The 198,469-nt window shown below is 56.5% G+C and carries 172 protein-coding genes and 3 tRNA genes (1 of these 175 running past the window's edge); 73 read left to right on the top strand and 102 right to left on the bottom strand.

All coding sequences use genetic code 11. From position 1 onward, the window contains the following. From OSH09_RS15405 to OSH09_RS15420, 4 genes are all read left to right on the top strand, one after another. On the top strand, nt 1-1,215 hold the end of the coding sequence (locus OSH09_RS15405; RefSeq protein ID WP_266121488.1) for a phospholipase effector Tle1 domain-containing protein. It extends 2,499 nt beyond the left edge of the window; the window shows 1,215 of its 3,714 coding nt (coding positions 2,500-3,714); the start codon falls outside the window, past its left edge; the stop codon is at nt 1,213-1,215. A gap of 130 nt (nt 1,216-1,345) precedes the next feature. Further along, nucleotides 1,346-3,031: an arginine--tRNA ligase gene (gene argS, locus OSH09_RS15410; protein WP_266121489.1), complete on the top strand. Its 1,686-nt coding sequence runs from the start codon at nt 1,346-1,348 to the stop codon at nt 3,029-3,031. Nucleotides 3,032-3,045: 14 nt separating this feature from the next. After that, complete coding sequence (locus OSH09_RS15415) at nt 3,046-3,795, top strand: SPOR domain-containing protein (RefSeq protein WP_266121490.1); 750 nt, start codon at nt 3,046-3,048, stop codon at nt 3,793-3,795. 89 nt (nt 3,796-3,884) lie between these two features. Continuing rightward, the gene (locus OSH09_RS15420) at nt 3,885-4,526 is read left to right on the top strand and encodes a thiol:disulfide interchange protein DsbA/DsbL (RefSeq protein WP_207872828.1); all 642 of its coding nucleotides are present in this window, start codon (nt 3,885-3,887) and stop codon (nt 4,524-4,526) included. A gap of 155 nt (nt 4,527-4,681) precedes the next feature. Here OSH09_RS15420 and OSH09_RS15425 read toward each other — a convergent pair whose 3' ends face one another. The 3 genes from OSH09_RS15425 to OSH09_RS15435 all read right to left on the bottom strand — a co-directional run bounded on the left by OSH09_RS15425 (nt 4,682) and on the right by OSH09_RS15435 (nt 7,351). Then, a complete protein-coding gene (locus OSH09_RS15425; RefSeq protein WP_266121491.1) occupies nt 4,682-4,879 on the bottom strand; it encodes a hypothetical protein in 198 nt (65 codons plus the stop codon). A gap of 76 nt (nt 4,880-4,955) precedes the next feature. Further along, nucleotides 4,956-6,152, bottom strand: coding sequence for a cystathionine beta-lyase (gene metC / locus OSH09_RS15430; RefSeq protein WP_266121492.1), 1,197 nt, complete (start codon nt 6,150-6,152; stop codon nt 4,956-4,958). A 122-nt stretch (nt 6,153-6,274) separates the two neighbouring features. Next, nucleotides 6,275-7,351, bottom strand: coding sequence for an MBL fold metallo-hydrolase (locus OSH09_RS15435; RefSeq protein ID WP_207872824.1), 1,077 nt, complete (start codon nt 7,349-7,351; stop codon nt 6,275-6,277). Between the two features lie 115 nt (nt 7,352-7,466). On the opposite strand from OSH09_RS15435, the gene OSH09_RS15440 reads away from it, so the two are divergent. The 8 genes from OSH09_RS15440 to OSH09_RS15475 all read left to right on the top strand — a co-directional run bounded on the left by OSH09_RS15440 (nt 7,467) and on the right by OSH09_RS15475 (nt 17,700). After that, nucleotides 7,467-7,859, top strand: a complete 393-nt coding sequence (locus OSH09_RS15440; protein ID WP_207872823.1) for a MerR family transcriptional regulator — start codon at nt 7,467-7,469, stop codon at nt 7,857-7,859. 81 nt (nt 7,860-7,940) lie between these two features. Then, entirely contained in the window at nt 7,941-9,119 is a 1,179-nt protein-coding gene (locus OSH09_RS15445; protein ID WP_222669290.1) for an isovaleryl-CoA dehydrogenase, read from the top strand. 12 nt (nt 9,120-9,131) lie between these two features. Further along, a complete protein-coding gene (gene aceK / locus OSH09_RS15450) occupies nt 9,132-11,000 on the top strand; it encodes a bifunctional isocitrate dehydrogenase kinase/phosphatase (protein WP_266121493.1) in 1,869 nt (622 codons plus the stop codon). Continuing rightward, entirely contained in the window at nt 10,993-12,174 is a 1,182-nt protein-coding gene (locus tag OSH09_RS15455) for an acetyl-CoA C-acyltransferase (protein WP_266121494.1), read from the top strand. The genes aceK and OSH09_RS15455 overlap by 8 nt, the downstream gene beginning before the upstream one ends. Nucleotides 12,175-12,246: 72 nt before the next feature. Continuing rightward, nucleotides 12,247-13,854, top strand: coding sequence for a carboxyl transferase domain-containing protein (locus tag OSH09_RS15460; protein WP_266121495.1), 1,608 nt, complete (start codon nt 12,247-12,249; stop codon nt 13,852-13,854). A gap of 14 nt (nt 13,855-13,868) precedes the next feature. Beyond that, nucleotides 13,869-15,881, top strand: coding sequence for an acetyl/propionyl/methylcrotonyl-CoA carboxylase subunit alpha (locus tag OSH09_RS15465; RefSeq protein WP_266121496.1), 2,013 nt, complete (start codon nt 13,869-13,871; stop codon nt 15,879-15,881). Between the two features lie 110 nt (nt 15,882-15,991). Continuing rightward, complete coding sequence (gene gluQRS / locus OSH09_RS15470; protein WP_266121497.1) at nt 15,992-16,900, top strand: tRNA glutamyl-Q(34) synthetase GluQRS; 909 nt, start codon at nt 15,992-15,994, stop codon at nt 16,898-16,900. 341 nt (nt 16,901-17,241) lie between these two features. Next, nucleotides 17,242-17,700, top strand: a complete 459-nt coding sequence (locus tag OSH09_RS15475; protein WP_189393748.1) for a DUF494 family protein — start codon at nt 17,242-17,244, stop codon at nt 17,698-17,700. Nucleotides 17,701-17,931: 231 nt separating this feature from the next. On the opposite strand, the gene OSH09_RS15480 is transcribed toward OSH09_RS15475, so the two are convergent. Further along, a complete protein-coding gene (locus OSH09_RS15480; RefSeq protein ID WP_266121498.1) occupies nt 17,932-20,589 on the bottom strand; it encodes a GDYXXLXY domain-containing protein in 2,658 nt (885 codons plus the stop codon). A 140-nt stretch (nt 20,590-20,729) separates the two neighbouring features. Between OSH09_RS15480 and OSH09_RS15485 the strand changes: the two genes are divergently transcribed. Continuing rightward, a complete protein-coding gene (locus OSH09_RS15485; RefSeq protein WP_207872816.1) occupies nt 20,730-23,321 on the top strand; it encodes a DNA topoisomerase III in 2,592 nt (863 codons plus the stop codon). Between the two features lie 940 nt (nt 23,322-24,261). Here OSH09_RS15485 and OSH09_RS15490 read toward each other — a convergent pair. The 5 genes from OSH09_RS15490 to ilvB all read right to left on the bottom strand — a co-directional run bounded on the left by OSH09_RS15490 (nt 24,262) and on the right by ilvB (nt 29,440). Next, the gene (locus OSH09_RS15490) at nt 24,262-24,696 is read right to left on the bottom strand and encodes a CopD family copper resistance protein (RefSeq protein WP_266121499.1); all 435 of its coding nucleotides are present in this window, start codon (nt 24,694-24,696) and stop codon (nt 24,262-24,264) included. Between the two features lie 29 nt (nt 24,697-24,725). Continuing rightward, nucleotides 24,726-26,003: a TRAP transporter large permease gene (locus OSH09_RS15495; RefSeq protein ID WP_207872814.1), complete on the bottom strand. Its 1,278-nt coding sequence runs from the start codon at nt 26,001-26,003 to the stop codon at nt 24,726-24,728. An 81-nt stretch (nt 26,004-26,084) separates the two neighbouring features. After that, nucleotides 26,085-26,582 carry a TRAP transporter small permease gene (locus OSH09_RS15500; protein WP_207872813.1) on the bottom strand — a complete coding sequence of 166 codons (498 nt, stop codon included), beginning with the start codon at nt 26,580-26,582 and terminating at the stop codon, nt 26,085-26,087. Between the two features lie 12 nt (nt 26,583-26,594). Then, complete coding sequence (locus OSH09_RS15505) at nt 26,595-27,560, bottom strand: TRAP transporter substrate-binding protein (protein ID WP_266121580.1); 966 nt, start codon at nt 27,558-27,560, stop codon at nt 26,595-26,597. Nucleotides 27,561-27,670: 110 nt separating this feature from the next. After that, complete coding sequence (ilvB, locus tag OSH09_RS15510) at nt 27,671-29,440, bottom strand: biosynthetic-type acetolactate synthase large subunit (RefSeq protein ID WP_266121500.1); 1,770 nt, start codon at nt 29,438-29,440, stop codon at nt 27,671-27,673. Nucleotides 29,441-29,556: 116 nt separating this feature from the next. Between ilvB and OSH09_RS15515 the strand changes: the two genes are divergently transcribed. The 4 genes from OSH09_RS15515 (at nt 29,557) to OSH09_RS15530 (ending at nt 33,530) form a co-directional block, all read left to right on the top strand. Next, on the top strand, nt 29,557-30,309 hold the full coding sequence (locus tag OSH09_RS15515) for an SET domain-containing protein (protein WP_243430183.1): 753 nt from the start codon (nt 29,557-29,559) through the stop codon (nt 30,307-30,309). Between the two features lie 330 nt (nt 30,310-30,639). Then, nucleotides 30,640-31,161, top strand: coding sequence for a TRAP transporter small permease (locus OSH09_RS15520; protein WP_207872810.1), 522 nt, complete (start codon nt 30,640-30,642; stop codon nt 31,159-31,161). After that, nucleotides 31,158-32,459 (top strand): TRAP transporter large permease, encoded by a 1,302-nt coding sequence (locus tag OSH09_RS15525; RefSeq protein WP_207872809.1) that lies wholly within the window; start codon nt 31,158-31,160, stop codon nt 32,457-32,459. Before OSH09_RS15520 ends, OSH09_RS15525 begins: the two co-directional genes overlap by 4 nt. A 45-nt stretch (nt 32,460-32,504) precedes the next feature. After that, nucleotides 32,505-33,530 (top strand): DctP family TRAP transporter solute-binding subunit, encoded by a 1,026-nt coding sequence (locus OSH09_RS15530; protein ID WP_266121501.1) that lies wholly within the window; start codon nt 32,505-32,507, stop codon nt 33,528-33,530. A gap of 218 nt (nt 33,531-33,748) precedes the next feature. Here the strand turns inward: OSH09_RS15530 and OSH09_RS15535 are convergent, their stop codons facing one another. Both OSH09_RS15535 and OSH09_RS15540 read right to left on the bottom strand, forming a co-directional pair. Beyond that, entirely contained in the window at nt 33,749-34,207 is a 459-nt protein-coding gene (locus OSH09_RS15535) for a PaaI family thioesterase (protein ID WP_266121502.1), read from the bottom strand. 138 nt (nt 34,208-34,345) lie between these two features. Beyond that, nucleotides 34,346-35,848: an AMP nucleosidase gene (locus OSH09_RS15540; protein WP_207872806.1), complete on the bottom strand. Its 1,503-nt coding sequence runs from the start codon at nt 35,846-35,848 to the stop codon at nt 34,346-34,348. Between the two features lie 793 nt (nt 35,849-36,641). On the opposite strand from OSH09_RS15540, the gene OSH09_RS15545 reads away from it, so the two are divergent. The 5 genes from OSH09_RS15545 (at nt 36,642) to modD (ending at nt 42,609) form a co-directional block, all read left to right on the top strand. Continuing rightward, nucleotides 36,642-38,807 carry a malate synthase G gene (locus tag OSH09_RS15545; RefSeq protein WP_207872805.1) on the top strand — a complete coding sequence of 722 codons (2,166 nt, stop codon included), beginning with the start codon at nt 36,642-36,644 and terminating at the stop codon, nt 38,805-38,807. A gap of 222 nt (nt 38,808-39,029) precedes the next feature. Then, the gene (locus tag OSH09_RS15550; RefSeq protein ID WP_266121503.1) at nt 39,030-39,950 is read left to right on the top strand and encodes a polysaccharide deacetylase family protein; all 921 of its coding nucleotides are present in this window, start codon (nt 39,030-39,032) and stop codon (nt 39,948-39,950) included. Between the two features lie 384 nt (nt 39,951-40,334). Then, nucleotides 40,335-41,045 carry a molybdate ABC transporter substrate-binding protein gene (gene modA, locus OSH09_RS15555; protein ID WP_266121504.1) on the top strand — a complete coding sequence of 237 codons (711 nt, stop codon included), beginning with the start codon at nt 40,335-40,337 and terminating at the stop codon, nt 41,043-41,045. After that, nucleotides 41,045-41,710, top strand: coding sequence for a molybdate ABC transporter permease subunit (gene modB / locus OSH09_RS15560; RefSeq protein ID WP_207872802.1), 666 nt, complete (start codon nt 41,045-41,047; stop codon nt 41,708-41,710). Before modA ends, modB begins: the two co-directional genes overlap by 1 nt. Next, nucleotides 41,707-42,609, top strand: a complete 903-nt coding sequence (modD, locus tag OSH09_RS15565; RefSeq protein WP_207872801.1) for a ModD protein — start codon at nt 41,707-41,709, stop codon at nt 42,607-42,609. The genes modB and modD overlap by 4 nt, the downstream gene beginning before the upstream one ends. A gap of 247 nt (nt 42,610-42,856) precedes the next feature. Here the strand turns inward: modD and OSH09_RS15570 are convergent, their stop codons facing one another. Continuing rightward, nucleotides 42,857-43,750 (bottom strand): LysR family transcriptional regulator, encoded by an 894-nt coding sequence (locus OSH09_RS15570; RefSeq protein WP_266121505.1) that lies wholly within the window; start codon nt 43,748-43,750, stop codon nt 42,857-42,859. Nucleotides 43,751-43,839: 89 nt separating this feature from the next. Here OSH09_RS15570 and OSH09_RS15575 point away from each other — a divergent pair, with 89 nt between their 5' ends. Both OSH09_RS15575 and OSH09_RS15580 read left to right on the top strand, forming a co-directional pair. Then, the gene (locus OSH09_RS15575; protein WP_207872799.1) at nt 43,840-44,586 is read left to right on the top strand and encodes a sulfite exporter TauE/SafE family protein; all 747 of its coding nucleotides are present in this window, start codon (nt 43,840-43,842) and stop codon (nt 44,584-44,586) included. 244 nt (nt 44,587-44,830) lie between these two features. Beyond that, on the top strand, nt 44,831-45,838 hold the full coding sequence (locus OSH09_RS15580) for an AraC family transcriptional regulator (RefSeq protein WP_266121506.1): 1,008 nt from the start codon (nt 44,831-44,833) through the stop codon (nt 45,836-45,838). Here OSH09_RS15580 and OSH09_RS15585 read toward each other — a convergent pair. After that, nucleotides 45,835-46,347, bottom strand: coding sequence for a 2,4'-dihydroxyacetophenone dioxygenase family protein (locus OSH09_RS15585; protein WP_026483888.1), 513 nt, complete (start codon nt 46,345-46,347; stop codon nt 45,835-45,837). The two genes, OSH09_RS15580 and OSH09_RS15585, sit on opposite strands and share 4 nt — an antisense overlap. A 421-nt stretch (nt 46,348-46,768) precedes the next feature. Here OSH09_RS15585 and msuE point away from each other — a divergent pair, with 421 nt between their 5' ends. Genes msuE through OSH09_RS15600 form a run of 3 tightly spaced genes read left to right on the top strand, consistent with a single transcriptional unit; the run spans nt 46,769 to nt 49,367 of the window. After that, nucleotides 46,769-47,356 carry an FMN reductase gene (gene msuE / locus OSH09_RS15590; RefSeq protein WP_207872797.1) on the top strand — a complete coding sequence of 196 codons (588 nt, stop codon included), beginning with the start codon at nt 46,769-46,771 and terminating at the stop codon, nt 47,354-47,356. Further along, on the top strand, nt 47,353-48,513 hold the full coding sequence (gene ssuD / locus OSH09_RS15595) for an FMNH2-dependent alkanesulfonate monooxygenase (protein WP_266121507.1): 1,161 nt from the start codon (nt 47,353-47,355) through the stop codon (nt 48,511-48,513). The genes msuE and ssuD overlap by 4 nt, the downstream gene beginning before the upstream one ends. Continuing rightward, the gene (locus OSH09_RS15600; protein WP_266121508.1) at nt 48,510-49,367 is read left to right on the top strand and encodes an amidohydrolase family protein; all 858 of its coding nucleotides are present in this window, start codon (nt 48,510-48,512) and stop codon (nt 49,365-49,367) included. The genes ssuD and OSH09_RS15600 overlap by 4 nt, the downstream gene beginning before the upstream one ends. A 142-nt stretch (nt 49,368-49,509) precedes the next feature. On the opposite strand, the gene OSH09_RS15605 is transcribed toward OSH09_RS15600, so the two are convergent. The 13 genes from OSH09_RS15605 to dinB form a co-directional block, all read right to left on the bottom strand. Beyond that, complete coding sequence (locus OSH09_RS15605) at nt 49,510-50,808, bottom strand: acyl-CoA dehydrogenase family protein (protein WP_266121509.1); 1,299 nt, start codon at nt 50,806-50,808, stop codon at nt 49,510-49,512. Between the two features lie 12 nt (nt 50,809-50,820). Next, a complete protein-coding gene (locus OSH09_RS15610) occupies nt 50,821-51,666 on the bottom strand; it encodes a MetQ/NlpA family ABC transporter substrate-binding protein (protein ID WP_266121510.1) in 846 nt (281 codons plus the stop codon). 72 nt (nt 51,667-51,738) lie between these two features. Continuing rightward, nucleotides 51,739-53,172 carry an LLM class flavin-dependent oxidoreductase gene (locus OSH09_RS15615; protein WP_266121511.1) on the bottom strand — a complete coding sequence of 478 codons (1,434 nt, stop codon included), beginning with the start codon at nt 53,170-53,172 and terminating at the stop codon, nt 51,739-51,741. Between the two features lie 16 nt (nt 53,173-53,188). Then, on the bottom strand, nt 53,189-54,013 hold the full coding sequence (locus OSH09_RS15620; protein ID WP_266121512.1) for a MetQ/NlpA family ABC transporter substrate-binding protein: 825 nt from the start codon (nt 54,011-54,013) through the stop codon (nt 53,189-53,191). A gap of 58 nt (nt 54,014-54,071) precedes the next feature. Further along, complete coding sequence (locus OSH09_RS15625) at nt 54,072-55,496, bottom strand: LLM class flavin-dependent oxidoreductase (RefSeq protein ID WP_266121513.1); 1,425 nt, start codon at nt 55,494-55,496, stop codon at nt 54,072-54,074. A gap of 22 nt (nt 55,497-55,518) precedes the next feature. After that, the gene (locus OSH09_RS15630; protein ID WP_266121514.1) at nt 55,519-56,718 is read right to left on the bottom strand and encodes an SfnB family sulfur acquisition oxidoreductase; all 1,200 of its coding nucleotides are present in this window, start codon (nt 56,716-56,718) and stop codon (nt 55,519-55,521) included. Between the two features lie 4 nt (nt 56,719-56,722). Further along, nucleotides 56,723-57,988, bottom strand: coding sequence for an SfnB family sulfur acquisition oxidoreductase (locus tag OSH09_RS15635; protein WP_266121515.1), 1,266 nt, complete (start codon nt 57,986-57,988; stop codon nt 56,723-56,725). A gap of 156 nt (nt 57,989-58,144) precedes the next feature. Beyond that, nucleotides 58,145-58,807 carry a methionine ABC transporter permease gene (locus tag OSH09_RS15640; RefSeq protein WP_222669323.1) on the bottom strand — a complete coding sequence of 221 codons (663 nt, stop codon included), beginning with the start codon at nt 58,805-58,807 and terminating at the stop codon, nt 58,145-58,147. Further along, a complete protein-coding gene (locus OSH09_RS15645) occupies nt 58,779-59,984 on the bottom strand; it encodes a methionine ABC transporter ATP-binding protein (protein ID WP_207872787.1) in 1,206 nt (401 codons plus the stop codon). The genes OSH09_RS15640 and OSH09_RS15645 overlap by 29 nt, the downstream gene beginning before the upstream one ends. A gap of 1 nt (nt 59,985) precedes the next feature. Next, nucleotides 59,986-60,828 carry a MetQ/NlpA family ABC transporter substrate-binding protein gene (locus tag OSH09_RS15650; RefSeq protein WP_266121516.1) on the bottom strand — a complete coding sequence of 281 codons (843 nt, stop codon included), beginning with the start codon at nt 60,826-60,828 and terminating at the stop codon, nt 59,986-59,988. Beyond that, nucleotides 60,828-61,655 (bottom strand): MetQ/NlpA family ABC transporter substrate-binding protein, encoded by an 828-nt coding sequence (locus OSH09_RS15655; protein ID WP_266121517.1) that lies wholly within the window; start codon nt 61,653-61,655, stop codon nt 60,828-60,830. The genes OSH09_RS15650 and OSH09_RS15655 overlap by 1 nt, the downstream gene beginning before the upstream one ends. Nucleotides 61,656-61,970: 315 nt before the next feature. Beyond that, on the bottom strand, nt 61,971-63,161 hold the full coding sequence (locus OSH09_RS15660) for an acetylornithine transaminase (protein WP_222669327.1): 1,191 nt from the start codon (nt 63,159-63,161) through the stop codon (nt 61,971-61,973). A gap of 258 nt (nt 63,162-63,419) precedes the next feature. Further along, nucleotides 63,420-64,625, bottom strand: a complete 1,206-nt coding sequence (dinB, locus tag OSH09_RS15665) for a DNA polymerase IV (protein WP_266121518.1) — start codon at nt 64,623-64,625, stop codon at nt 63,420-63,422. A 177-nt stretch (nt 64,626-64,802) separates the two neighbouring features. On the opposite strand from dinB, the gene OSH09_RS15670 reads away from it, so the two are divergent. The 5 genes from OSH09_RS15670 (at nt 64,803) to OSH09_RS15690 (ending at nt 70,411) form a co-directional block, all read left to right on the top strand. Continuing rightward, entirely contained in the window at nt 64,803-66,374 is a 1,572-nt protein-coding gene (locus tag OSH09_RS15670) for an ABC transporter substrate-binding protein (RefSeq protein ID WP_266121519.1), read from the top strand. A gap of 155 nt (nt 66,375-66,529) precedes the next feature. Continuing rightward, complete coding sequence (locus OSH09_RS15675) at nt 66,530-67,516, top strand: ABC transporter permease (protein ID WP_207872779.1); 987 nt, start codon at nt 66,530-66,532, stop codon at nt 67,514-67,516. Nucleotide 67,517: 1 nt separating this feature from the next. Beyond that, nucleotides 67,518-68,432: an ABC transporter permease gene (locus OSH09_RS15680; RefSeq protein WP_207872778.1), complete on the top strand. Its 915-nt coding sequence runs from the start codon at nt 67,518-67,520 to the stop codon at nt 68,430-68,432. A 3-nt stretch (nt 68,433-68,435) separates the two neighbouring features. Further along, entirely contained in the window at nt 68,436-69,410 is a 975-nt protein-coding gene (locus tag OSH09_RS15685; protein ID WP_207872777.1) for an ABC transporter ATP-binding protein, read from the top strand. Beyond that, nucleotides 69,407-70,411: an ABC transporter ATP-binding protein gene (locus tag OSH09_RS15690; RefSeq protein WP_266121520.1), complete on the top strand. Its 1,005-nt coding sequence runs from the start codon at nt 69,407-69,409 to the stop codon at nt 70,409-70,411. Before OSH09_RS15685 ends, OSH09_RS15690 begins: the two co-directional genes overlap by 4 nt. Nucleotides 70,412-70,578: 167 nt before the next feature. On the opposite strand, the gene panD is transcribed toward OSH09_RS15690, so the two are convergent. Beyond that, nucleotides 70,579-71,139 carry an aspartate 1-decarboxylase gene (panD, locus tag OSH09_RS15695; protein ID WP_266121521.1) on the bottom strand — a complete coding sequence of 187 codons (561 nt, stop codon included), beginning with the start codon at nt 71,137-71,139 and terminating at the stop codon, nt 70,579-70,581. A gap of 261 nt (nt 71,140-71,400) precedes the next feature. Between panD and OSH09_RS15700 the strand changes: the two genes are divergently transcribed. Continuing rightward, on the top strand, nt 71,401-72,183 hold the full coding sequence (locus OSH09_RS15700) for an ABC transporter ATP-binding protein (protein ID WP_266121522.1): 783 nt from the start codon (nt 71,401-71,403) through the stop codon (nt 72,181-72,183). Between the two features lie 154 nt (nt 72,184-72,337). On the opposite strand, the gene OSH09_RS15705 is transcribed toward OSH09_RS15700, so the two are convergent. Continuing rightward, complete coding sequence (locus tag OSH09_RS15705) at nt 72,338-72,955, bottom strand: flavin reductase family protein (RefSeq protein WP_045930511.1); 618 nt, start codon at nt 72,953-72,955, stop codon at nt 72,338-72,340. 161 nt (nt 72,956-73,116) lie between these two features. On the opposite strand from OSH09_RS15705, the gene OSH09_RS15710 reads away from it, so the two are divergent. Further along, the gene (locus OSH09_RS15710; RefSeq protein WP_266121523.1) at nt 73,117-74,094 is read left to right on the top strand and encodes an AraC family transcriptional regulator; all 978 of its coding nucleotides are present in this window, start codon (nt 73,117-73,119) and stop codon (nt 74,092-74,094) included. A 22-nt stretch (nt 74,095-74,116) separates the two neighbouring features. On the opposite strand, the gene OSH09_RS15715 is transcribed toward OSH09_RS15710, so the two are convergent. From OSH09_RS15715 to OSH09_RS15735, 5 genes are read right to left on the bottom strand one after another with little or no spacing between them, the layout of a single operon-like run. Next, nucleotides 74,117-75,709, bottom strand: coding sequence for a phytoene desaturase family protein (locus tag OSH09_RS15715; protein ID WP_207872769.1), 1,593 nt, complete (start codon nt 75,707-75,709; stop codon nt 74,117-74,119). Between the two features lies 1 nt (nt 75,710). Then, nucleotides 75,711-76,322: a flavin reductase family protein gene (locus OSH09_RS15720; RefSeq protein ID WP_207872768.1), complete on the bottom strand. Its 612-nt coding sequence runs from the start codon at nt 76,320-76,322 to the stop codon at nt 75,711-75,713. Nucleotides 76,323-76,347: 25 nt separating this feature from the next. Further along, nucleotides 76,348-77,592, bottom strand: a complete 1,245-nt coding sequence (locus tag OSH09_RS15725; RefSeq protein WP_266121524.1) for a styrene monooxygenase/indole monooxygenase family protein — start codon at nt 77,590-77,592, stop codon at nt 76,348-76,350. A gap of 57 nt (nt 77,593-77,649) precedes the next feature. Next, a complete protein-coding gene (locus OSH09_RS15730; RefSeq protein ID WP_207872766.1) occupies nt 77,650-78,432 on the bottom strand; it encodes an SDR family oxidoreductase in 783 nt (260 codons plus the stop codon). Nucleotides 78,433-78,454: 22 nt separating this feature from the next. Next, the gene (locus tag OSH09_RS15735) at nt 78,455-79,342 is read right to left on the bottom strand and encodes a SphA family protein (RefSeq protein WP_266121581.1); all 888 of its coding nucleotides are present in this window, start codon (nt 79,340-79,342) and stop codon (nt 78,455-78,457) included. 330 nt (nt 79,343-79,672) lie between these two features. On the opposite strand from OSH09_RS15735, the gene OSH09_RS15740 reads away from it, so the two are divergent. After that, nucleotides 79,673-81,058, top strand: a complete 1,386-nt coding sequence (locus OSH09_RS15740) for a DUF6056 family protein (protein ID WP_266121525.1) — start codon at nt 79,673-79,675, stop codon at nt 81,056-81,058. A gap of 206 nt (nt 81,059-81,264) precedes the next feature. On the opposite strand, the gene OSH09_RS15745 is transcribed toward OSH09_RS15740, so the two are convergent. The 19 genes from OSH09_RS15745 to OSH09_RS15835 form a co-directional block, all read right to left on the bottom strand. Then, on the bottom strand, nt 81,265-82,302 hold the full coding sequence (locus tag OSH09_RS15745; RefSeq protein WP_266121526.1) for a TRAP transporter substrate-binding protein: 1,038 nt from the start codon (nt 82,300-82,302) through the stop codon (nt 81,265-81,267). A 141-nt stretch (nt 82,303-82,443) separates the two neighbouring features. Beyond that, entirely contained in the window at nt 82,444-83,733 is a 1,290-nt protein-coding gene (locus OSH09_RS15750; protein ID WP_222669344.1) for a TRAP transporter large permease, read from the bottom strand. A 15-nt stretch (nt 83,734-83,748) separates the two neighbouring features. Then, entirely contained in the window at nt 83,749-84,252 is a 504-nt protein-coding gene (locus OSH09_RS15755) for a TRAP transporter small permease (protein WP_207872761.1), read from the bottom strand. 771 nt (nt 84,253-85,023) lie between these two features. Further along, nucleotides 85,024-85,755: an SDR family NAD(P)-dependent oxidoreductase gene (locus tag OSH09_RS15760; protein WP_266121527.1), complete on the bottom strand. Its 732-nt coding sequence runs from the start codon at nt 85,753-85,755 to the stop codon at nt 85,024-85,026. Nucleotides 85,756-85,776: 21 nt separating this feature from the next. Next, nucleotides 85,777-86,178 carry a Zn-ribbon domain-containing OB-fold protein gene (locus OSH09_RS15765; protein ID WP_108727031.1) on the bottom strand — a complete coding sequence of 134 codons (402 nt, stop codon included), beginning with the start codon at nt 86,176-86,178 and terminating at the stop codon, nt 85,777-85,779. Then, a complete protein-coding gene (locus OSH09_RS15770) occupies nt 86,178-87,359 on the bottom strand; it encodes a thiolase family protein (RefSeq protein ID WP_266121528.1) in 1,182 nt (393 codons plus the stop codon). Before OSH09_RS15770 ends, OSH09_RS15765 begins: the two co-directional genes overlap by 1 nt. A gap of 4 nt (nt 87,360-87,363) precedes the next feature. After that, on the bottom strand, nt 87,364-88,995 hold the full coding sequence (locus tag OSH09_RS15775; protein ID WP_266121529.1) for an AMP-binding protein: 1,632 nt from the start codon (nt 88,993-88,995) through the stop codon (nt 87,364-87,366). Between the two features lie 19 nt (nt 88,996-89,014). Next, nucleotides 89,015-89,497: an aromatic-ring-hydroxylating dioxygenase subunit beta gene (locus OSH09_RS15780; protein WP_009463815.1), complete on the bottom strand. Its 483-nt coding sequence runs from the start codon at nt 89,495-89,497 to the stop codon at nt 89,015-89,017. A gap of 2 nt (nt 89,498-89,499) precedes the next feature. After that, nucleotides 89,500-90,834: an aromatic ring-hydroxylating dioxygenase subunit alpha gene (locus OSH09_RS15785; protein ID WP_045930501.1), complete on the bottom strand. Its 1,335-nt coding sequence runs from the start codon at nt 90,832-90,834 to the stop codon at nt 89,500-89,502. A gap of 24 nt (nt 90,835-90,858) precedes the next feature. Further along, nucleotides 90,859-91,827: a PDR/VanB family oxidoreductase gene (locus tag OSH09_RS15790; RefSeq protein WP_207875866.1), complete on the bottom strand. Its 969-nt coding sequence runs from the start codon at nt 91,825-91,827 to the stop codon at nt 90,859-90,861. Between the two features lie 330 nt (nt 91,828-92,157). Further along, nucleotides 92,158-92,946: a cyclase family protein gene (locus OSH09_RS15795; protein WP_207872757.1), complete on the bottom strand. Its 789-nt coding sequence runs from the start codon at nt 92,944-92,946 to the stop codon at nt 92,158-92,160. 251 nt (nt 92,947-93,197) lie between these two features. Further along, nucleotides 93,198-94,226 (bottom strand): carbon-nitrogen hydrolase family protein, encoded by a 1,029-nt coding sequence (locus OSH09_RS15800; protein ID WP_207875865.1) that lies wholly within the window; start codon nt 94,224-94,226, stop codon nt 93,198-93,200. 15 nt (nt 94,227-94,241) lie between these two features. Next, on the bottom strand, nt 94,242-95,165 hold the full coding sequence (locus OSH09_RS15805; RefSeq protein WP_153228670.1) for a fumarylacetoacetate hydrolase family protein: 924 nt from the start codon (nt 95,163-95,165) through the stop codon (nt 94,242-94,244). A 94-nt stretch (nt 95,166-95,259) separates the two neighbouring features. Further along, complete coding sequence (locus OSH09_RS15810) at nt 95,260-96,384, bottom strand: cupin domain-containing protein (RefSeq protein WP_222669349.1); 1,125 nt, start codon at nt 96,382-96,384, stop codon at nt 95,260-95,262. 21 nt (nt 96,385-96,405) lie between these two features. Further along, a complete protein-coding gene (locus OSH09_RS15815; RefSeq protein WP_266121530.1) occupies nt 96,406-98,742 on the bottom strand; it encodes a bifunctional salicylyl-CoA 5-hydroxylase/oxidoreductase in 2,337 nt (778 codons plus the stop codon). 130 nt (nt 98,743-98,872) lie between these two features. Continuing rightward, nucleotides 98,873-99,316: an acyl-CoA thioesterase gene (locus tag OSH09_RS15820; protein WP_222669351.1), complete on the bottom strand. Its 444-nt coding sequence runs from the start codon at nt 99,314-99,316 to the stop codon at nt 98,873-98,875. A gap of 95 nt (nt 99,317-99,411) precedes the next feature. After that, a complete protein-coding gene (locus OSH09_RS15825) occupies nt 99,412-99,927 on the bottom strand; it encodes a MarR family winged helix-turn-helix transcriptional regulator (protein WP_009463824.1) in 516 nt (171 codons plus the stop codon). Between the two features lie 232 nt (nt 99,928-100,159). Beyond that, nucleotides 100,160-101,665, bottom strand: coding sequence for an indolepyruvate oxidoreductase subunit beta family protein (locus tag OSH09_RS15830; protein WP_207872754.1), 1,506 nt, complete (start codon nt 101,663-101,665; stop codon nt 100,160-100,162). A gap of 23 nt (nt 101,666-101,688) precedes the next feature. After that, on the bottom strand, nt 101,689-103,899 hold the full coding sequence (locus tag OSH09_RS15835; protein ID WP_207872753.1) for a thiamine pyrophosphate-dependent enzyme: 2,211 nt from the start codon (nt 103,897-103,899) through the stop codon (nt 101,689-101,691). Between the two features lie 199 nt (nt 103,900-104,098). Here OSH09_RS15835 and OSH09_RS15840 point away from each other — a divergent pair, with 199 nt between their 5' ends. Then, nucleotides 104,099-104,557, top strand: coding sequence for a MarR family winged helix-turn-helix transcriptional regulator (locus tag OSH09_RS15840; RefSeq protein ID WP_189393678.1), 459 nt, complete (start codon nt 104,099-104,101; stop codon nt 104,555-104,557). A 132-nt stretch (nt 104,558-104,689) separates the two neighbouring features. Here the strand turns inward: OSH09_RS15840 and OSH09_RS15845 are convergent, their stop codons facing one another. After that, a complete protein-coding gene (locus OSH09_RS15845; RefSeq protein WP_207872752.1) occupies nt 104,690-105,673 on the bottom strand; it encodes a Bug family tripartite tricarboxylate transporter substrate binding protein in 984 nt (327 codons plus the stop codon). A gap of 63 nt (nt 105,674-105,736) precedes the next feature. Further along, on the bottom strand, nt 105,737-107,335 hold the full coding sequence (locus OSH09_RS15850) for a sulfatase-like hydrolase/transferase (RefSeq protein WP_266121582.1): 1,599 nt from the start codon (nt 107,333-107,335) through the stop codon (nt 105,737-105,739). Between the two features lie 251 nt (nt 107,336-107,586). Between OSH09_RS15850 and OSH09_RS15855 the strand changes: the two genes are divergently transcribed. Further along, entirely contained in the window at nt 107,587-108,327 is a 741-nt protein-coding gene (locus OSH09_RS15855; protein ID WP_207872751.1) for an IclR family transcriptional regulator, read from the top strand. Nucleotides 108,328-108,461: 134 nt separating this feature from the next. Here OSH09_RS15855 and OSH09_RS15860 read toward each other — a convergent pair whose 3' ends face one another. Continuing rightward, on the bottom strand, nt 108,462-109,457 hold the full coding sequence (locus tag OSH09_RS15860; protein WP_207872750.1) for a 5'-nucleotidase: 996 nt from the start codon (nt 109,455-109,457) through the stop codon (nt 108,462-108,464). Nucleotides 109,458-109,581: 124 nt separating this feature from the next. On the opposite strand from OSH09_RS15860, the gene OSH09_RS15865 reads away from it, so the two are divergent. The 3 genes from OSH09_RS15865 to OSH09_RS15875 all read left to right on the top strand — a co-directional run bounded on the left by OSH09_RS15865 (nt 109,582) and on the right by OSH09_RS15875 (nt 113,090). Next, nucleotides 109,582-110,283 carry a glutathione S-transferase family protein gene (locus OSH09_RS15865; RefSeq protein ID WP_266121531.1) on the top strand — a complete coding sequence of 234 codons (702 nt, stop codon included), beginning with the start codon at nt 109,582-109,584 and terminating at the stop codon, nt 110,281-110,283. An 84-nt stretch (nt 110,284-110,367) separates the two neighbouring features. Next, on the top strand, nt 110,368-111,891 hold the full coding sequence (locus OSH09_RS15870) for an MFS transporter (protein WP_266121532.1): 1,524 nt from the start codon (nt 110,368-110,370) through the stop codon (nt 111,889-111,891). Nucleotides 111,892-112,112: 221 nt separating this feature from the next. Continuing rightward, entirely contained in the window at nt 112,113-113,090 is a 978-nt protein-coding gene (locus tag OSH09_RS15875; RefSeq protein ID WP_207872747.1) for a tripartite tricarboxylate transporter substrate binding protein BugD, read from the top strand. 173 nt (nt 113,091-113,263) lie between these two features. Here the strand turns inward: OSH09_RS15875 and OSH09_RS15880 are convergent, their stop codons facing one another. Genes OSH09_RS15880 through OSH09_RS15905 form a run of 6 tightly spaced genes read right to left on the bottom strand, consistent with a single transcriptional unit; the run spans nt 113,264 to nt 120,419 of the window. Further along, the gene (locus OSH09_RS15880) at nt 113,264-114,523 is read right to left on the bottom strand and encodes a CobW family GTP-binding protein (RefSeq protein ID WP_266121533.1); all 1,260 of its coding nucleotides are present in this window, start codon (nt 114,521-114,523) and stop codon (nt 113,264-113,266) included. Between the two features lie 59 nt (nt 114,524-114,582). Next, complete coding sequence (locus tag OSH09_RS15885; protein ID WP_207872745.1) at nt 114,583-115,461, bottom strand: phosphonopyruvate hydrolase; 879 nt, start codon at nt 115,459-115,461, stop codon at nt 114,583-114,585. A 20-nt stretch (nt 115,462-115,481) separates the two neighbouring features. Next, nucleotides 115,482-116,708 carry a pyridoxal phosphate-dependent aminotransferase gene (locus OSH09_RS15890; protein WP_207872744.1) on the bottom strand — a complete coding sequence of 409 codons (1,227 nt, stop codon included), beginning with the start codon at nt 116,706-116,708 and terminating at the stop codon, nt 115,482-115,484. Then, nucleotides 116,705-118,363 (bottom strand): ABC transporter permease, encoded by a 1,659-nt coding sequence (locus OSH09_RS15895; RefSeq protein WP_207872743.1) that lies wholly within the window; start codon nt 118,361-118,363, stop codon nt 116,705-116,707. Before OSH09_RS15895 ends, OSH09_RS15890 begins: the two co-directional genes overlap by 4 nt. After that, nucleotides 118,360-119,424 (bottom strand): ABC transporter ATP-binding protein, encoded by a 1,065-nt coding sequence (locus tag OSH09_RS15900; RefSeq protein ID WP_207872742.1) that lies wholly within the window; start codon nt 119,422-119,424, stop codon nt 118,360-118,362. The genes OSH09_RS15895 and OSH09_RS15900 overlap by 4 nt, the downstream gene beginning before the upstream one ends. Before the next feature lie 11 nt (nt 119,425-119,435). Further along, nucleotides 119,436-120,419: an ABC transporter substrate-binding protein gene (locus OSH09_RS15905; protein WP_207872741.1), complete on the bottom strand. Its 984-nt coding sequence runs from the start codon at nt 120,417-120,419 to the stop codon at nt 119,436-119,438. 120 nt (nt 120,420-120,539) lie between these two features. Between OSH09_RS15905 and OSH09_RS15910 the strand changes: the two genes are divergently transcribed. Continuing rightward, the gene (locus OSH09_RS15910) at nt 120,540-121,421 is read left to right on the top strand and encodes a LysR family transcriptional regulator (RefSeq protein WP_207872740.1); all 882 of its coding nucleotides are present in this window, start codon (nt 120,540-120,542) and stop codon (nt 121,419-121,421) included. Between the two features lie 28 nt (nt 121,422-121,449). Here the strand turns inward: OSH09_RS15910 and OSH09_RS15915 are convergent, their stop codons facing one another. Beyond that, on the bottom strand, nt 121,450-122,376 hold the full coding sequence (locus OSH09_RS15915; protein WP_266121534.1) for a DMT family transporter: 927 nt from the start codon (nt 122,374-122,376) through the stop codon (nt 121,450-121,452). A 205-nt stretch (nt 122,377-122,581) separates the two neighbouring features. Here OSH09_RS15915 and OSH09_RS15920 point away from each other — a divergent pair, with 205 nt between their 5' ends. Genes OSH09_RS15920 through OSH09_RS15930 form a run of 3 tightly spaced genes read left to right on the top strand, consistent with a single transcriptional unit; the run spans nt 122,582 to nt 125,100 of the window. Next, a complete protein-coding gene (locus OSH09_RS15920) occupies nt 122,582-123,310 on the top strand; it encodes a GntR family transcriptional regulator (RefSeq protein WP_207872738.1) in 729 nt (242 codons plus the stop codon). 48 nt (nt 123,311-123,358) lie between these two features. Further along, entirely contained in the window at nt 123,359-124,327 is a 969-nt protein-coding gene (locus OSH09_RS15925; protein ID WP_266121535.1) for a Bug family tripartite tricarboxylate transporter substrate binding protein, read from the top strand. Nucleotides 124,328-124,344: 17 nt separating this feature from the next. After that, on the top strand, nt 124,345-125,100 hold the full coding sequence (locus OSH09_RS15930; protein WP_207872736.1) for an arylmalonate decarboxylase: 756 nt from the start codon (nt 124,345-124,347) through the stop codon (nt 125,098-125,100). A gap of 52 nt (nt 125,101-125,152) precedes the next feature. On the opposite strand, the gene OSH09_RS15935 is transcribed toward OSH09_RS15930, so the two are convergent. The 11 genes from OSH09_RS15935 to argE (OSH09_RS15985) form a co-directional block, all read right to left on the bottom strand. After that, nucleotides 125,153-125,983: an enoyl-CoA hydratase/isomerase family protein gene (locus OSH09_RS15935; RefSeq protein ID WP_266121536.1), complete on the bottom strand. Its 831-nt coding sequence runs from the start codon at nt 125,981-125,983 to the stop codon at nt 125,153-125,155. Nucleotides 125,984-126,010: 27 nt separating this feature from the next. After that, nucleotides 126,011-126,778, bottom strand: coding sequence for a GntR family transcriptional regulator (locus OSH09_RS15940; protein ID WP_207872734.1), 768 nt, complete (start codon nt 126,776-126,778; stop codon nt 126,011-126,013). Nucleotides 126,779-126,790: 12 nt separating this feature from the next. Next, a complete protein-coding gene (locus OSH09_RS15945) occupies nt 126,791-127,591 on the bottom strand; it encodes an alpha/beta fold hydrolase (protein WP_266121537.1) in 801 nt (266 codons plus the stop codon). A gap of 2 nt (nt 127,592-127,593) precedes the next feature. Beyond that, nucleotides 127,594-127,965, bottom strand: a complete 372-nt coding sequence (locus OSH09_RS15950) for a hypothetical protein (protein ID WP_266121538.1) — start codon at nt 127,963-127,965, stop codon at nt 127,594-127,596. After that, on the bottom strand, nt 127,965-129,482 hold the full coding sequence (locus OSH09_RS15955) for a class I adenylate-forming enzyme family protein (protein ID WP_266121539.1): 1,518 nt from the start codon (nt 129,480-129,482) through the stop codon (nt 127,965-127,967). Before OSH09_RS15955 ends, OSH09_RS15950 begins: the two co-directional genes overlap by 1 nt. Then, the gene (locus tag OSH09_RS15960; protein ID WP_266121540.1) at nt 129,475-131,082 is read right to left on the bottom strand and encodes an ATP-binding cassette domain-containing protein; all 1,608 of its coding nucleotides are present in this window, start codon (nt 131,080-131,082) and stop codon (nt 129,475-129,477) included. Before OSH09_RS15960 ends, OSH09_RS15955 begins: the two co-directional genes overlap by 8 nt. After that, entirely contained in the window at nt 131,079-132,059 is a 981-nt protein-coding gene (locus OSH09_RS15965) for a branched-chain amino acid ABC transporter permease (RefSeq protein WP_094195138.1), read from the bottom strand. Before OSH09_RS15965 ends, OSH09_RS15960 begins: the two co-directional genes overlap by 4 nt. Further along, nucleotides 132,056-132,913 carry a branched-chain amino acid ABC transporter permease gene (locus OSH09_RS15970; protein WP_094195137.1) on the bottom strand — a complete coding sequence of 286 codons (858 nt, stop codon included), beginning with the start codon at nt 132,911-132,913 and terminating at the stop codon, nt 132,056-132,058. The genes OSH09_RS15965 and OSH09_RS15970 overlap by 4 nt, the downstream gene beginning before the upstream one ends. A gap of 67 nt (nt 132,914-132,980) precedes the next feature. After that, entirely contained in the window at nt 132,981-134,138 is a 1,158-nt protein-coding gene (locus OSH09_RS15975; protein ID WP_266121541.1) for an ABC transporter substrate-binding protein, read from the bottom strand. A 327-nt stretch (nt 134,139-134,465) separates the two neighbouring features. Further along, entirely contained in the window at nt 134,466-135,659 is a 1,194-nt protein-coding gene (locus OSH09_RS15980) for a pyridoxal phosphate-dependent aminotransferase (protein WP_266121542.1), read from the bottom strand. Between the two features lie 58 nt (nt 135,660-135,717). After that, on the bottom strand, nt 135,718-136,887 hold the full coding sequence (argE, locus tag OSH09_RS15985) for an acetylornithine deacetylase (protein ID WP_207872726.1): 1,170 nt from the start codon (nt 136,885-136,887) through the stop codon (nt 135,718-135,720). A 257-nt stretch (nt 136,888-137,144) separates the two neighbouring features. Here argE (OSH09_RS15985) and OSH09_RS15990 point away from each other — a divergent pair, with 257 nt between their 5' ends. The 3 genes from OSH09_RS15990 (at nt 137,145) to OSH09_RS16000 (ending at nt 140,415) form a co-directional block, all read left to right on the top strand. Further along, on the top strand, nt 137,145-138,503 hold the full coding sequence (locus OSH09_RS15990; RefSeq protein ID WP_266121543.1) for an MFS transporter: 1,359 nt from the start codon (nt 137,145-137,147) through the stop codon (nt 138,501-138,503). Beyond that, nucleotides 138,500-139,597 carry a porin gene (locus OSH09_RS15995; RefSeq protein ID WP_266121544.1) on the top strand — a complete coding sequence of 366 codons (1,098 nt, stop codon included), beginning with the start codon at nt 138,500-138,502 and terminating at the stop codon, nt 139,595-139,597. Before OSH09_RS15990 ends, OSH09_RS15995 begins: the two co-directional genes overlap by 4 nt. 125 nt (nt 139,598-139,722) lie before the next feature. Continuing rightward, the gene (locus tag OSH09_RS16000) at nt 139,723-140,415 is read left to right on the top strand and encodes a GntR family transcriptional regulator (RefSeq protein ID WP_266121545.1); all 693 of its coding nucleotides are present in this window, start codon (nt 139,723-139,725) and stop codon (nt 140,413-140,415) included. Between the two features lie 46 nt (nt 140,416-140,461). On the opposite strand, the gene OSH09_RS16005 is transcribed toward OSH09_RS16000, so the two are convergent. Next, complete coding sequence (locus OSH09_RS16005) at nt 140,462-140,917, bottom strand: GFA family protein (RefSeq protein WP_266121546.1); 456 nt, start codon at nt 140,915-140,917, stop codon at nt 140,462-140,464. 238 nt (nt 140,918-141,155) lie between these two features. Between OSH09_RS16005 and OSH09_RS16010 the strand changes: the two genes are divergently transcribed. After that, nucleotides 141,156-141,623: a GNAT family N-acetyltransferase gene (locus OSH09_RS16010; protein WP_266121547.1), complete on the top strand. Its 468-nt coding sequence runs from the start codon at nt 141,156-141,158 to the stop codon at nt 141,621-141,623. A 155-nt stretch (nt 141,624-141,778) separates the two neighbouring features. Here the strand turns inward: OSH09_RS16010 and OSH09_RS16015 are convergent, their stop codons facing one another. The 4 genes from OSH09_RS16015 to dnaA all read right to left on the bottom strand — a co-directional run bounded on the left by OSH09_RS16015 (nt 141,779) and on the right by dnaA (nt 147,765). Then, on the bottom strand, nt 141,779-142,480 hold the full coding sequence (locus OSH09_RS16015; RefSeq protein WP_266121548.1) for a pseudouridine synthase: 702 nt from the start codon (nt 142,478-142,480) through the stop codon (nt 141,779-141,781). 245 nt (nt 142,481-142,725) lie between these two features. After that, nucleotides 142,726-145,179, bottom strand: coding sequence for a DNA topoisomerase (ATP-hydrolyzing) subunit B (gene gyrB / locus OSH09_RS16020; protein ID WP_207872699.1), 2,454 nt, complete (start codon nt 145,177-145,179; stop codon nt 142,726-142,728). A 76-nt stretch (nt 145,180-145,255) separates the two neighbouring features. Then, complete coding sequence (dnaN, locus tag OSH09_RS16025) at nt 145,256-146,365, bottom strand: DNA polymerase III subunit beta (RefSeq protein ID WP_207872698.1); 1,110 nt, start codon at nt 146,363-146,365, stop codon at nt 145,256-145,258. Nucleotides 146,366-146,367: 2 nt separating this feature from the next. After that, on the bottom strand, nt 146,368-147,765 hold the full coding sequence (gene dnaA / locus OSH09_RS16030; RefSeq protein ID WP_207872697.1) for a chromosomal replication initiator protein DnaA: 1,398 nt from the start codon (nt 147,763-147,765) through the stop codon (nt 146,368-146,370). 224 nt (nt 147,766-147,989) lie between these two features. Between dnaA and rpmH the strand changes: the two genes are divergently transcribed. The 7 genes from rpmH (at nt 147,990) to OSH09_RS16065 (ending at nt 154,107) form a co-directional block, all read left to right on the top strand. Next, nucleotides 147,990-148,124: a 50S ribosomal protein L34 gene (gene rpmH / locus OSH09_RS16035; protein ID WP_003800771.1), complete on the top strand. Its 135-nt coding sequence runs from the start codon at nt 147,990-147,992 to the stop codon at nt 148,122-148,124. Between the two features lie 67 nt (nt 148,125-148,191). After that, nucleotides 148,192-148,557, top strand: a complete 366-nt coding sequence (rnpA, locus tag OSH09_RS16040; protein WP_376912224.1) for a ribonuclease P protein component — start codon at nt 148,192-148,194, stop codon at nt 148,555-148,557. Then, nucleotides 148,554-148,796: a membrane protein insertion efficiency factor YidD gene (gene yidD, locus OSH09_RS16045; protein ID WP_035269485.1), complete on the top strand. Its 243-nt coding sequence runs from the start codon at nt 148,554-148,556 to the stop codon at nt 148,794-148,796. The genes rnpA and yidD overlap by 4 nt, the downstream gene beginning before the upstream one ends. Nucleotides 148,797-148,903: 107 nt before the next feature. Then, nucleotides 148,904-150,571, top strand: coding sequence for a membrane protein insertase YidC (gene yidC / locus OSH09_RS16050; RefSeq protein WP_266121549.1), 1,668 nt, complete (start codon nt 148,904-148,906; stop codon nt 150,569-150,571). A 214-nt stretch (nt 150,572-150,785) separates the two neighbouring features. Then, nucleotides 150,786-152,165: an aspartate aminotransferase family protein gene (locus OSH09_RS16055; protein ID WP_207872695.1), complete on the top strand. Its 1,380-nt coding sequence runs from the start codon at nt 150,786-150,788 to the stop codon at nt 152,163-152,165. Then, nucleotides 152,162-153,223 (top strand): peptidogalycan biosysnthesis protein, encoded by a 1,062-nt coding sequence (locus OSH09_RS16060; RefSeq protein WP_266121550.1) that lies wholly within the window; start codon nt 152,162-152,164, stop codon nt 153,221-153,223. The genes OSH09_RS16055 and OSH09_RS16060 overlap by 4 nt, the downstream gene beginning before the upstream one ends. Further along, nucleotides 153,205-154,107, top strand: coding sequence for an arginase family protein (locus OSH09_RS16065; protein ID WP_266121551.1), 903 nt, complete (start codon nt 153,205-153,207; stop codon nt 154,105-154,107). The genes OSH09_RS16060 and OSH09_RS16065 overlap by 19 nt, the downstream gene beginning before the upstream one ends. Nucleotides 154,108-154,191: 84 nt before the next feature. On the opposite strand, the gene OSH09_RS16070 is transcribed toward OSH09_RS16065, so the two are convergent. From OSH09_RS16070 to OSH09_RS16115, 10 genes are all read right to left on the bottom strand, one after another. Then, entirely contained in the window at nt 154,192-154,584 is a 393-nt protein-coding gene (locus tag OSH09_RS16070; protein ID WP_266121552.1) for a DMT family transporter, read from the bottom strand. 9 nt (nt 154,585-154,593) lie between these two features. Next, nucleotides 154,594-154,953, bottom strand: coding sequence for an EamA family transporter (locus OSH09_RS16075; protein ID WP_266121553.1), 360 nt, complete (start codon nt 154,951-154,953; stop codon nt 154,594-154,596). Then, nucleotides 154,950-155,876, bottom strand: coding sequence for an alpha/beta hydrolase (locus tag OSH09_RS16080; protein ID WP_266121554.1), 927 nt, complete (start codon nt 155,874-155,876; stop codon nt 154,950-154,952). Before OSH09_RS16080 ends, OSH09_RS16075 begins: the two co-directional genes overlap by 4 nt. Next, nucleotides 155,873-156,580 carry an MtnX-like HAD-IB family phosphatase gene (locus OSH09_RS16085; RefSeq protein ID WP_207872686.1) on the bottom strand — a complete coding sequence of 236 codons (708 nt, stop codon included), beginning with the start codon at nt 156,578-156,580 and terminating at the stop codon, nt 155,873-155,875. The genes OSH09_RS16080 and OSH09_RS16085 overlap by 4 nt, the downstream gene beginning before the upstream one ends. Then, nucleotides 156,573-157,442: an efflux RND transporter periplasmic adaptor subunit gene (locus tag OSH09_RS16090; protein WP_266121555.1), complete on the bottom strand. Its 870-nt coding sequence runs from the start codon at nt 157,440-157,442 to the stop codon at nt 156,573-156,575. The genes OSH09_RS16085 and OSH09_RS16090 overlap by 8 nt, the downstream gene beginning before the upstream one ends. 40 nt (nt 157,443-157,482) lie before the next feature. Further along, nucleotides 157,483-158,211 carry an ABC transporter ATP-binding protein gene (locus OSH09_RS16095; protein ID WP_207872684.1) on the bottom strand — a complete coding sequence of 243 codons (729 nt, stop codon included), beginning with the start codon at nt 158,209-158,211 and terminating at the stop codon, nt 157,483-157,485. 15 nt (nt 158,212-158,226) lie between these two features. Beyond that, entirely contained in the window at nt 158,227-159,360 is a 1,134-nt protein-coding gene (locus OSH09_RS16100) for an ABC transporter permease (protein ID WP_207872683.1), read from the bottom strand. Beyond that, nucleotides 159,357-160,730: an efflux transporter outer membrane subunit gene (locus OSH09_RS16105; protein WP_266121556.1), complete on the bottom strand. Its 1,374-nt coding sequence runs from the start codon at nt 160,728-160,730 to the stop codon at nt 159,357-159,359. Before OSH09_RS16105 ends, OSH09_RS16100 begins: the two co-directional genes overlap by 4 nt. Nucleotides 160,731-160,838: 108 nt before the next feature. Continuing rightward, on the bottom strand, nt 160,839-161,999 hold the full coding sequence (locus tag OSH09_RS16110; protein ID WP_207872681.1) for a sensor histidine kinase: 1,161 nt from the start codon (nt 161,997-161,999) through the stop codon (nt 160,839-160,841). Further along, nucleotides 161,984-162,754 (bottom strand): response regulator, encoded by a 771-nt coding sequence (locus OSH09_RS16115; protein WP_207872680.1) that lies wholly within the window; start codon nt 162,752-162,754, stop codon nt 161,984-161,986. Before OSH09_RS16115 ends, OSH09_RS16110 begins: the two co-directional genes overlap by 16 nt. A 399-nt stretch (nt 162,755-163,153) precedes the next feature. Between OSH09_RS16115 and OSH09_RS16120 the strand changes: the two genes are divergently transcribed. Together OSH09_RS16120 and OSH09_RS16125 are read left to right on the top strand one after the other, a co-directional pair. Further along, a complete protein-coding gene (locus tag OSH09_RS16120) occupies nt 163,154-164,596 on the top strand; it encodes a catalase (protein WP_266121557.1) in 1,443 nt (480 codons plus the stop codon). A gap of 104 nt (nt 164,597-164,700) precedes the next feature. After that, the gene (locus OSH09_RS16125; RefSeq protein ID WP_266121558.1) at nt 164,701-165,090 is read left to right on the top strand and encodes a VOC family protein; all 390 of its coding nucleotides are present in this window, start codon (nt 164,701-164,703) and stop codon (nt 165,088-165,090) included. A gap of 121 nt (nt 165,091-165,211) precedes the next feature. Here OSH09_RS16125 and OSH09_RS16130 read toward each other — a convergent pair whose 3' ends face one another. After that, a complete protein-coding gene (locus OSH09_RS16130; protein WP_266121559.1) occupies nt 165,212-165,724 on the bottom strand; it encodes an HPP family protein in 513 nt (170 codons plus the stop codon). A gap of 111 nt (nt 165,725-165,835) precedes the next feature. On the opposite strand from OSH09_RS16130, the gene OSH09_RS16135 reads away from it, so the two are divergent. Next, the gene (locus OSH09_RS16135; RefSeq protein ID WP_266121560.1) at nt 165,836-166,387 is read left to right on the top strand and encodes a TetR/AcrR family transcriptional regulator; all 552 of its coding nucleotides are present in this window, start codon (nt 165,836-165,838) and stop codon (nt 166,385-166,387) included. 155 nt (nt 166,388-166,542) lie between these two features. Here OSH09_RS16135 and OSH09_RS16140 read toward each other — a convergent pair whose 3' ends face one another. Genes OSH09_RS16140 through argE (OSH09_RS16155) form a run of 4 tightly spaced genes read right to left on the bottom strand, consistent with a single transcriptional unit; the run spans nt 166,543 to nt 170,753 of the window. Beyond that, on the bottom strand, nt 166,543-167,514 hold the full coding sequence (locus OSH09_RS16140; RefSeq protein ID WP_266121561.1) for a tripartite tricarboxylate transporter substrate-binding protein: 972 nt from the start codon (nt 167,512-167,514) through the stop codon (nt 166,543-166,545). Between the two features lie 30 nt (nt 167,515-167,544). Then, complete coding sequence (locus tag OSH09_RS16145; protein ID WP_266121562.1) at nt 167,545-168,549, bottom strand: ornithine cyclodeaminase family protein; 1,005 nt, start codon at nt 168,547-168,549, stop codon at nt 167,545-167,547. Beyond that, nucleotides 168,540-169,526, bottom strand: coding sequence for a threonine ammonia-lyase (locus OSH09_RS16150; protein ID WP_266121563.1), 987 nt, complete (start codon nt 169,524-169,526; stop codon nt 168,540-168,542). The genes OSH09_RS16145 and OSH09_RS16150 overlap by 10 nt, the downstream gene beginning before the upstream one ends. A 30-nt stretch (nt 169,527-169,556) precedes the next feature. After that, on the bottom strand, nt 169,557-170,753 hold the full coding sequence (gene argE / locus OSH09_RS16155) for an acetylornithine deacetylase (RefSeq protein ID WP_266121564.1): 1,197 nt from the start codon (nt 170,751-170,753) through the stop codon (nt 169,557-169,559). 109 nt (nt 170,754-170,862) lie between these two features. Here argE (OSH09_RS16155) and OSH09_RS16160 point away from each other — a divergent pair, with 109 nt between their 5' ends. The 4 genes from OSH09_RS16160 to OSH09_RS16175 all read left to right on the top strand — a co-directional run bounded on the left by OSH09_RS16160 (nt 170,863) and on the right by OSH09_RS16175 (nt 174,560). Then, on the top strand, nt 170,863-171,465 hold the full coding sequence (locus tag OSH09_RS16160; RefSeq protein ID WP_243430179.1) for a helix-turn-helix domain-containing protein: 603 nt from the start codon (nt 170,863-170,865) through the stop codon (nt 171,463-171,465). Between the two features lie 254 nt (nt 171,466-171,719). Next, complete coding sequence (mnmE, locus tag OSH09_RS16165; protein ID WP_222669414.1) at nt 171,720-173,093, top strand: tRNA uridine-5-carboxymethylaminomethyl(34) synthesis GTPase MnmE; 1,374 nt, start codon at nt 171,720-171,722, stop codon at nt 173,091-173,093. 101 nt (nt 173,094-173,194) lie between these two features. After that, nucleotides 173,195-174,058, top strand: a complete 864-nt coding sequence (dinD, locus tag OSH09_RS16170; protein ID WP_266121565.1) for a DNA damage-inducible protein D — start codon at nt 173,195-173,197, stop codon at nt 174,056-174,058. Nucleotides 174,059-174,170: 112 nt separating this feature from the next. Beyond that, nucleotides 174,171-174,560 carry a DUF6180 family protein gene (locus tag OSH09_RS16175; protein WP_266121566.1) on the top strand — a complete coding sequence of 130 codons (390 nt, stop codon included), beginning with the start codon at nt 174,171-174,173 and terminating at the stop codon, nt 174,558-174,560. A 128-nt stretch (nt 174,561-174,688) separates the two neighbouring features. Here OSH09_RS16175 and OSH09_RS16180 read toward each other — a convergent pair whose 3' ends face one another. After that, complete coding sequence (locus OSH09_RS16180; RefSeq protein WP_266121567.1) at nt 174,689-175,189, bottom strand: hypothetical protein; 501 nt, start codon at nt 175,187-175,189, stop codon at nt 174,689-174,691. 198 nt (nt 175,190-175,387) lie between these two features. On the opposite strand from OSH09_RS16180, the gene OSH09_RS16185 reads away from it, so the two are divergent. Beyond that, the gene (locus OSH09_RS16185; RefSeq protein WP_266121568.1) at nt 175,388-178,690 is read left to right on the top strand and encodes an autotransporter outer membrane beta-barrel domain-containing protein; all 3,303 of its coding nucleotides are present in this window, start codon (nt 175,388-175,390) and stop codon (nt 178,688-178,690) included. A gap of 27 nt (nt 178,691-178,717) precedes the next feature. On the opposite strand, the gene OSH09_RS16190 is transcribed toward OSH09_RS16185, so the two are convergent. The 4 genes from OSH09_RS16190 to OSH09_RS16205 all read right to left on the bottom strand — a co-directional run bounded on the left by OSH09_RS16190 (nt 178,718) and on the right by OSH09_RS16205 (nt 182,351). Then, nucleotides 178,718-179,470, bottom strand: coding sequence for a DUF4880 domain-containing protein (locus OSH09_RS16190; RefSeq protein WP_266121569.1), 753 nt, complete (start codon nt 179,468-179,470; stop codon nt 178,718-178,720). Nucleotides 179,471-179,751: 281 nt separating this feature from the next. Beyond that, on the bottom strand, nt 179,752-180,570 hold the full coding sequence (locus OSH09_RS16195) for a hypothetical protein (protein ID WP_266121570.1): 819 nt from the start codon (nt 180,568-180,570) through the stop codon (nt 179,752-179,754). A gap of 365 nt (nt 180,571-180,935) precedes the next feature. Further along, on the bottom strand, nt 180,936-181,724 hold the full coding sequence (locus OSH09_RS16200; protein ID WP_266121571.1) for a PhzF family phenazine biosynthesis protein: 789 nt from the start codon (nt 181,722-181,724) through the stop codon (nt 180,936-180,938). Between the two features lie 273 nt (nt 181,725-181,997). Next, a complete protein-coding gene (locus tag OSH09_RS16205; RefSeq protein ID WP_207872654.1) occupies nt 181,998-182,351 on the bottom strand; it encodes a winged helix-turn-helix domain-containing protein in 354 nt (117 codons plus the stop codon). A gap of 561 nt (nt 182,352-182,912) precedes the next feature. Here OSH09_RS16205 and OSH09_RS16210 point away from each other — a divergent pair. Continuing rightward, nucleotides 182,913-183,830, top strand: coding sequence for a pyridoxal-phosphate dependent enzyme (locus tag OSH09_RS16210; protein WP_266121572.1), 918 nt, complete (start codon nt 182,913-182,915; stop codon nt 183,828-183,830). A 206-nt stretch (nt 183,831-184,036) separates the two neighbouring features. On the opposite strand, the gene OSH09_RS16215 is transcribed toward OSH09_RS16210, so the two are convergent. The 3 genes from OSH09_RS16215 to OSH09_RS16225 form a co-directional block, all read right to left on the bottom strand. Next, nucleotides 184,037-185,023, bottom strand: coding sequence for an Lnb N-terminal periplasmic domain-containing protein (locus OSH09_RS16215; RefSeq protein WP_266121573.1), 987 nt, complete (start codon nt 185,021-185,023; stop codon nt 184,037-184,039). 122 nt (nt 185,024-185,145) lie between these two features. Then, the gene (gene asd, locus OSH09_RS16220; RefSeq protein ID WP_207872651.1) at nt 185,146-185,994 is read right to left on the bottom strand and encodes an archaetidylserine decarboxylase; all 849 of its coding nucleotides are present in this window, start codon (nt 185,992-185,994) and stop codon (nt 185,146-185,148) included. Nucleotides 185,995-186,214: 220 nt separating this feature from the next. Then, nucleotides 186,215-187,582 (bottom strand): diguanylate cyclase, encoded by a 1,368-nt coding sequence (locus tag OSH09_RS16225; protein WP_207872650.1) that lies wholly within the window; start codon nt 187,580-187,582, stop codon nt 186,215-186,217. A gap of 1,439 nt (nt 187,583-189,021) precedes the next feature. Between OSH09_RS16225 and OSH09_RS16230 the strand changes: the two genes are divergently transcribed. After that, nucleotides 189,022-190,080, top strand: a complete 1,059-nt coding sequence (locus OSH09_RS16230; protein WP_266121574.1) for a metallophosphoesterase — start codon at nt 189,022-189,024, stop codon at nt 190,078-190,080. A gap of 1,165 nt (nt 190,081-191,245) precedes the next feature. On the opposite strand, the gene OSH09_RS16235 is transcribed toward OSH09_RS16230, so the two are convergent. Next, on the bottom strand, nt 191,246-192,415 hold the full coding sequence (locus tag OSH09_RS16235) for a methionine aminotransferase (RefSeq protein WP_207872648.1): 1,170 nt from the start codon (nt 192,413-192,415) through the stop codon (nt 191,246-191,248). A 907-nt stretch (nt 192,416-193,322) separates the two neighbouring features. Between OSH09_RS16235 and mnmG the strand changes: the two genes are divergently transcribed. The 8 genes from mnmG (at nt 193,323) to OSH09_RS16275 (ending at nt 198,413) form a co-directional block, all read left to right on the top strand. Next, nucleotides 193,323-195,239, top strand: coding sequence for a tRNA uridine-5-carboxymethylaminomethyl(34) synthesis enzyme MnmG (gene mnmG, locus OSH09_RS16240; RefSeq protein ID WP_266121575.1), 1,917 nt, complete (start codon nt 193,323-193,325; stop codon nt 195,237-195,239). Then, entirely contained in the window at nt 195,236-195,907 is a 672-nt protein-coding gene (rsmG, locus tag OSH09_RS16245; protein ID WP_207872646.1) for a 16S rRNA (guanine(527)-N(7))-methyltransferase RsmG, read from the top strand. The genes mnmG and rsmG overlap by 4 nt, the downstream gene beginning before the upstream one ends. Nucleotides 195,908-195,909: 2 nt before the next feature. Then, nucleotides 195,910-196,725 (top strand): ParA family protein, encoded by an 816-nt coding sequence (locus tag OSH09_RS16250; protein WP_266121576.1) that lies wholly within the window; start codon nt 195,910-195,912, stop codon nt 196,723-196,725. Nucleotides 196,726-196,754: 29 nt separating this feature from the next. Next, nucleotides 196,755-197,693, top strand: coding sequence for a ParB/RepB/Spo0J family partition protein (locus OSH09_RS16255; protein ID WP_207872644.1), 939 nt, complete (start codon nt 196,755-196,757; stop codon nt 197,691-197,693). 60 nt (nt 197,694-197,753) lie between these two features. Next, nucleotides 197,754-197,984: a hypothetical protein gene (locus OSH09_RS16260; RefSeq protein ID WP_266121577.1), complete on the top strand. Its 231-nt coding sequence runs from the start codon at nt 197,754-197,756 to the stop codon at nt 197,982-197,984. Between the two features lie 98 nt (nt 197,985-198,082). Continuing rightward, nucleotides 198,083-198,169 (top strand) — tRNA-Tyr (locus OSH09_RS16265). A 56-nt stretch (nt 198,170-198,225) separates the two neighbouring features. Then, nucleotides 198,226-198,299: transfer RNA gene (locus OSH09_RS16270), tRNA-Gly, on the top strand. Nucleotides 198,300-198,338: 39 nt separating this feature from the next. Next, nucleotides 198,339-198,413: transfer RNA gene (locus tag OSH09_RS16275), tRNA-Thr, on the top strand. Nucleotides 198,414-198,469 lie beyond the last annotated feature (56 nt).

The following is a 198,469-nucleotide window of genomic DNA, read 5'->3' on the forward strand; positions in this document are numbered from 1 at the left end:
TGGGCCGCCGACCTGAACCCCTTGGGGCAGGCCGACATACTGCTGGAAACACTGGAGTTCAATCTGCGCCTGCCGGGCCAGTATGCAGAGTCCGCTACTGGCTGGCATGACAACCTGTTGCGTACGTATCTACCCAGCCACGGGCAGTATCTGGAAGCCGACCCTCTGGGCCCTTGGCCCCAAACCCAGGCAGTGGGCTATGCCCGGCAACAGCCCTTGCGCCATATTGATCCCACCGGCTTACTCCTATTTGCCTTTGATGGCACGCGACAGGCTCCCATCACCAATAGCAATGTCTGGAAACTGTCGCAGTTGTATCAAGATGGGGCAGTCCACTACAGCGATGGCCCGGGAAATCCAATGACCACCGACTGGGATGCACTGACAGCCTGGCGAGCGGGCCGCATTCTGGAATCCCAATGGAATAACTTCCTGAATCGCATGCAGGAACAAGGCCCAGCCCCTACGGCTGTGCCTGTGGATTTATTGGGTTTTTCGCGGGGAGCGGCGCTGGCACGGGATTTTTCCAATCGTATTCTGGACCATACCCAGCAAGGCTGGTTTGTCCTGAATGACCCACAGCGTGGTGCCATCCGAGCCTGCATCACCCCTCGCTTTTTAGGCTTGTTTGATACGGTGGCTCAGTTTGGGCTGGGGGGCTGGGGCAACGCTCAATACAGGCTGGGTGTCTCGGAAGCGTGGAACTGGGTGGCCCATGCCGTGGCGATGCATGAACACCGTATCCTCTTTCCCCTAAGCGGCTTGGCACAAGCCATGAACACGGTAGAAATGCCTTTTATTGGTGCTCACAGCCAGATCGGTGGTGGTGTCTTGCCCGATGAAAACGGCGACATCAGCGATCTGGATAAAGTGGCCCTGGCCTGGATGCATTGGCAGGCCACGGCAGCCGGGCTGACGCTAGCCGAACTGGGCCAGACCGACCTGAGCGTCAGGCACCCCATTTTGCAGGACATGCGCATGCCCGGACTACGCTTGAGCACGCAAGGAGTACGCCGCGTTGACTACCACGGCCAGGGTCAGGATCTGCTGTATCAGGACTCCCATCCTGCCCTGGGACGGGAGGTACGCAACAGCCTGGAAACGCTGATTACGCGCTTCAATGACTGGCGCCTGCGCGGCGACAATCAGGTGGGCTGGGTAGACATGGACGCTTACGATGCGTGGTTACAGAACCACCTGGGATGGGAACGCTAGGCTTCTTGAAAAGAATTTGGCGTCAAATCACGCTATCATGTGGGGCTATCCGGCGGGCCAATGTCGCGCCTTCCATCTGATGCGGGGACAACCCGCTTCAGTTGTCTTTCTACCAATCCAGACCTTTCCTATGCTTGCTGAGCAACAATCTCAATTAATCGCCTGCCTTCAGGCTGCCGTCCGCGCCATTTTGCCCGAGGCTGAACCCAACATCACGCTGGAGCGCCCCAAAGTGGCTGCGCACGGTGATGCTGCGTGCAATATTGCCATGCAATTGGCCAAACCAGCCGGTCGCAACCCGCGCGAGCTGGCTCAGCAAATCGTTGATACCCTCCTGGCCGATCCGAACGCCGCCGCTTTGCTGGCAGGCGCGGAAATCGCAGGCCCGGGCTTTATCAACTTCCGTCTGTCCACCGCCACGCACCAGGCCGTTCTGAAGACGATTGCCGAGCAGGGCGATAACTTCGGCCACGTTGCTCCGACTCAGGAAAAACTGATGGTGGAGTTCGTGTCGGCCAACCCGACCGGCCCCTTGCACGTGGGCCATGCCCGCCAAGCAGCACTGGGCGACTCCCTGTGCCGCGTGTTCAGTTCCCAAGGCTACGACGTTACCCGCGAGTTCTACTACAACGACGCCGGTAACCAGATCGACAACCTGACCACCAGCGTTCATGCCCGTGCTCGTGGCATCGAACCCGATAGCGAGCAGTTCCCCGCCGACGGCTACAAGGGCGACTACATTCTGGACATTGCCCGCGACTATCAAGCCGGAGCAACGGTTCAGGCCGCCGACGGTCAGTCCGTGACCGCCAGTGGTGATCTGGACAATCTGGAAGACATTCGCCGCTTTGCCGTGGCCTACCTGCGCCGCGAGCAGGATCTGGACTTGCAGGCTTTCGGCCTGAAGTTCGACAACTTCTACCTGGAAAGCTCGCTGTACACCTCCGGCAAGGTTGAAAAAACCGTGCAGGCCCTGATCGACGCCGGTCACACCTACGAGCTGGACGGCGCACTGTGGCTGCGCACTACCGAACTGGGCACAGGCGACGACAAAGACCGCGTGATGCGCAAATCCGAAGGCGGCTACACCTACTTCGTGCCGGACGTGGCCTACCACGTGGCCAAGTGGGAGCGCGGTTTCCACCACGCCATCAACATTCAGGGCTCTGATCACCACGGCACCATTGCCCGCGTACGCGCTGGCCTGCAAGGTCTGGGTCTGGGTATTCCCAAGGAATTCCCGGCTTACATCCTGCACAAGATGGTCAAAGTCATGCGCAATGGCCAGGAAGTGAAGATTTCCAAGCGCGCAGGCAGCTACGTCACCTTGCGCGACCTGATCGAATGGGTAGGCCAGGACGCTGTGCGCTTTTTCCTGATCCAGCGCCGTGCCGACTCCGAATTCGTATTCGATATCGACCTGGCTCTGTCCAAGAGCGAAGAGAACCCGGTTTACTACATCCAGTACGCTCACGCCCGCATTAACTCCGTGGTGAACCAGTCGGCCGAGCTGCTGGACCAGGTGCCTCAGGCCGACATCTCGCCCTTGACCGCCCCCACTGAAATCGCCCTGATGCAGCGTCTGTCCGAATACCCCGATGTGCTGGCCCAGTCCGCTCGCGAACTGGCCCCCCACCACATTGCCTTCTGGCTGCGCGACTGCGCCTCGGACTTCCATTCCTGGTACAACGCCGAGCGCGTGTCGGTAGACGACACCGCCTTGCGTCTGGCCCGTCTGCGTCTGGCTCAGGCCTGCGCCCAGGTCATCCGCAATGGTCTGAGCCTGTTGGGTGTATCCGCACCCGACCGCATGTAAATCCATAGGCAGATATGGCAAGAGCACGTAAAAAATCCAGTAGTTCCGGCAGTACTTATACCGGCATTCTGATTGGCCTGATTCTGGGTCTGGGCGCGGCAGTAGCCGTTGCCCTGTTTGTCACCAAAGTGCCCATGCCCTTTGTGGACAAGGCCAGCCGGGACAAGCCCACCGTTGACTTGCCCGAAGGGCGAGACCTGCTGGACCCGAACCGGGACCTGTATGGCAGTTCGGCGGGGCAGACTCCGCCCCCCGCCATCGACGCCATTCCCGGCCTGACCTTGCCTCCTGCCAATTTGCCCAGTATTCCCAAGACTGCTGCTCCAGATGCCCTGGGTGACCTGATTGCCACCTTGCCATCGATGGGCACAGAACCGGCACGCCTGCCAGAGACGCGAAATACGACTCCGGCAGCACAGGCCGTCACGGCTCCTGCCAGCCCACCTGCTGCCCCAAGCACTCAGGCACCAACCGCCAGCAAACCGGCCACACCGGCTCCTGCTGCACCCCCGGCTGCCGCAAAACCAGCCACGTCCACCCCCTACTACCTGCAAGCAGGTGCGTTCCGCAACAATGCGGATGCAGAAGCCATGAAGGCACGCTTGCTGATGTTGGGCTTTGACGCATCGGTGCAAAGCGCTCAGGTCAACGGCAGCACCGTAAACCGGGTGCGCATGGGCCCTTTCAAGGGCATAGACGAAATGAACCGGGCTCGCAGCCGTCTGGCAGAGGAAAAAATTGATACATCGGTGGTACGGCCCTAAGCAATTTGTGCCAAAGGCAGCCCGAAGGTGAACTTTTCCGCCATTGCACAGGTCATAGACCTCATCTTCCCCCTTAAGGAAATTGATTCATGAAGCTGAACGCATTGTTTGTACGATCCCTGGTCGGTGCCAGTCTGTTGGCTGGGGCGACTTTGTTGCCCGCCACCAGCGCGCTGGCTCAACAAGCCGACCAAGGCTACGTCACCCTGCCTGCGGCTCAGCCCTCGGACAGCGTCGGTAAAACCGAAGTGCTGGAGTTCTTCTCCTATAGCTGCCCACACTGCGCCATTCTGGAACCCAAAGTCGAAGCCTGGGCCAAGAGCCTGCCCGACAATGTCGTGCTGCGCCGTGTGCCGGTCGCCTTCAATGCCGGTATGACCGACCTGCAAAAGCTGTACTACACCCTGGAAGCCATGGACCGTCTGGACCTGCATCCCAAGGTGTTTGAAGCGATTCACCAAAAGCGCGAACGCATTTTTGATGCCAAGACCATCACGGCCTGGGCAGCCCAGCAAGGCGTGGACAAGGCCCGCTTCGAGCAGACCTTCAATTCTTTTGGCGTACAGACCAAAGCCAACAAGGCCAACGAACTGTCCAATACCTACCAGATCCAGGGCACTCCTAGCCTGGCCGTGGGTGGCAAGTTTGTGACCTCGCCTGCCTTGGCAAATGGCTACGACGAAAGCATCACCAAGGCTCAAGAACTGGTGAAAATGGTCACCAATCGCTAATTAGCGGTCTGGCTGAGCCATACAGCCAAGGGCCCTCAAGACTGGATTCGTTCCGGTTTTGAGGGCCCTTTTCGTTTCCAGGCTTGTTGTTTGTTCCTGCTTGGCAATGACTGACATTCGGTCTGGCAAACCATCAAAAAACGAAGGTTCCTGCATCAAGCGCGTAATCGCCGCCACCCCATAGCCAGAACGCCGCTCAACAGCGCCAAGGCCGCCGCCGTCAAGACAGCAGCCAGCAAACCACTTTGGGCAATCATCGCCCCACCCAATATCGCCCCCAGCCCCGTGCCCGCATTGGCCGCCGCCACATTCAAGGTCCCCGCCAAGGCTTCAGCCTGCGGTGCCGTCTGCATGACGCGTACCTGACACACAGGGAACAGGACGGTATAGGCCAGGTTTGCACATTGCCTGAAGTAGTAATAGCGGGGCTTAAACGTGCGCCGCTTTCTCGAAGGCCTGCGTCAGGTCAGCATATAAATCGTGCGTTGATTCCAGGCCAATATGCAGGCGCACCAGACTGTCCTGGCTTTCTTTCCAATAGCTGTGGCCGCTTAAGAATGCGGTATCCACCAACTGCACCAGGCTCTCAAAGCCGCCCCAGGAAAAGCCGATGCCAAACAGCGTCAGGGCATCCACAAACACACGAGCCTGGGCATTGCTCATGCGTAGCTGCACCGACAACATGCCATTCGAGCCTGTGCAGTCGCGCTGCCACAGCGCATGGCCGGGATCTTGAGGCCAGGCCGGATGATAAATACGAGTAACTTCAGGACGACTATCCAGAAACTGGCAAACCTTCAAGGCATTGGCTGCACTTTCACGCATACGGATAGGCAAGGTGCGCACACCGCGCAAGGCCAGCCAGGCATCGTCCGCACTGATAGAAAAGCCCAGAGCATAGTGATTGTCGTGCAAGCGCTTGTTGATGGCCGGGTCTGCCGACATCACAGCCCCCAGCATCAAATCGGAATGGCCCGCCACGTACTTGGTACCCGCCACAATGGACACATCAAAACCCAGCTCCAGCGGGCGATAGATATAGCCCGAGCCCCAGGTATTGTCCGTAACCAGCAGCAGATTATGCTTGCGGCCAAACTCGGCCAAGGCAGGCATGTCCAGCATCTGCATCAGCAAAGAACCGGGCGATTCCACATACACCATGCGGGTGTTGTCTTGCAGATGACGGGACATTTCCTCGGGGGTGGGCGCACAAAACGTGGCCTGTATGCCCATACGGCGCAGCACGGTTTTTTCCAGATAGCGCACCGGACCGTAAGCACTGTCGGCAATCAGCACGTGATCGCCAGAATCCAGCAAGGCCAACAGACCCAGGGTGATCGCGGCCATGCCCGACGGTGCCAGCAAGGCCTGGGTGGCAGACTCCAACTGACAGAACACCTGCTCCAGCGCCGCATGGGTATCCATGCCGGAGCGCCCATAGGTCACCGACCGTTTTTCAGGATCGGCCTTATCCGCCTGTGCCCGGTCCAAAGCATCCAGATTGCGAAAGCGCACCGTGCTGGTGCGCATGATGGGCACAGCCACCGGTGCCGCATCCGTATGCGGGTCAAATGGTGCCAGACCAGTGTGTTGCAGGGCGGTATCCAGGGCGAGATCAGAGCTCATAGTGTCGGCAGGCGGTAGCAAGAAAAGCTCTACGCTACCACAGGCCATGATGCTCAGTCGCCTAAGTCCTTTTCGCTATATTGCGCCCCCTTATTAAGAGGGCGGCACAAGCGGTTCAGCGCTTAAATCCGCTGGAAGCGGTACACGCCATCCTCGCCCATTTCACGGCGCAGACGATCATCAAAGAACAAGGCGTGCAGGTGAGCAATCGCCTCGCCCATGGCAAAGGTCATCTGATGGGAGTCCAGCTTGCGGTGAAACAGCACGGGCAGAATATCCGCAGCAGTACAGGGCTGGGCGCAGGCTTCCAGGACTTCTTCCAGACGATCGGCGTGGTGCTCCTGCTGCTGGCGGATACGTTCATGCATGCCACGGAAAGGCTTGCCGTGCGAAGGCAGCACCAGGGTGTCCGGGGCCAGATCCTGATAGGACAGCAGGGAGTTCAGGTACAAGGGCAGCGGATTAGCGAAAGGCTCGGTATCGAACACGCTGATATTGGTGGAGATACGTGGCAAGAGCATGTCACCGGAGATCAGCACTTTCAGCTCTTCGCAGTACAGGGACATATGCTCGGGAGCATGGCCGTAACCCACAATCAAGCGCCAGGGGCGACCGGCAATCACCACGCGCTGACCATCCATCAAACGCACAAAACGCTCGGGCACCGAAGGCACCATCGAAGGATAGTAATCGCCCCGGCTGCGAATCTGCTCGCGAGCTTTTTCATCCTGCAAACCGTGACGAACAAAGTGCGCTTCAGCCGCGACACCGTTGGGACCACCTGCTTCTGCACCTGTCTGACGTCCACCTGCACCGGACCACAGCTTGGCGGTTGCGTAATCGGTCATGCTGATCCACAGCGGCGCATCCCAGCGCTGGCACAACCAGTCCGCCAAGCCAACATGATCCGGGTGCATGTGCGTGACGATCACACGCAGCACCGGCAAACCGTCCAGCTCATTCTGAAAAACCTGTTCCCACAGCTCGCGCACTTCGGGGCGAGCGACACCACAGTCCACAATCGTCCAGCCATCGCGCCCATCGATTTGGTCGCGCAATAGCCACAAATTGATGTGATCCAGCGCAAAGGGCAAAGGCATGCGCAGCCAGCGCACCCCCGGTGCGACTTCCAGGCTGCCGCCCGCTGGGGGCAGGGTATCTGCCCAGGGATAATTCAATTTTTGTTCGTTAGGATTCATGCTCGCTCCAATGAATGGCTCTTGTAGGGCGTAAGGGCAGACCATACTAAAAGGCCCTAGTTCGCACCCCGGCTCTATGGCATGATAGTTTACGTTTACGTAAATCACACTAAAAATGACAACGACAACCTGGACAATATCGGATCTGGCGCACGAGTTTGGCATCACGCCCCGCACCCTGCGCTTCTATGAAGATCAAGGAATTTTGAGCCCGCTGCGCCAAGGTACTCAGCGCATTTATCAGCCCCGCGATCGCGCACGCCTGAAGCTGGCCCTGCGCGGCAAAAGGCTGGGGCTGCAGTTATCGGAGATTCTGCGGCTGATCAATATGTATGAATCCCCGATGGACACGGCCTCCCAGCTTAAGCACTATCAGGAGGTTCTGAATGAGCATCGCCTGCGCCTGGAGCGTCAGCGACAGGACCTGGACCAGACCTTGCAGGAAATCCAGGACCAGCTCGACATCTGTCACAACATGAGCGAACAACTGAAAACCGAAGCCCGATAAGGGAAAACCCATATATATGACGTTTACGTAAACGTAATATAAATACAATTCCACAACCCATTTATTTCCACGGAGTGTCTCATGAGCCTGCCCGGCCTGAATTTCGATCTTGGCTCCGACCTGGACATGCTGCGCGACGCTGTCGCCGACTTCTCCCAGGCCGAAATTGCCCCCTTAGCGGCTCAGTTGGATCACGACGACCAGTTCCCCATGCACTTGTGGAAGAAATTCGGTGAGATGGGTTTGCTGGGCATGACCGTCAGCGAAGAATACGGTGGTGCCAACCTGGGTTACCTGGCGCACATGATCGCCATGGAAGAAATCTCGCGTGCCAGCGCCTCGGTGGCCCTGTCCTACGGTGCCCACTCCAATCTATGTGTGAACCAGATCAACCGCAACGGCACCGAAGCGCAAAAACAAAAATACCTGCCCAAACTGATCAGCGGCGAGCACATTGGTGCTTTGGCCATGAGCGAGCCGGGCGCCGGTTCTGACGTGGTCAGCATGAAGCTGCGTGCCGAAAAGAAGGGCGATCGCTATGTGCTGAACGGCTCCAAAATGTGGATTACCAACGGCCCGGACGCTGACACCCTGGTGGTGTACGCCAAGACCGACCCACAAGCTGGTTCGCGCGGCATTACCGCCTTCCTGATCGAAAAAGATTTCCCCGGTTTTTCCGTCGCCCAAAAGCTGGACAAGTTAGGCATGCGCGGCAGCCACACAGGCGAGCTGGTATTCCAGGACTGTGAAGTGCCTGAAGAAAACGTGCTGGGCCAACTCAATGGTGGCGTCAAAGTGCTGATGTCCGGCCTGGATTACGAACGCGCCGTGCTGGCCGGTGGCCCACTGGGCATCATGCAAGCCGTCATGGATGTGGTTGTCCCTTACATCCACGACCGCAAGCAGTTCGGCCAGGCCATTGGCGAATTCCAGTTGATTCAAGGCAAGGTGGCCGATATGTACACCACCCTGCAAGCCAGCCGTGCCCTGTGCTATGCCGTAGGCAAGAATCTGGACCGTCTGGGTTCCGACCATGTGCGGTCTGTGCGCAAAGACTGTGCAGCCGCTATCTTGTACAGCGCTGAAAAAGCCACCTGGATGGCCGGTGAAGGCATCCAGATTCTGGGTGGTAACGGCTACATCAACGAGTTCCCCACAGGCCGCCTGTGGCGCGATGCCAAGCTGTACGAGATCGGCGCGGGCACCAGTGAAATCCGCCGCATGCTGATCGGCCGCGAACTGTTCGCCGAAACCGCCTAAAAAGGCAGAGGCATGTCTAACCCTGATTTTGGCGAAACCACGGTCATTACCCCGGTTCACAAACCGGGTTTGACGGCTGTCCAGGTGGCCCAGGCCATGCTGGACGGTTTTAATCGCCACTATGCGCTGTTTCGCTACAGCGCCCAGCGCGCCAAGTCTTTATACGAATCGGGCGACTGGCATGGTATCCAGCAACTGTCACGCGAACGTATCGAGTACTACGCCACGCGGGTGCGCGAATGCGCATCCATGCTCAGCCAGACGCTGCGCTTGCATCAGCCCGATCCGGCCAGCCCGGCGCATCTGGACGATGCCCAGCAACAGCTCTGGTTGCAGGCCAAGGCTGAATTTGTACGTCTGCTCTCGGGCCACCGTCAGCCAGAATGTGCGGAGACCTTCTTTAATTCCGTCTCCTGCCGCGTGCTGCACCGGCACTACTTCCGCAACGAATTCATTTTTGTGCGCCCAGCCGTTGCCACAGACTATCTGGATGGCGCGTTGCCTTCGTATCGGGTCTATTACCCTACCGAAGAAGGTCTGGAAGCCAGCCTGACCTATATGCTGGCCGACTTCGGTCTGGCCGCTCCCTTTGCCGATTTGCCACGCGATGTGCGTACGCTGGCCCGCATGGCCGTGCGCCAACTGTGCCGCCGTCTGCCACGAGGCTATGGCTCGCGCATCGGCTCGGATTGCCAGATTCAGGTGCTGAACTCCCTGTTTTTCCGCAACAAGGGGGCTTACGTCGTGGGCCGCCTGATCAATCAGGGTGAAGTGCTGCCGTTCTCGATTGCCATCCTGCATCGCCCCTCAGGACACTTGTATATAGACGCCTTGCTGCACACCACGGACGACCTGTCCACGCTGTTCAGCTTTACCCGCGCCTATTTTCTGGTCGATATGGAAGCGCCGTCGGCTTATGTGGACTTCCTGTCCAGCCTGCTGCCCCGCAAACCCAAGGCCGAGCTGTACACCGCCATCGGTCTGCAAAAGCAAGGCAAGACCCTGTTCTACCGCGACTTTCTGCATCACCTGTCGCACTCGCACGATCACTTTGATCTGGCACCCGGTATTGCCGGTATGGTGATGACAGTATTCACCCTGCCGTCCTATCCCTATGTGTTCAAGCTGATTCGTGACCGCATTCAAAAGCAGGGCATGGACCACGCCACGGTACGCAGCAAATACCAGCTTGTTAAAAAGCACGACCGCGTCGGGCGCATGGCGGACACCTGGGACTACGCTCAGGTTGCCTTGCCCAAAGACCGTTTTTCTCCGGCTTTGCTGGAAGAATTGCGCCGCGAAGTGCCCAGCCTGCTGGAAGAGTCCGAAGACACCATCTTGCTGCGTCACGTCTACATTGAACGGCGCATGACCCCGCTGAACCTGTATCTGAACAAAGCCAGCGACCCCGCCCTGAATGCCGCCGTGGAGCAATACGGCAAGGCCATCCGGGAACTGGCTGCCGCCGACATCTTCCCGGGCGACATGCTGTTCAAAAACTTTGGGGTGACCCGTCTGGGCCGCGTCGTCTTCTATGACTACGACGAAATCCAGCACATGCGCGAGATGAATTTCCGCGTGATTCCACCAGCGCCCAATGAAGAGGCCGAAATGGCCAGCGAGCCTTGGTATCCCATCGGCCCGAACGATGTATTTCCCGAAGAATTCGGCTACTTTCTATTGACCGACCCGCGCATCCGCAAAGCCTTCATGGCCCACCACGCAGAACTGCTGGAGCCTGAATGGTGGACTCAGTGCCGCTTGCGAGTAACGCAAGGTCGGATCGAAAATATTTTTCCGTATAACAAAGATCGGCAGTTGCATGAGTTTGCCAAACGCGCGCCGGTCTCCTCTTTGCAACCAGGAGTCTTTCATGACTAATTCCGTTGTCATCGTCTCGATCGCCCGTACGCCTATGGGCGGCATGATGGGTAGCCTGTCTGATCTGGCCGCCCACGAACTGGGCGCCGTCGCCATCAAGGCGGCCGTGGAGCGCTCCGGCATCCAAGCCGACAAAGTCGACGAAGTGATCATGGGTAACGTGCTGCAAGCCGGTCAGGGCCAGGCGCCCGCTCGCCAGGCGGCATTGGGTGCCGGTCTGCCCCAGGGTGTGGCATGCACCACCATTCATAAAGTATGTGGTTCGGGCCTGAAAGCCGCCATGTTTGCCCACGACCTGCTCAAAGCGGGCAGCGTCGATGTGGTGGTGGCAGGCGGTCAGGAAAGCATGAGCAATGCCCCTTACCTGCTGCTCAAGGGCCGCGAAGGCTACCGCTACGGTCACTCCACTGTGTATGACCACATGGCCATGGACGGTCTGGAAGATGCGTACAGCCGTGGCACCGCCATGGGTGTGTTCGCTGAAGATTGCGCCAGCAAATACGAATTCAGCCGCGAAGAGCAAGATGCTTACGCGCTGGAATCGCTGCGCCGCGCTCGCCAAGCCAGCGATGACGGCAGCTTTGAATGGGAAATTGCCCCGGTCACCATTGCTGGCCGTAAAGGCGACGTCGTCATTGCCAAGGACGAAGCCCCTGCCAAAGCCATGCCCGAGAAAATCCCTACGCTGCGTCCTGCCTTCAAGAAAGACGGCACGATTACCGCTGCCAACGCCTCGTCCATCTCGGACGGTGCTGCCGCCATGGTCATCACCACCGAAGACAAGGCCAAAGAACTGGGCGCAACCCCATTGGCGCGCATTGTGGCTCACACCCAGCACGCCCATGAACCCGCCTGGTTCACGACCGCACCGGTAGCCGCTATCCAGAAACTGCTGGATAAAACCGGCTGGAGCGTGGCCGATGTCGACCTGTTCGAGATCAACGAAGCCTTTGCCGTGGTCACCATGGCGGCCATGAAAGAGCTGAACATCCCGCACGACAAGGTCAACATCCACGGCGGTGCCACTGCCCTGGGTCACCCCATCGGTGCATCGGGTGCTCGCCTCCTGGCAACCTTGATCGGCGCACTGCGCAAGACCGGCGGCAAGCGCGGTATTGCCTCGCTGTGCATTGGCGGTGGCGAAGCTGTCGCCCTGGCCGTCGAGCTGGTTTAAAGCAAGCTCATCAGCCGGGCTGCGGCCCGGCTGATTTTATGGGCTTTTCTCTGTTCTCTTTCCAGGCACGCCATGTCAGTTATTGAATCCCGCATCAATCCGCGTTCCCAAGAATTTCAGGACAACGCCTCGATCATGCAGGCCCTGATCCTTGATCTGCGCCAAAAGCTACAGACAACCGCATTGGGCGGATCGGAATCCTCCCGGCAACGCCATGTGGGACGCGGCAAACTGCTGCCCCGCGAGCGTGTCGAGCGCCTGCTGGACCCCGGCACTCCTTTTCTGGAGTTGTCCCCCCTGGCGGCTCAGGATGTGTATAACAACGAGTCACCGGGCGCGGGCATCATCACGGGCATTGGCCGCATTGCAGGCATTGAATGCGTAGTGGTGTGCAACGATGCAACGGTTAAAGGCGGCACCTATTACCCGCTAACCGTCAAAAAGCATTTGCGTGCCCAGGAAGTTGCCCAACAGAACAATCTGCCTTGCGTGTACCTGGTCGACTCGGGTGGCGCCAACCTGCCCAACCAGGAAGACGTATTCCCGGATCGTGACCACTTTGGCCGCATCTTCTACAACCAGGCCAATATGTCGGCCCAGGGTATTGCACAGATCGCCGTGGTGATGGGTTCGTGTACCGCTGGCGGTGCCTATGTTCCGGCCATGAGCGATGAGTCCATCATCGTGCGCGACCAAGGCACCATCTTCCTGGGTGGCCCGCCACTGGTGAAAGCCGCAACAGGTGAAGAAGTCAGCGCTGAAGATCTGGGCGGTGGCGATGTGCACACCCGTCTGTCCGGCGTGGCCGACCATCTGGCCGAGAACGATCTGCATGCACTGGAACTGGCACGCCGCTGCGTCGGCCGCCTGAACCGCGAGAAAAAACTGCCCTGGCCGCTGAAAGAAGTTCGCGAGCCACGTTACGACCCGCAAGAGCTCAACGGCATCATCCCTGCCGACACCCGCAAGCCCTACGATGTGCGCGAAGTGATCGCTCGCATTGTGGATGACTCGGATTTTGATGAATTCAAGGCCCGCTTTGGTACCACGCTGGTGACCGGCTTTGCCCATATTCACGGCATGCCCGTGGGCATCATCGCCAATAACGGCATTCTGTTCTCGGAAGCGGCCCAGAAGGGCGCGCACTTCATCGAACTGTGCTGCCAGCGCAAGACGCCCCTGGTGTTTCTGCAAAACATCACCGGCTTCATGGTGGGCCGCAAGTACGAAAACGAAGGGATTGCCCGTCATGGCGCCAAGCTGGTCACCGCCGTATCTACCGCGGCTGTACCCAAGTTCACCGTGATTCTGGGCGGCTCCTTTGGTGCCGGTAACTACGGTATGTGTGGCCGTGCCTTCAGCCCGCGACTGCTGTTCCTCTGGCCCAATGCCCGTATCTCGGTCATGGGTGGTGAGCAGGCTGCCAGCGTGCTGGCCACCGTGCGCCGTGATGGTCTGGAAGCCCGTGGCCAAAGCTGGAGCGCCGAGGAAGAAGAAGCCTTCAAGGCCCCCATCCGCGAACAATACGAACATGAAGGCCACCCCTACTACGCCACTGCGCGTCTGTGGGATGACGGCATCATCCAGCCTTCGGACACCCGGCGCGTTCTGGCCCTGGGCCTGTCCGCCGCCTTGAACGCCCCTATTGAAGACACCCGCTTTGGCGTGTTCCGCATGTAAGACAAGGAGACACTGTGTTTCAGACCCTGCTGATAGCCAATCGCGGTGAAATTGCCTGCCGGGTGGCCGCCACTGCCCGCAGCCTGGGACTGCGTACCGTTGCGGTTTACTCCGACGCGGACGCCGACGCCCAGCACGTACGTGCTTGTGATCAAGCCGTGCGCATCGGTGGCCCCGAGCCACGCGACAGTTACTTGAAGATCGACGCCATTCTGGAAGCCGCTCGTGCCACTGGCGCGAACGCGATCCACCCTGGCTATGGTTTTCTGTCCGAGAACGAGCACTTTGCTCGCGCTTGTGAAGAAGCCGGCATTATTTTTGTAGGCCCACCCGCTCAAGCCATTGCGGCCATGGGCAGCAAGTCCGCCGCCAAATCCCTGATGGAAAAAGCTGGTGTGCCTTTGGTGCCCGGCTACCACGGCGACAACCAGGACCCCGACTTTCTGCACCAGCAAGCCGACCAGATCGGCTACCCCGTGCTGATCAAGGCCAGTGCTGGCGGTGGCGGCAAGGGCATGCGTATTGTGGAAGAGTCCGGCGCGTTCCTGGAAGCCTTGCGCTCTTGCCAGCGCGAAGCCGCAAGCAGCTTTAGCGACGACCGCGTGCTGATCGAACGCTATATCACCAAGCCACGCCATATCGAAATCCAGGTCTTTGGTGACCAACATGGTGAGTACGTGTACCTGTTCGAGCGCGATTGCTCGGTACAGCGCCGTCACCAGAAAGTGATTGAAGAAGCTCCCGCCCCCGGCATGACGCCCGAGCGTCGCCAGGCCATGGGTGAAGCCGCCATTGCAGCGGCCCGCGCCGTGAACTATGTGGGTGCAGGCACGGTGGAATTTATTGCCGAGCAGGACGGGCGTTTCTACTTCATGGAAATGAATACCCGTCTGCAGGTGGAACACCCCGTCACCGAACTGATTACCGGCCACGATCTGGTCGAATGGCAGTTGCGTGTGGCCGATGGCCAGCCTTTGCCAGCCAAACAGGACGAGCTGAGCATCAATGGCCACGCCATCGAGGTTCGTATCTACGCAGAAAACCCCGATAAGGACTTTCTGCCCTCCATCGGTACGCTGCGCAGCTTGCAGTACCCCGCCCATGCGTCCTTTACCTCCGGTGATGTGCGTATTGACAGCGGTGTGCGTGAAGGCAGCGTCATCAGCCCCTTCTACGATCCCATGATCGCCAAGGTCATCACCCATGGTGCTGATCGTGAACAGGCTCGTCGTCGCCTGATTCGCACGCTAGCTGACACTCAGGTGGCCGGTGTACACACCAACAAGACCTTCCTGCAACGCCTGCTGGGCGATGAAGCCTTTGCCCAGGCCGATCTGGATACGGGCCTGATCCCACGCCGTCACGAGGCGCTGTTCCCCAGCAATCAGGACGTTCCGGCTTCTGTACTGGCTTTTGCCGCCTGCGCCGTGCTGACTCACCAAGGTATGAGCGGGCAAGCCCCCAACTCCGACCCGTGGGCGGTACATGACGCCTGGCGTCTAAGCGGGGACTACGATCAGAAAGTGGCCTTGCAACTGGGCGAGCAAGCCCACGAAGTTGTGCTGCAACGTCGTGAGAACCAGTGGCAGATCACGTTGGGCGAAACCCAACACGCACTGCGCTGGCAAGCCGAGGCAAGGGCTGGTCTGGCTAAAACTCTGACCTTGCGTCTGTGGCTGGATCAGGTCGAGTACCGCGCCCAGGTGCTGCAAGATGGCGACCATCTGCAAGTTGCCCAGGCCGGTTCGGACTGGACCCTGGCCGTGGTCGACACCCTGGCCAGTGCCGGAACCAACAGCCAGGAAGCCCACGGTGGCCGCCTGACCGCTCCCATGCCGGGCAAGATTATTGCCCTGAATGTGGAGCCCGGCACCATCGTCAAACAGGGCGATGTGCTGTTGGTGATGGAGGCCATGAAAATGGAACACTCCATTCAGGCACCTGCCGATGGCACTGTGGCCGAGCTGTTCTTTGCGGTGGGCGATCAAGTGCCCGAAGGCGCAGAACTGGTCACGATGGAGAGCTAAAACTCCTCCCCTCCAGCCCGTGCAAAACGCATTGCCGGGCTGGAAAAATAGGCGTAAAGTCGCACAAACAAGAGCCCCCACCCAGGGGCTCTTGCCGTTAAGAACGACTCATGACCGCCCAGCCCCTTACCCCTTACTGTGGTCGCTTTGCGCCTAGCCCCAGTGGTCCCTTGCACGAGGGTTCGCTGGTTGCCGCTATGGCCAGCTATCTGGATGCACGCGCCCAACACGGGCGCTGGCTGCTGCGTATTGAAGATATAGACACGCCGCGCGTCGTCCCCGGGGCTGACCAGATCATCATGCAGCAGTTGCAGGGTCTGGGCATGCACTGGGATGGTGACGTACTGTGGCAAAGCCAGCGGCTGGCCCGCTATCAGGACGTCTTTGACCGCCTGCACGAGCAGGATCTGGTTTACGGCTGCGCCTGCACCCGCCAGGAGATTCTGGCGGCCTCCCTGCCCATCGCCCCGGATTCGTCCGAACACCCCTATGTAGGCACCTGCCGTCACGGCATCCCTGCGGATCGTACGGTACGCGCCTGGCGCCTGCGGGTACCCCAGGGTATCGAGCACTTCACTGACCGCTGGGCAGGGCCACAGCAACAGGACGTCGCCAAGGAAGTGGGCGACTACATCCTCAAACGGGCAGACAAGCTCTGGGCCTATCAGTTTGTGGTGGTCATCGACGATGCAGACAGCCAGATCACCGATGTGGTCAGGGGAGCCGACTTGCTCAGCTCCACCGCCCGCCAGCGCGTCCTGCAAGGCATTCTGGGCCTGCCTGTCCCGCGCACTCTGCACGTGCCGCTGGCCTGCGATGAGCAAGGCCGCAAGCTCTCCAAGCAGAACCATGCCCCGGCCTTTGATTTGGACCATCCACTGGAAACCCTGAACCGGGTCTGGGCCTTTCTGGGTTTTGCTCCCTTGGCGGCGAACACCTTGGACGAATTCTGGAGCCAGGCCATCAGCGCCTGGGCTCAACGCTTCCCGCTACCTGCAGACCAAGGCCCGAACAACTAAGTAACGAGCCGAGGCTGGATGCGGATGCGGATGCGGATGCGGATGCGGATGCCAGCTAGTGTCGTGAGCTTTCAGACTCTGCCAAGCAGCCTGCAAGGTTTCAAATAAACGACAGTTTCTGCCCCAACAATCGATTTATGTTCCAATTGTAGGGATGCTCGGCCCGAACCGGCCGCAGCCAGAGCAAAAACAGGCAAAACACCGCCTGAAAGCACAAGGCAAGCTCCCTACATCCTCCGGACACCCCATTTGCCCCCTACCGCAAATCAGCGTAAAGTTTGGTCACTGGTTACCGAAATCACGCAGTTTTTTTAATCACTTAGGACGGCAACCTTATACCCATGTTTGATATCCTGGTTTATCTATTCGAGACGTATTACAACCCCCAGTCCTGTCCCAAGGCGGAGGTTCTGGCCCACAAGCTGGCCGCTATTGGCTTTGAAGACGAGGACATCAACGACGCACTGGGCTGGTTACATGCACTGGGCGAGACCTCGCAACAGTGTCAGCCTACGGCTCAACTCAGTCCCATCAGTCAGCGTATTTTTTCTGAGCACGAACAGCATGTGCTGGGCGCTGATGCAATGGGTTTCATCACCTTTTTGCAAAACTCCGGCGCTCTTACCGCCCACCTGCGCGAAATTTTGATTGAAAGCGCCATGACGGTGGATGAAAGCCCCGTGTCTTTGGACAAAATAAAAATTGTTGCCCTGATGGTTCTCTGGAGCCACGAAGCCGAGATCGATCACCTGATCTTTGAAGAGCTGCTCAGCGACGACTCCACCCGTCAGTCTCATTAAGCACGTACACAGGAACCGTATTTTTGTTCAGGAAACGGCCCCGATAAAGAGGGTCCTTCACAAGCAAAAAACCAAGGCCCGAATCCGACAGCACATCGGATTCGGGCCTTTTTGATGGGTCTTGCTGTCGTCTGAACAATGTTCAGCCTTCTTTATAGAGACAGCCCAAATACAAGAAAGCCGGATCGCCTCTGTTAAAAGCAATCCGGCTTCAGGACAATGGGCGCAGGCTTACTTGATGACCTGCCTGTCCTTGTCCAGCATCGCGCGCAGCAAGCTTTGGCCGCCCTCGACCACGGCAAACTCGCCGTAACGGGCTGCATCAAAGCGATCTGCCGAGCCTTCCGCAAAGAACCAGGCATCCGTGCCGGGCGTCCAGTTATTGCGGTGACGACGCATGCGCAAGCGCATCACATCACCCGTTTCAGCCACGGGCCCTTCTTCGCTCCACAGACGTTCCTGGCCATCCAGCTCCAGATAAATGCCTTTCATCTGCGCTACCTTGTTCTCATCTAGCTGTACGCCAATCACGACCCACTGCTGGGACTCAATCTTGGCGACGGCATCCTTGGGCAAACGCCAGGACAGATAAGACAGGTTTTGCGACAGAGCGAAGTTCAAGGACATATAGTCGCCCTGCATCAAGGAGCGCGGGTCTACAGGGGCCAGCTCCAGCAGCACGGTTTTGCCATCACTAAGGATGCGCTCTTTCTGCGCGATCACCACATTGGCCATGCCCAGAATTAACACCGTCCCCAGCAAGACACTGGCCACGATCCCTTTGGGGGCCGCTTGCACAGTCGATTCGGTGGCAGCTTTCTTACGTCCCAACTGGCCCAGGTAAGCAAACACCAGGCAGCCTAAGCCGGTTGCCAGCAACAGCTCAGCCTTGTCCAGCAGGCTGATGTCCAGGATGTAATACAGACGCCACAGGCAGAACAAGCCCATGGCTACGGCCACGGCCATCAAACTCAGGTAACGCCAGGCGTAAGCGGCCAGAATCCAGCTCAGAGCCAAGGCAACAGGCGGATAGGGCGTCCAGACCGAGCACAAAGCGGCCAGGCCCAGCAGGGCAATGCTATAGACCAGCGGCTGTTCGCGCCAACCGCGCCAGTAAAACGCCAGAATGGCTACAGGGGCTATCGCCAACAAGAAACCGGCTGGTGTCAGATAAGGGCGCGTTTCATCCCAGAAAGGAATGGAAAAAAACAAGGTGCTTGCAGACACAATGTGAATTTGAGCACACAGCAACAAGGACCAGAACAGGGGCTGCCAGAAGGTGGACTTCTTGCCATCGCGCAAATAGAGATGCCCCAGCAGCAGTGCCGCAAAGAACATGAAGGCCGCAGGCATTTCCAGCACCCAGTAAGGCATCATGGCCCAGCGATCAAACAAGCGCTCGATCACCAGAAACTCAATCGCGGCCAAGGCCCAGAGCGTCAGCAGCATGCGCAGCACAAACTGGCCCTTGGCCTGTCTATATAGCAAGGTGCTGATTACCACCGCCAACATGGCGCTGACTTCATTAGGCCAGGGATAGCGCATGTCCACAATGGGCATACTAAGCAGCAGGATCGCACACGCTACCCAGCCGCCCACCAGATCTCGACTGGGCACGGTATGCGCTTTGGCAAAAAGCAACGGGGACACCGCCGCCATGATCCCGCCCAATACACCTAGCACTTCCAGGCTCAAATCCAGCGAGACGACCAAGTACAACAGGATGATCAGCGGCAGAAGCAGGAACAGGAACAGCTTGATCAGCCGCAGATACCAAGGGTGATGTTCATCACTGCCTTGAGTATCCAGTGCATCTGCCTGAGCCGGTTGTTGAGCTTGCGTAGCGGCATCAGCCTGGACGCTGGCCTGAGCATTGGCCAGGACCTCTGCTGTTGAAGCCGCAGGACTTGTTGCCGCTGCTGCGTTGACAGTTGATTGAGTTGCAGCCGCTTCGGTTCCAGCAGTGGCATTTGCCGTGACAGTGGTAGTTGTTGCATCAACTACCGAGGCCGTTGCCAATGTGGCACCTGAATCAAGATCGGCCTTGATAGCGCCCACTGTATCTTCTTTAGCAGCCAAGGCCTCGCCGCCATGAGTCCGTCGCCAATTGACGACCTGCTGCTGCAAGAAACGCAGCAGCCCCAGACCCAGACCCACGATCACCACCACGATCAAGAGGAAAGCATCCCCCGCATGCTCGATGATCAATGCGCTCAAGGAGCCATAAGCCCCGAACGCGGCCAGCGACATGATCAGCAAATCCGGGCGGCGGTAGTGATAAATACCGTACAGCACCAGGAACAGAACCAGTCCCAGCAGGAAGTCGCCTTCCATGACCTGGGCACCAATGAAAAAGCCCACCGCAATCGCCGCCACACGCGGCAGGATGCGCCACGGGTCATAACGCGCGCGCCAAATGGTTTCAGCCGCCAGCAACAGCAACGCATTCACCCCCAGAGCCATCAAGGTCTGCGAAGTATAGGTACGCTCAAACCAGCCCAGGCGGGTCACATCTATCCATAAGTACAGGGCGGTATTAATCAGTACCAGCCACAGCACCGACAGAAAGACACTGCGCACCGTGAATACCCAAGGTATGATCAGCACAGTCCACAATGCGAAAAGCTGCCAGGGGTCCGCGCCAGTCTGATAAGTCTGGCCAATCAGCGCCAGCAAACCGCCCGTGGCCACGGCGGCCAGGCCGGTCAAAGCAGCAGGCACTCCCAGATCATGTCCCCAGCCACCGGAACGTCGGCGAAACAGCAAGGCCAGTCCTGCTGAAATCAGCACGGCTCCTTGAGCAAGGGCAAATTTGGCAACATGCCCCCAGTTTTCCCAATTGGCCGCAATCCAGGTCACCAGACCACTGGCAAGCAGCAAAACAGCCAAACCCCAGGCTAGTTTTGTGAGAAATACTCGCCAGTCCGTTGGCCATACGTTAGTCTTGTCAGTTCTCATAACTTGCATAGAGGGATAAGCACCTCGTATCATTTCGCGCATTGCAGCGCAGTTGCTGTCACTGGAATCATATGGATAAAACACTAATCATTGCCGAGAAACCTTCTGTCGCCGTAGATATCTCGCGGGCATTGGGCGGTTTCACTCGAGAAGGTGATTATTTTGAAAGCGATCGCTATGTGCTGGCCTCCAGCATCGGCCATCTGCTGGGCCTGGTGGCCCCTAATGATCCGGTCCGCGGCAAGTGGAGCTTCACACATCTACCTGTTATTCCCCCTCAGTTTGAGCTCAACCCGACTGACAAGAAATCGACTGAGCGCTTGAAACTGCTGGTCAAGCTGATCAAACGAAAAGATGTCACCGCTGTTATTAATGCCTGTGACGCGGGGCGCGAGGGCGAGCTGATTTTTCGCTACATTATGCAGTACGCCGGGGCGAAAAAACCGGTGCAAAGGCTTTGGTTACGTTCGATGACACAATCGGCGATTCGTGAAGCATTTGAGAATCTGCGCGATGACGAGGACATGAAACCGCTGGAAGCGGCGGCACGTTCGCGCGCCGAGGCAGACTGGCTGGTGGGCATTAACGGCACCCGTGCCATGACGGCCTTCAACAGCAAGGACGGCGGCTTTTTCAAAACCCCCGTGGGCCGTGTGCAAACCCCCACGCTGGCTATCGTGAACGAGCGCGAAAACCGTATTCGCCAGTTCGTGTCGCGCGATTACTGGGAAGTCCACGCGGACTTTATCGCTGCCGCAGGCTTGTATACCGGCCGCTGGTTTGACCCTAAATTCACCAAAGACGAGCACGACGCCGAGAAGAAAGACTCGCGCCTCTGGTCCCTGACGGCGGCCCAAACCATTGTGGCTGCGTGCCGCGAGCAACCCGGTGTTGTCACCGAGGAATCCAAGCCCAGCACGCAGATGTCGCCCGCCCTGTTTGATTTGACCTCGCTGCAACGCGAAGCCAACTCGCGCTTCGGTTTCTCCGCCAAGACCACCTTGTCTTTGGCGCAGACACTGTACGAACGCCACAAGGCCCTGACTTACCCGCGTACGGATTCGCGCTATCTGCCCGAAGACTATGTCACCACCGTGCAAGAAACCATGCGCGCCCTGGCCGACAGCGGCACGCCCGCCAGCGCTTCGGTGCAACCGTTTGCGCAGGAAGTGGTTGAGCAGAAATGGGTAAAACCTAACCGTCGTATTTTCGACAACAAAAAGGTTTCGGATCACTTTGCCATCATCCCCACCTTGCAGGTGCCTCGGGAACTGAGCGATGCCGAACACAAGATTTACGAGCTGATCAGCCGTCGTTTCCTGGCCGTGTTCTTCCCGGCAGCGGAATTCCGCGTCACCACGCGTATTACGCAGGTGTCGGGACACCACTTCAAGACGGAAGGCAAAGTGCTGGTCAAACCGGGCTGGCTGGCTATTTATGGCCGCGATGCTCAAGGTGAAGATGCTTCCCTGGTGCCTGTTGCCGATGGCGAGAAGGTTCGCACTGAAGATGTCAACACCAAAGCGCTGGCCACCAAGCCGCCTGCACGTTTTACAGAAGCGACCTTGCTGTCGGCCATGGAAAGCGCGGGCAAGCTGGTCGATGACGAAGCCTTGCGCGAAGCCATGTCCGAGCGTGGTCTGGGCACACCAGCCACTCGCGCCGCCATTATTGAAGGCCTGCTGAACGAAGCCTACCTGCGCCGTGAAGGCCGCGAGCTGGTGCCTAGCGCCAAGGCGCGTCAGTTGATGACTCTGCTGTCTGGCCTGGGTGTTAGCGAACTGACCTCCCCCGAGTTGACCGGAGAATGGGAGCATCAGCTCAAACAGATCGAGCAGCGCCAGTTGGACCGCGATGTCTTCATGCGCGAAATTGCACAAATGACGCAAGTCATCGTCAAGCGCGCTAAAGAGTATGAACGCGACACCGTCCCTGGCGATTACGCGACTTTGCAGACGCCGTGCCCCAAGTGTGGTGCAGTGGTCAAAGAGAACTACCGTCGTTATGCCTGCACGGCTTGCGACTTCTCTATTGGCAAGCACCCCGGCGGTCGCACGTTTGAACTGCCGGAAGTCGAAGAGCTGCTGGCCAAGAAGGAACTGGGTCCATTGCCTGGTTTCATCAGCAAAATGGGCCGCCCCTTTGCGGCACTGCTGCGCATCACCGATGAATTCAAGCTGGAGTTCGACTTCGGCCAGAATGATGATGATGAAGACGAGACCCTGGACTTCAGCGGTCAGACCCCGGTGGGCCCATGCCCCAAGTGCCAGTCTTCCGTTTTTGAGCACGGCTTGCGTTATTTGTGCGAAAAGTCGGTTGGCCCATCCAAGAGTTGCGACTTCCGTAGCGGCAAGGTGATTTTGCAGCAAGAGATCACCCGCGAGCAGATGGCCAAGCTGTTGGGCGAAGGCAAGACGGACTTGCTGGACGGTTTCGTGTCCTCACGTACCAATCGCAAGTTCAAGGCCTTCCTGGTGCGTCAGGCAGACGGCAAGATCGGTTTCGAGTTCGAGCCTCGCCCAGAGAAACCAGCCCGCAAGTCGGCGGCCAAGAAAACGGCAACTAAAGCAGCGGCTAAAAAGACAGCAGTGAAGAAAACAGCCGCCAAGAAGACGGCAGCCAAGAAAACGGCTGCTAAAAAGACGGCTAGCAAGGCAGAGTAAAAAGCTCGGCTTGTTTGGAAGAACGGCCTCCTTTTTTGGGGGCCGTTTTTTTATGGGCAATCGTGTAGAGCTGGCAGGCTGGGAAGAGAGTCTCTGTAGAGACGCCATTCAGGGACAGGGTTTGGGTCTCCGGGCTGAGCACTTGCCGGTGCTGCGCACCGGTCCCCTTGTCGAGTACAGGCTCCGGGCGCACCCTGAACTCGCCCGGTGGTTTGTCCCCCGGACAAACCACAAGCGCCGGGCTCAAACAGCAGGGCGCTTGCATCCCGGATCCCGCACTCGCCTGCGGCAAGTACTCTGAACCGCCCCGAGACCCAAACCCTGTCCCTGAATGGCTCACAATAGTTCTTTGCCCATAGGCTGTAAGACTTCTTACCCTTATGACCTCAGTCCCATCACAGTATTTATGACGCTCCTGAGCGACGTCCCTGAGCAAGGCGCAGGGAAACGACCGAAACATAAGCTGCTAAACACACACAAGCATCAAACGGCAAACAACACATAGTGCATGGCACTCGACACAAGCCACACAGCAACTAGCAACTAGCAACTAGCAACTAGCGAATGCAAAACCAGCCGAAGCAATGTTGCAAGGCCGAGGTATTAAAACGGTGTGAAGGCGCGAGTCCGTGGGGCTCTGGGGGTGGGCGAATCAGAGTACTTGCCGCGGTCAGGAGATAGCGCAGGGATCCAAGCATCCTGCTGTTTGAGCACGACGCTTATGGTTTGTCCGGTGGACAAACCATCGTGCGAGTTCAGGATGCGCCCTGCGCTATCTCCTGACAAGGGCACCGGTGCGCAGCACCGGCAAGTGCTCAGCCCACCCCCAGAGCCCCACGGACTCGCGCCTGGCTTTTAATAAGCTCTCCTACGCCAAGCTGCGCCTCTATCACCAACTCGACCCGCACTAAGTGCTATGCAACGGCATGGAAACCCACGATTAAAGCGGTAAATAAAACAATGCCTTAGCCAGCACCACAATCAGCAGTACGTGCGCAAACACACTAAGGTGAATAATCCGTGATCGGCGGGCCGTCATGGTTCTGCGTCGGCTCATCACCATGACGGACAGGAAGTGTCCAAACACACTCAAAGCCAAGGTGATTTTCAAACCCAGAATCCAGGCCCTGGCTCCACCGACCTCAAACAAGGCCCGATGCTGCCAAGCCAGGCTCAGGCCTGCGCCATAGAGCAATAACAAGACCCAGGGCATGATGCGACGCGCCCGCCGCCCCAGCGCATGTTCAAACTCCCGCATTGCAGGGCGTGACACCTGACGTGCCAGAGGCGACAACATCAGCACTTCAAAAAACACCGTGCCGATGAAAAAAATCGCCGCCAAAAGGTGAACTAACAACAGGGCAAAATAGCTCATGAATACCGCTCAAGAAAGCAGAGAATCCATCAACGGTACACCAGGTCTCGAGCCCACAAACTGACTTCTGGCACATAGCTGATCAGCATCAAGCAGGCCAGGATGACGACCACAAAAGGCAGCAACGGTCGTATCAGTTTTTCCAGAGAAATCCCGGCGACCGAACACGCCGCAAACAGGTTCACACCAAAAGGCGGAGTCACCATGCCCAAGGCCAGATTGACCACCATGATGATCCCGAAGTGCGCCGGATCAATGCCAAACTGCATGGCGACCGGCAACAAGAGCGGAGCCAAGACCACAATCGAGGCGGAAGTCTCGACAAACATCCCAACTACAAACAAGGCCGCATTCACACCCAGCAAAAACATCATGGGACTGCTGAACAGCTCGCCCAACCAGACCCCCATGGCAGCCGGAATACCAGTGCGATTAAGTAAAAAACCGAACACACCCGCGTTGGCAATGATGAACATGATCACAGCCGTGGAAACCACCGAGCGATGCAAAACCTTGGACAGATCGCTCCATTTAACGCTGCGATAAACAAACATGCTCACGATCAAGGCATACACCACCGCCACCGCTGATGCTTCCGTCGGCGTGAAAATGCCCCCGTAAATTCCGCCCAGAATAATCACCGGCATCAGCAAGGCCAGCCAGGCTTGCCGAAACGCCGTCCAGACGCCAAGACGACCCACACCATCCTGTAAACCCAGACCATGACGACGTGCATACAACCACACATAAATCATCAAGGCGCCGCCAATCAGCAAACCAGGGCCAATACCCGCGACAAACAGCTCACCCACTGAGGTATCAGTCGATACGGCGAACAAAATCATGGGAATCGACGGGGGAATGATGACCCCCAGCTCTGCAGCAGAGGCTTGCAAGGATGCGGCAAAAGGAGTGGGGTAACCATGTCGGACCATAGCCGGAATCAGGATCGCCCCCACCGCGAAGGTGGTAGCCACACTGGAGCCCGCTACCGCAGCGAAAATCATGCAGGTCAGCACACAGCTACAGGCTAACCCCCCTTGCACACCGCCCACCAGACTTTTGGCAAACTCCACCATGCGATTGGACATGCCACCCGATTCCATCAGATTGCCCGCCAAAATAAAGAACGGCACAGCAACCAAGGGGTACTTATCCAGAGCGGCATAGAGCTGCTGGGCAATGACCAGAAACGTCATGCGCCCCTCCCACGCTACCCCCGCCATATTGGCCAGCCCCACGGCAATCGCCACGGGCACCGTCAATACAAAAAACAGCAGCATGGACACAAGCATGATCTGGGACACGATACGGTCTCCGGTCTAAACAGATGCCCGCCAGGCATCCAGAGTTCGGTGGTGCTTTACAGGCACGGTGCAGGTATTGAGTTAGAGCTGGGTGTTATCCACGACGGCGGGCGCCGGATTGTCTAGCCAGCGGGCCAACAGACTCAAGATGGCCAGCACTGCCCCAATCGGAATCGCGATATACACCCAGGAAATGGACCACTCCAGACTAGGCATGGTTTGAAAGCGCACCCGCCAGGTCATTTGAATGCCGACCCAGGTCAGCAGACCAAAGAACCCAAGACACGTCAGCAGCACGGCACCATCCAGCCAACGCTGAGTGCGCTGCCCCACCCATAAACGCAGCACGTCCACGCTCAGCATGGCGCCCTGGCGCAAGGCCAGACAAAGACCCAGCATGACCGTCCAGATCAGAGCGGCGCGCGACCAGGCCTCGCTCCAGTCAGCAGGGGACTGGAGTACAAAACGCGCCACCACTTGATAGAACGCAGCCGCTACTGCCGAAAGCAGCAGCAACTGCGTCACCCAGGATACCAGGCGGAACAGGCCCTTATCCAACATGGACAGCAGAGCTTTCATGATGAGCGCCGTTTATTGAGTCTGACGGATGGCCTCGACCAGCTCCTGGCCGAACTGCTTGTAGTACTGGGGATAGATAGGCTCTACCGCTTTGGCAAACGCAGCATGGTCAACGGTATTAACCTGCATACCTTCGGCCTTGACGGCATCCACACCGGTTTTTTCGATATCGTCCACATAATCACGCATGGCCTGGGCCGCAGTGACACCGGCATCGCGCATCAACTGCTTGTCTTGGTCAGACAGGCCGTCATAGACCGCAGGCGACATCAACACCAGGGCTGGACCATAAACGTGAGCCGTCAACGACAGATACTTCTGCAACTGTGGCAGCTTGGCCGACACAATCACGGACAAGGGGTTTTCCTGGCCGTCGATCGTACCTTGTTGCAAGGCAGTCGCTACTTCAGGCCAGGCCATAGGCGTCGCCAGAATACCAAGCTCACGGAATGCGGCGATGTGAATCGGGTTTTCTGTCGTGCGGATCTTCAGGCCCTTGGCATCAGCAGGCGTGGTAACCGGGCGCACATTATTGGTCAGATGACGGAAGCCTTGCTCGCCCCAGGCTAAGGCCACAATGCCACGCTTGGGAAATTCGGCCAGCATATCCTGACCAATCTTGCCATCCAGCACATGGCGGGCATGTGACAGATCACGGAACAGGAAAGGGATGTCGAATACGCCCGTTTTAGGGACAAAGTTCAGAGTTGCGCCCGTAGACACAATCGCCAGATCAATCGTGCCTAGCTGCAGGCCTTCAATAACCTCGCGCTCGCCACCCAGGGCGCTGTTGGGAAAGGCCTCAATGGTGTAGTTGCCATCCTTTTCCAAGGCACTGGCAAAGGCTTTGGCGCCCGCACCATAGTGGGAGCTGGTGGACAAGGCGTAGGCCAGCTTCAAGGAAGTCTGCGCCGTAGCAGCTCCCGCCGCCAGGCCCAAGCCCAGCATCAAACCCGCGGCCAAAAGACGGTTCTTCATGTGACGGTACATCATGCATGCCCCTCCTGTCTGAATGGATCAGTGTATTTAATGCGTAGTACTCGGGCTGGGACATAGGGGTTTTTACGCCTGTGTCCCAGCCCGGCACCTTATTCTTCTACGTACCAGTTATCTTCGGACAACATGACCTGTTGATGGCCATAGCCTGCTGGCATCATGGGGAAACAGTTCTCCAGCGCCAGCACTTCCACGTTCAGGAAGAAGGGGCCATCGTGGGCCAGACAGCGTTCCAGAGCCGCATCCAGTTGATCAGGATGCTCCACGCGCTCGGCTTCCCAACCAAAGGCACGCGACAAGGCCACGAAATCGGGCAGGGCTTCGTTATAGCTGTGGCTGTAACGGCCATCGTGAATCAGCTCTTGCCACTGACGCACCATACCCATGTGGCGGTTATTGCACAAAATGACCTTGATAGGCGCGCGATGCTGCACGGCACTGGCCAGTTCCTGAATGTTCATCAAGACTGACGCGTCTCCACTGACACACACCACCAACTTGTCGGGATGCGCAATCTGCGCTCCAAAAGCAGCCGGTACGCCATAGCCCATGGTGCCTGCACCACCCGACGTCAGCCAGCGACGAGGGCGATCAAATTTGATGTATTGAGCCGCCCACATCTGATGCTGACCCACATCGGTAGACACAATCGCATCGCGTCCTTCCAGGTGCGAATCCAGACTTTGCAGCAAGTGCTGCGGCAAGATCGCGTCGCTACGAGGGGTCACCTTCAAACACTCCTGCGCACGCCAGACGCCAATGCGCTGCCACCAGTCATTCAGACGGCCTTCGGGCAAGTCATGATGAGACAGCTCTTTACGCAAAGCACGCAGCAGGGGATAACAATCACCCACCAAAGCCACATCGGCACGCACAACCTTGTCGATGGAGCCGGGGTCGATATCAATATGAATCTTGCTGGCATGCGGGCAGAAATCGGACAGACGGCCGGTAATGCGGTCATCGAAACGAGCGCCCACACAGATAATCAGATCCGCATGGTGCATGGCCAGATTGGCTTCCAGCGTGCCGTGCATGCCCAACATGCCTACGAACTGCTCGTCACGTGCGGGGTAAGCACCCAAACCCATCAGGGTCAGCGTACAAGGCGCGCCGGTTTCCTGAACCAGGCTGGTAAAGGCATGGCTGGCATCGGCACCAGAGTTGATCAGGCCGCCACCGCCGTAAAACACAGGGCGACGCGCATGGGCGATCATGGCGGCCGCACGCTTGATTGCAGCTTCCTGAGCAGGAGCCGGAGCAGCAGGAGCCAGCAGGCTGTCAGCCTCTTCCTGTGCAGGAGCTTCCGCACTGGCAGCCGCCAGGGTGGCAATCTGAATATCTTTAGGGAAGTCCAGCAACACCGGGCCGGGACGGCCTTGTGTACACAGACGCAGGGCTTTGGCTGTCAGGGAGGCCACATCTTCAATACGGCGAACCTGAGCATTCCATTTGGTGACAGGGCGCGAAATACCGATGGCATCGCACTCCTGGAAAGCAGCAGTACCAATCGCTGTCGTCGCGACTTGCCCACTAATACACAGGACAGGGATAGAATCGCACAAGGCATCCAGCAAACCAGAGGTCGTATTGGCCATACCGGGGCCGGATGTCACCAGCACCACACCGGGTTTGCCGGTGCTGCGGGCATAACCTTCAGCCGCATGTACAGCGGCTTGCTCGTGACGAACCAAAATATGACGAATTCGCGGTTGCGCATGAAGAGCATCATAGAGCGGTAACACCGCTCCGCCAGGATAACCAAAAATGGTATCTACACCCTGAGCGATCAAGGTTTCGAGCAAGATTTGCGCGCCGTTATGGGCGGTCGTTTCAAGTGACATGGTTGCGTAGCCCTGCATGTTTTGTAAGATAGATATCGCCGTCCAGTTTATCCCCTTTTACAGGCTGATTCCCCATGGTCACTCAACGCCAACCCTGGCACGTCGTTAAACCATCCAAACTGCATGGCAATGGCGTGTTTGCGCTACGCGATATTCCAGAAGGAACTCGCATCCTGCAATACGCCGGTAAACGGCTCACACCCGAACAGGCTGATGCGCTTTTCCCGGTTAATCCCGATGAGCCCTTTCACACATTCTTCTTTGCATTGAGCAACGGCAAGATTGTCGATGGCGGCCAGGGTGGCAATGATTCGCGCTGGATCAATCATTCTTGTGCCCCCAACTGTGAAGGCCACGAGAACGCGGACGGCTCGCGTGTGTTTATTGTGGCCATGCGCAATATCGCTGCCGGGGAAGAGCTGCTGTATGACTACTCGCTGGTCATTGACGATGAAATCACCGACGAGCTCAAGCAGAACTATCGCTGCCTGTGCGGCGCCCCCCAGTGCCGTGGCACCATGATTGCCCTGCCACCTGACCGCTCTCAAGTTGTTGCGGAAGAGCTGCGTGAAGTAGCCGCAGAACTGGATGCCGAAATGGAACAGGCCCGCAAAGCGCCGGTATCGTCCAAACTGAAAGCCGCTGATTCAAAGGCTGCCGAAAGTAAAACAGCGGCAAAGGATAAGTCTGATCAGGATAAAGACGAAGACGCTGACAACGATAAAGAATCCGTCAGCGAAAAAGACAAGAAAGATAAGAAAGACAAAAAGAAGAAGAAAGAAAAAGCCAAAAAGAAAGATAAAGGCAAAGATAAAAATAAGGACAAGAAGGCGTCCAAAAAGGACAAAGAAGGCAAAAAAGAGAAAAAGGGCGGTAAAAAAGAGTAAGCTTCCCTCAGCTCGCACTTAGCTCAAGCGGCCCTCCGGGGCCGTTTGTTTACCCCTGCTAATTGCCCGCACAGGCCCGGCAACACCCCCGCCGAGCCCAGGCCGAACACCCCACCACAGGTCGGTTCGCCGTGCCGGGCCAGGTTCACACCTCATCAGCTACGCGACTACACAAACCCCCACTTTGTGTGTGTGCTCGCCCTTATCCCTACCGTCTTTCCCCTGGCCGACTACGGCCCGCAGGTGCTTTTGCACCGGGGGAAATTACTCACTGCCAGCCCAGTCTTTGACCGCTAGCATGTAGCTTTATTGCCAAATCTGACAGATCTCATGGATTCAAGTTCTACAGATACACCTGATAATCACGTCGCCTCGCCCGCCGAATCCGGCCTGCGTATTCCTTTGCAAATAGAGGACTGGGCTTCAGTCCTGATCATGGCGGCCCTGGCTTTAATTACCTTTGCCAACGTGATCGTGCGCTATCTGACCGATAGCTCCTTTGCCTGGACCGAGGAAATCTCCATCTTCTTGCTGGTCGTCCTGACCATGAATGCTGGTGCCAGCGCCTGTGTGCGCCACCTGCACATTCGTATTGAAGTCTTTGCCGATGCGGGCACAAAGCGTCGTCAACGCCGCCTGGCCTTGTTTGGCATTGGCATGAGCCTGCTGTTCTTTATCGGCATGGCCGTTCTGTCGGGGCGCATGGCCCTGGATGAATTCGAGTGGGGCGATACCTCGCCATCCATTGGGGTGCCGACCTGGTGGTACAGCATGTGGCTGCCCATCCTGTCCACTACCTTGAGCCTGCGCTTGTTGGGCATGTGGGTACGTCGTTGGCAGGCTAAATCATGATTGCGACCCTGTTATTCGTCATTTTCATCGCCCTGATGTTAGTGGGCGTACCTGTTGGCGTGTCCCTGGGCATAGGCGGCGCTTTCGCCATCTTGATGTCCAACCTGGATACCCACTGGTTCGGTCTGATGGCCGTGCCACAAAGCTTTTACGCCGGTCTGGCCAAGTATCCCTTGCTGGCCATTCCCATGTTTGTGCTGGTGGGCTCCATCTTTGACCGCTCTGGCGTGGCCAGCCGCCTGGTGAATTTCGCTGTATCCCTGGTAGGCCGTGGGCCGGGCATGCTGCCGGTCGTCGCCATTGGCGTTGCCATGTTTCTGGGTGGTATTTCCGGCTCGGGGCCAGCCTGCGCGGCTGCGGTAGGTGCCGTCATGATTGGTGCCATGAAGCGCGCCGGTTACCCCAGCCCCTTTGCCGCCAGTATTGTGGCTGCAGGCGCCGCCACAGACATCCTGATTCCGCCCTCGATTGCCTTCATTATTTACTCGGTACTGGTGCCCGAAGCCTCCGTGCCTGCGCTGTTTGCCGCAGGAATGTTCCCCGGCATTCTGGCCGGTATTGGCCTGATCATTCCAGCCGTCTGGCTCTCGCGTCGCCACAAGCTAGGCATGGCCGAGGCCGAGCTGCCACGCCCGCCATTCTGGCGCAGCCTGCGTGAAGCCTCCTGGGGCCTGATTGCACCAGTGATCATTCTGGGCGGTATGCGTCTGGGTCTGTTCACCCCCACTGAAGCCGCCGTGGTGGCCGTGTTTTATGGCCTGTTTGTGGGCATGGTCATCCATCGCACCATCAAGTTTCGCGATCTTTTTCTGATCCTGCGGGAAGCTGCCGAATTATCAGCCGTCATCATGATGGTGGTGGCCCTGGCCGGTATTTTTGCCTGGGCTCTGTCCACCCTGAGCATTGTTGATCCCGTCACCAATGCCATCATCAACTCCGGTCTGGGCGAGTACGGCATTCTGGCGCTGATGATTGTCATGCTGATTGTGCTGGGCATGTTCCTGGACGGCATCTCGATCTTCCTGATCTTCGTGCCGCTCTTCATGCCCATCGTCTACAACTTTGGCTGGCATCCCGTCTGGTTCGGGGTGCTGCTGACCTTGAACGTGGCCCTGGGCCAGTTCACACCACCAGTGGCCGTCAACCTGATGGTGTCCTGCCGTATCGCGGGCGTGCCCATGGAAAGCACACTGCGCTGGGTAGGCTGGCTGCTGCTGGGTATGGGAGCGACCATGCTGATCGTTATCGCAGAACCCGAAATTGCCCTGTGGCTGCCACGCTACCTGGGCTTTAACTAAAACCACAAGACTGAAACACAACTCATAGAAAGGGAGACCTGACCCATGAAATTACGTCACATTCTGGCCACTCTGGCATGTACAGCCGCCACCCTGGCCGTGGTTCCTGCTGCCCAAGCTGCTTATAAATCCGAGTACAAGCTGTCCATCGTGGTGGGCACGACCTTCCCTTGGGGCCAAGGGGCAGTGATCTGGTCTGATCTGGTGCGCGAGCGCACTGATGGCCGCATCAATATCAAGATCTACCCCGGCACCTCGCTGGTGCAAGGCGACCAGACACGCGAGTTCACCGCCATTCGCCAAGGCATGATTGATATGGCCGTGGGCTCCACCATCAACTGGTCCCCCCAGATCAAGCAACTGAACCTGTTCTCCCTGCCATTCCTGCAACCTGATGCCAAAGCCACCGATGCTTTGATCAACGGCGAAGTGGGCAAAGACCTGTTTGGCTACATCGAAAAGGCCGGTGTGGTGCCTCTGGCCTGGGGAGAAAACGGTTTCCGTCAGATCAGTAATTCCAAGCACGAAATCACCAAACCTGAAGACATGAAGGGTTTGAAACTGCGCGTGGTGGGTTCGCCTCTGTACATGGACACCTTCAGCGCCCTGGGTGCCAACCCCACACAAATGAGCTGGGCTGACGCACAGCCAGCACTGGCCAATAAAGCCGTGGACGGCCAGGAAAACCCCCTGTCCATTTACGCCGGTGCCAAGCTGTACGACGTGCAGCAGCAATACCTGACCCTGTGGAACTATGTGTCCGACCCACTGGTGTTTGTGGTGAACCGCGACGTGTGGAAATCCTGGAGCGAGGAAGACCAGAAGATTGTGCGTGAAGCGGCTGTGGAAGCCGGTAAACGTGAAATCGTGATTGCCCGTACCGGCATCACCGCTGAAGATCCCTCCTTGCTCAAAGAGATCGAAGGCCACGGTGTGAAAGTTACTACCCTGACTCCGGAGCAGCATGCTGCCTTTGCCGAAGCCACCGCCGGTGTGGTCGAGAAATGGACCAAGACCATTGGCGAAGACCTGGTAAAGAAAGCACGCGAGGCGATTGCTGCCAGCCGCTAATTAGCTGGGTTTGAAGGACGAAAAGCCGGGCCTGAATAGGCCCGGCTTTTTTATTGTCTGACCGCTCCGCAAACCTCAAAGCCCAACAAGCCGCAGCCTAGCAACGCAGCGAAGCGCAGAGATACTTTTCACCGCTGGGCCACCTGAACGCACGCCCTGCTTGAGAAACGAGTGCTTAAAAGAAACAACTTGTCGCTGCAAGCCCTCACAAACTCCGCTTATTCCTTGAAGCGAATCGCCAGCATTTCACCCGTCGCACAGACCTCACCATTCGCGCTTAACGACAGGTCTACCCAGACCTTGCGCCCATCCAACTCACGCAGCTTGCCCTGCACGGTCAGCTCTGTCCCCATTGGAGTAGGACGCCGAAACTCCACTTTCAGGGAAGCCGTCACGCAGCGAATCGGCTCCTCGCTGGTGCCCATCTCGATATTCAAATCCCGATAGATGAAGGCTGCCGCAGACGCCGTACCGTGGCAGTCCAGCAAGGAGGCAATCAAGCCGCCATACACATGATTGGGCACACCACCGCTGTAAATAGGCTTGGGTGTGTAGCGAGCCACGGTATCGTCGCCGTCCCAATAGCTCTTTAGTTGATGCCCGTCGGGATTATGTTTGCCGCAGCCGTAACAGTGGCTGAAGTTATCGGCATAAAAGTCTTGAAACGCTTTATCCATATGGGTGCCTGCTGTCCTCAAAGAAACCAAGAGGCCGTGCTCCGCGTGGTAGCACGGCCTGCTCTTAAGCCGCTGAAGGTGGTTTGCCAGCGCTGCCATTCATCCAGACTTGCAGTCGCTGACAGCGCCTGCAATATCTTATTGAAACGCCGTTTCCAGAAAGCTGCGCAACTTGCGTGAATGCAGCCGTTCCTTGGGCATCTCGCGCAGCAACTCCAGCGCCCGGATGCCAATATGAAGATGCTGGCCTACCTGACGCGCATAAAACTCGCTGGCCATGCCCGGCAGTTTCAGCTCGCCATGCAAGGGCTTATCCGACACGCACAGCAAGGTGCCATACGGCACTCGGAAACGGAAGCCATTGGCTGCAATCGTGGCGGACTCCATATCCAGCGCAATCGCCCGCGACTGCGACAAGCGCCGCACCGGCTCGTGGTGATCGCGCAGTTCCCAGTTACGGTTATCAATGGAGGCCACCGTACCCGTACGCATGATGCGTTTCAGCTCCCAACCCGACAAGCCAGCCACCTCGGCCACAGCCTGCTCCAGAGCCACCTGGATTTCAGCCAGAGGAGGAATAGGCACCCAGGTAGGCAAATCCTCATCCAGCACGTGATCCTGACGCACATAGCCATGTGCCAGCACGTAATCACCCAAACGCTGAGTCGTACGCAAACCAGCGCAGTGGCCCAGCATCAGCCAGGCAGCAGGGCGCAAGACGGCGACGTGATCGGTAATGGTTTTGGCGTTGGATGGCCCAACACCGATATTGATCAGCGTGATGCCGGAATGATCCGCACGGCGCAGGTGATAAGAGGGCATTTGCGGTGCACGGGCCAGGGGCGAGCCTGTTGTTGAAGCATTCGCACCGGCTGGAGTGATGATATTGCCCGGCTCCACCAAGTCGATATAGCCCTGATCGTCCGCCTGCAGCACTTCACGCGCCCACTGGCAGAACTCGTCCACATAGAACTGGTAATTGGTGAACAGCACAAAGTTCTGGAAATACTCAGGCCGCGTAGCGCTGTAGTGCTGCAAGCGATGCAAAGAGTAGTCGATACGCGGTGCCGTGAACGGTGCCAACGGCAGGGGCTCGTTATGCACACGCTCCCAGGTTCCGTTGACGATGGCATCGTCCATATACGCCAGATCAGGCACATCGAAGTGATCGCGCAGGGTATCGCCGGGCGATTCGGGCACGGTTGTCACCGTGGACTGCACGCCATTGTTCAGCGCGAAGTGCAGCGGGATAGGTACGGAAGACTCACCCACTTCTACCTGCACACCGTGATTGCGCAACAGCAGTTCCAACTGCTCCAGCAAGTAGTCGTGATACAGGCCGGGAGCGGTGACGGTGGTCATATACACACCCGGCTCCACCACGTGCCCATAAGACAGACGGCTATCCACTTCCTGATACGTATCGACTCGCAAGCGCACGGCCGGGTAGCAGGCTCGGAAGCGCTGCCCGCGAGGAAAACCGGTTTCCAGACACTGGGCAAAGGAGTCGCGCAAAAACGCAGTGTTGCGATCGTAGATATGACGCAACTGCTCCAAGGCCTGGCCTGCGTCCAGATAGCCATTGAATGGGATCAACTCAGGCGTGGACGTGATACGGGAAAAACCGCTGGGATCAGACATAACAAGTATTCCAAGGGGAAACAAAGACAAGCAGATCTGCCAGCATCATAAGCTGTTTATTGTTCTGGCTCCTACACAGCTCTATGACAAATTCATCAATAAGGTCGTGACTGGTTTTTGACTGAACCACAAGCCCCACTGTCCACACAATGGACACGACTATCTGTCGTTTTGAGACTGAATTTACTCACCAGCACCATTTGAATCGGCGGCTTTACCCCGGTTTTGGGCAAATTCCACTTTTGGGCCAGGCCCTCGTCCACGTCCTTTCCCAAGCTGCTGTTTCGCAGCCCTGTTTTTATGCTAATGGCGCTATGCAAGCGGCTTGGCGAGCCTGTTCGATATTTCACCAGATGCCTGATGTGGCAGCTTATGATGGCAATCGGAAGCCCGGCACGTCTTCTACCTCATATATAAGACTTGCCCAAAACCAGTAAATACATTAAGTATGTAGTCTTAATACTTTTTGTATTAAATCCAGCTTGCGTCAGTCCTTCATAATTTAAGTTATCCAACCTGGCAGTGTGCTCGGCATGCGTGTGAGACATAGCTCGTCATCGCGCAAATTAGCTTGTATTTAGGCTAATTTACAATGGGTTAGCGTATTTTAGTGATTTTCGCTTCAAGCAATCTGCTCGCCCTCTGATGTCATTTGTGTCCTGGCGCCGCGTGGGCCTTTATGCCCGCGATTCAGCAAGTTCTGAATGTGCTCTTGACCAGGTTATTGCAGCCAACAAGGCCGTTTTGGCCTGCCGCTGTACCGAATCACTTTTAACTATCAGCAAGGGTACACATGACCACTCGAATCTCCTGCCAGCGATTGCAAGTCGCCGAGGTGCTTCATCAGTTCATCGAACAAGAAGCCCTGCCCGGCACAGGTATCTCCTCCGAAGCCTTCTGGGCTGGTTTCGATAAGCTGGTCCATGACCTGGCACCTAAAAACCGCGCCTTGCTGGCCGAACGTGACCGCCTGCAAGTGGAACTGGACAAATGGCACGGTGCCAACCCAGGCCCCATCAGCGATATGGCCGCCTACAAGAGCTTTCTGGGCTCCATCGGCTATCTGAAAGAGGCTCCTGCCTCCGTTAAGGTCAACACCGCTAACGTCGATACCGAAATCACCGAACAAGGTGGCCCTCAGCTCGTTGTGCCCATCATGAATGCACGTTACGCGCTGAACGCCGTAAACGCACGCTGGGGCAGCCTGTACGACGCCCTGTACGGCACCAATGCCATTCCTGACACCGACGGTGCCCAACGTGGCGGTGGCTACAACGCCGTGCGCGGTGCCAAGGTTATCGCCTTTGGCCGTCAGTTCCTGAACGACACCATTCCTCTGGCTCAAGGCAGCCACGATCAGGCTACCTCCTACACCATCGCTGACGGCGCTGTGCGCGTCACCCTGGAGAACGGCGGCACCACCGGCCTGAAAGACCCATCGACCCTGCTGGGTTACCGTGGTCAGCCTGACGCACCGGAAGCCATCGTCTTCCTGCACAACGGCCTGCACTTTGAACTGCAGATCGACCCCAACAGCCCCATCGGCAAGACCGACCCGGCTGGCGTGAAAGACATCGCCCTGGAATCGGCCCTGACCACCATCATGGACTGCGAAGACTCCGTGGCTGCCGTGGACGCCGACGACAAGGTCCTGGCCTACCGCAACTGGCTGGGTCTGGTTACCGGTTCGCTGACCGAAGAAATCAAGAAAGACGGCAAGGTGTTCACCCGCCGTCTGGCTGATGATCGCCAATACACCGACCTGAAAGGCGCGACCCAGACTCTGGCTGGCCGTTCCTTGATGTTCGTGCGTAACGTCGGCCACCTGATGAGCAACCCCGCCATTGTTGACGGCGAAGGTCGCGAAATCCCTGAAGGCATCCTGGACGCCGTGATCACCACCCTGATCGGCATGCGCGATCTAGAACTGAAGAAAAACTCGCGCAGCGGCTCGCTGTACATCGTTAAACCCAAAATGCACGGCCCTGACGAAGTGGCCTTTGCCAGCGAAATTTTTGACCGTGTGGAAGGCCTGCTGGGTCTGGCTCCCAACACCGTCAAGCTGGGCATCATGGACGAAGAGCGCCGCACCAGCGTAAACCTGAAGGCAGCCATTGCCCAGGCCACCGAGCGCGTTGTGTTCATCAACACTGGCTTCCTGGACCGTACTGGCGACGAAATCCACACTTGCATGCAAGCTGGCGCCGTAGTGCGCAAGGCCGACATGAAACAAGCTGACTGGCAGCCTGCCTACGAGCGCAACAACGTTCAGATCGGCCTGCAATGCGGCCTGCGCGGTCGTGCCCAGATTGGTAAAGGCATGTGGGCCATGCCTGACCTGATGGCTGAAATGCTGGAGCAAAAGATTGGTCACGTGAAGGCCGGTGGCAACACCGCCTGGGTGCCATCGCCTACCGCTGCTACGCTGCACGCCTTGCACTACCACCAAGTCAATGTGGTCGAAGTCCAGAAAGGTCTGGAAGGCGACACCAACGACTACCTGGACAGCATCCTGACTATTCCTGTGGCGACCGACACAAGCTGGTCCGCCAAGGAAATCCAGGAAGAACTGGACAACAACGCTCAGGGCATCCTGGGTTACGTGGTTCGCTGGATTGATCAGGGCGTGGGTTGCTCCAAAGTGCCTGACATCCATGACGTGGGCCTGATGGAAGACCGCGCTACTCTGCGTATCTCCAGCCAGCACATCGCCAACTGGCTGCTGCACGGCATCGTCACCCACGCACAAGTGGTTGAAACGCTGCAACGCATGGCGGCGGTGGTGGACCAGCAAAACGCGGGCGACCCAGCCTACCAGAACATGGCCGGCAACTTTGAAGGCTCCTTTGCTTTCCGCGCCGCTCAGGATCTGGTTCTGAAGGGTCTGGAACAGCCTAACGGCTACACCGAGCCTTTGCTGCACCAATGGCGTCTGGCATTCAAAGCCGCTCAAGCCTAAAGCACACGATGTCGCCCGGAGCCTGACTCCGGGTGGCGGGTGCCCCCAAAAATCCCCATCTTGCTGGTTCAGGATGGGGATTTTTTTCGTCTTCTGATTCGCCCCTTGCGATAACTACGAACTTGCACCGCCGCTTGCCGTCCTGCATGCTGACAAGGCTTGGGCAAGCTTGCCTGTTTCTGTCACTGTTTTTGACACTCTTTTTGCACCCTCCGTTTCCGCATGGCTTTCCGTTTTTCTCCCCTTCATGTCCTGGCTACGGCTGCTCTGGCTCTCTGCGCGACGTGGGCCTCCGCTCAAACCCTGGCCCTCAGTTTTGATGACGGCTTCAACCCCAACACGCAGCCACAAGCCAATCAATGGAATGAGCAAATATTGACCAGCCTGCGGGATCACAAGATCAAGGCAACGCTGTTCCCCTCGCTAGCCCGCATGGGCGGGGAAGAGGGACTGGGTCTGGTCCAGGCCTGGTCAAAAGAAGGACACCTGGTCGGCAACCATACCGCCAGCCATAAAAGCCTGGCCGACCCGGCGCTTAGTCTGGAGGACTTCATTGCAGATGTACAAGTTGCCGATGCAGTGTTCAAAAGTCTGCCCACCTTCACCCCCATGCTGCGCTTTCCTTATTTAAAGGAAGGAGACACCATCGCCAAGCGCGACGGCTTCCGTCAGTGGATGGCAGAGCATGATTACAAGAGTGCGCCCGTATCCATTGATGCCAGCGACTGGTACTACAGCCGGGTCTTTGCAGACCATGTGCAAGCGGGTAACAGTGCCAAAGCAGAACGCGTGAAGGAGCAGTACGTCCTTCACCTGCTGGATCGTGCCAGCTACTACGATCAACTGGCGCAAGAGGTTCTAGGACGCAGCCCGGCTCATGTGATCCTCTTGCATACCAACCAGATCAATGCGGCTGCATTGCCGGATGTGATCGCGGCATTCACTGCCAAGGGTTGGACCATCACATCAACAGAGACGGCATTTCAGGACCCCTTGTATGCACAAACCCCCGATACGCTGCCTGCCGGGGAGAGCATCATCTGGGCCTTGGCCAAGGCCAAAAACGTGCCGAACCTGCGCTATCCCGCCGAAGACTCCGTTTATGAAGAGCCCTTGTTGAAAGAGGCGGGATTGTTGCCGTGAACTCTGGTGGGCTATGAGCCATGAGCCATGAGCCATGAGCCATGAGCCATGAGCTATGAGCTGTGGGCTGTGGCTGTAAACCGTGAGCCGTGAGCCGTGAGCCGTGAGCCGTGAGCCGTGAGCCGTGAGCCGTGAGCCGTGAGCCGTGAGCCAGACCATGAAAACATCATGTTCACACGGCGACAATGCCTCCTTTTCATGCCCTCCACCACATCTGCTTGATCGCGGCTTGCCGTCCTCTCCACACATCTCAACCCTGCTGTCGAACCACAGCACCTGCAACCACTTTCAAACCCACGGCCTAAAAGCGCCCTAGTAGTCCCTGTCTGCCCCTTCTCGTTATAAACTCGAACTCATAACGAATTTAGACCGACAGGAAACCCCATGAAATCTTTGCTGTTTTCCGCCGCTTGCCTGCTGGCGATCACCACCACGGCCCACGCTTCCGATCTGCTGATTGCCACTGGTGCAGGCTATCGCAAGCCCGTCACGGAATTGATGGAAGCCTTCAATAAAGAAACCGGCCTGACGGTGGAAAGCAGCTTTGGCAATATGCAGCAGGTCCGCGCCCAGAGCGAACAAAATCCGGAGATTGCCGCCATCATTGGCGACCGCTTTTTTCTGGAGCCCATGGGCATTGCCCAGCAGTTCGTGAACATCAGCCAGGGTGCTCTGATGCTGGCCGTGCCCAAGGGCAAGACCATTGATTCCATCCAGGATTTGCAGCAGCCCAGCTACGCCCGCATTGCCATTGGCGATGCCAAGAAAACGGTTTACGGCCGTGCCGCCACCACCTGCATGGAACGTGAAAAAATCCAGGCCGATGGTCGCACCATTGAAGTCGCCATGCTGCCGCAAGTATCGACTTACTTGCTGAACGGCGAAGTGGATGCCGGTTTCATCAACCGCAGCGAAGCGCTGGCCCACAAGGACAAGCTGGGCACCATCCTGCCCATGCCAGCCCAATGTCACGACCCGATTGATCTGAGTCTGGCCGTGCTCAAGGACCGCCCTGAAAACCCTGCCTTGCAATCCTGGACCCAGTTCCTGGGCTCGGACAAGGCCAAATCCATTCTTGAGCGCCACGGCCTGTGATGTCTGCCTGGATGAGCTGCTCCAGCAGCTCGCTAGGCCTGAGTGTATATGTGCTGGCCGCCACCCTGGTGGCCCAATTGGTTCTGGGGGTAGCACTGGCCTGGGTACTGGCCAGAAAACGCTTTCCGGGCCACGGATTACTCGATTCGCTGGTGAGTCTGCCGCTGGTTTTTCCACCGATTGTCATCGGTTATTTGCTGCTGCTTGCCTTGGGCAGACAGGGCTGGCTAGCCAGTGCCACCGGCTGGTCGCCCAATATTGTTTTTCAGCCCGCGGCCTTGTTGATTGCCGCATTTATCGCCGGGCTGCCTTTGATGGTCAAACCCGTGCAAAACAGCATGAACAGCCTGTCGCCACGGCTACGTGAAGCAGCGGCCACGCTAGGCCACGGCACCTGGTCCTATTTCCTCCGGGTGGAACTGCCCTTGCTGCGGCCCGCCTTGGCCACAGGCCTGATCTTGTCGGGCGGCAGGGCGCTGGGCGAAGTCGGAATCTCGCTGATGTTGGGTGGCAATATCGCGGGCCGTACCGAAACCCTGTCTTTATCTATCTACAACGCCGTCCTGGATGGCGACACAGACTGTGCTAATGCGCTGTCCTGGTTACTGGGACTGACGGCATTAGCCTGCTTTTGGGCGCTGCGGCGCTACGGGAATCAAAAATGACGGTTTTTTTTGAACAAAGCCAAATCGACCAATGGATTGGCGAAGATGCGTCCTACCTGGATCTGACGAGCCACATGCTGGGCCTGCACAACCAGAACACCACACTGCGTTACGTCGTGCGTGACCATATCCGTGTGGCAGGCACTGAAGAAGTGGCCGAGATTGTGCGCTCCTGCGGCGGCCAGACCCAGCACTACACCCCCAGCGGCGTGGCGGCCATGCCCGGCCAGACCATCCTGCTGGCGCAAGGCCCCGCCAAAGCCTTGCTGCGCGCCTGGAAGGTCGGCCAGAACCTGCTGGAGTTTGCCTGCGGTATCGCCACCCTGACGCATCAAGTCGTGCAAGCTGTGCAAACGGTGAATGCCTCGGTGGCCGTGCTGACCACCCGCAAACATGCGCCTGGTGTGCGCAAACTGGCCTTGAAGGCCACGCTATCGGGCGGTGCCATGCCGCATCGCCTGGGCCTGGGTGAAACCATCTTGATCTTCCCGCAGCACCGCGCACTGATGGGTGGCTGGGAAGAGGTAGGCCGTGCGATTGCCCGCCACAAATACGCTTTGTGCGAAAAGAAAATCGTGATTGAAGCGGCGGATCTGGACGAAGCCTATAGCGCAGCACAGGCTGGCGCAGACGTGGTGCAGTTCGACAAAGTACCGCCTGAGACCCTGGCGCAAATCGTACCTGCGCTGCGCAAGGCGCATCCTAACGTCACCATTCTGGCAGCAGGCGGGATTCATGCAGGCAATGCAGCCGCCTATGCCGCAACGGGTGTGAATGCCTTGGTAACCAGCAGCCTGCACTACGCAAAACCGGCTGATATTGGAGTGAAGGTAAGCCTGACGGAGCCAGCGGAATCGCAGGAGCCGCTTGTAGCTCACAAGCTGGAGGGGCTGGAGTAACTACACCAACAGCCCACTCTTTGTCAGCCTTGTCCTCTCGGGCGCTTGGCGAAAGCCAGAAAGATAAGCTCCAGCATTAGAGCAAGTAATCAAACAACAGAATTACAAAGCACCAGCGACAAAATAAACGGGCCGCTGAATCCGACAGAAAATTCGGAAACCAGCACGAGGTCTACGCCTAACACCTGCCCACTGGCTGCTTGGAAAGCAAGCAGCCAGTGAATAAGCTCCCGCAAAAAGCCTGGACTCAGCAGACCTTCGTCGACCCCAAATGCTGCAACAAGCGCTGCATGGGTTTGGATAGGGCGTCCCAGTCCTGATAACACAGGCACAGGGAGCGCTTGGCCCAGGTGTCACTCAAAGGCCGCGCTACAAAGCCATGACGGCGCTTGTAGCGGCTGGCTACGCCTTGCGGCACAATCCCCAGGCCTACACCGTGGGCCACCATCTGGCACAGCCCCTCGAAGGTTTTCATGCGGATGCGCTGCGCCAAAACATGGCCCGCAGCGCGAGCATGTTCGTCGATATGGTCTTGCAAGGCATTGCCGGGCATCAGGCCCACGAATGGCTCATGCAGAACATCCTGCAAACTCAATTTGCTGTGTGTCGCCAAGGGATGAGCCGCAGCCATAATCAGCACCAGATGATCCTTGGCGACCGGCTCCAGCACCAGTCCCGGTGCCTGCACCGCATCCGACACCACACCGGCCTCGGCCAAGCCCGCAGCAACCGTACGCGCAATATCAGCGCTGGTGCGCTCTTTCAGTTCGATATGCAGATTGGGCCGTTGCGCCAACCAGGGTGCCAGACGGGACGGCAGAAATTCGGTTAAGGCCGCCGTGTTCGCATACAGGTGCAAGGTCCCCCGCGCCCCGACCGCAAAATCCTGCAATTCACCTTTCAGCAGATCATGCTGACGCAGCATCAGACGGGCATGATGGGCCAGAGCCTCACCCGCCTCCGTGGTCACTACTCCACGCGGCAGACGCTCCAGCAGGGCAACGCCCGCATCGTCCTCAATACGACGCAAACGCTCGCTGGCCGAGGCCAAAGCCAGATTCGCGCGTGCCGCCCCCTGTGTGATGCTGCCTGCATCCACAATGCTCAAGAACAAGTGAAGATCTGCCAGACTCAGTCGCATGTCCACTCCTGATAACCCTTCGGATAAACCGAAGGATACCGCCTTAAATCCACATTGTGTGCCCCTGCCTGCCACGCTTCAATACAGGCATGCACGAATCTCTCTCTTTCCTTCTTCTGATTGGCGTCACTTTCCTGGTTGCGGGCATGGTCAAAGGCATTACCGGCATGGGCCTGCCTACGGTCGCCATGAGCTTGCTGGGCCTGGTGATGTCACCCGCCTCGGCCGCCGCCTTGCTGGTGCTGCCGTCTTTCATCACCAATGTCTGGCAATGCTTTGCCGGGCCGTCCATGCTGGCTTTGATGCGCAGGCTCTGGTTCATGATGCTGACCATTGTGCTGGGCACACTCTGGGGCGCATCGCTGCTGGCCAGTACCTCGCCACAACTATCGGGCATGGCCTTGGGCATCGCACTGCTGGTTTACGCAGGCTATGCGCTTATCGCCCCCGCCCTGACGGTGTCGCCCCGTTTCGAGCCCTGGCTTTCGCCTTTGATTGGTCTGGTGACCGGTATCGTCACCGGCATTACCGGCGTCTTTGTGATGCCCGCCGTACCGTATCTGCAAGCCCTGAATCTGGACAAGGACGAGCTGGTGCAAGCCCTGGGGCTGTCCTTCACCATCTCTACCATCGCGCTGGCGGGTGGTCTGTTCATGCACGATGTGTTCAAGCTCAGTCAGCTAGGCATGTCGACCTTGGTGATTATTCCTTCTTTGCTAGGTATGTGGCTGGGACAAAAGATCCGCGTACGCATCAGCCCGCGTCGCTTCAAGCAATGCTTGCTGCTGTTTCTGGCTGTGCTGGGTTTGCAACTGATTATCCGTCCCTTTATCTAAGATCAGCTCAAGGCATTAAGGCCCGGCCACCCACTTCTTTACACCTAAACCACACTCTCTGAAATCAGCCAATTTCTTTTAAACTTAAATAAAAAACAAAACCATCCATCCACATGTAAATAAAGGATATTTCCAAAACCACCAAGCCCCGATCAGGGATAGCCCCCATGCACGCCAAGCCGCGCAACTTCTACACTAGGCATTGGTCACGCGCATCCTTATGCTCTGGAACAAGGGGTTCCCAATGTCGGCAGAAAATGGCTTGGATCTGTCGGTGTTGTACCGTCATCCAATCTTTCATTCGCACAGCGCCGAGCTGTCTCATCAGCCATTAAATCGGGCTATTTCCCGGCATGCCCTGCATTGGGGTCGAGGGCGCATCAACACCAGCCTTTACCGCCGCGATATTGACCAGATCAGCCTGATGCGGCTGGGCTACGGTGCCGAAGTGGAAATCCAGGCTGATGCCTTCGGCGACTTCTGTCTGGTGCAAATGCCTCTGCAAGGCACGGCTGAATTCATCAGCGACGGCCATCACAAATTAACGGCCTATCCGGGCGATATTGCGGTGGTATCCCCCCGCCATCATGTGCGCACCTTGTGGCAAGCCGGTTGTGAACAACTAATCATCAAAATCCCCTACAGCCTGTTTGATGGCGTGGGCCATCAGACGCTGGCGCAAGAGGGTATGACGCGGGGCTGTGTCTACAAGCTGGACCCCTGTATGGGCCCGCAATGGGCAAATCTCATCCAGCACCTGCTTTTGCTCCCCACGCAAAACAGCGATCGTCTTGCGAGCTGGACGCAGCATATTGAAAATAGTTTGGCTTTGTTCTTGCTCTGTCATCCGGCCGATACGCAAGCCGCGCAGGCTTTAATGGATGAATCCATGGGAGCCGCAGCCCGGGCAGGGCAAATGCGACTGCTCCAGGCCAAAAACTATGTGCTGGCGCATTTGCACAGCAACATCTCACTGGATGATCTGGCTCAGGCAGCGGGTGTGAGCCCCCGCTTCCTGCATCTGCTGTGCCGCCGTCACCATCAGCAATCCCCCATGAGCTGGGTACGCAATCTGCGTCTGGACGCCGCGCATCAAGTACTGCAAAACCGACCCCGCCCCAACGTCACCGAGGTGGCACTGGCGCATGGCTTTGGGCATCTGGGGCGGTTTTCTGCCTACTATCAGCAACGCTTCAAGGAGCTGCCCCATCAAACGGGGCAGACACGGCACACAAGCCTCAAACAGTCTTAGATGAACATGGACTGGTTGATGGGCAGATTGTGCTTCTTACAGTAGCTGGTGTAGTGGTCGATCATCCAGAACACGTCAATGATTTCCAGGATGTTGTCGTTCTCGTCCAGGAACTCGATAGGCGTGCCCAGATGGAACAGGGTTTCCATGCCTTCGTCCGACACCAGAGTGTGAGTGCGGCCGGGGCTTTCGTGGATGTAATGGCCAGCACGAGCCACCCAATCGTATTCCTCGTAACGCAGGCTGCCGGACAGGATGTAGCCGGTCACCACAGCGCGGTGACGGTGGCGACCCAAAGAACCGCCCTTGTCGGCACGCATGATGTGCACCGAGGTGTTGTTGCGAATATCAAAGCTCAAGTGACGCAGCCAGATATTGGGGCCGAAGGGAATCCAGGGGGAGGTTTCTTCAGACGTATCGAAGTGGCCTTCAACCAGAGCGTATTCGTCGCGGACCTTGTCGATGCGCTTTTCGATCTCGATGTAGGGTGGGGTGCTGTTTTGAGTCATGACTTGTCTCTCTCATAGAAATAAAACCGCTGTGCTTGCGACACAGTCGGATGCCAATCCCCCGGATTGGCTTGTTTTCATTCTATGAAGCCGTTTGGCGCCGAACTATCCAGCTCTGGCACAACAGCAGCACGGATTATCCAGTTTTGGCACTCCGTGTCTGATCGCTCTCGTTCTACCCCCGAAAAACGAGCACTTTCCTCCGCCCAAGCACTTTATTTGGCAGCTCATTTTTTCACATTCAACAATACTGATTTTCATAAGCAAATCAAAAGAGTAAGGACGTAAATCACCCATAAACACATGAGTGATTTGTCTTTCGTGGCAGCCGCGATCAGGCATGTAATACAAGACATTGACTCGCACGGGTGCCCCCGTTTTCCGGCGGCGCCTCGCCCTGATTTCACTGCAAGGAATTGCCATGAGCCGCCCCCTGAAAACCGTGATTGTGAATGGGAGTTTGCACCGCCCGTCCCGCACTCAAGTGCTGCTGGATGCACTGCGTGACACGCTGAACGACCAACTGGCACTGGACGTGCAAAACATCGAACTGGTCAGCCTGCTGCCCGAACTGGGCGCGGCCCTGTCCACCGATGCCTTGCCCGCCCATGCGCATCAGGCCATCAAGGCCATTGAGCAGGCCGACTTTCTGATTGTGGGCTCACCCATCTTTCGCGCAGGCATTCCGGGCCTGCTCAAGCACCTGTTCGATCTGGTCGACATGAATGCCCTGAACGGCACGCCCGTGCTGCTGGCCGCCACAGGTGGCAGCCAACGCCATGCCTTGGTCATCGAACATCAGCTACGTCCCCTGTTCAGCTTCTTCCAGGCACTGACCTTGCCCATTGGCGTCTATGCCACGCCCGAAGACATTCAGGACGGCGAAGTCACTAGCGCAGCCTTGCAGCAGCACATACAACGCACGGTTGATCTGGCTGTGCCCGTGCTGCAAGGCATTCAAGCGCGCTTGCCTGTGAAAAACACCATTCTGGAGGCGCAAGCAGCATGAGCCAGATCACCTCCACCACACCCGATATTTTCTGGTTTCTGCCCACTTCGGGCGACACCCGTTATCTGGGCAAATCCGACTTTGGCCGGGCACCCACTACCGAGTACCTGCGCAGCATTGCCGTCACAAGTGAAAACCTGGGTTATGACGGTCTGTTGATTCCTACCGGTGCCTCCTGCCTGGACCCTTGGGTGGTCGCAGCCAGCCTGGTGCCTGTCACCCAACGCATCAAATTGCTGGTGGCGCTGCGCACGTCTTTGGGATCACCGGTTGCCAGCGCACGGCAGGCCGCCTCGCTAGACCAGGCTTTGCATGGTCGCTTGCTGCTGAACGTGGTGCCTGGCGGCGATGCCACCGAGCTGGCTGCCGAAGGGATTTTTCTGGATCACGACGCCCGCTACGAATACGCCAATGAATATCTGAGCATTTGGCGTCAATTGCTATCCGGCGAGACCATCAACTTCCAGGGCAAACACTTCAAGGTCGAGAATGGCCGCAACATCTTCCCTCCCGTGCAAAAGCCCTATCCCCCACTGTATTTCGGCGGTTCCTCGGACGCCGCCCACGAGCTGGCTGCGGAGCATGTGGACGCCTATCTGACTTGGGGTGAACCGCCTGCTGCCGTGGGCAAGAAATTTGAGGATATCCGTCGCCGTGCTGCCGCGCGGGGCCGAACATTGAAACTAGGCGTGCGTCTGCATGTCATCGTGCGGGAAACCAATGAAGAAGCCTGGGCCGAGGCTAACCGTCTGATCAGCAAATTGACCGACGAGGACATTGCCAAGGCACAGGCCAATTACGCCACGATGGATTCGGTGGGCCAGAAACGCATGGCTGCCCTGCACGGTGGCCGCCGCGATCAACTGGAGGTGTCGCCCAACTTGTGGGCAGGCGTAGGCTTGGTACGGGGTGGGGCAGGCACCGCCTTGGTGGGCGATGCCAAGACCGTGGCCCAGCGCTTGCAGGAATACATAGACCTGGGGGCCGACTCTTTTGTGCTCTCGGGCTATCCGCATCTGGAAGAATCCATACGCTTTGCCGAGCTGGTCTTCCCGCTGCTGGGCAAACGCGCCGTCACCGTCAGTGATCGCGCCCAGACCGGCGGTGCCTTTGACGCACGGGGTGTACAAAACCAGCAACTTTCCTCTGCATCATGAGCCAAAAAATAATCGACCTGCGCTGCCGACCGGCCTTTCTGCACAAATTCTTCGGAGCCGAACCCGGTACGCCAGAACATGCCACTGCACGATGGCTGAACCGCCGCGTAGGCACTCGTGGCAGCGATACCCACTTTGAAAAGTCACTTAGTCAGGAAGGGTTTCTGGAAGAAGTGCGTCAGGCCGGGCTGAGCAAAGCCGTTGTCGTAGGCCGCCATACACCATCGCAACACTTGCCCAACGACACCATTCATCAGATCGTTCATGAGCATGATGAGCTGCTGGGAATTGCCGGTATAGACCCGGCTCTGCAAGGCGAGCAGGCAGCCTTGGCCGAAGCTGAACGCGCCATCAGGGAACTGGGCTTGTCCGGCCTTGATATCGAGCCGGGGTTTGGAGTCCCAGCCCGTCACCCGGATGACCTGATTTACTGGCCTGTTTACGAGCTGGCCCGCCATTTGAAAGTACCCGTCTTTTTGATGAGCGGCCCCACCACGCCGGACCCGCGCTACAACGACCCGGCAGGACTGGCAAAAGTGGCCAAAGCCTTCCCGGATCTGCCTTTGGTGGTCTATCACGGCTACTGGCCTAATGTGCAGCAGGCCATAGGCCTGGCCTTTTTGCACGAGAACGTACATCTGGTGCCGGATATGTATATCTTCCAGACTGGAAGTGAAGGGTATGTGCAAGCGGCCAACAGCTTTTTATCTGAACAGTTGCTGTTCGGTTCGTCTTATACCTTCCGTCCGATTCGCCAGAGTATTGAGGACTTTCAACAATTAGGTTTCAAGGACGCCATTTTGGACAAGCTGTTCTATGGCAATGCGGCCAGATTGTTTCAGTTGCCACAGTAAGCAGCCTGAAAAACCTACTTCGGCAGCGGCCAAGATCAGCGCTGCAAATCAAAAGCAGCATACGAAGCTACGAGACTCAAAACACAAAGGGCGCGAATGAATCGCGCCCTTTATGTTGTTGCAGCTATATGGCCGCCTCAAGCTAGCTCCCTTTCGTCCCCACATGCCAGTAGTACACAGGCTCAGCTTCGTTCAGCAAAATGTCTCCCACCGAACGGGCTTTGTAGATCACCGGATTATGCGAAGCCAGAGCCCGCGCATTGCGCCAATGTCTATCCAGGCGACGGGACTCTTCCAAAGCCGTAGAGCCACCCACATCGAACAAACGCGTGGCGGCCCTCAAGACCGGCTCGACTACAGCCACTTGTGCCTGCGCGGTACGCAGTTCCAGAGCATCCAGGGCCTTGCGCGAAACCTCCACCCCCGCCTGCCGTTGATCCGCAATCTCCTGCAAATGCACCGCCACATCACGCACCGCTAACTGGGCGATATAGGCCGTGCTGGCCAGCTCGCCCACGATATGCTGCACCAGCGGGTCATCCTTGGGCAATGCGGCACTGCCGTGGCTGAACACCCGTTTGCGCGCCTGTACATAGCTCACCGCATCACCTTGCAAGGCACGGGCGATGCCTGCCAGAGTCGCCAAATGAATCAACTGAAAATACGCAACCAAAGGCGTAGGTTCCTGGCGTGGAAAACGAATGATGGCGTTCTCGGGTACAAGGACGTCAGTCAGCACCGTGGTGCCCGATCCGGTCAGGCGTTGACCAAAGCCATGCCAATCATCCAGACGTTCGACTCCGTCCTGATCGGTTGGCACTACGGCATGAACAGTCTCATCCTCTTGCCCGGGCACCGTGCTGCGAGCCACCACCGTGACCCAATCCGCGTACAAGGTGCCGGTGCTATAGAACTTGCGGCCATTCAAGCGCCATTGCCCAGGCTGCTCGGCATCGGGTGTCAGCGTGGTTTGCAACTGCCCAACCGCGCCCAGGCCGGTCTCGGTCGTGGCATTGCCAAAAATCGCCCTTTGGCCCGCCAGCGGTAACCATTGGGCTTGCGTCGCTTCATCGCGATCAATCAAGAGCCTGTCAATAAAACCAAAGTGTGGCCGCAAAATCTGCGCGACGTTGGAGTCTGCCGCGGCTAGGTCCTGGAACAGTTCAAAAAACACCGGAATGGATACGCCACTGCCACCCCATTGAGGCGGCACTCGCAGCGCCGTAAAGCCACTGTCTTTCAGCCACAGAATGGGTGCATAAGCCAAGGTGCGTGTGTGTTCACGTTCGGCAGCCGTGTCGGCAATACGATGAAAGAGGGCGCTGAAACGCCTACGCAGCGCACTCAGATCGGAAACTCGGGCAGGCGCTGCATTCGCGTTCCTGGCCAAGGCCGGTGCTGACGCAAGCTCTGGGGCAAAAACGGCAGTGTCATTAGTCATGGGGCTCGGGCCTCAAGGAGCCTGCGTAATGGAGGCGTGTTCCGCCGTCTTCCACGGCAAGGAATACAGCTTCTTGTCCCCCGCAAAAGACGTGTCGATCTGCGCAGCCACGGCAGGCGAGCGTTGATAAAGATCCACAAACTGGCGAATGCGCGGATCATCTTTATGGCTGCTCCGAGCCACAAAGCGAATGGCGTAATACAGATCATCCACAGTGGAGTACTGCAAAGCCTGGCTGGCCAGTTCCGTCTGACCCGCATTAACAAAGTGGGCGGGGTAGCCCTGAACCAGCGGCAAGTCATCAGCCGCACGCACCAATTGCGGCCCTTCCACTTCCACGATGCGCAGCTTCCTGGGGTTCGCCGTCACATCGTGGATGGACGCACGCGCAGCCGCGCCGTCTTTCAACTGAATCAAGCCAGCCGCCTGCAAAAGCAGCAAACCACGCGCCTGATTCACCGGGTCATTAGCGACCCCAACAGATGCGCCTTCAGGGATCGCATCCAAAGATTGATACTGCTTGGAGTACAAGCCAATATTGGGCAGCAAACCGTAAGCCACGCTCTCAATGGCATAGCCACCTTCCTTGACGGCGTTGTCCAAAAAGGCCTGATGCTGGAAGTAATTCAGATCCAGATCCCCCGATGCCAGTGCAGTATTGGGCGTGGTCCAGTCGGTGAATTCGATCACCTCAACCTCCAGGCCCTGTTTCTTGGCCTCCTCGGCGGCCACAGCAACAGAGTCCGCCAAAGAGCCGGGCGTCACACCAATTTTCAGCGCAGCAGCGGACACCTGGCCCGCAAAACCCAAGAGGGCCAAGGCAAACACAGCACGAATAGAAAGACGGGCAAACAACATGGTCCTGACCTTATAAAAGTGGTCGTAAAAAGAGAGTTCAAAGCAGAAGATATTGGCTCTGCTCTGCCCTAATCAGCTCGCCTGCAACACTGAGGTGGCTGTGTCCTCCGCAGCCGACGTCCCTTCCTTGGGCGAGCCAGAGGAGGGGTACCGCCACTGCGCAGCAGGATGCGTAGCCGACAGCCGATCACCTTGTCCAAACAATTGCTGGCGCAGGGTTCCACCTTCGTAAGCAGTGCGATAACGGCCCCGGTTTTGCAGCTCGGGGACGACAAGATTGGCAAAGTCTTCCCAGGTTTCAGGCACGACGATGCGGGTCAGGTTAAAGCCGTCGATCTCGCCCTCGTCAATCCAGGTCGTCAGCGCGTCAGCCACTTGCTGGGGGTCGCCCACAATGGTCTTGTAGCGGCTACCCAGCGTGAATTGCTCCAGCAGTTTTCGACGCGTGGTCCAGCCTTGCTTCTGCGCCGCAGCCGCTGCCGATTGAATGGCATTGCTGGGCCCAAAGCTGATGGGTTCATCCAGGTCGTACTGCGAAAAATCAACACCTGTGCTGGCCGCAAAATGCGCCAGGCCGCCTTCGGAACTGGCATGGGCCAGATAGTCAGCGTATTTCTCTTTGGCCTCGGCCTCGGTCGCGCCCGTCACCACTGCCACGCCTGCATAAATCTTCAGATCCTGCGCCCGACGACCTGCCTCCACCGCCGCCTGACGCAGCTTGCGAGAGGACTCTCTGGCCGCTTCTGGAGTGCCGGCTCCGATAAAAACCCCTTCCGCATGTTGCCCCGCAAACTGCAAACCACGCGCCGAAGTTCCCGCCTGAAATAACAAGGGCGTACGCTGCGCAGAAGGTGCGCTCATATGGATAGCATTGCTGCGATAAAACGGCCCTTCGTGGTGCACCGTATGCACTTTCTCCGGCAGGGCATGGATACGGCGTTGCTTGTCCGCAATGACTGCGCCATCTTCCCAACTGCCTTCCCACAGCTTGTAGGCCAATTGCAGAAAATCTTCGGCGCGGTCGTAGCGACTATCGTGCGCATCCAGACCATCCTGCCCCAGCCCACGGGCGCCGCTATCCACATAGCCGGTGACAATGTTCCAGCCTATGCGGCCATTCGTCAGTTGATCCAGCGTGCTGACATCACGAGCAAAGGTGTAAGGGTTATGTGCGGCCACCGTCGCCGTCAGGCCAAAGCCGATATGTTTCGTCACCGCCGCCATGGCTGACACCAGCAGCCAAGGATTATTCACCGGCAACTGAATGCCCTCGCGCAGCGTCAAATCCACACCTTGCTGGTACACGTCGTAATAGCCAACTACATCAGCCAGAAAAATGCCGTCGAACAAGCCTTTTTCCAGGGTCTGAGCCAGATCTGTCCAATACTTCAGCGTGTGATATTCGGTCGAGCGATCACGCGGGTGAGTCCACAAGCCATGATGAATATGGCCCACGCAATTCATATTGAAGGCATTGATATGGATGTGTTTCTTGGGCTGCGTCATGGGGCATTCTCCTTGCTTAATGCGGCAACCAGGTCAGGCGATACAGCTTTTGCTCGCCCTGGTAGAACTGATTGATTGCCTCGCGCACAGCGGGCGATGTTTTGTAGACCTCCAGGAACTGGGCAATGCGCGGGTCTTCTGTCTTGTCGCTACGGGCCACAAACTGAATCGCCCAAGAATCGTCCTCGTAACTGGTCAAGGACAAAGCCTTGGTGGCATCGAACGCTTTGGATGCCAGAATGAAATACGGAAAGCCCTGAGCCAGATCCACGTCCTGCGTAGCACGAGCCAATTGCGGGCCTTCCACTTCCACAAACCTCAGGTTTTTGGGATTGGAAACAATGTCATCTGGAGTGCCCAGCAAACCGGTCTCCGGGCGCAGCTTGATCAGGCCAGCATGTTGCAACAGACGCAATCCGCGGCCGACATTGACGGCGTCACTGGCAATCGCCACTTTTGCGCCATCGGGCAAATCAGCCAGCGTGGAATGCTTTAGGGAATACAGACCCAGGTAAGACAAAATGCCCGGCTGCACGCTGACCAGTTTGAAGCCCTTGTCGCGCACCGCATTGGCCAGGTAATTGCTGTTCTGGTAGTAGTTCAGGTCAATATCACCTGCATCCAGCGCCACATTGGGCGTGGCCCAGTCGGTGAATTCGATCACCTGCACATCGACACCCTGCTTCTTGGCTTCCTGGGCGGCAACGGCCACCGAGTCCGCAAAAACGCCAGGAACAACGCCAATTTTCAAGGCAGCGGCTGTCACTGTGCCCGACAACAAGGTAGCCGTAGCGACGGCGCTTACAACAGTCAGTTTTTTCAGAAATCGTGAGACGTTCATGAATCAAAATCCAGTCAAGAAATGAAGGGCCAACCATCAGCCCACAAAACATGTTTACTCAAGCCCAGGACACGGAAGGACTGCTGGCATCAGCCACGCTGGCCTTGCCCACGTAGTGCTGGCGCCAATGTGTAGCAGGATGCGAGTCACGCGTTTTACCGTCCTTGTCACCCAACAGCTTCTCGCGCAAGGTGCCTGGTTGATAAGAGGTCTGTACACGCCCGCGTCGGCGCAGTTCGGGGACAACAAAATCAATGAAGTCGGTGGTTGATGCCGGTGTGACGGCGTAAGCCAAGTTAAATCCGTCCACACCACCTTCATCCACCCAGCGCTCCAACTCATCGGCAACAGTTTGGGGACCGCCCACCAGCACAGGCCCCAGACCACCAATTGAGCGCTGACGGATTACCTCGCGCACCGTCCACTCCTGGCCGTCCGCAACCAGTGACTCCAGCGTGGTACGCAAGCTGTCGTTTTCAACGGCAGCCAAGGGGGCATCCGGGTCAAGTGATGCAAAATCCAAGCCAGTCCAGCCGCCATAGAGAGCCATCATGCCGGTGGGGCTGGCATAGGAGAGGTACTCCTCATGCTTGCGCTGTGCTACCTCGTCAGTTGGGCCCGTAATGACAGTCAGCAAAACAAATATCTTGAGTGCATCCGGTTCGCGTCCAGCGGCGGCAACCTCCGCCCGAATCTTGTCCGTCAAGCCACGCGCCGTTTCCGGGCTGGTAGCCAGGATGAACATCGCTTCGGCGTGGCGAGCGGCAAAAGCCCGTCCCGCCTGGGAGGCACCCGCCTGGAAAATCACAGGCGTACGCTGTGGAGAAGGCTCCGTCAAATGGAAGCCGGGCACCTTGAAGTACTTTCCTTCGTGCTCAATGGGGTGCACCTTGCTCGGGTCAGTAAAAATGCCGCGCTCTTTATCACGCAGCACCGCCCCTTCTTCCCAACTGCCCTCCCACAGCTTGTAGATAACCTCCATATACTCTTCAGCCAGCTCGTAACGCTCATCGTGGGCGAGTTGCTTGGACAAGCCAATATTTCGAGCAGCCGAGTCCAGATAAGACGACACGACATTCCACGCGACTCGGCCTTTGGTCAGATGATCGAGCGTGGACAGGCGTCGAGCGAGCAGGTAGGGATGCTCGAAAGTCACTGCCGCAGTCACACCAAAACCCACATGCTGAGTCACTGCCGCCATCGCCGAAATTGCCCCAAAAGGGTCGTTTACGGGCACTTGCGCGGCATCCTGCAAAGCCCCTTCTGCAGAGCCGCGATACACGTCATAGACACCCACCACATCGGCGATGAAGAGCGTGTCAAACACACCTCGCTCCAACTCCACGGCCAGATTGGTCCAATACTCCAGATCGTTGTAGCGCGATGCCTGACTGGCAGGATGCCGCCATGTGCCTGCAGCCTGATGGCCGACACACGTCATATCAAAGGCATTGAGCACAATACGTTTCTTTGTGGAAGTCATGCGAATCACCTGATCGATAGAGTTAAAGCGCACCATGACGCGGCGGACGCACACCATTCAGTGTGTAATTGCCAATGGCGTGATACTTCCAGCGCACCGGGTCATGCAAGGTATGCACGCGGGCATTGCGCCAATAGCGATCCAGACCATGCTGAGCCTGTGTGGCGCTGGTGCCGCCCAGTTCAAACAGCTTGCTGCCCGCCAGCACACTGGCCGTCGTCGCCAAGGCTTTGGCCTGCGCAACCGCTATCGAGGCCTGCGCCACACTATCTTCATCCGGAGCTTGCTGAGCGGCATCCACAAAGCGGGCAGCGCGGGCCAGCAGCGCTTGCGCAGCACGCAGACGCACATGCACATTGCCCACTTCCTGCAAGAGCAGGGGGTCCTGGGCCGCCGTATCCACGCCTGCCGCAATCCAGGGGCGGCTATGGTCGCGGATGAAGGGCAAGGTGGCCGCAAAAGCTCCTTGTCCAATTCCTAAATCGAGCGCGGCGTGAATAATCTGGGCATAAGGGCCGATGGTGGTCGCACGCTCGAAAGAATCGGTAAAAGGCACGACCCATTGCGGCTGCACCGGGACACGCGTGAACTCCACCGAACCACTGCCGGTAACACGTTGGCCGAAGCCGTCCCAATCGTCCGTCAAGGCCACACCAGCCGCGCCACGCGGTACAAACACCAGATACAGACGGCCATCATCCGGCGAGGTCGTCAGCGTGGGAATCCAGTGCGCAAACAAGGAGCCGGTGCAATAGAACTTCCGGCCATCCACAAACCAGCCCTCAGGCTCTTTCAGCAATTGTGTGCGGCGTACAAAATCCTTCTTACCAATCTCTGCCAGTGCATTGCCAAAGCGTTTGCCTTGCAGCACTTGATCGTAGAAAAAGGCTTTTTGCTCGTGCGTCGCCCCTACGCGCAAGACTTCCAGCGCGTAATAGTGGTTTTGCGGGATATGGCCGAAATTGCCATCGGCCTGAGCAATGCGTTGCACGACGCGGGTCAGCACATCAGTGGAAACACCTGCACCGCCGTACTCCTTGGGCACAGTGATACCCCATAAACCGCTTTGGCTGAATTGCTCCACCTCGCGATGCGGCAAGATGCGGTCGCGGTCACGCTCCAGAGCATTCTGGGCAACCAGTTGGGCAAATTGTTCGGCGGCATCCAAGGCTTCAGCCTCAGACCGGATGATATGTACGGAGGTAAAAAGCTGTGTCGTCATGGCCTCAATTCCATTGGTGATAAGGCGGGAAGGCGCCATTGAGCAGGTAATTACCCAGCAGGTGGTATTTCCAACGCACCGGATCGTGCAAGGTATGTACACGGGCATTGCGCCAATGACGATCCAGGTTGTGGGCCGCACGAGTAGACGAAGAGCCCGCCAGGGCGAAGAGCTGCTCACTGGCGTTCAAGGCCGCTTCGGTCGTCAGAATCTTGGCCTCGGCCACGGCGGCAGAAGCGCGGGCGCTGACGGCGGCATCCACCGGGTTTCGCGCCAATACATCCAGCAGGCGAGCCGTCTCCAGCAAGACCTCTTGAGCAGCATCCACCTCGATCTGCAAGGCACCGATTTCCTGAATGATGTGGGGGTCCTGCGTGGCGCTATCGACACCGGAATCCGTCCAGGGACGCGCCCGATTTCGGACAAAATCCAGCGCGTCCTGCAAGGCTCCCTGGGCGATACCCGCATCGATACTGGCCTGGATTAATTGCGAAATAGGGCCAGACAGGGACGGCACATCGACGAAACGCCAGCTTTCCAGCACATGGTCGTCTTCCACCGGGGCCTGATCGAACACCACAGTGCCGCTGGCAGTGGTGCGCTGACCGAAGGCATTCCAGTCATCAATCACCTGTACGCCCGGCGCATCACGACGTACCCAGACCTGTACGCCACGGCCTTGCTCATCAGCCGCCCGAAACGGAATCCAATGCGCGAACAAGGCTCCTGTGGAATAGAAACGTGTACCGCTCACGTGCAAACTGCCGTCTGCCGCGCGGCCCAGATGGGCAGTGATATCAGTAATGACAGCCGCTTTACCCTTTTTCTCCGGTCCACCGTTCCCTAAACGTGCACCTTGCAGCACCGCCTTGAACCAGCGCTGTTTTTGCGATTCGCTACCGGTGTCTTTCAGGTTCTGGAGCAAGGCAAAATGGTTCTGCGGAATCTGACCCAGCGAGGGATCAGCCGAGCTGATGATGGCAAAGACCTGCACCAGCGTCTCGTTGGAGGCTTCCAGCCCGCCATAGGCTTTGGGGATGGTGATCGCACCCAAACCACTGGCGGTATAGCGTTCTATCTCATCCCAGGGTAGCTGGCGCAGGCGGTCGCGCTCGGCGGCTGTCTGGGCAAATTCTGTGGCCAGCTTCTGGGCGATGAGCAGGGCTTCGGCCTCACTGCCGATCACATAAGGAGTTTGCGGCGGTAGCGGTAAACGCTGCCCTGCAAAAGCGTCAGGCAAAGCTCCGCCCTGAGTATTCCGATCATTCATACGGCACTCTTTTCAATGACTAAAAACGGTAGGGATAGGCGCAGCCTTGAATACCGCGCCCAGACTCAAGACCAGGTGTCTGAGCAAACAAAAAACATCAGGCTTAAAGCAAGAGCGATGCGCCGGTTCGGGCTTGCGTCCTTGCCTGCCCGTTAATCAGCGAGCACGCAGCCAGTGCACATAACGGTCTCCAGCAAACTGCACGACGGTGACCAAGGCGATCAGCACGGCAATCACGATCACCATGACTTGCGTGTCGAAACGCTGGTAGCCATAACGAATCGCCAGATCCCCCAGACCACCCGCACCCACCGCACCGGCCATGGCCGAGGAGCTGATCAAGGCCACGACGGTAATCGTGAAACCACCAATAATGCCGGGCAGCGCTTCTGGCAAATAGACATGGCGCACGATGTCCCACTTTTTGCAGCCCATCGCTTGTGCCGCTTCAATCAGGCCGGAATCCACTTCACGCAGGCTGACCTCGGCAATGCGGGCGAAAAAGGGTGTCGCACTGATGGCCAGCGGCACAATGGCCGCCCATACGCCAATCGTGGTGCCTGCCAATACTCGCGTAAATGGAATCAAGGCAACCAGCAGAACGATAAAGGGGGTGGCCCGAAAACCATTCACCACACTGCCCACCGCACGGTTGATCTTGGGCGACTCCCAAAAACCATTCGGGGCCGTCACAATCAACAGCACTGCCAAGGGGATACCGGCCAGAAACGCGACGACTCCCGACACGCCCACCATCATCAGCGTGTCCAGAAAAGCCTGCCAATAACGCTCAGCGGGGATGCTCAGATTCCACAACATATCCAATGTCCTCAATGTGATGCGCGATAGCCGCTGGGCCTTGCGTCAGGGATTTCAAATCGGGCAGGGCGACATGCCCTTCAACAGCGACCAGCAAACGTCCATGTGCATGACCCTGAATACGGTCCACGCCGCCATGTACCAGTTGCGGCTGACCAGGCAGGCTGCGAGCAATGCGCAGCAAATCCGGCTCCCAGCCACCTTCGCCGCTATAACTCAATTGCAGGATGCGGCTGTATACGCCAGTCTTGGGAGGCTGCTGCACCAGTCGCGCCTGCAAGTCCTCGGGCAAAGTGTGTTGCAAGGGGGCCAGCAGGGCCTTGGTGGCATCATGCTGCGGCTTGCCAAACACCCGCCAGACCTCGCCTAGCTCGGCAATACGGCCTTGCTCCAGCACCAGCACCTTGTCAGCAATTTCGCGGATGACACTCATCTCGTGAGTAATCAGCACGACGGTAATGCCCAGGCGGCGGTTAATGTCTTTCAGCAGGCTCAAAATGGATTGCGTAGTCTCCGGGTCCAGTGCGGATGTGGCTTCATCGCAGAGCAGAATTTCCGGTCCGGTGGCCAGGGCACGGGCAATGCCAACACGTTGCTTTTGCCCGCCCGACAGACGGCTTGGATAGGTGTCAGCCTTGTCCTGCAAACCCACCAATTGCAGCAGTTCCTGAACGCGCTGAGCAATATCCTGCGCGGACACACCCGCCACCTTCAAGGGCAGAGCCACGTTCTCGTACACCGTTTTGGCGGACAGCAAATTGAAGTGCTGAAAAATCATGCCAATACGACGGCGCAACTGCACCAGTTCGGACTCATTCAACTGGGCAATGTCTACGCCATCAACCAGCACCTGACCGCCCGTGGGGCGCTCCAGGCGATTGATGGTGCGCAGCAAGCTGGATTTACCCGCGCCACTGCGGCCAATAATGCCGAAAATACTGCCCGGCTCAATGTCCAGATCAATGTCCTGCAAGGCAGCCACGGCACCTGCCGAGGAATGATAGATTTTGGACAGATTACGAAAGGCCACACTGCCTGCCTGAACAGGCTCAGCTTGCACTGCCCGTTCGGATTTAACGAAGGCACTGGCCTTTTGGACCTCTCGGTGACCTGCTGCCTCTTCGGCGGTGTCCCGCAAATCGTCTACGTTACGCCGTAGTGCTGATGACAATGCCATATCACTTGCTCGCGGTGCTGCTGCCTTGCCACGGCAAGGTGTACAGATGGGGGTTGTGATCAAAGCGGTCGGCAATGGTGTTGCGCACCGCCTGCGACTGCTGGAACAGCTCCACGAACTGCTTCAACGCCGGGTCATTGACGCGATCTTTACGTGTCACAAAACCCATCGCATAAAAAGTGTCGGCAATGCCGGAATAGACCAGCGCCTTGCCCGCATCTGCCTTGCGACCTGCACTAACAAAATAGCTGGGCCAGACAACGGCCAGGTCCACATCCGGCAGGGAGTGAATCAGTTGCGGACCTTCAATTTCCACCAGCTTGAGCTGCTTGGGGTTGTCCACCACATCGTTCACTGTGGCCCCGTTATCCAGGCCATTTCGCAAGGTGATCAAACCCGCTTTTTGCAGCAGCAACAGCCCCCGACCCTGGTTAACGGGATCGTTTGGCAAGGAAACGGTGGCCCCCGCAGGCACTTGCTCCAAAGACTGATATTTGAGGGAATACAAGCCAATGTTTTGCAGCAGGCCCAGACCAATCAGCTCCAGACTGTAGCCACGCTCTTTGATGGCATTGTTCAGAAAGGCCTGGTGCTGGAAGAAATTCAGATCAATATCGCGATTGTTGACGGCCTCGTTGGGCAGGGTCCAATCCGTAAATTCGACCAGTTGAATATCCAGGCCGTGCTTTTTACCTTCAGGGATCAGCGCCTGCACCGCGTCAGAGGTTGCCCCCGGTATGGAGCCTACTTTGATGACAGCTGCAGATGCGCTCAAGGGGACCGTAGCCGCAAGCAGAAAACCCAGCGCCCAGCGCTGTAAACGGCGAGAGAAAATGGCAGCCATTATTTCGCCCCTCCTTGTGCATTCAGCCAGGCCAGGGTGTAAAGGCGCTCGTCATTATTGAAAGCCGCACGCGACACGTCACGCACAGACTGGGAGTTTTGATAGATGGAAATGAACTTTTGAATGACAGGATCGTTGCTGCGATCTGCTTTAACCACGAACTGAATTGCAAACTGCGCATCTTCAATGCCGGAATAAGCCAGGCCACTGGAAGGATCAAAGGCTTTGGCCGCCACGATGAAATGCGGATAGCCTTGGGCAATATCCACATCGCCGGTAATACGTACCAACTGCGGTCCTTCCACTTCCACAAAGCTGAGCTTCTTGGGGTTCTCGACAATGTCATCCAGACTGCCCAAATAGCCCACCTCCGGCTTGAGCTTGATCAGCCCCACTTTCTGCAGCAATAGCAGGCCGCGGCCCTGATTCACGGGATCATTGGCAATACCGACCTTGCCGCCTTGAGGCACTTGGCCCACCGCCTGATGTTTAAGCGAATACACACCCACATTGGCCAGAATTCCCGTACCCGCGCTGGCCAGCTTGTAGCCGTTTTTCTCGATGGCGTTTTTCAGGAAAGGCTGATGCTGGAAGTAATTGATATCAATATCGCCGTTATCTACCGCCACATTGGGCGTGGTCCAGTCGGTGAACTCGATCACCTCGACATTGATGCCTTGCGCTTTGGCATCCTTGGCCGCCGCGTTGATGGAGTCGGCATAAGCGCCAGGCACCACGCCAATGCGTAAAGAGTCGGCGGCGATGGCCGGAGAACCAGCCAGCACAAGGGCACTAGCTACGATGAATTTGGACAGATGCTGGAGCATGGTAAACAGTGCCTCACGGGGTAGGCCTGCGCTTGCAGGCAAATCTTGGAAGCTTCTATTACATCGACTCCATTCCCCTGGCACCACAACAGAACAATCATTTACTTATGCTGGCTAATGGCTAGATAAAATTACTTCAAGTTATTGATATTTATATTATTTTTGAAAATAAACTAAATACTTGAAACGATGGAATTTGTGATATTTCATGCGCGTTTCAAGTTAGCCACGAGGGCCAATCCACATACATCTACAGCCTCTCAAGATCAAAAAAAATCCGCCCGAAGGCGGATTTCTTTATGGCAGCAACACAGCTTAGCCGCGAACCTTGACCAGGATTTCGTCCAGCCAAGCCAACATCAGGTCGATTTCGTCGGCCGTGATGTTCAGGGCTGGCATGAAACGCAGCAGGTTAGGACGTGGCGAGTTCAGCAGCATGCCTTCTGGAGCGCGGTCGCGGGCAGCAGCCACGATTTCCGGGCCGTCATCCTGGTCCAGAATCAAAGCACGCAGCAGGCCTTCCCCACGCTCGCCGTTCATGCCCCATTTGGCGCTGATTACCAGCAAGCCTTCGGACAATTGCTTGGCACGGGCGTTGACCGACTCCAGGAAGCCTGGGGCCGCCAGTTCATCGAACACAGCCACGCCAGCAGCGGTCATCAGGGGGTTACCGTTGTAGGTGCCGCCTTGGTCGCCTGGCTGGAAGCAGGACACTTCTTCGCGAGCGCACAGTGCCGACAGCGGCACGCCACCACCGATGCCTTTACCCAAGGTCATGATGTCCGGGAAGATGCCCGAGTGTTCGTAAGCAAACATGGTGCCGGTACGGCCCATGCCGGTTTGCACTTCGTCCACGATCAGCAGCAGCTTGTGCTCGTCGGCCAGAGCACGCAGGCCTTTCATGAATTCCACGGTAGCGGGAATAACACCGGCTTCGCCCTGTACGGGTTCCAGCATGATGCCCACGGTTTGATCGTCGATCAGCGCGCGCACGGATTCCAGATCGTTCAGCTTGGCTTTCGGAAAGCCGTCGACCTGAGGGGCAAACATGCGATCCCAGCCGGGTTTGCCGGACAGGGACATGGTGGCCAAGGTACGACCGTGGAAAGAGTGCTCAAAAGAGATGATCTTGTAAGCGTTGTTCTTGTTGATCTGGCCCCATTTACGAGCCAGCTTGATCGCGCCTTCGTTAGCTTCGCCACCACTATTGGCAAAGAACACACGATCAAAGCAGGAGTGCTCCACAATGCGTTTGGCCAGCTCAATCGAGGGCTCGTTGTAGAACGCAGGCGAAGGGTTGATCAGCTTGGACGCTTGTTCGGTAATGGCCTTGATGACATTGGCGGGGCTATGGCCCAGCGCGTTCACGGCCCAGCCCTGGACGGTATCCAGATATCGCTTGCCGTTGTGGTCTTGCAGCCAGGAACCTTCTCCTCGCACAAAGACCAACTCCGGACGCTGGGTAATTTCCATTAATGCACGTACACCGGCCCGATCGAATTCCATAACGGCAAACCTTGATGAAAAAAGAAAAAAGAAACCAGCCCGGCGGCTGGACGATTTAATTCTAACGCAGCACACCCCCTGCAGGACGCTTATGCCTGGGACAATGGCGATCTGGCTATGGATTGTCCCTTTTCTGGTACACATCCGCGCCCTGGCAGGCGCCAAAGCGTTTTAAGCCTGAAATCTTTCAGGGTATTGGGGGGCCGCATCTATATAAAACCCGTCATGGATACCGCAAGCTTCTGATGTTCTGCCCGCCTAAAACAAACCGTCCAGATCCAACTGCCGGGGCTGTTCCTGTGGCATTTCGCTGATCGGCAAGAGGGCGCTGGCTTTCACACCCAGCAAGCGCAAACGCCGATCCAGCACGGCGCGTTTCAGGTTCTGGCGGGCAGCAGCCAGGATGGCATCCGCAGCCAGCACAGGGGTGGGCAGGGACAAGTCGCGCGTCACGGTTTTGAAGTCTTCAAACTTCAGCTTGATGCCTATAGTTTGCGCGCACATGGCGGATTTACGTAAATCCTGCTCCAGCTTTTCGCACAGGGATTCCAGCACGGCAGACAAGCGGGCACGATCCATACGTACATGCAGGTCACGCTCAAAGGTGGTTTCGCGGCTGATGGATTTGGGGGTGCGATCAGTGGACAAGGGGCGATCGTCCTGGCCTTGGGCAACGGCCATCAGCCATTGAGCGTAGCGCAGCCCAAAATGCTCCTGGAGTTTTTCGGCAGGGGTGGCCGCCAGTTCACCAATATGTTTAATGCCCATTTCCGTCAGCTTCAGCACCGATTTAGGGCCTATGCCGTTGATCTTGCCCACGGCCAGCGGCCAGATGCGGGTAGGGACATCCTCCATGGTCAGCACACAGGCACCATTGGGCTTGTTCAATTCCGAAGCAATCTTGGAGAGCAGCTTATTAGGCGTGATACCCACTGAACAGGTCAGCCCGGTAGCCTGGTTCACGGCCTGGCGAATTTGCTCGGCCAATTGATGGCTATCTTCAGTTTTATGGCTCAGGTCCACATAGATTTCATCGATGCCTCTATCCTCGATGTGGTCCGAGACAGTGGCCACCGCCTGTTTAAACAAGCGGGAATAGTGACGATAAGCCTGAAAATCCGCAGGTAACAAGATCGCTTCGGGGGCCAGTTGGGCCGCCTTCATTAAACCCATGGCGGAAAAAACGCCCAACTGACGAGCTTCATAGGTAGAGGTGGTCGCCACTCCGCGCCCGACATAGTCGGCCAGACGGGAATGCTGCCAACTGCCATCGGGCAACTGGCGGGGCGTATCCGCGCTGCGCCCGCCAATGACCACGGGGCTGCCGCGTAAATGCGGGTAGCGCAGCAGCTCTACCGATGCGTAAAAAGCATCCATATCCACATGAGCGATACGCCGCTCCAGGGGTTTTTCTTCTTGTGCCGCCACCGTGATCAGCCCGTTAACTGTATATATGTACACCATTATAGCGATATACCCGCCATACGCTGAGTCCAACGGAATAAGCGCGAGGATGATATAAATCACTAAACATCATTAAGCTGACATTCGGCTGAAACTACGTATTGAACCAGCGCCAAGCGCCCGGTTACTATGCAGCCTCTCTATCAGCGACATCAACCATCCCATCTGGAGGTTTTCATGAAAAAAACAGTATTGGCTGCTGCGCTGGCAGCCCTGGTCGCCCTGCCCTTGGTGGGCCACAGCAAGACGCTTACCTGGTCCAGCCAGGGCGACTTCATGACTCTGGACCCACACGCACAGAACGAAAACCTCACAATTACCGGCAGCATGTATGTCTATGAAGCACTGGTCGACTACGACAAGGACTTCCAGATTGTGCCCAGCCTGGCAACGTCCTGGGAACAGCGTGAACCTACTGTGTGGCGCTTTACGCTGCGCGAAGGGGTGAAATTCCACGACGGCGCTCCCTTTACCGCCGATGACGTGGTGTTCTCCATTCAGCGCGCCATGGCCCCTACATCCAACTTCAAGGCCTACGTGAACAGCATCGTCAAGGCAGAAAAAGTTGACGACAAGACCGTGGACATCATTACGTCCGCCCCCAACCCCGTCCTGCTGCGCCAGTTGAGCAGCGTGTTCATGATGAACAAGGCCTGGTCGGAAAAGAACAATGTGACCCAGCCGCAGGACTTCAACAAGAATGAAGAAACCTTCTCGGCTCGCAACACCAACGGCACCGGCCCTTACAAGCTGAAATCGCGTGAAGTGGACGTACGCACCGTCTTTGTAGAAAACGAAGAGTGGTGGAACAAGGGCAACAAGGTCGGCAACGTCACCGAAGTGATCTACGTGCCGATCAAACAGAACGCCACCCGTACCGCCGCTTTGCTGTCCGGCGAAGTGGATCTGGTTCTGGACCCACCTGCACAAGATTTGCAGCGCCTGCGCCAGCAAGCCAAGATCGTGGAAGGGAATGAATACCGCACCATCTACCTGGGTCTGGATCAAAAAAATCCAGAGCTGAAATACAGCAGCATCAAGGGCAAGAACCCCTTTGCAGACCAGCGCGTGCGTGAAGCCCTGTATGTCGCCATCGACATTGAAGCCATCAAGAAAGCCGTAATGCGCGGTTCGTCCGCCCCCACCGGCACCATGGTGGCCCCTCAGGTTCACGGCTACACCAAGGAGCTGGCACAACGCCTTCCTTACAGCCAGGACCGCGCCAAGGAACTGCTGAAAGAGGCCGGTTACGACAACTCCCTGACCTTCACGCTGGATTGCCCGAACGATCGCTACATCAACGATGAAGCCATCTGCCAGGCCATCGTGGGCATGTGGGCCAAGGTCGGCGTGAAAGCCAACCTGAACGCCATGCCACGCGCCACCTACTTCCCCAAAGTACAAAGCTTTGACTCCAGCGCCTATATGTTTGGCTGGGGCGTGCCGACCTTTGACGCGCTGTACACCCTGCAAAGCCTGATGCACAGCAAAGGCGAGGGCGCTGACGGCTCCTTTAACTTTGGTGGCTACGAAAACGCCGAAGTGGACGCCCTGATCGACCAGATCAAGACCGAGACCGACACCGCCAAGCGCGATGCCGCCATCCACAAGGTTCTGGAAATCCACGCCAAGGAAGTGGGCCATATCCCTTTGCATGACCAGATCATTCCTTGGGCCATGGCCAAGAAGGTCAATGTGATCCACCGTGCGGACAACCGCATGCTGGCTCAATGGACCACCATTCAGTAAGTCTTCCCCCAGAACCCAGCCCCGCCTCCGTGCGGGGCTGGTTCCAATTACGCTGTAGTCATCATTTCTACACCAGCCCCCTTGCCGGGCCATTTCTACACCTTAAGGACGACACTGGTCGCGAGTGATCCTCGCGCTGAACCAGGAGACCGCCTATGTTGGTATTTATTATTCGCCGTCTGATCCAGGCTGTTTTGGTGATGCTGACGGTCAGCCTGCTGGCCTTCGTGCTGTTTCGCTATATTGGCGATCCGGTCACCATCATGCTGGGTCAGGACGCTACTGAACAAGATCGCGTGGAGCTACGCGCCAGCCTGGGCCTGGATCAACCCGCCCCGGTTCAGTTCGGGCGCTTTGTTTCCCAAGCCGTACAAGGCGAGTTTGGCCTGTCACTGCGGCAAGCTCAGCCCGTTTCCACCTTGCTGAAAGACCGCCTGCCCGCCACAGTTGAACTGTCTGTTGTGGCCGCCATACTGGCCCTGCTGATTGGTTTGCCGCTAGGCGTGTACACCGCCCTGAAACGCAATGGCTTCATGGCGCAAAGCATTCTGGCCTTTTCCCTGCTGGGAATTTCACTACCCACTTTCCTGATCGGTATCTTGCTGATCCTGATCTTCTCGGTTCAGCTAGGCTGGTTGCCCAGCTATGGCCGGGGCGAGGTCATGAAACTGGGTTGGTGGAGCACCGGCCTGCTAAGTTGGGACGGCATCAAGCATTTGATCCTGCCCGCCATCACACTCTGTTTGTTCCAGCTCACGTTGATTTTGCGTCTGGTGCGCTCCGAGATGCTGGAAGTTCTGCGCGCCGATTACATCAAGTTCGCCCGTGCTCGTGGTCTGTCACAACGGGCCATTCACTTTGGCCATGCCCTGAAAAACACCATGGTGCCAGTCATCACCATCACGGGCTTGCAACTGGGCGGCATCATCGCCTTTGCCATCGTGACGGAAACCGTTTTCCAATGGCCTGGCATGGGTCTGCTGTTTATCCAGGCCGTTCAATTTGCCGACATCCCCGTCATGGCGGCGTACCTCTGTCTGATTGCCCTGGTATTTGTCGTGATCAACCTGCTGGTAGACCTGCTGTACTTCCTGGTCGATCCACGTCTGCGCACCCAACTGTCGGGCGCCAAGGGGCACTAATATGTTCGCTAAATTAAAAACTGCCTGGGATAGCGATCTGATCTGGTCCTGGCGTCATTCGCCTGTCGCTATTGTGGCCACCATCATGGCCTTGCTGCTGTTTATCGGCGCGCTGGGCGCACGCTGGGTGGCTCCCTACGATCCCTTCGACCTGACCTCCATCGACCTGATGGATGCCTTGCTGGCCCCCGCCTGGTCAGAAAACGGCTCTCCTCAATACTGGTTGGGCACAGACAGTCAAGGCCGCGACTTGTACTCGGCGCTGCTGTACGGCACCCGCACCTCCTTGCTGATTGGTCTGGCCTCGGTGGCTCTGTCCATGATTGTGGGCATTGTGTTGGGCTTGCTAGCCGGTTACTCCGGTGGCCGCGTTGATGCCTTCATCATGCGTGTGGCTGACGTGCAATTGTCCTTCCCGGCCATTCTGATTGCGCTCCTGATCGACGGGGTGGCCCGTGCCGTATTCCCCTTGAGCATGCACGATGTGGTCGCCTTTCCGGTGCTGATCGGGGCCATTGCACTGGCCGGTTGGCCGCAATATGCCCGTACCGTGCGTGGCTCTACCCTGGTCGAGAAAAACCGGGAATACGTGCAAGCCGCCCGCGTCATTGGCGTGTCCTCGTCCCGCATCATGTTCAGCCATGTGCTGCCCAACGTGATGGGGCCGGTGCTGGTGCTGGCTACCGTACATCTGGCCACTGCCATCATTACGGAAGCCACTCTGTCCTTTCTGGGCGTCGGCGTACCGGCCACCTCACCCTCCCTGGGCACGCTGATTCGCGTTGGTAACGACTTCCTGTTCTCGGGCGAATGGTGGATCACCATTTTCCCCGGTCTGATGCTGGTGCTGCTGGTGCTGTCGGTCAACTTGTTGGGCGACTGGTTGCGTGACGCCCTGAACCCCAAATTGAGCTGAGCCATGACTGCACTCTTAACTGTCCAAGACCTCTGTGTCGAATTTCCGACCCGACGTGGCGTGCTCCAGGCTCTGGATCATGTGTCCTTTTCCATTGCTCCCGGCGAAGTGCTGGGCGTAGTGGGGGAGTCCGGCGCGGGCAAGTCCCTGACGGGCGCGTCCATTATTGGTTTGCTGGATGCCCCTGGCCGCATCAGCGGCGGGCAAATCCTGCTGGAAGGCCAGCGCATCGACAATCTGAACCAGGACCAGATGCGCAAGATTCGGGGCCGCCAGATTGGCGCGATCTTCCAGGACCCGCTGACCTCGCTGAACCCGCTGTACACCGTGGGCCATCAATTGGCGGAAACCATCGTGACGCACCTGCCCCTGTCCTGGAAACAGGCCCAGGAGCGTGCCATCGAGCTGCTGGAAGCCACCGGCATCCCGGCGGCACGTGAGCGTATCGACCACTACCCGCATCAGTTCTCCGGCGGTATGCGCCAGCGTGTGGTCATTGCGCTGGCCCTGGCCGCCGAGCCCAAGCTGATCGTGGCCGACGAGCCCACCACCGCGCTGGATGTGTCCATTCAGGCACAGATTATCGACCTGCTGAAAAAGCTCTGTCGCTCGCAAGGCACCTCGGTCATGCTGATTACTCACGACATGGGGGTGATTGCCGAAACCGCTGACCGCGTGGCCGTGATGTACGCGGGCCGCATTATCGAAATTGGCCCTGTGCAGGACGTCATCCAGAAGCCCAGCCACCCTTATACCCGTGGCCTGATGCGCTCCATCCCCAATCTGCACGCCGGGCTGGAACGCCTGGAACAAATCCCCGGCAGCATGCCGCGCCTGAACGCCATCCCTGCGGGCTGTGCTTTCAATCCGCGCTGTGACCGCCGTTTTGATCGCTGCCTGGTCGAGCGCCCCGAGCTGATGCCCGTCCCCCCTCAGACACAGGCGGCCTGTTGGCTGCATGCCCAGGAGTCCGCATGAGCGCCCCTAAACAAGCCCTGGTCCAGGTCAAGGACGCTGCCTGTTGGTTTGATGTTTCCCCGCCTTTACTGGAACGTCTGGTCTACCGCAAACCCAAAGTGAATCTGCGCGCCGTCGACGGGGTCAGCTTCACCTTGAACAAGGGTGAAACCCTGGCTCTGGTAGGCGAATCGGGCTGTGGTAAATCTACCGTAGCCCGTCTGCTGACAGGCCTGTACTCGCTGACGCGCGGTGAAATCCTGTTTGACGGGCAGTCCATGCAGTCTATGGATAAAGCCAGCAAGCAGGCCATGCGCAAGCGCCGTCAGATGATTTTTCAGGACCCCTATGCCAGCCTGAATCCACGCTGGCGCGTGGGCCGCATCATTGCCGAACCGCTGGTCACCCACACCAAGATGAGCAGTGCCCAGCAGGAAGCCAAAGTGGCCGAATTGCTGACGCAAGTGGGCCTGAACGCCAACGACGCCCAACGCTACCCGCATCAATTCTCCGGCGGCCAGCGCCAGCGCATTTCCATTGCCCGCGCCCTTGCCCTGCAACCGGAATTCATCGTCTGTGACGAACCTACCTCGGCACTGGACGTGTCGGTGCAGGCGCAGGTCCTGAACCTGATGAAGGACTTGCAGCGCGAGCTGGGCCTGACCTACCTGTTCATCTCACACAACCTGGCTGTGGTGCACCACGTAGCCGACCGGGTTGGCGTGATGTATCTGGGCCGGATTGTGGAAATTGCGTCACGCGACGATTTATTTGCACAACCCCGCCACCCCTACACACGCATGCTGCTGGGAGCCATTCCCGACATGAGCGGGGCAGGTAAAAGCCGCATCCCAGTGGCTGGTGAAGTGCCCAACCCGCTGAACCCGCCATCGGGCTGTACCTTTCATCCACGCTGCCCGCTGGCCAATGATCGCTGCCGCCGCGAAGCCCCGGCTTTGCTGCAAACCGGGCAGCACGAAGTGGCTTGCCATGCTGTAGAAGAAGGGCGCGATCAGGCCTGATGTAAAAAACGCTGCATCTACTGCCTTTGGCAGTGGCTGCAGCGTTTTTTTACCGCTGATTATTCTTTAGCAACACACCTTTCCTGGTCGGAAAGCAGGGCTGGAAAATACCCAGGGTGATGATGTTCTCATTCGCAGCCGAACCATTGCGGCCCGGCGCAAAAATATCAGCTCTGATTCGCAGGCGCGAAATCAGCCAGATGGCAGGACAGAATGTCAGCAATAGCGCGATCATCCAAGCCACGGGAGCGCAGGTCAGCGGACAGCGCGCTCACGTCGACTCGGGCCAGTGGGCGCTCAGCACCGCGAGGGCGGTCGTCGCGTACCACGCGAAAGTCGTAATCGCGCTGGGCGGTCTTGGCCACTTCGTAGTGCATGACTTCGTCCACTTCGTTTTCTGGCGTGAAGGTCAGCACGGTGGGGCGCAAGGAATACAGATCTTCCGAGTTCATCACGTATTCGGTTGCGCAGATGATGACGGTGTCGCCCTTTTGACAGGTACGAGCCGCCGCGCCGTTCAGAACCACGCAGCGCGAGCCGGGTTCACCGAAGATCACGTAGGTAGAAATACGGGCACCGCTGTCCTTATTCCAGATTTCCACGAACTCCATGGGTAAAATGCCCGCTTGTTCGCAGATTTCCGGATCCAGGGTGATCGACCCGTGATAGTTCAAGTCGGCACCGGTCACCTTGATACCATGCAGCTTGGCACGGACCACTTTTTTCATGACAACACTCTCTAGAAACAGGTCCCCTAAAACGGACACCTAAGCTTGGCTAAAACGCGGCTTGCGCTGCGCCCTTAGCCCGATCAGGGCTGCGGGAAAGACTGCATCATAAACCCAGAAATGCGCACAAATCCGTTTAGACCCACAGATTTGTACGGGAAAACCACAGGCCCAATGATTTGCCTGACGGCCAGTCTGTGCTGTAATCCCCTCTGCCGCGTCGCGCCGGTCTTTTTTATTTTCAATACGATACCGCTTTCCATGCCCAACCTGCTCATCGAGAATATTCACAAACGCTATGGCTCCCTGGAGGTCCTCAAGGGAGTCTCTCTCAGCGCGGAGCCCGGTGACGTCATCAGCCTGATCGGTTCCAGCGGTTCGGGTAAAAGTACTTTCCTGCGTTGTATCAACTTTCTGGAAACGCCCAATTCCGGCCGTATCGTGATCAAGGGCGAGGAACTGAAAACCCGCCTGGACCCGAAAACCGACGAGCTGGTTGCGGTGGACAAACAACAACTCAAGCGTTTGCGTACCAGTTTGGCCATGGTGTTTCAGCACTTCAACTTGTGGTCCCACATGACGGTGCTGGAAAACATTACCGCCACCCCCATTCATGTACAGGGCATGGACAAGGCTCAGGCCATTGCCAAGGCGGAGCTGTATCTGGACAAGGTAGGTCTGTCGCGCGATCTGGCCAAACAATATCCTGCGTTCTTGTCGGGCGGCCAGCAGCAACGTGTGGCCATTGCCCGTGCGCTGGCTCTGGAACCCGAAGTCATGCTGTTTGACGAACCTACGTCTGCTCTGGACCCTGAGCGCGTGGGCGAAGTTTTGCGTGTTATGCAGAATTTGGCCGAAGAAGGGCGCACGATGGTGGTGGTTACGCACGAAATGAGCTTTGCACGGAACGTATCCAGCAAGGTGGTGTATCTGCACGAAGGCCAGATCGAGGAAGAAGGCCCGCCAGAAGAAGTGCTGGTATCGCCACGCAGCCCTCGTTTGGCGCAATTTCTGGCAGCGGGTGGTTCTTCAAACAAGGGCTAAGCCCCTTTACCTGCGCCTGTTACGTACGGGACGCAGAGCAGGCATAAAGCAAACGGCGCCTTTCGGCGCCGTTTTCATGTCCAGCCAATTCGTAGTCACTTCAAAGCAACTCACAGGGGCCTCCAATCACCGCCCCCAAACTGCAGCCCTGCTATCAGGACTTGGGACGTGGCATATCAAACAAGGCCAGGTCCGTAATTTCAAAGTAATCGCCTGGGCCACCGCCACGCAAAATAGGACGTGGAATCGCGGTGCGGTAAATGCCGTCCACGATGCTGTTAGGCGACACATGCACACCCACCACTTCGCCCAGCACCATCCAAGTGTTCAAATCTTTGCCTTCCGAGTCTTTCAACTGGAAGTGAGTCGTCACCTTGCACTCCAACGAGGCATGGCTCTCGCCCACGCGGGGGGCATCAATCAGGCGGGAATCCACGGGCGTCAGACCGGCGACTTCAAATTCGCGCACATCCTGTTCCAGGCTGGTCATGTTCATGGGCTCGGCCAGATCACGCGAGGCCAGATTCCAGGTAAACACGCCGGTTTCAATCGCGTTGCGCACGCTGTCTTTGTAGCCCACGCTAGAGAAAGCGATAACGGGCGGGCGGTAGTTGAACACGTTGCAGAAGCTGTACGGGGCCAGGTTCAGCACGCCTTCCGTGCTTTTGGTGCCGATCCAGCCAATTACACGAGGGCCCACAATCGAGCTGATCGGGTCGTGGCGCAATCCATGGCCTTGTGTGGGCTCGTAAAAATGAAAGTCTTTCTGCACGGTTCTCTCTGTTATTAAACACAACAAACTAAACAGGACTGCGGGAAATCCCGGTGGCCCACTGATATACTTTACAACTAAAATAAAGCCGCTGCAAACCGTTGAAACTCAAGGTTTTACGTACCCTTCCTGCCTTTCAGAACCATCTAGGCACATGAAACATGGAAAATAAGCCCGATCACTGGGCACGTGTAGCTTCTGCTGACCTGGAACACGTGCGCAAATCTGTCAGCGATATGTTCAAGTCGCACCAGCTCAAGCAGCTCCGTGCCGACCAGACCCTGCAAACCCGCCTGCGACACGCCGAGTTTGGTCAGGTCGCTTTAAGCCGCCTGGGCTATGGCGCCGACGTACACATTCAGCCTGATCACCTGGCCGGTTTTTACCTGGTTCAGATGCCCCAATACGGCACCGCCAAAATTCGCTGCGGTGGCCAAACTGTGGACTCCACCCCTTACGCCGCCACCATTCTGAATCCCAATGAAGACGTGGATATGGTCTGGCATGCCAATAATGAGCAATTAATGCTCAAGATAGACCGCAACCTGGTGGAACAGGCTGCACGAGGTCTAGGTCTGGACGTAGGCCCGCAAGGCTTGCTATTTCCGGTACGCCTGGAGGCGCATACCCAGCCCTCCTGGCAAATCATGCTGCGCTATGTGCTGGACTGTGCGCGCAATTACGAAGATATCTTGCGCTCGCCCCTGATTATCAATCAGCTAGAGCAGTTAGCTGTGACCACCTTGTTAGGCCTGCATCCACCAGCGCAAATCCAGGCGATCAACCCGACACGCGTCTTGCCGCGTCATCTGAAAAAAGTTGCCAGCCATTTGCATGAGCAGGCGCATTTGCCCGTTACGGTCGCCGAACTGAGCACAATTGCTGGCGTCAGTTCACGCACCTTGCAGCAGGCTTTTCGAGAGCACTACGGGGTCAGCCCCATGCAGTATCTGCGCCAAGTCAGGCTGGACCGGCTACGCCACGAACTGATTCACTCCAACGAGCCCCATCTGACACTGGCCGACCTGGCCATACGCTGGGGCTTTGCGCACCAAGGCCGTTTCAGCGCCGAATACCGCAGCCGTTTTGGCGAAACGCCTAGCGAGACCCTGCAACGAGTGCGCGGCGGCCAGCACTGAGCTGACCGCCTCACCCGTCCTCTCACCCCTTCAAAATACGCTGGGCTGCCAGATAGCCGGATTGACCACCCAGGCCTGGGCCCGGATGCACCGATGCGCCAATTTGATGCAGATTGCGCCAGGGCGTCGTGCCGCTGCGCGCGTTCTTGTGCCCTGCAAAAGGACGCATGAAAAAGAACTGATCCGGCGAGCACACCCCGCTATACGGATCGCCCCCGACCAGATTCATGTTCAAGGCTTCCAGATCGGCGGGGCTGACACTGCGACGCCCGATGATCTTGGCGGCCAGACCCGGCATGACGGTTTCCAGACGGGCCTGCACGCGGTCGGCCATCGCCTCGCGCACCGCTTCGTTCCAGCGACCATCGGCGGGCACGGGAATCTCGCCCGCCTCATCGCCTTTGATATGACGCGGCAGCTCCTGCATCTGCACCCATAAAATCCAGTGTCCTTCCGGTGCGCGAGTCACATCCACCGCCACCGGCTGGCCTACGGCCAAAGTCGGTTTGGCGGGCAGATAACCATTACTGGCCGTCACCACCGAGGAACATACCTGCTCCATGCTTTCCGTGACGTGCACCATCGGTACGTGGCGCAGCTCCGGGTCCACCCAGTCGGGCGGGGAATTCAGGGCAAAGTGAATCTGCATGCCGCCCCGGCCATAGTGATAATCCTGGGCAGACTTCAATAATTCAGGCTCTACTTCTGGCAGCAAATCGCCATACAACTGACCGGGCGTCACATTACACACTACGGCACGACGGGCCAGATACCGCTGCGTACCCACACACACGCCAGTAGCTTTATTACCTTCCACCAGCACGCGGTCCACATGAGAGTTAGTCAGTACGGCGCCGCCTGCTTCTTCAATAATGCGGGTAAATGCTTTCACAATCTGGTAACTGCCGCCTTTGACCACCGGCATGCCACCGCTGACGACGGCGCTGAAGGTCAGCTTGCCGATCAAGGCGGAGCTGGCTTCATCAGGCCCCAGGCCGCTATGCAGTACCCAGGGAGCGATCATGGCCCGAGCCAGATCGCTGCGCAGTTCACGCATGGCCCAGCGTCGGAAGCTTTCCAGCGCTTGCGAGCCAAAGGACATCAGACCATCCAGCCCGCGTTCCCGCCAGGCACCAAAAGCCAGCTTGGCCATAGGCCAGCGATAGGGCTCACCACCCAGCAGCCCAAACACCAGACCGGCATCCGGGCCAAACATGCGGGCAGCCATGGCCCCCAAGGCATCGCCTTCACCGGGCATCAAGTCATTGAAACGACGTACCGTGTCGCCCATATCCTGGCGCAGGGCCAGCGACGGGCCACCGGGAATGGCCAGACCCGTGCTGTACTCGCCTTTGGCAAATTCCAGCCCCGCTTTAGCCAGAGGCTCGGCCAGAGCAGCGTAAGACGCGCCCCCCATGAACAAGGGATACCAACTGGACAAAACATCGTGCGTGAAACCGGGGAACAGCTCCTGCGTACGGATACAGCCCCCGGCCACGGCGTTGCGCTCCAGCACCGTTACCGACAAACCACGCTGTGCCAGCAAGGCCGCGCAAGTCAGGGAGTTCATCCCACTGCCGACAATCACCACATCAGCGCTGTGCGCGTCGCTCATTTCAACGATCTCCGCTAGGCGTAGTCAGGTTGGCAAAACGGCCACGGTGAAACACCGCAGGCTCGTGCTCAGTCAAGGTGGTGTGGCGCACTACACGACCAATAAACAGGGTGTGGTCACCACCTTCGTGCTGACGGTAGTTCTCGCACACAAAGGTCGCCACGCAATCGTCCAGCAGCGGCACACCTTCTTCACCATCCACATGCGAGACCAGCGCAAACTTGTCTTTCACCTGCGAGCTGGCAAACCCCATAGCGACCGGAACCTGTTCCTGACTGATCACGTTGATGGCAAAGTGGCTGCAGTTCTGGAAAATATCCAGGCTGGGCGAATGATTCACCAGACTCCACATCACCAGAGGCGGGTCCAGCGACAGGGATGTAAAGGAGTTGATGGTCAGACCCACCGCCCGACCATCGGGGCAACGAGTCGTGACAATGGCCACACCCGTTGGAAAATGGCCCAGTGCCTGGCGAAACGCACGGCTATCGACCACATTCAGATTGGACGGTGTGGGTTTGGCGTCAGCGGCTGCCAACGCTTGGGCAGACACGGCCTGCCGCTGGGCAGCGGTTTGGGACGGGGAGTCTTGCAGCGTTGCGGTGGGGGTCATGATACGTCTCCTTGAATACTATCTATCAGGCAGCCACAGATTGGCTGCGTGTCTTCTCGATCAATGCCTGGGCAGCGCTCAGATCTTCCCAGGCCGGGAACAGAACCGGTGGGTGATTGAAGCTGTTGGCCAGGAAGTGAGCCAGGGCGGGCGATTGCTGAGCCGAGGTCAACAAAGCGAACGAGGAATCGGTTGGCGGTTTCAACATGGAGTTGGTCCAGCGCACCACCAGGTTGGCGTAATCCCAGTAACGCTCAAAGGTGTCCTGCATCCAGTTGCGGTCAAACGCGCCGTCACCACGCTGCAAAATGCTGTCCAGATACACCTGGGCGGCTTTGGCGGCATTGTTGGAACCTTGGCCGGTAATGGGATCGTTCACCACGACAGCATCACCCAGACCCAGTACCATGCGGCCCGACGGCAGTGTCAGCACCGGTTTGCGCACCGTGGGAGGGAATGCGCCGGACAGGTAACCCTGGGCGTCAGTCAGTTCCACATTGCGGGCACGGTCGCCTTCCCAAGGCAGGAACTCGCGCAGGAAGGATACGCTTTGCTCCAGGTGAGCTTCAGGCGTCTTGGCATCGCGGAAGCGGTCCAGTGGGCCACCGGGAACACCTTCAAACACCATGATGTCGCAAGGGCCGGACAGGGTCAGCGAAGGGAACACAAAGTATTCGCCCACACCGGGGATGAAGTTAAAGGACACACGCGAGTATTCGGGCGTAGGCTCCAGACCGTGCACATAGGTCAGGGCCAAAGCACGCTGAGGTTTGTCGAACATGGAACGCTGATCGTCGCGCTCGAACAGTTTGACCACTTCGCCTTTACCGGCAGCCAGCATGGTCAGATCGTATTCCTGGGTGATGCGCTCCAGTTCGGCCACGCCCACGTCTTCCATGATCAGCTTGCCGCCGCGCTGCTCGAACAACTCCAGCCAGTAAGGCATTTTCACGCGCTGGTCGGTGGCTTGGGCTTCGCGGTCCAGGCGACCGCTCCAATCTACGGCCTTGGTGTCAGGCTGATCGGGATTGGGCAGGGCAAAGCCAATACCTTGTACGGGTGGGCACTCGTCGTCCCAGAAGTTCAGACCCAGGCGACGCTCTACGTCCAGCGCCTCGGCAAACATGCACTGGCTGGACATCACGCGGCCGCCACGAACATCGTCAGGGCTGCGGTTGGTGAAAACGGCTACTTCGTAGCCCTGGGCCAAAAGGCCGAATGCAACGGGCATGCCAGCTTGGCCAGCGCCCACAATAGCAACTTTACGCATGATTTTTTTCCTTCTGAGGGAGCTAAGGACGCCACCCCGGCGGCGTCCCGGTTTTTCTTATTCAGCCAATTTGGGGATGGCTGGGACACCTTGCTCAGGTCCCATGGCCGAGTAGCCACCATCCACGGCATAGTCGGCACCAGTCACAAAGCTGGCGGCATCCGAGAGCAGGAAGGACACGACTTCGCCTACTTCCTGCGGGTCGCCCACGCGGCCCAGCATGTGAAATGCCGAGGCCACGCGGTCGGTTTTGGCACGGTCGCCGCCTGTCAGCTCGTCCATCACCCGCGACCAGATCCAGCCGGGCGAGACCGAGTTCACGCGGATACCGTCCGGAGCGAAGTCCAGAGCCATGCTGCGCGTCAGTTGCAACAGAGCGGCCTTGGAGACCGGGTACAACCAGCGCCCGGTTTGTGCGATCGACGATGAAATGGACGTGAAGTTGACGATGGAGCCACCACGCGGCAGCAAGGGACGTACGGCCTTGGCCGCCTGCACCGCACTGACCAGATTGATGTCCAAAGCCTTGAGCCAGTCTTCGCGGCTGGAAACCATGCCTTCATCCAGATAGGAACAGGCCAGGTTGACCAGGCCATCCACACGACCAAAATGCGCCTTGACCTGCTCAATAGCGGAATTCAGGCTTTGATCGCTGGTGATGTCCACTTCCCAGAATTTGGCTTTGGCGGCATCGCTGCCCACGGCTTTCTGACCACCGGCGGCATCAATATCGAACACCGCCACACGTGCGCCGTAGCCCATCAATACCTCGACCACACCCGCACCAACACGCGTTGCACCACCGGTGACGATGACTACCTTGTCTTTCAGTCCCTTCATGTCGCTCTCCTGCCGCGGGCCCTTAGAAAGGCACCGCTACTTTTACAAAAAATTGTTTTCCTTCAGGACGGCCACGTACACCCAGATCCTGTTGGTACTTGGCCGTAATCAGCAAACCTTTATCGTTGGCGTAACGCAGGCTGGGACCAATGGCGAAGGCACGAGCCTTGCTGTCACCGGCCATCGGGCCGCGATCGCTTTCAATCTGTTGATAGGCATAACCGCCCACACCCAGCACCAGGCCATTACCAAAGCCCCAACCCACGGCGTAATCCGCGTGAATGGCTTTACCCGTACGGGTTTCGGTATCGCTGTTGCGGAAGTTGAAGTCCACCATCATCTTCAAATCCAGGTTGATGCCGCTGGGCTGCATGTAGCTGAACGCGGCAGCGGGCTGGATAGCCCAGTAATTGCGGCCCAGGTTGGCGCTGTCAGTTACCTTGTAGCGACCTGTCGGGGCGACAAAGTCCACACCCAGCACGTAATGCATTTTTTCGCTGGGGTGAAAACCCAGAGCAGGACCAAACACCACATCACCCAGACCACTACGACGCTGGGATTGACCGGCAGCCTGAGCCTTGACGGTCAACAAAGGAGCCAGAGCGTGGAACGCCAATTGACCACCAAAAAGCTGTTGATCCGTTACCCACACCAGACGCGGTGCCACCATGGCCACATCGACTTTGAAGTCCGGAATAGGCAGCTTGTCGCCGTTCTTGTCCCGTACAGAGTCATAGCGCATGGCACCGCCGTACATCAGCAAATGCACACCGGGTGGCGGCAGAGCGCCACTCATGAAGTTTTCCAAACCATCGGGATAAATGGGCAGGCCATTACCTTCAATGGCATAGGCCGGACCGGCGCCCAATGCGCCCACTCCCAGTACAGCGGCTGCTATTTTTTTATTGATGTCCCCCACGTCCTTCTCCTTTTGTTTTTTAGGTATGACGATGGAGCCAATGGTAGAAGTGCTGTTTGGGCCGGTATATCCACTTTGCGCAGCGCCTAGCCAATAAGCGCAAGAAGCCGCAAAAGCAGGGAAAACCCCGATTTGGTTTAGATTTAAAGGATGACGAGCAGTAAGGCCGTTAAACGCTGTGTTTCAACGGTGAGCTGAGATAATTTCTTCACTGCCAGGCTCGGTAAATAATTAATATCACCTCAGTTTCAACATCAGACTCAACTGCCGATGTCTAATAGCAGCACTGTGGGTCTGACCACCAAACACCTTTACAGCTCAATGAGCCCAACTCTTTCTTTTGCTGAATCTCGATTCAGCCTGCCCCTGCTCGGCCACCGTTCTGGTGCTTGGGCCTTGATGCTTTTGTCGGTACTGGCGCTCATGGCGACATGGTCCATCTACTGGCTCACCCCCATGATTTCGGATGATTTCAGCTATGCCAATAAAGGCATTTCCTGGGTGGCTATAGAGCGGCACTACCTGAACTGGAGCGGTCGACTCGTCTCGGACACCATTTCCAGCGGGATGCTCAGCCTGGCACCGCAATGGTTAAAAGCAAGCCTGAACACAATCGCTCTATTCGGTGTGGTCCTCACACTCTCGGCTCTGGGAGCCCGTCTGGCCAAGCAAGCGTTACGCCCATCCTTGGTCTTGCTGGTTTTTATGTTGTATTGGCTGGTGAATCCAGACCTGGGGCAGACCACGTTCTGGCTGGTCGGTTCAGCCAATTACTTATGGCCCAATCTATTCAATTTTGGGTTTGCATTGGCTTATGTCTGGCGGCTACAAAAGGAGCCACCTTCGCTTGGCCTTGGCCTGGGGGTGAGTGCTCTCGCCGTACTGGCAGGCTGCTCTAATGAAAACACCGGCATCATCACCTGGTGTTTATTGGCCTATTTAAGCGTTCGCCACTACCAGCGAGAACGAACCATAGGCACATGGCCCGTCATCTGGCTGCTATGCATGGGGATTGGCGTCACTATTTTGGTGCTGGCACCCGGAAATCAGGTGCGTGCGGTCTTCTTTCCCGCTTGGTACGATCAGCCGCTACTCTGGCGCATATGGGAACATTTCAGCCGCCGCTTCCCTGATGCCATGCTGCGCTACTGGGGGGTAATTGTGGTCATGCTGGCCTGGCGTGTCTTTGCTGGGCCTGCCTCGTCCACACCCATCCGGCGCATGATCTGCTTGCTGGTCGGGGCATCTTTGTTGGCAAATGCTATTTTGGTATTGGCCCCGAATATCCCCAAACGAGCCTTGAATGGTTCTTTCATGTATCTGCTGGTGGCCCTTTCCATCTATGGGCACGACTTACTGGCTCAGTCCCAACGCACCCAATGCAAACCCCGTTATTTAGCATTGACGCTTGGCATCTGCACGATGCTCTGGCTAGTGTCCAGCACCTTGATGCTGCGCAGCTACTATGGCGTCTGGAAGCAAGATCACGTACGGCGAGCCATCATTGCGCATGCAATCAAGCATGATCGAAAACGGATAGAACTGCCAACGTACTACTTTGACACGACATTACGCTCACGCGACCGCTTCGATACGTATTTCAATGGCGAAGCTTTGGCAAAGTATTACGGCACTAAAGCGAAAATCAATGAATACTCGGTGCACCGACATTACGACCTGGAGACTGGGGCGCCTCCTAAGCCTTGATCACGTAGTTGTGATCCTAAACCCGGCCTTCGGTTATGAAAATGCCACTTTCGCCCAGTATCGAGGAAGCGAGATTCAGCGCTTGTCGGTGCAATCCTTCAGACGAGAACTTCGCTAATGAAGCGCACAAGGCACAGTACACAAAAAAAGCCCCGCTCTCCCAAAGGAAAGCGGGGCCAAGACTGTAGTGTGTCTCTTGCTAGCGATTACTTGGCAGCGCTCAGCTCTTTGATCTGCTCGCGGAAGTAGGCCAGGGCGGCTTTACCGTCTACGCCTTTCTTGTCGGCCGCTTTGATCCAGTCCTCTTCAACAAAGGCCAGACGCTCTTTCATCTGCTCGCCCGCTGCGCCGTCGATACGCAGAGTCTTCAAGCCAGCAGCCGTGTGCTTCTCAATCGCTTGCTGCTCGGCAGCCTGCCATTTGGAACCGAAATCATTGGCAATCCATTCACCGCTGATTTTTTCGATGGCAGCACGGTCGGCTTCAGACAGGCTGTTCCATTTGCGCTCGTTCATGAACATGTACTGGCTGGATTTGCCAAAGCCACCGTCCACGGAAACAGCGGTCTTGACCAGCTTGTCCAGTTTCCAGTTATCCAATTGGTCGTACTGGAAGTACATACCGTCGATCACGCCACGCGACAGCATTTCGTAGCTGTCCGATGCCGGTGCGTTCACCGTCACGATACCCAGAGCTTTACCGACAGCATCAAACAAGGGGCTAGGCGAGCGCAGCTTCTTGCCTTTCAGGTCGTCGATGCTTTGCACGTTGTCCTGGCTGGTGAAGATCACGGTGGCCGGGCTGGTCCACATACCCAGCAGTTTCACGCCTTTGTGCTCGTTGGCACCCATCATGAATTTCTCGTAGGTGCGCCAGTAAGCGACCGAGTTCACGCCGCCGTCATCGGTAGTGAAAGGCAGTTCAGCAAACTCGATCAGCGGGAAGCGGTTAGCCGTGTAGCTGTGTACCGACATGCCCATATCAGCGATACCGTTACGCACCAGATCCAGGTGAGCCTGTGGCTTGCCCAGCGCGTTGATGAATTCCACCTTCACGCGGCCTTCGGTGGCTTTTTCCACTTCCTGGGCCCAGGGCTCGAACATATTGGTCACGATGAAGTGGCCTGGAGGCATCCACTGGGAAAAACGCAGGGTGGTGACTTCGGCCGCAACCGAAGGCATGGTCGGTGCCAGGGCTGCTGCAGCCAGGCCCAGGCTCAAGGCCAATTTTTTGAAAACACGCATCTCGACTCCTCGTAAATTATTTTGCTGCCGGGCTACTACAACCCGGCCTCTTGGCCACTTGATGGGACGATAAACAGATCCTGGACCTGCTTGCCCAGCGGCTTTACTGCTGCCCGGATCGCACCTGCATCCGGGCCGGGTTTACATACTGTTCGGGATGACCAGAACAATCCAAGGGACAAACACCAGCAAGAGCAAACGCAGAATATCCATCATGACAAAGGGTGCGACACCCCGGATGATGGTGCCCAGGGGGACATCAGGCATCACGTTCTTGATCATGAAAATGTTCAGGCCCAGCGGTGGGGTAATCAGGCTGATTTCAGCAGCCACCACCACGATGATGCCGAACCACACCAGGTCAAAGCCCAGGGAGGCCACGATCGGGTAGAAGATAGGCACGGTCAGCATGACCATGGACATGGTTTCCAGGAAGCAACCCAGAACCAGGTAAATCGCGCAGATGATCAGAATCACCACGATGGGCGAGACATCAATACCCTGGATGAAGCCCAGCAACTGATTAGGCAAACCGGCTACGGTCAGGAAGTTGGTGAAGACCAGCGCACCAATCACCAGGGCAAACATGATGGCCGTGGTTTGAGCGGCTTCAATCAGCACCGTCAGGTACATGCGAGGCTTCCAGCCACGACGCTTCAAAGTCAGCAAGAAAGTAGCAGCGGCACCAATACCAGCAGCTTCTGTTGGGGTGAACACACCACCGTAAATACCACCCATGATGACGATAAACAGTACAGTGATCGCCATCACGCCTTTGGTCGCTTCAAAGCGCTCACGCCAGCTCGCTTTTTCACCAGGACGGCCCAGATTCGGGTTGATCGCGGTAATGATCATCACCGTGATCAGGTACATCAGCATGGCAATCATGCCGGGCAGGAAACCCGCAGCAAACAGCTTGCCGATGTCGGTTTCAGTCAGGATCCCGTAGACCACCATCATCACGCTGGGCGGAATCAGAATGCCCAGGGTGCCGCCCGCCGCAATACTGCCGGTAGCCAGACGGTCGTCGTAGTTGTACTTGCGCATATTGGGCATGGCCACACGGCCCATGGCCGCGGTGGTGGCCATACTGGAACCACAGAGCGCGCTAAAGGCACCACAGGCAACAATGGTTGCCATCGCCAAACCACCACGCAGGTGACCGATAAAAGCGTTAGCCGCCTTGTACAGGTCCTTGGACAAGCCCGAGGCATTGACCAGATTGCCCATCAAAATGAACAGCGGCAGCACGGTAAAGCTGTAGCTCATGGCCGTGTCGTAGCTGGTTTGCGCTGCCATGGTCAGGGCCGCTTCCATGCCAGTGAAGAAGGCAAAACCCAGCGTGCCGACCAGCAACATACCCCAGGCAATGGGCAAACCCAGAAACAAGCTACCCAACAGGACTGCCAGTCCGATAATAGAAATCAACATGAAAAAACTCCGTCTTTATCGGCTGGGAGAGCTAAAAATCTTAAGCAGCGAGGCCAGGGTGGCGATGCCGGTCATGATGGCGATGATGTAGGCAAAGGGTGCGATGGGCACTTGCAGGGCATTGCTCATATCGCCATAGCCGGCTAGCTCATTAGCGTGATTCCACAGATACACGGTCAGCACACCCAGCATGACGGTGGAGGTGACATTGATCACGAACTGCTGGATACGACGTGCCACTGGGCCTAGCCAGGCGTCAATCAGGCTGACGGTCAAGTGTTGCTGGTGCCAGGTGACACGCGGCAAGGCCGCAAAAATCAGCACGCCCAGCAAGAGTTCGCTGGCCTCATAAGCACCCAATAAAGGGGCATGGAATACATACCGGCCTATTACATCCACGGTTGTGATCCCTGTCATCAGGACCAAGATGACCACACAGGCAGTATCCAGAATTGTCTCTACAACTCGTACTACTCCACGTGAACGCACCAGCTCCATTCCTGGCAGATCGTCGTTCATTACAGCTCCACTTATTTTGGCCCGATAAGGCCTGTTTTTTGGGTCATCATGCACTCCTGAAAACAGGGGTGCATTGTTATATTTCTGTTCTAAATAGTTTATAGATGAACAAATCCAGGTAAATAGAAAGAAACCCTTAATTCCATCCAAAATCATGGAATCGTGGTTTCTATCTCACATAGCAAGAAATACGGTCACAAACCAGCTCGCTTGTCCTGTGCTAGAGCTGGAAAAAACCGCTGGAGCAGGCGTGAGTGCTGGCTTGGCGCAATGTCGAGCAAGCGAACATTGGCTTTAAAAAGGGCAATAAAAGAATCAGCCGACTAGCAATCAGGCAGCATCCAGACCGATAAGCAAACCCTGAGGCCCATGCGTTTCATGTGACAAAAAAAGAGTCGAAACTGAACAGGCCCTTCAAGTGTTGGGCATACTTCCATGCGATATGAGCAGGTCTGAAACAGCGACTTTTGACACCAAAAACCGGGGACAAAAGGCCAAAATCGGTCTCTATAACAAAGAAAAAAACTTAGGTGGCAAAAAATCCAGGCACCGCCAACCAGCCGCCACCAATCAAGAGGGTCCCTTCAGCCGTTTGTTTAAATGACAGTCACCGCCCGACATGCTGGAACAGATAGTCCATCAAGGGTGTTGTGCCATCCAAAAGCAAAAACCCCCTTGGAAAACCAAGAGGGTTTTATATGCGGCCAAGCAAATGGACTCGCTCCCGAACGCACTCAAGGCGCGATCACGGGCAGTCCCGTTGCCAGTCGATCAGATCGTCAAGGTACCCACGCTGGCACCACCGCAGACATACAAGGTCTGACCCGTGATGAAGCTGTTTTCAGGGTCCGAGAAGAACATGGTGGCGCGGCTGATATCATCCGCACGGCCCAGACGCTTCACGGGAATTGCGGCAGCCAGCTTGGCTTCGCGCTCGCTACCGGCTTCGACCACGTCGTAGAACATATTGGTGGTGATGGGGCCGGGGGCAATCACGTTGACGGTGATGCCTTGATCAGCCAGTTCCAACGCCCAGGTGCGGGCCATGCCCAGCATGCCAGCCTTGGTAGCGGCATAGGCGGTACGAGTTTGCAGACCCAGCGCGCCACGTGAGGACATCAGCACGATGCGACCAAAGTGGCGTTCGCGCATGCCAGGAACCACAGCCTGGGTAATCTGCAAGGCCGCACCCAGGTGAATCTGGGTCAGGCCCTGCAAGTCTTCCAGCTTGACCTCGTCCAGCAAGGCGGGCCAGATCACGCCTGCATTGTGGATGAAGTGGGTTACTTCAAAACGCTCGGCAATGTCTTTGGCGGCTTTCTCGGTTGCCACGGCATCCAGCAAGTCCACCTGCACGCAGTGCAGACGCTCGTGCGTCCAGGGCAGTACATTGCGTGCCATGCTGATCACGGTGTAACCCTGCTCCAGCATCTTGCGGCAAATGTCTTCACCAATACCGGTGCTGCCGCCCGTCACAATGGCGGTGTATTGAGCTTGTGTCATCTTGATTGTCTCCAGGCAAATTCAAGGCGCAGGGCGCGCCACCAGCACGGCTACGCCACCGGCATCCAGTTCCAGACTTAGGCGCACTTTTTCATCGGCCTGCCCGCCTTCGGGCAAGTGGGCGATGGCAAAAGGGCCGCAATCCAGTTGAACGGTGCCGATACGCCAGGGCAGTCGTGCCTGAAAATAGGGTTCGTTGCTGTGATGCAGGGTCGTGGTGGCACGTAACACGCCCGTGTCCGCCACCGCCTTCCAGTTCAGCGTGGTGTGCAGGCAATGGCCGCACACGTCCCGGGCGGGATACTGCACCGTGCCGCAGGAAGGACACACTTGCAGGGCAAATTCGCCGCGCTGGGCGGCTTCAGTCAGACCGGCTGCCGTAGCGCTGCGTGCGCCGGGTGGCAAAATTTGGGTGTCGCTCATTACTGCCCCCGTTCCAGCAAGGCCGCAGCAGTACAAATGCCGCGGTCGTAATTAATCATGCCAAAGCCGGACACCAGACCGATACGGGCATTGGCCACTTGCGTATCGCCTGCGGTATCGGTCAATTGGCGCAGTGCCTGGACCAGGCCCAGGTAACCACCTGCCGCACCTGCCTGGCCTACCGACAACTGGCCGCCACTGGTGTTGAAGGGGAAGCTGCCATCCACGGTAAAGCTGTTCTTGCGGATGAATTCCGGGCCTTCGCCCTTGGCGCAGAATCCCAGGTCTTCAAACTGCAGGACGTTGATGACGGGGTAGTCATCGTAGGTTTCCATGAAGTCCACGTCTGCCGGGGTCAAGCCCGCATGCTCGTAGAACGCGTCCTTGTCCATGGCCCAGCCACCGCGATGCTGTACAGCATCTTCAGGGAAAGCGTTGTGACGCTCGATGGTGGAGCGGATACGTACATAAGGCAGGCCCAGTGCTTCGGCCTGCTCACGACGCATGACCAGATAGCCCTCGGCTCCGGCACACGGCATCACGCAATCGAACAAATGGATAGGGTCGGCAATAACGCGCGCCTCCATGTACTGTTCCAGCGTCAGCGGTTTTTTCATCAAGGCATGCGGGTTGCGCAGCGCATTGTCACGCTGGGCGACGCACAGCTTGCCGAAGTCTTCACGAGTGGCACCGTAGTGACGCATGTAGTAGTCCGTCAGCAGCGCAAAGCTGGCGTTGGGGCCACCGGCACCGTAAGGGTAGACGGCATCCTGCGAGAAACGCGAGAAACCCGACACCGTGTTCTTGAAAGACTCACGGTGATTGGTATCGCCCGCGATACACGCCACGATGGACGCATCGCCACACTGCACGGCACGAGCAGCACGGCGCATGGCAACTACGCCACTGGCCCCACCCATAGGAATGTGGTCCAGCCAGCGCGGGCTCATTTGGAAGTGTTGCATCACACCGACGGCACTATCCGAACCCAGCGTGAAGCTGGATACGCACACGCCATCAACGTCGGCTTTTTTCAGGCCGGATTGGGCCAGCAATTGGCCCAATGCCGCACCCAGCCACCAATGTGCGGTCTGCTCGGAATGGCGCTCGTAGGGAATGGTCACCGGAGCGACCAGCACCACATCGTCATAGCCCTGGCGGGCTGCTTGCGGCAAGGCCATGGGCTTAGGCCTCCTGACGTTTTTTCAGGTGATTCGTGTTCACGCAGGCCGGGTTTTCCAAAGCGGCCAGGGCCACTGTTTTCAACTCACCGCGCTGAATCTTGTTGGTCGAGGTCAGAGGCAGGGCATCCACAAACAGAACGTAGCCGGGCACCTTGAAGTAGGCCAGTTGGGTCAGACCCCACTGCACCATTTCCTGGGCAGCCTGTTCGCGCTGCTCCTGGGTTTCGATTGGGTTGTGTGGCACCACCAGCGCCATCACTTCGTCGCCACGGATGGCGTCGGGCACAGCGGCCACAGCAATGGAGCGCACCAGCGGGTGCTGCTGCATGATGTTTTCCACTTCCACGGCAGCGATATTCTCGCCACTGCGACGGATCACGTTCTTTTTGCGATCTACAAAGTGCAGGTAGCCTTCTTCATCACGGCAAACAATATCGCCCGTGTGGAACCAGCCGCCTTCCCAGGCTTCGTCAGTCGCCGCCGGGTCTTTCCAGTAACCAGAGAAAAAGCCGTAGCGTGGGTTGTCACCCGCTGAGCGCACCAGCAGCTCACCGTTTTCACCGGCCTGAGCAGGTTCGCCATCGTCTTTACGCAGCAGGACTTCCACCACAGGCATTTCCTTGCCGAAGCAGGAAGTACCGATGTGGCGTGGCTCGTGGTTGGCGATGATGCTGGCACCCGCGCCGGTTTCGGTCATGGCCCAGGCTTCCAGCAGAGGGAAGCCGAAGCGTTCTTCAAAAATAGGATGCAGGCCACGGTCCACACCGGCGCCAAAACCAAAGCGCACGCTATGTTGACGGTCTTTTTCGCTGGCCTCGGCCTTCATCAGAATGGCTGGCATCACGCCCAGGTAATGCACCACGGTTGCGCCGGACTCACGCACCGACTCCCACCAGCTACGTGGATGGAAACGGTCCAGGGAGATCAGGCAACCGCCGGTCTTGATCATGGCCATGGTCGAGCAGGCCATCGCATTCATGTGGAACAGGGGCAGCGGAGTCAGCATGCGCTCTTTGCCATGCTCCAGCGAAACCAGGCCACCAATGTCGCGATACCACTCGCCAGCGTAATGAAAGTACTGGTTAGCCAGCATGCAGCCCTTGGGGCGGCCTGTGGTGCCAGAGGTGTACAGCAGGGCACATTCGCTGTTTTCATCAGGAATGTCACAGGAACGGGAGGCGGCGCGCTCCACCATCGGAGGCACATCACCATCGGCCATGATGGCAAAGGGCTGACCGGCACGCTGAGCCGCTTCCACCAGATCCTGGTGACGGCTGGGCAGGGCAATGGCCATGATCATTTCCGAATGGCCGATCAGGTATTCCAGCTCGGCAGCGCGCAGATCCGGGTTGATCGGCACAATGGATACGCCCAGGCTGTTCAGTGCAAACCAGTGCAGGAAGAACACAGGACGGTTCTCCAGCAGGATGCCCACGCGGTGGCCGTGGCCGTAGCCAGCAGCGGCGTAGCCGGCGCGCAAGGCGTCGATACGCTCCAGAGCCTGACCGTAAGTCAGCTCGCCCGCTTCAATACCGTAGATCTCGGCGGTCTCAGGCAGGGTACATACAAATGGCTTGTCGCCCCATTGTTGGGCGGTGTCTCGAAAAGCCTGGTAGACCGTGGTGTTGGCCATCAAAAATTCTCCTGTCCTGTCACATAAACAACTGGATATTGCCGAAAGGCGCGTCGCAATTAAGCAGATCCACCCGTTTCAGACGGATCTTCAAGGCGTCGTCCTGGCGCACCAGGGTGTAGGTATTCCAACCCACATAAATATCTTGGTTGTCGCCACGCGTTTCCGTGTAATGGAAGGCGCAACGCACGGTGTACTCGCCTTTTTCCTCGTCCATGCTTTCCACAGTGGGTTGCTGGAGCAAGTGATGGCTGCGGCTCTTGGGCTGCTGGGAAAAGGTACGGCGGCCCGCCAGACGTTCCACACGGATACGCAGCAAGAGCTTGTCCTCGTGCATCAGGGACGCATGCAAACGGGCGTCCTGCTGATCGTGCACCAAGGGCATCCAGTAGTAGCCATCCTCGGTGAACAGGTCGAGCCATTGCTCGTAGCGCTGTTCATCCAGCAGGCGGGCTTCCGCATACACAAAATCGATAAGGGCCTGACGGCTGATTTCGCTCATGGTTATTCCTCTTCTTTCTTGGCCTGCTGCTCGGGCAGCATGAACTTCAACCAGGCGCGGAACTGGGCGCGCATCTGCATTTCGCTGGTGCCGTTGATCACCACGTTCTTTTGCTGGTCTTCATCTTTTTCCACCAGACGGGCCAGGTTCATCCAGTCGCGACCACGCGACTGCAAACCGTGCTGGGCACGCTCGTACATTTCCAGGTCATCGTGACCGACCATGGAGGTCGGTGCGTTGATCAGGCGGTTGTACATCAGGGTGCGTTCCAGGAAGGTGTCAGGAGCACCCACCAGGCGGAAGGTCCAGGACTCCACCAGGGTCTTGTCTGCGGCCAGCGGCTTGAACAAACGCAGGGTCTGGATCGGGCCCTTGACCATGATGTTGGGGAAGTAACAGGTGTTGTGACGCGTGTCGCCCAAAATGGCTTTGGCGCGCTCTTCACCATAGGCTTCGACCATCTGGTCCCAGTAACCCGGAATTTCGGAGTAATCAGCGTGAATGGAATTGCTCACGCCGGTATGGCCGTGACCGTTTTCCCACACGCGGATGCCCATGCCTTCGTAGAACTCGTAAGGCGACATGAAAGGGGCAAACAGCTCAACCGCCATCGGCTTGGGCGTGCCCGGAGGGGCCGCTTCCCAGGCTTTCACAGCCGTACCGGCCGAAGACTCGTGCGCCACCATGGGGTGACAGGTATCGGTCTGGTTATCGACCAGCATTTTCCAGTTGCACTGGTGCATGTAGCGCATCACGCCACCGGCCACTTCCAGGCGGCCTTCGGGGGAGCGATCCACCATATTGTCGATGGTGCTCAGGGACTCGCCAAAGAAGTCCTCAAAGCTCACACCTTCGTCGGCCAGGCGACAGAACACGAAATCGCGGTACACCTTGACGTTCTGTACCGCTGCCATGCCCTTGCTGCCTTCGGTGCATTCAAAGCCGGTGTTCTCGTAGCCTTTCTTCAAGGGGATGGACAGCAGGGAGCCGTCGGTCTTGAAAGTCCAGGCGTGGTAGGGGCAACGGAAGAATTTGCCCGTGTTGCCACAGGTCTCGCCCGCCACTTGCACACCTTTGTGCGGGCAGCGGTTGTAGAGCACACGGATGCTGTCATCGGTATGGCGCACCATGATGACGGACTCAGTACCGACCGTCGTGGTGTAGAAGTCGCCTTTATTAGGGACTTGGCTGGCATGGCCAACGTAGACCCAGGTATTGACGAACAACTGCTCCATCTCCAGTTCAAACAGCTCCTGGTTGATGTACAAATCCTTGTGGACCTCGGCCTCGCGTACCAATTCGCGGATGGCCTGGGGATTATCACGATACTTTTCCATCATGTTCTCCGTCGCCCTAGGGCTTTATAGATCCAGCACCAGACGCGGGGTCTTGGCGCGGGAAATACAGATCTGGATGACCTTGTTGCTGGCTTTTTCCGAGTCGCTCAGGAAATAGTCGCGGTGGTCAACCTCGCCTTCGATCACATCACAGGTACAGACGCCACACTCGCCGCGCTTGCAGTCGATCATGGGGTCCAGACCCTGCTCTTCCATCACGTCCACAATGGTCTTGTCGGCGGGAATTTGCAGGGTGACACCGCTTTGGCGCAGTTCCACTTCAAAAGGCTGGTCGCCTTCCTGGGGAGCGGCAGTAATGAACAGCTCGAAGTGAACATGGTCGGTAGGCCAGCCGCGTTGCTTGCAGGCTTCGATCACGGCATCAATCATGCCTTTGGGGCCACAGACGTAAATGTGCTGGTCTTTGGACAGACCGTCGAGCAAGGTATTCAGGCAGAAACGGCCTTCGCTGTCGTCGGCGTAGTGGCGCAGGGCCGGGCCGGACAGGGCGCTCAGCTCGTCCAGAAAGGCCAGTTGCTCCACACTGCGACCTGCGTAGTGCAGTTGGTAAGGGCGGCCTTGGTGATGCAGGGCAGCGGCCATGCTGGCAATCGGGGTGATACCGATACCACCGGCAATCAGCACGGTTTCGGTTTCGCCATTGGCAGCGGCATGCAGGGGGAAATCGTTCTTGGGACCTGCCACACGCAACGTATCGCCTACTTTCAGGCTGTGCATGAAGCGCGAACCACCCGAGCTATTGTCTTCCAGGCGCACGCCCAGACGGTAACAGCTTGGACCCTGTGCCGTGTCGGCATCCAGCGAAATCAAGGAATAACAGCGGTGATCGTTCAGATCAGGAATCTGTACCTGCAGGTGCGAACCCGGCGCAAACGCGGGCAGGGAACCGGCCTGGGCAGGCTCTAGCGTAAAACTGCGAATCAGCGGGGATGCGTTCTGGATGTCCCGGATGACGAGTTCAAAAGTATCCATCATGTGCCTACCATTGAGCATGACTACATCAATTACCCAGCCGAAAAGGCCAAGCCATGGCATGATGTAGCGCCGCAGGGGGCAATGGGACGGTATCGCGTAACCTGAAAAAGGCTGCGTAAGGCTCGTCTACTGTCTCCGCTAAAACCGGCTGCCTGACACCAAGACTGGCTGTACGGCTGGATCTCTATTCATTCTTTTGTGAATTTATTTTATTGATGAATAGTTTACGGATAAATATATACTGCCGAATATAATGGAAAACCACTAGGTGAGAAAACAGCAGAACCGCATGGTACACAGTTCTGCCACTTCCCCACCGTTTTCTACTTACTGAGCAACCAGTGCGACCACGCGCAGTGGGCTGCCGGAACCGCCTTCAATCTTCAGAGGGGCCGACATGATCAGTGCACCTTGAGGGGGCAACTGATCCAGGTTGCACAGACACTGCAAACCGTAGCGGTTGGCACCGTGCATCAGGGTGTGGCAAGGGTAGCCAATGGGCCAAGCGTAGGATTGGCCAGCATCGGTGTTGATGGTTTCAACGCCAAAACCGTGAACCTTGCGCTCGTGAATCATCCACTCCACCGCTTCCTGAGCTGGGCCAGGCGTGTGGGCACCGTCTTCACGCATGTTCAGGAACGCCTCCGCGTCGTTCACACGCTTGGACCAGTCGGTGCGGAACAGCACCCAGGCGCCTTCAGGAATACGGCCATGCTTGGCTTCCCAGTTCAACAGGAACTCGGAGGTCAGGATGAAATCTTCGTTCTGGGCCACTTCAGCAGAAGCATCAACCACCACGGCAGGGCGCAGGAAGTTGTCCACCGGAATGGTGTCGACGGTGTTGTCTGGATGGTCCTTGCCGGAGATCCAGTGCGCAGGCGCGTCAAAGTGGGTACCTGTGTGTTCGCCACAGGTAAAGTTGTTCCAGTACCAGCCTGGGCCGTTTTCATCGTATTGGCTGATGCGCTCAATCGAGAAACCGGCAGTCTGGCCAAATTGGGGGGGCAACTGCAAAGCAGGGAAGCTGGGGGACAGAGTCTGGGTCAGGTCTACGAAACGGACCTGCTTGCTGTCAATCGCCTGGATCAGGCCTGCCAATGGGTGCTTGTCGCTCATTTCATCTCCTACATGGATCTTATGTCATCGTTATCGTTGCCTGCCCGGTGCGCATCGCGCCCTGCAGGATAGGGATACGCTGTGTACACAGCCCGGTCCCTCTAGCCGGCACTGCCCATCCCAAGACGGACAGCTTGCATCTTTAACCACGGTAGCCAGGCTGCAATGGTGATTTTGGCAGACCCGAGACTGCCGGGCCTGTCAAAAAACGGTCCCGATCCACACTGGGAAAGAGACCGTCTTGAACCTTCTTACACTTCCTTGTCGTCCAGAACGGAGAACTCGGCAGGATTCAGGTCTGGCTGGGACGCTGCGTCGCCTTCGTAAAAGCGGGCAGGCGTCAGTGCCTTGCGGTTCACACGCAGGTCAAACACGTCAAAACGGTTGTAGTGACCGGTGATGTCGTGCATTTGACGCGGCTGGATGCAGCGCGACAGATCGATGTCGGCGTAGGCAATGCCTTCCTTGTCGATCAGTGGTTCGCCCTGAACGCGGCCGTCGGGGCCAATAATGCCCGAGAACGCGCTGTTGGGGCGAGCCAGCAGTTCACGTGCTTCAGGATGGCTGGCCGCCATGGCTTCGATGATTTCCTCGGAAACCGTCGAGCAAGCCACAACCGTAAACACCTTGCCTTCAAAGCAATGAGCAGCAGCACGCAGGCGAATCGCTTCGGCCATATCGTAGTCTTTCGGTGCCACGGGCAGGGCGATGTAGCTGGCAACGTGGACCAGTTCACCTTGCGACAACAGGCTGAAACGAGCCAGCGTGTTGGTGTTTTCACCGCAAGCCAAGGCACCCAGCGGGCCAATCGTGGTGTCATGAACACGCATCGAGGAGGCGTCGCCGTTGGCCCAGGTCAGCTTTTCAGCCCAGGTTGGAACCAGTTTGCGGTGACGGCCCAGAATGCGGCCGTCCGCGCCGATGGTGACCAGCGTGTTGTAAATGGTGCCGATGCCAACGGGACTGCGCTCGTTCACACCCAACACCACGTTGACCTTGCGCTGACGACAAACTTGCGCAACCTTCTGGATCTCGGGACCGGGAACTTCGATGGCCGATTTGCACAGGCGCTCGAACCACGGGCTGCCCTCGATCGGGTTCATCACCCAGCTCCAGTAAGGGTAGCCAGAGACGAACACCTCGGGGAAGGCGATCAGCTCGGCACCGTTGTCGGCTGCTTCATTGATCAGACGACATACTTTTTCGATGGTCGCATTCGTGTCCAGGAACACAGGCGCTGCCTGTACGGCGGCGGCCTTGAACTGACGCAATTCCAGCATCATGCTCTCCTTTACTTAGTTTTGTGGGGTCACGTCCACGATGGGGTGACGCAATTCGCCAATGCCTTCAACCACAGCGTGCACCACGTCACCAGGCCACATCCACTCTTGAGGAGTACGGCCAGCGCCCACGCCTTCTGGGGTGCCAGTAGCGATGATGTCACCGGGTTCCAGCGTGATACCGGCACTGATGTCAGCGATCAGGTCGTTCACGTTGAACAGCATGTGCTTGGTGTTGGAGCTTTGCTTGGTCACACCGTTCAGCGTCAGGCTCAGGTTCAGGTTGTGTGGATCGGTCAGCTCATCAGCCGTCACGATCACAGGACCGAAAGGAGCGTAGGTGTCCTGGCCTTTGGAGTAGATCCACTGACCGGCACGACGGCAGTCGCGGGCGCTCACGTCGATCATGACGGAGTAACCGAACACGTACTTCAGGGCGTCTTCTTTAGCCACGCGCTGAGCACGGGTGCCCATGATCACGGCCAGTTCCACTTCCCAGTCCATTTGCTGAGTGATGTTCTTGTTGTGCTCGATGGCATCGCCAGGGCCAACCACGGTGGTTGGTGGCTTGGAGAAAATCACAGGCTGTTTGGGCAGCTCTTTGGAGGTGTCCAGAGTGCGGCTGGATTCGGCCACGTGTTCCACGTAGTTCAGGCCGATACCAAAGATGTTCTTGCGTGGGCGTGGGATAGGAGCCAGCAGTTTGACGTTGGCCAAAGGCAGGGCCACACCAAAAGGCATATCGTCGGCGTAGGTTTCCAGCAAGCGAGCCGTGGAGGTCACAGCGGCTGGGCCCAGGTCGATGAAATCGAGCATATTGTCAGGCAGCATGTGGCCGGTGGCGTCACCCAAGTAACCCAGGTCAACGACCAGATCACCCACAATGGCACCCAGGCGGCCAGCGGCAGCAACTTCACTACGGTACGTTACAAGACGCATTTCTATCTCCAGATTGGGCCATCTCTACAGATGGCTTGAATGAATCGGGTCGGCCTGCCGTGGCAGGCCGTCCAAATAGGTTAAACAAGTAGTCTTACAGCAGGACCTGGTGGCCGCCGTTCTCTGCCAACGCTTCTTCGCGGTACAGATTCAGGGCGCGCATCACGGGCAGGTCGTGGAACGAGAACAGGCAAGCGTCATCAGACGAAGAACCGTTCACGTGCTCGTGGAACATCCAGGATGGTACGCAGAAAATGTCGCGTTCGCGCCAGTCAAAGCGTTTGCCATTGATGATCGAATAGCCTTCACCCTTGGCGCATTGGTAAATGATGCTGCCCGTGTGACGGTGGGCCTTGGTGTGCTCACCAGGACGCAGCATCTGCATGCTGGCGCCAATGGTGGCCATGACAGGGCCGCCGGTCAGCGGGTTGATGTAGTCCATGATGACGCCATCAAAGGGGCTGCCATCGGTGACTTTGGCGTAGGCCGACAAGGCTTCGTAGGTTGGCTCCCACTCGTACTTGAGCAGGGGCGAGTACGGTTTTTGCCAGTCGTGCAAAGTCGGCTTCAGGCCACGGCCACCCCAGATGCCGACCGCGTCATTGACCGGATGGGTCACTGCCTGCGACAGATCAGGGTGGACAACGTAAAACCCGGCTTCCAGGGCATTGACCAAAGGAATATCCAGACCGTCTTGCCACACGCAAGGCAGGCCATCGGCTTCAACGCCATGCTCGTGCCAGCAGCCGTTAGGCGTCAGCACGAAGTCGTTGGCGCCCAGCGACATCTTGTGGCCGTCCACGATGGTGTAGGCACCACGGCCTTCCATGATGAAACGCAAGGCCGAAGCAGAGTGCGCATGCGCGGAAGCCGCTTCACCCGGTTTCATGACCTGCAAACCGGAATACAACCAGCCCACTGCCGCCGCCACATCCTGACGACCGGGGTTGTTCAGGTAAATCACACGACGACCAGCCTTTTCAGGGCTGACCAGATCCACCGAACGCAACACGTAGTCACGCAGGTCGCGATAGCGCCATACAACCGGCACGGACTCGGACTTGGGCTCCCAGGGCTCAATTTTGTTGGCAACGGTCCACAGGGCCGCGGCCTCAAACTTAGTCAAATCCTGGTAGTACTTCACCAATTCGGGCGTGTCCTCAACATTTGCACGACCGAGCACGCTTTCGCGGTGGGAGTCAAAACGTTCTTCCGACATGATGCTGTCTCCTTTCGTGTTTTATGACTTGGCAGGGCCGTCCTGGGCCACTGGCGCACGTTTAGTCTGGCGCTGCAACCAGTCCTTGCCCCATTCGTACTGAACAGGCCAGGCCAGGTCGGTGTAACCCAACTCCGCAGCCTGACGTTGTGGCCAGTTCGCATCGGCCAGGAAGCCACGCGACAGGGCGCACAGGTCAGCACGGCCTGCGGCAATAATGCTGTTGGCGTGATCCGCTTCCATGATCGAACCCACCGCCATGGTGGCGATACCGGCTTCGTTACGGATACGGTCAGAGAATGGGGTCTGGTACATGCGGCCGTAAATTGGCTGCTGCTCCAGCACCACTTCACCCGAGGACACGTCGATCAGATCGGCACCGGCTTGCTTGAACAGGCGTGCAATTTCCACACCGTCGTCCGCCGTGTTGCCGCCTTCGGCCCAGTCTGTTGCCGAGATACGCACCATGATGGGCTTGTTCTCTGGCCAGACGGCGCGGATAGCTGCAAACACTTCCAGCGGGTAAGCCATGCGATTTTCCAGACTACCACCAAATTCGTCACTACGCTGATTAGTCAGCGGCGAGATGAAGCTGGACAGCAGGTAACCGTGGGCGGCTTGCAATTCGATGCAGTCAAAACCGGCCTGGTCAGCGCGCTTGGCAGCGGCCACAAAGGCGTCCCGAATCTCGTCCATCTGGGCACGGGTGATCTCGGCTGGCACGGCGGTCACACCAGCCTGGTAAGGCAAGGCCGAAGCCGACACCAAAGGCCAGTTGCCATCAGCCAATGGCTTGTTGGCTTTTTCCCAACCCAGTTGCGTCGAACCACGACGGCCAGCATGACCCAACTGCACACCGATCCTGGCACCTTGTTCGTGGGCAAATGCCACGACCGGTTTCCAGGCATTGGCCTGCTCGTCATTCCACAGTCCTGTACAACCGGGGGTGACACGACCTTCAGGCGTCACCGCCGTCATTTCAGCCATCACCAGGCCAGCACCACCCATGGCGCGGCTACCGTAATGCACCTGGTGCGTAGCACCGGGCACGCCGTCTTTGGCGCTGTAAATCAGCGTAGGCGAGAACACGACACGGTTCTTCAACTGCATATCGCGCAGTTTGAAGGGAGTGAACATGGGCGAAGGGGCTTTTTCACCATCGGCCAGTTGCAGACCGGCTTCGGTCGCCATCCAACGCTCGTATTTTTCCAGCCAGGCGGCGTCACGCATACGCATGTTCTCGTGCGAGATGCGCTGCGAACGGGTCAGCATGGAGTAGGTGAACTGCTCGGGCTTCATATTGGCGTAACGGGCCACGTTCTCGAACCATTCGGTCGAGTTGCGGGCGGCGTTTTGAATGCGCAATACGTCAATGCTACGGGCAGCTTCGTAATCTTTCAGGGCCTCTTCCATGGACTCGTGGTCCATGTGCTTGGCCAGCGTGATGGCATCTTCCAGGGCCAGCTTGGTGCCGGAACCAATAGAAAAGTGGGCGGTGTGAGCGGCGTCGCCCATCAGCACCACAGGCACTTGCTTGCCGGTGCCGTAATCTTGCCAGTGCACCCACTTGTTGCAGATAACACGCGGGAAGCGGATCCAGATGGCCGAACCGCGCAAGTGGGTGGCATTGCTGATCAGCTTGTTGCCATCCAGGTGGTCGGCGAACAGGTTTTCACAGTAGGCAATGGCCTCTTCTTGCGACATTTCGCCAATACCGGCTTTCTGCCAGGTCTCTTCAGGCGTTTCCACGATGAACGTGGACAGGCCGTCCTGGAAGCGGTAGGCGTGAGCCTGGAACCAGCCGTGCTCGGTTTCAACAAAAATGAAGTTGAAGGCGTCAAAGACCTTTTCGGTACCCAGCCAGACAAAGCGGCAGTTACGGGTATCGATATCAGGCTGGAACACGTCTTCGTAGCGGGTACGAACGGCGCTGTTGATACCGTCAGAAGCGATCAGGATATCGGCGTTGTACTTGCGGGCCAGTTCGGCTTCGTCGGTCACGATCGTTTCAAAGACCAGTTTGACACCGACTTCTTCGCAACGAGCCTGCAGGATGTTCAGCAATTTCTTGCGACCAATCCCGATAAAGCCATGACCGCTGGAGCGCACGGCGCTGCCTTTGAAATGGCACTCAATGTCGTCCCAGTGGTTGAACGCGTCACCGATGGTCTGCGCGGACACGGGGTCAGCTTCACGCAGGTTTTCCATGGTGGCGTCCGAGAACACCACACCCCAGCCAAAGGTGTCGTACGGTCGGTTGCGCTCGACAACAAAAACCTCGTTCTGAGGGTTTTGCAACTTCATCAGCAAACCGAAATACAAGCCGGCTGGGCCTCCGCCAATACATACGATATTCATGATATGTCCGTATGGTCTGAATACATGCTTCTGAGCATAGTATATTTATTAATAAATATTATACAAGTCAACTATTTAAATCAAAAAAAATAGCTGACCTGCACACTGCCTGCTACTACTTCAAACTAGATCAAGCTTTGCTGCTTTCTTGCTCGGCAATCACATACGCTTGCATGGGGTCGCGCAGGAAATCAGGGATAGGAATTCCCAGGTGCGTCTCCAGCGAGGTGGTCACCACGGTCTGGCGCACTTGCATACGCAACACACCGTCTTTACCGATGCAGCGCAACAGCAACTTCAGGGAGCTATTGCCAATGCGTTCCACACCCAGGCTCATCACCACATCATCACCCATACGGCTGATGGATTTGAACTCGGCTTCAATGTGCACCGAGGGCATACCCACCCGTTTGCTGGCGATCATGTTGTGAAAACCCTCGGGGGTCATGGAGTCGATCCATGCTTCCATCAGGTCGTTAAACATCACAAAGTACTGCGGATAAAAAACGATACCCGCTGGATCGCATTCCGAAAAACGGATGCGATGTTCTTGTTCGTACAGCTTGGAAACCATGTTGTAGACACCTTTTTAGCCAGTGTTTTGTGCGCCTGTTCGTGACGCTATCCGCATCCTGCCTGGTTCACAGGCCTGGCAGGATGCACCTTGTGCTAGCCAGCCGCGCTTTGCAGATGAACCCGTAACAGGCCCAGATGCTGATGGATGTGTACGACTTCTTCGGTACCCAGCCCTTCAAACATCTCTGCAATCCAGTCGCTATGGGCCTGGGCCATCGCCTCGAAACTGCTTTTGCCCTTGGGGGTGAGACGCAACACCCAAGCACGTCGGTCGGTTGGACTGCTCTGGCGAGACACCATGCCCTCGCGGGCCAGCTCGTCCGTCAGTCCGGTAATATTGCCGCCGGTCACCATCAGGTAGCGCGACAGCTCGCCCATCTTCAGGCCCTGCGGGTAGCGGTACAACTGGGCCATATAGTCAAAACGGGCCAAAGAAATATCAAAATTCTGGCGCAAGCGACGACGGATTTCGTCCTCGATCTGCTTGGTGCAGGTCAGCATGCGCAACCACAATTTCAGGCTGGCGGGGTCCTTGGGACCGACGCGGCCTTCAAAACCGGCATCGGCCGGTTCTACCAGGAATTCAAGTGCTGCTTCGCTTTGATTCATATTGTTTTTCCCCCAAACTTTGGCTAATTTCAGTTTGACCAACAGCGGGATATTCTTGCTTGAACAAGTGGCCAAGTAGACACAGGATCGTTGGCTTTTAGGGCCTTCTTCGCAGTGCCAATCCGAATTTATATTCTACTATGAATATTTTAGAAATAAAGTATTTGGCGGGATAAAAACGCTTCCTCAAGGGTTTTCACCAAGGCCGCCCGAAAGCGGCCTGGTGTGGCCCTTACACCAGCGCGTACTGACGCAGTGCAGCTTCCAATTTCACACCATGCTCGTCGGCCAAAGCCGCATCGCGCAGGGCGCCCAAGATGGCAGGCGACAGGGTGCTGGGGTTGCGCTCCAGAGCCGACATCACAGTCTGGTAGTTACGCAAGCCACGAGCATGGGTATCGCCATAGCCTTTGACCAGACGCTGACACTGGGCAATTTCCAGAGCCAGGGCCGGGTGAGCATCGGCAGCCTGTTCGATCTGCTTCAACCAGCCTTCAATACGCTGCTGTTCAGCCTGGTAACGCAGCGTGCGACGACGCCAGCGCTTGAAGCCCGACAGCAGGTACAAAGGAATAAAACCGCGCACCGAGCTGGTCTGAATCACGCGACCGGACTTGGTTTGGGATTTCACCAGCTTGTTGCCCCAGGTAGGACGCATCAACCAACGACCTACGCTGGCAAACGGCAGGATTTCGCTGATTTCTTCCACACGGGGGTGCATGTATTCGTTGATCGCCACGATCTGGCCGTCGGCAGCGCGCACTTCTTTGTGCACACGATCAAAACGGCTGGAACGGGTCTTCAGTTCGGCCACGCGGATGGCGTCCTCGTAGGACATCCACAGCGCCAGATAACGGCCGGTTTCACGGATCAGGGCCACGTCGTCAGGACGAGCAAACTGGCTGATCTTTTTCAGGCGGTCCAGGTACAGATTGGCGTAGTTCACGTCCTGGAAGTCCAGAACACGACGCACACCTTCCACCACGATAGGCTGAGCCTGCGCGGGGACTTCGGCACGGACGCGGTCAATCAGCTTGGCCACGGCAGGGTCACGCGGAGCCAGCGTCGCCATATCAACAGGCTTGGTTTCCGAATCGGATTTGCCTGCATCGCCTTCAGCCACACGGGCATAGGCAGCACCAAAAGCCTTCAGGCTGGGCTTGACGCCCACACCACCGCGCTCGATAGTCTGCTCGAACTGCGAGCGGCTGAAAGGCAGCACGCCGGTGCTGGCCAAAGCGCCAAACAGTACGGCGGAAATCACACTGCCCGAATCCTCGGCCGCTTTTTCCATATTGAAGTACACAAAACGCTTGGCAGCCTGGGTTGCGTGAGCAATCAGCGCGTTATCGTCCACACGGCCATCGCCCATGGCCGATTTTTCGGCAATGGAGTAGACACGGTGAGTCGAGGCGACCAGCGTGGTGCGGTCCTCGGAGACCAGGCCACGTTGTACGGCGCGACCGGCTTCCATCAGTTCAGAAGCCAGCACCACGTCCACGTCACCAGGCATGGGCATCAGCGCCAGCACTGGCTTTTTGCCATCCGGCACGGCCGAGTGCGGGAACAGTTCCACGTAATAAATCGTGGCACCGGTACGCTGGGCCACACCGGGAACCGAGGTGGTCTGTGCAAAGTAGCCGTTTTGTTCGCCCAGGTTGACGATCCAGTCGGCCAACACGCCGCCGCCTTCGCCACCCATGGCCAAAATAGCAATCTTGATTGGTTTGATCTGCATGATAAAAATCTCTACGGGTGTGCTTAGAAGGCCAGGCGGTCACGACGAGCAGCGTCACGACGCTGCAACCAGCCGATAAAGCCACGGCGGGTTTTTTCGCGGAACTTGTCCCAGCCAGTCGGGTTGCTGACCACTTGTGCACGGTAGAAAGACGGGCACAGAATCGCAGCGTGGGAAACCTCGCCACACAGACCGCAACCCACACAACTGTTCATCACGTTAGCCACCGGGTCCTGACGCAGGGCGTCCGGATTGGGGCGAATCGACAGCGAAGGACAACCGGACAAGCGAATGCAGGAGTGATCGCCGGTACATGTATCCGGATCCACACCAAAGCGCTCGCGCACCACACGTTCGCCAGCAGCCACGGCTTTACGCACCTGGCCTTTTTCACGACGCTGACGGTTCAACATACATTCACTTTGCGCCACCAGCACTTTCGGACCTTTTTCTTTGGTCGTCAGCGCTTCACGCAAGGTGTTGGTCATGGTCTTCAGGTCGTAGGTGCGACGAATCATGCGCAACCACTCCACACCCACACCACGCGCCGCTTTCTCGATCAGGTGACCGGTACTGCGGGTTTCGTTCTTGGCCTTGGAGGACAGAATGTCCTGACCACCTGTAGCCGCGGTGTAGCTGTTGTCGATCACGATGGTCAGGTTGTCACTGCGGTTGAACACGGCGTTAGCAATACCGCTGGTCAAACCGTTGTGCCAGAAACCACCGTCACCCATCACCGAGATCGCACGCTTGTCCGAATCCACGTTCAAGGCAGCCGAACCGGCGCCACCCAGGCCGTAACCCATGGTGGTATTACCCAGGTTGAAAGGCGGCAAAATGGAGAACAGGTGACAGCCAATGTCGGCCGACACGTGGTGTTCGCCCAGCTCGCGCTCCACCAGCTTCAGTGCGGTAAAGATAGGACGCTCGGGACAGCCGGTACAAAACCCGGGCGGACGGGCGTGGACGTTCTCGTCCAGGCTGCCCAAGGGTTTCACTTCAGCGGCTTCGGCTTCCACCAGGCTGGCTTGTTCTGCTTTAGGACGCTCCACGGTCTCGACTTTCATCGGGATCACGCGTGGTTTGCGAGCGGGCAGGGGCTCGATGCGCTCGTATTTTTCCATGAAGGCGCGCAGGCCTTTCAACATGGTGGCGGTGTTGTATTCACCAGCCAGAGGCAACAAGTCCTTGCCGTGCAGCGTTACGTCCACATTGTGACGACGCACAATGTCGGAAATATTCTGTTCAACAAAGTTGGGCTGACCTTCTTCCAGCACCAGCACCGCACGCTTGCCTTCACAGAAGCGAACGATTTCGGACTCGATCAGCGGGTAAGCCACGTTCATGACGTACATGGGCACTTTGGATTCGCCAAACACGTCGGCCATGTCCAGGTGCTCCAGGGCACGGATCACGGTGTTGTAGCCACCGCCCTGAACGATCAGACCGACGTCATCGGTGCCATCAGCAAAGAATTCATTCAACTGACGCTCTTCGATGAACTTGACGGCGTTCGGCCAGCGCTGTTCGATCTTTTCTTTTTCATGCAGGAAGCTGGCGGGCGGCAACACGATACGGTTGATATCGCGTGTGGGCTGCTCCATCGCTTCTTTGATGGTGAATTTGGCGCGGCGGTTGTCCGAGGCCACAAACTGACCATGCACGTGACAGGCGCGGATACGCAATTGCAGCATCACGGGGGTGTTGGACGCTTCGGACAGATCAAAACCGTCTTTTACCGCTTGCACGATACAGGGCAGGTTAGGACGGGGGTCCAGCATCCACATCTGGGATTTCATGGCAAAAGCGTGGCTACGCTCCTGCATGATGGACGAGCCTTCACCGTAGTCTTCGCCCACAATGATCAGCGCACCACCCTTGACCCCACCGGAGGCCAGGTTGGCCAGCGCGTCCGAGGCCACGTTGGTGCCCACGGTTGCTTTAAAGGTAATGGCGCCACGCAGCGGGTAGTTAACCGACGCGGCCAGCGTTGCCGCCGCCGTTGCCTCGCTGGCACTGTTTTCAAAACGGATTCCGTTTTCTTGCAAGATGTCCTGGGCATCCGCCAGCACATCCATCAAGTGCGAGATAGGCGCACCCTGGTAACCGGCCACGTAGGACACGCCCGATTCCAGCAGGGCTTTGGTCACCGCCAGGATGCCTTCGCCACTGAATACGTCTCCATCACCCAGGCGCAGCTTTTTGACTTCTTCGACAAACGATCGCTCAGCCATTTTTCTTTCCTTACTTACCGCTCATTGTGAACATGGTATTTATTTTCATCTGAATATGTTTATATCTCAACATATCCATCCTCATGGTTTTCCCTAGTAAAGTCAGCAAATTATTTGCGACACGCAAACGGACAGCTTGGTTATAGTGAGCCCTGTTGCCGCCTCGCGGCACCCACTAGCCTGTAACGATAATAAGCACATGAGCCCCACCGAACACGACTCAGTCTTCGTCGAAAACTACCTGCCCGCCCTGCTTGCCCAGGCCAGCCAGCTCATCTCTGCCGAGTTCCACGAAGTGGTGCTGAGCAACGGTTTGTCCATTTCCGAATGGCGTGTCCTGTCCACTTTGTCCGGCGCGGGCGAAGTCAGCATCGGCCACCTGGCTCGTATTGCCACCACTAAACAACCCACCGTGACCCGTTTGCTGGACCGGCTGGAAAAACAGGGCTTGCTGCGTCGCGTGGCCCACGATGTGGACCGCCGCATCACGCTGGTACGCATTACCGAGGAAGGCCAGACCCTGATCTCGGGTCTGATTGCCAAGGCTCGCCTGCACGAGCAGGAAGTGGTGCAGCGCCTGCAACCGCTGGACGTCAATGCCCTCAAGACCACCTTGCGGCGTCTGATCTCCGAGCAGCACGACTACAACGAGCAGTAAAACGCAGCAGAGCCCACCGCACTATTGGTTCAAACCCTGCTTGGTTTGAACCACACCCGGCTTTAAAAAAAGCAGCACACCCGCCTGCGATCCAGCTACAAGCAGGTGTGCCCGCCGGGGGATACCAAAGCCTTATTCAGGCTGGATACCCAAGGTAGGAATCAACTCGGAATAGACTTTGGAGTCGTTCTGTACACGCTCCAAGGTCTGGGAAGGCGTGGTAAAGAACTGGGCCAGACCCCGGCTCTTGAAGGCAGCCTGCATTTCGGGCGTCTTCAGAGCGGCATCGACCTGTTCCTGAATTTCTTTCACGGTGTCATCGGGCGTGGTGCCGGGGGCAAACAGCGCAAAGGTCGTGGTTGGAATACTGTTGGCATGGCCGCCCGCTTCCTGCACGGTCGGCACATTAGGCAGCAGCTCGGTACGCTTGTCAGCACCGACAGCCAGAACCCGGACCTTGCCGCCATTCACGTGCTGCGAAGCCAGAATCCCCCCGACCAGCATGGCATCTGTCTCGCCGCCCAGAATGGCGTTGGTGGCCGGGGCCATACCCTTGTACGGAATGTAGGTGAAGTTCACCCCTTCTTCACGGGCCAGCAAGCCCATGCCCAGGTGCGTGACGTGTCCACGACCGCCTGTGCCCACATTGGTATCACCATTGGCTTTCTTGGCCTGGGCAATGAACTCTTTGTAGTCCTTGGCGGGGAAGTCATTACGCACCAGCAGATACAGGTTCACGCCCGCAACGGTCGTCACGGGCTTAAGATCTGTTTCCCATTTATAGGGCAGGTTGCTGTAGAGCAGCGGGTTAGTGGACACGGCCAGGCTATCGACCATCAGCAGGGCAGCACCGTCACCCTTGGCTTTGGCGATATTGTCAGTACCGATAATGGCATTGGCACCCGGACGGTTTTCAATCACAAAGACCTTGCCGGTGGCTTTGTTCAGATGCACACCCAGGTCACGGGCCAGAATGTCAGGCTCGGTGCCGGGTGGGTAAGGGACCACAATACGAACCTGATCGGTGGTCGGCCAGGCGGCCTGAGCCATCATCGGGGCCAAAGCTCCCACGCCTGCCAACAGCAGGGCCAGTGTCGTATTTTTAAGCTGCTTCATTTGTCCACTCCTTATCGTTATTGATTGCGGCCCGCCACCGACTGGTAGCCCCCCGCAGCGCATCTACCATCGTCCAATCAAGATATTCATCATGCGCTCGTGCGCATTGGTACGATTCTCTACCGCAGCCCAGCTCTCGCTGGCACGCCCTTTCAGGGTGTCGTGCCAATCCAGCAGGCCTTCTTTCATACGCCGACATACCGCCGCTTGCGCCGGGTCTGCGCCCAGGTCATGCAGCTCGTCAGGGTCTTGCTTCAAATCGAATAATTGTGGCCGGTAGCCTTGCCAGTGTATGTATTTATACCCGGCATCGCGCAGCATCAGGCCATGGCATTCATCCACACCACGACCCAGAAGGTGGCGCGCTTCCCGATAGGCGTAATCCAGGCTGGCCACGGTGTATTCACGTGCCCAGTCGGTCTGGCCGTGCAAAAGGGGAATCAGGGAACGACCTTCCACTCGGTGTTCCTGGGCGGGCAGGTGCAAGGCATCCAGAATCGTGGGGGTGACATCTACACACTCGACAAAGGCATCGCTGCTTTGGCCGCGTGTGGCATTCGCTGAGGCCCGTGGGTCGACCACGATCAGCGGAACGCGAATGGCGTTTTCAAAGAAGTACTCTTTCTCGCCCAACCAATGGTCACCCAGCAAATCGCCGTGATCGGAGCTGAAAATAATCAGTGTGTCTTTCAGGCGGTCCTGCTGCTCCAGCATGTCCAGCAAACGGCCAACCTCATCGTCAATCTGCTGGACCAGACCCATATAGACGGGCTTGATCGTGCGCCAGACCTCGTCCTGGGCAAAGGATAGCGACTCTTCGTGCTGCTGATAGGCCGCATGCACAGGATGTGCATCATCCTGGCGCTCATGCTCCGCACGCAAGGGCGTACAGGCATCTTCCGCCCCAAAGCGATCGTGGTAGGGCGCAGGTGCCTTGTACGGCCAATGCGGTTTGATAAAGGACAGGTGCAAGGCCCAGGGCTCGTCACCTTTGTCCGTGATGAAATCCATGGCCCGTTGCGTGAAATAGGCAGTTTCCGAATCCTGCGCCTGCACTCGTGCTGGCAGGCTGGCATTACGCATGTACCAGCCAGAGGCGAACTGGCCCTGGGCGTCCTGGCTGCCAATCACATAGTCTTCCCAGGGACGCTCGCTGTCATAACCCTGGGCCTGCAAATACTGGCGGTATTCGCTATCCGGGCCCATCTCGAAGTGGCCGTCATAGCGCTCAATCGCGGTGAAGCCGCCTTGCCAGAAACGCTCGGCCCCCTCGGGCTGAACCTGGAAGCGGCGTGCCTTGGCCCCCGCCGGGTCCGGTACATGGTGAGTCTTGCCCAGCAAATGGCAGTCTCGGCCCGACTGGGCCAGATAATCACCCAGATACAGCTCGTCGATAGGGTGAGGAACACGATTCCAGGTGACCCGGTGCGATAAAGGATAACGGCCGGTGTAGTACGAGGCACGCGACGGCCCACAGACGGCAGAATTCACATAAGCGCGATCAAAGCGCACGCCCATGGCCGCCAGACGGTCCAGATTGGGGGTTTTTAATACGCCGCCTGGGGCATAACAGGACAGGTGGTCCGCACGTAACTGGTCACACATGATGAACAGCACATTCTTGATATCTGAAGACACCTGCCTGGGTTCTGCCTGATTCATGTCCGCCTCGAAAAACGCCGGGCAAGGCAAGAGCATGGCCCGACTGCAAAAAGGGAACGTTCATATGCAAAAAATGCACGATGAAGCTGTCTATGTCTCAGATTATTACCGCAGTCTGAGAATAATTTCCGAATAATACGAAGGTTTAGGTATAAACCAGTAGGTCGGGCCAATGCCCGATGTTGCGCCCCACTGACAAGCCAGAGCGTGGTTAGAATAGAGAACCAACAACTCCGTTTTTACGAGGGCACATGAATAGTCTAAGACGCATGCTGCAAATTCTGGACTTGTACGGTGCACACACGCCGGTTCTGGATGTGGAGACCATCTGCACCCGCCTGAGCTACCCTCCCGCCACCACCTATCGCTATCTGAAAGAGCTATGCAATAGCGGCCTGTTGATACGCAGCCCAGAAGGCTACGCACCCGGGCCACGGTTTATAGAAATGGATTTACTGATCCGCGAATTTGATCCGCTGGTCAGCCGCTGCCGCCCCCTGTTGCGCTCGCTGGTGGAGCAAACCGGGCTGGATGTATTGATCGGCCAGCAGTATGGCGAACGCATCCTGACCACGCATCAGGAAACCGGGCCGGAGCGCTTCGAGCTGCTGTTTGGCCGAGGTCGGACGATGGACATGTTCCGCAGTTCCACGGCACGTATCGTCACCGCCTACCTGCCGACTCGCCATCTGCGCCGCCTGTACGAGAAAAATCAGGAAGTGGACTATGTGCAGCGCCTGGGCAAGGATTGGCCAACTTTTTCCGCCCACATGCAAGAGCTGCGCCGTGCGGGCTATTGCATCACCAAAGAGCAGATCAACCCGGGCATAGGCGGCATCTCCGCACCCATTTTTGACGATGCCAAGCGTATCTTCGGCAGCCTGACCTTGCTGGGTAGCCTGGAGCGTTTTGAAGCCATCAACCCCGAGGCGCTAGCCAGCCTGATCCAGCCCGCTGCCCGCGCCGTTAGCCGAGCCCTGACTCAAGTCTGAGGACTGGATGCCCACAAGAACCAAGCCGCGCCTGATCCAGCATCAGCTCGCGGCTTCGTCTTGGGCGGCTTTACAACCGAATGCACTTGGCACTATGCCCGCTGCAGCCGCACTAGCCGATCACAGCCCCCTATCTACGGCTTGGATTTCCGCTGCTCCTGTTTCCGACTCTTCTTTTTCTCCGGCTCCACCACTTTCACCTGTGGATGGTTGACCACCCCGAACGGGATATGCACAGAGGGTAAGGTCTGCGCGGTCGGGATCAAGTGCGTGGTCTGATCATCAAAGAAAATATGCGGCTGCAAGACCTCCAGCACCCGCCGCTTTTCAATTCCACCCAGGAAAAAAGCCTCATTCACTTCAATACCCCAACTGCGCATGGTGTTGATGACGCGCTCGTGGGCCGGTGCATTGCGCGCTGTCACAATCGAAATCCGCAGGCGAGGGGTGTAATCAGCATTGTTTGTGCGGTGCTGTTGCTCCACGGTCTGAATATGCGCCAATTTCTTCAAAAACGCCTGCAACAGGCCCGGATTGTGCGGCTTTTGTACCAAACGCACTTCATGCTCGAAAAATGCGGGCAAACCGCCTTCCTGCTGATACACACGCTCGGACTCGTCGTCCGCAATCACCCCGTCAAAGTCGAAGGCCACGCGGATAGGCTGGTCGTCATAGGCGTCCTCGTAAGAGGAGTTCAGGACCTGGCCCGCGGGATAGCCTTGCTGTACCGCCCGGTGCACATCGTCCTGATTGGCCGATAAAAACAGGCTAATCGACAGGGGCTGGATATAGGGGCTAGGGTCGCCCCCTTGCAGAAATACCGCCCGCGTAATGTCCAGATCGTGATGCTGGATGGAATTCATCACCCGCAGTCCCGTATTGGGATCGTTACGCGAGAGCAGCACCACCTCCACCAAGGGATCGTCAGGCGACAGATCATTCAAGGCCAGCAAACGCCGGATAAAGGAAAACGCCACGCCAGGCTTCAAAGGCTCGTGCTCACGCGCCAACTGATAATCGCGGTAAGCGGCCTCGCCTTGCTCCAGAAAGACCTGATGGGACTGGCTCAGGTCAAACAGGGCGCTGGAAGCCAGCCCAATTACCAGTCGTTTTTCCAGGTCATACGCCATGGACTGCTCCACAAATCAGCAAAAAAAACAGCATACCAAAAGGACCAGCCGACTCTGCTACTACCCAAGCAGAACAAAGCCTACTAAAGTGCAAACACCATCCCCTTCGTGAAATCTTGCCACCATGAAACCTTCCAAGAGCTATACCCTGATTCTGGGCAATCCTCATTACTCATCCTGGTCCTTGCGCCCCTGGTTACTGATGAGTCACCTGGGCATAGATTTTGACGTACGCTGGTTCAACTTTGGCCCCCCGTTCAGCACCCTGGCCTTTCACGAGATGGCCCCGTCCGGGCAGGTTCCTGTTCTGCATACCAATGGGCAAATTATCTGGGACAGCCTGGCCATTGCCGAATATCTGGCCGAACAGCACCCTGGTGTCTGGCCCATCGATCCCCTGGCACGCGCCTGGGCCCGCAGCGCCAGCGCGGAAATGCACGCCAACTTTTCCTACCTGCGCAACCTGTGTCCCTTTGCCGTCGCCCTGCGTGCCCACCACCATCAGCACGATATGCGTCTGCAAGGCGAACTGGAACGCCTGCAAACGATCTGGCAAGAAGGCCTGAGCCGTTTTGGCGGTCCCTTCCTGGCCGGAGAGCGATTCAGTGCGGTCGATGCCTTTTACGCCCCCGTCGTATTTCGCCTGCAAACCTATGGCCTGAAGCTGGACGAAGCCTGTCAGGACTACGTGAACCGCTTGCTGGAACTGCCCGCCATGCAGCGCTGGCATCAGATGGCCTGCCAGGATGCCTGGCGCGACCCGGATCACGAGGCTGAAATTTTGCGTGTGGCTGATATACATCTGGATTTACGCCAGCCAGCCTAGTGTCAACGAATTGCCATGTCAGTGCAGGCACGAAAGAGTATCCTTGATGGTCCCGAATGATTTCGCTGTCAAGGATTCCGCCGCATGGGCGATACGTACTTTCGCACTACACACTACCAATTCTCCGATTTGGACTCTCAGGCGCAGGACGCCTACATCAACTCGCTGACTGAACAAGCGCGAGCCAAGCCGTCCTGTCTGCGTTTTGATGTATTGCGCAAAGACCAGCCCCCCGGGCAGTGGGTTCTGCATGAAAGCTGGCGGGACTCGCAAAGCTGCAAGGACTTCCATGCCAGCGCCCCCGCCCAGACCTTGCAAAAGGCGCGGATCGAACAATGCCTGAACTATCCTGCCCAGCAGGCCGCGGCTGACAAGCCTGCGGCAGCACGCCCGGCAGGCAAGAAAAGCCAGTGGGACCCCTACGTCTGGATCAGTATCGCCATGTGTATCGGGGTGATGGGCACGGCCTTGGCCAGCCCCTTGTACCCGCTGTACCAGGACCGCTGGGATCTGAACGCCAGCCATATCACCCAGCTCTACGTCGCCTATATGGCCGCTGGTTTGACGGGCCTGCTGTTCCTGGGCCGCCTGAGCGATCTGAAAGGCTTCATGCCCGTACTGCGCACAGGCCTGATTCTGGTCACCAGCGGGGTGACCCTGTCCGCCTTTGCTTGGGACGTGGGCAGCTTCCTGTTCAGCCGCATCATGATCGGGATGGCCTCCAGCATGATTGTGACCTCGGCCTCCATCGGCCTGGGGCAATTCAACCGGGGCGGGGATGTACAACGAGCCGCCGCCACCACCTCGCTGATGCTGGCCTTTGGCTTTGGTCTGGGCCCGGTCGTAGGCGGCCTGATTGCACAGTGGATACCGAACCCGCTGTTCTCCAGCTACATCCCGTCCATGGCGCTGGGCGTGCTGGCCATCTACGCACTGTTTCAGATCAAACCCATCGCCAGCAAGCAGCCCGTTCCGCAGGAAAAGAGTAGCTGGCGTACCTGGATGCCCCGCCTGACGCTGCCTGCCACCCATCTGCGTCGCCCCTATCTGATTGGCTGTTTGTCCGCCTGTTGCGCCTTTGCCATGTTCAGCCTGTTTGCCTCTCTGGCACCCAGCTTCATGGCGCAAATGGTGCCCTGGCACGGCCCAGCCACCAGTGGCTTGTCCATCGGGATCATCTTGTTCATGTCCTCGGGCTTTCAGTTGCTGATTCGCCGCTGGCCTGCCAAGCGCAGCGTCATTGTGGGGCTGCTGTCCTTCACCCTGGCCTGCATCGCCTTGCTGGTCAATCTGTGGGCCAGCTCTTCGTTGCTGTTCATTTTATGCGTACTGCTGACCGCCTTTGGTCATGGCCTGTGCATGTACGGTGGCATGTCCATTGTGCAGCGCGTCTCGCCCCCGCATCAGCGTGCAGGCCTGACGTCTACCTACCTGATTACCGGCTATCTGGGCGCGATTCTGCCCATTCTGGGGCTGGGCTGGCTGGCCGACCATCTGGGTCTGGATCAGGGCCTGATGATCTTCTGCGGCCTGATCGCCACGGCAGCACTGACGGTCTCCATCATCGCTTACCTGACGCCGGTCCTGCACAAACCTACCGCTGCCTGAACCTGCACTCCGGCAAACCGTGGCCTCTGGCTACGGTTTGCTACCCCTTCCGCCCCCGTATATTCCCCTAGTCCATTTAGGCCCCTTACTAGGGTTAGACCTGAAAAAGAAACGCGTCTACCCTCAGTAGAATAAAGCCACTCCTGCAACGCTTCGCAACACCGAGCGACCGGACCCAAGTATCTCCCACAAGAATAAGCAATCCTTATCAAGGAGGCATTATGGCTGTTGCATTAAACAAGCTGTTTGTCAGTCTGGGCGCGGCTTTAGCCTGCTCGGTCACCGCACAGGCAGCGGGTTATCCGGACCACCCCATCAATATGGTGGTGCCTTTTGCGGCGGGCGGCCCCACGGACAACGTGGCACGCGCTCTGGCCGAAGCCATGCGCCCAGTTCTGGGTGAAACCATCGTGGTCGAGAACAAAGGCGGGGCAGGTGGCTCCATCGGTACCGCCCAGGTCGCCCGTGCCAAGCCGGACGGCTACAACATTTTGCTGATGCATATCGGCTTTTCCACTGCACCGTCGCTATACAAAAAACCGGGCTACGACGCCATCAACGGCATGTCGCCCATAGGGCTGGTGGTGGACGTCCCCATGACCATCATTGCCCGCGAGGACTTCCCGCCCAACAACATCCAGGAGCTGGTGCAGTATCTGAAAGACAATCAGGACAAAGTCTCCCTGGCCAATGCCGGGATTGGCGCCGCCAGCCACTTGTGCGGGACCATGTTTACCGAAGCCTTGGGTATCGAGCTGCTGACCGTGCCGTATAAAGGCACCGCCCCCGCCATTGCGGACTTGATGGGCAAGCAGGTGGACATCATGTGTGACCAAACCACCAATACCACCCAGCAGATCAAGTCTGGCAAGGTCAAGGTGTATGCCGTCACCAGCCCGGAACGTGTGCCTACCTTCCCGGACGTCCCCACCATGCAGGAATCCGGTTTCAAAGACTTTGAAGTCGGGATCTGGCACGGTATGTGGGCACCCAAAGATACGCCTCAGCCTGTCGTCGATACCTTGGTGAAAGCGCTGCAAACCGGCATGGCCGACAAAGACTTCCAAAGCCGTATGGCTACATTGGGAGCGACGGTCATGGACAAAGAAGCCAACCCGGCCGCCTTGCAGGCCAAGGTGGAACAACAAGTGCCCCAGTGGGCCGCACTATTCAAGAAAGTGGGCGTAGAGCCCCAATAAACCCTGTTAGCCCAAAGGCTTTGAAAAGGACGCTTCGGCGTCCTTTTTTTCGGTTTGAGGAGCTGTCTATCGTAGCGATGGATAGCCTGTTCAGATGACGAAGGGACAATGCTCCATCAAGCTCCCGGCGACTCAAAAAAATCCGATCAAGAAAGGCCCGGACTCATCGAGTCTTAATCCGTCTTTCGGACCGTAGCATCCAGTTCCTGCAATCGCGCCCAAAGCTCCTGGAAATCCAAATCCTGCGTGATCAATACCATGCGCCCTTGCTGATCCGACCAAGGCCACTGCGGCACGGCCTGCCAAGGGTAGGACTGATGCTGGACGGCATGAATCACCTGCGGCTGGTCCATGCCTTGTACGGGTAAAACGGCCTTCAAGCGCAAGAGGCGCGGGCCTGCCCATTGGCACAGATCCGATAACCAGGATTGCAGCTTGTCGGCAAGCAGAGGCTGGGGGAACAGGGCGCTTAAGGAGTAGATGGAGTCTCCATGGCGGGAGACATCCGGCATGCTGACCGGAGACGTTTTTGGACTCTTCCCATACGGGTGAGCAGACTCAGGACTGTTGCTGTTGCTGTTGCTGTTGCTGTTGCTGTTGCTGTTGCTGTTGCTGTTGCTGTTGCTGTTGCTGTTGCTGTTGCTGTTGCTGTTGCTGTTGCTATGGCTATGGCTATGCACGTCATCATGCCCGTGATCGTGATCGTGATCGTGATCGTGATCGTGATCGTGATCGCCACTATCCTGCCCCAGAGCCTGAAACGCCTCCAAACTCCAGGCCCGTCCTTGCCCTGCTTGTTCCCCCAGCCCCAAAAGGCTGGGCGCAATCGGCTGTGTCACTGACAGAATCTGCTGCTGCGCCAAAGGATTCAGCTCACGCAACTGCTCGCACAGCACATGCTCCCTGTGCTCATCCACCCGGTCACGCTTGCTCAGCAACAGCAAATCCGCCACGGCGACTTGTCGCCGTGCTTCAGCATGCCGAGCCAAGGTATCCAAACCATGCTCCAGATCCACCACCGTCACCACACCCGCCAGGCTGTATTTCCCGGCCAGTTGAGGCTCACTTAACAAGGTATGCAGGATAGGAGCAGGATTGGCCAGACCCGTCGTTTCAATCAGCACGCGCCGAAACTGCCGCTGGCCTTCCCGCGAAAAGCGCCAGGTGATATCGCGCAAGGTCTGCACCAGATCGCGTCGTATGGTGCAGCACAGGCAGCCACTGCCCATCGCCTCGATCACGTTTTCCTGGCTATGCGCCACCAGATGATGATCCAGCGCCGTCTGCCCAAACTCATTAATGATGACCAGGGTGTCGGCCATCGCGGCTTCTTGCAAAGCACGATTGATCAGCGTGGTTTTGCCACTGCCCAGAAAACCGGTCAATAGCGTGACCGGGATTGGGCATTGTGCAGGCTGGAGCATCGCATTCATCCGGCTAAAGGCCCGCCATCGGGCCATCAGCTATTATACGGAGCCGAGCGCTGCTGGCTCTAGCGCAGGAATCGAGCCTCGATCTGCCGCATATGGGCGTCGCCTTGAAGACCAATAATGGTCTTGACGGCGGGCAGATCGGCATCCACGTTCTGAATACCGCCATCCTGGCGAATTTTGGCAAATACCGCCTGCATCGCACCAACGGCCGCACGAATTGCATGATTGCCGTAGATCACCACGCCCACTTTGCCCAGTTGTGCAATATCAGCCTCGGTCAATTGGGGGTATGCCGTTGGTACCAGCACCAACGGCACCTTACCCGTCCAGGCCTGCACAAAAGACAGAATCTGTTCAGGCGTGGCTTGTTTGGAGTGAATCAAAATAGCATCCGCGCCCGCTTGCTCGTACGCCAGCCCACGCTTTAAGGCCTCCTGCTGACCCAAGCCAGCGATCAAGGCTTCGACCCGCGCAATGATCAGAAAATCAGGGTCACGACGTGCTGCACAGGCCGCTTCAATCTTGCCCTGAAACTCTTCAATGCGTACCAGTTCCTGACGCCCGTCAGTCCGCAGACTGGTATCTTTCGGGAAGGTTTTATCCTCCATCACAATTGCACTGGCACCTGCCGCCTCGTACAGAGGTATGACATAGCTGACATTCACCGCATTACCAAAGCCGGTATCAATATCAGCGATCAGAGGAATATCGACGGTCGAGGCAATCGCCCGCATCATCTCCAGATGCGTTCCCATCGACAAGATATTGGCATCAGGCACCGCATAACTGGCGGACAACTCGAAACCGCTGCCCCAAATTGCTCCGAAACCGGCATCCTGAGCCAAGCGTGCAGACAGCGGGTTATGGGCGGCCATCGCCGTCATCAACCGCCCTTGGGAGAAGGCCTGTCTCAATACCTGATTTTTTTTACTACTCATACTAATTCTCCTTAAGGGGACTAGCTCAATCGAGCAATGGCTTGAGCAATACGGCTCATCGCTTCTTCCAGCTCCTGATCGCTGGAGGCATAGGACACCCGGAAGTGGCCGGGTAGCTCGAATGCCGAACCGGGCACCACCGCCACCCCTACGCTGCGCAGAAAATACATGCACAAGTCCTTGTCTGTGCTGATCAACTGACCTGCTGGATCACGCAAACCCAATACACCTTGGCAACTGGGGAATACATAAAACGCCCCCATGGGCAAATCACATTCAATACCCGGCATGGCATTGAGCGCTGCCACAACCCTGTCTCGGCGGCGTCGGAACGCTTCCACGAATTCGGGCAGAAAATCCATTGGGCCATCGAGTGCTGCAACTGCTGCGGCCTGGCTGATGGAGCTGGTATGAGAGGTTGCCTGCGACTGCACCAGATTCATGGCCTTGATCAAGTGCAGCGGACCTGCTGCAAACCCAACCCGCCAACCTGTCATCGCATAAGCCTTGGAGACGCCATTGATAGTCAACGTGCGGGCCGCCATCTGCGGGGACAAGGCTGCAGGCGTGGCAAAAGGCTCATCGCTATAACGAATCTTCTCGTACACATCATCAGCCATCACCCATACCTGCGGGTGACGTAACAACACCTGCTCCAGCGCCTCCAGTTCCTGACGCGAATACACCGCGCCGCTGGGGTTCGATGGCGAATTGAGCATCAGCCATTTGGTGCGGGGGGTGATAGCGCGTTCAAGCTGATCTGCTTGTAACTTGAAACCGCCTTGTGCACTGCAACGCACAATAACCGGCTGCCCACCCGCCAGTAACACCATTTCGGGGTAAGACACCCAGGCGGGGGTAGGAATGATGACCTCATCGCCTTCCTGCACCGTGGCCTGCAATGCGTTGTACAAAGCTTGCTTGGCCCCGCAACCGACCTGGATTTGATCCGGACTGAAATGCAGGCCATTGTCACGCTCGAACTTGCGCACCACCGCCTCACGCAAGGTCAAGGTACCTGCCACTTCGGTATAGCGGGACTCATTGCGATCAATCGCTTCTTTGGCCGCCTGACGCACATGCTCGGGAGTCGCAAAATCCGGCTCGCCCTGACTAAGGGTGATGACTGACTGCCCCTGTTGCCTCATTTGATTTGCCAGACGCGTCATCTCCTTGGTGGCTGATGCTTTCGCTCCCAACACGCGCTGGGCCAGCGCGATCTCTTCCTGACATTGCACAGAGCTCATTGTGTCCATCCTACTTTTACTTTGAAAATGAAACGGGTCAGCAGCAGCGGCAAAAATATCGCCATCAACAACACCAGGCTATAGGCACTGGCCTGCGCCAACCGCCCACTGTCCACCAATTGAAAAACCTCGATCGGCAGGGTGCTCATCCCGCCAAAATACAGAACCACCGTCGCTGATAGCTCCGACAGCGTCGTAATCCACATCAGCACCGTGGCCGCAATCACCGCAGGCCACACCACCGGCAACACGACCCGCGCAAAAGTCGGCATAGGGGCCACACCCAGACTGATGGAGGCCTCCTCGATAGAGTTACGCAAATTGTGCAAAGGCCCCATGGCAGCACGCACACTAGTGGGCACCCGGCGTAAAAAGTAGGCCAGCGCCATAATGCTCCAGCTCCCAGTCAGCACAAGCCAACCGCTGTTGAACACATTGATCAGCGCAATGCCCAATACCGTGCCTGCAATCGTTAAAGGCAGCATGACCAGCACATCCAGACTGGCAGAAAGACCAGAAGGGCGTTTTACGATCAGGTAGGCGGCCAGTATGGAAAACACGGCACCTGCACTGGTGGCCGCCGCGCCCAGCAGCAAGGAGTTGTACAGAGGACCGGGGGCCTGCACCAGCGCTTGCTGCATGTGGCTTAAAGTGAACCCGCCATACTTCAGCACCGGCCCAATAGAGGGCGTGAATGCAGTGACAATCACCACCATCACAGGCAATACCGACAAGACAATCAGGATCGTCACCAAAGCAGCACACACGCCCGCCTGCCAAGCCTGCAAAGGGACTCGCTCCGGAGGTCGACCGGACTCCATCTGATACGTACGTCGGGCCACGACCCATTTTTGAATCAGCAGCAAGGCCAAACCCAAAAACACCAGCAAAGAGGCCATCGTGGTCTGCATCTGGGGATTACCGCCCATCTCACTGACAAACTCGTTGTAAGTCTTGACCGCCAGAACCGGGGTACGAGCTCCCAGAATGGCTGGAACGCCAAAATCCCCAATCACATGCATGAAAACCAGCACTGCTGCACCGCACAAAGCAGGCACCATCAGGGGAAAGGTCACCGTGCGTAAGGTGCGCCCTAGAGAGCTGCCCAGACTTAGCCCCGCCTCTTCCAGGTTGCGATCCATGGACTTCAGACCCACCAATACGGCTACATAGGCGTACACGTAATTGTTCAAGGTCATGACAAAAACCAGACCCCACCAGGAATACAAGGAGGGCAGCTCAAACCCAAAGGGAGCCAGCACGCTATTGAGCACACCTTGTTTACCCAGCACCACAATCCAGGCCGCAGCCACCACCACATCCGGAATGACCAAAGTCAGCAGGGGCAAGACACCCAGGCAAGCGGCCAGAGGAAAAGAAAAACGAGCTGCTGCCAGAGCCAAACCGGCACCCAGCACCAAACTGAGCAGCGTTACCGCCCCACCCAGCCACAGGGTGTTGAACAGGCTTTCCCGATACGCCGGTTCAGAGAAAAACTGCACATAGCCGTGCAAACCAACCTGGCCTTCTTTGTTAAACAGGGAGCTGGCCAGCATGGATAAGACCGGCCACAACAAAAAATAGCCTAACAAGGCCAATGCCCCCAGGGCCAACAACAGCCAGGCTGGATCACGTCGCAAAGAGCCCAGCATCATGTCCGCTCCACTAAAAGAGCGGACTCGGGAACGCGCAGGACTACCGCATCACCCCGTTCCCAACTCTGACTTGAGCCGGTATTCCAGACCACCGCCTTCAAGAAACCAAAACCAGTGCGCAATTGATAAGCCGTGCTGGGGCCCCGGTAATCCACATGCTCAATCCGCGCGGCAATGTCACCCTCTGCCAGCGGGCGCGGGGCATCCACACTCAAGGTTTCTGGCCGCACCGCCAACATCGTCTGTTCAGAGAAACGCCCGGTAGACTGGATGCGCACAACGCAGCCCGTCGTCTGAAAGCGGCGACAGCCATCGGCCGCCTGACTCAGTTCCTCTTGAACCTCGATCAAATTTGCCCCACCCACAAAATCAGCGACAAAGCTGTTATCAGGACAGCGGTAAATCTGCTCGGGCGTCCCAACCTGGCGTACACAGCCCCGGTCCATGACGGCAATGTAATCAGACACGCTCAGCGCTTCTTCCTGATCATGCGTCACAAATACCGTGGTAATACCTGATTCCTGCTGCAAATCCCGCAGCATCTCACGCAGATCAGTACGCAACTTCGCATCCAAAGCGGACAAAGGCTCATCCAGCAAGAGCAGGTCAGGTTTGATGACCAAGGCACGCGCCATGGCCACCCGCTGTCGCTGTCCCCCGGACAGAGCGGAAGGCGCAGCATCCGCTTTATCCTTCAAGCCAACGCGCTCCAGCATTTCCAGGGCGGGGCTGCGGGCTTGAGTGCGCGACAGGCCCCGCGCCAGCAAACCGTAGCTGACGTTATCAAGCACGCTACGGTCCGGAAACAGCGCGTAATCTTGAAACACCATGCCTACGTTGCGTTTGTGCACGGGCACTTGCGTCATTTCTTTCTGGCCGAACAGCACCTTGCCATGGTCAGGTCGTACGAATCCGGCCAACATGCGCAGCAAAGTCGTCTTGCCACAACCCGATGGTCCCAGCAGGGTAAACAACGAGCCACTGGGGATATCCAGATCCAAGCCCTGAAACAAGGTCTGGGGACCGTAGCTCTGTCCAATGCCTGATAAATGTATCTGCATACGAGTCACGCTTAACTCTGAGAAACCAGAGCACGCCAACGCAACAAGAAAGCATCGCGCTCGGCACCCATACGCGCATCATCCAGGGCATGAATGCTGATCTGGTCCATGGCAGGCAAGGTCGTCAGCGTATTGACAGCAATATCGTTGCGCAAAGGGCGGCGGAACGCGCTTTTGAATACTTCTTCCTGCGCCGTCTGGGAAGCCAGAAAGTCATACAGCTTGCGGGCGGACTCGGGGTTACGGCCGCCTTTGATCAAGGCCATCCCTTCCGGCGATAAAAAAGTGCCCTCTTTGGGATAGACCAGAGCAATCGTATCCAGCCCGCCAGCCACATATTGATAGGCGGCATACTCCATCGTCACCGCAATCGCAAACTCACCATTGGCAACGCCTTCATAGGCACCTGAAGTCGTCCCGACTACCACGGCATTGCGCACGACCTTGTCAAATACCTCTTGGCCCATCAGGTCCTGCAAACCGTACAAAGCGACGTAAGAGGAGCTGCTGCGCTCCGGATCGGGAATCACGATCTTGCCCTTCCAGGCCGGATCAGCCAGATCCGCCCAACTGGCAGGAGCCTTGAGTTTGCCCAACTGACGCTCATTCACCATCAACACCGTGACATGGGTATTGGTACCCAGCCAGCGTTGCTCGGCTCCCTGGAACTGCGCGCCCACCGCACTGGCTTCAGGCGAGGAGTAGGGAGCCAGGTACTGGGCATACTGCGACAAAGTCGAAAACCCGCCCGACCAGAATAAATCCCCCAAAGGCTGCTCTGCTTCGGCCTTGATACGTTGCATCAATGCACCGGAACCGGCCCGCACCACCGACACCGATATCTCGGGGTGAACCTGACGGAACTGCTCAATCACCGTGTTCACCACATCGATGTTATTGGAGGAGTACAACACCACCTCATCCGCCTTTGCAGCACCCGAACCCAAGCATGAAAGCATGAGTAAAGCGGATAGATAAGGAAAACGGTTTTGCATGATTATTTCCTGAAATTTAAATAAAATTGCATGAAAATCATGGTATTTATCTTAGATGACCGTTCTGTTACACCCTACCTCAACCCTTCGCCCACTGTGACCCTATCATGAGTTTTGATCATGCTTGAGACTGTCCCTCTTGTTCCCCTGCGCGTGTTTGTCGCGGTGGGCCGACAAGGCAATTTCACTCGCGCTGCCCAAAGCCTGGGAATCACCCAAAGCGCGGTCAGCCGCCACATCGCCACCTTGGAAAAAACAACCAAGCAAGCCTTGTTCATTCGACGCGGCCCTTATATTGAACTGACGGCAGCAGGCCTGCAGTTGTATGACACGGTCAAAGATGCAATGGCCACCCTGGAGATGGCCATTCAGCAAATCACCCACCATCAGGATCAGCACGAACGGCTGCGAGTACGCACCTCCATGCCCAGCTTTTCAATGACAGTGCTGGTGCCCATGCTTGGTCAGTTCACCGCCCAGCACAATAGGCAGATTGATCTGATCACCAACCTGTCCCCACCACGCCCCAATGAAGAATTTGATGTGCTGATCAGCCGTGACCTAAGCCTGCCTGATAGCGAAAGCTGGGAGCTCACACATGAAGAGCTGGTCTGCGTGGCAGCACCGACCTTGATCCAACAGCACAGCGGGCAGGCTTGGGAGCATTGGCCTATGGTGACCGCACGTTCAAGGCCAGACGTCTTGGGCTTATGGGCACTTGATCAGAATATCGAGCCTTCGCGCCTGCTGATGAGCGCTACCTACGATCACCTGTTTTTCGCGATTGCCGGCGCGATTGCCGGATCAGGATTTCTTGTTGTGCCACGTTTACTCGTCATGGACCATCTGCGCGATGGCGTCCTGCGAGAAGTTGGCTCAGGCCAAGTGACTACTGGCGCGACCTACATGGCCTACGTCAACACGCAGTCACCACAGCAAAACCAGGCGCGCCAATTTTGCCGCTGGTTGAAAAGCAGCTTGCGGCAACGCAATGCCCCTTAAGCCTATCCATGTCGGATCACTCATTCGGTCAAACTCTACGACGTCGTAGCTGACTTAACCAGCTATACGCACTGACCAGCGTAATACCCATCAGCACCAGCAAGGCTCCGGTCACAAACCGCGGTTCGATGGCTTCACCCAGCAGAAACGCCCCAAACAGAACACCAAACAAGGGCGTTGCAAAGGAGAACACGCCCAGGCGCGAGGCCTGATAGTTACGCAGCAGCCAGAACCAGACCAGAAAGCTCAAGAAGGCCACCACCACGGACTGGAACACCAGACTGGCCCCCAGCAAACGCGACCAATGCACCTCGGTTTGCCCACTCGCCATTGCTGCCACCATCAAGATCACAAAAGCGCTGAACAGTTGGTACAGCAAAGCCTCGGAAGGCGGTACGGCAGACAGACGCGTGCTACGAATCAGCACCGTCGTGAAACCCCACAAGGCCCCGGCGGCCAACGCCATCAGATCGCCCAACAACATGCGGCCCAAATCTGCCCCTTCCAGACTGGCCGGGCCTAAAAAGGTAATGGCGATACCAATCACCGCCAGACCAATCCCCACCCATTGCAAACGAGCCAGCCGTTCAGACGGCAGCAGGATGTGCAGGCCCAAGGCCGCAAAGACCGGCGCGGTGTACAGAAACACCACCACGTGGGCGGCGGAGGTAAAGCGCAGGCTCTCGCCCAGCAGCAGATACTCCAGTGCAAACAGCAAACCTGCCATCAGCCCCGGCTTCCAGGCCCCCGGTGAAAAGGCCAGCGTACGCGTACGCAGCAAAACCAGCAGCGCCACCAATACACAGGCCACGCCGGAACGCAAACCAATCTGAAAGATCGGTGCCATATCCTGTGCCGTGGCCTTCAGCAAAATCTGCTGAAAGCTCCAGATCAGGCACAGAACCAGCATGGCACTGCTGGCCAAGCCGTCCAGGGGTTTACGTTCTTCGCTCATGGTTTTTTTATCCGAAAAATAGCGTGCTTCGCCCCTTGGGCCGAACCGGTGGAGGGGGTCGAAAAATTGATTATCCGTGAAATCGACCCGAATCAAAACGGGGCAAAACTTTCTTTACCCTCGGATAAGCCTTAATTGATATATCAAAAAGCCCTACCTAGAATCATTTAAGCCTAAAAAATAGCAACAGGCTTCGGAGACAGACATGACGCTAAGCAATACCGACCGGGTACGAATCGAACTGGAGCACCGCATTGCCAGCGGTGATCTGCCGCCTGGCAGCGCCATTGACGAAGCCTTGCTGTGTACTTTTTTCCGGGTATCGCGCACCCCAGTCCGCGAGGCCTTGCTGCAACTGGCGGCCACCGGGCAAGTGCGCATCGCCCCGCGTGCCGGGATTTTTGTCACTCAGCACACGATTGAAGAACTGGAAGAAATGCTGGAAACCCTGGCCTTGCTGGAAGGAGCCTGCACCCAACTGGCCGCCTACCGCATCAGCAATGCCCAGATTCGCGAACTAGAGCGTTTGCAAAAGCGCGGGGCCAAAGCCTTGCAAAGCCAAAGCCTGACTGACTACGCCACCTACAACGCCGAATTACACGCCCTGATTCACAGCATTGCAGGCAATACCTTCATGGTGCAGCAAATTGAACACCTGCGCCGTTTGACCAACCCTTACCGCCATCGCCATCTGGATCAGGAAAACCGCATGGAGCAGTCCTGGCATGAACATCAGGCACTGACCCAGGCCCTGGCCCAACGCGACGGCCCCAGCGCCATGCAGGCCGCAGCCAGCCATGTGCTGTCCGGTGCAGAATCCCTGCGCCGTGTCGCCCAAGCCCATCCCGAGAAATGGGAGTTCGACAAGCGCGAGCGCTATAGCTGGCTGAACGCCCAGCTCAACCCTTTAGCCGGGTTTTATATGCGGCACTGAATCAATAAAAAGCTAAAAAACTACCACTCATACCGAGGAGACTTTCTCATGTTTGCAAGCCGTTTCACACGGCGTGCGCTGGCTGCGCTCGCCCTGACATTAACCCCTCTGGCTGCGGTACACGCGGCAGAACCTATTCGTCTGGTCGTGGGTTTTGCACCCGGCGGCGGGGTCGATACCCTGGCCCGCGTCACCGCCCAGGCCCTGAGCAAAGAGCTGGACCGCACCGTAATTGTGGAAAACAAGTCCGGCGCAGGCGGCACCATTTCGGCAGACTATGTCTCCAAGTCCCAGGCCGATGGCAACACTTTGCTGTTTGCCGATACCTCCTTGCTAGTCGCCCCTTATATCTACCCAGCCCTGCGCTATGACTTGCAGCGGGACTTCGCTCCCATCGGCATGGTGGGCCAGTCCGATCTGGCCTTGGCCGTCCCTGGCGACAGCCCGATTAAAACCGTGGCTGAACTGATCGAAGCCATTCGCAAGGCTCCCCCTCAAACCGAAACCTTTGCCTCGGTGGGCGTAGGCTCGGTGCACCATTTGGGTGGCGAGCTGTTTGCCTTGCAGACCAAAACCGAACTGGTTCACGTTCCCTATCGCGGTGGTGCGCCAGCCAGTCAGGCCTTGGCTGCCGGTGAAGTCTCCATGTCTTTCGCCAGCCTGGCGTCCTCGATTGGTTTGGCCAACTCCGGCCGCATCCGCTTGCTGGCCACCTTGTCCGAGCGCCGCTTCCCCGGCATGCCCGACCTGCCCAGCGTATCGGAAACACTGCCCGGCTATAGCGTGACACCGTCGCTGTTCATGCTGGCCCCACAAAACGTGGACCCGGCCTTGATCGCCACCGTCAGCAAGGCGCTGGCAAACAGCATGCAGCAAAAGCAAGTACAGGACGCCTTCCTGGCTCAAGGCTCGGTAGCAGGCTATCAGGATGCCCAGGCCACCGAAAAATGGCTGGGTGAAGAAACAGAACGCTGGGCCAACGTCATCAAGACCGCCCAACTCGACTTTAAACAATGAAATAAGCAGCGACTTTTATGACGACTGACAACTCTGGCGCTCAGCGCCCCGTACTGGGCCTGATCGTCCCACCCGCCGCCGGTCTGGTGCCTCCTGAAGGCCCGGAAATGTACCCGGAAATTGACTTCATCGCCCAAGGACTCGCCTTGAGTTCAGTGGACAAGGAAGGCTATGACCAGGTCATCGACCAGGTGGTGGAAGCCGCCCAAAAACTGGCTGCCCGTGGTGCGCAGGCCGTGTCCCTGATGGGCACATCGCTGAGCTTTTACCGGGGCTCGGACTTTAACGAAGAGCTGGTGGCGCGTCTGCGCGAATCCACTGGCCTGCCGTGCTCCACCATGAGCCATGCCATTTTGCGCGGCCTGCGTGTCAGTGGCATTGAACGTGTGGCGGTCGCCTCTTCCTATATTGATGACGTGAACCAGCGACTGGTCCACTTCCTGAGCCAGAACCAGATTCAGGCCGTCTGCGCCTATGGTTTGGGCGTCAATGACGTCACGGCCATGTCCAAGATCAGCACGCAAGAGCTGGTCGATCTGTGCCTGAAAACCTGGGACATCGCCCAGGAGCAGGCTCCCGGTCAGGCACAAGGTTTGCTGCTGTCTTGCGGTGGCCTGGTGTCGCTGGAAGCTGTGCGTCAGGTCGAGGACAAATTGGGCGTCACCGTCGTGTCCAGTTCCCCCGCCGGTTTCTGGGATCTGGTGGCAACCGCTGGGCTGGATTTATTTCCACGGGAGATGGGGCGTTTGGCACAAGAGCGCCAAACAGCCTGATCGAAAGCCGTTTTACCTAGGCGCGGCCCGGCGACAAAAAAAAGCCCCCACGCTACGCCTTCGGCTTGCTGCCCCCCGAGGGGGAGTTTTTTGCCTTGGGGCGGCCCGGCGACAAAAAGCCTGCACGCGCCTGGGCTCCCTCTACGCTGTCACGACACACCAGCGCCTGATCGGCGTCCATATAAATGCCCAGACGGTTCATGGCATTGGCTACCTGATTAACCGACTCCTTGGTCATGCGAATAATCGCCGCAGGCGACTCCGAAGCACGTTTGGCCAAAGACTGTGCCACCGACACGGCCTGACCGGGTTCGCAGACTTCATCCAGCAGCCCCCAGTCCAACGCCTGTTCAGCACCGAAGCGTTCAGCCAGCAAGATGGCACGTTTGGTACGAGCGGCACCCAGCATGTTCACCATGCGCGGAATCGCCCCCCAGCCCATGTTCAGGCCCACCTTGGCTTCAGGCAGATACAGAAAGGACGTCTGCGAGGCCACTCGCCAGTCGCAAGCCAGTGCCAACGCCACCGAGCCACCGACAGCCGCGCCTTCAATCGCGGCAATGGTCAATTGCGGCAGCTCTTCCCACAAGCGACACAGACGCGCACCGCGCTGGGCCACGTCACGGCGCTCCAGCAAACCGGCCTGTTCGTCGTTCCACTTTTGCGGGTCTTTCAGATCAATCCCGGCCGAGAAAATATCCTTGGCGCCGGTCAGCACGACGGTGTGAATCTCCAGCGACAAGGCCAGATCCTGCGCCACCTGCGTCAGGGCCAGCAAAGTGTCCTGATCGATAGCATTACGGTTGACGCCGCGATCAAAGCGCACCAGCGCATGGTCGCCCGTCACCTTGACCGTCACACTGCGGCCATATTTGCGTTTCATGAATGTCTCCCCAAAGGTTCGGAAAAATCAGCTCTGCGAGCGGTGGCTCCCATCACTGCGCGACAGGCGCGTGACGTAGCGGAATTCATAAGGTGGGTAAAAGCTGACCGCCACTTCCATGACCTTGCCCGCCAGATTGCGGAAGGTACGGATAATCAGCAAAGCAGGATCGGAGTCCTCGTAACCCAGAAAACGGGCGACATGCGGCGGAAAACGTGAGGCGGAAATCTCCATTTCGATGGTCTCCACCACTTCGCCGCAATGCTCTTCCAGCAGCGGATACACACCGCCGGGCTGAGTCGAAATCAACTCCGCCACCGCCTGGTATTCCTTGCGCAGATAAATATCTGTCCAGGAAATGCCGCGCTTGCTGCCCGGCACACTGCGGTAGGTTTCCACCTTCACCCAATCATCAGGCTCACCGTCCAGTGCTGTTTCAGGCGGCTGCTTGTCCACACGGGCCGCCTTCTTGTGCACGTGCAGATCGGTGAACTCCAGATAGCGTTGCAACTGGTCCGTGGTATCCAGCGCCAGACCAAACTGCGGTTTGGGATGCTGGCGAATGACGGTCGTACCGGCACGCCGACGCCGCTCGATCAAGCCCAGATCGGTCAGCTTGCGTATGGCTTCACGCGCCGTATGCCGACCGACTCCGTACATCTCGCACAGCTCCATCTCGGTGGGCAGCTTGGAACCGACGGGGTAATGGCCCGAACGGATCAGCTCCAACAAGCGATCGCTCATGTTCTGATACAGGGTTGGCTTGGCGCTGGACTGGGATTCGTTGTTTGCCATACGGTTTTCAGCTTAAAGAGACAGGCGGCGCATTGCTGCCAGGGTGTCGCGGGTGAACTGCTCAGGACATTCACTTTGGGGAAAATGCCCGATGCCCGGCCATTCTATATACTCCACTGGAACTTTGCCCTCTCGCAGCAAGCGTTCGACCTCTCTGGCGGACTCTGGCGGCACAGACCAGTCCTCGCCACCCTCCACAATCACCACCGGGCAACGGATGTCATTAAGAATCTGTTCCATGCGAAAGCCGCCAAACGCGCAGATATCCGCAAAAGCCACCGCCGGAATGCAACGTCGGGCATCGGTCACCACTTCCAGCGCACGGGCCGGGTCGGACAAGGTGCCCATCAAGGTACGGAAAGTTACTTCAAACCAGTCGCCCGGATTGATGCGCGCCATCTCCAGAATGCGCGGGTTATAGCCGGAGGACTTCACCACATTCACCGAAGCACCATCGACCAGCACCAGGCCACGAATACGCTCGGGTGCCATGGCAGCGGCCTGGGCGACAACGCCTCCGCCCATGGAATGGCCCATCAGGACCGGGTCCTTAATACCCGCTGCGTCCAGAAATTGCAGCAGATACTGGGCGTTTTGCGAGGTGACGGTATGAGGGCCGCCCACCGGCATGCCGCTCTTGCCGTGGCCGGGCAAATCCAGTGCATACACCGTGTAAAAGGGTGCAAAGTGGTCCAGCACATATTGCCAGGACAGGCTGTCCTGACTGGCGCCGTGCACCATCACCAAGGCCGGACCAGAACCGGCCAGATCGTAATAAGCGCGGATACCGTCCGCGGTTGTCACATAAGGCATGATCAGACCTCCAGCTCGCCCGTCAGACGGGTCAGGGCGTACAACAACATCCAGTTCTGCACGCAAGCGCGCAGATCGCCTCCCACCACCAAGCGATGCTGACGCACCAGGCGATTAAAAGGAAAACCCTGGGCCAGATCCGCAAAGGCGGCACTATCGCCTTCCAGCCAGAACGGCACCTCGCGCTGGCCAGGACCGGCCTGCACACCCTGCTCGGACACGGCCAGCCAGATATGCTCGCCTGTTTCGGTATTGCGCAGGGCCACACACACATCGGCCAGCACACTGTGCTGCCGTACAAAATCGTCCGCGCTGGCACGTCGTGCCCAGGCAGTCAGCACAGCAGGATCAAACAGAGATAAAGAAGTCAGCATCAGACATACCTTTGTCGAAGAAGGAACTTCTGCACTTTGCCCGAAGAGGACTGGGGCAGGGAATCCACAATAAAGATTCGTTTAGGTACTTTAAAGCCAGACAGTTTTTGGCGGCAAAACTCGCGCAACGATTCCACATCCGGCTCGCGGCCATTGGCAGGCACAATCGCGGCGACCAGCTCTTCGCCCCAATATTCGTGGGGCAGGCCAAAGGCGGCGGCCTCACGCACATCGGTGTGGCTGGCCAGACAGTTTTCCACTTCCAGCGCGGCCACGTTTTCGCCGCCGGTCTTGATCATGTCTTTGCTGCGGCCCATGAAATAGGCAAAGCCTTCATCGTCCACACGAATCAAGTCACCCGTGTGCAGCCAACCCTCCGCATCCAGCACCTGGGCGGTCAGCTCGGGCTGACGCCAATAGCCTTTGAACACGGTCGGGCCACGCACCTGCATTTCGCCCGGCCCGCGCTGATCGGGCATCACTTTGCCGTCCGCATCCACCAAGCGGTACTGCACATGGCGCCACAGATAGCCGATAGAGCCGGGATGCTCCAGGATCTCTTGGGTATAGCGATTTTTGATGGTGGTGACACAGCTTTCTGTCATGCCAAAGCCCCAGCTAAATTCAGCATTGGGGAACACCGTGCGAATCAAATCCTGACGCCACTGGCCCAAGGGCGCAGCCGCCGTTTGCACAAACTGGGCACCGGGCAGGGACAGTTCTTTGAACTCCGGATGATCCGTCAAACCCACCCACATGGCCGACAACAAAAATACGTGCGTGGGCTGATACAGACGCAGCGCGTCCATGACCGCATCGGCCTCGAAACGCGGCACCACGTGCAAGCTGCCACCGGCATACAGGATGGGGCCATTCACCACCCCAAAACCACCAATATGGAACAGCGGCGTCGCCAGCAAGGAGCGGCTATTGGCATCAATACCCAACTCCATGATGTAGTTCACGGCATTGGCCGACAGATTGCCGTGCGTCAGCATGGCACCCTTTGGGGCCGAGGTCGTGCCCGAGGTGTACATGATGATGGCCACGTCCTCATCGCCCACACGGCCAAAGCGATGCTGCACCGGATCATCCGCCCTATGGTCTGGCAAGGATTCGGGCAAATGTTCCAGCCACTGCACGGCGCTGTTCAAACCGCCTTCCGCCTCGATCTGCTCGCGCAAAGGGCGGTAGGCCGGGTCCACAATACACACTGTGGGCTGGGCATCATTCAGCAAGTAGCGCAGCTCGGCTGCACCGTAACGGGTATTGACCGGCACCAGAGAAAAACCACCCACGGCCGTTGCATGCAGCAAGGCCAGATAGTCGATGGAGTTGGGCGTCATGATGGCTACCCGATCCCCCGGCTTCACGCCCAAGCCCTTCAAATAGGCCGACAAGGCACGCGTACGCGCACAAAACTGGCCAAAGGACAGCGCCTGCCGCTCGTCCGAGACCGCGACCTTGTCGGGGTAGCGCTCGGCATTAAACATGGCGACCTGGTAAATATTAGGCATGATGCGAAGCCTCTGCGGCGTGGCCCAGATAGGCCGCTGCAATCTGTGGGTTATTCATGATGTCTTTGCTGTCGCCCGCCAGGCTCAAGCGCCCGGTTTCCAGCACAACGGCATGGTTGGACAGTTTCAAGGCCAAACGAGCGTTTTGCTCCACCAGCACAATCGTGGTGCCATCCTGGCTGATCTGGCGAATTGCGCGGGCCACTTCCAACGTGACCGCCGGGGCCAGACCCAAAGAGGGTTCATCCAGCAAGAGCAGACGAGGGCGAGACATCAAGGCACGGCCAATCGCGCACATTTGCTGTTCGCCACCCGAGAGGTGACGACCCTGGCTTTGCTCACGTTCCAGCAGGCGCGGGAAATAGGCGTAAATACGTTCCAGATCCACCGTGATATCGGCCTGATCGCGGCGCAGATACGCGCCCATCAAGAGATTCTCGCGCACGGTCAGTTCCGGGAACAGGCGGCGACCTTCTGGTGATAAAGCAATGCCCAGATTCACCCGTCGTTCAGCGCTCAAATTCTGGATAGGCTGGCCTTCCATCAGGATTTCGCCACCAGCAACCGGCACCAGCCCACTGATGGCTTTCATCAAGGTGGATTTGCCTGCGCCGTTGGCACCGATCACGGCGCACACGCTGGCTTCTTCCACCGCAAAGCTGACTTTGTCCAAAGCCCGTACCGCGCCATAGGACACGCTCAAATCCCTGATTTCCAACATGGGAGCAGGCTTGCTGGCCTTGGATGCTCCCTGACCGGCGATAGAGACCGAGGCCGGACGTCCCATGCCATTTTGCGATGCGCGGGCATCCACAGGCGGCTCTAGCCCCGGCTCCTTGTCCAGATCCGCACCCAAATAGGCTTCAATCACCCGTGGGTCCTGGCGCACCTGGGCCGTCGGGCCTTCGGCCAACAAACGACCATTAACCAGCACCACCAGCTTCTGGCACAAGCGCATCACCAGGCCCATATCGTGCTCGACCACCACCACATCAATGCCACTGGCATGAATGCGTTCAATCAAGTCAGCCATCGCCACGGTTTCCACCGGATTCAAACCGGCAGCGGGCTCATCCATTAAAAGCAGGCGGGGCATGGCGGTTAAGGCCATTCCCACACCCAAAATCTTCTGTAAACCGTAGGCCAGCGAATCGGCCTGCTCATCGGCTACAGACTCCAGGCCAATCAAGGCCAGTGCTTGCTCGGCCTGCCTGGCCGCTTCCTCGCGACCACGGCGTACACCCCAGGGGTTGAACAGCGACCAGGGCGAGGGAAACTGGCGGAACAGGGCGGCACGGTACAGGTTTTCAAATACCGTGTGGCCCGCAAATACATGCGTCATCTGAAAGGTACGCACCAAACCCTGGCGAGCCAGCTCGGCAGAGGGCCGACCTGTAATGGCAGTGCCATCCATGGTGACAGCACCCGCGCTGGGCTTGGTCGTACCGGCAATCAGATTGAACAGCGTAGTTTTACCGGCACCGTTGGGGCCAATCACACCCGTAATCTGACCCGGTGCCGTGCTGAAGGACACCTCGTCCACCGCACGGATACCACCGAAATGTCGGCTCAAGCCGTGGACATTCAATTGCACGCTCATGCTGCCTCCTTGCGCGCGCCGCGCCACTTACGCCACAGCCCAGCCAAACCTTGCGGCATGAACAAGAGCAGCAGAATCAAAGTCAGGCCGTAGATCAGGCGCTGGTACTGCTGCAGGTCGCGCAGCAACTCGGGCAGAGGGATCAAAATAGCGGCTCCCACCACGGCACCGGCCAAGGCTCCCACACCACCCAGCACATTCATGATGACGGCATTCACAGCCGTCCAGAACCCAAAGGAGTCGGGCGAGATATAGCCCTGGTAATGGGCGTACAAGCTGCCTGTCCAACCGGCGATCAGGGCGCTGAGCACAAATACGCTGACCCGAAAACGCAGCACATTCAGCCCGCCCGAGCGCACCAGTTGTTCGTTCTGATGCAAAGAGTCCGCCACCATGCCCCATTCGCGGCGATACAAGGCCCGCAACACGAAATACACCACCAGGGCAAAGCTGACCGTCACCAGATAAACGCCGTAGCGTCCTTCAGGAATCGGCAAGCTGGCTTGCAAAGGCGGAATCTGACCAAAGCCGTTATTGCCACCAAACAGTTCGTGGAACTCGATAAAGCACAGCACCACGGCTTCGCCCAGGGCGAAGGTCAAGAGTGCGAAATGCACACCCTTGATACGCATAAAAATAGGACCGGTGATCACAGCTAATGCTGCCGTCAGTACCCCGGCGCCCAAAAACGCGGCTGGAAAGGACCAGCCATAATCTCGACTAAGAATGGCGGAGGCATACGCACCCAGCCCAAACAAGGCGCCATGGGCCAGCGAAAGCTGTCCAATGCGCAAAACCAGATTCATGCTCATGGCCAGGCAGGCGTACAAGGACACCATGATGGCCAGATGCAGAAAGAAACGGGGTTGCCCGGCCCAGACAGGCCAGCCCAACAAGACCACGATCAGGACAAGGTGCCAGGCCCATTGCAAGGCACCGTCGCGTGGATAGAAAGCAGCAGTTTTGATCGCGCTCATGACGATTTCCCCATCAGGCCACTAGGCTTGACCAGCAACACGGCCATCACGATCAGGAAGGACAGCATGGTGGCCACAGTCGCGTTATAGAAGGTGGACGCCACGGCCTCGGTGACACTCAGAATCAGGGCGGCAATGACCGCACCGGGCAAGCTGCCCAGACCACCCAGAACCACAATAATGAAAGCTTTAACCACAACAGCTTCGCCCATATAGGGGTGCACGGTGTAGACCGGAGCCATCAAGGCGCCGGACAAACCGGCCAGACCGCAGCTCAGCGCAAAGGTCAGGGCCATGATCTTCCATGAACTGACGCCTTGCAGACGTGCCACTTCCCGATCTTGCGCCACCGCGCGAATCGTCATACCGACACGAGTACGTTCGATCAGGAAATAAAAGCCTGCCAAGGCCAGCACACTCATGCCCACGATCAGCAATTGATCCTTGGCGAAAAAGGCTTGGCCGATCTGCCAGGCACCTTCCACCGGACGGCGTACCGATTGCTCGTCCACCGAGAACAACAACGAGATCCCGGCCTGCAAGGTAATGGCCAATGCCAGGGACATGATCATGCCGCCCATCTCGTCACCCACAAAGCGACGGAACAGGCCGCGTTCAGCCAGTAAACCCAGGAACCCCACCAGCACGGCAGCAGCCGCGATAGAGGGCAGGTAAGGCCAGCCAAACTGACCATAAAACACATACATGGCGTAAGCGCCCAGCATGTAGAACTCGCCGTGAGCGAAGTTCACCACCCGCAAGATGCCAAACACCAGCGTGAAACCCAGGGCTACCAGGGCATACACGAAAGTGGACATCAGGGCGATGATGGCGATTTGCATTGCGATCTGCATAATTGCTAACCGTATTAAGGTGCACTCCACCGCCGTGGCGGAGTGCGTACTGAAACAAAACCGGTAATTAGCGGGCGTCGAACTTGTTGATGACCTTGGCCTTGCCGTCCTCGATCACGCCCAGATAGGCCGGTGTCGCGATCTGGTGGTTGACGCCGTACACGTCCTTGCCACCCCAGACAATGGCGCCCTGAACACCGTCAAAGCTGCTGTTGGCTTCGATACGAGCACGAACAGCGTCGGTATCGTCCACCGTGCCAGCTTCCTGGATCGCCTTGAACAACAGATGCGTGGCGTCGTAGAAGTAGAAAACGAAGTCATCCATGCTGTTGCTGTGAATCTTGGCGTAGGCCTGGCTCAACTTCTGGTAAGGCTCGCTGGACGGATCGGCCGACAAGTACACCAGGGTGCCCTGGGCATTTTCTGCACCGGCAGACTTCACGGTTTCCGCCACGTTATTGCCACCAAACTTGGTGAACTGGCCTTTGAAGCCCATTTCACGCGCCTGACGAATCACAATACCGGCCGGGCCGGGCGGCACCGTATCCAGTTCAATGAAGTCCACGTTCTTGGCAAGAATGCTGGTCAGCAAAGTGCGGAAGTCATTTTGCGAACGCTCGAAGAACTTGGTTTCAGCCACGTCGTAACCGGCGTCCTTGTAAGCGGCGGTCTGGATCTTTTGCGTGCTCCAGCCGGTGGCGTCGTTAGGCGACAAAATCGCCAGACGTTTCAGCTCGGGGCGTTCCTGCTTCAACCAGCCGATCAACTGGCGGTTGTATTCGTACTGAGTAGGCAGCACGCGGAACATATATTTTGTGTTCGCATCCAGCACCTCGGTCGAATAGCTGTTGGACAGCATGATGACCTTATTGCGCTCGGTAATCGGCTTCATGGCCATGACCGAGGCCGAACCAATCGGGCCGATGATGTAGTTCACTTCATCCTGATCGATCAGACGATTCGTGGCGGTGACCGCATCGGCTGCCTTGTAATGATCGTCATAAGTCAGCACTTCAACGGTGTACTTCTTGTCGCCTACAGCCAGGCCACCGGCCTGATTGATTTCATCCACGGCGATTTTCACGCCACCATCAATAGCCAGACCCCAGGGCGCGCCTGGACCTGTCATGCCTCCCACTACACCCAGCTTGAGCGTTTCAGCCTGCGCGCCTAGCGCGGCCACCATCCCTGCTGCTGCCAGTACACCCCGAATCCCGTTTTTCATGGACCTGCTCCTATTAATTGACCGGACATAATTGTTGTTTGATACGAACAATATAATAAGGAGCCAATACTTGTCTACGGAAATATGGATTGATAATGACCTTATAACGCTGATCTATAGGGGGATTTATCGAAATTTAAGGGAAAACACCGAGAACCCCTGTCGGTTTATTTGTACGGACTTTAGCCTATATGTTTATATAAAAAAATCATGACAGGAGCCAGTATTTGGATTGCCGTGGACTGCGGCTGCCCGTAAACACCGGACATAAAGAAAGGCCGCTTTCTGTGGCAGAAAGCGGCCTTGTAAGCGAGGTTATTCAGACGATCAGGCGGCGGTTTGGCTGGCCTGTGTTTCCAGTTGAGCAAAAAAGACCTGCAAGCGGTCCATAGCCTGCTCGATCTGCCCATAAGAGGCGGAACCAAAACACAGGCGCAAGAAGCCTTCACCCTGCGGACCATAGAAGCTGCCCGCCTCGACCACCACACGGGCTTCGTTCAGCAGCCGCTCGGCCAGTTCCTGTGACGGCACGCCCGTGGCACGTACATCGGCAAAGGCATAAATCGTGCCTTCCACATTGGCGCAACTGACATTGGGCATGGCATTCAAGCGTTGCAGCATCATGCGGCGCTTGCTGTCATCTTCGGCAATCATCTCGCGCAGGGCGGCTTGCTGGCCCACCACAGCCTCCAACGCGCCCGCCTGAATAAAGGTATTCACATGGGTGACATCGTTCGCGGTGATCTTCAACAAACCGGGCATCAACCAAGCGGGCGCGGCCAGATAGCCAATGCGCCAGCCGTCCATGGCGTAGGACTTGGTGAAGGCAAACATGGACACGCTGCGCTCTTGCATGCCGGGCAGGGAGGCGATGCTGATGTGCTCGGCACCGTCGTAGGTAATGTCCTCGTAAACCTCGTCCGACACCACGATCAGGTCATGCTTGATGGCCAATTGCGCCAGCGCTTCCAGCTCGCTGCGGCGATACACACGGCCCGTAGGATTGGCCGGATTCACCAGCACCACCATACGGGTTTGGGGAGTAATAGCGGTTTCGATGGCGGCCGGATCAATGGCAAAGTCCTGCTCGCGGTTCAAGGGCACCAGGACAGGCTTTGCCCCGGCCAACTCGATTTTGCCAATATGCTGCGGGTAGTGCGGCGAGAGCAGGATCACCTCATCACCCTCGTCCAGAATGGCAAAAAAGGCGGTAAAGGAGGCATGCGTCAGCCCGTTGGTGACCAGCACATCATCCGGGCCTACATCCAGTTTGTTTTGCGTGCGCAGCTTGGCAGCCAAGGCTTCGCGCAAGGCAGGCACGCCGCGCAGATCGCTGTAATGCACATCGCCGCTCATTAAGGCATCGGCAGCCGCCTGCTTGATCGCCACGGGCGTATCCGCGTGCGGGCGGCCCACTTCCAGATGAATCAGATCCGAGGTGTCACCCTGCAAGCGCGCAGCCTGCTCGTACATGCCAAAAGATTTCAGGGAGGTGCCGGTAATGCGTTTTGCTAGCTTCATGAAAAATTGTTCCTTCAGAATAAGGCAGGCCCGTTCGCCTGCCGGAAACCATCCCGCCCTAAGCAGCCAAGGACTGGATCACTTTGCCCAAAAAGGACTCGCAGGCGGCCAACTGCTCCAGGCTGACGTACTCATCCGCCTTGTGCGCCACGGTGATGGAGCCGGGTCCGCACACAATGCTGGGCACACCTGCTTCCTGGAAAAAGGACGCTTCCGTGCCATACGCCACACGCTGTGCGGCCGATTCACCCAACAGGGCCAGCGCCATCTTTTTCAGTTCCTGGCTGTCCTCATCATCCAGGGCAGGAATGCTGCCCAGACACTCGAACTCAATCGCGGCATCGCCATGGCGTGCCTTCATGCGCGGCAAGACTTGCTCGAAGGCAAAGCGGCGCAAATTGCTGATGAAGCCGTCCGGGTCCACCCCCGGCAGGTAGCGATACTCAAAGGAAAACTCGCAATGGGCCGGGATGATATTCATGCCATTGCCACCCGAAATCGTGTTGGTGGAAATGGTGGAAAAGGGCACATCAAAACCTTCGATGCGCTTGCCACTATCGGCTTCCTGATCAGCCAGATGCTGAATGTGCGACACCAGATTGGCGGCGTACTCAATGGCGTTCAGCCCGTGTGGCGTCAAAGAGGAATGGGCGGCGCAGCCTTTGACACGGCAACGGTAAATGCGGCCACCCTTATGGGCTGCGACTACCCGCATGCTGGTGGGCTCGCCCACAATGCAACCACTGGGCTGAATGCCTGCTTTACGCATCTCTTCAATCAAGCCGGGAATGCCCAGACAGCCCACTTCTTCGTCGTAGCTCAAGGCCAGATGCACGGGCTCGCGCAAGGTCATGGCGCCCAGGGCTTGCGCCTGCGCCATGGCCACACCAATAAAACCCTTCATGTCACAAGCGCCACGGCCAAAAAGCCGTCCATCCCGAATCTGGGCCTGGAAAGGATCGCTGGACCATGCCTGTCCATCCACCGGCACCACGTCCGTATGGCCAGACAACACCACCCCTCCGGGTCCCTGCCCAAAAGTCGCCAGAAGATTGGCTTTGGACCGCGATTCGTTGTAATCAAAACGCACGTGGGCTCCGGCCGATTCAAGCCGGTTGGCGGCCCACTCAATCAATGCCAGATTGGAGTTCCTGCTGACCGTATCAAAGCCAATCAGGGACGAAACGTGCTCAATCACCTGGGCCGAGGGGGCCACCTGACTGCTCATATGCCTGCTCCTTATTGCTATTATTTAAAACTGAATTCAGTTTATAGAGCAGGTATATTGCTGTCAACGAGTCTAGGTGTTTGTACTAGAAATTGAGCTTTTCAATTTTATAAAATCATTGAAATTCAAGTAACTAGTAATTCATAAAGTTGTTTTATACCTATAGCACTTATTGACCATCAAGTATGAAAATGAATATATTCTCAAAAAATGAGTTCAACTGAATTCACTTACTGCGATTACCAATAAGGACTACTATGAGACAACAATCGCGCCCCGCAGACCCGGCCCCCTCCAAGGCCGAGGATCTGCTGTTCGGCAAAATTCTCTGGCGGCTGATGCCCATCTTGTTCATCAGCTACATCGTTGCCTACATCGACCGTGTCAATGTGGGCTTTGCCAAGCTGCAAATGCTGGAAGATCTGAATTTTTCAGCCGAAGTCTATGGCCTGGGTTCGGGCATCTTCTTTGTGGGCTTTTTGTTGTTCGAGATCCCCAGCAACCTCTTGCTGTATCGCTTTGGTGCCCGCGCCTGGCTGACACGCATCATGGTCACCTGGGGCATCCTGTCCGTGCTGACCATGTTCGTCACCACCCCCACGCAGTTCTATATCATCCGTTTCCTGCTGGGCGTGGCTGAAGCCGGTTTTCTGCCTGGCGTGGTGTATTACCTGGCGCAATGGTTTCCACCGCAGCGCCAGGGCCGTGTCATGGCGACATTGGTTACCGCCGCCGCTGCAGGCGGCATGATCGTAGGCCCACTGTCGGGCTGGATCATGGATGTATTCTCCGACTCGGCACACCTGCATAACTGGCAGTGGCTGTTCCTCTTGCAGGGCCTGCCCGCCGTATTTGTTGCCGCCTTGCTGTGGGCCACCTTGCCCAACCGTCCTGAAGACGCCAAATGGCTCAGCCAGGAAGAAAAAACCTTGCTGCACACCCTGAATCAGGACGCGCAACGTGAACTGCCCCGCAAGGACAAAATCGCTGAAGTGCTGGGCAAACCCAATGTGTGGTGGCTGGCTTGTGTGCTGCTGTCCCTGAATCTGGGCATTTACGCAGTGATCTTCTGGACACCCACCATCATCCAGGAAGCAGGTATCAAGAACCTGACGCATATTGGCTATATCGCCGCCTTGCCGTATGCCGCCTCGGCCCTGGCCATGCTGATTCTGGGCCGCTCCTCCGACTACTTTGGCGAGCGTCGCTGGCATTTAGCCATTGCCTGCGCAGGCGGGGCCATCGGCCTGCTGATGACGGCCTTGGCACCCGATCCCACCGTACGCATTATTGGCGTCATCATCGCCACAGCCATGTTTATTGGCGGCACGCCATTGGTCTGGGCCTTGGGTGGTAACTTCATGAGTGGCCGCGCTGCCGCAACCGGCTATGCGCTGATCAATGCGGTTGCTGCATTAGGCGGCTTGTTTGGCCCCTACGCCATGGGACTGGCTCAAGAGATGAGCGGCAACACCAGCAGCGCCGTGCTGACGATTGCCGGTCTGGCCGTGCTGGGTGGTTTGTGCGTCTTTGCACTGCCATCGCCCCGCCAACAAAACGCGCTGGATCAAGCCGCTAAATTGAACGCCGTGCCCAGCAAAGGCGGTGCCCAATGATGCGTCCCCACCTGAAACTGGCTTTAGCTGGCTGCCTTGGGCTGACTACCCTGATCGCCAGCGCTAGCGCCACCGCGCAAACCAGCAAGAATGTCACCCTATACGGGATTCTGGACGCAGGCCTGACCTGGATCAGCAATGCCAACGGCCCCTCCAAAACCACGCTGGATACCGGTGTGATGCAGGGCAACCGCCTGGGCCTGCGTGGCTCTGAATCCCTGGGCAATGGCTTGACCGCCATCTTCCAATTGGAAAACGGTTTTTCCATGGCAACCGGCGAAATGGGCCAGGGCGGGGCGCTATGGGGTCGACAAGCCTGGCTGGGCCTGAAGTCCGACTACGCGGGCAGCCTGAAGCTGGGCCGTCAGTACGACTTCTTCACCGATACCCTGCAGGCCTTTTACACCCCCACCTGGTCTGCAGGCGGCTACTCCAACAGCCCCTTGGATAACGACCGGATGAGCGGCCAACGGGTCAATCAATCCGTTAAATACGTGACGCCTTCCTTTGGTGGTGTAGAGCTGGGTGCCATGTATGGCTTCCCCGAACGTCGTGAGGGCCAGGCCCAAACCGGACGCACCATCAGCTTTACGGCCAACTACAAAAACGGCAACTTTTCGACAGGCGCGGCCTACACCGAAGTGAAAGAAGCCAGTCTGGATATCAGCCCTTTGACAGGCGGTGGCGCACCCAATCGGGTCGGTGGCCGTTACCTGCGCGACTGGGGCATAGGGGCGAACTATGCCTTCGATAAAGTCACCGTCTACGGCGTGTTTTCACAGGCTCTGTATGTCGCCCCCAATGGCCAGCAAAAGAACCATACCTTCCGCAACTACCAACTGGGCTTCGCCTGGCGCGCAGCGCCCAATCTGGTATTGGGACCGGGCTATGGGCTGACCACGCTAGGCTCGAACAAATACCATCAGCTAAACCTGACGGCAGACTACTTCCTGTCCAAGCGCACGGATATCTACACCCAGGCGATTCTCCAGCACGCACAAGGCGAGGGCGCAACCGCCAACGTGATCAGCATGCCCAGCTCCACAGGCCGCAATCAGACCTTGCTAAGGGTGGGGATACGGACCAAGTTCTAGATATAAACCAGGCGCAAGCAGGACACCTGCAGAGCACAGGCCGGGCTCATGCTCTACGCACAAACCCGGTCAGCGCAGCGAGGTCTGTACGATACAATCATCCATTCTTTTCTGATCGGTTTCGTATGGCGACTTCGACTGGTAAATCCACACAGGCAAGCAAGGCAGAAACGCTGGTAGACACCATTTACCGGGACACCCGCAAGCGTTTGAACGCGGGCGACTGGCACCCCGGCGACCGCCTGCTGGATTACGAGCTGGCCGAGCGCTTTGGCTGCACCCGCATGCCCGTGCGCCAGGCCTTGCTGCGACTGGTTAACGAAGGTCTCCTGAACAGCACCACACGGGGATTTCAGGTCCCCGTGCTGACCGATGCCATGGTGCGCGACATCTTTGAACTGCGCCGCATTCTGGAGCCGGCTGCTGCTGCACTGGCCGTCAACATTGCTGACCGCGACCAGTTACACGCAGGCCTGAGCAAAGCCATTGATCTGGCTAAAGTCGCCATGGTGCACAAAGACGCCACCCTGATGTTCAGCGCCAACGCCAGCTTTCGCCAGGCCTGGCTGCAATGCGTACACAACGAGCGCCTGCTGGACGCCATCGCCATGTCCGCAGACCACGCCAATCAGGTGCGCTTTGCCAATACGACGGATACCAACAGCTATCACATCACGGTGGAAGCGCTGGAGAAACTGGGCAAGGCCCTGACCAGTGGTGATCCAGAGCGTGCACGTAGTGAAATGGTGGATTTCCTGAAGCTGGCAGAGGCGTCGTATTTCTTGCGTCGGCAGCAGGTGGATTTGCCTACGGCCTGAAAGACCTGTGCGGTGACCAAACACCCGCACATGTCTGGGTGGGTGATCAGCCTTCGGGCAGGTCTGGGTTGGCCTCATAGCGCAACCAACCTGCGATCAGGCTGCCACTACCCGAACGATCTTTAGGATGGCTGCGCCCTTCATTAACAGGCACCTCTGCAAAATCAAAAGGACTCATACCTTCAATGCAGGCCACATTGACACCGTATTGCTCAGGATTCGAGCGACGCTGGTGAAAGGTGTAAATGCCACAATGCGAACAGAAAAAATGCTTGGCCTGCACCGTGTTGAATTGATAAAGCGTCAGCGCATCCTGACCTTGCTCGACTTGAATATCCGCCAAATCAGCCGACACGGCCACAGCACCTCGCATACGGCAATACGAGCAATTACAACGGCGTGCAGAACGCAATCCATCACTTAACTTCACCGCAAAACGGACCATACCGCAATGGCAGGCGGCCTTGTAAACAGGGCGGGCATCGGTCGTGCTTTCAGTCATGGTCAATTTCACGCTAAGTAGATTCGTATAAAACCAGCACCATGCTAAATCACCGCCCTAAAGATGGCTACAAAGACCGCGCTGTCAAACGCCAAGCCGAGGGCAAGCAGTACAGGGACAACGTTAATTAGCCTTGGTCCTTACGGGGTTGTTCATGGCTATAAGGTTTGCCTCTCTTTCCTTGTCGGCCTAGCATTGAAGCACTCCTGTCTTTTACTACTTATCACGAGCCCGAATCATGCCTCAAATACGCCCAGCCCAACTTGCCGACATTGGCACAATTGGAGATATGTACGCCGAGCTATTCGCCCATATGCATTATTTGCAGCCGCACTACTACCTGCAAGCACGGCAGGATGAAGGCTTTATCCAGTCCATGATCGAATCGGATCAGGCAGTCTTGTTTGTGGCCGAGAAGGATAATCAGGTACTGGGTTTTATCATTGTTCAGCAGCAGAAAACCCCACCGTACAACTGCATCGCACCACATGACTTTGCTTACGTGATTGATCTTGTCGTGACGGAGGCTGCGCGGGGAATGGGGATGGGCAAGCTGCTTATGCAGGCCGCCCAGGAGTGGGCGCAAGTGCGAGGGTTGGACTATATCGAGCTAGGGGTCTTGAGCAATAATCTGGGCCCTATCGCTCTGTATGAGCAGCTAGGCTATCAACACAACACCAGCATCATGCGCAAGGCGCTTAAATAAGGCGTGGCCTGACTCTGATATAAAAAAGCGCTCAAACAAGATATGTTTGAGCGCTTTTTTTATGACTGGATGTCCCCCAGAACTCGGACACCCAAGCCCTGGGTTTGATGCGCCTTTAGCTTGCCACAGCAAGAACCCAAGGCCAGGTAAACGGTTTAACCTTCTTCGACAAACTGCTGCACCTCGGCAGGGGTCAAATAACGCGACTCTCCCGGCTCCAGACTTGCGTCCAAAGACAGAGAGCCAATGCGCTCCCGATGCAGGGTCTGAACCAGGTTCCCCAAGGAGGCAAACATACGCTTCACCTGATGGTACTTCCCTTCCTGAATGGTCAGCCTTGCGGTGCGCTCATCAATGCGTTCCAGCACGGCTGGCAGCGTTGGCTTATCCTCGCCATTCAACAAGATACCGGCCTGGAAAAGTGCTTCTGCATTGTCAGGCAAAGGCTCTGCCAATGTCGCCACGTAGACCTTATCGCACTGATGGCGGGGCGAGATAATACGATGCGTCCACTGGCCGTCATCCGTAATCAAAATCAGGCCGGTGGTGTCCACGTCCAAGCGACCGACGGTGTGCAAACGCTCACGCTTGTCCACATCAATCAGCATCATCACGGACGGGTAGGCGCTATTTTTAAGGCTGCACTCGTAACCAGCGGGCTTATTGAGCATGATGTAACGCAGGCCAATCAGGGCAAGCGGCTCGTCGTCCCAGAGCACTACGTCGCCTTCTTGTATAACGTGGGTGCCCTTGGTCACCACCTCGCCGTTAACCGTGATTTCCCCGCTTTTAAGGACTTTACGTGCGTCTGAGCGACTCAGATCCGTACTCTCACCAAGAAACTTGTCCAGTCGCATTTCATTTCCAAACAAAGAGTTATTGAATAATTTACAGCGTCTTTACGAGCGATCAAGGGGCCTTGCAAGGCCGACGCCTGATCCTCTGGCCTCAAGGCTCATCAGTCATCACCAAAAAAATGAGCCCCAGCAGGAACGCCGGAGCCCATTTTATTCATCCGCATCACTGCAGGGTTTTTCACGAATTCCTGAAATCGGTTTTCATCAAGCCGAACAGCTTTCAGGAATTATGAGCACCGCCAGCCTTAAATATCCAGGTTCCCAGCCTGCAAGGCATGGGATTCGATAAAGGCACGACGTGGCTCAACGTGATCACCCATCAGCGTGGTGAAGATCTGATCCGCATCGATAGCATCAGCGATCTGAACGCGCAGCAGGCGACGGACAGTGGGATCCATGGTGGTTTCCCACAACTGACTAGGGTTCATCTCACCCAGACCTTTGTAGCGCTGCTTGCTAAGCCCGCGTTCGGCTTCGGTTAACAGCCATTGCATGACTTCACGGAAGTCATCCACAGCGGTTTCACGACGCTTCTCACCTTCACCACGGGCCACCATAGCGCCATCACCGATCAGACCGGCAAAGGTCTCGCCAGCGCGGGCCAGGGTTTGGTGATCGCCACCACGCATGAAGTTGCGGTCGAACACGGTTACGCGGATATTGCCGTGATGCAGACGTTGCACCACTACGCGCCAGGATTCGCTGGCTTCGTCAAAGGCGGCAAAGACTTTAACCACGTTAGGGGTCGCTTCGTCGAACAGGACTTTCTCCAGCTCCTGTGCACTTTGTTCAGCAGCTTCCTGGGTATCCAGGTTCAGCTTCACGCCTTCGGCCAAAGCCGACAAGGCGTCACCATCCATGTGACGCGACAGGCGCTCAATCACACCCTTGGCCTTCACGTAGCGATGAGCGTAGTCGGACAAAGCTTCGCCTGTGATAGGAGCGGCGCCTTCGGATGGCGTCAGCACTGCATCGCGCAATGCCAGCTTCAACATGAATTCCGCTTCCTCGGCCTCGTCCTTCAGGTACATCTCTTCACGCCCAACCTTTACCTTGAACAAAGGCGGCTGCGCGATGTACACATAGCCACGCTCGATCAGCTCGGGCATCTGACGGTACAGCAGTGTCAGCAGCAGGGTACGAATGTGAGCACCGTCCACGTCCGCGTCAGTCATGATGATGATGCGGTGGTAGCGCAGTTTGTCGATATCGAAGTCCGGGCCGATGCTGGTGCCCAGGGCGGTGATCAGGGTAGTGATCTGCTCGCTGGAAATCAGACGGTCGAAACGGGCTTTTTCTACGTTCAGCACCTTGCCGCGCAGCGGCAAGATGGCCTGAAACTTACGGTCTCGGCCTTGCTTGGCCGAGCCGCCTGCGGAGTCACCCTCCACAATGTACAGTTCGCACAGGGCGGGATCTTTTTCCTGGCAGTCGGCCAGCTTGCCGGGCAAGCCAGCGCCTTCCAGCACGCTCTTGCGACGCGTCATTTCGCGGGCTTTACGGGCCGCTTCACGGGCACGGGCTGCTTCCACGATCTTGCCGCACAGCGCCTTGGCGTCGTTCGGATTCTCCAGCAACCAGCTTTCCAGCGTACGAGCGACGGCGTCTTCAACCGCAGGGCGGACTTCGCTGGAAACCAGCTTGTCTTTGGTCTGGCTGCTGAACTTGGGCTCAGGCACCTTGACCGACAAGACGCAGACCAAACCTTCGCGCATGTCATCACCGGACGTATCGACTTTGGCTTTTTTGGCCAGTTCGTTGTCGGCGATGTACTTGTTCAACACGCGGGTCATGGCCGCACGCAGACCAGTCAGGTGGGAGCCACCGTCACGCTGGGGAATATTGTTGGTGAAACACAGCACGGTTTCGGCGTAGCTGTCGTTCCACTGCATGGCCACTTCAACCGACACGGAGGTGCCACCGGCACTGGACTCGGTCGCCACACTAAACACGTTAGGGTGCAGCGGAGTCTTGTTGCGGTTGATGAAATCCACAAAGCCTTTGACGCCACCCAGGAAAGCAAAGTCTTCTTCCTTGCCCTGAATTTCGTCAACCAGGCGGATCTTCACGCCGTTGTTCAGGAAGGACAGCTCGCGCAGGCGCTTGGCCAGGATTTCGTGGTGATATTCAATATTATTGAAAATCTCCAGGTCAGCCAGGTAACGCACGCAGGTGCCGGTGCGACCTTCTGCCTTGCCAGTCACCGCCAGGGGCGCTGTGCGCTCGCCACGGCGGAACTCGACCTGGTGTTCGTTGCCGTTGCGCCAGATGGTCAGCAACAGCCATTCGGACAGGGCGTTCACACAAGACACACCCACACCGTGCAGGCCGCCAGACACCTTGTAGGAGTTCTGGTCGAACTTACCGCCCGCATGCAGTTCGGTCATGACGATTTCAGCAGCGCTGCGCTGGTGTTCGTCATCTTTGTGAATATCGGTTGGAATACCGCGGCCGTTATCGCACACCGAGATACTGTTATCGGAGTGGATGGTGACGACGATATCGTCGCAATGACCGGCCAGCGCCTCATCAATCGCGTTATCCACCACCTCGAAAACCATGTGGTGCAGGCCGGTGCCATCGGAGGTGTCCCCGATGTACATGCCTGGACGCTTGCGCACGGCCTCCAGGCCTTTGAGCATTTTGATGGAATCAGCGCCGTAATCGGCTGGCTGGGTGGTCGTGGTTTGATCGGTCATAGCATAAAACCTTGTAATAGCCTGTCTGCTTCAAGCGGGCATGGCCCGGCGGGCCATACCTGTCGAACATGCCGCATTAAATGCGCATCGGCATGACCACGTACTTGAACTCTTCTTGCTCGGGCAGCGTCATCAACACAGAGGCGTTGGCGTCGGGCTGCACAGACCAGCGGACGGTTTCGTCCTTGATACTGGCCAACACATCCAGCAAGTAGCTGACGTTAAAACCAACGTCCAGACTTTCGTGTTCATAATCAATATCCAGCTCTTCAACGGCTTCTTCCTGCTCCGCATTGGAGGCTGAAATCTTGAGCTGGTTTTGCGACAGTTGCAGTCGCACGCCACGCAGTTTGTCGGTGGTCAGAATGGCAGCACGTTGCAAGCTGCCTTGCAGCACTTCGCGGCTGACATCAAAGTGGCGCGTGTAGTTGGAAGGAATCACACGGGCAAAGTCCGGGAACTTGCCTTCCACCAGTTTGGAGACCAGCTCCACATCGCCAAAGCGGAAACGGATCTGACGGCTGGATACATCAATATTGACCAGATCGTCGGTATCACCCAGCAGGCGCTGCATTTCCAGCACGGTCTTGCGGGGCACGATGATGTCGTGACGTTCCTGCACACCTTCAATCGCGGTGGCATTATGCGCCAGGCGGTGACCGTCGGTGGTAACCGTACGTACCAGGCCGGGCTCAAACACCAGCAACATACCGTTCAGGTAGTAGCGAATGTCTTGCTGGGCCATGGCAAAGTGCACCGTGTTGAACAGGTGCTTGAGAGTGCGCTGAGGCAGGCTCAAGGACACGTCCCACTGTTCGGGCATGTTCAGCACGGGGAAGTCAGCGGCTTCCAGAGTCTGCAACTGAAAACGGCTCTTGCCGGACTGAATCGTCAGCTTGCCGCTGTCCAGACCCAGACGCACATCGCCAAAGTCAGGCAGGGCTTTCAGAATGTCGAGCAGCTTGCGGGCCGCCACGGTGGTGGCCGCATTATCGTCACTGACGCCAAAATCGGCGTTGGTGGTGATCTGCACTTCCAGGTCGGTTGCCAGGAAAGAGACATCAGAGCCGTTTTTACGCAGCAGGATGTTGGCCAGAATCGGCAAAGTATGGCGGCGCTCCACAATGCCAACTACTGTGGATAAGGGCTTTAGCAATGCGTCGCGGGTCGCTTGAACGAGTTGCATGGTCATCCTTTGAGAGTTTGTTCCAGTACGTGTAATGCGTGATTCAGTTCGGCTTGCTTGGTGCGTGCATCCGAGATTTTGCGCACCGCGTGCAGCACCGTAGTGTGGTCCCTGCCACCGAAAAGATCGCCAATTTCCGGCAAACTCTTTTGGGTCAGTTCCTTGGCCAGATACATGGCCACCTGGCGCGGCATGGCAATATTGGCGGGGCGGCGCTTGGAGTACATATCCGCGACCTTGATTTTATAAAAATCGGCCACGGTTTTCTGAATATTTTCCACTGTGATCTGCCCATTGGAGACCGACAGCAAATCCTTCAGTGCATCCTTGCACACTTCCACCGTCAGAACGTCGCGGCCATGGAAACGCGCGTAGGCCGAAACCTTGCGCAGTGCCCCTTCCAGCTCGCGCACGTTGCTGCGCAAATGCTTGGCAATAAAGAAGGCCACTTCTTCAGGCATCGCAATGCCTTCGGCCTGGGCTTTACGCAGCAAGATCGCCACACGCATTTCCAGCTCGGGCGGTTCAATCGCCACGGTCAGGCCGGAGTCAAAGCGCGAGATCAGTCGGCTATCAATATTAGCCAGCTCTTTAGGATAGGTATCCGAGGTGATGATGATCTGCTTGCGCTGGGCCACCATCGCTTCAAAGGCGTAGAAAAACTCTTCCTGCGTACGGTTCTTGCCAGCGAAAAACTGAATATCGTCAATCAGCAGCAAGTCCAGCGAATGGTAGTAGCGCTTGAACTCGTCAAACGCCTTGCGCTGGTAGGCCTTGACCACGTCCGACACGTACTGGTCGGCATGGACGTAGCGAACCCGCACACCATTGCCATTGGCGACCAGCGCATTGCCGATCGCGTGAATCAGGTGGGTCTTGCCCAAACCCACACCGCCATACAGAAAGAGTGGGTTATAGGAGACACCGGGGTTTTCAGCCACCTGCAAGGCCGCTGCACGTGCCAGTTGGTTGGCTTTACCCGTTACAAAATTATCGAAGGTCAGTTCGGCATTCAGGCGCGAGCGATCCTGCACCGCATCCACGACGGCGCTTGCCGCCGGGCTGGAGGCAGGTGGGGCCAGGTTTTCACCGGCCGGGCTACCTGCAGGCGCCGGAGCCGCACGATCGGCCAGGGCGCGACGAGGCGCCGCGCTGGCCGAAGGCAGCTCGAACTGAACCGTGACGGGACATTCGTAGAAATCCGAAGCCAGTTCCTCGATACGAGTGGCGAAATTCTTGCGGACCCAATCCAGTTTGAAACGATTAGGAGCAGAAACGCGCAACACCCCGGCTTCGCTATCGAAGTCCAGGGGAACCAGTGGACGTATCCACGCACTTATTTGTTGGGGGGGAAGCTCCTGCTCCAATTTCTGAACGCAGGACTGCCAGAATTCATTCATCGGTCATCACTTCTGTAAACCTCGATTCTACCCTGAGCTGTGCCAAGTTATCCACAGGCTAACAAATTTAGTTGCGCAATATCGGGCTAAATAATTGACACAACAGAAAGAATTTGCTGAAATGACGGGCTTAACACGATTTTCTGTTGCCAGATCCCAAGCCTTTGCGCTGTCGGGGTGGAGCTTTTCTGCGATTTCTGGCGGCTCATTTTTTTGGATACACCATGAAACGCACCTACCAACCCTCCGTTACCCGTCGCAAGCGCACCCACGGTTTTCGCGTTCGCATGAAAACTCGCGGTGGCCGCGCTGTTTTGAACGCACGTCGCGCCAAAGGTCGCAAACGTCTGGCTGTATAAGCCATGTCGGGATGCGTGGCCTAGGGTGATGGATCCAGTCCAAAGCCCGATTCCCACGTTACGCATCATGCGTGCCTCCTTTCCAGCTACGGCTCGCTTACATAGCCCCACCGAATACGCGCAGTCATTAAAAGGACAACGCGTAGGTCGCGGGGCTTTGTTCGTGGTCACTCGTTCCCGAGGCGAGGACCCGCAACAGACCGAAGGCGCCCGTTTGGGACTGATCGTCCCCAAGCGCTTTGCCAACCGCGCCGTCACCCGCAACACCATCAAACGTATTTTGCGCGAAACCTTCCGCCACAAACGCGAAGGCTTGCCCAATGCTGCCTATGTCTTTAGGCTGCACAGCAAAGTACCCCTGGTGTCGCTGACCGCCTTAAAGCAACTGGTTCGCACCGAGGCCGAAACCTTGTTCTCCAAGGTACGGCCATGATGCGCAAACTGGCTTCGGCACCGATCCGCTTTTACCAGTTTTTTCTGAGTCCCTGGATCGGTAGAAACTGTCGCTTTACCCCCAGTTGTTCCAACTATGCCTTGCAGGCCATTGATATTCATGGCCCGCTCAAAGGGCTATGGCTGGGTGGTGTACGCATCTGCCGCTGCAATCCCTGGTGCAAGGGGGGGCATGATCCTGTGCCCGCTCGCACGCCCGAAGACCGCAACACTTTCTAAAACCGTCCTGGTCTGCGCCTTGTTTTTCAAGGCAACCCCCTGTTTGCTGACCAGCTACGTTAAACTGCTAAGCTTTTGCTCAGCTTTATAAATGTGATACAGGCGCTATGGATATCCGACGCACCATCCTATGGATGATCTTCTCCTTTGCACTGCTGCTGCTGTGGAACAACTGGCAGGAATATAACGGCAAGCCATCGCTGTTCGCTTCCACCCCAGCCACCACGCAAGCTCCAGCAGCCTCCGACGAACCTGCCTCAAATGGTGGTGTTCCCGCTGCTCAAGAGCCAACTGCGTCTGCTGCCTTGCCTTCGAGCAACAGCGCGGTGTCTGCCACAGCGCAAACCATCGACATTACAACAGACGTCTACAAGCTCAGCTTCAGCACCGAGGGTGCCCAACTGATCAAGTCCGAGCTGTTGAAGTACGGTTCGCCCGAAAATCCGGAACAACCGATGGTGCTGCTGGACAACTCGCCTGCCTCTACCTACCTGGCTCAGTCCGGTATTGTGGGTGCCGCTGGCCAGAACCTGCCCAACCACCTGACCCCGTTTGCCCTGGTATCGAGCCAGCGCGCCATGACGGGCGATACGCTGGACGTGGTGTTTGAAGCCACCTCGGACGACGTGAAAGTCACCAAGACCTACACGCTGCACAAAGGCCGCTACGACATCCAGGTTCGTCACGACATCCAGAACAATACCGGCGCAACTATCGATCCCCGCCTGTATCTGCAACTGACCCGTGACGGCAACAACCCTGCTGATTCCTCGCGTCTGTACAGCACCTTTACCGGTCCTGTGGTCTATTCCAGTGGCGACAAGTTCCAGAAGATCACCTTCTCGGACATCGACAAGAACAAGGCCACCTACGCCCGCAATGTGGATAACGGCTGGATTGGCATGGTGCAGCACTACTTTGCAACCGCCTGGGTTCCTGCCCAGGAGCTGCAACGCACCAACGAAATCCTGAAGCTGGGCAACAATCTGTACGCCGTGCGCACGCTGGAGCCCGTGGGTTCGATTGCTGCCGGTCAAAGCAAAGCGGTAGATGCTGCTCTGTGGATGGGTCCCCAGGACCAGAAAGCCATGTCGCAACTGGCTACCGGCCTGGATCTGGTTGTGGACTACGGCTGGTTGACCATCATCTCCAAGCCACTGTTCAAGCTGCTGACCTGGCTGCATTCCCTGCTGGGTAACTGGGGTTGGTCCATTGTGGCCCTGACCGTGCTGATCAAGCTGGTGTTCTTCCCGCTGTCGGCTGCCAGCTACCGCTCCATGGCCAAGATGAAGCAATTTGCGCCACGCATGCAAGCCCTGCGCGAGAAGTTCGGTGACGACAAGGCCAAGCTGAACGCTGCCATGATGGAGATGTACCGCACCGAGAAGATCAACCCGCTGGGTGGTTGTTTGCCCATGCTGGTTCAGATTCCTGTGTTCATTGCGCTGTACTGGGTGCTGCTGGGCAGCGTTGAGATGCGCGGTGCGCCCTGGATTCTGTGGATTCACGACTTGGCCGCACGCGACCCATGGATGATTCTGCCCGCCATCATGATGGGTACCATGTTCCTGCAGATCAAGCTGAACCCAACGCCACCTGATCCAATGCAAGCCAAGGTCATGATGCTGATGCCTCTGGTCTTTGGTGGCATGATGTTCTTCTTCCCCGCCGGTCTGGTTCTGTACTGGTGCGTGAACAACATCCTGTCCATTGCCCAGCAGCGCTACATCATGGTGCAGATCGAAAAGAACAGCGCGAAAGCAGCCAACAGCTAATTCGCTCTGACACGAAAAACCCCGCTACGTTTAGCGGGGTTTTTTTATGCCTGTTACCCCAGCATACGCGGCACAGCTAATAAACGCAGCGCCCACGCACAGAGAAAAATCCACTTTCTTTGTCCGTCTCCACACTACGTCCATCATCCATCAACGGTCAGTCCAACTTGCCTTCGTACATTGAGGTGGCACTCTTTTCAGGAGCACTCTCTCAATGTCCCTCGACATCAAAAACCTGCTGGCCGACGAAGCCCGTTACTGCTCATTTGGCGACACCGTTCACTACGTAGACCCACCCAAAATCTTTACGGGTTGCGAAGGCAGCTACCTGTTTGACGATGACGGCAAATCCTATCTGGACTTGCAGATGTGGTATTCGGCCGTAAACTTTGGCTACCGCAACCAGCGTCTGGACGATGCCTTGCGTCACCAACTGAACACCTTGCCGCAAGTTGCCAGCCAATACCTGCACCCCACCAAGATCGAGCTGGCCCGCTTTATTGCCCAGGACGCCGAGCAGAAATGGGGCCAGGCTGGCCGTGTGCACTTCAACGTGGGCGGAGCCCAAGCCGTAGAAGACTCGCTGAAACTGGTGCGTAATGCCTCCCAGGGCAAAAGCCTGATGTTCGCCTTTGAAGGCGGTTACCACGGCCGTACCCTGGGCGCTTCGGGCATTACCTCCAGCTACCGTTACCGTCGCCGTTACGGCCACTTTGGTGACCGTGCCCAATTCATTCCGTTCCCATACCCTTTCCGCCGCCCCAAAGGCATGACCTCGGAAGAGTATGCAGACTCCATCGTGCGCGACTTTGCCCGCAAGTTCGAGAACGAATACCACGCCATCTGGGACCCTAAAACCAACCAGTGCGAATACGCCGCGTTCTACGTGGAACCCATTCAGGGCACAGGCGGTTACGTGGTCCCCCCGGCCAATTTCTTCAAAGGTCTGAAACAGGTTCTGGACCAGCACGGCATCCTGATGGTAGTCGATGAAATTCAGATGGGTTTCTGGCGTACCGGCAAGCTGTGGTCGATTGAAAACTTTGGCATCACGCCCGACGTCCTGGTCTTTGGCAAAGCGCTGACTAACGGCCTGAACCCGCTGTCCGGCATCTGGGCCCGAGACGAATTGATCAACCCCACCGTGTTCCCGCCCGGCTCGACACACTCCACCTTTGCCTCCAACCCGCTGGGTACGGCCGTTGGTCTGGAAGTAATGAAGATGACACACGAAGTAGATTTTGGTCGTCAGGTCCGTGAGTCCGGCGCCTATTTCCTGGACGGCCTGCGCGACCTGCAAAAACGTCACCCCGAAATTGGTGATGTAGACGGCCTGGGTCTGGCCCTGCGCGCTGAAATCTGCACGACGGATGGCTTCACACCCAACAAGGCATTGCTGGATCGCATGGTGGATATTGGTCTGGCAGGCGATCTGGATTATCAGGGCGAGAAGCGTGGCCTGGTGCTGGACGTGGGCGGTTACTACAAGAACGTGATCACCTTCGCCCCATCACTGAACATCACGCGCAGCGAGATCGACGAAGCCATGGTTCTGCTTGAACAATTGCTTAACCGCGCCAAGCAGTCTCAATGAAAACACGCTTGTTGAATGCACTGGAACCAGCGGGACTGGTGCAGCGTTTCCTGTCGCATCCCCCACAGGGGTTTGCGGCATTGGACGATCTGCCCATGCCCGCCTTCCAGGCACCGTTCGATCTGCTGACCACGGCCGATGACGAGCTTAAGGAACGACTGCGCCGCCTGCCGGGGCAGTCGTGGTGGCAGCGTTTCCTGACGGTACGTACCGCTTTTGTGGGCACCACCGTCAGCGAATACGCCTGGCTTCCCTCCGAACCGGATGTGCAGGGCTTGGCCAGGACTGTGCGCACAAAGCTGGGTCGGCGCTATGCACTGACCATCATCAAGGACTTGCCAGAGGATTCCCCCTTATTAAGTGCACACGCCAATGCCCAGACCAATGCACTGGTCAGCGCCTGCGTGGAACAAGGGTTTATTCCGCTGCAAGGTCAGGCGCTGGCCTATGTGCACATTGATTTCCCGGACACCGAGACCTATCTGTCCCGCCTGCCCAAAGATGCGCGTCGTTACCTGACCCGCAAGCTGCGCAAGCGCGATCAGTTAAGCATTAGCCAAGTCAAAACCGGCAAGGCCTTTGCCAGTGAGGAACGGGTGGATCAGTACTACGCCTTGTACCGCAGCGTGTATGCCCAAAGCGAGATTCACTTTGATCTGCTCAGCAAGGAGTTTCTAGCTTCGGTGCTGCGCGACGAGTCGTCCAAAGGGCTGGTGTTCGAGTACTACCGTGCCGACTCCAAGGAACTGATCGGCTGGAACCTGTGCTTTGAACATGAAGGCCGCCTGGTCGATAAATACATTGGTCTGTCCTACCCGGATTCACGGGAGCTCAGCCTGTATTTCGTCAGTTGGATGGTGAATCTGGAATACGCCTTGGCACAGGGTCTGAGCTACTACATCGCAGGCTGGACGGATCCCACCGTGAAAGCGCTGCTGGGTGCTGACTTTACCCCTACACGGCATCTGATCTATGTGCGCAACCCCTTGTTGCGTGCCGTGGCCCGCCGCTTTCTGAGGCATTTTGAAATGGATAAATCATGGTTGAAACAGACCTGATCCGGCCCCCGGTCGTACTGGACACGGACAGCTCGGTTGGCCCCTTGCCTGGTGAAATCCGCCTCGTGCTCAACAAAGATTGGCGCGAGGCGCTGCGCTTTGGGTGCAGGCGGCAGACGCTTTTTGAAGGCATGGCCCCGCTCACATCAGCCATGCCCGAGCCTTGGGCACATGGGCCTGTCTTTATAGGCAGCGGAGATTTTCATCACTTGAGCTGGCCGCTGATTCTGCGCTGCCTGAGCCAGCAAGAACAAGGTATTGATGTGGTTGTGCTGGATAATCACCCCGACAATATGCGCTTTCCCTGGGGTATCCATTGCGGCTCCTGGGTGCATGAAGTAGCCAAGCTGCCCCAGGTAGCGCAGGTGCATGTCATCGGGATTACCTCCGGGGATATCGGCTTTGGCCATGTGTGGGAGCATCACCTGAGCGCACTCTATGCCCGCAAGGTGACGTACTGGAGCAGTGGGGTGAATGTGAAGTGGGCCAGCCGCCTGGGTCTGGCTTCCTGCTTTCGTCGCTTCCCGGATCTGGACACACTCACGCTTGCGGCCAGCGAGCATCTGGCCCACTCGCCACGGCCGGTCTATCTGAGTATTGATAAAGATGTATTCGCCCCCGAAGTCCTGCGCACCAATTGGGATCAGGGGAACATGCAGGAGCCACATCTGCGCAGTCTGCTTAAAGCGGTGCGCGGACGCATTCTGGGTAGCGATGTGACAGGCGACGTATCGACCTGGCAGTACCGCAGTGCCTGGAAGCGCTGGTTAAGTTCAGCAGATGGCCAGAACACCGCAGGCGAGCAAGCCGATTTAGCGCAATGGCAAGCTCGCCAACATCAGTTCAATCTGCAACTGAACCGCTGGCTGCACGAGCTAGGCTAAAGCCCATCCGACACCACTCCAACGCCCCACAAACCGCCCGATACGCTCCGATGAACCAGGGCGGTTTTTTCTATCCGAAATACCCTAAGCCGCCTCGTGCTGCTGTGCCTGTCTGGACTCGCTCAATGCCAGACACATAATCCCGCTCAAGATAAACACGGTGCCTAAAATCTGCGGCCAGCCCACTTGCTCATTGAACAAGAATGCAGACACGGCCAGCACCGCCACAATCTCCAGATGCGAAGCGGCAAACGCCGGGCCTATCGGCGCTTTTTTAAGCAAGGACAGCCAGCAGAAAAACGTACCTATATAGCCAATGAAAGCCCCATAAATCCAGGGCTGGCTAAAGACACGCCCCAGCCACTCCCATGAGGCCTGCAGGGGCAGGGCGTGCTCTCCGGCCAGCTTGAAACTAATCTGCGCCAGAGAGTCAAAAGCCAGCAGGACCAGAAAGCCGATGATATAAAAACGCCGCATACGGGCCTCCTAGCCTTTAAAACCTACAATACCGACCCCCACCGAGACCAGCAAAATCCCCAGTACTCGCAAAGGCGTCAGACTTTCTCCGAACAGGATTCGGCCAAACAGCATCACAATCACAATGCTGATGGAGCCCATCAAGACGCCATCGGACAAGGGCACCAAGGACAAGAAGGCCAGCCACACAACAAACTCGACGATGTAGCAGGCAATCCCCACCCATAGCCAGGGTCGGCTGAACATGCGCTGCCAACGATCCAGCCCTTGCCTGTCTCCCGGATCAGCAGCGGCGGCTTTGAAGGCAAGTTGCCCACCGCTATCGACCAGCACATTGCAGATCCACAAAGCAATCACCAAAGGGCTCATGAGACGACAGCCCTGCGCCCAGCAACATCAATTGCCGTCACAAAATCCACAACACGCGCAATAACCTGCCTGCGTTCGCGGTCTATCGTAATCATGTGATAGCTGTCTTGCAGCAGGCACAGGTCCACCGGCGCATGGCGCACGCCATTGACGATTTCATAGGCATTTCCCACAGCGGCAATATCATCGTGCTGGGCATGCATGACCAGGCAGGGCGCACGTACCTTGTCCAGATTCTTGCGCACCCGTGCGGACAGCGCGTGCATCTCGATCACCGCCCACCAGGGGTTGCCGGGCAAACCCGCCGCTGCGCTATCACCACTATTCATCTGGCTAACAACACGTGCCCTAAGGGCTTCATCCTTGATGCCGTAGGGCGGCTGCTCCATAAACACACTGCGTCGACCAATACCCAAAGCACGTAACACGGGCAGGATGAAAGACAGTTTGGTGTAGGCGGGCATGCTCCAGCCGTCGTATCGGAAAGTAGGGGACAAGGCCACCACTCCGGCGATCTGCGCGGGGCGTAATTGCGCCAACCCCAAGGCCAGGACCGCCCCCATGGATAAGCCTCCCACGATCACCCGATCTACATAACGCGCCAGCAGATCCGCCCCACGGCAAACACTGCCCAGCCAGTTCTGCCAACGCGTCGCCACTAGCTGATCCATAGCCCCGCAATGCCCTGCCAATTGCACGGCATAGACCGTAAATCCCTGGCGATTCAGCCCTCGGGCCAGCACACGCATTTCATTGGGTGTACCTGTCAAACCATGAATCAGAAGCACCCCGGTACGGGCGTGAGCACCGTGGCCATGCAGCAAATATTCGTGCGATAGCAACTCCTCCGGCTGCGTCGCCAAGCCATGCTCGGCCAAGTCCGGCAAGCTGGAGAAAGTGGTGTGTAATGCGGCGTCACTCATACCACTGACCTTAAGTCCGGCATGTGCAGCAAACTAGGTAGCAGGGCGATCGCCTGGCTGAAATCCTCAAAGGCGGCGTGGGCAATGCCTTGTTCCTGGCAGTAGTCCCGCAAGCGACCTTTTGCCAGTACAAAATCGGCTTTGCCCGCCACACAAAAGTCCGAACTGCCATCGCCTATATAAAGCACGCGCTGCGTCTGGGCGTGTGCCTGGGACAGGTGACCACACTTGCAGTTGGCACTGGCACAGTCCAAACGATGCCACGGCGTATCCAGACGCCAGCGACGTGGTCCCTGCACTTCCAGGCAATTTGCCAGCACCGGCAAGCCACGCAGGCCTTCACGGCCCAGCAGGTAATGAATGGCGTAATCCAGGCCATCACTGACAATTTGCAAAGGCACGCCCAGGCGTTTGGTCACAGCCACAAACTGTGCAAAAAAAGGATCGATCCCGACCTCATCCAGACAGTCATGCAGTTGGGCCACGCTCATATCCAGCAAGGCCACCTGACCACACATGCAATCGTGTGAACCAATCTCGCCACGCTCCCAGGCCTCTTCCAATTCCTGCCATCCGGGCATGCCATGCCGGGTCAGCAAAGTATCGGCCACGTCCTGCAGGCTGATCGTGCCATCGAAGTCACACTGAATCCGCCACTGCCCCGCCTGCACAGCCGGTTTGTAGTTCATAAGCGTTTCATTCATGAAAAATCACCCTGACGTTTTGTCCTACCCGAGCCTGGGCAGGCTCATCAAAGGCCAAGACGCACTCCACCACGCGCACCGGGCCGCGTTGGGAGTCATCTTGCAAACGGCCTTCGCCGTAAACCGGGCTGATATGCAATACATGGGCAGAGGGCAAGGTGGTGGCTTGGCCACTGCCTTCGGTATCAAAAACCACGCGGGCTTTCATCCCCACTTTGACCTTCTCCACATAGGCAGCATTGAGCTCGACCCGTAATTGCAGCGGACGGGCGGGTAAAAGTGTTGCCATCGCCTCGCCCGCCTGCACAAAACTGCCCGGACGAGCGCTTAAGCTGACGATTTCACCGGCCTCAGGCGCGGTTAGCGCAAACTGCGCCAATTGGGCTTTTTGTTGCTTGCCCTGGGCGCGAGCAAGCTCAAGGTCTGCTTGGGCAATCTCGACTTCGGTACGGGCCTGCCGCAAGCGTTGCTGGGCGTCATCTGCCTGCTGGGGCTGGGCCGCACCAGCCCGCGCTGCTGTGGCATAACGCTGCGCCGCTTGCTGCACGGCAGGCAAAGCGGCCTGGGCGGCACGCAAACGTGCCTGTGCCACCGCCAGACGAGCCTGAGCGGTCTCCGCCTGGGCCAACTCCACTCCATTACGCAGACCAAACAAGGGTTGACCGACTTGCACCGTATCGCCCTCGCGCACGGACTGTTCGGACACCACCCCGGCTACTGGCATGGCAAGTTTCAGCAAGCCACCCTCCACCTCGACCTTGCCGCGTGCGACTGCAATATCACGCAGGCCCGAGGCCTGTTGCACAGGCGGCTCCGGGGGGCGTTTGGAGCAGGCGGCCAACAGCACAACGGCAGCTATCATGGCCCAGCTCCAGCGTCCTGGTGACGCATTCATCATCGTTTCACTCCTGTCTATTTTCCGGGCTACGCCGATCACTGCGGATAGCTCCATCTTCCATGCCCACCACCCGGTCCGCATGGCGAACCACACGCGGGTCATGGCTGACACACAGCACCGTGGCGCGGTTTTTCCGTGCGAAGCGATGCAAAATATCCACGACACGCTGGCCGTTTTCAGCATCCAGAGCGCTGGTGGGCTCATCGGCAAACAACAACTGCGGCGCTTTAGCGATGGCACGGGCAATCGCCACTCGCTGCTTTTCTCCGCCTGACAACTGTGCGGGCCGCATATGAGCACGGTGCAGCAAACCCACCTCTTCCAAGGCCTGATGCGCCAGTTCTGCGCTGGTACGGGCGTTCATGCCCAGATAACCCAAAGGCAGTTGAACCTGCTCCTGTGCCGTCAATGCAGGGAACAAGTTAAAACCCTGAAAGACGAAACCGGTGTGCTGCAAACGGAACTCGTCACGCTCGCTACGGCTCATTTCAGCCAGGTTCTGGCCCAAGGCAAAAGCCTGGCCTTCATCGGGCTGTTGCAGCCCCGACAACAAGGCCAGCAGGGTGCTTTTGCCACATCCAGACGGGCCGGACACCAAGGTCAACTCTCCTGCATGCACCGCCAAAGACAGGCGATTAAGCACACGCAACTGCACCACGCCGGTCAAAAAGGATTTGCCTAAGGCAACTGCATTCAGGCTGGGTTGTCTTGCCGAAGCTAAGGACACACTCATGGTTTTTCTCCTGAATCAACGCAAGAGCAGAGACGGATCGGTGCGCCATAAAGCGCGTACCGCCATCACACTGGAGAGCAGAGACATCAGGCCCACCAGCACCGCGCAGGCCAAAGCCACCAGCGGCGTCATGGCCACCGGGACGTGATAGAAAGCCGCCAGAGCCAATAGCGCGGAGCTGATCACCGCGGCCAGCACCATGCCCATGCCACCCACCATGCAAGACTGCTCGATTACCACTCGGGCCAGAGCGGCGCGACTGGCCCCCAAGGCATTCAAGGTGGCGTACTCCCGCGCCGAACCGCCCACCACCGCGGCAAAGGACTGATTGGTAATCACGGCACCGACCAGGCACACAATCAAGGCCATGAACAACACGGCCATCCCTGCGCCAGTATCCAGCAACCAGTAGCGTTGTGAGCGCGACGCAAACTGATCGGCCGTCCAGACTTCATAAGGGCCAAAGGCAGTGGTGCCATCGTTCAGGCGAGCCTTCACCAGCTCGGGGGCGATGCGGGTGTGAGCGACGTAATACGTGCTGCCACGCAGCTCGGAGTCACCCTTGACCTCTCGAGCCGTATCCACAGAGGCCAGTACATTCACCCCTCCCAACCCCCGCAAACCACGCAGCAAACCAACGACGCGAACCGGCTTGCCATTGATCCAGGCGCGGCTGACATCACGATTCAAACCCAGGGTTTGCAGATCGGCCTCGTCCACAATGACCGCACCCGGCTCACGCAAACGGGCACGCATGGCTGGACTCAGCAACTGGTCAAACATCATGGCCCCCTCGCTGACCGACACGCCGGACAAGTACACCGAGACACTGCCGCTATCACTGGCCTGGGCACGCCAATCACCATCCACCCATTCATAAGGCTCGACCTCGACCACAGCCGGGTCCATCAGCAAGCGCATCGCCACATCGGGATCAATGGACTGCCCGAAATTCACGCTTTGCGTGCCGGGATAGCCCACCCACAAATCCGCTGAAGAGGCTTTGACGTAGATGGCCGCCGTCCCAAAAATCCCTAACACCAAGGCGGCCTGGGCGACCAGCATCAGCCCGGAAAACCCCACGGCCAATACGACGGGAACAAAGCGCCGCCATTCATAAATCAGCGTTTTACGTGCCAGTGCAATCATGGTTCTTGCTCGTCAGGCAAAGGCGCACCGCCCAGTGCTTTGTACAAAGCCACAAAGGCCAACACACGGCTGTCTTGCGCCAGTTCCAGGTCAGCCTGCGCCTTCAAACGGGCACGGCGTGCCTGCAATAAATCCGCCTCGCTGGACAGGCCCAAACCCAGCAAGGTTTTTTGACGTGTCTGGCTCTGTTCCAGAACTCCATTGGCCTGTTGCAGGGCCTGAATACGACTTTGCTGATTCACCAGCGCCGCCAAGGATTGCTCCACTTCCGACACCGCAGTCACCACCGCTTTGCGATAACCCAGCAAGGCCGCATCCAGCTCCCGTTCACTGGCCCGCACACGGGCACGGCGGGCGCCCCAATCCCACAGCGGAATATCCAGCATGGGGCCAATCGAGGGCACCGAGTCCGTGCTGGTACGCATATTTTGGGTGATGTTGTAGGAATACAGGATGGAGCCACCCAAACGCAGGCGTGGATACAAGGCCGAACGCGCTACCCCTAGCTGCGCAGCAGCCTGCAGCACTTCCGCCTGCGCCATGCTGATATCCGGGCGTATACGCACCAGATCAGCGGGTACTTGGCTCAAGGTAAAGGTTTGCGGCAAACGCGCCTGGGCACTCATGCCCCACAAGAAATCGGGTTGAGAGCGTCCCAGCAGCAGAGCCAAGGCACGGGCAGCCCGATCCGCACGCTCTTGCATGTTCAAGTACTGGTCTTGGGTCTGAGTCCGGATCAGTTGGGCTTGCTCTACCGCCTCGTAAGATCCCAAATGCGTCTGCAAACGCACTTGCGCCAAGGACAAGGCCTGCTCATCCAGCCTGGTTGTTTCTTCCAGCAAAGCCTGTTGGCGGCGAGCCTGGGCCAAATCCATATAGTTGCGTACGACGGCAGCCACCACCGCCACACGCATGCTTTGCAGATCAGCCTGGGCATAGCCCAAATCCGCCATGGCTTTCAGCCGGGCATTTTCCATGGCACCGAACAAGCCCAGCTCCCACACCATATCCAGGCTGGCATGAAAATACGCATCCTGCGCCGATACGTCCTGCACAGGATGGGCATCGGCATTCAGGGCGGGCAGAAACTTGCTGCTCCAGCGTTCGGTAATCTGGCGCTCACCCTGGACGCGGCTGACCATTTGAGCCAAATCCAGATTTTGAGCCAAGGCTTCCTGCACCAGGGCATCGAGCTGAGGGTCGCCCAGCACATGCCACCAGGCACGCAGCTCGACCACCGGCCCTTCATTGGCAATCTGGCTATCCCACTCCAGCTCGCTGGTACGCGGCAGTTCAGGGACAAGCGGCGCGAAGCAAGCCGACAGTAAGGCGGCACACAATAGCGCCGGAACAAGACGAAGAATGGACAACAGAGTAGCCACTCCCAAGCACGAAATAAGAGATGGCTACAGCATGCACGGGCCACATTGCGTAGCCGTGCATAAATGATGGAGGAATGATGGAGATGAAGAAGCGGCTTAGTTCGTCGCGTTGCGATTGACCAGCGGAAAGCGCATTTGAACGCTGGCACCGCCTCGGGTAGAGGTGCCTACAAGAACACTGCCACCTTGCTGTTCAACCAGTGCCTGCACTATCGACAGCCCCAAACCCGAGGCATGGCGCTTGGTGCCGGGTTCCTGCGCAAAACGCTCGAAAGGGCGGTCACGCATGGATTCAGGCAAGCCCGGTCCCGCATCGCTAATAGCCAGAGTGGCATGCCCCTCGCTGATTTCCAGCGAGATACCTACCCAACGCCCTTGCGCTGCGTAACGCAGGCAGTTTTCCAGCAAATTACCAATAATCTGCCGCAGGCGATCCGGGTCCACCAGCACGCAAGCCGGTCCATCAGGTAAATCGGCCTCCAGCTCGAAGCCTTTTTCTTCCAGACGGGCATCGAAACGAGCCAGCTCTTCGGCTACCAAGGGCACCAGATCCAACTGCTCGCAATACAGGGACAAGCGCCCGGCAGATGCCAGCGAAATCGTATGCAGGTCACTGACCAGACGGCCCAGGTGCAAAGACTGCTGCAACAAACCGTGCATCTCCTGATCGCTGCTGGGAATAACGCCGTCCACAATCGCATGCAGACGGGCGCTTAACACGGCCAGGGGAGTGCGCAGCTCATGCGACAAGGAGGCTACCGTCATGCGTCGTTCGCGGTCCAAGGCCTCCAGCGAATCAATCATGTGATTGAAGTCGCGCACCATTTCGGCCATTTCACCGCGAGCCTGACCTTCATGCGCACGCACAGTAAAGTCACCTACCGCCACCCGGTTGGCCGCTTCTGCCATGGACTCCAAGGGCTGCATCACCCGGCGCGATACCCAGAATCCCGACCCCAAACCAAAGGGCAGGCCCACCAACAAGGTAAAGAGCAGCGTCAGGTATTCGCGGGTCCACGGGTCTCCCTGCCAGTACTCGCCATAAATCTGCATGGCGCGCGGGCCTTCTTCCAAACCCTGCACCACAAGCTGGTCGTACTCCAGGCGGATATCCGTAGGCAGAGAGCGGTAAAAACGGTCTTCCTCATACCGCCAGAAAAGCAGTTGGGTGATGGCCAGCACAGCCAGGGTCACGACAATGGCAATGGCGACTGCCAGGCCAAAACGCACCCAAATTCGATCTAGTACTCGCGCCATAAGCGATAGCCCACTCCACGTACCGCCTCAACCAGTTCACCCTGGCCCACAACCTGCAATTTGCGTCTCAGTTTGGAGATGTGGGAGTCAATGACGCGCTCCATGGCATTGCTCTCGGGCAGGCATTGTTCAATCAGATAATTACGGGAAAAGCAGCGGCGTGGTTGGGCGGCCAGGCAAGCCAGCAAGCGGAATTCCGTTACCGTCAGCGGCAAAGGCACGACACGGTCGCCCTCCACATGCACCAGGGCCACATGGTCCTGCTCATCAATTTCCAGACTGCCAACACGAATCCGGGTGCTGGGCGCAACGGCCCCTGTACGACGCAGCACGGCGCGGACGCGGGCCACCACTTCTGCTGGGTTAAAGGGTTTGATGACGTAATCATCCGCCCCCAGGCGCAGGCCCAGAAGCTTGTCCACATCGTCCGCCAGAGCCGTCACCAAAATGACTGGGGTTTGACCGGCATTACGAATAGCGCGCAGTACGTCCAGCCCATCCACACCGGGCAAATGAATATCCAACAGGACCATATCCGGGCGCAGGTCCCGAAACAATTGCAGAGCCTGAAACCCGTCACCCGCAATGGCGGTACGCAAGCCATCGCGGCGCAAATAAGCATCCAGCACGCTGGCAATATCGGGTTCATCTTCAACCACCAGCACCAGTTTTTGCAGGGTGTTATCGCGTGTGGAAGCTGCGTGTAAGGGGGAGTCGCCAAAAGAATGGCCACTGGCTTTGGGGGGCAAACTCATAAAGTCTCTGTGTCCTAATCCCTGCTAGGCGGTGCCCCGGAACAGGGGCAAAAGGTGCGTGAAAAGGCCGATCCCAACACAGCCCATTTAGTACACCGCAGTACGCCGCAGACGGCTGGGTGGATGATACACCTGCCCGAAATACTCTGTCCAACAGCGCTAAAGGCCCGTATTTAAAAACATTTATTAACTTTTTTCTGCGGCCCGATCGCAGAATTTTCATCCGCAGCGTTTCTACTTACCGCTATGATCAGGAGGAATGCCCCATCAATAGTAAAAAGCTATTCATTCACTAAAATCATTTGATTTAACTATTTCGACCAAGGCAAGTAGACTGATCCTAACTTCTTAAAACGACCCGCCCCCCTCGGTTCGGGTCAGCTTCAACGGAGAATCACAATGAGCAACAAAACCCTGACGACCGCCGCCGGCCGCCCTGTTGAGGAGAATCAGAACTCCATGACAGCCGGACCTCGTGGTCCCGTCCTGATGCAGGATTATTGGTTACTGGAGAAGCTGGCTCACTTTGACCGTGAACGTATCCCGGAGCGCGTCGTGCACGCCAAGGGCTCGGGCGCTTTCGGTACCTTTACCGTGACGCACGACATCAGCCAGTACAGCATGGCCAAGGTCTTCAAGCCAGGCAGCAAAACCCCCGTTTTCTTACGTTTTTCCACCGTAGCTGGTGAAGCAGGAGCCGCCGATGCAGAACGCGACGTTCGAGGATTTGCCCTCAAATTCTATACAGAAGACGGAAACTGGGACCTCGTGGGCAATAACACTCCTGTCTTCTTTATACGGGATCCACTGAAGTTCCCCGACTTCATCCACACACAGAAACGCGACCCTCGCAGCCACCTGCGCAACATGAGCGCCGCCTGGGATTTCTGGTCCCTGTCGCCCGAATCCCTGCACCAGGTCACCATCCTGATGAGCGACCGCGGTTTGCCCTGTAACCTGCGTCAGCAACATGGCTTTGGTTCACACACCTACAGTCTGATCAACGACAAGGGCCAGCGTCACTGGGTGAAGTTCCACTTCAAATCCCAGCAAGGCATTGCCAACTACACCAACGAAGAAGCCGCCAAAGTCGTCGGACAAGACCGCGAAAGCTCGCAGCGTGATCTGTACGAGAACATCGAAAAAGGCAACTTCCCCCGCTGGGCGCTGCGGATTCAAATCATGACCGAAGAGCAGGCGCGCACCTACCACATCAACCCCTTTGATGTGACCAAGGTCTGGCCACATGGCGATTTCCCGCTGATCGACGTGGGCACGCTGGAGTTGAACGAGAACCCCACCAACTACTTCGCACAAGTGGAACAAGCGGCTTTCACGCCTGCCAACCTGGTGCCCGGTATTGGTCACTCACCCGACCGCATGCTGCAAGGCCGTATCTTTTCCTACGGCGACACCCAGCGCTACCGCCTGGGCGTAAACCACGGCCTGCTGCCTGTAAACGCGCCTCGTTGCCCGTTCCACAGCTACCACCGCGATGGCGCCATGCGTACTGGCGACAATAACGGCGGCACGCTGAACTACGAACCCAATAGCCAGGGCGAATGGCAACAGGCTCCCCGCAGCGAACCACCTCTGGCACTGGACGGCCAGCCTGCAGATCACTGGGATCACCGCGTGGACGATGATTACTACTCGCAGCCCGGCAATCTGTTCCGCCTGTTCAACGACGAGGAAAAACAGCGTCTGTTCAGCAATATTGCCGACGCCATGGCCGGTGTTCCCAAGGAAATCATCGAACGTCAATTGGGCCACTTCACGAAAGCCGACCCTGCTTACGGTGCCGGTGTGAAAGCGGAACTGACAAAACGCGGTCAGCTTTAAACCCTGACCGGGCTGTTTAAGCCATCAAAGAATCGGCTCCCCATCTACAATCGGGGAGCCGATTTTTTTTGCACTGGCCCTGCGTTTTCCTACCGAGCCCCACTATGAAATTTGGCTATACGATCATCTACGTTCCCGATGTCAGCCAGGCACTGGACTACTTCAACCGCGCTTTTGGTTTGTCCACCAAAATGCTGCATGAAACCGGGCTGTACGGCGAACTGGAAACCGGCCAAACCACCTTGGCCTTTGCAGCGGAAATGTTGGCCTATATGAACTACCCCAAAGGGCATTTGTCGACTCACGCATCAGACGTGCCACTGGCCATTGAAATCGCCCTGGTCTGCGACGATGTGCCTGCCGCTCATGCCAAGGCATTGGCAGAAGGGGGCACAGAACTGGCGCCGCCGCAGGACAAGCCTTGGGGGCAGGTGGTGTCTTACGTACAGACGCCAGAGCGGGTTGTGGTGGAGTTGTGTACGCCGGTTAAGTAAGATCGACAGGTTTGACGGCGAATACCTATGTGCACCGTAGCCGACATCAAGCAGGCAACTTCCCAATGTAAACATCACTACCAGCCTCAAAACCTGTCTTGGCCCTCACAAAACAAGCCACTTAATACCAGTACTTGGGCCAGGCTTGCTTATGACCCAAGTTGTTGATCACCAAAGCGATCACCACCAACACGATAGAGCCCAGCAAAGAGGGCACAAACAAGTAAGACCAAGAGGCCTCGCCTGCCAGCAGGATCACCAAAGGATCCGCTCCGGCAGGCGCATGCAAAGTACGACTAGCGTGCATCAAAGCGATGGCCAAGCCCACCGCCAGCCCCATTTCTAAGGGCCCTGCGCCTACATATTTCGCAATCACCACCCCCACCAGACTGGCAATGAAATGCCCACCGATCACGCTGCGTGGCTGCGCCAAGGGCGAGTCAGGTGCTGCGAACAACAGGGCACAGGTCGCTCCGAAGGGCGCCATCATCAAGGGCAAGCCAAACTGCTGCGTTAAATAGGCAATCACCATGATGCCTATGGTTCCCCCCAGAAAACTGAACAAAACCTGCTTGCTTTGTGGCCGTGGCGGCAGTACACCGCCCCCTTGAATTCGAGAAAAAATAAAGCGCATCCTGGGCTCCAAAAATAAAATAGACCGATCGGTCTATCTACTGGCGTGTACAATAATCACTCTGCCTGACGCTGTCAAACTTTCTCCGGCCAATTTGTTGAGTCAAGAACGATGAAAAACACCAAGCGCGATACGATTTTGGAAACGGCGTTGCGCCTTTTCAGCCAGTATGGCTACGGCAATGTCGGGATTGAACGCATCATCTCCGAGTCCGATGTGGCCCGCATGACGGTTTACAAACAATTTGGCACCAAAGATGGCCTGATCAAGGAAACCCTGGACCTGCGGCATCGCAATTTCATGGAAAATTTACTCCAGTATCTGGAGCCGCATGAACGCTATCAGGACAAGATTCAGGCGCTGTTCCAGTGGCATCAAAGCTGGTTCCAGTCACCGGATTTTCATGGCTGCATGTTCATCAAGGCATCGGAAGAATTCGGGGCGGTGAACCCTCAGCCTTGCGCGATTGCACAAGAGCACAAGCTAGCTATCTTGGCACTGATAGAAGCGATTTTGCAGGAGCCTTTTGGTGACAAGGCCCACCAGCAAGCTTTGCTGGTTTTCATCTGCTTGGAAGGCCTGATCGTCCACGCCAACATGTTCCCCGGCAAGGATCTGACTCAAGAGATTTTCAAGGCTTTACAGCCTTTGCTGACGCGCTGAGCAGAGCACGTCAAAAGATGCTCTCGTGCTAGCTGCGGCTCTACCACCATAAGCGTGATTCACGCCATCGTCACTCATCACGAAAAACACCCCAAAGCCTGAGCTGGAAGCCAAGCGTTGGGGTGCACGGAATGTTTTCTTTGCTGCTCTACGTTTTACTGCTGCAAATACCCCGATTCCTTGATGATGGGCCCCCAGGTATCCAGATCATCCTGAACAATGCGGGACAGCTCCTGCGCACTACCCGATTCGGGTCGAAAGCCAATCGGCACAATCGCGCTTTCAATGCGCGGCAGCTTGGCCACTTCATTAAAGGCATCCTGGAACTGTTTGACCATCTCCGGCTCCATGCCCAGCGGGGCAAAAATCCCCATCCAGCCCGAAGCCTTCAGATCGCCGTAACCCATCTCTACAAAGGTAGGCACATCCTTGAGGATAGGCAGACGCTCTGCACCCGTAATCCCCAGAACTCGAACCGAGCCAGCAGCAACGTGTTCGGTAATCATGCCCACAGCATCCACACCGGCAGGAATATGGTCACCCAGCAGGTCATTGATCAAGGGAGCGCCCCCTTTGTAGGGCACGGGGGACATCTGGATATCGTTCTTCTTGGCAATGCTGTAGCCAATGAACTGGGGGGCGCTGCCGGGGGCGGGAATGCCATAGTGGCCGTACTTTTCCGGTTCTTTGCGCACCAGTTCCACGTACTCCTGCAAGGTATTGGCAGGCGTGGTTTTACCCACCACAAAGATATGCTCGAACTTGGCGATGACCGCAACCGGCGCAAAGTCCTTCATGGGATCGTAGGTGACCGTTTTCACCGTCAAAGGCAAGGTGGTCATCATGTGATTATTGGCGACCAATAGCACCGAGCCATCGGTAGGCGAGCGCAAAAAGCCTTGAGCAGCCACCTGCCCGCCCGCGCCTGCGCGGTTATCCACCACCACATTCACACCCAGCTTTTCACGCAGTTGTTCGGCATACACCCGCGCGACGGCATCCGCTGTTCCCCCTGCCGGATAGCCCACGACCAACCGTATGGTGTCCGGCAATTTGCTGGCAACAGACATGCCTGTTGCCAATGCCAAAGCCGTCCCCAGCAAAACCTGCGCCCATTTCTTTTTCATTACTTGTCTCCCTACCTCTTGATGACGCTATTAAAGTTCTACTACTCGTCCATTCCCTTGTGCGGCATGACGGCTGAACAAGGCGGCTGCCGTCAGTACATCCTCGAATGCCAGGCCCAAGGATTTAAAAATCGTGATTTCTTCATTGTTGATGCGACCTGCGGCTTGCCCCTCCAGGACGGCACCCAGCTCATTCAACTCGGTATCCGCCGACAAGTAAGCCTGCTTGCACGCATTCAAGAACTCGCCCGATTCATTGCGAGTCGATTGCGCACGGTCCACAAACAAGCGGCCTGCCGTCATGGTGGGTCCATCCAGTTCGCTGCTGGCAGGTGTGCTGGAACCCATGGCGGTGATGTGCGTCCCAGGGCGCAGCCATTCGCGCTTCAAGACAGGTGTGGCAGAGCTGGTGGCCGTCAGTACCATATCCGAATGGGACACAGCTTCCTGAGCCGAGACTCCGGCTATCAAGGGGCAATCCAGATACGCCTGAGCTTCCTCAATAAAATGCTGCGCCGACTGTGCGGAGCGAGTAATCACAAACACTTTGCTCAAGCGACGCACTTGCGCCACGGCGCGCAACTGCCACAAGGCCTGATGTCCGCCGCCGAACAAGGTCAGCACGCTGGCATCCGGTCGCGCCAGCATGTCGGTGGCCAGGCCACTGACAGCAGCAGTGCGCAAGGCCGTCACGCTGCTGGCGTCCAGAATGGCGCGCGTCTCGCCGGTCAAGCCGCTCATCAAGAGCACGCAGCCTTGATGGGGGTCTTTACCCAAGCGCACATTATCTGGAAACAGGGTGCCCATCTTGGCGCCGTACAAAGGCTCGGGATAAATCTCGGGCATGTCGATGCAGGCGGGCATCATGCCCAGAAAGCCGCTGGACAAATTACTACGCACAATCGTGCGCAAGGGCTGGTCAATACGCCCTTGCTGCATGGCGATAAAACCCTGACGCATCAGATCAATCGCCGCCCCCATATCCAGCCCCTCGTACACTTCCTGGGCTTTTGCTACATAAACGCTTAGCTGCATGATTCGCCTTGCGCCAGTGGCGTGGTGATATGGCGGATAAAAGTGTCGGTATCCGTGTTGGAGCCGCAAAACAGCACACCCACTCGTTGACCGGCCAGATGTTTGCGCAAGGGGAACATCAAGGCGGCTGTCGCCACCGCGCAAGCCGGTTCAGTGGCCATCTTGAATTCGTTGAACAGGAAGTGCATGCCTGCGCGGATCTGGTCGTCGTTGACGGTGACTAGGGTGTCGATATTGTCCTGACACACGCGGAAGCTGAACTCATCGGTATGAGGGGCCATGAGACTGTCTGCGATGGACTGCATGGCACCGATTTTTTGCGGCTCGCCAGCCTGGCGGCTTAGCGCCATGACGTTTGCACCCACAGGCTCGATGCCATAGACCACGCAATCAGGCTGCCACAACTTGACGGCCGCCGAGACACCTGCGGCCAAGCCACCGCCCCCAATCGGCACTAGCACCGCATCCAGCTTGCCCGCTTGCTGCAACCACTCGTAGCCCAGCGTGGCGGTTCCCAGCACGGTAGGGTAGGTACTGAACGGATGAATGAAGGTTTTCTGTTCGTCCTTTTCAATCTGGCGCACCAGCTCAAAAGCCTGCTCGCCGTTGTCGGCAAAGACGATCTCGGCCCCATACTCGCGGCACAAGGCTACACGGGCCGGGCTGGCCGTCTTGATCATCACGGTCTTGGCTTTCACACCCATTTGATGGGCGGCATAGGCTACGGCCACGGCATGGTTGCCTGCAGAGACGCAGGTCACCCCTTGCTGGCGTGCTTCTTCAGACAAGCTCAACAAGTTGTTGAAAGCACCACGTGCCTTGAAAGTGCCCGAGGCCTGCAAATGCTCGAACTTGAAATTGACGGCGCTATCCAGACGCCCGGTCTGGTAATCGAACACGGGCGTCTGGCGCACATAGGGACGCAGACGCTCATGCGCCTGCACCACGTTTTCCTGGGTAACTTTTTCTGTTGTCATGGGTTCGCGTTGAAACCTGTTTGTCTGTTTTTAAGAGGCCACGGCCTGGCTGCGAATCAGGGCGCGCAAAAACTGCTCGCACTGCTCCAACTGGGCCAGTTCCACGTATTCATCGGGGCGGTGGGCCTGCTCGATATTGCCGGGGCCACAAATAATCGAAGGGATACCGGCTTGCTGGAACAGACCTGCTTCCGTGCCGTAGGCCACTTTGCGCACCGTGTCGTCACGCGTCAGTTCGCGCACCAGTTTGGTGATGGCGGCTTGTTCTTCAGGATTCAGGCCGGGGGCGCTGGCCAGCTTTTCCAGTTCCACCAAAGCATCAGGATGCTCGCGGCGCATGGCGGGCAAGACCTTCAGGTCGATGAACTCACGAATCTCTTGCAAGATCGGCTCGGGGTCCACACCGGGCAAATTGCGGTATTCAAACTCGAATTCGCATAGGTCAGGCACGGTATTCAAGGCGATGCCGCCACGAATCATGCTGGTCTGCAAAGTGGTGAAGGGCACGTCGAAATCATGGTCATAAGGGCCCATGCTCTTGTAGTCATCGGCCAGATCACGAATAGCCGTAATGATGCGTGCCGCATGCTCGATCGCGTTTACGCCCTTGGGGGTCAGCGAGGAATGCGCGGCGTGACCGTGTACGCGGCAGCGATAGGCGTTAATGCCTTTATGCGCCACGATAGTGCGCATGCTGGTGGGTTCGCCCACCACACAACCCTCGGGTTTGATGCCACGGCGGACCAGATCATCAATCATGACCGGTGCACCCACGCAGCCGACTTCTTCGTCGTAGGAGTAGGCCAGGTGAATAGGTTTGGCCAGTTTGGTCGCCAGCATCTCTGGCACCAATTGCAGCGTCACACCCACAAAGCCTTTCATGTCGCAGGTGCCGCGACCATACAAACGGTCGTCACGGATCTCGGCCTTGAACGGGTCACTGCTCCAGTTCTGGCCGTCTACAGGAACCACGTCCGTGTGACCAGACAGAACAATGCCACCGGTACGCGTGCCATCGGCTGCCGGAATCGTGGCAAACAGATTGGCCTTGCGGCCACTGGCGTCATGCGTCAGCACGGTTTCAAGCCCTTGCTGCTGCAAATAGGCCTGTACGTCGTGAATCAGTTCCAGGTTAGATTCCCGGCTTGTCGTATCATAAGCAATCAGTTTTTGTATCCATTCCACCGAGGTAGAGGGATAAGCAGTAGGATCAAACAACGCAGTCATGCCTTCTTTCTCCCAGCGTAAAGCGTGTAGTTCTATACAATAGGACAGAGTTTTCTTATAAGAAAATTAATAATATTTATAAGAAGATGGTTTATTACTTCTTTAGGTTATGACAAAAGACTTAGCCAACACCGCCCCCAATTTATTAAGCAAAACAGCCATGGGGGCGCGCATACGTGATGAACGCAAACGACAGGGCCTAACCCTGTTGATGTTGGCACGCTTATCCAATGTATCTTTGTCCACCCTGTCCAAGGCCGAACGCGGCCTGATTGGCCTGAGCTACGAAAAATTCCTGGCCGTCAGCCGAGCCTTGAAAATGGATTTGTCCGACCTGTTCAAGACGCCACGCGATCAGAACGAGTCCGGCATGGATATTCTGGTGGGTCGGGCCTCACGCACCGTGACCTATCATGCCCACCGCTATGAATACGGCATGCTTGCTTCAGAATGGATCAACAAGAAAATGACGCCCATGCACGGTCGTGTCCTGGCGGGCGAACCCCGCGATGCCACCGACTTCAGTCAGCATGAGGGCGAAGAGTTCATTTTTGTAATTGAAGGGCAATTGACCATGCAGTTTCAGGACGGCCGCCGCCATGTCCTGCAGTCGCGTGACAGCATTTACTTCAAAAGCAATCTGGGCCACCTTTACCTGTGCGAGCACGGGGAGAGCGTGGAGATTCTGGTGGTTTGTGTGAACAATCACTAGTCTCAAAAGGCGCAGACGGCTGACCTCAGTCAGCTTTGATGACACCTCCAGAAGTTTTTTTGCCCTCACCCCTTTGAAGTTATCCCCTACGTCAGTTTGCTTGATTGCCTGATGCCCGATCCTCAAGAACCTGGGCCACAGGCACATAAACACCAGTATTTCAGATACCAGCAAGGGCTAGCGCTTCCAGCCCGAACCGTCCATCTGCTCCATTACAATACGGTTCTATTCCGCCTCTTTGATCGATCTGCCCTATGTCCAGCTCTTCCCCTATTGTGGCTATTGCCACCGCCCCCGGCCGGGGTGGTATTGGTGTCATCCGTGTGTCCGGCAAGGAGCTTGATGCTCTGATCCAGACCCTGTTTGGCCGCACGCTGCAAGCGCGTCATGCACACTTCTTGCCTTTTAAAGACGCACAGGGCGAGGCAATCGACGAGGGCATTGCGCTGTTCTTTAAAGGCCCGCACTCCTATACCGGCGAAGACGTGCTGGAACTGCAAGGCCACGGTGGCCCGGCTGTGCTGCGCCGCCTGCTGGATCGCTGCCTGGAAGCGGGTAAAGATCAGGGCCTGCGCCTGGCCGAGCCCGGCGAATTCACCCAGCGCGCCTTCTTGAACGACAGACTGGACCTGGCCCAGGCCGAGGCTGTGGCCGACTTGATTGACGCTTCCTCGGAAGCCGCCGCCCGCAGTGCCGTCGCCTCTTTGTCTGGCGTGTTTTCCAATAACGTCAACGCCCTGGCCGACCGCATCATTCACCTGCGCATGCTGGTAGAAGCCACCCTGGACTTTCCCGAGGAAGAAATCGACTTCCTGGAGAAATACCAGGCGGCGGCAACCCTGCAAGGCATACAAGACGAACTGGAACGCATCCTGCAGCATTCGCGCCAGGGAGCGATCCTGCGCGAAGGCTTGCACGTTGTACTGGCAGGCCAGCCTAATGTGGGCAAATCCAGCCTGCTCAATGCGCTGGCCGGTGAAGATGTAGCCATCGTGACCGATATTGCCGGCACGACGCGCGACCGCGTCATGCAACTGATCCACATCGACGGCATCCCGCTGCACATCGTGGACACAGCCGGGTTACGAGACACCGAAGACACCGTAGAACGCATTGGTATCGCCCGTACCTGGGACGAAATCGCCAAGGCTAACGTCATCGTGCACCTGCTGGACGCCCGCAACCCCCAAGACGAGCTGGACAGTGCCATTACCACTCGCCTGCCATCACATGTACCCGTGCTGCGTGTCTATAACAAGATAGACTTGCTGACAGATGAACAACAGGCTGCTTTGCCCGCGCAGGAAAGCGGAGCCACCGTGCTGCCGATTTCTGCCCGTAAGGATGTCGGTCTGGACACGCTGCGCCGCACCTTGCTGGATATCGCAGGCTGGAACCCCGGCAGTGAATCGCCCTGGCTGGCTCGGGAACGACATCTGCGAGCCTTGGAGCGCGCGGAGTACCACCTGGGCCTGGCAGCAGAACACGCCACGCACAGCGATCAAGTGCTGGATCTGTTTGCCGAAGAACTGCGTCTGGCACATCTGGATCTGTGCTCGATTACCGGCGAGTTCAGCAGCGATGATTTGCTGGGGGAGATTTTCTCCAGTTTTTGTATTGGGAAGTGATGCAGACCTGAACACCATCGGTGTCTCATCACACTAGCCATAGAACCTGAGACGGCGTCCAAGGATGTCCTGACCAGTGCCTGGCAACTCGGAGACACCAAATGGAAACCCAGGACATCAAACAACTGAAAAGCCAATTCGATGACTTGAGCCACACCATCCCTGAGGAAGGCGTGGAGTTCTGGTTCGCTCGCGACCTGATGGAGCCTTTGGGCTATGTACGCTGGGAGAACTTCAAGACGGCGATAGATCGGGCTGTAGAGTCTTGTAAAACAACGGGTTACGAAGAAGGAGACCATTTTCGTGGCGTCACGAAAATGGTCCAGATTGGTAGCGGGGCAGATCGTTCAATAGAAGACATCATGCTCACCCGCTATGCCTGTTATCTCATCGCCCAGAACGGCGACCCACGCAAGCCAGCCATTGCCTTTGCTCAAAGCTACTTTGCCATCCAGACCCGCAAACAGGAGCTGATTGAAGACCGCATGCGTCTGCAGGCTAGCCTGGATGCGCGCGAACGTCTTCGAGAGTCAGAAAGGACACTATCGCAAAACCTCTATGAACATGGCGTAGACGATAGAGGCTTTGGCCGCATCCGATCCAAGGGTGATGCGGCTCTATTTGGGGGACACACTACCCAAATGATGAAGGATCGCTACGGCATTACCCAGACACGCCCTTTGGCTGACTTTCTACCTACGCTAACTATTGCTGCCAAGAATCTTGCCACAGAGATAACAAACCACAACGTCACGCAAGAGCAGCTACATGGCGAAACCTTGATCACCCGCGAACACGAACAAAACAATCGCAGTGTGCGCGATATGCTCGGCCAGCGTGGCATCCAGCCTGAGCAGCTCCCTGCTGAAGAAGACATTAAAAAACTGGAACGTCGCGTAAAAACTGAAGAGAAGAAACTGCTGAAGCAAACTGGGAAGCTTCCAGTTCACAAGCTTGAGGACTAAGCCTGCCTCAGTAAAAACCCGAAACTTAGCCCTGAATTAAGCCCCATCAAAACCCGCCCCCCCTTGATCAGGGCTATGCTGGGTATTCCATCGTCTCCTGCGGGAGGGCGTCATGCACACACTCAACAAGTGGGTTTTGATGGCCGCTTTGGTCCATACCACCTGGGCCGTCCAGGCTCAGGATCTGTTGCCTCTGGAGCTGGAAGCCGAGCAACGCTCCATCTCTCGTTTAAACGTGGCGCAGTGTCTGGATACGGTCAAGCAAACGGCGGCTGGGGAAGGGTATCAGCAGCGCAATGAGCCAACGGCCAACGATCAATTAGGGGTATATATAGGCGCAGCCCCTCTGGGGGGCGGCTCGCTGGTGGTGTATTGCATTGATTTGAACCCGTCGACCGCCTACATCATTCACACCAAGGCGCAGGTCACGGCGGATTTGATGTCTCCGCATCAGCTCAATCACAAAATCACGCAGGCTTTAACAGTCGCGACTCAACCCTGAGCGCTATCCAACCGACGCCTGAATATCAAACGCGCAAAAAGGGCGCAGTAAACGGGTTCATACGGGCAAAACCGCCCCCAACAAACCACCTGCGCCCCAAGGATTTCCAAAGCCAGTCAAACGGCTTTTTACTTCATCAGCAAACTCGCGACATCCATACGGGAATCGCCATCCAGCTTGATGTCATCCATGATCTTGTTCAGCATGGCATGCGCACTGGACAGGGCACCGTTCAGGCTGGTCAGCTCGCCTTGCACGCGCTCCAGTTCCTGCATTTTTTCAGCCTCACTCCCTTTATCGCTGGCTTGAATGCGCTGCAGCTCCATCAACTTCTGTTGAATCTGCTCTTTCAGGTCGCGAATGCGTTTAAGGATGTCCTTGATGCCATCGGGCAGGGAACTGTCATCAATATCTTTGTCGCGCTCTTGTTTTTGAGCTTGCTGGCTGGTCAGCGATAGTTCCTTGCCCAGAGGTGACAAGGTCACCTTGATGCGTCCTGTTCCGTCTATACGCCCCCCATCTTCCTGCTCTGGCACAACAGGGGGAGTAATGGCTGTGGCCTGCAAAGGCTCGGTCACAGGCAGATTTTGACCGTGTATTAAACCCTGTCCGTTAATCTCTATCGTCATAACTTTTCCTCTTGAACAAGTCGTCTCATATAGGTAACGGTTGTCAAGTGGCAGGTCTTTACGGTTTGAGGCCAAAAGAGTGTTGTGCCATTTACTCAAATGCCAATTTATATTTAGAAACATGTGGCACAAAAAAACTCTTTTCAGTATTTTTCTAAAAGATCTCCCCATGTGTTGTGCTCCGACTCTGAGAACCCTATGGACGTCAAAATCAAAGCACTTCTTGGTCCCACGCTATTAGCCTTGAGCTGGGCTAACAGTATTCATGCTTACACATCAGAATTCATTCTGAACAAGCAAGGCCAGCGGGCCTTTGAGCTACGTACTTACGGACCAAATGATCGAAGCTACGACCTTAGCTCCTTACATATCCCCCAACGCATTTCTCCCCGTAACATTGATGAGAATGGTCGGATGAAAATCCGGGCTGCGCTAGACCGCTGGGCTGAAATACTGAACTTGCCACAGGGTTACACACCTGCCGTTATCAACCTTGGCACGATGAATGTACAAAATGCCAATGCCTATGGCACCAACCTGACCATGCCCTCACATCCCAATTTGGTGATATCGGCCTTGCAGGCACGTCTGGCAGGACTACTCCGCGGTGCAGCGAACAACCCAGATGCCGTCATAGGCGTAGGCACGCTAGATCTAGACAGCGGGCCGGTCACACCGAGCCAATTACCACTGACACGCCAGGTTGATTACAGCGCTGTTATTTTCCATGAACTGGCCCACGCCTTGGGAATAGGCAACACAGTAGAGAATAGACAGGCAACAAACACGAGCTCTCCTGCCCCCTACTTTCGTAACGTCATGACCCCCTGGGCCTTGAGCCTACGGGATGACCATGGTCGGGCTGCTTCCCCAGGACAAAGAATCCTGTGCTCGGTCTGCTCTACATCCTATGATCCCCGCGCCTTTGACCTACGGCAGGACAAGGGCTATTTCACCGGAAACAATGTACAAGCGGTCCTTAATGGAGCAATGCCCGGCCTTCCCGTTAGCATCCTGCGTTTTCATGAAGCCCCTCGTTACGGTGTGGATACGGACTACATGGCCCACATTGAGCTGCGCAACAGTTTGATGAGTCACCAAACCTACCGTAACTATGTGAACCTGATGGAAGCGGAAATTGCCGCCTTGCAAGATATCGGCCTGAATATTGATCGTCGCAATTTCTTTGGCTATTCGGTCTATAACAATGGCATCACGCTGAACAATACCAATGGATATTTCGCCCGCAATAAAGATAAAACTGGGTATCTGCCCGGCCAATACAACACGGCGACACAAGGCCTGGGGCTACACATCTATGGCGAACGCAATACCATTATTCAGTCAGCAGATTTGCTTTCTGCTGGACCTGGCGGAATAGGGGTTCGCATAGACGGTAGCGAGAACACCCTCATCATCCCTAAAAACACCCGCATTCATGCTCATGGCTGGTACGGCCGCGGACTGCAATTAAGCTATGGTCGGCATCACAATATTATTCAGCAAGGCGAAGTCCGCGCCAGTGGCGTGGACGGCATAGGCGTCTTGTTTGATTTCGGCCAAAATGCGATGGGTAATGACAATGAGTCTCGCGGCTCCTGGTGGTATCAAAGCAAAAGCTCCCCCTTGCCCATGCCAGAAGCATTGAAAGGTGCCTTAATCTCCAACTACAACCTGTCCGGTGTCTTATCAGGCCAAAAGGCCGCCATTTATATCGCTGAGAACGCCTGGGTAAATAACATCAACATCATGCAAGGCGCGCAAATTACTGGTGACATCACCTCGGCGTACAACCGTCGTGATGCCAACCAAAAACTATTGCTGACCAATATTAGCTTTGGCTTGAAGGCGAATGAATTTGGCCAGGCAAGTAACGCGGCGGATCCCAACTTCCAGTTGCGCTATGACGGCAATATAAACGGCCCAAACAATTTGTTCGTTGTAATCGCCGGGGGCGTAACCTCCTTGAATGGGAAATATGATGTATACGGCATGCGAGTCAATCAAGGTGCTACCTTATCAGGCAATGCCCAACTCACTGTCAACCGCGAATACAACCTCACCAATAACGGCACCATAAGCCCTGGCAACTCCTATGGAAGCCTGACGATTGAGGGCAACTTTATCCAAGGTCCCGAGGGCAGAATTTTGGTGGAAGCCTCGCCGACCCAAAACGACCATCTTGATATACAGGGTGTGGCTCAACTTGACGGCGAACTACAAGTAGTCCTGCAGCCTGACTGGTACCAAAACGGCTGGACACTGAATCAAGACAAGGTATTTACCGCCAACCAGACGCAAGGGCAATTTACCCTGCTTAGCACGACGCTAGCCTCTCCAACTTTAGGCGTAGAAATTACAAGCAATAACTGGACAGTTGGCCGTAAACAGGATGCATATGCACAATATGCCACCTCGCCTAACGCCGCTGCAGTGGGAACCAGCCTGGCACAGGCCTCTTCGGGCAATCAGTCCCTGGCAGCCGTGTATCAGGCCCTGGACTTCTCGCGTGCGGATGGTAGCGATATTGGGCTGGCACTGGATCAATTGAGCGCAGGCGCGTACGCGGCCCAAACGGCGGCCTCCTTGCGTCGTGAGCAACTGGTATCCGAACAACTGCGCCAGACAGACGGTATCAACAAAAGCGGCTGGCAGAGCTTCATCCAGACCTATGGTGGCCGCTATCACTGGCAATTGGGCAGCAACGATGTTGACCACCGCAGCGAAACCTATGGGGTGATGCTGGGAGCAGAACACCGTGCTGAGGGCAGTGACTGGAGCCTGGGCGTACACGGCAATGCCAACGAGCAGCGCGTCAACGTAGACGCCCCCTTCCAGGCCAAGAGCAAGCTGACCGGTTTGGGGCTGGGTGTTCATGCCCGTTACCGTGGTTACAGCCAGGAAGGCTGGAACGGTTTGGCTCAGCTACGTGTGGGTATTGAACAGGGCAAGATGAACCGCAACATCAGCTTCTCGGGCTATCAGGCGCGTCCCTCCTCGGACTGGACAGGCCATACCTTCTCGCTGGGGGTACAGACAGGCTACAACTGGGCTCTGGGTGAAAACGGCAGCATCGGGCCGGTTCTGGCTCTGGATTATCTCCATTACCGTCGTCCTGGACTGGAAGAAAGTGGCGATGCCGCCAGCCGTCTGCATCTGGACTCCAGTCGTCAAAACGCCTTGCAGGCTTCTATCGGTCTGGCCCTGCGTCAAAACTGGAATTTAAGCCAGGATCGTCAACTGCAAACGTCCTTGTCGGTAGCTTGGGAGCAGGCTTTGCTAAGCCGTAATCAAACCCAGGAAGCGGCCTTTGCCAGTGCCCAATCTGTGGGTTTTGATGGTCGTTATGCACGTGTGGATCGCCATGCTTTGTCGCTGGGAACCAGCATCAACTTGCAGCAATCCGAGCGCCTGCGTTTAGGGCTGTCGGCCAGCACCCGTTTATTAGACGATAGCCGTGCCGATATAAACGGCAAATTGTTCCTGAACTGGATGTTCTGAACGCCCTGAAATGTAAGAGGCCGACTGTTAGTCGGCCTCATTTGGAGATACTGGAGCGGGCTGAACCCGTTTCATTCCAGACCATCGATCCACATCAATATGCTGACCGGGGATCAGCACCCGAATCTGTCGACGCCACCAGGTGCCACTGGAAACCTCAACCGAGCCGGTATCCACCGCAAACTTCATTTGGTTGTTGTCCAGAAAGGCGGTGAACTGTCCTTTACTACTACGGGCCTGGGCAAAACTGGTAAAGACCGTCACGCTCTTTTGGGTCGGATCAGCAAGCAGAAGCTGCACCTGACCCCGTAAAAGCTGCACATTCAGCCTGTCCTCGTACTCGCGGATCTCAATAGCGGAATCGGGGCCCAGTTGCACCACAGAACCATCCATAAACCGCTGCTCCAGCATTTGTGCGCCAGAGACCACATGCTGTTCTCGCACCACACGTTCAGGCCAGGAAAAAAATACCGTAAACGCCAAGGCCAAGACCAACAAACCGGCCAGCACACTGCGGTAATAAGGCTTGAGCAAAACCACTTTCTCTTCCGAGTTAGCCAATAAACGGCGTATCTCATGCTCGGGGGCGTCCAGGCTGGCGTCACAAAAATAACAAATGTATCGATACGAGCGTTCATTTTCAGGATTGTCACGACGCCAATCCTCGAATTCCCGTAATTCTGCAGCAGTGGCCTCGCCGGAGTTCAAGCGAGTAAACCAATAAGCGGCCTGCGCGTGAGCCTGCGTATGCTCCAGCAGCTCCCCTTGATATGTCGTCATAGCGGCATCTAACCTTGTTCAGTTACGCCAGCAATAGGGTGGTTTCAGTACGGCGGATTGTCCCTTCCGCCCAATACTAAAACCTTAGGAAACGAAACCAGTAGCCACCAACTCTCTAGCTGTCTACCTTTGAAAACGATGCGTTTTTATTTTATACAATCGCTTCAAATGCTTACATTAACTCAAATTGACCCAATCAAAACAAATTCGCCTTATTTAATTACACTCACCACAAAAAAAATGCAGATTACAGGTAAAAAAACCCGAAATCAGGCCGTTAACTAGTGAAAACCGTCCAAAATTTGGCCGCTAAGCAGGTCATGGGCTTGCTCTTTGTTCTGATCCGATTCGCCCCCACCAGGCAATACCATTTTCAATAAAAGTGGCCACTGCGGGTAAAAACGATAGTTAGGTGTCGAAACCCGTGTACCGGCCGGATAGGTAAATCCACCGAATTGAATTTCCCGAGCCAATTGAGCGTGCAAGAGATAAAGCAGATCTTTATTTTTATCGACTGAGAAATATGCGCGCTCCAGGGGCAAATTCCATGCATGCACCTGTAGACCCTCTGCCTCAACACGCAGCATCCAGCGGTCCTGATCCCGCTCCCCATTGGTATACAAGGTCCCATCGGGTCTGGCCTGAACCAAGGTACCTGCAGGCAGATCCAGTACAAAATCCGGGGCCGTACTCATATTGGCTGCCGCGGCATAAGGGCTCCAGCCGGTGATCTGATTACCTTTGGCCAAAAAGCAACTCACAAAACGAAAACCGCCTTCAGTCACAGGATCCTGTTCCATTTCAAGCACTTGGCTGCCATCGCATTGCCAGCCCTCCAGTTCCGTATCACGTGCCAGATGCAATTTCCAACTGGAGTTCTGCAAATCGGGGCGGGGGCGCTCGAAAGACAATACAGGAGCATGCCCCACCATGACCGGCTCAGGAAAGCGGGCCCAGGACACACTGTCCGGATCCCCCCACACCTGCAACTCCAGCTCCGTCCCCGTCGGCATATCGACTCCGGCAAAACGGCCCGGCTCTTTTAAAACATGCTGACGACTGGCCAGCTCTTCCCGCTGTGCTTTGTCGTACTGATACATGTCCCATTGAAAAAGGCTGAAGACACCTGCCAAAGCCAACACAGGAACTAAAAACAGGATGCGCGGCCAAGGGTTTTTCTTAAAATTTGCCCGGCGTTGAGGCTGCACGAAAAGTAAAACAACCCAGACCAGCAAGATAATCAGCGCCAGTGGTCCCAGCGTCATTATCAATAAAAGCATCAAAGAAAACGGGGCGACGGGAATCATAAGCGCGTAAAAACCATAAAAAGCCGCGATAAAAAACAGTCGAAATAAATAAGCAGCATGCCGTGTAACAAAGACGCCAAAACGGCAGGGCGGTAAAGCAGGGGACTGAGTACACAGGCACAGCCTGGCTGCACCTGTTTAAAACACCTTAGTGTGCCTTACGCCACATTGATATGGCCTTCCATATACACAACGGCCTGGCCCTTCAAGAACACTCGATCACCACTTAAAGTGCAATCCAGTACACCGCCACGAGCCGACGCTTGATACGCCAGCAACTGGTTCTTGCCCAGGATAGGGGCCCAGTACGGCAGCAAAGCGCAATGAGCGGACCCGGTTACCGGATCCTCTTCAATCCCATGCTCAGGAACAAAAAAGCGGCTGACAATATCAAACTGTCCCGAACCAGGTGCAGTAACAATACAGCCACCGCAATCACTGGCCAGCATCGCCGGGATATCTACCTCTACCTGGCGCACCTGCTCCTCAGACTCCAGCACCGCCAAGTGTGTGAAGTCATTGCGCCACAATTGCACAATTTTGCTTCCCAAAGCACGTTCCAATGCCGGATTGTCCGCGACTCGGGACACAGGGCGTGCCGGAAAGTCCATGACATAACTGGCCTCATCACGTCGCACCGTCAAGGCGCCGCTCAGGGTATGAAACACTACTTGGCTATCTTGTGGGCGCAGATACTGCAGCACGACAGCAGCACTGGCCAAGGTCGCATGTCCGCACAAGGGTACTTCTACTGTTGGTGTAAACCAGCGCAAGCGAAAGTCCTGGCCTTGCGGTACCAGAAACGCGGTTTCAGCCAGATTATTTTCTTGTGCAATCGATTGCAGCAAGACATCGTCAGGGAACTCGGACAGCAACACCACAGCGGCCGGATTGCCCGCAAACAAGGCGTCAGTAAAGGCATCGACCTGATAGATGGGTAAGCGCATTCTGCCTCCAGGCATGGAATTCAAGATGAGTCCTCAGTATAGAAAAATAGACTCTTTGAAGGCAGGTAAATCCATGGAACAGAGGCATTGTTTTAATACCGCCCCCGCTTTCCGTTTCTTTTAAGCGCCAGACAAACTAGCCCTTTTGGCAGGCCACGTGTTTCTGTTCCATAAGCCGGACCCAGACGAGTCCAACTTAATAAACCGATGTCCGGGACTTATTGTCGCGGCTTGCGCAATTGGACACTCCGTACCGCGATGCAATTTGTGCCATCAGGCATTGGCCGCCTCTAAAAGACAGGCCGAAAGACGATCAAAGTGCAGCAGGGCGGCTTGACTCAAGTCCACTTGCTTGCGACGGGTGTCTTCCGTGTCACTAAGGACAATCCAGCCTTTTTCTCGCATGGATTTGAGCCGGGTGTGAATGGTCGCGGGCGATCCCAGCCGCTCTACGGCCATGACATCGCGTACCGACAAACGCAAACAGTCTTTAGACGCCTTGGCAACCAAGATCAAGATACGCTCTTCAAGCGGGTCCAGACTAGGCAAGCAAGGCAAGGTATGCAGCGAATCGGCGAGCTGCAAAAAACGCATATAAATATCAGCAGGTCTGGTGGCAGTTTTCATAACAAAATCTTTATTCCTTTAAAGCCGCTACCACAGCGTCTTTTTTAGAAATAAGTTCTGGTTATTATTGTTTTTATTCCATTCAGGCAAAGCAAAAAACAACGCTGCTTTATGGCCCGAGTGATTGGAATGAGTTTTTGTGCTTATCATGCACTTAAAATTAAACGCTTAAGACAGCCCCAGGATTCCAGCAGGAAAAGGGGCTTGAGTCTGGCGATTTATCTGGAATTTTATCAGATAAGCCCTTGATTTAGCTTGAACACTGCCAGGCAGACGAAGCGAAATTGTAAGAAGGTGCAGACGGACAGATAGATAGTAAGTTGCCTCACATTAAACGCTAGTTGATGGACTTAGCACAGAGAACAAAGACAGTTACAAAATACAGGCCCAATGATATAAGCATCTTTTTCAAACTGCTTTCCGCCCGCTTGTCCCGGCAGTCACAAAACACTGCCCAAGATCTTTAGCCACACGTGTTTCAGACCGATAAAATGGGGTGGACCGGGCCTTGAGCACCCAATGTGCCCCATCAGATCACTATAAAATCTGGAACGATAAGAAATGATTCTTCACCTTGAGACACCGCTTATTTACTCACACGCCTTAAGCGATCAGCTAGGAAAACAAATTTGGCTAAAAATGGACGCGCTGCAACCTAGCGGGTCATTCAAAATCCGGGGCATTGGCCATTTATGCCAGCACCACGCCCAGCAGGGCAAGAAGCGCTTCATCATTTCCTCTGGTGGCAACGCGGGAATCGCCGTCGCGTACGCTGGACGTCGCTTGACCATGCCAACCCTTGTTGTCGTGCCAGAGAGCACCAGTGAGCATGCCAGACGCTTGATTCAACGGGAAAAAGCAGAGCTGCATGTCATGGGCAAGAACTGGCAGGAAGCCCACGAATACGCATTGACCCTGGTGCAGGAAGACGATGCGCTTATCCACCCATTTGATGATCCCTTGCTATGGGAGGGCCATGCCAGCTTGATCGCAGAAGTCGCGCAAATGAATGTGCAGCCAGACGCTGTACTGCTGGCAGTCGGCGGTGGCGGTTTGCTAAGCGGCGTGGCTCAAGGCCTGCGGGAGCAGGGCTGGGACAAAACCACCATTATTGCGGTCGAGACTCAAGAAACGGCCTCCCTAGGAGAGTCCGTCAAACAGCGTCAACACATCACCCTGAGCGAAGTCAGCGGCGTAGCGACCTCTTTAGCCGCGCCACGTGTCTGTGACCAAGCCTACGCAATCAGCCAATCCCATCCCACCACCTGCGTACAGGTCAGCGATGCCCAAGCTGTCAGCGCGTGTTTACGCTTTCTGACTGACCATCGCGTACTGGTGGAACCCGCATGTGGCGCGGCTTTGTCGACGCTGTACCTGGATCATGAGGCGCTGGCACCGTACCAGAACATTCTGGTCGTCGTGTGTGGAGGCAACACGATGACGCTGGAACAATTGGTGCAATGGCGGGCTACTCCCTAAGCCGTCATAGGAAACTCCTAAAAACATTCAAATTTTTATTGTATTTTTCTATATAAAATCCAAGCAATAGCGATTTAAAAACCCCATCACATGATTTTCATATGATGGGGTTTTGTTTGTCTTATTAGCTTGAAATTCGATCTAATTTTCAGATCAAATGAAGTAAAACATATGTTTCACGTGGAACAAAAGCGTCTAAAACAGCCTCAAAATGGCTTTACAAGAGGCAAATCCTGACGAATCAGCGCTGAAAAATCCTGCCCCGGTTGCTGAGACAAAGCACGTGGGTTGATGTAGCCCAGTTGGCGCAGTTCATTGAAACTATGACCCGGCGCTAAAGCGTTCAGACCGTAGACATACTCTGCCAGGTAACCCGACGCCAAGACACGCCAGTCCCATGGCACACCATCCACAATCTTGGACACCATGTCATAAACAATCGTGGTGCAGTTCGCCGTCAGCGTGTTGTAGAAACGGGGAGTCGTCTGCAACTGCTGCCCTTGCTCAACATAAGACAGAAACAGCGACTGCATGGCAGGTTTGGATAAATCCACGCTGTACATGTAGACGTCCTCACCCCGAGCATTGCTGCGGGTACGCACAATATCCTGTTCTGTCGCCGCAATCAGGCTTAACTCAAATTCCTTGAAAAACCCGCCTATCGCCGAGAAGGCCTCGTGCTTTTCTTTGCGGATCTCTACAGAGAACACCACATGGCGGCCGTCCTCAAAACCAAAGGACACCAACGTATGCGCAATTACCGGGCCCATCCAGTAAGACAAAAACATATCTACTGACTTGAGCGTCTGTAAATCGTAGTTCTCGGTGATCCAGCGTTCATCAAAGTCCGTTTCACTACGCCAGGTAAAGTCGCGCACATTGTGCAAGGTCACAAGCGAACCGCGCACATCTCCGTAACTCATTCTGGCAACGTCTGGCGCCCACTCCCGTTCATTGCTGGGGGCAATACTGCTCCACCACCCGACCAATACCAGCAAGCCCAATATCTGCGGCAGCAAGAGCCAATTTTTCCCTTTGCTCAAGGCGTACAGACTCAACACAGCCAAGGCAAGCCAGCCAGCCAGTGCCAACCAGCGTCCCCAGCCCGCAGGCAACTGAAACTGCAGGGCCAAAGCCCCCCAGGCCGTAATCACCAAGACCAGTAACAGGACCAATATTGTGATCACCATCATCCCCCACCTTTTCATACACGCTCCACATCCATCCTGAATACAGATTGCATTTGACCGTATGAACGGCCAAAAAAAAACCTGTGTCCACTTGAACACAGGTTTTATTCATAAGAAAACAGGGTTTAGCCCTGATAGCCCATCGCCTGGCCTTGGCGAATCAGGCCTTGCGGCTGCCAATCCGCATCAAAGCGATAGCCGCTTTCTTTGGGAAATAACATGACAACGGTCGACCCCAGCAAGAATCGTCCCATTTCCTGCCCTTTTTCCAGGGCAATGTTCTGATCCTCGTAACTCCACTCGCGGATTTTGCCATCACGCGATGCATTCACCACGCCGTGCCATACAGTGACCATGCTGCCCACAATAGTGGCACCCACCAGCACCAGAACGAAGGGGCCTTGCTCGGAGTCGAACAGACACACCACACGCTCGTTACGGGCAAACAGACCAGGCACACCACGCGCTGTGGTGGGGTTAACCGAAAACAGATCGCCCGGCACATGAATCATGCGCTTGAGCACACCATCACAAGGCATATGCACCCGGTGATAGTCCTTAGGGCTTAAATACAGGGTCGCAAACAGCCCATCCTGATAGCGGGCAGCCTCCTGGGCATCGCCCCCTAATAAAGCCGTTGTAGAGTAGCTATGGCCCTTGGCCTGGAATACCTCGGCACCCTGAATCAACCCCAACTGGCTGATGGCACCATCCACCGGGCTGACCAACGCGGTATCCGCAATCGGACGGGCACCGGGACGCAAGGCTCGGCCAAAGAACTCGTTAAACGTCGCGTAGCTGGCTGGATCCGAATTTTCAGCCTCGCTCATGTCAACCTGGTAACGCTCAATAAAACGCTTGATCAGCCAGGTCGTACGTCCACCCATAGGCTTGGAAGCCAGGCTACCTGAAAACTCGGTCAGCGCCTGTTTAGGAAACAGATACTGAGGAAGAACCGCCAAACTGGGATGCATAAAATCAGCTCACAAACAAAACCTGCCTTGGCCGGGGGCCAAAGCGTGTATGTCATTCAAATATCGATGTGTTTATCGCCGCACATTCTGCCGGGACGCCTATCTCAAAGGCCACCACACAACAGGAATCAGGCTGGCAACACGGGCAGGAACAAAGCGATACGCACTTGTAGCACAGGTTGCCGCCATACGACATAAAAGAGCGGACCAGCTTGTCCTGTCAGACAAACACAACCCGGTCGCGTCCTTCTTCTTTGGCTTGATACAAGGCGCGGTCCACGCGGCGCAGCGTACGTTCGTAGTCCGGGTGAGCATCATACAAAGCCACACCAATACTGGCCGTAATATTCATGCTTTCTCCTTCTACTGCCCGGAAGGTTTCCGCATGAATACGAAGACGCAGATTACGAGCCGCACGCATGGCGCCATCTGCATCCACATCGACCAATACCAGCAGGAACTCTTCGCCCCCCAGCCGGAATACATAATCCCCAGCACGAGCACTATTACTGAGCAGCTCGGCAAACTGACGCAGGATACGATCCCCGGCATCATGCCCGTGCGTATCATTAACCCGCTTGAAGAAGTCTATATCGACCGCCAGCAAGGCAAAACGTGATCCCCGTTGCTGGGCATAGCCTACCTCGCGACTAAGCACCACAGGCAGGTATTTGCGGCTTAACAGGCGAGTCAATACATCCCGGCCAGACTCCAGCTCATTTTGCTGCTCAAACAGGCGGTCCAGATGCAAGCCAATGGCTCGTGTTCGGTCGCGCAGCTCGTGCAAACGCAAAACTTGTCCTTTGGGATCATCTTGCTCAAAGGCAGGCATCAGCTCGGTATCAATCAAGCTCATCAGATCCAGGATTTCCCGGCTCTCTACCGTACCCTGAAACGCATGGGCACCCTTATGTTTGAACCAGATTCCAAAATCCGAATCCCCGATCCGTGGTGCGGGCGTCACGCCGTTATTGACCGCCATCGCAAACATGAACAGGTTTTCCCAATCCAGCAAGGCAGCACGCTGTCGGCCACGCTCTGCCGCCACGTTTTGCACAATGGCGAACAAGCGATACGACTCTTCCGCACGGGATTTGCGCTCTCGTGAATTGGCATAGGCATGGCTCATCAGCTCCATCGCCAAATCAATAAAGTTCTGTACGTAGCGAAAGCACTCCCAGGCCTGCTCGGAGCTGATTGTCGAGGACTCAAACAAAAAACGGGCATAACGCCCTTTAAGCAAGCGGGCACCGCGCAGCACCAGGTGTACCGGCACCCCGACTCGCGCATGAACCTCACCCACCTGATTCTGCAGCTTGACCTGATCCTGCATGTCACTGTGCTCATCAACCGAAAACAGTTGCACCAACCAACTGCGCAAAGAACGATGCAAACGCTTGTGCACCTGTTCGTGTGACAGATACACCTGCGCAGCAGGGTGCTTGAGCATGTGCGTGTAAAAGTGGGTTGCCAGCTCGTCCTGGTTATCTTGAGTGATAGTCAGCACGTGCGCACGGACCGCTAGTGGCACTTTCTGGAGCAAGCCGTGCCAATCCTGAGCGGCTTCTTCGATATTCGGTTGAGACATGAAGTACGGGGAGGGTAGCGAGACGATACTTAAGGATTAAACAGCCTTAGCGGCAATTGTTACATGAGGGGAGATTTCGCGCTATTTCTTATAGCGATTCAAGCCAGTGGCTAGCAGGAGAATACCCCGCCATTCACCAGGAAAAAACATACCCCTTAAAGATAAGTGGATGATTCCCTGGGATCCAAGGGAGTGGTGCCACCAACATCTGCAGAAAAGAGCCTGTTTCGCCGCACCTGGACCACTATCTGCAATTCAAACCAAAGACTTTGTCGGCTAAAACGCCCCTAAAGTTCCGACATGCGCTGATTGCTCTATCCATGTGGGGCTCAGACGCAAGAAATCCCTCCACTATCGCCAAAAAGCCACGCTCAGGGGCTGAACAGGGAACGGCCAGCCGAATGTGTTGGTGCGTGGGGGTAGAAGGTTGGGAGAGGGAAAAATGCGGAACGCATTTACGACTGTATAAATACACAGCCAACAGAGAACCGAACTAGGCCAGGTCGAGTCGGCAGAAATGTTCTGCCATAAAACAAAATTGGTAACTCTATTTTGTACTGTCGTTGGAACTCATCTTTATAAATCGCCACGATCTGGATAAAGATCCATAAAAATTCAAAACAAAATAGAAAAAATAATTTTCTTATTATTTTCAAAGATCTTTTATGAAAATCAAGTTGAACCGCTGAAAAAAAAACTTCTTTTTCATATAAGACAATAAAAGAGAGATAACTTTCCTGATCTTTATAAATTGGATTATTGATTATATTTTTTTACTTATTCTTATTAACCAAACTATAAAAAATCAATTAGAGCAAGATTAAAAAGAAAACAAAACCTATGAATTGATTTTCAAAACTGGTGTTTTGTTATCGGGAAAACAATAAATTACAATCGTGATAAGGCAACTTATCCACAGAAAAGAATAAGAAAGAAATCCACAAACTTATTAACAAATTGGATTAAACCAAAAATGAAAATATCAATTGAGCAGAAATCAGCGGTTGATAAGAAAGTGAATAATTTGTGGATATTATAAAGGCTTAATTCGACCTCAAACACAGAGAAGGTACAAACACCGACATCGTCACCCTCCAGCGGCCCCAGGCAGGCACACTTGGCCCAGAAAACCGGTCAAGGACTGAGCAAAAAAGCTATATTTAAGGCTGTTGCTGGCTCCTGGAGCCTGTGGATAAGCTCCAAGACGGCCCATTGTGGACGTGCTGTGGATGAAAGGGGGATAAGTCACCTGTCTTTCGAAGACCCAAATTTTGTCCAATTTCGGTCCACCGGCTCCATCAAGGTGGTACACAGGCAAAAATGGCTTATAAACTGTTGAAATCAATGAAGAATTTCAATCTATGCGACTTATCCACAGACATCCATTATCCATTACTAGTTATATATATAGTTATTATTAAATAAAGATCTCTTCACTCATGCCCAACTTTCTTGTACAGCCTTTACCTACTGGTTCCTTAGACATCATCGGTGATGTACATGGAGAGCTGCAGGCCTTGCAACAACTGATCCAAAACTTGGGTTACCAAGAAGATGGTTCACATCCAGACCAACGTAGCCTGATATTTGTGGGTGATTATTGTGATCGAGGTCCAAATAGCCCGGAAGTTATTGAATACCTTAAGTCATTGATAAATAATAATAAAGCAAAAGGTATATTGGGAAATCATGAAATCAATCTGCTTATTGATGACGCCAAAGATGGATCAGGCTGGTACTTTGATCAGCGATATCAGTCAGATTTAAAGAATTACTCACCATTTAAGCGTGCAAAACCTCAAAATAAAGATGAAATCCGAAACTTTTTAAGTTCATTGCCCATTGCTTTAGAAAGAAATGACCTAAGAATTGTGCATGCAGCCTGGAATAATCCAGCTATTGATGCTATTAGATCGGTAAGAAGCGAAGATTTTCTTGATTTTTTCTTTGAATGCGAGCGTAAAGCAGATAATTACGCAGAAAAAAATGGGATTTTGAATAAATATCTGGCTGCTAAAGAAGAATGGAAAGAAAAAATTGAAGATCCAAAGGCCTCTATGCCTTTATTGCAGGCCTACATTGACTACGATTTGGTCAAAAATGACTTCAACCCCATTCGTTTGCTGACATCTGGAACCGAAGGGCCTGCCAGTCAGCCCTTTTTTGCCGGTAATCGTTGGCGTTTTTCGGATCGTACGCCCTGGTGGAACAGCTATCAGGATGATATTCCTGTGGTTTTTGGCCACTACTGGCGCCAGCTCTTCCCGCAAACCATAGCAAAAATGTCTAAATATTCCTTATTATTCAAGGATATAGACCCATTTTCCTGGCATGGCATCAAGAAAAACACGTTCTGCGTAGATTTTTCCGTCGGGGCTCGTTGGCGCGATCGCCGCAAAGAGCAGGCGCCTGAAGATTCTGCATTTCACCTGGCTGCCTTGCGTTGGCCGGAGAAAATCATCATGACGGACACCGGTTTTACGCAGCCCATCCGTTAATTCTGCCTTTCTGCCCGCTGTTACAATTTTTTTTTCTGTGGATAAGCTCTAGGAAGCCCATTGTGAACAGGGTGTGGATACATAAGGCATAAGTAGGTACTTCTTTGTTGAGCTGAAAAGTTGTACCTAAACCATCCACCGGTAAGCAGTAGATCTATCCCCGTAAAAAAAACCGCTAAGCTCTTGTTTTTCCATTGCTAAAGACACTTGTTCGACTTATCAACAGCCCTCCATCCATTAATTCTAATAAAAGATTTAAGTGCTTGTTATATAAGATAAGTTCAAGCTCTTGTCTGCCAGGCCTCAAGCCTTTGCAAGCTAAAAGTTCTCGACTAAGATGCAGTCCATGAACAAAAATCACGATCTCGCTCAACGATGGCTTATGCGACTTTTGCATACAGAAATCTGAGCCGCAAAGGCTGAAAATTTATTTTCAGAACTAGCTAAGGTCGAGTTTGCCCTGGTCTCTCTGGTTTTTCTTTCAGTATGAGAAAAACTCAATCAAGAGTTTCATGAGCAAAAGAGGGGAGTTCTTGTTGGACCACTTGGCTGGCCAGGACAGGCTATGGCTTCAGGATGCTTTGCGCCCAAAACTTGTACTAGGTCAATCGTATTTGAATTTTTGACTTATCCACATTTTGTGGGTAAAGCGTGCATGTGTGGCAGTAAGGTATTGGCTTTGATTTATTGGGTTTTCATTGCTGTGAAAAAACACAGTCAATGTATAGGCTTGAAGTCTGTAATGTTGAAATAAGTCCTTGTTTTATATCTATATTTTTCTTGGTTTTAACATTGAACTTATCTTTTCCTCTGGTTCAGGAAAGCAAAAGAGCAAACCTGCTTGCTTGCTCAGTTTTCGGTTTTATCAAGGGAAAAGAAGCAATAACTGGGCAAAAAATCAGGGTTGCCCCCAAAGTTATCAACAGGACAGGGTTTGGGTGCGGGTGCGTCTGTTTCACGTTTGACCCCTTGTGGGGTGCAAAACAAGGGTTTTGTGATTTGCGTTTGATATTACGTGGCTCGTTTGCTCTGTTTTGTGCTGCAGTGCGAGAAACCGAGGTGTTTGGCGGAAAGACCGTGTAGTGCCGGAGTGCTACTTGTCCACAAAAATGAAGACGAAAAAAAACCGCCTGTCGGCGGTTTGATTGAAGCTCTGAAGACGGTTTTACACCTTCTGTAGACGCTCAATGGCCTGATCTAGGGTATTGAGCTGTTTAGCAAAGCAAAAACGCAGCAAACGATGATTTGCCTGCTCTGAGCCAGGATCCAGGTAGAAGGCAGAGACGGGGATCGCGCCAACACCGTAGTTCTGATTCAGATGTTTGGCAAAATCCAGTTCGGAAAGGTCTGAGATGTTTTCGTAGCTGGCCAGCAGGAAAAATGTCCCTTCGCTGGGCATAGGGATGAAACGTGTATTTTGCAGGCCTTGGTTCAGATAATCGCGTTTTTCTTGGTAAAACGCGGGCAGGCTCTCCCAGGTAGCAGGATCCTGCATATAGCTCGCCAAACCGGCCTGTAAAGGGCTAGGAACGGTAAAGACGGTGTATTGGTGAACCTTGCGGATCTCGGTACTTAAATAGGCAGGTGCACAGCAATAGCCAACCTTCCAGCCCGTTGCATGGAAGGTTTTGCCAAAGGACGAAACGATCACGGCTCGTTCCGCCAGGCTAGGGCGGCTAGCAAGGCTCAGGTGCTCTTTTTGATCGAAGGTCAGATGTTCATAGACTTCATCAGACAAGATCAACAAAGGATGCTTGTCTACGATTTGCTCCAATGCATCCAGATCTTCGGGGCGCAAAATCGTGCAAGTCGGGTTGTGAGGAAAGTTGATGACCAGCATGCGAGTTTTGTCGCTAATGGCCTTCTCTACTCGGTCCCAGTCAACACGATAATAAGGCACCGTCGCATCTGGAGCTGTCATCGGAACAGCAACCGGGATACCCCCGGCTAGCTCAATGGCGGGGATGTACAGATCGTAGAAAGGCTCGATAACAACAACTTCATCACCTGGATGGACGAAGGCCTGGAAGCTGGCCATAAGCGCTTCAGTCGCCCCACTAGTGACGGTAATTTCCGTGTCCGCATTGTAGAGATGCCCATAGCGACGTTGCGTCTTGTCCGCAATGGCTGCGCGCAATGCCGGATAGCCAGCCATTGCCGGGTACTGATTGATCCCGTCCAGCATGGCTTGGTGTACGGCTTCTATCAATGCCGGGTCGGGATTGAAGTCAGGGAAGCCCTGGCCCAGGTTAATGGCTTTGTGTTCCAGAGCCAGTTGGCTCATGGTCGTAAAGATAGTGGTGCCCACAGAAGGGAGCTTGGAAGTGATCTGCATGGGTCTACTGGCATGAATAATAAAAATGCACCCGCTGTTCAGATTCGAGCAAAAGTTGGGTGGCGAAGTATCGGATAAAGTCCTGACGAAAATACCATAGATTGCTCCTTTAGCTGTTGGTCGTGGAACCACAGCGATAGGATGCTTTTTCACATCAATATATCTGTTGTCTATATAGAGTCCGATGCTCTTGGTATTGATGAGGGCAGTCTTGCATAGACCTCGCTAGGCCAATGTTTCGTGTTACCTCCCTTTGTCCGTTTTCAGATGGCCGGGTTTTGTTCGTTTCTCTGTTCAGAGTGCTAAGCTGCCGGCGACCTTTCCGCGATGGCTGATGCCAAGTGCGAGAAGGGCATTTCCTGAAATTCCGGGTATTGGGAGCAGAGGCCTTGGGTAGCTGACGACGTGTATTTCAGTGTTCAGGAAGACAAGCTGAACAGAGAGAGCTGAAGCTTAGGTATGGATGAAGAGACGCCCTTTACCCTAAATTCCCTGGAAATTTTCTTATCGCCAGACTGTTGAACAATTTCCCTGTTCCTCAGGCAGTATTTCTTTTTATTGCTCTGTTATCCACAATTTTGCTCCCTGCCAAACAGGCTTCAAGGCCGTAGAGCGCAAGACCCCGCATAGATAGCTACTTTTACGGTATTTAAGGGCTATAAGCGCGCCTTTTATGGCTTGCGCCCGCAGTCTTTAATAGCTTGGGTTTTTTCCAGGAAGCGCTTGTTGCACCCTATGGCTAAGCCTGGGGATAAAAAATAGCCTGTTTCTCCACAAAGTTATCCACAGTGGTATTTACGCAAAAAACTGTGTTCCACGTGGAACAGATCGTGGTTCCATGTGTTTCACGTGGAACATAGCGCGCTGGTAATCGTATAATTGGTTTTTACTTTTTAGCTGTTCTGACATGATTTATCCCGAAGAGTTTGACGTTATTGTCATAGGCGGCGGACATGCTGGTACCGAAGCGGCTTTAGCGGCAGCTCGAACCGGCGTGTCTACCCTGTTGTTGACCCACAATATGGATACCTTGGGGCAGATGTCTTGCAACCCTTCTATTGGGGGGATTGGCAAAGGGCATCTGGTTAAAGAGGTTGACGCCCTGGGTGGTGCAATGGCCTTGGCAACCGACCATGCAGGTATTCAATTTCGTACTTTGAATAGCTCCAAAGGCCCAGCCGTGCGCGCCACTCGTGCTCAGGCAGACCGGTCTTTGTACCGCAAGGCTATTCGCGAAGTTCTGCAAAACCAGCCTAACTTGATGGTGTTCCAGCAGTCGGTCGAAGACCTGATTGTGGAAGGTGATCGGGTGGTGGGTGCCGTGACCAAGATAGGTCTGGAGTTCAAAGCCAAATCCGTGGTCCTGACGGCAGGTACTTTTTTGAATGGTCTGGTCCACGTAGGTCTGAATAATTACTCGGCTGGCCGGGCAGGGGATCCTCCTTCCATCAGCTTGGCGCATCGCTTGCGGGAACTGCAATTACCACAAGGGCGGTTGAAGACAGGGACTCCTCCGCGTATTGATGCCAACACCATCGATTTTTCCCGCCTGGAAGTCCAACCTGGCGATAGTGACCCAATTCCGGTGTTCTCTTATATGGGTGATGTTTCCATGCATCCCCAACAGATGCCGTGCTGGATTACGCATACCAACGAGCGTACTCACGACATTATTCGCTCGGGTCTGGATCGCTCGCCCATGTATAGCGACCAAGGCACCATTGAGGGTATTGGCCCACGTTACTGCCCGTCGATCGAAGACAAGATTCATCGCTTTGCGGACAAGAGTAGTCACCAGGTGTTTTTGGAGCCTGAAGGCTTGAGCACGACTGAGATCTACCCTAACGGTGTCTCGACCAGCTTGCCTTTTGATATCCAATTGGCTATGGTGCGCAGCCTGCCAGGTTTGGAGAACGCTCGCATCATGCGTCCGGGTTACGCGATTGAGTACGATTATTTCGATCCTCGATCCCTGTATCCCACCTTGGAAACTAAACAGATTCGTGGCTTGTTCTTTGCCGGCCAGATCAATGGCACGACGGGTTACGAAGAAGCAGCCGCTCAGGGCTTGTTGGCCGGGGTGAACGCCGCTCGTTTGGCGCAAGAGAAAGAGCAGTGGTATCCACGTCGCAATGAGGCCTACTTAGGCGTGTTGGTGGATGACTTGATTACCCGTGGGGTGACCGAGCCATACCGCATGTTTACCTCTCGCGCGGAGTACCGTTTGAGCCTGCGGGAAGATAATGCTGACCAGCGTTTGACTGAAATGGGGCGTGAGCTGGGCTTGGTAGACGATGCTCGCTGGGATCAATTCAATCGTAAGCGCGATGCTGTCGCACGTGAAATCGAGCGCTTGAAGGGTACTTGGGTAAACCCTCGCAGCCTGCCCGCTGAGCAGGCGAACGCACTGTTAGGTAAAAATATCGAACGGGAATACTCCTTCTTCGATTTGCTCAAGCGCCCCGAAGTGGACTATGCAAAACTGATGGCTGTGCTCAATGACCAAGGCACACCCGTAGCAGGTCCTGGTCTGGAAGACCCGGTGCATGTTGAGCAGGTGGAAATTCAGGTGAAGTATGCGGGCTATGTGGCGCGTCAGCAGGATGAGGTGACTCGTCAGGCAGCTCTGGAAGAGCAGGCCATTCCAGAGGATCTGGATTACGACGACATCAAAGGATTGTCGATTGAAGTGCGTCAACGCTTGAAGGCTGCCAAACCTTTAACCATTGGTCAGGCCGGACGTGTTCAAGGTGTGACACCTGCGGCAGTTTCCTTGTTGTTGGTACACCTGAAGCGCAAGCAAAAAAGCAAACATACGGCATGAGCGATATTTTTTCAAAACGGCTGAATCAGGCCCTGCAAGACTTGGGCCTGGATCAGGACCCTGTCCTGGTGCGCAAGCTATTGGACTACATTAGTCAGCTACAGCGCTGGAACCGTACTTATAATCTGACCGCTCTGCGTGACCCAGATCAAATGCTGGTGCAACATATTTTTGATAGCCTGTCGGTTGTTCGCCCGTTCCAGGAGTACCTGGCCAGCACCAATCAAACGGCACAAAAATCAGTGCGGATTGTGGATGTCGGGTCAGGTGCTGGTTTGCCGGGTGTTGTTTTGGCAGCATCATGTTCCACGTGGAACATTACGTGTATTGATGCTGTCGAGAAAAAAATGGCATTTGTTCAACAAATGGTTGGGGCTCTGGCCTTGCCCAATTTGTCGGCAATGCATGTGCGTGTAGAGCAGCAGGAACCCATGCAGGCTGATATTGTGGTTTCCCGAGCTTTTTCTTCGCTGCTTGATTTTGTAAATTTGGCAGGCAGGCATGTTCGCCCAGGTGGGCGTATTGCAGCTATGAAAGGTAAAGAGCCTGATTCAGAAATAGCCGCATTGCAATCTGAAAGTAACTGGCAGGTCGAACGAATAGAATCATTAACCGTACCGGAGCTAGAGGCACAGCGTTGTCTAGTGTGGTTGGTGCAGCAAGGATAATCATGATTAAAAACGACGAAAAATCTCCCCGTGCCTATGTGTTTTGTATCGCCAATCAAAAAGGCGGGGTAGGGAAGACGACCACAGCGATCAATTTGGCAGCCGCGCTTGCTGTACTGAAGAAAAAAGTACTGTTGATTGACCTGGATCCCCAGGGCAATGCCACGATGGGTAGCGGCATTGATAAAAACAGCTTGTCTGGCAATCTGTACCAGGTTCTGATTGGCGATGAAAGTATTGCTAACGTAAAGATACATTCGGAAACAGGTGGGTATGACGTCTTGCCTTCCAATAGGGAGCTGTCGGGCGCGGAAATTGACCTGATCCAGATGCAAGAGCGTGAGCAACAACTCAAACAGGCGCTGGCCCAGGTTCTGGACGATTACGATTTTGTGCTGATTGACTGCCCACCGACCTTGTCCCTGCTGACGCTAAATGGCCTGGCCAGTGCGCACGGGGTCATCATCCCTATGCAGTGCGAGTACTTTGCTCTGGAAGGGCTGTCGGACCTGGTCAATACAGTCAAGCGGGTCTATCGCAATATCAACCCGGATTTGCAGTTGATTGGCTTGCTGCGAGTGATGTTTGATGGTCGTGTTACCTTGCAGCAGCAAGTCTCCAGTCAGATCGAGACGCACTTTGGCGATAAGGTGTTCAAGACAGTTGTGCCACGTAATGTGCGTTTGGCTGAAGCGCCAAGCCACGGTATGCCAGGTATTGTGTACGACAAAAACTCCCGGGGTGCCAAGGCCTATATGGACTTTGGCAAAGAGCTGATCAAGCGCTTGAAGAAAGACTCCCGCAGCGATAAGGCGTAAGGCACACAAGAATCAATAGGAATGTAAGCATGGCTACACGAAAACCCAAAGGTCTAGGTCGAGGCTTGGACGCCTTGCTCGGCGCAGACGCAGGCGCTATCGCAACCATAGGGAAAAAGGGCGAAGCAACGGTGAGCGATGGCCCACCTTCCAGCTTGCCCGTCAAACTGCTGAAGGCCGGGGTGTATCAACCGCGTACTCGCATGGACGAGGGCGCCTTGAACGAGCTGGCAGAGTCCATCCGTGCACAAGGGGTGATGCAACCTATTCTGGTGCGTCCTTTGTCGGGCAAGGAGAAGGGCAAGTACGAGATCATTGCCGGTGAACGCCGTTTCCGCGCATCGCAAATTGCAGGCCTGGAAGAAGTGCCAGTCCTGGTGCGCGAGGTAGGCGACGAAAACGCCGCCATCATGGCCCTGATCGAAAATATTCAGCGTGAAGATCTGAATCCGCTGGAAGAGGCGCAAGGCGTCAAGCGACTGCTGGACGAGTTCGGCCTGACGCACGAACAGGCCGCTCAGGCCATCGGCCGTTCACGGTCTACTACCAGCAACCTGTTGCGTCTGATTAACCTGGCAGAGCCTGTCCAGATCATGTTGCTGGCCGGTGATATTGATATGGGCCATGCCCGTGCCTTGCTGGCGATGGATGCGGCACGCCAAATCATGTTGGCCAATGAAGTTATTGCTCGCCGTTTGTCGGTGCGTGAAACTGAAAAACTGGTTGCCCGTGCCTTGCATGAGGATGATGAGCCCGCCAGCAAGCAGGCCCAGAATAAAGCCAGCCGCAATGGTGATGTACAGCGCTTTGAAAAGGTTCTGTCTGACCACCTGGGTACCAAAGTGACTTTGAAGGTCGGTGCCAAGGATAAAGGCCAGTTGCAGATTGCTTTTCATGGCTGGGAACATCTGAATGCCTTGTTGGAAAAACAGGGCTTGTCGTCCTTGCTGGAGCAGACAGACGATTAAGTCTGGCTAAAGCCATGCGATAGCAGTTAAAAAACCGACCTCATCAGGTCGGTTTTTTTCATGGTTCGTGATTTTCTAGGCACTCGCCCAGGAGCAGGGCAGCGGTTTAAAACGGAGTTAAATAAGAAAAAGGCAGTAAAGTATCTTTTGCTTACAAAAATAAATGCTGAAAACAAGAAAAAACTATGTGTTTACCCGTATTTCAAGCTGATTTTCAGGGGGCAGACACATAAAAAAGCGGCCTCAAAGACTCCCAAAAATAGTGACAAAACCAGTAAGAAAACCGCTTGAATTCAGGTTTTTTTTAAAAAATCATCGAATTATTCAGTTTTCGGCCCAAAAGGCTTGACGACTTCATAAAACATGTCCATAATTCGATTTTCGCTCAGGGTGGGATGTCCGAGTGGTTAAAGGAGGCAGACTGTAAATCTGTTGACCCTGCGTCTACGTTGGTTCGAATCCAACTCCCACCACCAGCATTTTTCTAAAGTCCGCCAGCAAGGCGACTTTAGGAGAGGGTGAAGAAAAGTCTGCGGGTGTAGCTCAATGGTAGAGCAGAAGCCTTCCAAGCTTAAGACGAGGGTTCGATCCCCTTCACCCGCTCCAAGTTTTAAAATCTTCGGCTTTTCTTGGCTGAAGTTGAATGCCCATGTGGCTCAGTGGTAGAGCACTCCCTTGGTAAGGGAGAGGTCACGCGTTCGATCCGCGTCATGGGCACCACATCTCTCTCTCATCTCATATCGCTTATCCCTTCAGGAGTCTGCCATGGCTAAAGG

Origin of the sequence: Alcaligenes parafaecalis, assembly GCF_026344135.1 — a bacterium.
In the GTDB taxonomy this organism is placed as follows: Bacteria; Pseudomonadota; Gammaproteobacteria; order Burkholderiales; family Burkholderiaceae_B; genus Alcaligenes; species Alcaligenes parafaecalis.

Excerpts from the sequence above, each read along its gene's own strand:
- OSH09_RS16255 (WP_207872644.1), top strand. The coding sequence starts at position 196,755 with ATGGCTACACGAAAACCCAAAGGTCTAGGTCGAGGCTTGGACGCCTTG.
- OSH09_RS15790 (WP_207875866.1), bottom strand. The coding sequence starts at position 91,827 with ATGGATACTTTTGAACTCGTCATCCGGGACATCCAGAACGCATCCCCG.
- OSH09_RS16195 (WP_266121570.1), bottom strand. The coding sequence starts at position 180,570 with ATGTATCAGTACGACAAAGCACAGCGGGAAGAGCTGGCCAGTCGTCAG.
- OSH09_RS16145 (WP_266121562.1), bottom strand. The coding sequence starts at position 168,549 with ATGCAGCTAAGCGTTTATGTAGCAAAAGCCCAGGAAGTGTACGAGGGG.
- OSH09_RS15550 (WP_266121503.1), top strand. The coding sequence starts at position 39,030 with ATGGCTTTCCGTTTTTCTCCCCTTCATGTCCTGGCTACGGCTGCTCTG.
- asd (WP_207872651.1), bottom strand. The coding sequence starts at position 185,994 with ATGCATCCCAGTTTGGCGGTTCTTCCTCAGTATCTGTTTCCTAAACAG.
- ssuD (WP_266121507.1), top strand. The coding sequence starts at position 47,353 with ATGAGCCAGATCACCTCCACCACACCCGATATTTTCTGGTTTCTGCCC.
- OSH09_RS16095 (WP_207872684.1), bottom strand. The coding sequence starts at position 158,211 with ATGAGTGTGTCCTTAGCTTCGGCAAGACAACCCAGCCTGAATGCAGTT.
- OSH09_RS15875 (WP_207872747.1), top strand. The coding sequence starts at position 112,113 with ATGGCTGTTGCATTAAACAAGCTGTTTGTCAGTCTGGGCGCGGCTTTA.
- OSH09_RS15825 (WP_009463824.1), bottom strand. The coding sequence starts at position 99,927 with ATGAATCAAAGCGAAGCAGCACTTGAATTCCTGGTAGAACCGGCCGAT.
- OSH09_RS16115 (WP_207872680.1), bottom strand. The coding sequence starts at position 162,754 with ATGAGTTTGCCCCCCAAAGCCAGTGGCCATTCTTTTGGCGACTCCCCC.
- OSH09_RS16180 (WP_266121567.1), bottom strand. The coding sequence starts at position 175,189 with ATGACGATAGAGATTAACGGACAGGGTTTAATACACGGTCAAAATCTG.
- OSH09_RS15415 (WP_266121490.1), top strand. The coding sequence starts at position 3,046 with ATGGCAAGAGCACGTAAAAAATCCAGTAGTTCCGGCAGTACTTATACC.
- OSH09_RS16125 (WP_266121558.1), top strand. The coding sequence starts at position 164,701 with ATGAAATTTGGCTATACGATCATCTACGTTCCCGATGTCAGCCAGGCA.
- OSH09_RS15440 (WP_207872823.1), top strand. The coding sequence starts at position 7,467 with ATGACAACGACAACCTGGACAATATCGGATCTGGCGCACGAGTTTGGC.
- OSH09_RS15610 (WP_266121510.1), bottom strand. The coding sequence starts at position 51,666 with ATGTTGTTTGCCCGTCTTTCTATTCGTGCTGTGTTTGCCTTGGCCCTC.
- OSH09_RS15925 (WP_266121535.1), top strand. The coding sequence starts at position 123,359 with ATGTTTGCAAGCCGTTTCACACGGCGTGCGCTGGCTGCGCTCGCCCTG.
- mnmE (WP_222669414.1), top strand. The coding sequence starts at position 171,720 with ATGTCCAGCTCTTCCCCTATTGTGGCTATTGCCACCGCCCCCGGCCGG.
- OSH09_RS16250 (WP_266121576.1), top strand. The coding sequence starts at position 195,910 with ATGATTAAAAACGACGAAAAATCTCCCCGTGCCTATGTGTTTTGTATC.
- OSH09_RS16065 (WP_266121551.1), top strand. The coding sequence starts at position 153,205 with ATGGTTGAAACAGACCTGATCCGGCCCCCGGTCGTACTGGACACGGAC.
- OSH09_RS15760 (WP_266121527.1), bottom strand. The coding sequence starts at position 85,755 with ATGACACAAGCTCAATACACCGCCATTGTGACGGGCGGCAGCACCGGT.
- OSH09_RS15500 (WP_207872813.1), bottom strand. The coding sequence starts at position 26,582 with ATGAAAGCTCTGCTGTCCATGTTGGATAAGGGCCTGTTCCGCCTGGTA.
- OSH09_RS16120 (WP_266121557.1), top strand. The coding sequence starts at position 163,154 with ATGAGCAACAAAACCCTGACGACCGCCGCCGGCCGCCCTGTTGAGGAG.
- OSH09_RS16230 (WP_266121574.1), top strand. The coding sequence starts at position 189,022 with ATGCCCAACTTTCTTGTACAGCCTTTACCTACTGGTTCCTTAGACATC.
- dinD (WP_266121565.1), top strand. The coding sequence starts at position 173,195 with ATGGAAACCCAGGACATCAAACAACTGAAAAGCCAATTCGATGACTTG.
- OSH09_RS15855 (WP_207872751.1), top strand. The coding sequence starts at position 107,587 with ATGAATAGTCTAAGACGCATGCTGCAAATTCTGGACTTGTACGGTGCA.
- OSH09_RS15960 (WP_266121540.1), bottom strand. The coding sequence starts at position 131,082 with ATGAGCGTGCAATTGAATGTCCACGGCTTGAGCCGACATTTCGGTGGT.
- OSH09_RS15660 (WP_222669327.1), bottom strand. The coding sequence starts at position 63,161 with ATGGAATTCGATCGGGCCGGTGTACGTGCATTAATGGAAATTACCCAG.
- OSH09_RS15895 (WP_207872743.1), bottom strand. The coding sequence starts at position 118,363 with ATGATGCTGGGCTCTTTGCGACGTGATCCAGCCTGGCTGTTGTTGGCC.
- OSH09_RS15745 (WP_266121526.1), bottom strand. The coding sequence starts at position 82,302 with ATGCGTGTTTTCAAAAAATTGGCCTTGAGCCTGGGCCTGGCTGCAGCA.
- OSH09_RS15570 (WP_266121505.1), bottom strand. The coding sequence starts at position 43,750 with ATGCGACTGAGTCTGGCAGATCTTCACTTGTTCTTGAGCATTGTGGAT.
- OSH09_RS15905 (WP_207872741.1), bottom strand. The coding sequence starts at position 120,419 with ATGCAAAACCGTTTTCCTTATCTATCCGCTTTACTCATGCTTTCATGC.
- OSH09_RS15580 (WP_266121506.1), top strand. The coding sequence starts at position 44,831 with ATGTCGGCAGAAAATGGCTTGGATCTGTCGGTGTTGTACCGTCATCCA.
- OSH09_RS15725 (WP_266121524.1), bottom strand. The coding sequence starts at position 77,592 with ATGCGTAAAGTTGCTATTGTGGGCGCTGGCCAAGCTGGCATGCCCGTT.
- OSH09_RS15955 (WP_266121539.1), bottom strand. The coding sequence starts at position 129,482 with ATGCCTAATATTTACCAGGTCGCCATGTTTAATGCCGAGCGCTACCCC.
- OSH09_RS15810 (WP_222669349.1), bottom strand. The coding sequence starts at position 96,384 with ATGTCGGAAGAACGTTTTGACTCCCACCGCGAAAGCGTGCTCGGTCGT.
- OSH09_RS15990 (WP_266121543.1), top strand. The coding sequence starts at position 137,145 with ATGAGACAACAATCGCGCCCCGCAGACCCGGCCCCCTCCAAGGCCGAG.
- OSH09_RS16110 (WP_207872681.1), bottom strand. The coding sequence starts at position 161,999 with ATGGCGCGAGTACTAGATCGAATTTGGGTGCGTTTTGGCCTGGCAGTC.
- OSH09_RS15530 (WP_266121501.1), top strand. The coding sequence starts at position 32,505 with ATGAAATTACGTCACATTCTGGCCACTCTGGCATGTACAGCCGCCACC.
- OSH09_RS15780 (WP_009463815.1), bottom strand. The coding sequence starts at position 89,497 with ATGAGCGAAATCAGCCGTCAGGCCCTTATCGATTTTGTGTATGCGGAA.
- OSH09_RS15995 (WP_266121544.1), top strand. The coding sequence starts at position 138,500 with ATGATGCGTCCCCACCTGAAACTGGCTTTAGCTGGCTGCCTTGGGCTG.
- OSH09_RS16210 (WP_266121572.1), top strand. The coding sequence starts at position 182,913 with ATGATTCTTCACCTTGAGACACCGCTTATTTACTCACACGCCTTAAGC.
- OSH09_RS15845 (WP_207872752.1), bottom strand. The coding sequence starts at position 105,673 with ATGAAGCAGCTTAAAAATACGACACTGGCCCTGCTGTTGGCAGGCGTG.
- OSH09_RS16090 (WP_266121555.1), bottom strand. The coding sequence starts at position 157,442 with ATGATAGCTGCCGTTGTGCTGTTGGCCGCCTGCTCCAAACGCCCCCCG.
- OSH09_RS16130 (WP_266121559.1), bottom strand. The coding sequence starts at position 165,724 with ATGCGCTTTATTTTTTCTCGAATTCAAGGGGGCGGTGTACTGCCGCCA.
- OSH09_RS15715 (WP_207872769.1), bottom strand. The coding sequence starts at position 75,709 with ATGAGCGACGCGCACAGCGCTGATGTGGTGATTGTCGGCAGTGGGATG.
- OSH09_RS15455 (WP_266121494.1), top strand. The coding sequence starts at position 10,993 with ATGACTAATTCCGTTGTCATCGTCTCGATCGCCCGTACGCCTATGGGC.
- OSH09_RS15635 (WP_266121515.1), bottom strand. The coding sequence starts at position 57,988 with ATGAATGATCGGAATACTCAGGGCGGAGCTTTGCCTGACGCTTTTGCA.
- OSH09_RS15900 (WP_207872742.1), bottom strand. The coding sequence starts at position 119,424 with ATGCAGATACATTTATCAGGCATTGGACAGAGCTACGGTCCCCAGACC.
- OSH09_RS15945 (WP_266121537.1), bottom strand. The coding sequence starts at position 127,591 with ATGCCTTATGTGACAACCGCGGACGGTATCCGCGCTTATTACGATCTG.
- OSH09_RS15975 (WP_266121541.1), bottom strand. The coding sequence starts at position 134,138 with ATGAAAAACGGGATTCGGGGTGTACTGGCAGCAGCAGGGATGGTGGCC.
- OSH09_RS15620 (WP_266121512.1), bottom strand. The coding sequence starts at position 54,013 with ATGAACGTCTCACGATTTCTGAAAAAACTGACTGTTGTAAGCGCCGTC.
- OSH09_RS15750 (WP_222669344.1), bottom strand. The coding sequence starts at position 83,733 with ATGTTGATTTCTATTATCGGACTGGCAGTCCTGTTGGGTAGCTTGTTT.
- OSH09_RS15710 (WP_266121523.1), top strand. The coding sequence starts at position 73,117 with ATGGAAAATAAGCCCGATCACTGGGCACGTGTAGCTTCTGCTGACCTG.
- OSH09_RS16215 (WP_266121573.1), bottom strand. The coding sequence starts at position 185,023 with ATGATGGTGATCACAATATTGGTCCTGTTACTGGTCTTGGTGATTACG.
- OSH09_RS16055 (WP_207872695.1), top strand. The coding sequence starts at position 150,786 with ATGTCCCTCGACATCAAAAACCTGCTGGCCGACGAAGCCCGTTACTGC.
- OSH09_RS15525 (WP_207872809.1), top strand. The coding sequence starts at position 31,158 with ATGATTGCGACCCTGTTATTCGTCATTTTCATCGCCCTGATGTTAGTG.
- OSH09_RS15870 (WP_266121532.1), top strand. The coding sequence starts at position 110,368 with ATGGGCGATACGTACTTTCGCACTACACACTACCAATTCTCCGATTTG.
- OSH09_RS15885 (WP_207872745.1), bottom strand. The coding sequence starts at position 115,461 with ATGAGTAGTAAAAAAAATCAGGTATTGAGACAGGCCTTCTCCCAAGGG.
- OSH09_RS15460 (WP_266121495.1), top strand. The coding sequence starts at position 12,247 with ATGTCAGTTATTGAATCCCGCATCAATCCGCGTTCCCAAGAATTTCAG.
- OSH09_RS15850 (WP_266121582.1), bottom strand. The coding sequence starts at position 107,335 with ATGAATCAGGCAGAACCCAGGCAGGTGTCTTCAGATATCAAGAATGTG.
- OSH09_RS15915 (WP_266121534.1), bottom strand. The coding sequence starts at position 122,376 with ATGAGCGAAGAACGTAAACCCCTGGACGGCTTGGCCAGCAGTGCCATG.
- OSH09_RS16000 (WP_266121545.1), top strand. The coding sequence starts at position 139,723 with ATGGCGACTTCGACTGGTAAATCCACACAGGCAAGCAAGGCAGAAACG.
- OSH09_RS15800 (WP_207875865.1), bottom strand. The coding sequence starts at position 94,226 with ATGCTGGAATTGCGTCAGTTCAAGGCCGCCGCCGTACAGGCAGCGCCT.
- OSH09_RS15805 (WP_153228670.1), bottom strand. The coding sequence starts at position 95,165 with ATGCGTCTTGTAACGTACCGTAGTGAAGTTGCTGCCGCTGGCCGCCTG.
- yidD (WP_035269485.1), top strand. The coding sequence starts at position 148,554 with ATGATGCGCAAACTGGCTTCGGCACCGATCCGCTTTTACCAGTTTTTT.
- OSH09_RS15950 (WP_266121538.1), bottom strand. The coding sequence starts at position 127,965 with ATGCTGACTTCTTTATCTCTGTTTGATCCTGCTGTGCTGACTGCCTGG.
- modD (WP_207872801.1), top strand. The coding sequence starts at position 41,707 with ATGACGGTTTTTTTTGAACAAAGCCAAATCGACCAATGGATTGGCGAA.
- OSH09_RS15575 (WP_207872799.1), top strand. The coding sequence starts at position 43,840 with ATGCACGAATCTCTCTCTTTCCTTCTTCTGATTGGCGTCACTTTCCTG.
- OSH09_RS15685 (WP_207872777.1), top strand. The coding sequence starts at position 68,436 with ATGACTGCACTCTTAACTGTCCAAGACCTCTGTGTCGAATTTCCGACC.
- OSH09_RS15785 (WP_045930501.1), bottom strand. The coding sequence starts at position 90,834 with ATGGAAAAGTATCGTGATAATCCCCAGGCCATCCGCGAATTGGTACGC.
- OSH09_RS15965 (WP_094195138.1), bottom strand. The coding sequence starts at position 132,059 with ATGAGCGCGATCAAAACTGCTGCTTTCTATCCACGCGACGGTGCCTTG.
- OSH09_RS16085 (WP_207872686.1), bottom strand. The coding sequence starts at position 156,580 with ATGAATGAAACGCTTATGAACTACAAACCGGCTGTGCAGGCGGGGCAG.
- OSH09_RS15740 (WP_266121525.1), top strand. The coding sequence starts at position 79,673 with ATGAGCCCAACTCTTTCTTTTGCTGAATCTCGATTCAGCCTGCCCCTG.
- OSH09_RS15585 (WP_026483888.1), bottom strand. The coding sequence starts at position 46,347 with ATGACTCAAAACAGCACCCCACCCTACATCGAGATCGAAAAGCGCATC.
- OSH09_RS15860 (WP_207872750.1), bottom strand. The coding sequence starts at position 109,457 with ATGGCGTATGACCTGGAAAAACGACTGGTAATTGGGCTGGCTTCCAGC.
- OSH09_RS15920 (WP_207872738.1), top strand. The coding sequence starts at position 122,582 with ATGACGCTAAGCAATACCGACCGGGTACGAATCGAACTGGAGCACCGC.
- rsmG (WP_207872646.1), top strand. The coding sequence starts at position 195,236 with ATGAGCGATATTTTTTCAAAACGGCTGAATCAGGCCCTGCAAGACTTG.
- OSH09_RS15630 (WP_266121514.1), bottom strand. The coding sequence starts at position 56,718 with ATGACGACACAGCTTTTTACCTCCGTACATATCATCCGGTCTGAGGCT.
- OSH09_RS16075 (WP_266121553.1), bottom strand. The coding sequence starts at position 154,953 with ATGAGCCCTTTGGTGATTGCTTTGTGGATCTGCAATGTGCTGGTCGAT.
- OSH09_RS16080 (WP_266121554.1), bottom strand. The coding sequence starts at position 155,876 with ATGAGTGACGCCGCATTACACACCACTTTCTCCAGCTTGCCGGACTTG.
- modA (WP_266121504.1), top strand. The coding sequence starts at position 40,335 with ATGAAATCTTTGCTGTTTTCCGCCGCTTGCCTGCTGGCGATCACCACC.
- OSH09_RS16190 (WP_266121569.1), bottom strand. The coding sequence starts at position 179,470 with ATGACGACATATCAAGGGGAGCTGCTGGAGCATACGCAGGCTCACGCG.
- OSH09_RS16235 (WP_207872648.1), bottom strand. The coding sequence starts at position 192,415 with ATGCAGATCACTTCCAAGCTCCCTTCTGTGGGCACCACTATCTTTACG.
- OSH09_RS15650 (WP_266121516.1), bottom strand. The coding sequence starts at position 60,828 with ATGGCTGCCATTTTCTCTCGCCGTTTACAGCGCTGGGCGCTGGGTTTT.
- OSH09_RS15940 (WP_207872734.1), bottom strand. The coding sequence starts at position 126,778 with ATGGCAAACAACGAATCCCAGTCCAGCGCCAAGCCAACCCTGTATCAG.
- OSH09_RS16005 (WP_266121546.1), bottom strand. The coding sequence starts at position 140,917 with ATGACTGAAAGCACGACCGATGCCCGCCCTGTTTACAAGGCCGCCTGC.
- OSH09_RS15640 (WP_222669323.1), bottom strand. The coding sequence starts at position 58,807 with ATGTTGTGGAATCTGAGCATCCCCGCTGAGCGTTATTGGCAGGCTTTT.
- ilvB (WP_266121500.1), bottom strand. The coding sequence starts at position 29,440 with ATGCAGGGCTACGCAACCATGTCACTTGAAACGACCGCCCATAACGGC.
- OSH09_RS15605 (WP_266121509.1), bottom strand. The coding sequence starts at position 50,808 with ATGACTAATGACACTGCCGTTTTTGCCCCAGAGCTTGCGTCAGCACCG.
- OSH09_RS16205 (WP_207872654.1), bottom strand. The coding sequence starts at position 182,351 with ATGAAAACTGCCACCAGACCTGCTGATATTTATATGCGTTTTTTGCAG.
- OSH09_RS15910 (WP_207872740.1), top strand. The coding sequence starts at position 120,540 with ATGCTTGAGACTGTCCCTCTTGTTCCCCTGCGCGTGTTTGTCGCGGTG.
- OSH09_RS15535 (WP_266121502.1), bottom strand. The coding sequence starts at position 34,207 with ATGGATAAAGCGTTTCAAGACTTTTATGCCGATAACTTCAGCCACTGT.
- OSH09_RS15835 (WP_207872753.1), bottom strand. The coding sequence starts at position 103,899 with ATGGCTGAGCGATCGTTTGTCGAAGAAGTCAAAAAGCTGCGCCTGGGT.
- OSH09_RS15720 (WP_207872768.1), bottom strand. The coding sequence starts at position 76,322 with ATGACCCCCACCGCAACGCTGCAAGACTCCCCGTCCCAAACCGCTGCC.
- OSH09_RS16060 (WP_266121550.1), top strand. The coding sequence starts at position 152,162 with ATGAAAACACGCTTGTTGAATGCACTGGAACCAGCGGGACTGGTGCAG.
- mnmG (WP_266121575.1), top strand. The coding sequence starts at position 193,323 with ATGATTTATCCCGAAGAGTTTGACGTTATTGTCATAGGCGGCGGACAT.
- OSH09_RS15675 (WP_207872779.1), top strand. The coding sequence starts at position 66,530 with ATGTTGGTATTTATTATTCGCCGTCTGATCCAGGCTGTTTTGGTGATG.
- OSH09_RS15490 (WP_266121499.1), bottom strand. The coding sequence starts at position 24,696 with ATGAGCTATTTTGCCCTGTTGTTAGTTCACCTTTTGGCGGCGATTTTT.
- rnpA (WP_376912224.1), top strand. The coding sequence starts at position 148,192 with ATGCGTGCCTCCTTTCCAGCTACGGCTCGCTTACATAGCCCCACCGAA.
- OSH09_RS15815 (WP_266121530.1), bottom strand. The coding sequence starts at position 98,742 with ATGAATATCGTATGTATTGGCGGAGGCCCAGCCGGCTTGTATTTCGGT.
- OSH09_RS15840 (WP_189393678.1), top strand. The coding sequence starts at position 104,099 with ATGAGCCCCACCGAACACGACTCAGTCTTCGTCGAAAACTACCTGCCC.
- OSH09_RS15765 (WP_108727031.1), bottom strand. The coding sequence starts at position 86,178 with ATGAGCGACACCCAAATTTTGCCACCCGGCGCACGCAGCGCTACGGCA.
- OSH09_RS15970 (WP_094195137.1), bottom strand. The coding sequence starts at position 132,913 with ATGCAGATCGCAATGCAAATCGCCATCATCGCCCTGATGTCCACTTTC.
- OSH09_RS16160 (WP_243430179.1), top strand. The coding sequence starts at position 170,863 with ATGACAAAAGACTTAGCCAACACCGCCCCCAATTTATTAAGCAAAACA.
- dnaA (WP_207872697.1), bottom strand. The coding sequence starts at position 147,765 with ATGAATGAATTCTGGCAGTCCTGCGTTCAGAAATTGGAGCAGGAGCTT.
- OSH09_RS15445 (WP_222669290.1), top strand. The coding sequence starts at position 7,941 with ATGAGCCTGCCCGGCCTGAATTTCGATCTTGGCTCCGACCTGGACATG.
- OSH09_RS15520 (WP_207872810.1), top strand. The coding sequence starts at position 30,640 with ATGGATTCAAGTTCTACAGATACACCTGATAATCACGTCGCCTCGCCC.
- metC (WP_266121492.1), bottom strand. The coding sequence starts at position 6,152 with ATGAGCTCTGATCTCGCCCTGGATACCGCCCTGCAACACACTGGTCTG.
- OSH09_RS16140 (WP_266121561.1), bottom strand. The coding sequence starts at position 167,514 with ATGAAAAAGAAATGGGCGCAGGTTTTGCTGGGGACGGCTTTGGCATTG.
- OSH09_RS16135 (WP_266121560.1), top strand. The coding sequence starts at position 165,836 with ATGAAAAACACCAAGCGCGATACGATTTTGGAAACGGCGTTGCGCCTT.
- OSH09_RS15770 (WP_266121528.1), bottom strand. The coding sequence starts at position 87,359 with ATGGCCTTGCCGCAAGCAGCCCGCCAGGGCTATGACGATGTGGTGCTG.
- OSH09_RS15485 (WP_207872816.1), top strand. The coding sequence starts at position 20,730 with ATGGATAAAACACTAATCATTGCCGAGAAACCTTCTGTCGCCGTAGAT.
- modB (WP_207872802.1), top strand. The coding sequence starts at position 41,045 with ATGTCTGCCTGGATGAGCTGCTCCAGCAGCTCGCTAGGCCTGAGTGTA.
- OSH09_RS16150 (WP_266121563.1), bottom strand. The coding sequence starts at position 169,526 with ATGACAACAGAAAAAGTTACCCAGGAAAACGTGGTGCAGGCGCATGAG.
- OSH09_RS15655 (WP_266121517.1), bottom strand. The coding sequence starts at position 61,655 with ATGCTCCAGCATCTGTCCAAATTCATCGTAGCTAGTGCCCTTGTGCTG.
- OSH09_RS15545 (WP_207872805.1), top strand. The coding sequence starts at position 36,642 with ATGACCACTCGAATCTCCTGCCAGCGATTGCAAGTCGCCGAGGTGCTT.
- OSH09_RS15420 (WP_207872828.1), top strand. The coding sequence starts at position 3,885 with ATGAAGCTGAACGCATTGTTTGTACGATCCCTGGTCGGTGCCAGTCTG.
- OSH09_RS15625 (WP_266121513.1), bottom strand. The coding sequence starts at position 55,496 with ATGACTTCCACAAAGAAACGTATTGTGCTCAATGCCTTTGATATGACG.
- OSH09_RS15425 (WP_266121491.1), bottom strand. The coding sequence starts at position 4,879 with ATGCAGACGGCACCGCAGGCTGAAGCCTTGGCGGGGACCTTGAATGTG.
- OSH09_RS15700 (WP_266121522.1), top strand. The coding sequence starts at position 71,401 with ATGCCCAACCTGCTCATCGAGAATATTCACAAACGCTATGGCTCCCTG.
- OSH09_RS16260 (WP_266121577.1), top strand. The coding sequence starts at position 197,754 with ATGGTTCGTGATTTTCTAGGCACTCGCCCAGGAGCAGGGCAGCGGTTT.
- OSH09_RS15795 (WP_207872757.1), bottom strand. The coding sequence starts at position 92,946 with ATGAGCGACAAGCACCCATTGGCAGGCCTGATCCAGGCGATTGACAGC.
- OSH09_RS15645 (WP_207872787.1), bottom strand. The coding sequence starts at position 59,984 with ATGGCATTGTCATCAGCACTACGGCGTAACGTAGACGATTTGCGGGAC.
- gluQRS (WP_266121497.1), top strand. The coding sequence starts at position 15,992 with ATGACCGCCCAGCCCCTTACCCCTTACTGTGGTCGCTTTGCGCCTAGC.
- OSH09_RS15540 (WP_207872806.1), bottom strand. The coding sequence starts at position 35,848 with ATGTCTGATCCCAGCGGTTTTTCCCGTATCACGTCCACGCCTGAGTTG.
- OSH09_RS15505 (WP_266121580.1), bottom strand. The coding sequence starts at position 27,560 with ATGAAGAACCGTCTTTTGGCCGCGGGTTTGATGCTGGGCTTGGGCCTG.
- argS (WP_266121489.1), top strand. The coding sequence starts at position 1,346 with ATGCTTGCTGAGCAACAATCTCAATTAATCGCCTGCCTTCAGGCTGCC.
- OSH09_RS15755 (WP_207872761.1), bottom strand. The coding sequence starts at position 84,252 with ATGAACGACGATCTGCCAGGAATGGAGCTGGTGCGTTCACGTGGAGTA.
- OSH09_RS16100 (WP_207872683.1), bottom strand. The coding sequence starts at position 159,360 with ATGATTGCACTGGCACGTAAAACGCTGATTTATGAATGGCGGCGCTTT.
- OSH09_RS15690 (WP_266121520.1), top strand. The coding sequence starts at position 69,407 with ATGAGCGCCCCTAAACAAGCCCTGGTCCAGGTCAAGGACGCTGCCTGT.
- OSH09_RS15680 (WP_207872778.1), top strand. The coding sequence starts at position 67,518 with ATGTTCGCTAAATTAAAAACTGCCTGGGATAGCGATCTGATCTGGTCC.
- OSH09_RS15475 (WP_189393748.1), top strand. The coding sequence starts at position 17,242 with ATGTTTGATATCCTGGTTTATCTATTCGAGACGTATTACAACCCCCAG.
- dnaN (WP_207872698.1), bottom strand. The coding sequence starts at position 146,365 with ATGCAACTCGTTCAAGCGACCCGCGACGCATTGCTAAAGCCCTTATCC.
- dinB (WP_266121518.1), bottom strand. The coding sequence starts at position 64,625 with ATGGTGTACATATATACAGTTAACGGGCTGATCACGGTGGCGGCACAA.
- gyrB (WP_207872699.1), bottom strand. The coding sequence starts at position 145,179 with ATGACCGATCAAACCACGACCACCCAGCCAGCCGATTACGGCGCTGAT.
- OSH09_RS15670 (WP_266121519.1), top strand. The coding sequence starts at position 64,803 with ATGAAAAAAACAGTATTGGCTGCTGCGCTGGCAGCCCTGGTCGCCCTG.
- OSH09_RS15880 (WP_266121533.1), bottom strand. The coding sequence starts at position 114,523 with ATGAATGCGATGCTCCAGCCTGCACAATGCCCAATCCCGGTCACGCTA.
- OSH09_RS15930 (WP_207872736.1), top strand. The coding sequence starts at position 124,345 with ATGACGACTGACAACTCTGGCGCTCAGCGCCCCGTACTGGGCCTGATC.
- OSH09_RS15820 (WP_222669351.1), bottom strand. The coding sequence starts at position 99,316 with ATGGTTTCCAAGCTGTACGAACAAGAACATCGCATCCGTTTTTCGGAA.
- OSH09_RS16225 (WP_207872650.1), bottom strand. The coding sequence starts at position 187,582 with ATGTCTCAACCGAATATCGAAGAAGCCGCTCAGGATTGGCACGGCTTG.
- OSH09_RS16200 (WP_266121571.1), bottom strand. The coding sequence starts at position 181,724 with ATGCGCTTACCCATCTATCAGGTCGATGCCTTTACTGACGCCTTGTTT.
- msuE (WP_207872797.1), top strand. The coding sequence starts at position 46,769 with ATGAGCCGCCCCCTGAAAACCGTGATTGTGAATGGGAGTTTGCACCGC.
- OSH09_RS15935 (WP_266121536.1), bottom strand. The coding sequence starts at position 125,983 with ATGAAACGCAAATATGGCCGCAGTGTGACGGTCAAGGTGACGGGCGAC.
- OSH09_RS15730 (WP_207872766.1), bottom strand. The coding sequence starts at position 78,432 with ATGAAGGGACTGAAAGACAAGGTAGTCATCGTCACCGGTGGTGCAACG.
- argE (WP_266121564.1), bottom strand. The coding sequence starts at position 170,753 with ATGACTGCGTTGTTTGATCCTACTGCTTATCCCTCTACCTCGGTGGAA.
- OSH09_RS15890 (WP_207872744.1), bottom strand. The coding sequence starts at position 116,708 with ATGAGCTCTGTGCAATGTCAGGAAGAGATCGCGCTGGCCCAGCGCGTG.
- OSH09_RS16070 (WP_266121552.1), bottom strand. The coding sequence starts at position 154,584 with ATGCGGCGTTTTTATATCATCGGCTTTCTGGTCCTGCTGGCTTTTGAC.
- OSH09_RS15980 (WP_266121542.1), bottom strand. The coding sequence starts at position 135,659 with ATGAAGCTAGCAAAACGCATTACCGGCACCTCCCTGAAATCTTTTGGC.
- aceK (WP_266121493.1), top strand. The coding sequence starts at position 9,132 with ATGTCTAACCCTGATTTTGGCGAAACCACGGTCATTACCCCGGTTCAC.
- OSH09_RS15600 (WP_266121508.1), top strand. The coding sequence starts at position 48,510 with ATGAGCCAAAAAATAATCGACCTGCGCTGCCGACCGGCCTTTCTGCAC.
- OSH09_RS15615 (WP_266121511.1), bottom strand. The coding sequence starts at position 53,172 with ATGACGCAGCCCAAGAAACACATCCATATCAATGCCTTCAATATGAAT.
- OSH09_RS15435 (WP_207872824.1), bottom strand. The coding sequence starts at position 7,351 with ATGAATCCTAACGAACAAAAATTGAATTATCCCTGGGCAGATACCCTG.
- OSH09_RS16185 (WP_266121568.1), top strand. The coding sequence starts at position 175,388 with ATGGACGTCAAAATCAAAGCACTTCTTGGTCCCACGCTATTAGCCTTG.
- rpmH (WP_003800771.1), top strand. The coding sequence starts at position 147,990 with ATGAAACGCACCTACCAACCCTCCGTTACCCGTCGCAAGCGCACCCAC.
- OSH09_RS16010 (WP_266121547.1), top strand. The coding sequence starts at position 141,156 with ATGCCTCAAATACGCCCAGCCCAACTTGCCGACATTGGCACAATTGGA.
- OSH09_RS16175 (WP_266121566.1), top strand. The coding sequence starts at position 174,171 with ATGCACACACTCAACAAGTGGGTTTTGATGGCCGCTTTGGTCCATACC.
- OSH09_RS15830 (WP_207872754.1), bottom strand. The coding sequence starts at position 101,665 with ATGCAGATCAAACCAATCAAGATTGCTATTTTGGCCATGGGTGGCGAA.
- OSH09_RS16015 (WP_266121548.1), bottom strand. The coding sequence starts at position 142,480 with ATGCGACTGGACAAGTTTCTTGGTGAGAGTACGGATCTGAGTCGCTCA.
- yidC (WP_266121549.1), top strand. The coding sequence starts at position 148,904 with ATGGATATCCGACGCACCATCCTATGGATGATCTTCTCCTTTGCACTG.
- OSH09_RS15865 (WP_266121531.1), top strand. The coding sequence starts at position 109,582 with ATGAAACCTTCCAAGAGCTATACCCTGATTCTGGGCAATCCTCATTAC.
- argE (WP_207872726.1), bottom strand. The coding sequence starts at position 136,887 with ATGAGCAGTCAGGTGGCCCCCTCGGCCCAGGTGATTGAGCACGTTTCG.
- panD (WP_266121521.1), bottom strand. The coding sequence starts at position 71,139 with ATGAAAAAAGTGGTCCGTGCCAAGCTGCATGGTATCAAGGTGACCGGT.
- OSH09_RS15775 (WP_266121529.1), bottom strand. The coding sequence starts at position 88,995 with ATGGCCAACACCACGGTCTACCAGGCTTTTCGAGACACCGCCCAACAA.